We start from the raw sequence: 230686 nt of genomic DNA on the forward strand, positions 1-230686 counted from the left end.
TTTAGCTTGTTCCCTGCTCGGCGGAAATTCAGTCATGTTTGAAGCACTTTATGGTTGATGACTGACACTTTGCACGCGAACAGGGACAATTATTGTCTCTTGAGCGCTTCCCTTGGGATGGGCCTGACGCTTGCTGCATCGGCGGTAGTTCCATTTCATGGAGGGCCTATGTCAACACATGCAGGCAGGTCGCAGGAAGACCGCATCGCGGCCCGAGAGGGCGACAAACTGCCGTCGCAGGAGCAGGCAGGCGGCGATATGGCGATCGAGGGCACTGAGGCGGGCAAGGATTCGAGCAGCGGCAAACTTTCCGAGGCGGGCAAGGATGTCTGGCGTCAGGGAAGCACCATCGACGAGGAAGGGCCGCTGCCGCCGGATCAAAAGCCAGACTGAGTCTTATATAGGCACAGGCTTTGCGCCAGCGTTGCACTCGACAACGCTGGAGTAGCCATGCATATCGTTTGCCACATGATGTCGTCGGTCGATGGCCGCAGCCTGACCGATGGCTGGCATCTCAGCTTCGCCTCCCCCTGCTATGAAGAAACTGCTGCCACGTTCAAGGCCGACGCGTGGGCGTGCGGCCGGGTGACGATGCAGGAAATTTCACACGGCAAGGACCGGGACTATCCGCGCGGCCTGGCTAAAGAGCCGATTCCACGCACGGACCACTTTGCCACGCGCGACGCCAGTCAATATGCCATTTCCATCGATCCCAAGGGACGCGTCGCATGGAAAAGCAGCACCGCACTCGATTCTCATATCGTCGAAGTGCTTGCTGAAACGGTGGAGGACGACTATCTCGCCTATTTGCAATCCATCGGCGCGTCGTATGTGTTCGGCGGGAAAGAAGATATCGATCTCAAACGCGTCGTCGACACGCTGCAGCGCGAACTGGGAATCGATAAGCTGATCGTCGAGGGGGGCGGCCACGTGTCGGGCGCTTTCGTGAATGCGGGCTTGGCCGACGAAGTCAGCGTACTGCTGATCCCACTTGTCGACGGACGCGAAGCGCATCCGTCGTCATTTGAAGTCGCAATGAACAAGTGGCAAAAGCCGGCGTATCTGAAACTGGAGTCGGTGCAGACACTCGACAATGACGTCGTCTGGCTGCGCTATACGCGCAAGGCCTGATGGCCCGACGAAGCGGCGGATGATCCGCCGCTTCCAGGACGCCTTAGCTCTTGCGCACGGCATCCGGCAAGTCACGGCCGTGGTACTTCTTGTAGATCGTATTGAGATTGCCGTTCTGCATGTTCGTGTGAACCCAGTTGTTCACCCACTCCTTCAGACGCGGCTGGTCCTTGTTCATCGCAATGCCAAGATCGAAATTCTTCTGCTCGAATTTCATTTCGATGTGGCGTTGCGGGGCGCGGCGCTGCATTTCCTGCAGGTTCGACGGCGTGCTCGAAAAGACGTCGATCTGGCCCGTCACCATCGACGTGATGAGCGTCGCGTCGTCTTCATAGCGCTGAATCTGCGCGCCCTTGGCGAGCTGCGTCGTCAGCGTGTCGTTGACGGTTGCACGCGTGAGGCCGACGGTCTTGCCATCGAGATCGGCATAGTCCTTGACCTTCGCGCTATTGATGCCGCCCACGATGATCGTGATGACCGCGTACGGCGTCGAGAAATCGACTACCTTTGCACGCTCCGGCGTAATGGAAAGATCGGCGATGACGAGGTCCGCGCGCTTGGCCTGCAACGTCGGCACGCGCGCCGCGTTAGTGATCTGCACGAGTTCCAGCTTCACGCCGAGGTCTTTGGCAAGGGCCGCAGCGGTATCGACATCGGAGCCGGCCGGCTTGAGGTTCTCGTCGGCATAGCTGAAAAGCGGCGTGCCCATCGCGATGGCGACGCGAACCACGCCCGCTTTCTTGATGTCGTCGAGTTGATCGGCCATCGCGCTATGCATCGCGCCCGCGAACATGAACGTTGCCAAAGCAGCGCGTGCAATGAATTTACTGGCTTTCAAGTGGTGTCTCCGTCGTTATGAATGTGCAAGAAGTTGAAGCCGATTAAAGACCGTTATCGAGGAACGCCCGCAGTTCGGGCGTGCGCGGGGCGTCGAGCATGCCGCCATCGCCCACCTCCCAGACCTTGCCGTGATGCATATAGATGATGCGATCCGCCACGCGCTTAGCGAAGGCCATTTCATGCGTGACGAGCAGCATCGTCATGCCGTCAGCCGCGAGGTCCTCCATTACGCGCAGCACTTCGCCCGTGAGTTGCGGGTCGAGTGCGGAGGTCACTTCGTCGAACAGCATGACCTTGGGCGACATGGCAAGCGAACGCGCAATCGCCACGCGCTGTTGCTGTCCGCCCGATAACTGTTCGGGATACGCATCGGCCTTTGGCCCGAGTCCCACTTGCTCCAGCACGTTCAACGCGATGCGCCGCGCTTCTTCGCGCGGCATTTTTTTCACGTGCCGCAACGCGAGCATGATGTTCTCTTCGACCGTCAGGTGCGGGAACAGGTTATAGCTTTGAAATACGATGCCGACTTCGCGTCTCAAGTGATGCAAATCGACCTTGGGATCGTCGACGCGAATGCCGCACACTTCGATTTGCCCCTGATCCACGGTCTCCAGCCGGTCGATGCAGCGCAACGCAGTGCTCTTGCCGGAGCCGCTCGCGCCGATCACAGCAATCATCTCGCCCTTGTTGACCTCGAAGGAAACACCCTTGAGCACGTGATTGGAGCCGAAGCTCTTGTGAATATCGTCGACCTTAACGATTGCTGACATTGAGCTTGTTCTCCATCGATTGGCTCCAGCGCGAGAGCGGATAGCACAGCAGGAAATAGAACACGCCGACCAATCCGAAGATGAGGAATGGCTGGAAGATCGAGTTGTTGATGATCTGGCCCGCACGCGTCAATTCGATGAAGCCGATCACCGAAGCAAGCGACGTCATCTTGATGAGCTGCACGAGAAAGCCGACCGTCGGCGGCAAGGCGAGGCGCATGGCCTGCGGAATGATCACGAGCCGCAGGCTTTGCCAGCGCGACAGCGAGAGGCACTCAGCGGCTTCCCATTGCGGCTTTGGCATCGCTTCGATACAGCCGCGCCAGATATCGCCGAGATAGGCGCTCGAATAGACCATCAACGCCATGCCTGCCGCGACGAGGGCGGGCACTTGATAGCCATAGACCGACAGCCCGAAGTACACGATGAACAACAGAATCAGCAACGGGATGCCTTGAATCGCTTCGATGAACACGAGCGCCGCCCGCGCGAGCCACCGGCGCGGCGAGATGCGCGCGAGCATCACCGCGAAGCCGCCTATTCCGCCGAGCACGAAGGCAAGCGCGGACAGCACGAGCGTCCAGCCGATGGATTGCACCAGATAGACGAGATGAGAGTATGTGAATCCGCCGCTCATGACGCGCCTCCGGGAATGACCGTATCGATGCGTTGCTGATCCGGCGGCGTCTTGCCCGCACGTTTGGCCGCAAGGCGGATCGCGCGGCGGCGCTTGAACACATGCTCGCCGATGGCCCACGCAATGAGTTTGATGAGCAAGGACAGCGCGAGATAGAGCGCGGCCACCACGATGTAAGTTTCCAGTGAGCGGAACGTATCGGATTGCACTGTGTTCGCGACGGCCGTGAGTTCTTCAGCCGATATCTGCGAGGCAATCGCGGAGGCTTGCATCATCAGCAAAAACTGGCTGGTGAGTGCCGGATACACCTTTTCGATCGACGGCTGCAGCATCACATGCCAGCCGATACGCCATTTCGGCAGTCCAAGACATTCGGCGGCTTCGATCTGTCCGCGAGGCACCGATTCAAGACCGGCGCGAATGATCTCGGCTGCGTAAGCGCCGATGTTGATGGTCATCGCGAGCGCGGCAGCCGCAAAGGTCGGCATGCGCAAGCCGATGCTCGCCAGCCCGAAGTACAGCAGGAAGATTTGCACGAGAAACGGCGTGTTGCGCACGGCCTCGACATAAACGATGCAAAGGCGCGACACGACGGGTACTTTCGCGCGTTTGGCGAAGGCCACGGCCATGCCGAGTATCAGGCCGAAGAACACGGCCACGCACGTCATCTTGAGCGTGAGCCAAGCACCCAGAAGGAACGTCGGCCAGTACGGCAGCAAAGGAGAGAAGTCGAGAGAAAACATGGCAGCGATGTCCTTTGACAGGGCGCAGACTTCGGTTCGGCCAGCTATGCCAATCGAGCGTAGTTGACGTATGACGACTGACTACGCAAGATGGCATTCAGCATGTTGCATGCGGCATGCATTAAACCGGCGGCAGCGGATCGAACGGCCCGATCGTCGTGAATGCGCCGCCTTGAAGGACGGCGACCGGGTCGTCGGCGGCGGGAGGCGGCGTCGCTTCCACCTTGGCGCGGAACTGCTCGGACGAGTCTCGCGGCGTGAATCCCAGATGCGCGGCCTCGCGGTTGTCCCACCAGGTGTATGCGTTCGCGGACATCCCGAACACGATCGTGTGCCCCACGTCCGGCGTAAAAAGCGAGCGCCGCAGGAGGTTGTGGAAGTCGTCGTAGCTCATCCACGTCGCCATCATGCGGCGGTCCTTCGGCTCCGGAAAAACCGAGCCGATGCGAATGCTCACGGTCTCGATGCCGTACCGGTCGAAGTACAACTGGGCCATGTCTTCGCCGAAAGACTTCGACAGTCCGTAGTAGCCATCGGGCCGCTTGCGCGCGCTGGCATCGATCCGTTCGTCCTGCCGATAGAACCCGGTGACGTGGTTCGAGCTCGCGAACACGATGCGCTTCACGCCATGACGGCGCGCCGCTTCGTAGAGGTGAAGGACGCCCTTGATGTTCGCTTCCAGAATTTCCTCGAAGGGCCGCTCCACCGATACGCCCCCGAGATGAACGATCGCATCGCAACCGGCAACGAGTGCGTCCACTGCCTGGCGGTCTGCGAGATCGCAGGGCACGACTTCCTCGTGCGGCGCGGCGTCGTTCGAGATCGCGCCCGGCAAATCCGAGATTCGAATGCCTTGTGCGAACTCGGCCACGCGATGCCGGATTGCCTTGCCGATGCCGCCCGCGGCGCCCGTCAGCAGCAAGCGTGTAAAGCCGTCGCCTTGCCCCGGCGCGTCTGTTTGGTATGCCATGCGAATTTTGTCTCCTGCATTCACGACTAGGGATTACCCTGCGCGCGTTTCTTGTACGTTGTCATATCACAACATGGCGCATATCATCACTTACCGGACGTTTTGTCAACGCTTGTCAAAACCACACAGGAGCGCCGTGACGCCACCGCCCGACTCGTTTGTCTTCGCCAATGCAGCGATATCACACGCGCCCGGTGCGCGGCGCAGTCTGACGACACAACTCGTCGATGCGCTGCGCGCGCAGATCGAATCGCACGCGCTATCGGCGGGTAGCAGGATTGCGACGGAAGCCGAGATGGTGCAACGCTACGGCGTGAGCCGGACTGTCGTGCGCGAAGCCTTGTCGCGGTTGCAGGCAGCGGGGCTCGTGGAGACGCGGCATGGCATCGGCACGTTCGTGTGTGAAGCGGCGGCAACACCGCTTTTGCAACTCGATCCCGCCGATGTCGCCGGCTCGATGGATGCGCTCGCGATCCTCGAATTGCGCATCAGTCTGGAGACCGAATCCGCAGGCCTTGCGGCCATGCGCAGCGATGCCGCGAGGCTCGTGAAGATGCGCGCCGCGCTCGACGATTTCGCGGGCAGCGTGGACACCGCAGCAGACACGGTCTCACCGGACTTTCGCTTCCATCTCGAGATCGCGCACGCGACGGGCAATCGCTATTTCGTCGAAATCATGGAGCATCTCGGCTTGCGCATGTTTCCGCGCACGCGGCTGACGGCCACGGCGATTCCGCACGACGAGTACGCCGACTATCTGCTGCGCGTGAATCGCGAGCACGAGCAGATCGCGGACGCGATCGAGCGCAACGACGCCGATTCGGCCCGCACCGCGATGCGTCTGCATCTCATCAACAGCAGGGAGCGACTGCGACGCGCGCAGAGCTGACTCGTCACCGGTACGAGGTGCTCACAGTGCGAGCACATTCACCGCCACATCGACATGATGCGAACCGCCGCCCAATATCATGCCGCGCAACAAGGAGACGTCGCTGTAATCGCGGCCCGTCGCTAATGTCACGTGATCGAGATCGGCAAGGACATCGTTAGTGGGATCGAGGTCGATCCATCCGCTTTGCGGGCAATGCAGTGAAATCCACGCATGCGAGGCATCCGCGCCTATCAGGCGTGGATGGCCCGGCGGCGGATCGTTGCGCAAATAGCCGCTGACATAGCGCGCAGGCAGACCCAGAGCGCGCAGACATCCGATCATCACTTGCGCGAAATCCTGACATACGCCGTGTTTGAGTTCGAAGGCGCGCGTGGCCGGCGTGTCGAATGCCGTCGACAAGGGCCGGTATTCGAAGTCGGCATGAATGCGATGCATGAGGTCGATAGCGCCCGCAATCAGCGGCGTGCCCTTCGTGAAGCTCGCTCGTGCGTAATCGCGCAGTGCTTCGTTCATCACGATGTTGGGCGACGCATAGCAGTACTCGCTCTCCGCCACGAAAGCCGCGCCCGCGCAAAAACGCAGCCTGTGCGCGACTTCTTCCCACGATGGCGTCGCGTTCGGATCGAGCTTGTTCCAGCGCGGACTCAGACGCACCGTGGTTTCGCTCGTCATCGAAAGGCGTTCGTGCGGCGCATCGAGCGAGAAGTAAAGCACGTCGTTGCCGAATGCATCGACACGGCTGTGCACGTACGACGGCGGCGGTTCGATGCGCTCCGTATGCGCGATCACCTGCTGCCACGGACAATGCAACGGACGAATGGTCGCCAGATGCTGCGCGATTTCGACAGGCGTCGAATAACGATAGGTCGTGCGATGGGTGACTGCAAGCGTCGTGGATTTATCGCTGGCGTCGAGCGTCGCGTTCATGATGAAACCTGCGCAGCAAGCGGGTTTGCATGACTGAAATAACGCGCGCTGATCTCGCTCGACGCGGCGCTCACCGATGCGATCATCGAGTTGCATAGGCGGACGAGATTGACATGGCGGCCGTCGTCGCCCGTTTCGCAAAGCGCTTCGAGTTGAGGCAACGCATCCAGTTCGCTGAGGATTCCAGAGAAACTTCCGTGTCGCCTCCCGCCCGCCGCAGCGGCTATCTCATCGAGCTTCGCACACAGGCGTGCATAGACGCCATAGAGTCCGCGTGGATTGGTCCGGTCCACCACGATCAGATCGATGAGCGCAGGCACTTCGATGCGCCCCGGATAAAGCGAGCGATACGTCAGCGTGCTATCGAAGAGCTGCAATAGCAGATCGAAGCCCGCAGGCAAACCGAGCGTGTTGTGCTCGGCGGCGACGCGCAGAAACGTCGCCATCGTCGATACGCGTTCGATCATTCGCCCGATGAAAATGAGCCGCCATGCCTGATCGCGCGTCATGCGATCGCCTTGCGCGCCGCTGATCGCAAGGAGCTGCGTCGCAAGATGTTCGAGCGCGCCGGCGAGCATCACGCGGTCATAATCGGCGCCCGCTTCCGGCGATGCCAGGCCGAGACGCGCAAGCGCATCGCGAAAGTCGTTGCGCGATGCGAGGATGGTGCGCCAGTGATCGGTCGAAAGCCTGTCGCGTATCTCGCCGCATGCGCGCGTCTGATCCGCGAGGTTGCCGCCGATGCTCGTTGCCGTCGCATGCTCCGCGAGCCCCGCAACGAGCATACGCTCGAACGCATGCGGCGAACTGCGTGCGAGCGTGTCGATCGACGGGATGAGTCCGCATTGCGTCGCAAGTTCGACGAGCGTGCTGAACATCGCATCGGCGTCGCTCGTATCGAGTGAACCGAGCAACAGGCGGCACAGGCGCACGTTGTTTTCCGCGCGTTCGCCATAGCGTCCTGCCCAGAAAAGATTCTCTGCGGCACGGCTCGATACGATGCGATGCTTGCGCAGATCACCGGGCTGCATCGAAGGGCGCAGCGGCGCGGCCGGTACGGCATGGCTCGACAGCACCCACGTATCGACGCTACTGCCGCCGAACTGCATGGATACCGTCGCACGTTGATCGGCTGCAAGGCGCGTGAAGCCTCCGGGCATGACGCGCCATGTCCCGTCGATATCGGCGATCGCGTAGGCGCGCAATACGCATGGACGCGCGCCGAGCGCGCCATCGTGAAAGCGCGGCGCGCACGAGAAAGGCAAGTTCTCCTGCACCGTGAACCCATCGGGCGCATTCTCGATACGCTCGCGCCATTGCGCAAGCTGCTGCAGGCCCGCTTCGATGCCGGGCACATGATCCGCCTGCACACCCGGCCACGTCGGCACGAGCAACGCGGCATCGATCTGTTCGAACGCTTCACGGCGGGCCGCCTCTTCGCCGCACCACCATGTGGGGACCGTCGGCAGTTCTAGCGTCTCATCGAGCAACGCATCGGCGATGCCGGGCAAGAACGCATTGAACGCCGGCGATTCGGCGAAGCCCGCGCCCGGCACGTTCGATATCGCCACGTTGCCCGCACGCATCACCTGCAAAAGACCGGGCACGCCGATGCTCGAATCCGCGCGCAGTTCGACCGGGTCGCAGAACGCATCGTCGAGACGGCGCAGCACGGCATGCACACGCGAGAGCCCTGCAAGCGTCTTGAGGTAGAGCTTGTCCTGACGCACCGTGAGGTCCTTGCCTTCGACGAGCGTCACACCGAGATAGCGCGCGAGAAACACATGCTCGAAATAGGTCTCGCTGAAAGGGCCCGGACTCAGCAACGCAATGTGCGGCGCATCGTTGCGATCGGCTTCGTCGTCGCGCATCGTCGCGCGTGCCGCTTGCGCGAGCGTGGCCACGAGTTGCGAATACATCGATGCGAGGCGGCTTACGCGCATCGCACGGAAAGGCTCGGTGAAGAGGCTGGCGACGATCAGCCGGTTCTCCAGCGCATAGCCCAGTCCGGAAGGCGCTTCCGTGCGATGCGCGATCACCGTCCATGCACCCGATGGCGATCGCGCGAGATCGACCGCGACGATCTGCAGGAAGCGCCCGTTCGGCGGCACGAAGCCCTTCACCGAACGCAGATAACCAGGATGCCCGAACACGAGCGCACCCGGTAGAAGCCCGCGCTGAAGGAGCGTTTGAGGACCATAGACATCCGCGACGATGGCCTCCATCAGACGCGCGCGCTGCGCCACGCCGCGTTCGATGGCGGCCCATTCGTCCTCGTCGATCACGAGCGGCAGCAGATCGAGCGACCATGCTCGCGGCTCGCCGTTATCGGCATAGACGTTATATGTGATGTCGTTGTCGCGGACCTGTTGCGCGACTGCGGCGACGTTATCGTCGAGACGCGCGATGCCCTGTTCGCCCAGCAGCTCGAAGAAGTGACGCCACGGCTCGCGCAAGTGTCCCGATGCATCGCGCAATTCGTCCCAGCGGCCTTCGCGAGCGGGCAACGCACGCAATAGCGTGAGCGGGTCGATGCGCGAGGCCGTCGCATCGAACGGCAGTGTCGATTGAAACGCCAAGGTCGTCTCTTCCGTGTCGTATGCGTGCGCTGTTCGTTATGTTCAAAGACGGCGCATGTCGAGTGTGAACGGAAACTCGATACTGCGTTCCAGCGGCTCCGTCGCCACGCGTCCCGGCGTATGGCCGCTCGCGAAGAAGCGTGCTCGCCGGCGGCTTTCCGCTTCATAGGCGTTGACGGGGAACGTCGCATAGTTTCGCCCGCCCGGATGCGCCACATGATACTGGCAGCCGCCGATCGAGCGCCCTGTCCAGGTATCGACGATATCGAACGTGAGCGGCGCATGGGCGTCGATTGTCGGATGCAGCGATTGCGCCTGACTCCACGCACGAAAGCGCACGCCCGCGACGTATTCGCTCACACGCCCCGTCGATTGCAGCGGCAGCCGCTTGCCGTTGACGGTCACCACATGGCGGTTATCGTTCATGCCGATGACACGCACTTCGAGCCGCTCCACGGATGAGTCGACGTAACGCACCGTGCCGCCGATGGCCCCCGTCTCGCCCAGCACATGCCACGGCTCGAGCGCATTGCGGATGCTGAGCGAGAGGCCGTTCGTATCGTATTCACCCACGAGCGGAAAACGGAATTCAAAATGCGGATCGAACCAGTTGCGCTCCAATGGGAAGCCCGCGTCGCGCAGGTCGGTCAGCACGTCGTCGAAGTCCATCTGCACGAAAGTGCTGAGCATGAAGCGGTCATGCAATTCCGTGCCCCAGCGCGTGAGGCGCGCGGTGTACGGCGTTTGCCAGAACCGGGCGACGAGCGCACGCAACAACAACTGCTGCACGAGACTCATGCGCGCATGCGGCGGCATCTCGAAGCCGCGCAGTTCGAGCAGCCCGAGCCGGCCGGTCGAACCGTCCGGTGAATACAACTTGTCGATACAAAATTCCGCGCGATGCGTGTTGCCCGTCACGTCGATCAGAATGTTGCGCAGAATGCGATCGATGAGCCACGGCGGCACGGCCGCGCTGTCGCGCCCGCCGAGCAGGTCGATCTGTCGCTGAAGTTCCGCGAATGCAATCTCGAGTTCGTAGACCTGATCGTTGCGCGCCTCGTCGACGCGCGGCGCCTGACTCGTGGGGCCGATGAATAGACCCGAGAACAGCATCGACAGCGACGGATGGTTGTGCCAGTACGCGATGAGGCTCGCGAGCAGATCGGGGCGTCGCAGGAACGGACTGTCGGGCGGCGTGGCGCCGCCGAGCACGAAGTGATTGCCGCCGCCCGTTCCGGTGTGCCGGCCATCGAGCATGAACTTTTCGGGACTCAGATACGACTCGTGCGCTGCGTTGTAGAGAAACTCGGTGTGATCGACGAGCTCCTTCCAGTTCGACGCCGGATGAATGTTCACTTCGATCACGCCGGGATCGGGCGTGACTTGCAGCACTTTCAGCCGCGCATCGCGCGGCGGCGGATAGCCTTCGACGATGACGGGAATCTGAAGCTCTGCCGCAGTCGCTTCGACGGCGGCGAGCAAGTCCAGGTAATCGTCGATACCCGTCAGCGGCGGCATGAAGACATGAATCAGCTTGCTGCCCTGGCCGCCCTTCTCCAACGCCTGCGCTTCGGCCTTGGGGCCCGCGGCGCGCGCGGGATCGCGTGCTTCGACGCACACCGCCGTGCGCGCGACCCATGCGGCCGATTCGCCATGCGCCGGCATGCGCTCGGTGTTCGCCGTTGTCGAATCCGCTTGCATGCGGTCTTTTGAATGCTGCATGCCGGATGCCGCATTCACATCCGCGTATTGCACGCGAAGCTCGGCAGCCCGTCGCAGCGGGACCGATGGCGCGAACGGATCGTGCTCGTGTTGCCACGGGTAGTCGCCTTCCGACACCCACGGCAGGGAATCGAGGGGCAAGCGGTAACCCATCGGGGAATCGCCCGGGACGAGGTACATGCGCTCGTCGCGCAGAAACCACGGGCCGCTCGTCCATCGCGCCGGACGCGCGGCATCGGCTTCGACGCGCGCAATCGGCAACGCATAGCCGATCACCGATGGCAAACCCGCATCGAAGACGCGGCGCAGGCGCACGCGCTCCAGTTCATCGTCGAGGCGCGAGTCGAAAGGATCGACGTTGACGGGCAGCCGGCGTTCGCGCCACAGGTAGTACCACGTGTCTTCATAGCCGGGCTGAATGAATTCAGAATTCAATGACAGCTTGCCGGCGAGATGCTCGATGAAACAGGCGGCGTCGTCGGATGTGTAGTTCGCCGGATGCCTTTCGTCGGCGAAAAGCGCGGGGTTGGTCCAGCATGGCTCGCCATCCGCGCGCCAGTAAAGCGACAACGCCCAGCGCGGCAACTGCTCGCCCGGATACCACTTGCCTTGACCGATGTGCAGAAAGCCGCCATCGCCATACTGCGCGCGCAGCTTGTTCATCAGCGAGACAGCGTACGCGCGCTTGGTCGGCCCGAGCGCGTCGGTGTTCCATTCCGGTGCATCGCGATCGCGTACCGAGACGTAGGTCGGCTCGCCGCCCATCGTCAGGCGTACGTCCGAGGCATCGAGTTGCGCATCCACTTGCGCCCCCATGCGCAGCACCGCATCCCATTCCTCCTCGCTATAGGGTTTCGTGACGCGCGGTGTTTCGAGCACGCGTTCGATCGACATCGCGTGACTGAACTCGACTTCGCACTTTTCGACGGCGCCGGACACCGGCGCTGCGCTGTCCGGTTCCGGCGTACAGGCAACGGGGATATGCCCCTCGCCCGCAAGCAGTCCCGAAGTCGGATCGAAGCCGATCCAGCCTGCGCCAGGCAGGAATACTTCGCACCAGGCGTGCAAGTCGGTGAAATCGACTTCCGTGCCGCTCGGACCATCGAGCGATTTCGTGTCGGGCGCGAGTTGCAGCAGATAGCCCGATACGAAACGCGCCGCCAGCCCCAGATGCCGCAGCGTTTCCACGAGCAGCCACCCTGAATCGCGGCATGATCCTGCGGCGCGCGCAAGCGTCTCCTCCGGCGTCTGCACGCCCGGCTCCATGCGAATCAGATAGCGAATGTCCTGCGACAGGCGTTGATTCAGTTCGACGAGAAAGTCCACCGTAGGATGTGCCGACGACCGGTCGATGCTCTCGATAAATGCCGCAAAGCGCGGCGTCAACTCACGCTTGATCATGTAAGGCGCGAGGTCGTGCCGTAGATCCGGCGCATAGCTGAAGGGAAACGTTTCCGCAGACGGTTCGAGAAAGAAATCGAATGGGTTGTAGACGGCCATCTCCGCGACGAGATCGACCATCACCTTGAATTCCCGTGTTTTCTCGGGGAAAACGAGCCGCGCCTGATAGTTCGCGAACGCATCCTGCTGCCAGTTGATGAAGTGCTCTTCCGGCTCGACGCGCAACGAATACGAAAGCACTGGCGTACGGCAATGCGGTGCCGGCCGCAAGCGCACCACTTGCGGCGAGAGGCCGACAAGGCGGTCATAGTGGTAATGCGTGACATGGTTCAACGCGACGCGAATAGACACACGCAACTCCTCGATCAGTTCTCTTTCTGTTAGCGGGCTGGGGCATTGCCGGGCGAGCGGCACGCTCCTTGCAACCATCGCGCTGGCCCACCGCGCAATATTCGGCCCGATCCCTCCTTCCGGTCCCCAACATGAAGACCTTCCATTGCAATCGATGCAATCAACTCGTGTTCTTCGAAAACACGCACTGCGAAAAATGCGGCGCACGGCTCGGGTTTGTGCCCGAGTTGAGCCAGATCAGCGCCTTCGAGGAGAATGAAGACGGCCGCTGGAAAAGCCTGCATCCGCTCGCTCAAGATTCGTTCTATAAGCCCTGTCACAACTATTCCGTGGAGAATGTCTGCAACTGGGTCATTCCTGCGGACTCCGACGATACGTTGTGCTGTTCCTGTCAGTTGACGAGCACTATCCCCAATCTCACGCAGCCCAACAACCGTCTCTACTGGTATCGGCTCGAGAACGCGAAGCGTCGTCTGCTTTACACGCTCGACGAGCTCGGCCTGGATGTAAAGTCTCGTCAGGAAGATCCGGAGCATGGGCTCGAATTTCAGTTCCTCGAAGCCGATGCGGAAGGCAAAGGCGTGATGACAGGCCATGACAATGGCCTCATTACGCTGAACATTGCCGAGGCCGACGACGCCCATCGCGAGAAGGTCCGCTCTTCGCTTCACGAACCGTATCGCACGCTGCTTGGCCATTTCCGCCATGAAACAGGGCACTATTTCTTCGATCGCCTGATCGCGGATACGCCGCGCGTCAAGGCGTTTCGCACCGCTTTCGGCGACGAACAGCAAGACTATTCCGCGGCGCTCGACCGCCATTACAAGGAAGGTCCGCCGCCCAACTGGGCCGACAACTACATCAGCGCGTATGCAACGATGCACCCCTGGGAAGACTGGGCGGAGACGTGGGCGCATTATCTGCATATCGTCGATACGCTCGATACGGCCGTGTCCTGCGGTCTCGTGCTGGTGCCGGACAGTCCGAATGAACCGACGCTCACCGATCAAACGCCTATCGAAGAGACTACGTTCGATAACCTCATGACGCGCTGGTTTCCGCTCACGTACGTACTGAACAGCCTGAACCGCAGTCTCGGCATGCCGGACGGTTATCCGTTCGCGCTTGCGCCGCCCGTGATCGACAAATTGCGTTTCGTGCATCGTGTCGTGGCGGCGGCGGCCAGGCGCTAAGAGCACGTTCAACTCGACGAGCTTTGCGATTGTGACTGCGACTGTGTCGGCGTCGGCGAAGACGCCGGCGCTTGCGGTGCCTCTGTCGTTTCCGGTGCGATAGGCAGCAGGAACTCGCGGCTGATCTGACTGGCGAGATCATTCACTCGCGCAAGAAAGTGAACGAGATAGGCGTGCAGATCGCCTTGCAGGATCGCGCCGATGTCGCCGTTCTTTAGTTCCGCACTCAACTGCGCGGCTAAATGTGCGGCGTCCGATTGGCGGCCTTTCGTGACTCGCGCGATCAGTTCTTGGACTTCCGCGATGCTCGCGGCCATCGAACGCGGCCAGTCACGATAAAGAATCAGCAAGCCGGCGACGCGCTCCGGTGTGATGACATCGCGATATACCCTGCGATAAACCTCGAAGCCGGATACCGAACCGAGCACCGCTGTCCAATGGTGATAGTCGAAGGGCTGCGCGGATGTGTCGGCTCGCTGCTCCATCATCTCGAACTTGACGTCGAGGATGCGCGCCGTGTTGTCCGCACGTTCGATGAACGTGCCCAGCCGCATGAAATAGAACGCATCGTCCTTGACGAGCGTGCCGAGCTGAACGCCGCGCGACAAGTGCGAGCGGAACTTCACCCATTCAAAGAACGTATACGGCTCGCGATCGAGAATGCCATCGGCAAGCATGCGCTGACCATCGAGCCATGTCGTATTGAGCGTTTCCCACAGTTCGCTGTTCGTCGAGCTGCGGACCGCGCGTGCATTTTCGCGCGCGGCGCGCAGGCAACTGAGAATCGACGACGGATTCATCATGTCGCGCGCCATGAAGTCAATGACCTCCCGGCTCTTCATCCCGTGATGCGCCGCCGAGTAAGTGCCGCTCAACTCGGAGATCGACAGCATTGCGCGCCAGCCGAGTTCCGCGTATTCGTCCGATTGCGGCAAGAGCGAGAGTTGATAGTTTGCGTCGAGCATGCGCGCGGTGTTCTCGGCGCGCTCGGTATAACGCGCCATCCAGAAGAGATGATCCGCGGTGCGGCTTAGCATGGGTTTTCTCGCTTTGTGTCTTGGTGGTCCATCCGCCCTTCAGCGCCTTAGTGTTCTTAGCGTTCCAACACCCACGTGTCCTTGGTGCCCCCGCCTTGTGACGAGTTGACGACGAGCGAGCCTTCTCGCAACGCAACGCGCGTCAGGCCGCCAGGAACCATCCGCACTTCGGTTCCGGACAAGACGAACGGTCGCAAGTCGATGTGGCGCGGCGCGATGCCCGTCTCGACGTAAGTAGGGCAAGTGGAAAGCGCAAGCGTCGGCTGCGCGATGTACTTCTCGGGATTGGCTTCGAGCACGGCGCGGAATTCTTCGATCTGCGCCGTTGTCGATGCCGGTCCGACAAGCATTCCATATCCGCCCGCGCCGTGCGTCTCCTTGACGACCAGTTCGGGCAGATGCGCGAGCACGTACTTCAGATCATCGGGCTTGCGGCACATCCATGTGGGCACGTTGTTCAGTATCGGCTCTTCACCGAGATAAAAGCGCACCATGTCCGGGACATACGGATAAATGGACTTGTCATCCGCGATGCCCGTGCCTACCGCATTGCAAAGCGACACCTTGCCCGCGCGATAAGCGGAAATCAGCCCCGCAACGCCTAAAGCGGAGTCCGGGCGAAACACGAGTGGATCGAGAAAGTCATCGTCGATGCGGCGATAGATAACGTCCACACGCTGCGGCCCTTGCGTCGTGCGCATATAGACGTAACCGCCATCGACGAACAAGTCTTGCCCCTCCACCAGTTCAACGCCCATCTGCTGCGCCAGAAACGCATGCTCGAAGTACGCGGAGTTGTACATGCCCGGCGTCATCACGACGACATTGGGGTTGTCCGCGCCGGCAGGCGCCGCGGCGCGCAAGGTATCGAGCAACAAGTCGGGATAGTGCGCGACCGGCGCCACGCGATTGCGCGCAAAGAGATCGGGAAAGAGCCGCATCATCATCTTGCGGTTTTCCAGCATGTACGACACGCCAGACGGCACGCGCAGGTTATCTTCGAGCACGTAGAACTCGCCCTGCCCCGCACGCACGATATCGATGCCGGCGATATGCGCATAAATATCGCGCGCCACGTCGACACCGCGCATCTGCGGCCGATACTGCGCGTTGCCGACGATCTGCGCTTCGGGAATGATGCCCGCGCGGACGATGTCCTGATCGTGATAGATGTCGTGAATGAAACGATTCAGCGCGTTGACGCGCTGCCTGAGACCGCGTTCCAGCGCCCTCCATTCGTCTGCGGGAAAAATGCGCGGAATGACGTCGAATGGAATGGTTCGCTCAGGGATGATGCCGGGAAGATCACTCGTGCCATAAACGGCGAATGTAATGCCGACGCGGCGGAAATTCAGGTCCGCTTCCGCTCGCTTCAGATCGATTTGCTGCTCGCTTTGCGCGCTCAGCCAGTCAAGGAACTCGCGATAATGCGTGCGCGGATCGCCGACACCCCGAAACGCCGATGGAGGCACGCCGCGCACCTCCAAAGTATTGCGCTCGAACATCTCGTTGAAGAATGCTTGCGTCATGGGCGGACTTCCCTATCAGTGCGGGCCGGGATCGTGATCCCTCTCTTATCTACTCAATCTGGTTGCACTCGCAATGATCGAAGAGCCTAACGGCGCGGCAAGCCTGATGCAATCATGCACCATGCCGACATGCGGTTTTCCTTAGGCGACCTCTAAGCGCGATGCCGTATTGCGTCGGCTTCAATTGCGCGGGCGGCCCAGTGCCAATGCAACAAGAGCAACATCGATGCCATGTCAGCCTTTTGGCCCGTCCTACGCTCCACTGCACCGAAACAGCGCGGTATTTGAAGCATCTGCACACCAGGCAGCGCACGTCCATGCCGCACGATGGTGCGCGTTCCAATGTTAAGCGTCGCCACGCCGGTATGATAGGGATCTAAACGCACGATCCCTGGACACGATGAATACACCTTCCGAAGCCGCACCTCGCCCCGCCTTGCGTGAATTGACACCGCTGGAGGCGCGCGTGCTCGGCGTCCTCGTTGAAAAGCAGCAGACCGTCCCCGACACCTATCCGCTATCGCTGAATTCTCTTATCGCCGGCTGCAATCAGAAGACCGCGCGTTCACCGGTGATGAATGTCACCGAGGACGAAGTGCTGACGACCATCGACGGCCTCAAGCGCCTTTCTCTCGTGTTCGAGGGCAGCAGCAGCCGCGTGCCGCGTTTCGAGCACAACATCAACCGCGTGCTTGGCGTGCCGAGTCAATCCGTTGCGTTGCTCGCGACGCTCTTTCTGCGCGGCCCGCAAACGGCCGCCGAATTGCGCGCTAACAGCGCGCGGCTGCATGGCTTCGCGGATATATCGTCTGTCGAAAGCTTTCTCGATGAACTCGCCACGAACGATCCGCCGCGCGTCGTCAAACTGCCGCGCACGCCCGGAGAACGGGAAAGCCGCTGGATGCACCTTCTGTGTGGCGCAGTGAGTGTGAGCGACATGCCTGTGCGTCAGGCCGATGCCGGTGAAAGCTATGCGCCATCCGAATTCGAGGCGCTCAAGGCTGAACAGAAGCGCCTCGTGCATGAAGTCGCGGAATTACGCGCCATGGTGGAACGCATGGCGAATGAACTGGGCGTGACGTTCGAGAAGCCATCGTCGGAAGCGTGACAGGCCTTCTTGAGCCCTTATTCGACGCAGCTCAACGCGCTACCAACAGACTAACGCGATGAACGATATCGTTGCACTCGAAGCGGTCGCACTATCGAAAGCCATTCAGACGCGCGATGTATCGTGCGTCGAAGTCATGCAGGCTTATCTCGCTCAAATCGAGCGCTTCAATCCGCAAGTCAATGCGATCGTCGCGATGCAGGATCGCGATGCGCTCATCGGCCAGGCAAGACAACGCGACGAACAGCTCGCGCGCGGCGAGAGTCTTGGACCTTTGCACGGATTTCCGCAAGCGCCCAAGGACATCTTGCCCGTCGCCGGTATGGTGACGACTAAAGGCTCCCCAATCTATGCGGGCGAGATCAGTCAAACAGACGCCATCGTGTACGAGCGCATGCGTCGCGCGGGATCGATCTTTATCGGGCGCACGAATTCGCCGGAATTCGGTCTGGGCGGGCACACCTATAACCCCGTCTATGGCACGACGCGCAATGCGTTCGACCCCTCGCGCTCGGCAGGCGGAAGCAGCGGAGGCGCTGCAGTCGCCGTCGCGCTGCGCATGCTGCCCTTCGCCGATGGATCGGACATGATGGGCTCGCTTCGCACGCCCGCTGCATTCAACAACGTGTTCGGCTTCCGCACGTCGCCGGGATGCGTGCCGTATGCGCCAGCCGACGATGTCTTCTTCCAGCAGTTCAGCGTCGTCGGTCCCATCGCGCGCACGGTCGAAGACCTCGGCCTGTTGCTCTCGACGCAGGCGGGCTTCGACGCGCGCGCACCACTCTCGCGCCGAAGCGACGCCCCCGCCGCATTCGCGCGTTCGCTAGAACGCGATATGTGCGGCGTTCGTATTGGATGGCTCGGCGATCTCGACGGCCACTTGCCGATGGAAGCGGGCCTGGCCGATACATGCGCGTCCGCGTTAAAGCATTTCGAGGCCGCGGGTTGCATCGTCGAACCGGTTCACGTGCCTTTCGATTTCGAACGGTTGTGGCAAGCGTGGCTCGATCTGCGCAGCTTTACGTTCGCGGGAACGAATGCGCCGCTTTACCGCGACGACGCGAAGCGGGCGCAGCTGAAGCCCGAGGCGGTATGGGAGATTGAACGCGGCTTGCGCTTGTCGGGCGAAGACGTGTCGCGCGCCGCACGCGACAGGTCCTCGTGGTATCAGACGTTGAACGCGCTCTTTACGCGCTTCGATTTTCTCGTCATGCCTGCAACGCAAGTCTTTCCTTTCGATGCAACACTCCACTGGCCCACCAACATAGGCGGCCGTGAAATGGATACCTATCATCGCTGGATGGAAGCGGTCGTTGCGGCGACGATGGCTTCCTTGCCCGCGCTATGCGCCCCGGCCGGCTTCGGGGCGAATGGCTTGCCGGCCGGATTGCAGATTATCGGTCCTGCTCAGATGGATCTGGCCGTCATGCAGATGGGACTGGCTTATGATCGTGCAAGCGGCTATTCGCGCGTGCGGAGTACGTTACTTGATTGAATTCACGCTAGAAAAGCGCGATCGGCCATGCGTCACTCCGGCTCCGAGTGCGTATCCTGATCCCACGGTGCAAGCGCAAAGGCAAGAATCATCGCTCCGCTATTGAGCGGCACACAACTGCCTACGCGTCTTGGCCGATACACAGGTTGCCCGCGCCGAATCGTCTCGCCACTCAGCACGCATACGCCCCGCTTGCGTGCAGTGCAAAGCGCCCAGACTTGCTCGGAGTAATTGAATGATGTCGGGTCGTGCCACGATAGTGCAAGTGTCGACTCGCTCAAACGCTCCACGAGCCGGATATTGACCGAACGCGCACATTGAGCGTCATTGCGGCTGCCATGAATATCGTTCGAGCGAACGCCACGGCTCGCTCTGTCGTCCAGCATGGCGAGGGTGCAACTCCACGGGTCCATCAGCGACGCATGCCTCATGGTTTCTCCCTGCGGATCGGCTTCGGTGACGGTTCTTAGAGTAGTACACCTGAGCAAGTCTCGTTTCGTTTTCTTGCCCGCGTTTTGTCGAAGCTCGGCTAGCGAAGATAATTTCAGAGCAGCTTTTACGAACGATCGTTTAATTACCACGCACACTGTTCGTTGCGCGTATGCCCGCTGGCGCACGTTACGCGCTGCAAGAAGGATGCGCAAAAACGCTGAATTCTGACAAAATAAAATAAAGCGAACCGGACACTCCTGTCGAATCATGACCAGCAAGCTCTCGATCAATGCCACTATATCGGCGGACCGCGCTTCGGTCAGCTTCGTCGCCTTCACGCGCGAACGGGAAATCCAATGCAACATCACCCGCAAGGCACTGGAGCAATGTTTCTGGGCGCCCGCCGGGGCCAGCGACGAGCGCCTATTGAAAGCGTTGAGCGACGGTTATGAGCGCATCAGCGCCCGCGTGCACCGGAAATTTCTGGCCCATCCGTCGAACTCGATTCACCTCGACGTCATGGATTTTTCTTCCTGAGCGCCTTCGAATCGGAAAAAACGGCGCGCCTCAACGCGCCGCTTCCGTCGACTTCCGCATCTTCGCCACGTCTTCGACGTTTACCGCCGGCATGTTGTTGTTCCATGCACCGCGAATGAAGGTCACGACGTCGGCTATCTGCTGATCATTCAGTACCGGCGCATAGCGCGGCATCGGATAAGGCGCGGGCACGCCCTGAATCACGAGATCTTCGGTGCCGTTCAGCGTTACGTTGATCAGGGACGACGAATCTTTCTCCAGCACGTTGGAGTTGCCGGCGAGCGGCGCGAGCATGGGTGCGAACCCGCGACCGTCGACGCCGTGGCAGTGCATGCAGAACGCCGCATACACGCGCGCGCCGGATTCAGCCGGAGCGGGCCGTGTCAACGACACCTTGCTTGCCTTGGGATCATATGAATAAGGCGGGTTGCCATTGCCGCCAGCCGCCGGCAGCGACTTCAGATAGCGCGCCATTGCGGCAACGTCGCTGTCGCTGAGCGCTTGCGTGCTGTTGTTGACGACGCTCGTCATCGAACCGAACGCCGTCGCATGCGCATTCGCGCCCGTTTTGAGGAACGTCGCGACCTCTTGCTCGGACCATCGTCCGAGTCCGGTGTTGTGATCGCCGGTCAAGTTCGAGCCGAACCAGTTATCGAGCAAGCCTCCGGTCAGATAGGCGCCGCCGCTTTCATCGAGTGCCTTTTCCTGGAACGCAATGCCACGCGGCGTATGACACGCGCCGCAGTGTCCCAAGCCTTGCGTCAGATAAGCACCGCGGTTCCACGCGACATCCTGGTTGGCCTTGTCCTTATAGACGCCCTTGTCGAGAAAGAACGCGTTCCAGATCTTGAGCGGCCAGCGCATATTGAGCGGCCATTTCATGCCGGGCTCACGATTCGCTTGCCTGACAGGCGATACCCCATGCATGAAATAAGCATAAAGCGCCTGCATGTCCGCGTCGCTTATCTTGGCATAGGACGGGTAAGGCATCGCGGGATAGAGATTGTGGCCGTCCTTTGCAACGCCTTCACGCACCGCACGCGAGAAGTCGTCCTGACTATAACGGCCGATTCCCGTATCCGGGTCCGGTGTGATGTTCGTGGTGTAGATCGCGCCGAGCGGTGTCGTCATCGGCAAGCCGCCTGCCATTGGCTTGCCGCGCGGCGCGGTATGGCAGGCGATGCAATCGCCGGCTTTGGCCAGATAAGCGCCTCGCGAGACGAGCGCATCGCTGGCGGCATCGGCACGCGCGATCAGCGGAACCATTGCAAGCGCAACGCCCGCTGCGGCGAGCGTCACCTTGAGAGGCGTGAACATGTTTGTCATGACTGGCCTCCTCAGGCGCTGCGCAATTGATAACCGACGGGCAATTGCCTTAGCCGCTTGCCGGTTGCTGCGTGAATGGCGTTCGTGATGGCAGGGGCCAGCGCGGCTGTACCGGGTTCGCCGATACCACCCGGCGCTTCACTGCTCTTGACGATATGCACTTCGATAGGCGGCGTTTCATCGATGCGCAGCATGCGGTAGTCGGTGAAGTTGCTTTGTTCGACGCGGCCATTCTTGATGGTGATCTCACCGTAAAGCGCCCCGGTGATGCCGAAGATGATGCCGCCCTGCACCTGCGCTTCCACTGTATTCGGATTCACCACCATGCCGCAGTCCACCGCGCATACGACGCGATTCACTCTCACGCCGCCTTCCTTGTCGACCGTGACGTCCGCGACCATCGCGAAGTAACTGCCGAACGCGTGCATCACCGATACTCCGCGTCCCTGCCCTTGCGGCATGGATTGCTTGCCCCAGCCTGCCGCTTGCGTCGCGACATCCAGTACGTTTCGTGCACGCGGCGTCTTGCCTAGCAAGTCGCGCCGGTATTGAACCGGATCGATCTTCGCCTGCGCCGCGAGTTCATCGATAAAGCTTTCGACGACGAACGTCCCTCGCGTAGGCCCGACACCGCGCCAGAACGCAGTCGGCACATGGCGCGGTTCCTGACGCACGTAATCGACTACCTGATTGGGCAAGTCATAGGGAAGGTCGGCTGCAACTTCGATCGCGTCAGGATCGAGTCCGTCCTTCACCGCAGGCGGCGCGAATCGTGCAAGCACGGACGATCCCACGATGCGATGCGTCCACGCGATCGGCTTTCCGTTTGCGTCGAGCGCCGCAGAGAGCTTGTCGTAATAGCACGGACGATACATGTCGTGCTGTATGTCTTCCTCGCGCGAATAAGTCACCTTCACTGGCACGCCGAGCTGTTTGCCGATCTTGAGCGCTTGCGTCGCCATATCGTATTCGAGCCGTCTGCCGAAGCCGCCGCCCAACAGATGGTTATGCACGACGACCTTCTCGGGCGGCAATCCGGTCGCCTGAACGCCCGCGCCTTGAACGCGCGTCGGCACCTGCGTGCCGATCCAGATATCGCATCCATCGGGCCGCACATGCACCGTGCAATTGACGGGCTCCATCGTTGCGTGCGCGAGCAGCGGCTGTTGATATACGGCATCGACCCGTGTCTTGGCATTGGCGAAGCCTTTGCCTACATCGCCGTCCTTGCGCGCGACCGCGCCTGATTTCTGCGATGCCTTCACCATCTCATCGAAAAGCGTTTGAGTCGATACGTTCGCGCCCGCGCCTTCGTTCCATTGAATCGCGAGCGCCGCGGCCCCGCGTTTGGCGGCCCATGTGTGGTCGCCTACTACGGCGACGCCGTTATCGAACTTGATGACCTGACGCACGCCCGGAATTTTCTTGGCGTGGGTGTCGTCGACAGAGGCGAGCGTGCCGCCGAATACCGGACAGTTCACGATGACCGCATAGACCATTCCGGGCAAACGGACATCGAGGCCGAAGACCGCTGTGCCATTGGATTTTTCGGGCGAATCGAGGCGCTTGACCGGCGTGCCGATGATGCGAAAGTCTTTCGGGTCTTTCAGCTTGATATCCTGAGGCACCGGCACATTCGCTGCCGCTTGCGCAAGCTCGCCATAGCTTGCGCTGCGGCCGTCCGCTGCATGAATGACCTTGCCGTTCTCTGCACGACATGTCGACGCATCGCATTGCCATTGCTGCGCGGCTGCCGAAACCAGCATCATGCGCGCGGCGGCGCCCGCCTTGCGCATCGGTTCCCATGCATAGCGAACGGATGTGGAACCGCCCGTTAATTGCCCACCCAACAGCGGGTCCATGAACAATTTCTCATTGGGCGGCGCATGATCGATCGTCACGCTATCCAGCGGCACTTCGAGTTCTTCTGCAATCAGCATCGGCAATGCGGTATAGACGCCCTGGCCCATTTCCACTTTCGGCATGATCAGCACGACCTTGCCGCTCTTGTCGATCTGCACGAAAGCATTGGGCGCGAAGACACCGTCTTGCGGCGTCTCTATTCCATCGCCGCCAATGACGGACTTGCCTTTTCCCTGATCCTGACTCGCAGCCGGCACGCTAAAGCCAATAAGAAATCCGCCGCTCGCGGTAACGCTCGCTGTCAATCCGAACTTAAGGAACGACCGGCGCGAAAAGCCTGTAGAAGCGTGATGGCGTCCCGCTTCGAGTAATCCTCGCGACATCTCACGCCTCCTTGGCTGCTTGCTTGATCGCCGCACGAATGCGGTTATAGGTTCCGCAGCGGCAGATGTTGCCGGCCATTGCAGAGTCGATGTCCGCGTCGGTCGGATGGGGAACGGTCGCGATCAAGGCAGCCGCCGACATGACCTGCCCCGACTGGCAATAGCCGCACTGCACGACGTCGAGTTGATTCCATGCCATTTGCACTTTCTTGCCCGCAGGCGTTTCGCCGACGGCTTCGATCGTCGTGACCTTCCGATCGCCGATAGCCGCGATTGGCAGCACGCAAGAGCGCACGGCGACGCCATCGAGATGCACGGTGCAAGCGCCGCATTGCGCAATGCCGCAGCCAAACTTGGTGCCAGTCAGGCCGACGATATCGCGAAGCACCCAAAGCAGCGGCATATCGGGCGGCGCATCGACGGTATGAGACTGGCCATTGATGGAAAGCGTGGTCATGAGCGGCTCCGGGCTTGTGCGTTGACTAAAGCGGTAGCGCAATTGGTTGGCCGCGTAGACGGCGGCCAACGGCCTGACGGTGACATGCGTCGCGGGCTTGAGTCGATATCAGTTCGACCGCCGCTTGACGCGATGGCACCGGCGGCTGTGCATTGCAAGGCTTCGGGATTGTAGCGCCGCTCAAAAAATCAAGCTGACATGACGATGGCCTTGAAGACCAGCGACAGTTCAATGCAAAGCCTGAATCGCGATGAATTCACTCGTCGTTTATATAGTGGGTTGATGCGGAAGACAGTTAGTTGCGCAAGAAAGAGACAGACGTCGATTACACTCTTCGCTCCTCCACTCGTCCCCCATCCGAACGATGAGCCAACTTCTCTCCCTGCGGCCATTCGTGCCTGCGAAAGATTTCGACGTGTCGAAGCGCTTTTATCAGGCACTCGGTTTTCGCATCACGCATGAGGACGGCGAGATCGCGATGCTCAAAGCCGAGAGCTTCAGCTTCATCCTGCAGAACTACTACGTGAAGGAGTTCGCTGAACACTGCATGTTGCAGTTGTTGGTGAGAGACGTGGACGCATGGTGGCAGCAGATGAACCCGGAAGCGCTCGCTGGCCGCTTTCAAGTGAACGCAGCGCGTCCGCCTGCCATGCAAAGCTGGGGCATGAAGGTCGGATTTGTATTCGATCCTTCGGGCGTGCTATGGCATGTCGGCGAAGTGCCGTTCTAAGCGGCCACCATTCCCATTCAGTCAGCCCCGCTGCCCGTCGCCATTTCGAACAGATGTGCTCTGAGCAGAGCCGTTATGTCCGGAGTGCGATTGCTGAACTCGACACCGACGAGCACCGCACCGTCGACATGCCGGAGACTGCGCGCGATGCAGTTCAACACGACTGCGTGCAGCTTTCCGTCTGCGCGCAGCCGCAGCGAGAGCTTGAAGTGCTCGCCGACGTTCACGATGACATCGGTTGCGCTCAATGCCACGCCGCCAAGACTTACGTTGACGACGGTGACGTCGAAGCCCGCTGCGATACAGTCGTTTCGAATGAGCCTGCCTGACAGTTCCGTCGATACACGCACATGCTTTCGCACGATATGCGTATGCACGGTGTCGGGCTGCGCGAGATAGACGAGTCTTACTGGCAGCTCGCTTCGCCCGATGACCGTACTGCGGAACATATAAACCTTTCGGCCGCGCAGCGCCTTGCACTCGACTTCCACACCCGGTTCGAACAGCTCGTGTCCGGTCGTGGCGGTAAATAGAAGCGCTTGTCCGGCGATCGAGCCGACGTAATCGGTTTGCAAGGGCGCGTGCGTGTGTCCGACAATCGACAACTGCATCGCGTCGATCACCTTGGGCAAGGTTCGTGTAATGCTCGTCACCGGGCTGGCGCTTTCTCGTGCGGGAGCGTCATGCTTCGCGGTCGAGATGAGCAGGTTGACGGGCGCAGGCATGGGCGCTTCGGTACGATCCGCTGGCGCAGCGTCGTCGCGGAATCCGCCTGCCGTGAGGATTCTGTCACGCTGGCTTTCCGATCGCACGCAATAGCCTCGCGTGAGAAGCAATTTGCCGGTTGCGGAGTACACCGCGAAAGGCAGGGGCGTTCCAATCTTTAGTTCGTGCGGGGCAACTTTGACAAGGTTCATGGCGCAACTGACCTGTTCTGTTTTCTGTTGCGCTACCGTAACGCACCCACCGCACTATTTAAGTGCGTGACCGCGCATTCATCCGACGAAACTTGAACAACGCTGCGCTTACAAAAACCCGTCGCCTACAACGCTGATTCGCTATTCGTCACGACGAGCACCGTGCACCCTTCCCGCGAATGAGCCCAGTGCGATGTGCCCTTCGCAAACGTCACGACCTGGCCCGCGGTCACGTCTGTACCGTCCTGGTCCGTGTACACGCCGTCCTTGATGAACAGCAGTTCCGTCGACGTGTGCGTGTGGAACAGCGACTTTGCGCCTGCTTCCAGCCGCATCCAGTAGCTTGTCCAGGCGCCGTTTTCATCGTCGACTATCGGGATGATCCAGAAGCCGGGGTGTCGCTTGCCTTCGATGAGCATGGGTTCCCACGCATCGTCCTCGATGGCGTGAAGCCGGCGGCCAATATTCGCTTCATCCAGGGCGATGTCTTTGTCGGTCATATGTATCAGTTGTATTGCAACGAAAAAGGCGTTTCACGAGACCACACGTTCTTCGGCGTCCTCGCGCCAGCTCGCCATCATGTCCTTGACCTCGCTGACGAGCCACGTCCGGAACAGCTTGTATTCGGGCCGCTCGACTGCGTTCTTGTGCGTGATGAGATAGTGATATCGATCGCGGAACACGAGGCTTTCTTCGACCGGGCGCAACAGCACGCCCTGTTGCACTTGCCGATGCACGAGGTGATGCCATCCGAGCAAGGTGCCCTCGCCCTCTTCGGCTTGCGATACGAGCAGGCGATAGTCATTGCTCTCGAGATGATCCGTCTCGACCAGCCGCTCGCCGGATTCGCCCTGTTGAAACCAGTTGCGCCATACGCGCCAGTCGACGTGCTCGCACACTTGCGTGCGGCCCAAAGGCGACAGGTTCAAGGTGGGATGCACGAGCAAGTCCAGCGCGGACACCTTTCTGCCGCGATACTCTTCCTCGAAGAACCGTTTGCTGCAGACCGGGTACACGACATCATGAAACAGGCGTTCGACTTCGTATTCGGCTTCGCGCGGCGGGTTCTTCGTGATGATGATGTCCGGGTCGATAAGCCTGTCGAACTCCATGAAGTGGTCGGTGACGATCACATGCAGCTTCACATCGGGGAACTGTTTCCTGAAGGCTTGCATGCGCGGCGCAAGCCAAAGCGCGGAGAACGTGTGCGACACACACATTGTCAACGCGGCGCGGCCTGCTCGCCGAACCGTCTCCACGGTCTCCGCGATATTCATGATCGACAGATACGACGCGTTGTAAAGCAGACGCCCCGCCTCGGTCAGTGCGATATGTTTTCCGGAGCGATCGAACAGCGCGACTTCGAGAGAGTCTTCGAGTTCTTTTATTTGTCTGCTAATGGCCGCCTGAGTCACGCACAATACGTCGGCAGCTTGCGTGAAGTTCTCGTAACGCGCCGCAGTCACGAAGCATTTAAGGGCTCGCAGCGAAGGCATCTGCGCGAGCAACCGGTCAGTGAAGATCTGCTTCTTCTGCATGGTCTGGAACCTCTTGTCGCGCGGCGAGCATTCAACGCTCCGGGAATCTGCCGATAGGCTCGACAGCTTCCATATCTTACCGCGCAGCTTCTTTATGGGGAGCCTGATCCGTGGCGCGCGCTCCGAAGCGCGCGCCGGTGCGTGATGCCGAAGCGCCTGTTTCACTTCCTGTTTATGAGTCTCTTCTCGACGGCGTCCATCGCGCTGCCGACCTGATCGAAGAAGCCTTCGGATTGCAGCTTCTGTTGCATCAGTTCATTGATGCCGCCCTCGGTCGTGCACTGCTTCGCCAGTTCGCTGAACGAGTCGTTGCCGACCTGAGCCAGCTTTGCCAATCCGGAGTAATAGCCCGCAAGGAATGCGCGCGCACCCTCATAAGGAACGCCTCTTGCCGCGAGCCACTTCGCCTGTGCCTCCACGAAGCCGTAGTAAGTCGACATCGTCGCAGTCGCCACCGAGAACAAGTCGAACTGCGCTTCCTCTGTCACTTCGACGGTCGTGCCGATCGCATCGAATATCGCCTTCGCTTGTGCGTTGCGAGGATAGACGACGGTGCTGCCCCTTCCGTGTGCCGTCGCCGGCAAGGGAATGGCGCGGACGATCGCTGGATCGCCGCGAAGCGATCGCTTCAGGCGTTCGACCGTCAGGCCCGCCACGAAGCTGATTACTGTCTGACCGGCCCGAAACGTCAGCGCTTGCAACACCGCCTCGGCGATGTTCGGGACGACGGCGATGCACACGACATCGCTCGCATCGACCACCTGCTGATTCGACTCACACACATGCACGCGATCATCGAGTTGCGCGAGTTGCGCGGCGACTTCGGCATTACGAGGCGAAAGCGATATTTCATGCTTCGCGCCGCCATCGCAAAGACCCGTGACGACTGCACGCGTGATGCCGCCTGCCCCAATGAATCCTATTCGCATATTCTTTCCGTCCTCTTGGCTTAGTCTTCCAGCTTGATCCACGTGGTCTTCAGTTCGCAGTATTGGTCGTGTGCATACACCGACTTGTCGCGTCCGCCGAAGCCGGACTGCTTGAATCCGCCAAACGGCGTCGACAAGTCGCCTTCACCGAAGCAGTTGACCGTAACCGTGCCTGCTCGAATCCGCGATGCGATCTTGTGCGCATGATTGACGTTGTCGGTCCAGAGCGACGCGGCTAGGCCGTAGCACGTATCGTTGGCGATACGCACGGCGTCTTCCACGTCGTCGTATTCGATGATGCAGAGCACCGGTCCGAACACTTCCTCACGGGCAATGCTCATGTCGGGCGTGACCTTGTCGAAGATCGTGGGCTCGACAAACCAGCCGCCCGATTCGGTTTGCACGGCCTTACCGCCGTACACCAGATTCGCGCCTTCTTTCCTGGCCTTTTCGATGTGCGAGAGCACCTTGTCGTAATGACCGGATTCGATGAGCGCCCCGAGCTTGACATCGGGATCGAGCGGATCGCCGGTTCTCCAGCCGTCCAGAACCGCAAGCACCTTTTCGAGCAATTCCGCCTTCTTGCTCGACGCCACGATGATCCGCGAGCCCGCGCTGCAGTTCTCACCCATGTTCCAGAACGCGGCGGCAACTGCGTTCTCCGCGACGGGATCGAGATTCGCGACGTCCGGCAGAATCACCTGCGGATTCTTGCCGCCGCATTCGAGCACGACGCGCTTCAGATTCGAATCGGCCGAATAGCGAAGGAACCGCTTGCCGGTTTCCGTCGAACCGGTGAAGGCAACGAGATCGACATCGGGATGAAGGCCCAGCGCCTGACCCGCGCCCTCGCCAAAACCCGTGATGACATTGAATACGCCCGCAGGCAATCCCGCTTCAGCCGCGAGATCCGCGATTCTCAGCGTGGAAAGCGACGTCTGTTCCGCAGGCTTGATGATCACGCTATTGCCGACCGATAGCGCCGGACCGATCTTCCATGCGAGCATCAGCGCGGGGAAATTCCACGGCAGCACGCCCGCCACGACGCCGATCGGTTCGCGCGTGATCATGCTCACGACGCCTGCGCCGGACGGCGACAATGCGTCATAGCGCTTATCCGTTACTTCGGCATGCCAACGGATGCACGCTGCCGATTCGGGAATGTCGAGGCCCATGCACTCGCTGACGGGCTTGCCCGCTTCGAGCGCTTCGAGCAGCGCGAGCTCTTCGGCGTTCTCGTCGATGAGTTGGGCGAGCCGCAGCAGGACCGCCTTGCGATGTGACGGCGCGGCCTTCGACCAGACGCCGCTTTCAAAGACTTCGCGGGCCGCAATGACCGCGCGATCGACGTCGGCCTGCTCGCACCGGGCGATCTTCGCCAGCACTTTGCCCGTAGCAGGATTGAGTGTTTCGAACGTTGCCTCGGATGCAGCCGCGCATCGTTGGCCATTGATGAACGCGCGGCCATCGAGTGATGCGTTCGCGGCCATCTGCTTCCATTCTTCGTATGTGCTCATGTTGACCTCGCGAAATCAAAGTTCGGCGCCTGCCGAGAGTTCCTTGAACCAAATGGCTGTCGATATAGCGATGTCAGAGATCGGCCGGCCGGGAAGCGGACGCGGTTTCGGTTGCTTCAACACCTGCTGCACGAGTTCGTTCGATTTGCCGAGTGCGTACTCGGCGATCAGCTTTCCCGCCGACGAACCGCGACTGAGCCCAAGCCCATTGCAGCCGATCGACTGATAGATGCCGTCGTCGCGCTTTCCGAAAAGCGATCCGCTATTCGCCGACAGACACAACGCGCCGCCCCACGTGTATTCGAATTCGACGTCCTTCAACATCGGGAAACGCCGGTCGAAAGACCGCTGGTGCATCGCCCTGGCTTTGCTTATATCGGCGTCCGAAATACTTACGTCCGGCCGGAACGCGAAATGATTGCGGACACAGATGCGATCGGTAATCAGCCTGCGCACCGTCGATCCCACGGGATCGGCCGGGATGAGCGCCCACGACGAGTGACCGCCGAGCCTCGCCACTTCGTCGCGATTCATTATGCGGGTCATCGATGCGAACGTGTACACAGGCAGCAAGCCGTTGGCGTCCTTTCCGAATCTGGCAGCGTAAGAGTTCGTGCATAGAATCACCTCCTTAGCGACGATCTCCCCTTCGGCGAACGTAAGCCTTCTCACACCAGCGCCGGATTCGATGCCCTTTACCGCGCTCGATTCGAATATCTTGACGTTCTCTGGCAGAGCAGCTGCCAGTCCGCGCATCAACGCAGCGGGCTGCACCGTGCTGCATCCCGGCGTGAGAATGGCGGCTTTATAGAAATCGCTGCCCGTCACCGCTCGAATCGCCGCTTCGTCGAGCCATTCGAACTTTTCACCGATGGTCTCCAGCCCCTTGGCGAAGTGCTCGAGCGCCCCCTTGCCGCGCTTGTTGACGGCGGCGTGATACTTGCCGTCGTCGCGCCAGTCGCAATCGATTCCATGTTCGATGACGGCGGACCGCACATAGTCGATTCCATGACGCTGCAAGCGGATATCGGCTTTATCGGCTTCGACGCTGCGCGAATAGCTTTCGCTGCTGATATCGTGCGGAAGGTCGACGAAGAAGCCCGAGTTGCGTCCGGCCGTGCCGCGTCCGATGCGGTCAGCCTCCACCAGTGCGATCGACGAATCAGGACTGAGCTCCGCAAGACGCCGGGCCGCGCAGAGTCCGGTAATGCCTCCGCCGATGACGACCCAATCGAATCGAAGGGTTGAAGCGACTTTCACCGCATTGGCCGGCGGTGGAAGACTTTCCCACCAGCCATTCACACCATCGGGAGTCGGTACGCGCCCGAAGTCCAGTTTGGAGCTCATACGATCTTCTATCTACTGTGCGTTGCGCAGCAAGGGTTGGACGACGGAAGCAAATGCCTTTCGTTCTGCGTCCGTCAGCGTGCCGAGCGGCGCACGCGCGTTGCCGACGGCCACGCCAGCCAGCTCGCAGCCGTATCGCACGTATTGAATGAATTTGCCGCTGCGTTCGAGCAATTCGAGCACCGGCAGCAGTTCGCTCATCAGTTGACGGCCTTCCACGAAATCGCCTTGCGTGCAGGCTTCCAGCAACTCGACGTGCGACTCGGGAATAAAGTTCGCCGCCGCGCCGACCCAGCTTTTGGCGCCCCATGCGAAGAACTCGAGCGCCTGATCGTCCATGCCGCAACTGAGCACGAGCCGATCCTTGAAGTGAGTCGCGAGATGATGCAGATGGCCGATATCGCCGGTGCTTTCTTTCATCGCCTGAAAATTCGGGCGTTCCAGCAGCTTTTCCAATACCGCGTCGCTGATTTCGGTGCCCGTTCGCGCGGGAAAGTTGTAGAGCATGATCGGCAGATCGACGGCGTCATCGACCTTGAGAAAGTGCGTCAGAAGCTCTTCCTGCGTCGGCTGCGCGTAGTAAGGCGTGGCCATCAGGAGCGCCGACATGCCCGCCTGCCTGGCGGCAAGACCGAGGTGAATCACATCCTTCGTCGTCGTTGCGTTGATGCCGGCGGACAGCACCGTCTTGCCGCCGACCGCATCGACGACCGTGTGATACGTCTTCACGCGTTCGTCGAGCGTCAGCGCGTAATACTCCCCCGTCGTGCCACCGACGCCCAGGCCGCTCAACCGGCCCACCAAGCCTTTTGCGTGCCTGGCGAGCAGTGCGTGATCGATTTCGCCGTCCGCAGTGAATGGCGTTACCAGCGGTGCGTGAACTCCTTCGAAGCTGACCATCGTGTTCTCTCTCGATTCGGTTATGAAGTTGCGGTAAAAGTCCGTACGTACGCCGTTTTCAGACGAGCGCGTCGGCAGGCGAGTAGATGGGGAACTGGCTGCACAGATCGCGCACGCGGCTACGCACTGAACGCTCGACGGCGTCGCTGCCCTGCGGATCGTTCTCGAGGGCGTCCAGCACATCGAGAATCATCTCGCCGACCAGCTCGAATTCCCTCGCGCCGAAGCCGCGTGTCGTGCCCGCTGGCGTGCCGAGACGAATGCCCGATGTCACCGTCGGGTTTTCCGTGTCGAACGGAATACCGTTCTTGTTGCAGGTAATGCCGGCGCGCTCCAGTGCCTTTTCCGCTTGCATGCCAGTGAGTCCTTTGGTGCGAAGATCGACGAGCAGCAGATGGTTGTCGGTGCCGCCCGTGACGAGACGCACACCGCCTGCGCTCAGTGCGTCGCCGAGCGCGCCCGCGTTTTTCAACACCTGGTCGATATAGGTCCTGAATTCAGGCCGCAACGCTTCGCCGAAAGCCACCGCCTTGCCCGCGATGACGTGCATCAACGGTCCACCGTGCAAGCCGGGGAATACCGCCGAGTTGATTTTCTTTGCGATATCGCCGTTGTTCGTCAGCACGAAGCCGCCGCGCGGGCCTCGCAACGTCTTGTGCGTCGTCGACGTGACGACGTCCGCAAAGCGGATCGGGTTCTCGTGACGCCCCGCCGCGACGATGCCCGCGATATGCGCCATATCGACCATCAGCACCGCGCCGACGCTATCCGCAATCTCGCGGAATCTGGCGAAATCGAGCGCCCTCGGATAAGCGGAATATCCGGCGATGATCATCTTCGGACGATGCTCTTCAGCCAGCCGCCGCACCTGCTCGAAGTCGATGCGATACGTATCGGGACTCACGCCGTATTGCACCGCGTTGAACCACTTGCCCGACAAAGCAGGCCGCGCGCCGTGCGTGAGGTGACCGCCGGCGTCGAGCGCCATGCCCATCACCGTATCGCCGGGCTTGAGCAGCGCAAGCATCACCGCGCCGTTGGCTTGCGCGCCGGAGTGCGGCTGCACGTTCGCGAATTCGGCGTCGTAAAGCGCCTTGACGCGATCAATCGCCAGCGATTCGATCCGGTCGACGTGATCGCACCCGCCGTAATAGCGGCGCGACGGATATCCTTCGGCATACTTATTGGTTAGCACCGTTCCCTGAGCCTGCATGACCGCAGCCGAGACGATGTTCTCCGAAGCGATCAACTCAATTTGCGTCTGCTGGCGGCGCAATTCCAACGAAATTTCAGAGGCAATCACCGGATCGCGGTCCTGAAGCGTCTCCGCGAAAAAACGTGCTGTTTGATTCATGTATCCGACTCCGACAACTTGCTGATATAACGTAGTCGATATTCCATTGGCGCTTTCTTCCGGACAGCTTCAGTGAAAGAAAGCGCCGGCGACGCTCACTGCTCGAGCCACGCTTTGACTTTCTCCGGATGCGCTTCGACGAACTTCTTCGCGGCGCCGGGCCAATCGTTGGTCGTATTGCCTTCGTACTCGATCGATTCCACATCCGCCAGCGTCAGCTTGAAGTGGTGAAAGAACACATCGGCGCGCGGGAACTTCGTCGCGAACTGCTTGGATGCAAAGCCGTGCACTTGTTCTTCGCCACCGAGTGCGCCTTTCGGGTCCTTCAGGTAGCGCATCTTCCACTTCTGCCACAGCCAGTGCGGGCTCCACACGGTCGTCACGACCCAGTTCTTTGACTGATACGCGCGGGAGATGGAGGCGAGCATGCCGGCCTCACTCGACGACTGCAGCTTGTAGCCGGACAGGTCGTACTCCTTCATCGCCTTTTCTGATGCCTGCATCAGACCGCCGCCCGGCTCGATGCCCTGAATGGTCCCGTTCAGCTTGCTCTTGACCTCGGGCTTGTTGAGATCGGCGATAGAACCGAGTTCGCTCTCGGGGACATAGTCCGGCACCGCCCAGCCGTTCTTGCCGCCGGTATAGATGATGCCGGTGTCCGCCATGTCGTTCTTGTAACGCGAGTAATAGGCCCCGTGCGTCACCGGCAGCCATCCGCCGACCATGATGTCGAGGTCGCCGCGCGCAACGCCCTGATACTGGATGCCGATATCGGCCTGCACGAACTTGACCGGCTGTTGCAGCTTCGTTTCGAGCACGTACTTCGCCACATTCGCGACCGCGAGCACGTCCGCCCAGTTCGTCACGGCGATCTTGATGGGCTCGGCCGCACCCGCCGATATTGCTGTCACGCCGAACGTCACGGCAAATGCCGTCTTTGCTAAAAAGCTTTTGAGGAAGCCGCCCACCATTTTGCACTCCTTTATAGTTCGTACAGTCGTTAGATCGCGTGGTTAATCGAGAGTGTTACCGTTCTTTCATCGGCTGCGCGAGGTGATTCGTCACGCTCGCGAAGCCGGACGTTCAGGTCTGCGCGGCACTGCTCGCGCCTTGCTTCAGGGACTTCGCCGACTCGCGCGGCTTCTTCTTCGACTTGACGCCGAAGCTCTCGGTGAGGCGGTCCAGCACGATGGCCAGCAGCACGACACCCAGCCCGCCCTCGAAGCCGATCCCGATATCGAGGCGCTGAATGCCGCTCAGAACGTACTCGCCAAGACCGCCCGCTCCGATCATCGATGCAACGACGACCATCGACAGCGCCATCATGATCGTCTGATTCACACCCGCCATGATCGACGGCAATGCGTTCGGCAGCTGAATCTTCCACAGCAATTGCGCATCCGTGCTGCCAAATGCGCGTCCCGCTTCGAGCAGTTCTTCGCGCACCTGCTTGATGCCGAGCGTCGTCAGGCGCACCACGGGCGGCATCGCGAACACGATCGTTGCAATCACCGCAGGCACGCGGCCAAGGCCGAACAGAATGACCGCGGGAATCAGATACACGAAGGCCGGCATCGTCTGCATGAAGTCGAGCAGCGAACGCAGCACCACTTCGACTCGCCGGTTGCGCGCGCCCCAGATTCCCATGGGCACGCCGATGACGAGGCTAAAGAACGTGGCGGCTATGACGAGCGCCAGTGTCGATACCGTCTGCGCCCACAGCCCCATGTAATTGATGACGTACAGCGCCACGCCGACGAAGGCCGCGAACGCCACGCCACGGCGCCAGAGCGCGAGCGCCATCAGAATCACGAGCATGGCGATGAACGGCACCGCGGCCAGGCCATCTTCGAACAGCTTGACGAACGCGCCGAGGACCGACGAAAAGGCGTCGAATCCGCCGCGAAAATGCTCGAACAGAAAGTTGACGAGGTCTTCCGCGAACTTACCGAAAATCGATGATGACGAGTTCATGCTGCTCTCCGCTCCAACACTTGCCTGAGGATGGTCCGGCACGACACGACGCCGGCGAGTTTGCCGTCACCGTCCACGACCGGGACGTCGTATTCGCGGCTGAGCGCGACCGAAGCCAGTTCGTGCAGGTCGGCTTCCGCTTGCACCGCATGCAGTTCCGGATGCAGCGCATCGCGCACGGTGCGATTGCCGGCCTTGTGCAGCCGGTCGAGCGTCACGCAACCCACGAAGCGGCCGGCCTCGTCGCAGACGTATCCGCAATCGACGTTCGAATCGATCATGTCCGTGAGATAGCGCTCCGCTGACGCGCCCACGTCGCACGCAAAGACGCCCTTCTGCGGCTTCTCCATCAGGCTCGATGCCGTCAGGAAGCGCGAGACATCCACGTTGCGGAAGAAGTCCCGCACGTAATCGTCGGCGGGAGTCTGAATGAGTTCGGCGGGCGTGCCGACCTGAATGAGCCGGCCGTCTTTCATGATGCCGATACGGCCGCCGATCTTGATTGCCTCTTCGATATCGTGCGAAATGAAAACGATCGTGCGCTGCTCTTCCTTCTGCAAACGCAGCAACTCGTTCTGCATCTCGAAGCGGATCAGCGGGTCGAGCGCCGAGAACGCCTCGTCCATCAGCAGTACGGAAGGATTGACGGCGAGTGCGCGTGCAAGACCCACGCGCTGCTGCATGCCGCCCGACAGCTCGCTTGGCAGCAGCTTCTCGTACGAACCGAGTCCGACGCGCTGGAGCGCTGCACGAGCGGTCTCATAGCGTTCGGCCTTCTTCTGACCCGACACTTCGAGCCCGTAAGCGATGTTGTCGAGCACCGAGCGATTCGGCAGCAACGCGAACGACTGAAACACCATCGACATCTTCTGGCGCCGCACTTCCCGCAACTCGATGGTGGACATCGGGGCGATGTCGCGGCCTTCGAGAATGACGCTTCCGGATGTCGGCTCGATCAAGCGGTTCAACAGGCGAACCAGCGTCGACTTGCCCGATCCGGACAGCCCCATGATGACGAAAATCTCTCCGGCGCGGACGCTGAGACTGACATCGTCTACTGCAACCATGTTGCCGGTAAGCTCGAAAATTTCGTTGCGTCCGCGGCCTTGCCGCATCATGTCGAGCGCGCGCTCGGGCTTCTGTCCGAAGATCTTCGAGAGGTTCCTGACTTGCAGAATCTCCGCGCCGGCCGCAATGCCGGCTTCCCTGCTGGAAACGGCGGCCGCGCCCTCAGGAACACTTACGTGTGCCAGATTGTCCGGCGCAAGGGTCAAGTTGGGTGTCATCTTCTGTTCCGACTGATAGTCAACGAATCCGGCAGCACACTGTCCGGCGCGGCCCGCATCGAGCGCATCGCGTGGCCTTGCTGTCCGGCTTTATGCCCTGTCACCAAACGGCTTTACTCGTCTAATGCGGCACATGCGAATCACACAGTGTTCTTATCGCCTGCAAATCAAAGCATCTGATTCGTCAGTGCTTGTCATCGGTTCATTCATGCACGGGTCAAAGCGTATCAAGTCAAATTCGAACGCCCACTAACATTTCCTTGGCCATATGCCCTACTTTTGGTAATGCTGCTTTTGAGGGAATTCACGCGTGCAGACGCACCACGTCAGAGCTATTTCGCCCGGAGCGTTATGGAGTGGGGCCTGGAGGCGCGTGGGAACCGCCCGGCTGCATCGATCGCCATGGCCGATGCTTTGCGCCTGGAACGGCGGACCTAGGGAATGTCCTTAAACGAACGACTAAGGGATCGCCCTTAGTTGGCTTACGGTAATGAACCGTCTTGCTTCGGGCATGGCGATGATTCGCGCATACGTCGCAAAAGAAGAACGGCCTCGGCGTGCATTCACGCCGAGGCCGTCACAGAGATAGCGGTCTTCTCGTCTTATCCGGGCAAGCGCTTCGATGCTTCCACGCGATGCGCGTCGTAAGAAGGCGCGTTGTCATCCGCCGGCAGGGACGATGCCTGCGCCGCCGACACAACCGCTTCGACCGACGGCCCGATTGCATCGGTGAAGGTCTTCGGATGAACGCCGATGGCGAGCACGAGCACGGCCATCGCGCCGAGCACGACGAACTCGCGCTTGCCGAGGTCCTTGAGCATCGCGACGCGCTCGTTCCTGATCGCGCCGAACATCACGCGCTTGTACATCCACAACGTATAGGCCGCGCTCAGGATGAGCGACAGCGCGGCAATCGCGCCGACCCAGAAGTTGAAGCGGATCGCGCCCATCAGCACCAGAAATTCGCCGACGAAACCGGACGTGCCCGGCAAGCCGACATTGGCCATCGAGAAGAGCATCGCGTAGGTGGCGAACTTCGGCATCGTATTGACGACGCCGCCATACGCATCGATCGAACCGCTGCGGGTGCGGTCGAACAGCACGCCGGTGCACAGCAGCATCGCACCGGACACCACGCCGTACGACAGCATTTGCACGACCGCACCTTCGGTGCCCATCGGGTCGAACGTGAAGAGGCCGAGCGTGACGAGGCCCATGTGCGCGACCGCCGAATACGCGAGCAGCTTGCGCATGTCGGTCTGCGCGAGCGCGACGAGACTGCCGTAGAGGACGGCGACGAGCGCGAGCGCGATCATCGCCGGAGCGAAGAAGTGCGATGCATCCGGCACGATCGGCAACACGTAACGGAGCATGCCGTAGCCGCCGATCTTCAACATGCCGAGCAGCACCGCCGCGCCGGTCGGACCTTCCGCGTTCACGTCGGGCAGCCATGTATGGACGGGCCACATCGGCACCTTAACCGAGAACGCCGCCATGAAGCACACGAACACCACCAGTTGCGGCGCGAAGCCGATCTTCAGGTGCCGCCACGCGTCGATATCGAACGTATGCGACTGGCTCCACAGATAGATGAGCGCCGCGAGCATGGCGAGCGAGCCGAACAGCGAGATGAAGAAAAAGCGCATCGCCGCGTACACGCGACGCTCCGAGCCCCATGTTCCGATCAGCAGATACAGCGGAATCAGCGTCGCCTCGAAGAAGACGAAGAACAGCATGCCGTCGAGCGCGAGAAACACCCCCTGCATGCAGCCCGACAGTATGAGAAACGCGCCGTAATACTGCGCGACCTGTTTCGTGACGCTGCGCCATGACGCGACGAACACGATCAGCGTCGTCACTGCGGTCAGCACCGAGAACCACAGCGAGATGCCGTCGACGCCCAGGTGGTACGAAATACCGAACTGCGGCAGCCAGTCGATCCTTTCGGCGAGCTGAATCGCGCTCGACGAGGCATCGAAGCGCGCGAGCAGCGGCGCCACCGGCAGCAACCCGAGCACCGCGCCGAACAGCGCGGCAGCGCGCGACAGCGTTGCGGACGGGCTGAACGTGAACACGAAGATGCCCGACACCACTGGAATCCAGATGAGAAAACTGAGTACAGACGGCAGATGCATAGTTTGAACGGTTTGAAGCGCAAAACGCCTCCCGCACGCCGCGTGAACGCGCAGGGACTGCGAAGTTGACGATGAGCTGACAGGCGGAACGGTTGTGCTGTTGATACGAAGCCCGGAACGCAACCGAATTGAAAGCTACGTTTTATCTAGGGTTAACGAGAATAACCCAAAGAAAAAGTTTTCGGGGAATTGGCGGGGATCAAAGTCATTGCGCGTGGCGGCATTGACAAGCCGGGCCAGATCGATTGACGCCTCACCGACGATCCGCCCTGCTCCGTGCTTGCCCTGATTTGCGCCGGGCGGTGTGGCCCTTAGCCTAGTGGCAAGGAGACAAAGAATGAGAAAGGTATTCAACGCTGTCGTCTTTGCCGTCGTCGCTTATCTCGTGGCCGATCGCGCCATGCTGCACGCCCAGGCGCGCGACCTCGACGCCTCGTCGTGCGTGCGAGGCGCCGAGCAGGTCCGGCTCGATGCGCTCGACAAAGGATTCAGCCACGCCGCCGCCAGCAGCCAGGGCAGCGCCTTCCGGTCGCAATGCCTGGTGACGGGCGGATCGCGGCCCGCCGCGTGGCAGGCGATGCGCTGACACGCGCCGCTAGAACTTCTCCTCGTCGGGCATCGGCCCGCGCGTCGGTCCCGGCGGCGGCGCGAGCCTGACGACGCGCCCGGTGCGCGCCGATTCGTAGATCGCCTCGATGATCCGCTGATCCTGCAGCCCCTCCTCGCCTGGCGTATGCGGGGTGCGATTGCGCACCACGCACAGCGCCATGTGATCAATCTCGCGTGCGAACTGATCGACCGGATCGATCGTGATTTCTGTCGCCGCGTTTTTCTCCTCGATCAGCATCCCCTTGCGCAGCCGCAGCCCGTTATACGCGAACGCGGGATTCATTTCGGCCCATGCCTTCGCGCCCTGCACGCGGAAAAATCGCGCCTCGTGCGTCGCGTAGCTCGACGTGCACGTCGCAGTCGCGCCGCTCGGAAAGCGCAGGATGAAATGCACGCTTTGCTCGACCTCGCGGAAACGCGGATCGGAAGCCGGCTGCACGACGGTGCCGATGACTTCCGTCGGCTCCTCGTCCAGCAGAAATCGCGCGGCGTTGATGCAATAGATGCCGACGTCCGGCAGCGGCCCGCCTCCCGCCAGCGCGCGCTTGAGCCGCCACTGGCCGGGATCGCCCGCGTTCTGCGAATTGCCGGCGATGAACTCCGTCACCGGCCCCAACTGCTTCTCCTTGATCCACTTCGCGACGAGGCGGTCCATCGGCTCGTACTGGCTGCGATACGCGATCATCAGCAGCCGATTCGCGTTGCGGCACGCGTCGATCATGCGCTGGCAGTCGGCGACGCTCGTCGCCATCGGCTTTTCGCATAGCACGTGCTTGCCGATCTTCGCCGCGCGCTCCGTGTATTCGCGATGCATGCTGTTCGGCAGGACGATATAGACGACTTGCACGTCGCGATTGTCGGCGAGGCGCTCGAAGCTGTCGTAGCCGTAGACGGTGGTGTCAGGCAGCCCGTATTGGCGCGCAATCTTGCGAGCCTTGTCGGCGTCGCCGCTGACGAGCGCGGACAACTTCGCATATTTCGACGATGCGAGCGCCGGGAAAATCTGATTCAGCGACAAGCGCCCGAGCCCGACCACCGCGAAGCCGACGCGCTCATCCGGACGAGCGCGCGGATCGGGCGTCTCTTCCTGCTGTTCGGTCTGGGTATCCGCGATGGGCGGCAGCTTCACGGCGTCGGCATCGCCGGGCGTGCCTTGCGCCGCGTTCGCAACGCGCGCCGTGCCGGCGCCGCCAGCAAGCAGCGCGGCCGCGACGCCGGTTCCGGTGCGCTGAAGGAAGCGCCGGCGGGGAGTGTGTGAGTCGAGCGGGGCGTGCTCGTCGTCGAGAGGCGGAGTCGTCGGCATGGGAGGGATCGGTGATGGTTGGAAAGGCGCTCGATGCGAACACGTGTTCGAGCAAGCGCCGTTCCGTTACATCGCCCTGTCGAGGACACCGGGTTGGGCAAAACAACGACAAGTGCGAGGCTAACGCAGGAGCGTCGACGCGAGCGGCGCATGCGCATTCAGCACCGCTTCGACGAAAAGATTCGCGGGCATCGGCCGGCCCAGCAGATAGCCTTGCAAGATGTCGCAGCCGACTTCGGTCAGGTGCTTGCGCTGCTGACGCGTCTCCACGCCCTCCGCGACGATTCGCAGATTGAGCGTCCGCCCGAGCGCCACGACCGCCGATACGATCGCCGCGTCCTCGGTGCCGTGAGACAGTTGCCCCACGAAACCGCGATCGATTTTCAGTTCCGTCGCGGGCAGCCGCTTGAGATACAGCAGGCTCGAATAGCCGGTGCCGAAATCGTCGATGGCGATCTGCACGCCGGTATGCCGAAGCTGTTGCAGCACCGCGAGGCTGACATCGACGTCGCGCATCGCCGTGGATTCGGTCACTTCGAGAATCAGGCTATGCGCCGGCAGATCGTGCCGGCGCAGCACGTCCTGCACGGCCTGCACGAGACCGTCGTCGATGAATTGCAAGGGCGACAGATTGACCGCGATGCTCCAGTCGACGTGCCCCGCGCAATGCCACAGCTTCAGTTGGCGACAGCTTTCGTCGAGCACCCACATGCCGATCGGCACGATCGCCCCGGTCTTCTCCGCGAGCGCGATGAAGCGGTCCGGCGACAACAACCCGCGCACCGGATGATTCCAGCGCAGCAGCGCTTCCGCGCCGACCGCCGCGCCGCTCAGCGCGGCGAACTTGGGCTGGAAATGAAGGACCATCTCGCCGGCCGTGAGCGCCGAACGCAACTCATGAGCGAGCTGCATCTGCTCATAGACGTCGGCCTGCATCGACGGCTCGAAGAAGCAGCAACTGCCGCTGCCGAGCGCCTTCGCGTGGTACATCGCTGCATCGGCGTTGCTGAGCAGTTCCTCCTGATCCGCGCCGTTGTCAGGATAAATGGCAATGCCGATGCTGAGCGAAATGCGGACATCGTGGCCTTCCACCTGAAACGGCGCTTCGATCGCCCGTGCCAACGCCTGCGCGACCGCCGCCGCGCCCGTCGCATCCCCGACGTCGGATAGCAGCACGAACTCGTCGCCGCCGACGCGGGCGATCGTATCGTGCGATCGCAGTGCATCCCGCAGCCGCCGCGACACGTCGACGAGCAGCTTGTCCCCGACGCGATGACCGAGCGCGTCATTGACCGCCTTGAAGCTGTCGAGGTCCATGAACATCAGCGTGAAGCGGCCTTTCGTGTGCCGCGCGCCCCGCACCAGTTGTTCGAGCCGGTCTTCGAGCAGCACGCGGTTGGGCAAGCCGGTGAGGCTGTCGTGAAGCGCAAGAAAGGCGAGTTCCTTGTTCGCCTCCGCGAGCGACGCCGCGAGCACCGCCGTGCGCGCTTCCATGCGCAAGTCGAGCACGGAGATGATCAGCGCGATGGCGATCACCGCCAGCGTCACGAGGATCACCACCAGCGCGAGCCACGCGGGGTCGGAGCCGTCCCGCGCGGCATCGCAGATGCTGCCGGGCGGAAAATGCGCGGCGGCCATGCCCGTGTAATGCATGCCGACGATCGCGACGCCCATCACCAGCGATGCGATCCCGCGAAGAAAGAGCCTGCCCGACGCCTGCCGCAAGCGGAAAGCGATCCACAGCGCCGCGCCCGACGCCACGATGGCGATGGTCACGGACAACACGACGAGCGCCGGTTCGTACTCGATGCCCGGCCGCATCCGCATGGCCGCCATGCCGGTGTAGTGCATGCCCGCGATGGCCGGCCCCATCAGCAAGGCGCCAACGATGAGCCGCGATAAAGGAAGCGTTTTCTGGCCGACGAGCCAGAGCGCGAACATCGACGCCGCGATGGCGATCAGCAGCGACAGCAGCGTGATCGCCGGGTCGTAGCCGAGCGCAATCGGCAAGTTGAACGCGAGCATGCCGATGAAGTGCATCGACCAGATGCCGAGGCCCATCGCGCATGCGCCGCCGATCATCCAGTAGCGCGCGGCGCGCCCCTCGGCAAGCGCGATGCGCCCCGCCATATCGAGCGCGGTATAGGCGGCCAGCATGGCCACGAGGAGCGAACAGACGACCAACAGCGGGTTATAGGTATTGGCGAGCATCGGCCGTTATCGTTGGAAGCGCCAATCGTCGATCATCCCTCGTGCGCGGATGTCGGTGGAGCGGAGGTTTTGGCCGCCGGGCGAACTTGCCCGAAACTACGCAATAACGCGGCCCCACGAGCGAGCAAGTATGTTGCCAACCATCAGGCTTGGCAATCGAAAACATTCATAGGATTGCCTTTTCGACAGCACTTTGTCCTGGTCAGGAAAAGCGGCGGCGCGACGGGCTTGAGCATTCGCCACGGACCGGCTTGAATGAAGGTAAAGGCCGCCCGCATCGGTACGCGCCTTCATCCTTCGGACACCCGCGATGATCTTTCGTCAGCTTTTCGATGCCGCGTCCTCGACCTACACGTATCTGCTCGGCGATGCCGGCGAGGCGCTGCTGATCGACCCCGTCTTCGAGCAGGCTCCCCGCGACCTCGCGCTTCTGCAAGAACTCGGCTTGCGGCTCTGCGCCACGCTCGACACACATGTGCATGCCGATCACGTGACCGGCGCGTGGCGGCTGCGCCGTCGATGCGGCAGCTCGATCGGGCTCGCGGAAGCAGCGGGCGCCGAGGGCGTGGACCGGCCGTTGAAACATGGCGATCGCATCGGCTTCGGCGGCCGCCATCTGACGGTCCGCGCAACGCCCGGTCACACCAACGGCTGCCTCACCTATGTGCTCGACGATGAGCGCATGGCCTTTACCGGCGACAGCCTGCTGATTCGCGGCTGTGGCCGCACCGATTTCCAGCACGGCAATCCACGCCAGTTGTTCGCGTCGGTGCGCGAGCAAATCCTGACGCTGCCCGCCGATTGCCTGCTCTACCCCGCGCACGATTATCGCGGCATCACCGTGACGAGCGTCGCGGAGGAGCGGCGCTTCAATCCGCGCCTCGGCGGCGACGTGAATCTCGGCGACTTCATGGGCCACATGAGCCACCTCGATCTGCCGCATCCGAAACGGATGGCCGTGGCGGTGCCCGCGAACCTGCGCTGCGGACAGCCGGAAGACGACGCGCAGGCCGACGACATGCCGGACTGGGCGCCGCTCACGCTGCGATTCAGCGGCGTATGGGAGATCGAACCGACGGCGCTCCTGGAGCAGCAAGGCGCGCTGCAAATCGTCGATGTCCGCGAGGCGCCCGAGTTCATCGACCGGCTGGGGCATCTGCCGGGCGCGAAGCTCGTGCCGCTGTCGCACCTGGTCGACCGGCTCGACGAACTGGATCGCGAGCGGCCGGTCGTGACGGTGTGCCGCTCGGGCGTGCGGTCCGCTCAGGCCAGCGTGCTGCTGACCAAAGCCGGCTTCGGGAAGGTGGCGAATCTCGCCGGCGGCATGTTGAGGTGGAAGGCGGAGGGCTTGCCGGTGGAGGCGGACGCCGTCTCGCCATGACGGGCCGCGTCGCTGCCGGATGCTTCGTTACGCCGCCTCGCGCGCCGCCGCATGCCCTGCCGGCTTTGCGAGCCCGAAGTGGCTGCGCAGCGTATCGCCTTGATACGCGCGACGGAAGATGCCGCGCCGCTGCAGAATCGGCACGACGCCTTCCGTGAACGCTTCAAGCCCGTCGGGCAGAACGTCGGGCATCAGGTTGAAGCCATCGGCGGCGCCGTTTTCGAACCAGTGCGCGATGTCGTCGGCGATCTGTTCCGGCGTTCCGACGATCACGCGATGCCCGCCCCCGCCCGCCAGCGCCCGCACCAGCTCACGCACCGTGTAGCCGTGCGTGCGCGCCTGCGCGAGCGTCGCGTTGAAGAACGTGTGATTGCCGTTGCCGTTATTGGGCAGCGGCAGATCGTCGGGCAGACGCTTGTCGAGCGAGAGCGAATCGACCGGCACGCCGAGCGTTCCCGCCAGCCGGTTCAGGCTGTAGCGCCACGGAATCAGGTCGACGAGTTCGTCGCGGCGGCGCAGCGCTTCGGCCTCGGTCGCGCCGATGATCGTCGTCAGCCCGGCCAGCACCTTCACCGCGTTCGGGCCGCGTCCGTAACGCGCGGCGCGTGCGTTCAGGTCTTCTCGATACGCCCGCGACTCATCGAACGATTGCGACGCCGAGAACACCGCTTCCGCGTGACGCGCGGCGAGATCGCGCCCGTCGCCGGATGCGCCTGCCTGCACCAGCACCGGATGACCCTGCGCCGAGCGCGGCAGATTCAGCGCGCCCTGCACGCCGAAGAAGCGCCCGCGATGCGCAGCGGGATGCAGCTTGCCGAGATCGACGAAGCGGCCGCTCGCCTTGTCCGCGATGAACGCGTCGTCTTCCCAGCTGTTCCACAGCGCCTTGACGAGCGACGCGAATTCGTCGGCGCGGGCATAGCGTTGCGCGTGATCGGGCACGGCGTCGAGCCCGAAGTTGCGGGCGGAGGGCAGATCCGCCGTCGTCACGATGTTCCATCCCGCGCGCCCCTTGCTGACGAGGTCGAGCGTCGCGAACCGCCGCGCGATGTTGTACGGCTCGTTATAGCTCGTCGATGCCGTCGCGATCAGCCCGATATGCGTCGTCGCGGCGGCGATGCTCGTGAGCAGCAGCGTCGGTTCGAGCGCGGTGATCGGACGCATGTCGAGCTGGTCGGAGATTGCGGCGTTATCGGCGAGAAAGATCGCATCGAGGCACGCGCGCTCCGCGGTCTGGGCGAGGCGCACGTAATGGTTCACGTCGATGAAGGCGCGCGGATCGGCGTCGGGCACGCGCCACGCGGACGGCACGAAGCCCGAGTGCAGCGCGTTGATGTTCAGATGCAACTGGCGCGGAAATTCGCCGCTCATGGAAGACTCCAGTTCGAATGATGGGCGAAGCGCGTCAGAACACGCGTCCTTCGGTGAGATGCGTCGTCACGCCGTTCAGCTCGTAATCGCCGATGACGCGCGATTTGTGCAGCAGCGGGTTGTGACTGAAGATCGTGCGCAGATTGCGCCAGTGACGGTCGAAGTTATGCGCGCGCGCCGTCGCCGATGCGCCGCCTGCCTCGAACATGCGCTCGGCTGCATAGAGCGCCAGCTTGCTGACGACGAGCTGCGTGCGCGCGGTGGCCAGCGCGCCTTCGAGCACGAGCGCATCGGCATCGGCGCTGCCGTTGCGAATCGCCCGCGACGAGCGATCGAGCACGCGTGCGTTGTCGCGCACGAGCGCGTCGATCGCATGGCTATGCGCCGACAACTCGCCGATCACTTGCTGAATGAAGCCGTCTTCCCGCGCGGACGGCGCGGGACTGTGCAGCACCGGACGCCCGTGACGAAGCACGTAGCGCTTCGCATCGGCCACGACGTTGCGCACGATGCCCGCCGCCACCGCCACCAGATGCAGTTGCCGCAGCGCGCCGCCGTGACGTCCCGCGAGCGTCGTCAGCGTGCGCGGCGTGACTTCGTCTGCGTGCACGATCAGGTCATCGAACACGAGGCTGCCGCTCGCGGTCATGCGCTGGCCCATGCCGTCCCAGTCGTCGAGCACGTTCAGCCCTTCGCGCTTCGTCGGCACGATGGCGATGACCGGCTCGCCGGTTTCGTCCTGCACGTTGAGACGCGCATAGTCGGAGAACGCCGTGCCCGTCGCGTAGTATTTGCGGCCGCTCAGGCGATAGTGATCGCCGTCGCGCCTGAGTTGCGTCGTGATTTCGCCGGGCCGCGACGTGCCCGCTTCCGTCGATGCGCCGCCGAAGATCGCGCCTTCCGCCACGCGTCTGATCTGCAGTTCGTTGAACGGCGTGCGCGGTGACAGCAAGAGCGCTTCGGTCTGATCGAAATGAATGCGCAACGCATGCGCGACATTGCTCTCATGCGCGGCGAGCGTCGATATCACGTGGAAGACATCTTCGAGCGAGCCGCCGAAGCCGCCCCATTCCACCGGCAGACGTAGCTTGCCGAGCCCCGATTCACGAAAGCGTGCGAACGCTTCGAACGGCAATTCGCGACGCACTTCGCGCGCCGCCGCTTCTTCTCCGATCGCCGCAGCGAGCGCGGGCAGCGCATCGAGGGCCTGCTGCAAGGCCGCGGAGTGATGATGTTCCGGCATCTGGTTTCCTTGTTGGGTCATGTTTTATGCGGCTGCGCATCGAACCGGTTGACGGGAACCGCATCGAGCAGCGCGCGGGTGTAGGCGCCGCCGTGCATCACATGCACGCGATCAGCGATGTAGCGCACCACCGAGAGGTCATGCGAGATGGAGAGATACGCGAGCCCGAGGTCGCGTCTCAGTTCGAGGCTTGTCCGCGTCCCAGTAATCCGGGTTGCGTTCATGGACGATATTCGCGCCGCGCGTCCACGACTTGAAGCGGCGCGGATGAATGGACTTCGGCGGTTCGATGGAGACCGCGACATCTGCCGACGTGAACGGCTGGCCATCGTGGCATTGGCTTGAGTTCGAAGCCGTATGCAAGCAGCCCTTCGATCACTTTCAAGCTCGCGACTAGCGCGGATTCGGTCGTCCGCAAGATCGGCACGAGCACGGGCGGCTCGGGGTTGATCGCCACGTTCAGCGTGCTGCCGCGCCGGGGCGCCGCGCCCTGATTCCGTGCGAATGCCAGTGAAGACAGTCCCGTCGATGCGATGGCCGCATCGGATGAAATCAGGAAGTCATGTCGATTGAAGCCTGCCATGTAATGCCGTTCCTTTGCGTATCGTTGAGCGTCCGGTTCGCCGTTGCGCGTGCAAATCGTGCTGCTGTCGCAGCGCTCACGGTAAGACGGACCGGCGTGCAAAGGAACAAATGCTTATGCATAACTAAAGCGCACATCGTCGAATAAGCTAGTGCGATGAATTGCTATGCGAGCGTCAACACGAAATCGAATCGCGCCGTCTTGCGCCCGCCCTCGTCGCCTGTCGCGACCAGCAAGCGCCGGTCGAACAGCGAATCGCGCGCGTTACGCGGCTCGTTTGGAAAGTACAGTTGCGTGGTCAGCACCGCTCCATTGGGCGGCTGCACGTTCACGTGAAAATGGCGCGTTCTCCCCGGATACAGCCCCGGCACGATGGTCTCCAGCCGATACCGTCCCTCGCCATCCGCAAACTGATGCCCGCGCAGCCGGAAGCCGTCGACGTCGTATTCGCCGGCATCGTCGGCGTGCCAGAAATCGAGGAGCGCGCCCGGCACCGGCTGGCATTGCGATGACCATACGCGCCCGCTCAACACGACCTTCGTCCCGCCGATGCCCGCTTCCAGCAGCGATGTCCGCTTCGGCGAGCGCGGCAGGAAGAACGGACCCGCCGTCTGGCGCGGCGTCGGCTCGTGTGCGTCGCTGCAGGCAGGCGTGGCGGCGAGCGCGGGCTTCGCATTGCCGAAAGCCATCAGCAGCAGCGCGGACGGCAAGACACGCGACTCGAGCAAGAATCTACGCCGTGCCTGGCTGACGAATCGTTTCGACATCGAAGACGCCCTCACTCTCACGCCTGCGCGCCACGCCATATCCGGCATTGCTGACGGACCACTTCATGCAACGAATGATGCGCGCTGTAGACGCGCCGCAGCCACGTCGCATCGCTCAGGCCATCGGTCACGGTGCGCCTGATCTGCTCGAGCCCCTCCTCTCCTCCGAGCGCCTGCGCGTGCGGCGCGATCGCATCCAGCGTAGCGAGAATGTCGTCGCGTATCAGAACGCTTTGCCCGGTCTCCGGATTCACGCAGGTTCCTTCCAGCCCGAAGCGGCAGGCCATGAACCGGTTCGTCCGATACACCTCGTAATCGCGCTCACTGAGACTCAGCGGCTCGTCGACGAGCACGTATCGCGCAAGCGCCTGAATATAAGCCGCGATGGCGGCGGCCCATTCGACGCGCAGCGGCGTATCCATCACGCGCACTTCGATGGTCCCGTAGCCCGGGCTCGGACGGATGTCCCAGTAGAAATCCTTGAGGCTGTTCACGAGGCCCGTCTTCGTCATGCGATCGAAGTACTGCTCGAATTCCGACCACTTCGTGACGAACGGCGCCTGTCCCGCCAACGGGAACGGCGCGACGGAATTCAGGCGTGCGCACTGGAACCGCGTGTCGCTTCCCTGCACGAAGGGCGATGACGCAGCCAGCGCGATGAAGTGCGGGACGTAGCGCGACAGCGAATGCAACAGCACGAGCGCGGAGTCGGCATCGGCGCAGCCCACGTGCACGTGCTGGCCGAAAATCGTGAACTGCTGATAAAGCGCGCCGTACAGGCCCATCAGATATTCGGAACGCGCGCGCCCGTCGGAACGCTGGTCGTACCAGTTCTGGAAGAAGTTGGTCCCGCCGCCGCACACGCCGACGTTCAGAAAGTCCGCTGCGCGAACCAGCGTGTCGCGAAGCCCAAGCAGTTCGCTTCGCGCCTGCTCGAAGTTGCTGCACACACCGGTCGACACCTCGATCATCCCTTCCGTAGTTTCGGGATTGATCGCGCCCGCGAAGGTCTCCGCGCGCACGCGGTTCAGCAGTTCCGTCGTCGCCTTCGTCAGGTTGTAGTCATGCGTGTTCACAAGCTGAACTTCGAGTTCGACGCCGATCGTGAACGATTCCGAGGAGGCGAATGGCTGCAGCATGTCTTGTCCTGTTGAACGGGGACGGAGGCAGTACGCGGTGCATTGATTCTAGGCGTCTCCTTTCAGTTTGCTAAGGCCGATGTCGCGAACGCACAGGAAGGCCAACCCCAAAGCGGGCAGTGCGACGCAAGGCGGCTGTACGATAACGTCACTGTCCATCCGGAAAAGCACGCTCATGCCCCAGCGCCTGCCCCCGCTCAACGCCCTGCGCCTCTTCGAAGCGGCGGCGCGGCACAAGAGTTTCAAGCTCGCCGCCGCCGAACTGAACCTGACGCCGGGCGCGGTGAGTCATGGCATCGGCGCGCTGGAAAACATGCTCGGCGTCGAACTGTTCGTGCGGGAGACGCGGGGACTTTCGCTGAGTGCGGCGGGCGAGCTGTACTTGCCGTATATCGCGGAGGCGTTCGGGCTGATCGCGATCGGCACGCAATCGCTGCCCGACAGGCGCAAGCGCCGCTCGATCTCCGTCACCTGCGCGCCGACGCTCGCCGCGCGCTGGCTCGTCCCGCGTCTCGCCGACTTTCGCACGCGCTGGCCGAACATCGACGTGAGCGTCGATACGTCACGCCGCCAGGCCGGCTTTCCCGTCGATGGCTTCGATTTCGGCCTGCGCCTGAGTCGCGGCCCGGTGGACGGCGCATCGTGGCTGCGTCTCTTCGGCGAGAGGCTCGTGCCGGTGTGCAGCCCGGCTTATCGCGCGATGCTGGGCAACGATACCGGCGCGCCCGATCTCGCGCACGCGACCCTCATCCACGTCGATACCGCGAGCCAGGACTGGCAGGCGTGGATCGACGGCGCGGGCGTCGACGGCCTCGACACGCAAGGCGGGCTGCGCTTCGACACCGTGCAACTCGCCTTCGATGCCGCCGCCGCCGGTCTCGGCGTCGCCATCGGCAGGCGGCCGCTCGTCGACCGCGAGCTTGCGGACGGCACGCTCGTCGAAGCCCTCGCGACGACGGTCGAAACGCAAACCGCCTACTGGCTGTGCGAGACGCCGCAGGCCAGCGAGCGCGCCGAACGCGCGGCGTTCCGAAGCTGGCTGATCGAGCAGGCGGCGGAGTTCGCCGGGCGTGTCTGAAGCGAATGCGCGGACGGTTGAACGCCGCTCATCCGTCCGCGAAAACTTTTCGTTTGTCAGCGCGTGCCCGGGCCTGCGACGATTGCCGCAAGGAGGAACGCGATCATGCCGTCCCTGACGCAGGCAACACACACGAACCGCACGAACCGCGCGGCGACCTGGGCGCTCATCGGCGCGGCCGCGCTGATCCTGAGCGCCGCGATGGGCGTGCGCCAGACCTTCGGGCTATTCATCGGGCCGTTCTCGTTCGATCGCGGTTTGCCCGTCACGCTGATCGCGTTCGCCATCGCGCTGCACAACCTCGTGTGGGGCTTCGCGCAGCCGTTCGCGGGCGCCGCCGCCGATCGCTACGGCGCCGCGCCGGTCGTCGCCACGGGCGCCGCGACGTTCGCCGCCGGGCTCGCGCTCGCCGCCGCATCGACATCGGGATGGATGCTCGTGCTCGGACTCGGACTGCTCGTGGGCATCGGCATCAGCTGCACGAGCTTCGGCGTGGTGCTCGCCACGGTGGGACGCGCCGCGTCGCCGCAAACGCGCAGCGTCGCAATGGGCCTCGCCAGTGCGGGCGGCTCGCTCGGTCAGGTGCTGATGGTGCCGTTCGCGCAGGAAATCCGCGTGCACGCCGGCGTTCCGGCATCGCTCTATGCGCTCGCCTTTGCGATTCTCCTGGCCGCGCCGCTCGGCATCGTGCTGGACCGCGCGAGCCGGCGCCGAAGTGCTTCGGTTGCGGCATCGCCCGGCATGGAGGAGCTTGCGATGCCGCTGCGCGATACGCTCGCCTACGCGTCACGTCATCGCGGCTATCGGCTGCTGACGCTGGGCTTCTTCACCTGCGGCTTCCAGCTTGCGTTCATCGCGACGCATCTGCCGGGTTATCTGCTGCTGTGCCATATGCCGGTCGGCCTCGGCGCGACGGCGCTCGCGCTGATCGGCCTCTTCAACATGATCGGCAGCTGGGGATGCGGCTGGCTCGGCGGACGCTTGCGGCAGCATCATGTGCTCGCGTGGCTCTACCTGATACGCGGCGGCGCGATCGCGCTGTTCGTCCTGTTGCCGACGACGAGCGTCTCGGTCGTCGTCTTCGCCGCCGTCATGGGTTTGACGTGGCTCGGCACCGTGCCGCTCACCAACGGCCTGATCGCGAAAGTGTTCGGCACGCGGCATCTCGGCACGCTGTTCGGCGTCGTGTTCCTGAGCCATCAGCTTGGCTCGTTCCTCGGTGCGTGGCTCGGCGGCTATGTGTTCGACGCCACCGGCTCGTACTCGCTCATCTGGGGCGCGACGGCGATCGCGGGGCTCGTCGCGGCGCTGCTGCACTTTCCTATCGACGACAGAGCCGTCACCATCGACTTGCCGCAGCGCGAAGCGGCGCGTGCGTGACCGGCGTTTCAAGGCGTCTGCAACTGCCAGCGCAGAATCGGATGGGTGCCGCCCGCCGGAATGACCCATGTCCCGTTCGGGCCGAAGTCCCATTGCGGTCCGAAGCTCTGCGCCGTGCTCATTTGCGCGGTCGTGAGACCGGTGGCGCCTTCCGCGCCGCTGCCGTTCACGCCGATGGTCTTGCCGGTCGTCTGCACGTCCCAGAAGTCATTCGACAACGAACCGCCGTTCACGCCGATGAACCCGCCAATCGGATTCGGGCCGAACGGCGTGGCAGGGCCGGTCGCGAAAGACTGGTTCACGGTTCCGGCGTTATCGCCGGCGAGCCCGCCGCTGACGCCGAGAATGGTGAAGGTCGAACCGGTCGCGTAAGACTGTGCGATGGTCCCGGTGTTGCGCGCGACGAGCCCGCCGACCGCATCCGCGTGCGATCCGCCGGTGACCGCGCCGGTGGCGTACGACTGAGTGATGACGCCGGAGTTGGTGCCGGCGAGTCCGCCCATCGTCTCCAGCCCCAACACGCTGGCCGTGCTCGACGACCGCTCGATGGTCCCGCCGTTCACCGCGACGAGGCCGCCACCGGTCAGCGACGTGATGCCCTGGCCGTTATAGACGGCGCCTGCCGTGTGCACGCCGGCCACGTATCCGTTGTTTTGTCCCGCTAGCAAGCCGATGTTCGCGCCCGCATACGTCGCGGCGGTTCCGTCCACGTTCAGATTGCGCACGATGCCGCCGGCCGCGATCGTGCCGAACAATCCGGCATAACTTCCGGCGGGCGGATCGATGAGCCTGAAGCCGGAGATCGTGTGGCCCATGCCGTCGAACTGTCCGCTGAAGGCGGTTTGCGAGCCCACGCCGATGCCCGCGTAGGGCGTCGTCAGCGCGATGTCCCTGCCAAGCGCATAGAGGCCGCCGGGATCGGCGGATATCGCATCGAGATCGGCGCGCGTGTTGACGAGGCGATACGCCGTGAGCTGCGTCGCGAGACCGCTGTACGGTGCGGCGGTCCACTGTGCGTTCGTGGTGATCGTGCCGGGCGTGTACGCACTGTTCATGTCCCGCAGTATCGACACGATGCCCACGCTGCGCGACCAGTCGATGACGCCTCCATTCACCACGCCGCCGCCGTTGCCGACGCCGCTCCCGTCCGCGCGCAAGGTGAGATTGCCTGCGCCGTTGTTCGCGACGGTCGCAGCCGGCGCGATCGTGACCGCGTGGAATGCGTTGAGCGCAAGCGATGCGTCGCCATTCCAGCGCACGCTCGCGTTCACGTCGATGTCGCCGGCCTTGCCGCCTTTACCGGTGGTATCGACGGCCACCGACGTTCCGTGCGACAGCGCGTTCGCGAGCGCGCCGGCCGCGCCGCCATCGGCCATGAAGGCCGGCGTGGTGAGATTCCACTTCGCGGCGCCGATCGATGCGTTATCGACGTGCAGCGTCGCACCGTTCATGTCGACCGTGCCGCCGCTGCCGTCTGCATTAGCCGCGCCGATGCGGCCGTGCGCGTGTACCGCGCCGCGCTCCGCGACGAGCCAAACGTGGCCATCGCGCGTCGCGGTGCCAGTTGCGCGCAGTTCGCCGGGGCGACCGGCGAGCGCGAAGACATTGCCATCGGCGGCTTGCAGGCTGATCTGCGCGGCGTCGATTGCGCCGGAGGCATCGACGGTGCCGCGGCTTCCGGCTTGCACGAACACTTGCTGACCGCTCGCTGCGTCATGCAGCAACACATGGCTACCGACCGCGAGTTCCGCGGTGCCCCGCGTCGCGTTGTTTTCGCCGCGATTGAAGACCGCCGTGCGCGCGATCAGGAACACGTCGCCACCGCTCGAACCGATCTTGCCGAGGTTCGCCACGACGCCGTCGCCGGTTCCGGTAAGCGTCAGGTCGCCGCCGGCCATGAACGCGCTGTTCGACGCATCGAGCGAAGTTGCGACGAAGCGCCCGCCGGTCGTCACCACGCCCGTGCGCCCGATCACCACGCCTTGCGGATTGATCAGGTAAAGGCTGCCGGTCGCGCTGAGTTTTCCGTCGATGATCGAGCGATCCAGCCCGGTGACGCGATTGAGCGTCGCGCCCGAGCCATTGTTGATATCGACTGTATTGCCTTTGCCGATAGAAAAGCTGCGCCAGTCGATCACGCCGCGCGATGTCGTCTGCGTGATGCTGACGGATTTGGCTTGCGTACTGATGGAACCTTGTCCCGCCACGAACTGGCCGCACTGGGGCAATGGCGGCGCCGCGCCCGCGTTCGACGCGAACATCACGGCAAGCGCGATGGAAGTCAGCGAGAAAGCGAGCGGCGAAGCGATGCGATCGCGCGGCAAACAGGCGCGACGCGCTCGCCCGGTTACCCATGACATGACGCACCTCCGTCTGAGGCCATCGATTCGCGGACGAACGTCCCGCAGTGCGTTCAAGCATAGTTCATAAACGCTTAGGTCGCGAGCGAAGTCATTTGACAAAGTGCATGTGCACAAATACACTGCCGAAGATGAACTCACCGGCCTTTCAGGACGATTGCAATGGCTTACGGCACGTCAGCGCGCCAGCCTGCACCAATCCGCAGACCGGTCTTTTTTTACTCTCATCAGTGCATGTGCACAATAGCCAATGTCGACATCTCCTTCGGTTGCCTCGCCCGACGTCGCGGGCATAGCGAGACCCGCCCGGCGCGTCCCGTGGATGCTGCTCGCGTTGATTTGCGTCGCCATCGTCGTCGCGGCGGCCGTGTCGTACTGGCTGCTCGTCGGGCGCTATGTCGAATCGACGGATGACGCTTATGTCGGCGGCGACGTGACGGTGCTTGCGCCGAAAGTGAACGGCTTCGTCTCCGACGTGCTCGTACAGGACAACCAGTTCGTGCGCGCGGGCCAGGTGTTGATCCGTCTCGATGCACGCGACTACGATGCCCGCCTCGCGCAGGCAAGCGCCGAAGTGCAGCGCGCGCAGGCCGCCGTCACCGAACTCGAAGCGAGGAAGTCGCTGCAGATCGCGACGATCAGCGCGCAGTCGGCCGAAGTGCGGGCATCGGCCGCGGAGTTGACGCGCAGCGCTTCGGACTCCGCACGATACCGACAGCTCGTCAAGGACGATGCCGTGTCGAATCAGGTGGTCGAACGCGCCGATGCCGATCTCGCCAAGGCACGCGCGGCCGTCGACCGCAACAACGCGGCGCTGACCGCCGCGCAACGCCAGTTGAGCGTGCTCGATGCGCAAATCGACGATGCGCGCGCACGTATCGCCACCGCTGAAGCGACGCGGCGCGTGGCCGCGCTGAACGTCGAATACACGACGATCCGCGCGCCGATCGACGGCTATGTCGGCAACCGCAGCGCGCGTGTCGGGGCGCTGGCGAATGTCGGCGTGTCGCTCCTGACGGTGGTGCCGTCGAGCGGCCTGTGGATCGATGCGAACTTCAAGGAAGACCAGTTGAAGAAGATGAGAGCGGGCGACAAGGTCGATGTCGATCTCGACGCATCGAGCCGCCGTATCGAAGGCGTGGTCGAGAGTCTTGCACCGGCGACGGGCGCGACTTTCAGCGTGCTGCCCGCCGAGAATGCGACGGGCAACTTTACGAAGATCGTGCAGCGCGTGCCGGTGCGCGTGCGGCTGTCCGTTCCGAAGGACATGCAGGGCGTGCTGCGTCCCGGCCTTTCGGCGACGGTAAAAGTGCATCTGCGCACGGACAGCGCATCATGAGCCGCGCAACGCACGCGCCCCACTCGCCGATGAATCCCGCCGATCTGCCGATGCGGACCAGGGTCTTCGCCTTCTCGCTGCTGTGCCTCGGCTTCTTCATGGCGACGCTCGATATCCAGATCGTGGCTTCGTCGCTTAAGGATATCGGCGGAGGGTTGTCGGCGAGTCAGGACGAATTGTCGTGGGTGCAGACTTCGTATCTGATTGCAGAGATTCTCGTGATACCGATGTCGGGCTGGCTCACGCGCGTGTTTTCGACACGCTGGGTCTTCACGTTCTCCGCATTCGGCTTCACGCTGACCAGCATGTTGTGCGGTCTCGCGTGGGACATCAACTCGATGATCATCTTTCGCGGCCTGCAAGGCGCGCTCGGCGCCGCGATGATCCCGACCGTGTTCACGACGGCCTTCATGCTCTTTCCCGGCAAGCAACGTCTGATCGCCGCGACGACGATCGGTGCGCTCGCCTCACTCGCGCCGACCATCGGCCCTGTAATTGGCGGCTGGATCACGTCGCAATGGTCGTGGCACTGGCTGTTCTATCTGAACCTCGTGCCCGGCGCGGTGGTGACCATACTCGTGCCGCGCTTCGTCGATGTCGATGTCGCCGACCATTCGTTGCTGCGCAAGGGCGATTACGTGGGCATCGTATTGATGTCGGGCTTTCTCGGTTGCCTCGAATACGTGCTGGAAGAAGGGCCGCGCAAGAACTGGTTCGGCGATGACGTGATTCTCTTCTGCACGTGGATATCCGCTATCTGCGGCTTTCTCTTTCTCGTGCATGCGTTCACGGCGAAAGAACCGATCGTCGATCTGAAGGCGCTCGCCATTCGCAATTTCGGCATTGGCAGTCTGCTGTCGTTCATCACGGGCATCGGTCTTTTCTGCACGGTATTCCTCACGCCCGTGTTTCTTTCGCGCGTGCGCGGCTTCGACTCGCTTCAGATTGGTATCGCGTTGCTCTCGGTCGGCTGTTTCCAGCTCGTTGCACTCAGCGCATATTCCCTTCTTGCACGCTTCGTCGATATGCGCCTTTTGATGGTGTTCGGTCTCGTTTGCTTCGGTGTCGGCTGTTATCTGTATGTGCCGCTGACGAATGAATGGGGATGGCGTGAACTGCTGCTTCCGCAGGCGCTTCGCGGTATCGGACAACAATTCTGCGTGCCGCCCATCGTCACGATGGCGCTCGGCTCCTTGCCGCCTTCGCGGCTCAAATCGGCGAGCGGCCTCTTCAACCTGATGCGCAATCTCGGCGGCGCGATCGGCATCGCCGTTGCAAGCACGATGCTCAACGATCGTCTGAACCTGCATTATCAGCGGCTCGATGAGCACGTGACTGCGGGCCGTCCGGTCATCGAGGCGCTGTTGCGCGATCGGGCCGCCCATTTCGCAGCGGCCGGCGGCGACGTGCTCGATGGCGCTGCTGCAAGCCTCGCCGCACTGCATGCGCTTCTGATGCGCGAGGCGCTCGTGCTGACGTTCTCGGACACCTTCCTCGCGGTATCGCTTTGCTTTGCGGTCGGGCTTGTCAGCGTGTTCTTTTCGCGCCCGTTCGGCAACACGGCACCGCCGCCGGATGCGCATTGATAGTTAGTCACCCTTATTACTCGAAGGTGCAGCATGAAAGCCATCGCTCCAAAACTGCTTGCCGTCGCGGCCGCGATGACGCTCGCTGCCTGCGCGGTGCCGCCCGCATCGCATCAGGACTTGCCCGAAGTGGCCAGGACCATCGCGCCCGATGCGTGGAGCGTCGATGCTCCCGTCGACAGCATTGATGCAAACGCGTGGTGGTCGCAATTCGGCGACCCGGTGATGCATCGGCTGATCGGCACCGTGCTCGACGGCAATCTCGACATCAAAGCCGCCGTCGAGCGCGTGCGGCAGGCGCAAGACATCGTGAAGCAGCAGAATGCCGCGCTCGCGCCGCAACTCGACGCCAACGCAGGCGCATCATACGCACGGCAGAACACCCCGCCGCCGCTCGGCTATGTCAAGCAGGCGGGCGTCGGCCTGACGGCGTCGTGGCAGCCGGATGTGTTCGGCGGTGAACGCCTCGCCGTGCTGGCGGCGCAAGCGCAAGCCACCGGGCGCCGGTCCGCGCTCGATGAATTGCGGCTCGCGATGGCGGCGAATGCGGCGAGCGCCTATATCGACTTGCGATGGGCGCAGGCGCAGCTTCAGATCATCAGCGACAACGGGCAGATACGCAGCCGCGCGCTCAGGCTGACCCAGCAGCGTCTGCGTTATGGACTGTCGACGCAACTCGATGTCGCCCGCGCGCAGAACCAGTTACAGGACTTGCAGGCGCAGATCCCGCCGATTCGCGCCGCCATTCAGCACGACATGAGTCTGATCGCCGTCTACGCGGGACGCACGCCGGAAAGCGTCGATGGTCTGACGCTCGGCGAAGCGCGTCCGATCCCCGTTCCGGCGCAGAGCGTGCCGCACACGCTGCCATCGGAAGCGCTGCTGCGCCGCCCGGACGTGCGCAGCGCGTATGCAACAGTCGAGCAGCGCGCGGCGGAAGTGGGCGTCGCGAGAGCCGAGCGTTATCCGAAGTTTCGACTGAGCCTGAGCGACGGCATTCTGGCATCGTCGTATCTCGGCCTGCCGACGCTGACGGATAACCTCTTCAGCGCCGCATTGAACGCGACGAGCCCGATCTTCAACGCGGGCCGCATCGCCGCGGACATCGACCGGAACGAAAGCCGGATGCGTGAATCGCAGCTTGGCCTCCAGCAGACGATGCTCGACGCGCTGAAGGACATCGAGGACACGCGCAGCGATCTGGTAAATGGCGACGAGCGAGTCGTCAGGCTCGGCGGCGCACTCGATGCATCGAACCGGGCGCTGCGCCTGTCGAACGAACTGTACAAGGGCGGGGCATCGAGTTTTCTCGACGTGCTCGCGGCGCAAGAAGCGTATCTGCGCGACGCCGACGCATTGAACGATGCCAAACGCCACCATGCGCAGGCGGCCGTCGCGCTTTACCGCTCGCTCGGCGGCGGCTGGGACGCGCCGGACGAGCGTGGCCCGGTGAGCGGGCAGGTGGCCGCAAATTGAAGTGCTTCGTGTGAACTCGGCGTGCAGCGCACTGCATGCGAAAAAAGCTGATCGTCTGACGGCGCGTCGTATGCGCACTGCACATGACGCAGCCACAGGCATCATCGTTTGCATGCAGCGTGCTGCGCACCGAGATGCTATCCGCCCTCACCCTCCCGCGGCAGTCACACGCCAGACCGCATTACCCGCGTCATCCGCGATGATGAGCGCCCCGTCCCGATCCTGCGCGAGTCCGACGGGCGCGCCGCGCAGTTCCTTCTCGTCAGCCGAGACAAAGCCGGTAACGACCGGCTTCGGCGCGCCCACGGGCTTGCCGTTTTCAAACGCGACATACGCGACCGCATACCCTGAAAGCGGCGAACGGTCCCAACTGCCGTGCTCGCCGATGAACGCGCCGCCACGATATTGCGCCGGCAGATTGCCACCGGTATAGAACAGCAGGCCGAGCGGCGCGACGTGCGAACCGATCGCATAATCCGGCTTCAGCGCCTTCGCGACGAGATCGGGCCGCTGCTGGTGCACGCGCTCGTCGAGATGTTGCCCGTAGTAGCTGTAGGGCCAGCCGTAGAAACCGTGTTCCTGAACCGATGTCAGATAGTCCGGCACCAGATCCGCGCCGATCTCGTCTCGCTCGTTCGCGACCGTCCACAATGCGCCTGTGTTCGGCTCCCACTGCAGGCCAGTGGGATTACGAATGCCCGACGCGTACACGCGGCTCGCGCCGGTCGCGATGTCGACTTCCAGCACTGCCGCGCGCCGGTACTCCACCTCGAGACCGTTCTCGCCGACATTGCTGTTCGAACCGACGCCCACGTAGAGCTTCTTGCCATCGCGGCTCGCGAGCAGCGCCTTCGTCCAGTGATGGTTGATCGTGCTCGGCAGATCGGCGAGTTCGACGCCCGGCTGCGCGATGCTTGTCGCGCCGGCCTGGTACGGAAACGCGAGGATCGCATCCGTATCGGCGACGTAGAGCGTATCGCCGATAAGCTGCATGCCGAACGGCGAATGCAGATGCTCGATGTACACATGCTTCTCCCACGCGCCGCCGCTGCCTTTTCGCAAAAGCGTGATGCGGTTGCCGCCCTTCGCCTCTTTACCCGAGCGGCTCTGCACCATGCCCGCGACGAGCTGCTTCGGCGTCGTCACCGGTTCTTCCTGCGGGCTGCTCGATTCCGCGACGAGGATATCGCCGTTCGGCAACGCGAGCACCTGTCGTGGATGTTCGAGGCCCGAAGCAATGTTCTCGATCTTCAGGCCGTCCGCGACCTTCGGCGCTTCGCCGCTCTTCCAGCCGACATGCTTCGGCACCTGCATCGGCGGCGTGAAGAAATTGCGCGGTCCGGGCAGCGGCGGATTCGCGCCGGCCTGATGCTGCGAATCATAAGCGGCGTGCTCGTTGCATCCGGCAACGCACAGCGCAACGGCCATCGACAGCACGCCGGTCAACGTAGGCTTATTCACGGACGGCCTCCGGCAAGTTGAACCGGTTGAACCGGTCGAGTGCGAGCGCGATCTGCGCGACGCTCAGCAGCGCCACCGTCACGATGGAAAGAATCGTCGCGAGCTGGACCATCGCATAGGCGTCGCGCGAATGGACGAACGCATTGACGATCGCCGCGATGATGCCGGCGAAGTTCAGCCAGAAGTCGGTGCGTTCGAGGCCCGTGACCGTGCCGCGCGGGGCGAACCAAACATGGCCGAGGTTGATGAAACGCGGAACGATCGCGAAGAGCACGCCCACGGTGACGAGCCAGGCCGCCGCCTTCGCCCAGAAAATCACGGCGGTGCTCGCGTAGATGATGTCGAAGATGAGCGTGCCGACGAAGAGGCCATACGGGACTGGATTGAGCCAGTCGAAGAGCGCCGTGGCCAGTCGCGATCGGTATCGCGGACGGAGCGAAGTCATGGACGAATCCCTTGGTGGTTGAAGGAAACGGCCATGCGGAAGCTGCAGGAGTCGTGCCTGATGAGCGTCGTCGTCCTTATGCGATGCATCGCTTACAGCGGGCTTTTCGCTGTCCGACACAAGGCCGACAAAAATCGGTGGTGCTTAAGGTGCGAGATGGGCCATCGCGCGCTTGGACGCAAAAACGCCGTCGTGTCTGGACGAAACGACGGCGTCGATGCGACGAGCCAGGCGAGCTTACTTCGCCGCTGCGCCCGCTGCGGCCCAGTTCGGCGCGGTCGTCGTGTCATCGCGCCTCGCCAGCAGACAGACGACGCCTGCCGCGATGATGTCGAACACGGCGAGCACGACGAACAGCGGGCTATAGCCGATCCGCGTCACGAGCACGCCGAAGAGCGCGGTGAACGCCGCCGCACCGAGATAACCGGCCATGCCGCCCATGCCCGTCGCCGTCGCGACTTCGTTCTTGCCGAACATATCCGACGTGATGGCATACAGCGCACCGGACAAGGTCTGGTGAGCGAAGCCGCCGACGCACAGCAGCGCAACCGCTGCATAGGGACTCGCGACGAGCCCGACGCACGCCGGTCCGACCATGCACAAGGCGCCGACCACGAACACCATCTTGCGCGACGTGAAGAGCGATACCTTCGCGTACTTATGGAAGATCGGGCTCAGATAACCGCCGAGCACGCAGCCGATATCGGCGGCGAGGAACGGCATCCATGCATAGAGCGCGACTTCCTTCAGGTTCATGTGCCGCTCGGTCATCATGTAGAGCGGAATCCATGCATTGAAGGTTTGCCACGCCGGCTCCGACAGAATACGCGGGATGCCGATCGCCCAGAAGTCGCGGCTGCGCAGCATGGCGAAGCGGCTTCGCTTCGCACCGGCCGCGTCGCCATGAATGGCTTCCTGGCCGCTCAGGATGTAGTCGCGCTCGGCATCGCCCAGCATCTTCTGCTTGCGCGGATGCTGATAAAGCACCATCCACAGCACGGACCATACGATGCCCGCCACACCCACCAGCACGAACGCCAGTTGCCACTCGCCGTGCATCAGCGCCCACACGACCAGCGGCGGCGCGAGCAGCGCACCGATGGACGAGCCGATGTTGAACCAGCCGATCGCGACCGACCGCTCCTTCGCGGGAAACCACTCGCTCGTCGCCTTGACGCCGGCCGGGATGCCCGCCGCCTCGGCCACGCCCAGCAGCCCGCGGAAGAACGCGAGGCTGCGCCAGCCCGTCGACAAGGCCGCCGCCGCACACGCAAGCGACCACGCAACCGCGAAGACCACGAAGCCGACCTTGGTCCCGATGGTATCGAGGATGAAGCCCGCCACCGGCTGCATGAACGCATAGCAAAGCTGCCATGCGACCACGACGTGAGCGTACTGCTCCGTCGTGACGTTCAGGTCCTTCATGAGACTCGGCGCCGCGACCGACAGCGTGTTGCGAGCCAGATAGTTGATGATGAGGCCGGCAGCGACGAGGCTGACCATCCACCAGCGAATGCCCTTGATTTTCATGTGAAGTCTCCTCCTGAGCCCGGATGCGGTCAGGCTTGCGCAACCGTCGAAGCGGGCTGACCGCTAGCGGCTGCATCGTTACGCGAATAGTCGATGCCGACGAAGCTGCCGCCCTGAAAGCGCTGACCGAGCGCATCGAGCGGATTCGGACGGGCGAGAATCTCGTCGGCGTAGTCCTCGGCGTTTTGTAGAGGCCGATAGCCGAGGCGTGCAGCGCCGCTGTTGTCCCACCAGCTGCGCGTATTCGCGGACACGCCCCAGATGGTGAGGAAACCCACGTCGTCCGCTTCGATGCAGCGGTCGAGAAAGTGCAGCAGATCCCGATGACCGAACCACGTGCTCAGATGCCGCGGCTCGGTCGGCCGCTCGAGGCAACTGCCGATGCGCACGCAGACGCTCTCGATGCCGTGCTTGTCCCAGTACATGCGCGCGAGCGCTTCGCCCCACACCTTGCTCAGGCCGTAGAAGCCGTCCGGGCGCAGTTCGCAATCGAGATCGAGACGCTGGGTGACGGGATACATGCCGATCGCGTGATTCGAGCTTGCGAAGACGATGCGCTTCACGCCATGCCGGCGCGCGCCTTCGTACACTTCGACGAGCCCGCGCAGATTGTTCTCGATGATCTCCGGCAGCGGCCGTTCGACGCTCGTGCCGGCGAAGTGGATCAGCACATCGACGCCGTCCAGCAGCCGATCCACCACGGCGGGATCGCGAAGATCGCCGTGCATGACGTCCTCACCTTCGACGAGCGGCGTGAGCGCTTTCGAGCCGGCAGCCGAGCGCAGCGGAACGCCACGCGCGACGAACGCAGCACGGACAACAGCGCCGAGCTGCCCTCCGGCGCCGCTGAGAGCAATCTTTTTCATGGAAAACCTTTTCCTGGAAGATGACGATGACCGCGGACGATACGGCTGCGCGTTTGCAGTCAATATCTTGCCCAAGTCATACGATGACGTACTATCGCCGAGCGTGGATGCGAATTCACTAGGCAATTACCCGTAGAAGGGTATCGTTTAACTAGCCGCGCATCATGGAGAAACTCGATTCTCGGTGTGAGATGTCATATGACTTTCCGAGTCTTTTCGGAAGACTTTCACGACAGCGGCGAGGCAAGCGGTTCTATCGGGTTTGTTCATCCGGCGCTTTCGCGGAGATACGAACAACCCGGCGTGCTAGCGCACAATGGCGCGAATCGTCCCCCAAGTTCCTCGTGATGAACCTGCACCGCCTTGATCTCGTCTCCCTGTCGCTCTTTAATCTGGTCGTGCGCGCCGGCAGCATCAGCAAGGGTGCGGCGCTGGCCAATCTCGCTGTCGGTGCGGCAAGCAAGCGCATCTCCGACCTTGAGGGCGCCGTAGGTTCCAGCTTGCTGGAGCGCCATTCGCGGGGCGTGACGCTCAGCGTCGCCGGACAGGCGCTGTATGACCACGCGCAACGCATTCTTCACGATGTCGACCGCCTCGCCGCCGACCTGTCCGACTACGCATCCGGCATGGTGGGCATCGTTCGCCTGTGGGCCAATACATCGGCGATTACGCAGTTTTTGCCGTCCGAGATCGCCGCGTTCACCGAAGCGAATCCGGGCATACGCATCGAACTGGAAGAGCAGAACAGCAGGGAAATCGTGCTGGCGTTGCTTGATGGCCGCGCCGATCTCGGCATCTTCGCGGACCGCACGCCGGCGCTGGGCATCCATTTGACGGACTATCGCGTGGACCGTCTGGTGCTCGTGATGCCCCGGACACATCCGCTGGCCGCGCGGCGCTCGATTTGCTTCGAAGAAGCGCTCGAATACGATTTCGTGAGTCTTTCGAAGGGGACGTCGCTGGCCGAGCGCATGCAGGTGGAGGCCGAAGCGCTCGGGCGTCATCTGAAGCTGCGCATCCGGGTCCGCAGTTTCGACGCGATGTGCCAGATGGTTGCCGCCGGCATGGGCGTCGCCGTGCTGCCATCGCTTGCCGTGCATGCGCTCGTGCGATCGCTGAATCTGCGGCAAGTCGCATTGAAAGACGCGTGGACGGAACGCCGGCTGTTGATCGGCATGCGCGATCCGTCCGCCGTCCCGCGCCATGCCCGGCTTCTCGTCGATCATCTCCGCAACGCCGACGCCGGCCCGTCAGCGTCATCGCGCGGATAACCGGCAGACCTTCGAGCCTTCGCGATACGCGAAAGCTGGTTTCACCGCTTTGCGCTTTCCCATCGACGAGCGCGCCATCACCATGTCTCCATGCGCCACGAGAAGCGCACGATTCTTGATTGGCCGTCGGACCTCCATTGCGCGGTCCGGTGCAAACCGGAGACAAACGTGAACAAAGCCCTGTCCGCCAGCATCGACCTGGCGCCTCCTGACGAAGCCCGCACCATTCGCAAGGTCGCCTGGCGAATCATGCCGCTCATCATGGTGTGCTATCTCTTTGCGTTCTTCGACCGCATCAACATCAGCTTCGCCAAATTCGCGTTACAGAGCGATCTCTCACTGACCGACACCGCGTATGGCCTCGGCGCGGGCCTGTTCGTCGTCGGGTACGTGCTGTTCGAAGTCCCCAGCAACATGATGCTTTACACGGTCGGCGCGCGCCGCTGGATCTGCCGGATCATGATCTCGTGGGGCATCGCCACGGCGCTGATGGCGTTCGTGCAGACCGAGTGGCAGTTCTATACCTTGCGCTTTCTCATTGGCGCGATGGAAGCCGGCTTTGCGCCCGGCGTCCTGTTCTATCTGACGCTGTGGTTCCCGGTGGCGTATCGCGGGCGCATCACGTCGACGCTCTTCCTCGCCTCGGCTTTCGCGGGCATCCTCGGCGCGCCCGTTGCGGGGCTCGTGCTGTCGCAAATGGAAGGCGTGCTCGGCATGCGCGGCTGGCACTGGCTCTTTCTCGTGGGCGGCCTGCCCTGCATCGCGCTCGGCTATCTCGTGTTCAAGGTGCTGAAAGACCGTATCGAGGATGCGCAGTGGCTCACATCGGACGAGCAGGCGCTGCTTTCACAGCGTATCGCCGATCAGAACCGGCACATCGGCGGGCACTCGCTGCTCGGCGCGCTGAAGACGCCCGGCTTCCTCAAGCTCGGCCTCGTCTACTTCATGATTCAAGTCTGCTCCTACGGTCTCAACTTCTGGGCGCCGCACCTGATTCGTACATCGGGCATCACGCATCCGACGACGATTGGTCTTCTCACCGCCGTACCGTATATCTGCGGCGCAATCACGATGGTCGTGGTTGGCCGGCTGTCCGACGCGAGCGGACATCGCAGCCGCTTCGTCGCCGGTCTCATGCTGCTCGCCGCCGTGGGCTTCCTGTGCGCCGGCATCTTCGACAAGCACACGTCCTTTCTGATCGGCGCGCTGGCGGTCATGGGCGCGGGAATCATCGCGTCCATTCCGGCTTTCTGGGCGCTGCCGCCGAAGCTGATGACAGGCGCGGGCGCCGCGGGCGGCATCGCGCTCATCAATACGCTCGGTCAGTTGGGCGGCATCGTCAGTCCTGTGATGGTCGGCCGCATCAAGGACGTCACCGGCAGCACGACGCCGGCGCTTTATGCGATCGGCGCGCTTGCCATCGTCTGCGCGGCGATACTGCTCTTCGCGCTGCCCGCAAGACTTCGTGCGAGAGAAGAGCACGTATCCGCGAACTGACGCGCATCCGCCTCGCCTCAATACGGACTTCCAGGTAAATCCGATCTACGAATTACTCGACGCGCTGCCCGATGCAAACGCGTCACCAGAAGGAGCACGATAATGAACAACGGCATATCCGCCGCCGCGTTGCAAGGACTGCGCGTCGTCGAGATGGGGCAACTGATTGCAGGGCCGTTCGCCGGAAAGACGCTGGGTGAGTTCGGTGCGGACGTGATCAAGATCGAAGCGCCCGGTAGCGGCGATCCCTTGCGCAACTGGCGTCTGATCAGGGATGGCACATCGGTCTGGTGGCAGGTTCAATCGCGCAACAAGCGCTCGATTGCGCTCGATCTGCGCAGCGCCGAGGGCCAGGACATCGCCCGCAAGCTGATCGCCGAAGCCGATGTGCTCATCGAAAACTTCCGGCCCGGCACGCTGGAACGTTGGGGCATGGGATGGGAGGCGCTGTCACGCGTCAATCCCGGCCTCATCATGCTGCGCATCTCCGGTTACGGCCAGACCGGGCCGTATCGCGATCTGCCGGGCTTCGGCGCGATCGGTGAAGCGATGGGCGGGCTGCGCCATGTGACCGGCGAACCGGGGCGCGTGCCGGTGCGCTGCGGAATCTCGATCGGCGATACGCTCGCGGCGTTGCACGGCACCATCGGCATTCTCACTGCGCTTTATCATCGCAAGGTGAATGGCGGCGTCGGGCAAGTGATCGATGTCGCGTTGAACGAAGCCGTGTTCAACGTGATGGAAAGCCTCGTTCCGGAGTACAGCGCGTTCGGCGCGGTGCGTGAAGCCGCCGGGAGTGCGCTGCCGGGCATCGCGCCTTCGAATGCGTACCGATGCACGGACGGCTTCGTGCTGATCGCGGGAAACGGCGATAGCATCTTCAAGCGCCTGATGGAGACGATCGGACGCAACGATCTCGGCAATGCCCCTGACCTCGCTGACAACGCGGGACGCGTCGCGCGCGCCGGGGAACTCGATGGGGCAATCGGAGCATGGACGCTCACGCAATCCGTGCAGCAGGTGCTCGATGTTCTTGGCGCTGCGGGCGTGCCGGCGGGCAAGGTATATACCGCGAAGGATATCGTCGAGGACCCTCATTACCGGGCGCGCGACATGATCCTTTCGCAGACCACGCGCGACGGTTACGACGTCGAAGTGCCCGGCGTCGTGCCGAAGCTGATGGGCACGCCGGGCACGGTGCGCAGTTCGGCTCCCGGTCTCGGCGATGACACCGACGCGGTGTTGCAGGAACTCGGTTATTCGACGCAGGATATCGCCGCATTGCGCGGCAGAAAGGTGGTCGCATGACACTCTGGAACGGCGCCGGGCGGCGCATTTACATGCAGGAAGTCGGCACGCGGGACGGTTTGCAGGCGGAAACGGCATTCGTTCCGACGGAGGACAAGATCGCGCTGGTCGATGCGTTGTCGCGTTCCGGCTTGGCGAAGATCGAAGTGACGGCCTTCGTTTCGCCGAAAGCGATTCCCGCCCTCAGCGACGCGGATGCGGTGCTGCGCGGCATCGAGCGGCAGCCGGGCGTCGTGTACAGCGCGCTGGTGCCGAACGTGCGCGGGGCCGAACGTGCAATCGAAGCCGGCGCGGACGAGCTGAACCTCGTCATGTCGGCGAGCGAAACGCACAACCTCTCGAATCTGCGAATGACGCGCAGCCAGTCGTTCAATGCGCTTTCCGATGTCGCGGCGATCGCGCGTCAGGCCGGGGTATCGGTGAATATTTCGCTATCCTGCACATTTGGCTGTCCGATGGAAGGCGACGTCGCCGAGGACACGGTCATGGACTGGTGCAGCGCATTCGCCGGCGATCTGGGTGCGCGCGGCGTCACGCTATGCGACACCACCGGCATGGCTTATCCGACGCAAGTAGCAGCACTCGCGAAAGCATTCCGCGAGCGATGGCCCGGCACGGAACTGACGCTGCATTTCCATAACACGCGGGGCCTGGGCATGGCGAACGTGCTCGCCGCCATCGACGCAGGAGCGGATCGTTTCGATGCGTCGCTCGGCGGCATCGGCGGTTGTCCCTATGCACCGGGCGCGAGCGGCAACGTGTGCACCGAGGAAATCGTCCACGGCCTCGAACTCATGGGCTACGACACGGGCGTCGACCTTGGCGGACTCATCGATGCTTCGCGGCGTTTGCCGGCGCTCATTGGCCACGATATCCCGAGCCAGATCGTCAAGGCGGGCCGCCGTCTGGACCTGCATCGGCCACCGGCTGACTTCGACGCCATCCGGGAACGCGCGCATAGCCGATAGAGGACGTGACGCTAGGGCTTGACGAACCTGAGCGTCATGCGATCCGATTCCCCGATAGCCGCAAAGCGCGACCGGTCGGCTTCGCCACCCCTGTACGTGGGCGGCAGCGACCACACGCCATGCGGATAGTCTTTCGTATCCCTCGGATTCGCGTTGATTTCACTGCGCGCGCTCAGCACGAAGCCGGCTGCCTGAGCGTGCTCGATGACGAACGCCTCGGTCACGTAACCCGTCTCGATCATTTGCTGTTCGCTCGTCCCCGGCTGCGCGCGATGCTCTTCGACGCCGAGTTCGCCGCCATGCTTGAGCGCGCCGTAGAACGCACGCAGGTTCGCATCGATTTGTCCGTCCTTGATCCAGTTATGAATATTGCGGAACGTGAAGACGCGGTCGAATCGCTCGTTCGCGTCGAAGTCGATGAACCGGCCCGCATGCAATGTGCCGACGACCACCTTTCCATACACCGATGGATCGCTCGCGAGCTTGCGCCGATACGCGGCATCGGTGGCGCTTTCTTCAGCGGCGAGATCGGCGGACGTGCTCAGATATTGCGCCTCGTAGAGACGGCCTGAATCGCGCAGATAAGGCGCAAGAATATCCGTGTACCAGCCTCCGCCCGGCGCGATTTCCAGCACCGATTGCGTCGGAGCGAGACCGAAGAACTCCAGCGTTTCCTTTGGATGGCGATAGACGTCACGCGCACGCGCCTTGTCGCTGCGCTGCGATCCGCCGATGGCGGCATCGAGCGATGCGGCGCTCGCGCCTTGCGACTGCGCATCACGCGAGGACGAGGATGCACAGCCTGTCAGTGCGATTGCAGCGAAGGTAACGGCAATCGCGACTGCGCGCGCCCGGTCGAGGCAAGTAGCGTTCATGGCGTCGAAGGAAGTTCGGGATACGCGACACGATACGCGTTTATCGCGTGACGCGCTCTTCTCCTGCGAGCCGCGTCGCGGCTTACACCGGGTTCGCTGCGATGAAGTCCTTGAACACGGCGTACGCCGGATTCTTCGTGACGCCGTCGAGCTGCATGAGACCGTAGTCCTTGTCCATCACCGCATACATCATGATGGACTGGATGTTGTATTTGTCCTTGATCGATCGATACTGCCTAAGCGCCTTGCCTGTGTACGCCGCGGCGGACTGCGGCGTGTCGTTCGCACCCGACCAGCCCCATTCGGTCAGCCAGATCGGCACGTTGAACGAATCCTTCAGCACTTGAAGCACGTCGACGCACGCGTTGTTGCGCCCGCCGCACTGGATGTCGCCCGAACTCTTGTACCAGTGATAGCTCGTGAAGTCCCAGCGCAGCGACGCCGCGCCGCTCACGCCCTGCGTGGTGCCGTCGGGCGAAATGCCGTTCCACAGCATCTGCAGCGCGCGATAGGCCATTGGAATGCCGACGTTCACGCCGCACTGGATAGTCGGATCGATTGCGCGCACGCCGTCGATCATGCCGCGCAGCGCACCGCGAAACGACGGCCAGCACGCCGGGTCCCAGTCCGCCGTCGAACTGCCGTCACCGGCGATCTTCAGGTCCACATCCAGTTCGTTGCCGCACTCGATGTACTTGACCAGCCCCTTCAACGGGCGCGTGCAGCGCACCGCGAGGTCATAGCCGAGCGCGTAGGCATCGGCTTCGCTGCTGTGCGGGTCCCAGTGCGCGGACAGCGGATTGAACACCGGCAGGATCGACACGCCGCTGTTCGCAAACGGGCCCTTCAGCGCGTTGGCGAGCGTAGTCGCCATGCCGCCGTCGGCAATGTCGCAGCGATAGTTGGTGACGCCCAGGTCCTGCAGGATGGCGAGTTGCGCAGCCGCCGGCATCGTCTGGTAGATGCCGTTGCCCCACGCCATGTGACCGTTGATGCCGTAGAAGAGGCCGTCCGATGCGCCTGACGCTTGCGAGTTCGTATCGCTCTCATTGGCGTTCGAGGGCTGAGTCGCGTCGCCGGCGCTGTTGCTATCCGTCGCGTTCGATGCCGACGCTCCGCTCGCTGCCGACGCGCTCGATGTCGATGTCGACGTCGTCGAGTTGGCGGCGGCGCTCGACTTGCCGGCAGCTTGCGAATCGCTGCTGCCGCCTCCGCCGCCGCAGGCGGCCAGCACCGCGCTGCCCGCCGACGCGAGCATCATGGCGAGAAAGGTTCGGCGCTTCGGTGCATCGAGCGAAGCGGCGGGATGGGATAGTCGGTGTCGTGAGGCTTGGTTGGGGACTGGCATGGCCGCGAAAGGTGGCGTTGATGCTCACGTTTACGGCCATGCGGGCACGGGCTTGAATCGTCTCTTGTATGTGCGCTTGAAAACGCTGGATGCGAAGCTGGCATTTTTACCGGTGTGCCCTGACCCCTTCGCCTATTCATGGCGACGTTTCTGCGAAACCCGGTCGATCCCGACTTGCACATTCACGAGCCGTTCGATCTCGCCCGAACCGCGATATCAGCGTCTCGTGCCATAACAATTCGAAGCGCGCCACCCATTCGACACATGCGCGACACATGCGCGACACACGCGCAACAGACCGCCCTTGATCATCGTTAGTGCTGCTACACTGCCCTGCCACTAGAGCGCCAATAAGCGACAACAAACGGGGAATGTCACAGCCCAAGGGGGGCTTATGCGTCATTCATTCAATCGTCACCTGAGCGCTTTCGAAACCGGCAGCCGTGCCGGTTACACAAGCACGCGGGCGGCGCGCTTCACAATCCGCCCTCTTTCGATACTCATTGCCATGGCTTGCGGGTCGGTCGGATCGGCGGCCATCGCCGCGGCTCCACTGCCGCAAGGCGGCCAGTTCGTTGCCGGCGCGGGAAGCATCGCGCAGAGCGGCGGGAACATGACGATCACGCAATCGGGCGCGCGCGGGATCATCGACTGGAAGAGCTTTTCGATTGCCTCGGGCCGCACGGTGTCGATCAACAACGGCACCGGCGCGACGCTCAATCGCGTGACCGGTAACGACGTCTCTGCAATCTACGGAACGCTACAGGGAACCGGTACGGTCTACCTGATCAATCCGCATGGCGTGGTCATCGGACCGCGAGGCGTGGTGTCCACGGGCGGCCACTTCGTCGCCTCGACGCTCGACATCAGCAACGACGACTTCGCCTCCGGCTATCAGGCCACCTTCACGGGCAACTCCAATGCGAGCGTCGTCAATCTCGGCAGCATCAGTTCGACGGGCGGCAACGTGTATCTCATCTCCGCGAACATGGTGATGAACGGGGGACGCATCGACGCGCCCGAAGGATCGGCCAATCTCGTCACGGGACGCTCGGTGTCGCTGATCGATACCGGCTACGACCAGCAGATCGGCGTGGCGGTGGGCAGTCACGGCACGGTCGCGAACGCGGGCGAAGTGCAGGCGGCGGTCATCAACCTGCAGGCGGCGGACGGCAACATCTTCGCGCTCGCCGGCCGCTCGGCGGCATTGCGCGCAACCGGCACCGCGACGCGCGATGGCCACGTCTGGCTCGTCGCCGATACCGGCTCAGTCGATGCACGCGGCGCGCAGATCAGCGCACGCAATGCGGACGGCACGCCATCCGGCGTCGATGTCATCGGCAGGAACGTCGGAGTCGGCGGCGCGGACATCAGCGCCGGCTCGCTCAATATCACCACGGGCGAATTCACCGCCGATGCCGCGACGGCCAGCACCTTCACATCGAGTCTGAATCGCGGCACGTCCATCACCGTCAATGCCGACGGCACGGACGGCAGCGCGGGCGCAACCGGCAAGGGCGATATCGTCGTGCCAACGAATCTGCGCTGGAACGGCGCATCGTCGCTGACGCTCAACGCCGCGCACTCGGTGACGATCGCGCCCGGCGTCACCATCGCCAATGCGGGATCCGGCTCGCTCAAGCTGTATGCGGACGCGAACGCGTTCAACAACGGCGGCAGCGTGACGAACCTCGGCACGATCGACTGGTCGCGCAGCAACGGCGCCGTTTCCGTCCTGTTCGACATGAACGGCGTCAATACACCGGGGAACGTGCGCGTCAATCCATCGTGGAGCGCCGCGCCGTTCAGCGGGCTCGTCACGCAGTACACCGCTTATCGGCTCGTCAATTCCATCGCGGACCTGCGCGCGGTCAAGAACGATCTTTCCGGCACCTACGCGCTCGGCTCGAGCCTCGGACTCTTCGGCGCGACGGATCTCGGCGGCATCGGCACGGCGGCGACGCCGTTCACCGGACAGTTCGACGGCATGGGTCATCTGCCCGTGGGCCTCAATCTCGGCGCCGGCGAGACTGGCCTGTTCGGCGTGGTCGGCGCGAGCGGCATCCTGCGCAACTTCGTGCTCGCGGGGACCACGGCCACGGCTTCGGGCGCACCGGTCGGCATGCTCGTCGGCACGAACCGCGGCTATCTCGTGAACGTGGGTGCATCGGGCGTCGTCACGGCAACGGGCGATGCGTCGACGGTGGCGGGCGGACTCGTCGGCGAGAACTTCGGACGCATCGAGCAATCGTGGTCCGGCGGGAACATCAGCGGCGGCAGCGCTGTCGGCGGGCTCGTGGGCCGCAACGACGGTTATATCGCCAGGTCCTACGCGCTCGGGTCCGCGACGGCCAGCGGACAAGGCGCGCTCGGCGGGCTCGTCGGCATCAATAACGGCAGGATCGTGCAGTCGTATGCGCAGGAATCGCTGACGGGCAACGGGGCCGTTGGCGGCCTCGTGGGCGGCAATGCAGGCGGCATCTACGAGTCCTATGGCATGTCGACGCTCACCGTCGGCGCTGGCGCGCGGGCGGGCGGCATCGTGGGCGGAAACCGCGGCTTGATCGCTCCGAACGTGTTCTGGAACAAGGAGTCAGCGGGTGTGGCCTCGGCCGTCGGTCGCGGCGCGGGAACGCCGGCTTCGAGCGGACTTACCGACGCGCAAATGGGCGATCCGGCGAGCTTCGGTCCGACCTGGGACTTCAGCGCGACGGGCGCGTGGGCCATGCCGGTGGGATCGTTGTCGCCGTCGTTGCGGTGGCTCTACGGATCCTGACAATCCGCTAACTGCATCTGCATTTCCGATGCCCGGCCCGCCAGCGATGGCGGGCTTTTTTTCGCCTATGGCGGCTCGATACTAGCCCGATTCAATCCGGTCCAATCCAGATTCGATATTCGGCCGAACGTGAGTTTCACAAAGATTCTGTACCCGGTTCGCAAGATGGCGATGAAGCCGGATTATGCCTCGAGAAATATATGTATGAATGCGCCTAATCGATGTTTCTGAACGGCGATTTAACCATAATCAATCTAAGGTTAATCCTTCACCGTTCACACGTTCGATAAAACATTCATTTGTGCGACGAATATTACGGCAAGATAACGCGTAACTTATTCCGCTATTCGTATGAATACATTGTTCAAAAACGCCGGTTCTTAGCGACCTTCCGCACCAGATGCAAGACCAAATACGGCTTCTGTCCTTATTTGTATGCGCAGATGCGCAGGAATTGCCACGCAAACGTTCACTGTTACATACCGTTACGGGCTTTTTCATACGGTAAGAAATAACGAGCGGGTACCATTGCTTTCGTCCGGTCAGTAAAAAGCGACTGAGAAACGCGCCTGCTTTGTCTGTGGCGCACTGGTTGATCGCCTGTCTAATCCCTTCAGGTTCAAATTGCGGGTGCTTTAAAAGCACTCAGGGAAGACCTTTTTTCGGCGGTCGGAATTGAACACGTTCATCCATTTTCAGAATGAGAAAAAACCATTTCATCGTTTATTCGTTCTTCGCAAGCTCGTTAATCCTTTCGGCATGTGGCGGCGGCGCGGACAGTCTGCCGTCGAGCGTCGCAAACAGCGCGAATGATCCCGCCGCGGTCGCCAAAGCCGGCACGCGGGCACCGTCGCCGAACGGCACGACGATCCCTTCCGGTACGTCGATCGTCGATTCCTCGAACGCGGTCTGGACCGTCACCAACGGCGTCATCTATCGCGCGGGCCAGAAGGCCGGTTTCTCGCAGGCCGTCGTTCAGTTGCTGTGGTACGGCGGCAAGATTTATCAGCAGAACGTGAACAAGCTGTGGTGGGTGTGGCAGAACAACACGTGGGTGACGTCGAGCGACCCGCGCACCACCACTGCCGCGTCGGCTTCGGCTTCGACCGCGATCCCGTTCTTCGGCGTCAATGCCCACTACATCCAGGGCGGCGTCTATTCGTCGATCCCGCTCGCGACCCAGTCCGCGACGATGGTCGACCTCGGTCTCACCAGCGTGCGTCAGGACGTCTACAGCAACGCGCAGATCGATATCCTCGCCGACAAGGTCATGCCCAACGTCGGCTCGAAGGTCAACGTCATGCCGCTGGTCATTCCGCATCCGTGGATGGACCCGACGCTGAACGGCCGCACGCCGACCGAAGCCTCGGCCTACACATACGCCTATAACATGGCGGCTTACGCGGCAACCCGCTTCAAGGGCGTGCCCGTCGTTGAGTTCGGCAACGAATACGACATCGACGAGCACAACCAGCGCATCGCGAACGACGGCGTGAACGTCTCCGACTACGACAACAACACGTGGCCTATCTGGCGCGGCACGATGCGCGGTTCCTATGACGGCTGGCGCTCTGTCGACAAGTCCGGGCAGACGAAGATCATCAACACGGCGTCGACGGGCTTCCTGAATCTCGGCTGGTACAAGGGCATGCTGACCGGCACGCAGCCGGACGGCTCGACGGGCCATCCAAAGGTGCCGACGGACATCCTCCAGTTGCACTGGTACTCGGACGGTCTGGATCCGGTGAACACGTGGGGCAAGGACGGCACGAACTACAACGTGCTCAAGATCCTGCACGACGCGTACAACCTGCCGATCATGTTCACCGAGATCGGCATCAACGCGGACTTCTCGACGGCCAAGGCGCAGGCTTATATCTCGAAGACGATTCCGGAGCTTTACGCGGCGCGAAGCACGTACAACGTGATCGGCTTCAACTGGTACGAACTGTATGACGATCCTAGCGGCGAGTTCGGTATCCTCACCAATGGCGGGTCGAACAAGGCGGTCTATTCGACGGTCAAGGCGGCGGTAGCGGCATCGAAGTAAGAGAAAAAGGCGGAACGCAGATGCGTTCCGCCTTTTTTTATGTGCGCGCCGTGCTTACTTCGGCCGCAGCAACACCTTGATCGAGTCGAGCGAATTCGCCACTTCGATCGCATCGTCCCACTCTTCCAGCGTGAAGCCGTGCGTGACGATTCCCTTTGAAGTCACGAGACCGCGCGCGAGCAGATCTATCGCGATCGGATAGCAGTACGGTCCGAGATGCGCGCCGCGCACGTCGAGTTCCTTGCGATCGCCGATGATCGACCAGTCGACCGTCGTATCGCTGCCGAACACAGAGAATTCCACGAAGCGCCCGAGCTTGCGTATCAGTTCGAGTCCTTGCGTGACGCCCGCCGGCGAGCCCGTCGTTTCGATATACACGTCGCAGCCGTATTGATCGGTGATCGCGCGGATGGCTTCGAGCGCGTTGTCCGTCTTTGGGTTGATCGTGATATCCGCGCCGTATTCGCGGGCTAGTTCGAGACGCTCGTCGACGAGATCGATCACGACGAGCTTCTTCGGCGTCTTGAGATGCGCGACCTGCACCATCATCAGACCGAGCGGTCCCGCGCCTGCAATCACGACGACATCGCTCAACTGAATGTCACCGCGATTCACCGTATGGATGGCGCATGCGAGCGGCTCGATGATCGCGGCGTCTTCGAGCGAGATGCCATCGGGAATCTTGTGAACGATCGCGGTGGGCGGAAAGCGCATGTATTCCGCCATGCCGCCGTCCGCGACTTCGCGCTGAAAGCCGAAGATGTTGTGCACTTCGCACATCCAGTACTGCCCCGATCTGCAATAGCGGCACTTCGTACAAGGCACGATTTGCTCCGCGATCACGCGATCGCCCTTCTGCACGCCGAAATGCGCCGCCGCGCCGTCGCCGAGTTCCTCGACATAACCGAAGAACTCATGCCCGGGGATGACCGGCGCCTTGACCCACGGATTCGGCCCGCCCCAGAACATCTTCGCGCCCGACCAGCACTTGCAGTCGCTCGCGCAGATGCCGCATGCAGCGATGCGAATCACCAGCTCGTTCGGCCCGGCACGCGGGCGCTGCACGCGCTCGACGCGATAGTCCTTGGGCGCGCGGCAGACGATGGCCGTCATCTCCGCGTTGTCGGTGTTCTCCATGATCGCGTCTCCCGGTCGTTATCGCGTCATTCCATGACGATCTGCACTTTCACATCCGTCGGCACGCCGCTCGCCGCTTCCTCGAAGGCCTTGATGCCTTCGGCGAAGGGGAACGTGCGCGAGATGAAAGGCTTGACATCCAGCTTGCCGGACGCGATCAGCTGGATGGCACGCGGAAAGATATTAGCGTAGCGGAACACGGATTCGATACGCGCTTCCTTGATCTGCACCGCGACGACATCGAGCGGAACCGCGCGTTGCGGCATGCCGACTAGCACGAGACATCCGCCGGGACACAGCAAGTCGACGATGCCATCGAACGCCTTCTCGTTGCCGCTCGCTTCGAACACGATGTTCGCGCCCCAGCCGTCCGTCAGTTCCGCGATGACGTCCTGCACGCGCTGCTCGCGAATATTCACCGCGGTGACGCCCTGCACCGCGCCGATCAGATCGAGCTTTTCCTGCACGAGATCGCAGACGATCGCCCGGCTGCATCCGCCCGCGAGCGCGGACAGCGCGCACATCATGCCGATGGTGCCCGCGCCCAGCACGACAGCGACATCGCCCGGCTGAATGGCCGCTTTCTTCGCCGCCTGCAAGCCGATGGACAGCGGCTCGACGATTGCGCCTTCCGCGAAGCTCACGTTGTCGGGCAGCTTGTAGGTGAACGCGGCCGGATGCACGACGAACGGCGCGAGGCAGCCATGCACCGGCGGCGTCGCCCAGAAGCGCACTTTGGGATCGAGGTTATACATGCCTTCACGCGATGCACGCGATTGCATGTCCGGAACGCCCGGCTCCATGCACACGCGGTCGCCCGCTTTCAGATGCGTCACTTCCTCACCCGTTTCGACGACGGTGCCCGATGCTTCGTGCCCGAGCACCATCGGCTCATTGACCACGAATGGCCCAATGCGTCCATGCTGGTAATAGTGAACGTCGCTGCCGCAAATGCCGACCGTATGGATGCGTATCCGCACATCGTGCGGACCCACGACCTGCGGCAAGCTGAACGGACGCAAGCTGATGCGCCGTGCTTCTTCGAGAACCAGTGCTTCCATCGTCGTTCCTTCGCGTTTGAATGAGGAATCCCTATCATCCCGCCTGAAAGCCGCCATCGACTGCGAGGCTTACGCCGCTTACCATGCTCGAATCGTCGCTCAGCAAGTAAGCGATGGTGCGTGCGACCTCTACCGGCTGCACGAAGCGATTCATCGGGATGCGCGCGAGCATCGGGCCGGATTTCGCGGGATCGCTCCACGCTTTCTCGGCCATTGGCGTCATCGTGACCACGGGGTTGACCGCGTTCACGCGTATGCCATGTGGACCAAGCTCGACGGCCATTACGCGCGTCATCGCATCGAGCGCGCCCTTCGATGCGCAATACGATGCATGCAGCGGCAAGCCGACCGCCGCCGATATGCTCGACACGTTGACGATCGCCCCGCCCTTGCCGCGCTCGATCATGCTTTTCGCGCACGCCTGAGCGACGATCATCGCGGCGCGCACATTGACGTTCATCGTGAGATCGAAGGCATCGGCGGTGGTGTCGAGGAACGGCTGCAGCTCGACGAGGCCCGCGCAGTTGACGAGCAGGTCCACCGGCTGGGCGGCGCGGGCGGCTTCGCGTGCGGCGCCGGCATCGGCGAGATCGACTGCGATCGTCTCGCAGCCCGTTTCGTTCGCCAGCATCGCGAGATCGTCCGCGCTGCGGCTCAATGCAATGACACGCGCGCCTCGTTCGATCAGCAGATGCACCGTCGCATGACCGATGCCCTTGCCCGCACCCGTTACGAGCACGGTCTTACCTTCGAATTCACGATTCCGGTCGATAGTGGTCATGTCTCGATCAAGGCTCTTCACACAGGCGTCGCGCGGTGTCTTCATCGGTGACGAGCACCGACGGATAGCGGCCCCGCAACGCGGCACGTGTCACATGAAACTTCTTCGGTCCGCCGCTCACCAGTATCACGCGACGTATCTTGCGCAAATCTTCGAGCGTGATCGCGACCGTGCGTCGATTCAACGGATGATCGATCAGCTCGCCGTCTTCATCCATGAAGTGTCCGAGCATGTCGCCCACCGCGCCCGCTTTTTCGAGCGTGCGCAATTGCTCGGGATTGTCGATGCCATACGTCACGACGAGCGATTCCGTCAGGTCGCCGCACGTCAGCAACGCAAGATCGGCATTGCGCGCAAGCTCGTAAGTTTCGCGCACCGTGCCTTCCTGCAGGATCACATCGCGCGCCTTCTGGCTGCTGACGTAGATCGGCGCGGCGAAAATATAGCCATCGGCGCGGCAGATGTTCGCAAAGTCCGACACCAGATCGAACGTGTTGATGCTCGGGCAATGCGACAGACCGCCTTGCAGCGATACGGCCGACACTGCGCCATACGAGCGCTGCGGCATCGCACGCAGCACCGCGCGTATCGTGCGGCCCCAGCCGAGCCCGATAGTCAGTCCCGCGACGATCTGCTTCGCGAAGTAACTCGCCGCTCCTATGCCGAGCGCGGCGTTGTTCGCTTCGGTGTTCGCGCCGCTCGGCACGACCACCGCGCTTTCCAGCCCGAAGCGCCTGACCAGCGCTTCTTCGAGCGCCACGCATGGCGCTATCTTGCTGTTGATGGTGATCTGCACGAGGCCCGATTCGCGGCTCGCGGCCAGCAGCCGGTTGACTCGCACGCGATTGCTGCCGATGCGCTGGGCGATCTCCTGCTGCGTCAGATTGCCGACGTAGTAATGCCACGCGACGCGGGCCTGCAACTCCTCTTCCGAGTCGATCGATTCGTCCGTTACCGCGATGGCAATCGGCGGGGCTGTCTTGCTCATGTTCTCTGTGTAGTCGCAATGAAGGGCTGCGCGAGTCTACTTCACCGCGCCCATCGTGAGCCCTTGTACGAGCCGGCCCGATACGAGCAGCGCGAAGACCACCATCGGCAAGACGATCAGCGTGCCGGTCGCCATGATTTCGCCCCAGGGCAGTTCATAGCCGCTCATGTAACTCGTCGCGGCAACGGGCGATGTGATGGCTTCCGTACGTGTCAGCACGAGCGCATAGAGCAGATCGTTCCACGAGAAGATGAACGCGAAGATCGCCGACACGACGATGCCCGGCATCGCGAGCGGCAAGTTGATGCGCCAGAACACGCGCCACGGCGATGCGCCGTCGAGCCGCGCGGCTTCGTCGAGTTCGACGGGTATGTTGCGGAACTGATCGGTGCATATCCACACGACGATCGGCAGCGAGAACGTCAGGTACAGCAGGATCAGCACGATATGCGTATCGACGATATCGAGCTTCGTCGCGATCAGAAAGAACGGCACCGCGAGCACCACCGGACTCACCATGCGGTTCGAGATGAACCAGAACCACAGGTCTTCCTTGCCCCGGAACTCGTAGCGTGCGAGTGCGTATGCGGCGGGTGTGCCGAGCAGGATGGCAAGCACGGTCGTAGAACTCGCGATGATGAGCGAATTGAGCAGGCTGCCCGCCACATCATGTTCGAAGAGCGCGGCCGAATAGTGGTGGAACGTCGGACTGAAGAGCCATTTCGGTGGATACGCGAGCGCGTCGGACTGGCTCTTGAGGCTCGTCGTCACCATCCAGTAGAACGGAAACACCGACGAGAGAAACACCACGAGCAGGCCAATGAAATGCCATACGGTCGCGCGCCTGCGTGCTGCGCGCGCACGCTTGCCGCGTTGAGCGACGCCGCCGTTCGCGGCTTGATTAACAGTGGTGCTCACGCGGCCTCCCGATAAACGAAGCGAATATACAGTCGCGACAACACGATGGTCAGGATCAGCAGGATGATCGCTTGCGCCGATGCCATGCCCTGATCGAAGAGCCGGAAGCCCACGCGCTGAATATAGACACTGATGAACTCGGTCGCGGCGCCAGGGCCGCCGCGCGTCATCGTGAAGACGGCGTCGAACATCTTGAGCATGTCGGCGGAGCGGAGAATCAGGATCGCGGTCAGGCCCGGCAGCAGATAAGGCCGCTGCAAGTGCCACAAGATCATGCTCCACTTCGGCGTTTCGAGCCGCGCGGCTTCTTCGGCTTCCTTGGGGACCATCGAGAGACCGGCAAGCATGATGAGCGCACAGAACGGCGTCCATTGCCAGATATCCATGATCATCACGGACACGAACGCGAGCGTGGGATCGGCAAGCCAGTCTTGCGGCGGAATGCCAAAAAGCCCGGTCAGATAGTTCGCTACGCCGAACTGGCGGTTGAAGATGAGCCGGCCGATCAGACCGACGACCGCATAAGTCGTGGCCATCGGAATGACGAGGCTCACGCGTGCGGCGGCACGCATGAAGCGCAAGTCCATGCGATGGAGCATCAGCGCGGCGAACAGACCGAGCGCGATTTCGATGGGCAGCGTAAGGCACAGGAACAGCGCGGTGCGGCCTAGCGCGCCCCAGAACGAGGGATCGGACAGCGTCGAGATGTAATTATCGACGCCGACGAACGGCGTGCCCGATGCGAGATCGGCCAGTTTGTATTGATGGAACGAGTTATAGAGCGCAAGCAGCAGCGGATAGATGCCGATGACCGCCAGCGCGAAGATCGCAGGAAACAGGAACCAGAAGGCGGGCGAGCGCGGCAGTATGCCGAAGCGGCGCGCGTGCTTGCGCGGCCTCCTTGGCTGTGTCGCGGATGCTACAGTGCCGTTCGCCATTGAATCGCCTCCGGTTCCTTGGGATGACTGCGTTCTTCTCGCTTACTTCAGCAATGGCTTCTTGCCGTCGTAATAGCCTGCTTTCTTCAGGATGTCCTCGGTTTTCTGGCCGATGGTCTGCGCGCCCTCTTTCACCGTGACCTGACCGAGCATCATTTTGCTGCCCCATTCGCCGATGACTTCCGACACCGCAGGCCATTCAGGGAAGCGCGGACGATAATCCGGCACGCCGCCCTGCCACGACTCGACCATTGGCTTGACGAACGGATACTTGTCCTGCACGGCCGCATCCTTGTACACCGCCGTACGCGCCGGCACGCCGCCCGCTTCGAGATACGGCTTGGCCATCGCTTCGGAGGTGATCCACTGAATGAAGAGCCACGACGCGGCCTGCTTCTTCGCATTCGACTTCGCGTTGACCGCAAGCGAGAAGCCGCCGAGCGCGGGCTTGAGGCCCGCTGGGCCCTTCGGCTCGGTGGTGATCGCAAGACAGTTGCCGATCTTCGACTTGCTCGGGTCGGTGAGGGTCGGGTAGAACGCGGACCATTCGGTGATCATCGCGACCTGGCCTTGCGCAAGCGCGTTCACCGCTTCGGCGTGATCGAAGTCGACGATGCCGGGCGGCATGTACTTCATCAGCTTCTGCCGATATTCGAGTCCCGCCTGCGATTGCGGCGACATGAGGTTCGATTTGAACTTCGCATCGAGCAGCGAGCCACCGTTCGGCCACAGCACGCGCATGAAGCTGTCGGCCGATTGAGTTTCGCCGCGCCGCGACTGAAGCGCGAATGCGAACTTGTCGCCCTTCGTGAGCTTCGGTGCATACGTGTTGAGCAGTTCGTCCCACGTCTTCGGGGGCGCGTCGAAACCCGCGTCCTTCAACATGCACTTGTTGTAGAACATGAGGCCCGAGTAGTTATCGAACGGCAGGCCATACGTGACCTTGTCCCATGTGCCGAACGAATCGAGCAGGATCGGGAAGAAGCCCTGCAAATTGAGGCTCGGGTCCGCGAGCTTGGGATCGTCAGTGAACTTCTTGATCGGCACGAGCCACTTGTTGCTCGCGAATTCGCCGATCCAGACGACGTCGACGAGCACGATGTCCTGGTCGCCGCCGCCGACGAAGTTGAGCACTTCCTTCTCGCGCGTGTTCTCGTAGGGAATGACTTCCCAGCGCACCTTGATGCCCGTCTCTTTCTCGAACTGAGGAATCAGGGTTTGTGCGGCCTTGTATCCGGGGCGATCGAGAAATATAGCCTTGATGGTAGTGCCGGAGTACGGCTGCGCCGCTTCCTTGAGCGTCCAGGCTTGGGCACCGGATGCAGTGAACGCCGCGCTTGCCGCCAACAGCGCGACTGCCGCGATGTGCTTCAACGGACGGGACTGTATGCCCTGCGTGATGCGCTTTTTCATGCCTTGTCTCCTTTCTGTTTTCTCGAGCGGATACGTTCGTGTCGTGCGTCCTTCCCTGCGTGGCGGAGCGAAAAAGCACGGCGGGGAGCCGTGTCGTTTCACTTGTAATTTCGGTTTTACAATTGTATATTTGGGCCCGAACAGGTTGTCAAGAACAATGTGAGTCAAGGCATTCGATGCTGCACTGCGATACCCCTGCGCAGTGCGGCGATGAAACCGGCTTAGATGGAGACACGCATGAGCGCAGTCCATTTGCAGCAGATTCGCAAGGCCTTTGCAGGCACCGAAGTGTTGAAGGGCGTCGATATCGAAGTGGCCGACCGCGAGTTCATGGTCTTCGTAGGGCCATCGGGATGCGGCAAGTCCACCCTGCTTCGCAGCATTGCCGGACTCGAGCAGTCCGATTCGGGACAAGTGCTGATCGGCGGCGAAGACGTGACGGATCTCGAGCCTTCGCAACGCGGCGTCGCGATGGTGTTCCAGTCGTATGCGCTCTATCCGCACATGTCCGTGTACGAGAACATCGCGTTCGGCCTGCGCATGCTGAAGTTGCCCGAAGCGCAGATCAAGGAGCGCGTCAATCGCGCGGCGGAGATACTGCAGATCGGCCAGTTGCTCGAAAGGCGTCCTCGCGCGCTGTCGGGCGGGCAGCGGCAACGCGTGGCCATCGGGCGATCAATCGTTCGGGAACCGAAGGTCTTTCTGTTCGACGAACCGCTATCCAATCTCGATGCAGCGTTGCGCGTACAGATGCGCCTCGAGCTCATCAAGCTGCACAAGCAACTCAACGCGACGATGATCTACGTCACGCACGACCAGACCGAAGCCATGACCATGGCCGACCGCATCGTCGTGTTGAATCATGGGCGTGTGGAGCAGATCGGTTCGCCGCTGGAGTTGTATCGGACGCCTCATAATCGTTTCGTCGCGGGCTTTATCGGCTCGCCGAAGATGAACTTCATCGATGTCCGGGTGCTGCGTGTCGATGCCACGGGCGTGACCATTGAACTGCCCGGAGGCGAACCGTTGACGCTGCCGTTTGCTGCGGCGTCGATCAAGCCGGGAGAAAGCCTCACGCTTGGAATACGCCCTGAGCATTTCATCGAGTCGGGCAGCGGGGACATCGACAGCGGTCTGACCGGCGAAGTCATGGTCATCGAGCATCTTGGCGGAGAAACGCTTCTGCACATACGCTTGCCGAACGATCTCGTGATCAACGTGAAAGGCTCGGGGGAGTCGACCGCGGTCGACGGTCAACGGCTCAACGTCGGCTTCAGCATCCGGCACGTGCACTTGTTCCGTGAAGATGGCAGCGCGCTCGAAAGAATGCGGCCGGTCGCCGAGGCGGCTATCGTCTGATCGAAAGGGCGGGCGACGCATTAGTCCGTATTACAAAACATCGCAGAAACTGCAGCGTTTGCTGCAAACGGTGTCTCGTACGATCTTTCCCCGTAGCCGTCAGTGTTACCGGCGGCGACGCCTAATGCTCCCACCTTTACGCTCCGCTGCGGTTGCTCGTTACGCAATCATGCCCTGCAATGATGCATGCCTAAGGGTTTTCCCCCGACCAATGGCGCTTTTGCCCGATCAATGCCGAAACGGGCATGAGTCATGCAATTAAGCGCCTGATCCAATCAACGGGCGGCACAGCATGAACGCAACAACACTTCGCTCGCGGCTTTCGAACGCCGCACCGGCTGCCGGTCACGCGCTGAAGTGCCGGGTGCTTCAGGGTTTGAGAATCGGCGAGTTTTGCGTCGCGTATCAGGGCATCTACCGGGTCGATAACAGCGAGCTCGCGCAGATGGAAGCGCTCATCCGTTGGCGTCATCCGGAGTTCGGCGTGTTGTTGCCAGGAAGTTTCTACAAGGCGCTCGAAGACGACGAAGTCATCGTCGAGTTGACGGACTTCGTGATGAACACCGTATCGCGCGATATTTCGGCGCTGCAGGCGACGGGCGTGTGTTATCCGGTGGCAATCAACGTCCCGCCTTCGCTCGCATCGTTGGATGAGTTCAGCGAGCGGCTTCAAACCGTTTGTGATGCGCATGGCATCCCGCCTGATCTGATCGAAATCGAACTCTCGGAGAGCCAGGATCTTGCTCGCTTTCCTTGCATGTCGAGGGTGGTGCAACGGCTGCGCGATTGTGGCGTGAACGTGGCGATGGACGATTTCGGCACGGGCTTCGCCTGTCTTGCGGCGCTTGGGCCGATCGACTTTGGGACCGTGAAGATCGCGAAGGAACTGCTGTCGGAAGCGCCGCGTTGTCCGAACGCACGAACGGTGTTTTCGTCGGTGCTTGCGCTGCTGACGCGGCTTAACGTCAAGATCGTCGTCGAGGGTGTGGAGACACTGGCGCAGGCGCAATGGCTCGCGCAATGGCCGCATGTGCTTGCGCAGGGCTTCTATCTTGCCCGGCCTGTGTTCGGGATGGACAACGTTCCGGGCGTGCGAGCGTCGATGCCTGGCAGCGTCGTGACAGACGTGCGGTTTGCGAACGCGGCTTGATGACGGCTTCGTGCGATGCGCTCATGAAAGGCGCATCGCGCGTCAAGCCTTGATCATGGAGCGGATGCCGGCGCGGGCTGGCCGGCCTTTTGCGCGTTGATGCGCTGCTGGGCGTTTTGCAGGTTGCGCGGATAGTCGGTCTGCTGGCCGGACGGGTTGTAGCCGTTCTTTTCCAGCTCGCTCAGTTCCGCATTCTTCTTGGCTCGTGCAGCTTTGCGTTCGGCTTTCTTGACCTGCTTCGGCGTTGAGGCGGCGGAGTCTTGAGCGTGCGCGGGTGTCGCCGGTACGGTGATGAGCGCGGTCACCGACAAGGCGATGACAGCGAGCGGTGCAGTGCGGAAGGTGAGCATGGGAGGCTCCGAAGACGTGGCAGTTGCGATGCCAGAGCAAAAAGTGATCCCATGCGCAACGAGTCAACTCGCGGTTATTCAGGCCGCGCGCGGCCCGTCATATTGAGCCCGCTTCCCGCACCGTGCGGCATCTCCGCTCAAACCCCCACCGCCCCCTCCTCCAGCAACGCCTCGAACGCCTGCGCCGAAAGCGGCTTCGCCAACAAGAACCCCTGCATCTCATCACACATGAGATCGCGCAGCCGATCACGCTGCGTCCCCGTCTCCACCCCTTCCGCGACCACGTCCATATCGAGCGAATGCGCGAGCGCAATAATCGCCGATACGATCGCGCGCCCTTCCTGCCCGTTCTCATCCAGCCCGTTTGTGAAGAACCGGTCGATCTTCAATTGCTTCGCACGAAAACGCTGCAAATAAGCGAGACTCGAATACCCCGTGCCGAAATCGTCGATGGCGATCTCGAAGCCATTGTCCTGAAACGCGCGAATCATGTCGATGGTGCGCGGGGCGTCCTGCATCGCCACCGTCTCGGTTATCTCGAACATCAACTGCTCGCTCGCCACGCCTTCCTCGCGCAGTATCGCCAGAATGCGAGCCACGAGATCCGTCTCGTTCATCTGCCGCGGCGACAGGTTGATCGCCACCTTCACCGGAGGACGTCCCGCCTCGCGCCATCGCACCATCTGCCGGCAGGTCTCGCGCACGACCCAATAGCCGATTTCCACGATCTGCCCCGAACGCTCCGCAATCGGAATGAACTCCATCGGCGTCAGCAATCCGCTCTGCGGATGATCGAGCCGGATCAGCGCCTCCGCACCCGCAAGTTCGCCGCCGCCGCGAAACTTCGGCTGAAACAGCAGAAAGAAGTAGCCCGCGTCCAGCGCTTCGTGCAACGCCTGCTGAATCTTCAGCGTGCGCACCGCCGCTTCGTTCATGCTCGCCTCGAAGAAGCGATACGTGCTACGCCCGCCGCGCTTCGCCTCGTACATCGCGACATCCGCATGCTTGAGCAGCGCTTCGACGCTCTCGCCATCGTCGGGGAACAGCGCAATGCCGATGCTCGGCATCACCTGCAACGGATGCTCGCCGATCACGAGTCCCTTCCTCATCGTATCGAGGATGCGTTCGGCGAGCCGCTCCGCGTCGCCATGCGCTTTCATGTTCTCCAGCAGCACGACGAACTCGTCGCCGCCGAGCCGCGCGACCGTATCGCCGCCGCGCACGCATTGCAGCAGGCGTCGCGCGAACGCCTTCAGCACTTCGTCGCCGGTGGAGTGGCCGAGCGAATCGTTGATGGTCTTGAAGCCGTCGAGGTCCATGAAAAGAATCGCGAAGCGAGTGCCGCCGTGCGTCGCGTGGCGGACCGCCAGCTCGATGCGCTCGGTCATCGTGCGGCGGTTCGGCAAATCCGTGAGCGTGTCGAACGTCGCCATATGGACGATCTGTCCGTGCAACTTCGTCACGGAGCCGGCAAGCATCGCGTTATGCGCGTCGAAGCGCGACAGCACGAGCGTGATGACGAGGATCGTCAGCGTGAAGAGCGTGACGGTCGTGCCGAGCCAGTGAACGTCCACATCGTTGGCCGCGCCGCAGACCGCGCCGAGCGGAAAGTTCGCGGCGGCATTGCCCGTATAGTGCATGCCGGTGATCGCGATGCCCATCACGAGCGCCGACGCAACGCGCTTGATGATCAAGTTCGACTGGCTCGCGTCGGACAGCGCGCGTGCAATCCACAGCGCCGCGCCGGATGCGGTGACCGCAATCGCAATCGACGCCGCGAACAGCGCGCGATCGTAGACGATGGCCGGTTGCATGCGCATCGCGGCATCGCCCATGTAATGCATCGTCGCGATACCCGCGCCCATCAGCACGCTGCTGACGACGAGCCGCGCGATGGTGAGCCGCGCGCCGTTGATGACGGACAGCGCAAAGAACGAGACGAGTATCGCAACACCGAGCGACGCCGCCGTGATGCTCAGGTCATAGCCGAGCGGGATCGGCAGCGCGAAGGCGAGCACGCCGATGAAATGCATCGACCAAATGCCGGTGCCCATCGATGCCGCGCCTCCCGCGAGCCACACGTAGCGCATGCGCGAGCGGGACAGCGCCGCGATGCGGCCGGAGATGTCGAGCGCCGTGAACGAGGCGAGCGTCGCCACCACGAGCGACGCCGCGACGAGCCAGAAATTGTATGTGCCGTGCATAGGAGCCGGGTTCAAGATGCTTGTTTGCGTCTGCGTCTTATCGGCGCGCGCCCCGGCATTCTTGAGTCCGCGCTCAACTCCTGGCCGGCATCCATCCCTGCGCCGCGCCGCTTTTACCGATCTGCACCGCGATTGCATCGCCAAGGCGCTTTTCATCGGACGAAACGCCCGCCCGCTTCGTTTCCGACACCCCATGCAGTCCGCCCGATACCGCCAGCGAACTCATCGCATGGCCCGCCGCCGCGCCGACGCCCGCCATCTCCGCGACGCCCGGCGCGTGGCCGCTGTCCGCGCTCGCGTCGAACTGCTCGACGAGTTGCGGTACGCCGTGCGCCGGCTTGTAGAGGAGCTGCACCGTCGCACCGACCTTGCTTTCGCCCGCGCCGAGGCCGATCAGCACGCGGCGGCGGCGGTTGCCGGCGTCGATCTTGTCGATACTGCCCGCGACGACCAGAACGCTCCGATCGTCCGGCGGCGGGACATCGGCGCGGATCGCGGGCAAGCCCATCGACTGCAGCTTCGCGACGATTTCGTTGGCGACCGCCTCGCGTGCTTCGACCGCTTCCTGCGATTGCTGTTGTGCGGGCGAATCGCCGGACATCGAGGCCTTCAGCTTCGATGCGATACCGTGATCGTCGAGCTTGACGTCGCCTGCGCTGCTGTCGAACGCGTAGACGTAGATTGCGTCAGGACGCGTCGCGGGCGCCGCGGCGACCGTCGTCGCGTTCGGATATTGGCCGGCTTGCGCGCAGCCGGCGAACAACGCGCTGCTGGTCATCACGCCCGCGATCACGACGCGGCGCGCATGCTTGAGGATGGAATTGAGCGAGGAAGAACGGATCGGCTTGGACATGGTGGCGGCTCGGCTTGATGAATCGTTGGCTGGGTGATTCGCTTCAGACGCAACTATGGACGAGGCCCGCCGCCTGGGCCATCGAACATTTATGTCGCGAAGTTTCATCCACCGCAAGAGCCCGCTGCGCGGCGCTTCAGCGCGATTGCGCGGACGTCGCTACCATGCACCGGATACACGAACCGCCACCAACCACGGAGTCAGGAATGGACCTCAAGATCGGCAGCAAACTCGCATTCGTTTCGGGATCGACGAAAGGAATCGGCCATGCCATCGCGGTGGGCCTCGCGCGTGAAGGAGCGCGCGTGATCGTCAATGGACGTTCGCAGTCATCCGTCGATGCCGCGCTCGACAAGCTGCGCCAGGCCGTGCCGAATGCGCAAGTGGAAGGCTTCGCCGGCGATGTCTCGGACGCCGCGCAAGTGAACGCGCTGGTGCAACGCTTCCCCGACGTCGATATTCTCGTGAACAATATGGGCATCTTCGAACCGAAGCCGTTCGAAGATATTTCCGACGACGACTGGCTGCGTTTTTTCAACGCCAACGTGATGTCGGGCGTGCGGCTGTCGCGAGCCTATCTGCCGAAGATGAAGGCGAAGAACTGGGGACGCGTCGTCTTCATCAGCAGCGAGAGCGGCATTCAGATTCCCGTCGAAATGATCCACTACGGACTGACGAAGACCGCGCAACTCGCGCTCTCGCGTGGCCTCGCCGAAACATGCGCAGGCACGGGCGTGACCGTCAACGCGGTGCTGCCCGGCCCGACGAGTTCAGAAGGCGTGACCGAGTTCGTCGACAAGCTCTCGGGCGGCAAGAGCTTCGAGGAAGCGGAGAAGTCGTTCTTCGCGGAGGCGCGGCCAAGCTCGCTGCTCAAGCGCTTCATTCAGCCGGAAGAGATCGCGAGCATGGTCGTGTATGTGTGCTCGGAGCTGTCATCGGCGACGAATGGCGCGGCGTTGCGTGCGGACGGCGGAGTCGTGCGCGCGGCCTTCTAGCGCGTGCCCGGGCCCGCGCTCAACGCGTGGGCCTTGGCGAGCGCATCGGTGATATCGGCGACGGTCTTTTCGCGCGCCGTTTCGTCCTGCTGCCTGAGCGCGTACGACGGGTGATACGTCGCGACGATCAGCTTGTCGCCGAACGGCACCACGCGTCCGACGTGCTCGCGCAAGGTCGCGCGCTTGCCGAGCAGCGCGGTGAGCGCGGTCGCGCCCAGCGTGACGATAACGCGTGCATCGGTATCGTTCAGTTCGCGTTCCAGCCAGTACGAACACGCTTCGACTTCCTGCTGCGCGGGCGTCTTGTGCAGACGCCGCTTGCCGCGCGGCTCCCACTTGAAATGCTTCACCGCGTTGGTCAGATACACCTGTTCGCGCGGCACACCGGCGCGACGCATCGCGTCGTCGAGCAATTGTCCGGCCGGTCCGACGAACGGCTCGCCTTTCAGGTCTTCCTGATCGCCGGGCTGTTCGCCAAGCAGCATGATGCGCGCATCGGGCGGCCCCGCGCCGTGCACCGCCTGCGTCGCATTGCGCCAGAGATCGCAGCGGCGGCAGGTATCGAGCGAGGTGGGCGCGTCGCGTTCCGGCTGCGCATCTTCCGCCTCGACCTGCACCGTCTTGCCGCCGAGCGCGCCGACCGTCCTCGCCTGCGCGACGCGCCGCGCGCCGCCGCGCGCATCGCTCAGCATTTGGGGGATCAGCGCGCCTTCCGGCAAGCCCTTCCAGAACCGCACCGGCATGTGCTGTTCGAGCGCGGACTCATTGAGACGCGCCGGATTGAAGATGCTGCGGTAGTAAGTCATCCAGAGGTCTTCGGCGGCGTCGGGCGTGTCCGTCGCATGGTCGGACGCCAGCGCGCGGCGGCGCTCGATCTGCAGGCGCTCGCCGTTCCACATCGCCGCGCCGTCGGGCGTCGTGATGAGCCATGTCGAGCGGCCCATGCGCGCCGCGAAGTGATCCGCGCCCCACGCGAGGACATCGTGATCCGGCTCGTACCACGCAACGTATTCGGGCGGGCCGAGCGACGCGTCGCGCTGACGAAAACGCACGTAGGCAATCATGTCGTGCTGCGCGCGCCGCACCGCCTTCGCCATCTTGTAGAGGCGCGCGCCGTCTTCGTCGGCGGGAGAAGCGACCGAGCGATCGCCGTGGGTCCATCGCCATAACACGCGATACAGAAAGCCCCAGCGATGCGCGTCGCGGAAATGCGCGGCGTCTTTCAGCAGCGCGGCGAGTTCGCGCGAGACGCGCACCTGTTGCGGCTGGCCCGAAGGCGCGGCGGCATCGGCGTTCGCTTCGAACAACGCGGGCGCTTCGAACAACGCGGGCGCTTCGCTCTGGCGCGTGCGCCAGTCGATCGCTTCGGGCGCGAGTCCGAGCGACAGCGCGTTCAGCGCCGCGCTGCGCCAGGCGTCGAAATCGTCGTCGATGGTGATGGCCTGCATTTCGACGCTACAGAAGCGACAACTGCACTGGCTGCGTCGCGAGCGCCCGCCGCAAATTCTCCGACGATGCCTCGACGAGCGGCGGCCGATAATCCTCCGTCACCACAAACGGCTTCACCTTGTCCATGCTGCAGCGAAGCCGCACGAGGTCGTGGTAGCGCACGCGCCGCGTCCGGCGCAATTCGACGATGCGCTTCGCGTTGCGCATGCCGATGCCCGGCACACGCGCGATCATGCGCGCCGGCGCGGCATTCAGATCGACCGGAAAGCGCTCGCGGTGAGCAAGCGCCCAGGCGAGCTTGGGATCGACATCGAGCGGCAAATTGCCGGCATCGCCGAGAAGTTCGGCTGCATTGAAGCCATAACCGCGCATCAAAAAGTCCGCCTGATACAGCCGGTGCTCCCGCAACAGCGGCGGCGCTTTCGACGGAACGCCGGTCGGGCTGTCCGGAATCGGGCTGAACGCGGAATAGTAGACGCGCTTCAGTTGATAGGAACCGTACAGCGTTTCGGCGGTGCCGAGGATGGTGCGGTCGTCCGTTTCGTCGGCGCCGACGATCATCTGCGTGCTCTGCCCCGCCGGCGCGAAACGTGGCGCGCGTGGCTCCGCTTCCGATTCTTCTCGCGCCACGCGGATATTGCCCATCGCGAGCTTGATGGTTCGCCCGCTTTTTTCTGGCGCGAGACGTTCGAGGCTGATCTCGGTCGGTAGCTCGATATTCACGCTCAGCCGGTCCGCATACCGCCCCGCCTGCGCGATGATTTCCGGATCGGCATCCGGTATGGTTTTCAGATGGATGTAGCCGCGAAACTGATGCTTCTCGCGCAACGTCTTCGCGACGAGAACGAGCTGCTCCATCGTGTAATTCGACGAGCGAATGACGCCGGAACTGAGAAACAGGCCGTCGATGTAATTGCGGCGATAAAAATCCACCGTCAGTGTGACCACTTCTTCCGGCGTGAAGCGCGCGCGCGGCACGTTGCTCGACCGGCGGTTGATGCAATAGCGGCAGTCGTACAGGCAAAAGTTGGTCAGCAGAATCTTCAGCAAGGACACGCAGCGGCCGTCCGGCGTGAAGCTGTGGCAGATGCCCGAGCCCGTGCTCGCGCCGAGGCCGTCCACGCCGCGCGACTCGCGTTTCGGCGCGCCGCCGCTCGCGCACGAGGCGTCGTACTTGGCAGCATCCGCGAGAATTTCGAGCTTTTCTGACAGTTCCATTTTGGCTATGATACTGTATGTTTATACAGTATGCTATCCGTGTCGTGCGAGGTCAAAGGGCGTTCTACTTCAACGGATCATGTCCCCAGTTCATCAGCGAATAACGCCAGTTCGTATGCTCGATATCGCCGTGCGGACGCTGCGCCAAATGGCGCTTCACATAGCCGGCCACTTTGCGCATGTGCGCGTAGTCATCGGCCTGCAAGTCGCTCTTCTTTGCGCCAAGCAATTCGATGATGCGTCTGCCCGACTTGTGGCCGACCGACTCGGCATCGCCGTCTTTCTGGCCGACTGCGCGGGACTCTTCCGTCGCGAGCCATTTGTCGAGTTGATGCGCCGTCATGTTCACGAGCGTCTTGAACTCTTCGAACGCGGCCTTGTCTTCTTCGTCCGTCGATTGTCCATGCGCGTTGGCTTTGGTCACGAGTTTGCTCCTGGTATCGCGTCATACCGATCGAGCAAGCATCGCTCCTGTGACATCGCCTTGCCTCAACCGAGTTGATGACTTCATTAGCGGAGACTTCCCGAATGCGTTTCGACTACAAGAACTTCCATATCGACTGCACCGCCCGTCACGATGAAGACGGCAGCTTCTACGCGCACGCCCGAATCACGAGCGCGCCCAATGAATACACGCCCAATCTCGAAGTCCACGACTCCGGCGATCTCGACTCATTCGCCAATGAATGGGACGCCTTACATTGCGCGCGGGCATGGGCAATTGAATGGTGCGACGAGGCGCTCGCCTGACGCACTCTGTGCTTCCTGGCGTGATCGACCTAAGCGAGGCTTTCATCGCGCGGCACAGCGATTGCGGTATGTAAGCCGCGACGCCGCGCGGTCAACGCGAAGCGGCGCGCTTAAACCACCATCAAGGGAGGCACCATGAAGATCGCTAAGAAGAGTTTGCTCGTGTCCGCGTTAGTGTTGAGCTTGTCGGGCGCTGCGTTCGCGCAGGGCGCGGGCGGCGGTGCAGGAGGCGGAGCAGGCGGTGCGGGCGGCGGCACGGCGGGCGGTAACGGCGCGGGGCAGGGCGGCACCGGCATGAGCACGCCGAACGCGCATGGCACGACGGGCGCCACATCCGGCGCATCGGGCTCGAGCACGATGGACTCGTCGAGCGGATCGACGGGCTCCAGCAGCCATATGAACAAGAAGAGCGGCTCTAGCAGCGGCAGCAAGACTAACTAACGCGCTTCGTCTGACGAGTGTGCAGGCCGCGTTCGATGCGCGGCCTTTTTGTTTCTGGCGTCCTCACGATAAGCGGTCGCAAGTCGTGGCCGATCCCTCCCAACGCATCCCTTCCACATAGGGATTTCGCGTCCTCACCCGAATCCGTAACGTGTGCCTGCGCGATGTTTCTCGCGCTCGATACAGCACCGTGGTGAATCCACCGCGTGCCCGTATCGTTCGCGCGTTTGCCCGGATTCATTCATCGCGCGACTTTGCCCTAACGCTGCAAGGAGTCCGCGAAATTCGTTTCCGGCTGCTTGAGCATTCGTTACAAGGAGCTGGAACATGAAGCCGAGCCTCAACCTGAAAGTCGTCGCGATGATGGCCGCCTGTGCAGTGACCGCGAGCGTCGGCAACGCGCGCGCCGAAGGCATGCCTGAGTCCGCGCAACAACTCGTGCAGACGATGCGTCCAATGCAGCCGCACAACGGCGCGCCGGAACGCGATGCGAACGTCAAGTCCGACGCCGGCGACGACCGCGCCTATGGCGGTGCGACTGGCAACGCGGGCGTGTCGGCGAGCGGACGCAGCGTCGAAAGCTGCGCATGGGCGCCCGCCTGCACCGTGTTCTTCGGGCACTAACGCCCGCGCCGACGCCGCCGGCGCTAATCCGTCCGCGGCGTCAGTCTGAACGCGACGCTCGTCGCGTCGCCCGGTTCGAGCACGCCGCCGCCCTTCAGCGCGTGATCGACATCGAGGTTCACCCAGTCCGCCACGTTGCTTACCGGCTCCACGCACAACAGCGACGGAAAAGCCGCTGGCGCATAGATCACCATGAAGTCGAACGGCGCGTCGGCGTCGAGCGTCACCGTGCGATGCTCGTCCGGCCACGCGATCGACGCCGTGCGCGTCCAGCCCGCGAAGTTGTTGTCGAGATCGAACGCTTCGGCGGACATGCCTTCGGGCGACGCCAGCGCGTCCACGCTCGGATGCGGCCCGATGTGCGTCGGCAGTGGATCGGGCGTCGTGTGCCACATCGACGAAACCCGTGCATGCACGCGCGTGTTCGACGTGCGCGGAAAGTACGGATGATGGCCGATGCCGAACGGCATGCGCCGATCGGACAAATTGCGCAGCGACATCGTGACCGTCAGCGATGTCCCGTCCAGCGCGATGTCCTGCGCCGCCTCATACGCGAACGGCCAGTGATGCGCGGCTTCCATCGATGGCGCGTGACTGAGCGCGAGCCGCGCGCTCGCCTCCGATAACGCCTCGACGCGCCACGGCAGCCGCCACGCGTTGCCATGCAGCGCGTGCGGAAACAGATTGCCGTCGCCGGACAGATCGACGAGCGCGCCGTCGAACGTAAAGCGCGCATCGCGGATGCGGTTGCAGTACGGCACCAGCGGAAAGCTCGCCATGCCGAGTGGGTTGCGCGCGGCGAGCGCATCGGGCGTGGCGGGACGCAGCCAGTGACGCTCGCCGTCCGCGTGCGCGTCGAAGAACGCTGCAATCGCCCCGCCGATATGCGGCGCGAGCACCACGCGCCGCGCGCCATGACGCAAAGTAACGAGCGCGTCGTCCGCGCTCTCGATGTGATCGGCGCTCAATATGCGAACTGCCGGTAGTTTTCGTCGAAAATGCGCGCGGTTTGCTCGACCACCGGGTTGTAGCGCAAGAGACGCTTCGCACGCGACGGCAAATCGGCGAGCACGGCGCGCGGCACGTCGATATGCACTTCGGGCCGGAAATACCACGCGCGGCTATAGCCGATCACGACCATCGGACGCGGTTCGTCGGTGAGGTTCGGGGTGCCGCGATGCAGCCCGCGCACGTCGCGGATCATCACGTCGCCGAGGCGCATCGGCACGCGCTCGGGCGGAAAGCGGCCATCGGCAAGACCGGCGAGCGCTTCTTCGCGCGAGATGCGATGCGTGCCGCGCGTCGTTTCGAGCGAGCCGTTACGGTCGTCGACATCGACGAGCGGAAAGTTCACCGCAAGCTGGAACGACGGCGTTTCCGGCGCGTCGTCGAAGAGCGGCGGCGTATCGCGATGCCAGTCCTGGAAGTCGGACCCCCGCACCGGCGTATCGGTGGCGAGCTGGCACATCACCGGGTCCGGCCCGGCCACGCGCTCGACAATGCCGACGATATCTTCGTCGCAGAAGATAGCCGGGTCCGCGAATTCGCCCTCGAACGGCAAGGTCACGTAGTAGCGCCCCGGCCCGCGATTGCCGCTGGCCGATGCCTCGCGCGCCGCCTCGACATGCGGTGCGAAGAGCGGCGCGAACGCATCGCGCCATGTTGCGAGCTTCGCGCGGTCAAAGTGATCCTGCAGCAGTACGAAGCCATCTTTCTCGAACGCTCGAGCGAGCGCATCTCTCGTGCTTTCGTCATACCGGCCCATCGTCTCCTCCGTTGTTTCGGTCATCGTTCGATCGAAAACAGGATGGCATGCGTGCAATCGGGCCGTCAATATTATTAGTAATAGATCGGGAAAACCCCGTGCTAGTTCACCATTTGGTTAGGAAATCCCCGCGTTGTTCATCACTAATATTAGTGGTAAGTTTCATTCGCTCTATGACTTGCGTTGCCGCACGATGAAGAAAACCACGCCCCGCCGTCCGACGATGACCGACATCGCGAAGCTCACCGGAGTCTCGCAATCGACGGTATCGCTCGTGCTCAACAATGCGAGCGGCGCGAAGTTTTCAGACGCCACGCGCGACAAGGTGTTGAAGGTTGCGCAGGAACTCGGCTATCGCATGACGCCGCGCGAATCCGCGAGCCTAGAAGCCATCGATACGCTCGGCGCCCAAAGCGAGCGCAATCTGATCGTCTATCTCGCCGACGAAATCTCGACGAGCCCGCATCCGGTCGTGAGCATCGACGGGGCGCGCGAAACCGCGTTCGCGCACGGCCGCATGCTCGCCGTCTATTCGACGCACGGCAACGCTGAGATCGAGCAGCGCGTGCTGGATTCGACGCTCGGCAATCCGAACGTCTTCGGCGTGATCTACGCGACGGTGTACACGCGCCGCGTCACGCTGCCCGCCTCGCTCGCGCAGGTGCCGACCGTTCTGCTCAACTGCTACACGAGCGAGGCGAACGTGTCGTCGGTGGTGCCGGCGGAGGTCGCGGGCGGGCACACGGCGACGGATCATCTGCTGGCGGCGGGGCATCGGCGGATCGGGTACATCAATGGCGAGCCGTGGCAGGACGCCGCGCGCGAACGCCTGAAGGGATATCGCACCGCGCTCGCGACAGCGGATCTGCCGTTCGCGCCGGAACTCGTGCGCGAAGGCGACTGGAGTTCGGGCACGGGCTTCGAGCAGACGCTTTCGCTGATGCGCGAAGCCAATCCGCCGACCGCGATTTTTTGCGCGAACGACTTGATGGCGCTCGGCGCGATCGAGGCGCTCAAGCAACTCGGCCTGCGTGTGCCGGACGATGTTTCCGTCGTCGGATACGACGATCAGGAGATCGCACGGCACACGCATCCGCCGCTGACGACGGTCGTGCTGCCGAACTACGATCTCGGCCGCTGGGCCGTCGAAACGCTTCTGCAGGAAGAACACAATCGCGCGGCGGGCGCGCCGGTGCGGCGCCGCACCGTGAAGCTGGACGGTCCGCTGATCGAACGCGGATCGGTCAGGGTCGTCAATGAAGTCAGGCAACTTGCCATCCATCACAGTAACGATTGACGGCGCTGAACCGCCGTACATAACGATAAAAGCAGCAACAGCAAGCCACTCTCGCAGCAGATCGACCGGGCAACAACAAGCATCGGCATCACCACAAGAGAAGCATCCTTATCGGAGGAAGACATGCTGTCGCTAGAGAAGCAATCACGCCCGGGCATTCGCCCGCTCGCCGCCGCACTGCGCGCCGTCGCCGCGCTGACGCTTTGCGCAGGCTTCACCGCCGCGCACGCCGCCGACGACGCCCTGCCCAAGATTCCGAACAAGAAGCCGCTGCGCGTGGGCTTCGCGCAGACCGAGAGCAACAACCCGTGGCGGCTCGCCGAGACGAAGAGCTTCAAGGACATCGCCGCGAAGTGCGGCTGGCAGATGGTCATGACGGATGCGAACAGCTCTGCAGCGAAGCAGGTGTCGGATATCCAGAGCATGATCGCGCAGCGCGTCGACCTGCTCGTGTTCCCGCCGCGCGAAGAGAAACCGCTTGTGCCGGTCGTCATGCAGGCGAAGAAGGCGGGCATTCCGGTGATTCTCGTCGACCGCAACATCGATCAGTCGATGGCGAAGGCCGGCCGCGACTACCTCACGTTCATCGGCTCGGATTTCATCGATCAGGGACACCGCGCCGCCGACTGGCTCGTGAAGGCGACCAACGGCAAGGCGACGATCATCGAACTCGAAGGCTCGACGGGCGCATCGGCGGCGAACGATCGCAAGAAGGGATTCGATGAAGTCATCGCGAAGAATCCGGGCATGAAGATCGTCGCGTCGCAAAGCGGTGACTTCGCTCGCGACAAGGGCCGCCAGGTCATGGAAACGCTGTTGCAGGCGCATCCCGACGTGACCGCCGTCTACGCGCACAACGACGAAATGGCGCTCGGTGCGATCGCCGCGATCAAGGCCGCCGGCAAGCAGCCGGGCAAGGACATCATTCTCGTGACGATCGACGGCACCAAGGGCGGGCTCGAAGCGATCAAGGCGGGCGAGCTCGGCGCAAGCGTGCAGTCGAGCCCCTTCTTCGGGCCGCTCGCGTGCGATGTCGCGCAGAAGTATGCGAAGGGCGAGACCATTCCGCCGTGGGTGAAAGTCTCCGACCGCTTCTACGACAAGAGCAACGTCGATCAGAGCATGCAGTACGGGTACTGAAGCAAGCGTGTGTGCGTTGCGGGCGCGCGAGCAGTCGTGCCCGCCCTTTTCAATCGACGGACAACACGCATGGCTCAGACTCCCCTACTCGACATGCAGGACATCGAAATCGCGTTCGGCGGCGTCGCGGCATTGAAGCGTGCGCGGCTCACCGTGGCGGCGGGCGAAGTGCACGCGCTCATCGGTCAGAACGGCGCGGGCAAGTCCACGCTCATCAAGATTCTGACGGGCGCGTATCGCAAGAGCGGCGGAACGATTCGGTTCGATGGCCGCGAAGCCGATTTCCGCACGCCGAAGGAAGCGCGCGAATCCGGCATCAGCACGATCTATCAGGAGATCAACCTCGTGCCGTTCCGCTCGGTCGCGGAGAACATCTTTCTCGGACGCGAGCCGCGCCGTTTCGGCCTGATCGACTGGAAGACGGTGCAGCGTCGCGCATCCGACTTGCTCGAATCGTTCGGATTGCATATCGATGTCAAAAAGCCCGTACGAGACTATTCGACCGCGATACAGCAAATGGTCGCGCTGGCGCGCGCCGTGTCGTCGGATGCGAAGATGGTCATCATGGACGAATCGACATCCTCGCTCGACGAACGCGAAGTCGAATTGCTGTTCACCGTGGTTCGCCGTCTGCGTGACGACGGACGCGCGGTGATCTTCGTGTCGCATCGGCTCGACGAACTGTACGCGCTATGCGACCGCGTCACCGTGATGCGCGACGGCCAGACCGTCGCCGAAAGCACGATGCAGGAGATGGACAAGCTCAGGCTCGTCACGACGATGCTCGGCCGCACGCTCGCCGCCGTCGTGCACGAAGACAGCGCGGTGAAGCAAGCGAATCTCGAAAAGCGCGGCGCGGTCGCGCTGAGCGCGCAATCGCTTGCGGCTGGCGCGAAAGTCGCGAACGTATCGCTCGACGTGCACGCGGGCGAAGCCGTCGGTCTCGCGGGGCTGCTCGGCTCGGGACGCACGGAAACGATGCGCCTGCTGTTCGGCGCGGACCGCCCGTCGCAAGGCACGCTCGCGGTCGGCGGCGATGACGTGTCGTTCCGTTCTCCGAAAGATGCCATCGCTCGCGGCATCGCATATCTCACCGAGGACCGCAAGGCCGAAGGCATCGTCCCGGACCTTTCGGTGCGCGACAACCTCACCCTCGTCTGCCTGCCCGCGCTGACGAAACGCGGCATCGTCGATGTGGCGAAGCAGCGCGAGATCGTCGATGGCTTCATCGCCTCGCTCGGCATCAAGCTGCGTTCGCCGGATCAACCGGTGCGCGAACTGTCGGGCGGCAATCAGCAGAAAGTACTGCTCGCACGCTGGCTCGCGACTCACCCGCGCCTGCTGCTGCTCGACGAACCGACGCGCGGCATCGACGTCGGCGCGAAAGCGGATGTCGCGAAGATCGTGCGCGAGTTGCGCGACGCGGGGATGGCCGTGCTGTTATCGGCATCCGAACTGGAAGAGCTGACCGCCGTGGCCGACCGCGCGGTCGTGATCCGCGATGGCGAAACGGTCGCGCAACTCGACGGCGCGCAGATGACCGAGGCGTCGATCATGGATGCGATCGCCTACGGCTCGGGCGAGAAATCGACGCTGACGCAAGCGAGCGCGGCGCAAGGAAACGAAGCATGATCGACAAGACGCAACCCGCCGCACCGCTCGCCGCCGACGCACAGGCTGCGCCGCCGAGAAAGAAGCGCGGCATCGCGATACAGCGCGAAATCGTCGTGCTCTTCGCGATGATCGTGTTCAACCTCATCTTCACGGACCACTTCTGGTCGCTGCAGACCTTCAACGTGAATCTCACGCAGGTGGTGACGATCGTGATCGTCGGCATCGGCATGACGCTCGTCGTGGCGACGGGCGGCATCGATCTGTCCGTGGGCGCTTCGATGGCGATTGCAGGCGCGCTCGCGCCGATGCTCTTCATGAACATCGACGGACCGCTCGGCATTTTGCTCGCGTTCACGCTGCCGGTACTGGCCGCCGCGCTATGCGGCGTGTTCAACGGACTGCTCGTGACGAGGCTTCACGTGCAGCCGATTGTCGCGACGCTCGTGCTGTTCATCGCGGGACGCGGCATCGCGCAGGTCGTCACCGACGGCAGCCTTCAGGCGTTCAACAATCCCGCGTTCCAGTGGATTGCGCTCGGCAAGGTCGCGGGCGTGCCGTTCCAGATTCTCCTGATGCTCGCGCTCGTCGCGATCTTCACGTGGATCGTGCGCAAGACGCTCTTCGGCAAATACCTGCTCGTCACCGGCGGCAACGAGGATGCGGCCTATCTGTGCGGCATTCCGACCGCCCGCGTAAAACTCATCGCCTATACGCTTTGCGCGGCGCTCGCAGGCCTCGCGGGACTGATTTCGATCTCGGTGAATTCGTCTTCGGATGCGAACGTGGTCGGACTCGGCGTCGAACTCGATGCGATCGCGGCCGTGGCTGTCGGCGGCACCGCGCTGACGGGCGGCAAGGCGTTTATCACGGGCACGCTGATTGGCGCGCTCATCATTCAGCTATTGCGTTACACGCTGCTCGCGCACGGCATTCCGGATGCCGCCGCGCTCGTGCTCAAGGCCGCGATTATCATCGCCGCCGTCTACGTGCAGCGTCGCCGGGGCTCATGACATGAAGAAGAACCTTCCGATCCTGATCGCACTCGTGGCCCTGCTCGTGCTCGGCCTCGTGCGCTACGAGCATTTCACGTCCGCGTACAACGTGACGTCTTTCTGGCGATACAACTCGATGTTCGCGCTGATCTCCATCGGCATGGCGTTCGTCATCATCACAGGCGGTATCGACTTGTCCGTGGGCGCAGTGGCCGCGCTGGCGAGCGTCGTGTCGGCGCTGGCGAGCCCGCACGGCGCGGTGGCGGGCGTGCTTGCCGGATCGTTCGCGGGGCTGGCCGTGGGCGTGCTGAACGGCATGGTCATCACGCATATGCGGATTCTGCCGTTCATCGTCACGCTCGCGACGAGCCTCGGCGCGCACGGCCTCGCGCTATTGCTCGGTCATAACGATGCGGTCGCGATCTCATCGGACACGAACTTCGCCGCGTTCGGCCAGGGCGATTTCCTCGGTTTGCCGATACCGGGCATCGTGTCGCTGATCGCGGCAGTCGCCGGGTGGATCGCGCTGCGCAGTTCGCGCTTCGGGCGGCATGCGCTCGCCATCGGCGGCAGCGAAGAGGCATCGCGGCTGATGGGGCTGAACGTGGATCGCACGCTCGTCGCGGTCTATGCGGTGAGCGGACTGCTCGCGGGCATCGCCGGCGCGATTCTGGCGGCGCAATTCGGCGCGGGACAGCCGAACGAAGGCGTCGGCTGGGAGCTGTTCGCGATCTCGGCGGTCGTGCTCGGCGGCACGCGGCTGACGGGCGGCGAAGGCTCCATCGCGATGACGATTGCAGGCGTCGCGCTGCTCGGGCTCGTGTTCAACCTGCTGAACTTCGAGAACGGGCTGGGCTATATCAGCTTGTCCGCGTACTGGCAGTCGGTGATTCGCGGCCTGTTCCTCTTGCTCGTGATCGTGTTGCAGGCGCGCGTGCTGAAACGCAGGGCGACGCCCGCGAAAATCCCGCACTGAGCTGACATCGCGATTCCACGCATTCGGCATGTGCCTTGCTGGCCGCCTCTCGTTGCTGCATTCATCCCGCACGCATTACGGAGGCAATCACCATGTCAACCACCGTCGGCGATTTTCTGGTCGACCGCCTGTACGCCTGGGGCGTGCGCCGCATCTTCGGATATCCCGGCGATGGCATCAACGGCGTGTTCGGCGCGCTCAATCGCGCGAACGGCAAGATCGAATTCATTCAGGCGCGGCACGAGGAAATGGCCGCGTTCATGGCCTCCGCCCATGCGAAGTTCACGGGTGAGCTCGGCGTGTGCATTGCCACTTCGGGGCCGGGCGCTTCGCATCTGCTGACCGGTCTTTACGACGCCAGGCTCGATCACGTCCCGGTGCTCGCCATTGCAGGCCAGCAGGCGCGCGCCGCGCTCGGCGGACACTATCAGCAGGAACTCGATCTGTCGGCCATGTTCAAGGATGTCGCCGGCGCCTTCGTGCAGCAGGCGAGCGTGCCGTCGCAGATTCGGCATCTCGTCGATCGCGCGGTCCGCACGGCGCTCGGCGAACGCAGGGTCACGGCGCTGATCCTGCCGAACGATCTTCAGGACATGGACTACGAGCCGCCCGGCCGCAAGCATGGGACGGTGCATTCGGGCGTCGGCTATCGCGCGCCGAAAATCGTCCCTTATGCCGACGATCTCCAACGCGCCGCCGATGTGCTCAACGCGGGCAAGAAGGTCGCGATCCTCGTCGGCGCGGGCGCGCTTCAGGCCACCGACGAAGTGATCGCCGTCGCCGAGAAGCTGGGCGCGGGCGTCGCGAAGGCGCTGCTCGGCAAGGCCGCGTTGCCCGACGATCTGCCTTTCGTCACCGGCTCGATCGGCCTGCTCGGCACCGAGCCCAGCTACAAGCTGATGACCGGCTGCGACACGCTGCTGATGATCGGCTCGGGCTTCCCCTACTCCGAGTTTCTGCCGAAGGAAGGCGCGGCGCGCGGCGTGCAGATCGACATCAAGGCGGACATGCTGTCGATCCGCTATCCGATGGAAGTCAACCTCGTCGGCGATAGCGCCGAAACCTTGCGCGCGCTGCTGCCGCTGCTCGAAGAGAAGACGGATCGTGCGTGGCGCAAGGACATCGAAGGCTGGATGGAAGACTGGTGGAAAAAGCTCGAAAAGCGCGCGCTCGAACCCGCGCAAAGCGGCGTCAATCCGCAACGCACGGTGTGGGAACTGTCGCCGCGTGTGCCGTCGAACGCGATCGTCACCAGCGATTCCGGTTCGTGCGCGAACTGGTATGCACGCGATCTCAAAGTGAAGCGCGGCATGATGTGCTCGCTGTCCGGCGGCCTGGCATCGATGGGCGCAGCGGTCCCTTATGCGATCGCCGCGAAGTTCGCGCATCCCGAGCGGCCGGTGATCGCGCTCGTCGGCGACGGCGCCATGCAGATGAGCAACATGGCCGAACTCATCACCGTATCGAAATACTGGAAACAGTGGTCCGATCCGCGCTGGATCTGCATGGTGCTCAACAACGAAGACCTGAATCAGGTCACGTGGGAACAGCGCGTGATGAACGGCGATCCGAAGTTCGAAGCGTCGCAGCAGATTCCGTCGGTGCCGTATCACCGCTTCGCGGAACTGATCGGCTTGCGCGGCTTCTATGTCGACGATGCCGAGCGCATGGCCGCGGTGTGGGACGAAGCGCTCGCGTCGGATCGTCCTGTCGTGATCGAAGTGAAGACCGATCCGAACGTGCCGCCGCTGCCGCCGCACTTCACGCTGCAACAGGCGAAGGCGTTCGCGACGACACTGTTCGAAGGCGATCCCGATCAACGCAACGTAATCGTCGATACCGCGAAGCAGGTGCTCGGCGCAGTGCTGCCGGGGCACAAGGACACGTAACGCGAGGGCGCGGCCTTCAGCGCGCGCCGTTGCCTCGCGACCGCCCGCCTGCGCCTTCCGCTTCGGTTTCTGCATCGGCATCGGCATCGGCAGCAGCGACGTCACACGCCGGCGACGGTCCTTTTCCCGCGTTTGCACCGCCCTCGGCGGCCAGACGCAGGTAAGCGGCGGCGAGCCTGCGCAGTTCTTCCTCGCTTGCATCCTCGATGCCGATCAGCTGATTGCTCGCCCTTCGGTGCGACGCGAGCAGTTCGTTCAGTTTCAGATGCAGCGCGACGCTGTCCTTGTTCTGGCTCTGCTGGATCAGGAACACCATCAGGAACGTGACGATCGTCGTGCCGGTATTGATGACGAGCTGCCAGCCGTCCGAGTAGTGAAAGATCGGCCCGGTGACGACCCATACGACGATGCTCGTCACCGCGAAGCCGAACGCATAAGGCGACCCGGCCCAGCGCGTGACGAGACTCGCGAAGCTGTCGAATGCCCGCATCACCGGGTTCGCCTTCGCATAGGCGGGGCTGGTGGTGTCGGGGATGGTGTCGAGTTGGTCGGTCGATGCCTGCTGTCTGGTTTGCATAAAGTTCTCCCTGCTCATAACTTTTGTCCAAGCAAGAAGCAATCCTTACATGTGACTTCCAGCAGATTGCCCACTTTTCGGGAGGAATTGATACGCGCGGGTCACGATACTTGCTGTTGGCCGGAACGCACCCGGATTCGCCGTGGCTGCCCCGCTTGCCGATGACGGGAAACCGCGTGTTCCATGCGAAAATCGCGTGGCTCATTCACCTAGCCACATCCCCAGAACGTCGCTTTTGCGAGCCGTGCCGCCGCATCGACAAGACCAGCGAGGAGATTCAGCGTCGATGAAGTCCAATAATGTGATCCCGGATACGACAGCAGACGGCGTCGAACCGAGCTTCCTGCTCGGCGGCGGCGAGATGGGCGTGCTCATCCGTGGCTTCGATTGGACCCAGACCTCGCTCGGCGAACCGGCGCAGTGGCCGCAAAGCCTCAAGACGGCCATCCGCATCATGCTGACCTCGCGCCAGCCCATCTGGATCGGCTGGGGCCGCGAGCTTCTGTTCTTCTACAACGACGCCTACAAGCCGATCATCGGCGGCAAGCATCCGCAGGCGCTCGGCCAGCCAACCTCCGTCGTGTGGCGCGAGATCTGGAACGACATCGGACCGCTGCTGGACACCGCGCTCGCGGGCGTCGAAGGCACGTTCGTCGAACAGAAGCTGCTCATCATGGAGCGCAACGGCTTCCCGGAGGAAACCTACTACACGTTCTCCTACAGCCCGATTCCCGACGATCGCGGCGGCGCCGGCGGCATCATCTGCGCGAATAGCGACGATACGCAACGCGTGCTCGGCGAACGCCAACTCCTGGTGCTGCGCGAACTGGCCACGTCCGCCGCCGATGCGCGCACCTGGCGCGAGGCCTGCGAACGTTCGATGAAGGCGCTCCGTGACGCCCCGCGCGACATGCCCTTCGCCCTGCTCTACGCAGCCGAGCCCGCGAACCAGACGGCGACGCTCGTCGGCGCGTGCGGCATTGCGCCGGGGCATCCCGCCGCGCCCGAAACGCTGCATGCGGGGCAGCCCGGCGCATGGCCCGTTCACGATGTCCTGCGCGAGAACGAGGCGCGGCTCGTGACGAACCTGCAGGAGCATTTCGACGTCGCGTTGCCGAGCGGCGCATGGAACGCGGCGCCCACGCGCGCCTTGCTGCTGCCGATCGCGCCGACCGGCGACACCGGTCACGCGGGTGTGCTCGTCGTCGCGCTGAATCCGTATCGCCTGTTCGATGACGGCTATCGCGCGTTCATGAATCTCGTCGCGGGACAGATCAGCGCGGCGATCGGCTACGCCCATGCCTACGACGAAGAACGCCGCCGCGCCGAAGCACTCGCGGAAATCGATCGCGCGAAGACGACGTTCTTCTCGAACATCAGCCACGAATTCCGCACGCCGCTCACGCTGATGCTCGGCCCGCTCGAAGAGATGCTCGCGAACCGCGAGCGCGTCGCGCCCGGCGAGGTGCGCCTCGTCGAGATGATGCATCGCAATGGCTTGCGGCTGCTGAAGCTCGTCAACGCGCTGCTGGACTTTTCGCGCATCGAGGCGGGCCGCATCGAGATGCATCGGCAGACGACGGACATCGCCGCGTTCACCGTCGAACTCGCGTCGCTGTTCCGCTCGGCCATCGAATCGGCCGGCGTCGAGCTGCGCATCGATGTTCCGCGTACGCCCATCCTCGCGGACATCGACCGCGACATGTGGGAGAAAGTCGTCATGAACCTGCTGTCGAACGCGTTCAAGTTCACATTCGATGGCGCGATCGAAGTGTCGCTGCGCACGACCGCTGATCGCGAAATCGAGATGTGCGTGCGCGACACGGGCATCGGCATTCCGCAAGCCGAACTGGAACGCGTCTTCGAGCGCTTTCATCGTGTCGCGGGCGCGACGGGGCGCTCGGTCGAAGGCAGCGGCATTGGCCTTGCGATGGTGCAGGAGCTGGTCAAGCTGCATGGCGGGCGCATCGGCGTCGAAAGCCGGCCCGGCGAAGGCGCGTGCTTCCGCGTCGCGCTGCCCGCCGCGCAGCAGGCGTCCGTCCCGCGCGAGTCCGCTGCGCGCGCCGAAGCGAGCAGCGGCGCACGTTCCTATGTGGATGCGGCGCTGCGCTGGAACCCCGATGCGTCGGACGAAATCGTGAGTGCCATCAGCGATATCGGCGGTCTCGTTCCCGCATTCGACGAGCCGCTCGCGCCGGCCGACGCGGAAACTGCATCGCCCGCGGCAACGGGCCGCGTGCTCGTCGTCGACGATAACGCCGACTTGCGCGACTACATGCGCCGCATGCTGGCCGCAGCGGGCCACGACGTCGCCGTCGCCGCCGATGGCGCCGCCGCGCTCGATGCCGCCCGCGCGCTGCGCCCCGACGTGATCGTGTCCGATGTGATGATGCCGCGCCTCGACGGCTTCGGCATGCTGCGCGCGCTGCGTGGAGATGAGACGTTACGCGACACGCCGGTCGTGCTGCTGTCGGCGCGGGCGGGCGAGGAAGCGCGCGTGGGCGGCCTCGACGCCGGCGCCGACGATTACCTCACCAAACCGTTCTCCGCTCGGGAACTGCTTGCCCGCGTGGCGAGCAATCTGCGGCTCGCGCGGCTGCGTCGCGAGACAGAGCAGCGTCTGCGCGAGGAATCGCGCGTGCTGGAAGTGCTGAACCGCGTCGGCACGACGGTCGCGGGCGAACTCGATCTTGCGCGCGTCGTGCAAGTGGTGACCGACGCGGCCACCGAACTGACCGGCGCGGCGTTCGGTTCGTTCTTCTACAACGTGCTCGACAACGAAGGCGGCAGCTACACGCTCTACGCGCTCTCGGGTGTGCCGAAGGACACCTTCGCCAAGTTTCCGATGCCGCGCAACACGAGCGTGTTCGGGCCGACGTTTCGCGGCGAGGGTATCGTCCGTTCAGCCGATATCACCAAAGACCCGCGCTACGGCCACAACGCGCCGCATCACGGCATGCCGAAAGGCCATCTCGCGGTGTGCAGCTATCTCGCCGCGCCGGTCGTCTCGCGTACTGGCGAAGTGCTCGGCGGTCTGTTCTTCGGGCATCCCGAGCCGAACATCTTCGACGAGCGCGCCGAGAACATTCTCGGCGGCATCGCGGCGCAGGCGTCGATTGCCATCGACAATGCGCGGCTCTTTCAGGCGGCGCAGGATGAAATCGCCGAGCGCACCCGGGCGCAGTCCGCGCTGCGCGATCTGAACGAGACGCTCGAGCGGCGCGTGACCGAAGTCGTCGCCGACCGCGACCGGCTGTGGGAACTGAGCGAAGACCTGTTCGTGATCGCGAGCTTCGAAGGCGCGCTGTTGCGCGTGAGTCCGTCGTGGTCGTCGGTGCTCGGGATGGACGGGCAACGCCTGCACGCGCGCACGATGCTCGAACTGGTTCATCCCGACGACGCGTCCTCCGTCACGCTCGAAATTGACCGGCTGCGCGCGACTGGCGCGCCGGTGCGTTATGAATGCCGGCTCGCGCGCATCGATGGCGGTTGGCGCTGGATCGCGTGGACGCTGTCGCTCGATCCGCGCACGCGGCGCATCCACGGCGTGGGCCGCGACGTCACCGCCGACCGCGAAACCGCCGACGCGCTGCGTCAGGCCGAAGAAGCGCTGCGCATGGCGCAGAAGATGGAGGCCATCGGCAAACTGACGGGCGGCGTCGCGCACGACTTCAACAACCTGCTGCAAGTGGTCGGCGGCAATCTGCAACTGCTCGCGAAAGACGTCGCCGGCCACGACAAGGCCGAGCAGCGCGTGCGCAGCGCGCTCGCGGGCGTGGCGCGCGGCGCGAACTTGGCTTCGCAACTGCTCGCGTTCGGCCGGCGCCAGCCGCTTGCGCCGAAAGTCGTCAATCTCGGCCGTTTCGTGCGCGGCCTCGACGACATGTTCCGCCGCGCGCTCGGCGACGGCATCGAGATCGAGACGATCGTGTCGGGCGGCTTGTGGAACACGCTCGTCGATCCGTTTCAAGTGGAGAACGCGCTGCTGAATCTCGCGATCAACGCCCGCGACGCGATGAACGGGCACGGCAAGCTGACCATCGAGGCGGGCAATGCATCGCTCGATGAAACGTACGCGATGCGCAACGCCGACGTGTTGCCCGGCCAGTACGTGATGGTCGCTGTCACCGATACCGGATCGGGCATGTCGCCCGAAGTGCAGGAACGCGCGTTCGAGCCGTTCTTCACGACCAAGCGCGAAGGACAAGGCACGGGTCTGGGACTGTCGATGGTGTACGGCTTCGTCAAGCAGTCCGGCGGACACGTGAAGGTGTACAGCGAGGAAGGCCACGGCACGACGGTCCGCATCTACTTGCCGCGTGCGCGCGAGGAAGAAGACCTCGAAACGAACACGGAAGCGGGGCCGGCCAAGGGCGGCAGCGAAACCATCCTCGTCGTCGAGGACGATGAGGAAGTGCGCGCGACCGTCGTCGACCTGCTCGCCGATCTCGGCTATCGCGTGCTGCGTGCGAAGGACGCGCATAGCGCGCTCGCGATCGTCGAAAGCGGCGTGCCCATCGACCTGATCTTCACCGATGTCGTGATGCCGGGGCCGCTTCGCAGCACCGAGCTGGCGCGCAAGGCGCGCGAGCGGGTGCCGGGCATCGCGGTGCTGTTCACGTCGGGCTATACCGATAACGCGATCGTCCACGCCGGGCGGCTGGATGAAGGCATCGACCTCTTGAGCAAGCCTTATACGCATGAGGCGCTCGCGCGCAAGGTCCGGCTCGTGCTCGGGCGCAACGGGCGTGAGACCGCGGATGTTCCCGCCCAGCCGGCCGAAGGCGCACCCAGACGCGTGCTCTTCGTCGAAGACAACGAAATGGTGCGCACGAGCAGTGCGGAACTGCTGCGCACGATGGGGCTGGACCTGACGGAAGCGGCGAGCGTCGATGAAGCGATGACGCTGTTGCGCGAGCATCGCTTCGAAGTCTTGCTGACGGACGTGAATCTTGCGGGGGAATCGGGCGTCGAACTGGCGATGGCCGCGCGCCGTGACGCGCCGGCGCTCGGCGTGGTGTTCGTGACGGGCTACGAGCTTGCGTTGAGCGGCGATGAACGCGATGCGCTTCCGGGAGCGATCCACTTGCGCAAGCCGTATGATCCGGACGCGCTGCTCAACGCGGTGAACGCGGCGGCTGCCGCCTGAGTGCGGCAGCTATCGTTGCGCGTGCTTACCCGGCCCTGCGCCGGCGCACCGCCTCGGCCAGCAACTCCAGCGCCGGTTCCGTCTGCGTCCATCCGAGGCACGCATCGGTAATCGAAACCCCGTGCTTCAACGGCACGCCGGGCTTCAGATCCTGCCGCCCTTCTTCGAGGTGACTCTCGATCATCACGCCCGTGATGCGCTTCTCGCCCCCGGACAATTGCCGCGCGATGTCCTCGGCGACCTCGACCTGACGCAGATGCGACTTGTTCGAGTTCGCGTGCGAGCAATCGATCATCACCTGCTCGCGCTGACCGAGCGCCGCCAGCGCCGCGCAGCTTGCGTTCACGCTCTGGGCATCGTAATTCGGGCCATTCTTGCCGCCGCGCAGAATGACGTGACAGTCCGCATTGCCGCGCGTTTCGAAGATGGCCGCCATGCCCATCTTCGTCATGCCCATGAACGCATGGCTCGCGCTTGCCGCGACGATCGCGTCGGCGGCTACCTGCACGCCGCCATCGGTGCCGTTCTTGAAGCCGATCGGGCATGACAGCCCCGATGCAAGCTGCCGATGACTCTGGCTCTCCGTCGTGCGCGCGCCGATCGCGCCCCACGCGATCAGGTCTGCGATGTACTGGGGACTCAGCAGGTCGAGAAATTCGGTGGCGGTCGGCAAGCCGAGGCCGCTGATTTCGAGCAGAAGCTCGCGCGCGCGGCGCAGGCCTTCGTTGATGCGGAAGCTGCCGTCCAGGCGCGGATCGTTGATATAGCCCTTCCAGCCGACCGTCGTGCGCGGCTTTTCGAAGTACACCCGCATTACGATGAGCAGATCGTCGCTGAGGCGCTCGGCGACGGTCTTCAGCGTCCGAGCGTATTGCATCGCCTGATCGTGGTCGTGGATGGAACACGGTCCCACGACGACCACGAGCCGGTCATCGTGGCCATGCAGGATGTTCGCGATTCCCGCGCGGCTTCGCTCCACGAGCGATTGCACTTCGGACGTGACCGGCAGTTCGTCGAGCAGCAGCGCCGGCGAAATCAGCGGACGCACCGCGCCGATGCGCGTGTCGTCGATGCGGGTCGTATCTTGCGTGGAGTCGGCCACGCCGGCCTCCTGATCGCGAGCGGGATTGTCGATGCGGCTCAAAATGGGCTCCGTCGTGCGTTGTCAATGCGAGAAAGTGAAATCTGATGCGGATTCACCGCGTCATAGCAGCCAATCGGCGCGAACATCGATTATCGCATCGTTGCGGTGCGTTGGCCCTCGCCGGAAGGATCGTGCGTATCATGGAGTGACTCTTAGGGAGCAGAACATGCGGATCGAAACATCGTTTCTCTTCGACCTGGACGGCACGCTCGTCGATAGCGTCTATCAGCACGTGCTGGCCTGGAAGGAAGCGCTGGATGCGGAAGGCATCGAGTTGTCGGTGTGGCGCATCCATCGCAAGATCGGGATGAGCGGCGGGCTCTTCACGAATCAGTTGCTACGCGAGACGCACGGTGAGATCAGCGCCGAACGCGTCGAGCGCCTGCGCCAGTTGCATGCCGAGGCGTACAAGCGGCTGCGCGCGCAGGTCTGTCCGCTGCCGGGTGCGCGCGAATTACTCGCCGCGCTGACGGACGCGGGCACGCGCTGGGCCATCGCGACGAGCGGACGCATGGAGACGGCGGCGGTCAATCTCGAAGCACTGGGCGTCGATGCGTCGAAGCAGGTCGTCATCACACGCGACGACGTCAAGTATGCGAAGCCCGACCCCGATCTGTTCCTCGCCGCCGCCGCGCGCCTGAACGTGCCGATCGAGCATACGGTCGTCGTCGGCGACAGCATCTGGGACATGCTCGCGGCGCGGCGTTGCCGCTCGCTCGGCGTGGGCCTGCTGTCGGGCGGCTATGGCAGCGACGAACTGGAGCGTGCGGGCGCGTTGCGGGTGTACGAAGATCCGGCCGACTTGCTCGCGCATCTGGATGAAGTCGCGGCGCGGCCCTGAACGCTTCGGACATTCAGGGCCGCGTCGAATCATTCCGCGATGTCCGGCTCGACCAGTCTCGCCAGTTGCAGCAGCGATTCCTGCCAGCCGAGATAGCACATCTCCACCGGAATGACGTCGGGGATGCCCTCCTGCACGACGGTCAGCTCCGTTCCGCACGACACCTGCCGCAGCGACACGGTGACGTGCATCTCGCCGGGAAGGTTCGGGTCGTCGAAACGATCGGTGTAGCGCAGCTTCTCGAACGGCACCAGTTCGATGTACTCGCCGCCGAACGAATGGCTGTGGCCGGTGCTGAAATTGCGGAACGACATCTTGTGCGTGCCGCCCGTGCGGGCATCCATATGGTGGACCTGACACGTAAAGCCGTAAGGCGGAAGCCACTTCGCGATGGCGTCGGGTTCGACGAACGCGCGGTAGACGCGTTCGGGCGTGGCGCGCAAGACGCGTTGCAGACGGACGGTGCCGGTAGTCATGGTGTGCTCACCTTTCACTTGAAAAAGTCGACACAGTCTACGACGATGGACCGGCGCAAAAATCGACATCGTGCGAAATCGGACACAATTCAACAGCCGCGTATGGCTAATCCTCCGAGACCTGAAATGAACATCGCCTTTATGCGTTCGCCGACGCGATGCGCGCTGGCGTCGACGCTGGCGGCAACGCTGACATGCGCACTGGCCGGTTGCGCCGCGAGCGGACCGCCGGTCGACGCAAGACATCTCTCCGCAACGGAATGCCGCGACCTCCTTGCGCTGCAAAATCATGCGCCGCCGACCCGCGAGCGCAACAGCAGCGAACTGACCGCGCTCCGGAAAGCGGGCTACGACCCGTCGAAGTGGTACGACCCGTACTACCCCGACGATCTCCAGATGGCGCAGCGCCGGATCGCTCGCTGGCTGCAGACGGACTGCCAGCAGCCCGGTTGAACGATGCCCTCTTCCATCCGCAATTCGCTGCTCTGGATCTTCGACGCCTTCGAACGCGACGCGACTTACCTGCGCAAGCGCATGTTCGGTTGCGATGCCGCGTATATCGACGGCTTGCTGTGCCTCGTCGCCGCCGATCGCGAAAAGCCGTGGAATGGCCTGCTCGTTTGCACATCGCAGGAACGCCACGCCGCGCTGATCGAAGCGATGCCCGCGTTGCAGCCGCATCCGGTGCTCGGGAAATGGCTGTATGTCGCACAGGAAAGCCCCGACTTCGAAGCGGTCGTTGAGCAATTGACCGCGCTCGTGCTCGCCCGGGATCCGCGTGTGGGCGTCGAGCCGAAGCCGCGCAAACGCCGCGGCACCACGCTGTCCGCTAACTGATTGCCTGACATGCCATCCATCACCGCCACGCGCGCCGGGCAGTTGCCGCTTGCAAGCATCGGCTGCATTCTCGCGTCGATGCTGTGCTTCGCCATCGTCGATGCGCTCGCGAAAGTCGTCGCGATGCAGTATCCGCCCAACGAAGTGACGTTCTTTCGCATGCTGTTCGGCCTCGTCCCTGCGTGGGCGATGTGCTGCATCGGCAAGCGGTCACTGACCGAGCGCATCAGGACGCTCGATGTCAAAGGGCAAACGTTGCGCGCGCTGACGCTGCTCGGCGCATCCGGCTTCTTCTTCGCGGGGCTTCCGTTCATCCCGCTCGGGGAAGCGGTCGCGATCGCCTATTCGGAGACGCTGATCGTCGTCGTGCTCGCGCCGTTCATCCTCAAGGAGAAGCTGACGACGCGCGGCGCATGGTCCGCGTGCATCGGCTTCGCGGGCGTGCTGCTGGTCGTGCGGCCCGGAGGCGGTGAAGCCAACTGGTTCGGCCCGTTGCTGCTGCTCGCGAGCGCGCTCTTCGGCGCGTTGTCGATCATGCAGATCAAGCGTATTCGCGCCACCGACGATTCCCGCACGACAGTGTTCTTTTTCAGCGCGGTCGGCACGGTCGTCACCGCATGTACGCTGCCCTTCAGCTGGAAGACGCCGACACTGGAGGCACTCGCCGTCATGGCGCTGCTCGGCGCGTTCGCGACAGCGGGACAATTGCTGATGACGGTCGCCTATCGCCGCGCCGACGCGGGCGCGCTCGCGCCGTTCAACTACACGAGCATCGTATGGGCCGCGTTGTTCGGCTATCTCGCGTGGGGCGAGACGATCGGCACGCTATCGCTTGCGGGGATCGCGCTGATCGTCGGCAGCGCGATTGCGGTTGCGTGGCAGCGCAAGTCGCCGGAAGGACCGAACGCGTGACGCGCGAAGATCGAAAATGACGCGCTGTCATTTTGCAGGGTTACACTGAACGCGCAGTGCCGACATCGCTGGCGCGAACGAACCATCGTTCGCACCGCTTTATTCACGACTCATTCTTCTATCATCCGATGAAAACTGCCTTCAAGAAGACCCTCGCGTTGTTCGTGCTGGCGGCGTTTGCCGCACCGACGCTGTCGTTTGCAGCGGCCGAGTATCCGTCGAATCAGAAGCGCCCCGCGTATAGCAAAACGCACAAGCACCATAAGCATCAGAAGAAGGCGCCGGCGCAGTAACGCGGCACAAGTCCGCGCGGCCGCCTGCGTGCAACTTACACCACGTACGCGGCCGCGTTCATCGCGCTTCAGCCGGCATCGCCGGAACTGATCACCGCCTGCATGCTCTTCAGGAGCTTGCGCAAATAGCCGAGCAGGCCGACGACATCGCCGAACGCGATGAAGCCTGTTTCCGGACCATCTCCGAATAGCGCCGCACCGTCCAGCGTCTTGTCGATGATGAGACCGCCATACGCCGCATGCGGCACGTACTCATCCGCGCCGATGCGAAAGCGCTCGCCATTCACGGCGGCATCGCGCAGGCGCATCAGGAACTGCACTTCGGGCGTGCGCGAACTCGACAGCCGATGCACGTCGAAGAAGTCCGCCACCGCGAGAATCGCATTCAGGCACGGCACACGCAGGGCGAACGTCATGCGCTGCGATGCGTCGGGCAGCGTCGGCCACGGCTGCAGCGCATCTTGCGGCTCCTCTTTCATCGGCATGCCGTCTTCGCTATGCGCGTGCGCTTCGGGATGCGCGCGCCGATGTTCCACCAGCCGCGCCAGCGCGCTGAAGTCCGGCGCGCGCTGGCCGTTCTCGATCCAGTCGGCCAGCAAGCCGGCGTGCGTGCAAAGCGACAGCAATTGCGCGTCGATGAATGCGACGCCGAGCCTGCACGGGTCGAGTTGCGGCGTGCTGTGAGTGTCGGACATCCTCGTCTCCTTGATATTGACTACGCGCGCTGCACCGCAAATTCCGCGCCCGCGAGACTGCCGACACGTTCGGCATGATCAGAACAGATTGCGCAGTCCGACCGATACACCCGTCTGGTTCGATCTGCCCGGCAACTCGACGAAGCCCGCGCCCGTGACCTTGTTGAAGTCCACGGTGCCATACACTTCGGTGCGTTTCGACAACGCATATTCCGCGAGCGCGACGCCCGTGTAGCGATTGCCGTTGCCCGTCTCGCCGCCGCCGATCGCCGCGTTCTTCATGTGGTCATAGTAGAACGCACCCGTGAGCAGCAGCGCAGGCGTGACTTGCCACGTGACGCCAGCGAACGGGCCATCGTCGCGCCGGCCCGAACCCTTGAGGATGTCGACGCCCGACACGAGGTTGCGTTGCGAGAGCAGACTGTCGACGAAGCCGGTGTCGTCGGTCGAATGCAGATAGCCCGCGTACAGCTTCGCGGACCCGATCGTATAGACGATGTTCGCGTTCCAGATTTTCTGCTTGTTGCTCGCGTTGTCGCTGTTCTGCTGATAGCCGCCGCCGATCGACAGCGGCCCCATTGCATACGACGCCGTGAAGCCGTACATGTTGCCCGCGCCGAGATGCCCCGGCACCTGGCCCGAGAAGCCGCCGGGGCCGGTCGCCGTGTAGTTGGTGCCGAACGAGTACATCGCGCCGATGGTCAAGCCCGCGAACGTGCCGTTGTACTTGACGGCGTTGTCCGCATAAAGGCCCGCGCCGAGCGCGACCGGCAGCCATGCGTTCTCGAAGTAATTGCCGACGGTGAGCGGGTCGTAGGTATCGCCGAGCATGTCGAAGAGCGGCGTTTTCTGGCGGCCGAGCGTGAGCGCGCCGTACTGGTTCGCAAGCCCGACATACGCCGCGCGATTGAAGGCGCGCTGGCTATCCGAATACTGGCCGTTGTTCAGTTCCACGCCGCCTTCAAGGCGAAAGATCGCCGTCAGTCCGCCGCCGAGATCTTCCGTTCCCTTGAGGCCGATACGGCTGTTCGTAACCGCGCCGTTCGTCATGTAGAGCTTGCCGTCGTTGTTGGCGTTCGCGTTGGTCAGATACCGCACGCTGACGTCAGCGACGCCATACAGCGTCACGGAGCTTTGCGCGAATGCGGACTGGCAGGCGCATGCAATGGCGGATACGGCAAGCGCGGTGGCCGCGCGGGAGGTGATCGTCTTCATGTTTGTTTTTGCGTTGTTGCGGTTCGATGAGATGCGCCCATTCGCGCGGCTTTCGTTTTGCCGTCCCGGATCGCGGGCTCGACCGCGCCGCGAACGGGCACGCGGACTTTTATCACATCAAATAGCGCAGCGCATAGGCTCTGGCAAGCGGCTCGGCACGGGTGTTGTGTTTAGCGCAAAACGGGCGGGCGTTTCGCGCCGCTCCAATGGAGATGAGTGAGAGCGGCATAATCATTAGTACGGCGAACCTTCGCGGCGCATCTTTGCCTTTGCGCCCTTGTGCGAACGCGTGCAAACGTAGTAGCCACGTCATACGTAAAGGCAAAGCCCGATTGCAGCCCTCGCTTAATAGCCGTTATGCTTGAGAAAACGACACACTCGCAGAATGAGGGAGACATTCCATGCTGACGATCTGGGGCCGAGCCAATTCGGTCAACGTGCAGAAAGTACTGTGGTGCTGCGACGAGCTGGGAGTGGAATACGAGCGCATCGACGCGGGCATGCAGTTCGGCCGCAATCACGAGCCCGACTATCTCGCGATGAACCCGATGGGCCGCGTGCCGACGCTCGTCGACGGCGACTTCGTGCTGTGGGAATCGAACGCCATCCTCCGTTATCTGGCGATGCAGTACGGCGAAGGCAGCGCCATCTATCCCGCCGACCCGAAGCTGCGCGCGAGCGTCGATCGCTGGCTCGACTGGACGCTTTCCACCCTCCAGCCTGCGGAACGCCCGGTGTTCTGGGGCTATATCCGCACGCCCGAGGCCAAGCGCCATTTGAAGCAACTGGAAGCCGATGCGCGCGAAGTCGAGGCGCTATGGCGGGTGATCGACGCGCACCTGAAGGGCCGCGACTTCGTCGAAGGCAATGCGTTTTCGCTGGCGGATCTCGTTATCGCGGCTTATGCGCGGCGCTGGTATGGCATCGCGGAACTCGAACGGCCCGCGCTGCCCGACCTCGAACGCTGGTACGCGCAACAGTCGGCGCGCCCGGGGTTTCAACGCTACGTCGCACCGGAACTGACCTGAACGCACTTATCGCCGATACGGACATGACCATCGAACTGCACACATGGAACACGCCCAACGGGCGCAAGATCAGCGTCGCGCTCGAAGAGATGCAACTGCCTTACACCGTGAAGACAGTCGACATCACGAAGGGCGAGCAGCATGCGCCCGAGTTTCTGCGCATCAGCCCGAACAACCGCATTCCCGCGATCGTCGATCCGGACGGACCCGATGGCCAGCCGATCAGCGTCTTCGAATCGGGCGCGATCCTGCTCTATCTTGGCGAGAAGACCGGCCAGTTTCTGCCCGCGAGCCTGCGCGATCGCATACCCGTGCTCGAATGGCTGATGTGGCAGATGGGCGCCTTCGGCCCGATGCCCGGACAGGTGCATCACTTCCGCATGGTCGAGGCGGAAAGCGACCGGCGTTACGGCCTCAAGCGTTATTCCGACGAAACGCGCCGCCTCTATGGCGTGCTCGACAAGCGCCTTGCCGATGTCGAATACGTCGCGGGCGCGCTGTCGGTGGCGGACTTCGCGATTCTCGGCTGGGCATGGCGGCACGAGCGTCATCAGGTCTCGCTCGACGACTACTCGAACGTCGAACGCTGGTACGAAGCGCTGTTCGCGAGGCCCGGCGTGCAGCGCGGCTTCGAAGTGAAACTCGACCTGTCCTGACGCGCCGCCGCTGTCAGGCACGCGTAATATGAGCGGCATTCGAGCCCGACGCAACGAGGAGACGATGATGACCGCGCACATGTACGACGAGGGCCTTCCCAAGACCGTCGCCAACTTCGTGGCGCTGACGCCGCTGACTTTCATCGAACGCGCGGCGTCGGTGTATCCGGCGCGGCCCGCCATCGTGCATGGCGAGATACGGCGCACGTGGGCCGAAACGTATGAGCGAACGCGGCGGCTTGCATCGGCGCTGGCCGCGCGTGGCATCGGCATCGGCGATACAGTCGCGGCCATGCTCTCCAACACGCCCGAGATGGTGGAAGCGCACTTCGGCGTGCCGATGACGGGCGCGGTGCTCAACACGCTCAACACGCGGCTCGATGCCGCCACGCTCGCGTTCATGCTGACGCACGGCGAAGCGAAAGCGGTGCTCGTCGACCGCGAGTTCGCCGGTGTGATGAAGAAGGCGCTCGAACAAGTGCCGCAGCCGGTCTTCGTGATCGATGTCGATGACTCGCAGTATGCGGGCGACGGCGAGCGCATCGGCGAAATCGACTATGAAGCGTTGCTCGCGGGCGGCGATCCTGCGTATGAATGGTCGCCGCCATCGGATGAATGGAACGCCATCTGCCTCAATTACACATCGGGAACGACGGGCAATCCGAAGGGCGTCGTCTATCACCATCGCGGCGCCTATACGAACGCGGTCAGCAATATCCTCGAATGGGACATGCCGAAGCATGCCGTGTATCTGTGGACCTTGCCGATGTTCCATTGCAACGGCTGGTGCTTTCCCTGGACCGTCGCGGCCCGAGCGGGCGTGAACGTGTGCCTGCGCAAGGTCGATGCGAAGACCATCTTCGAGCTGATCCGCAACGAGGGCGTCACTCACTATTGCGGCGCGCCGATCGTGCAGAACCTACTCGTCAACGCACCGGACGAAATGAAGCAAGGCATCGCGCACAAGGTCCATGCGATGGTCGCGGGCGCGGCGCCGCCCGCCGCGATGATCGAAGGCATGGAGCGGCTCGGCTTCGAACTGACGCATGTGTATGGACTTACGGAAGTCTACGGACCCGCGACCGTCTGCGCGCAGCAAGCGGAATGGAGCGCGCTCGATATCGGCGAGCGGGCGCGGCTCAATGCGCGTCAGGGCGTGCGCTATCACTTGCAGGATGCGGTCAGCGTGCTCGATCCGCTCACCATGCAGCCCGTTCCCCGCGACGGCGAGACCATCGGCGAGATCATGTTTCGCGGCAACATCGCGATGAAGGGGTATCTGAAGAATACCAAGGCCACCGAGGAAGCGTTTGGCGGCGGCTGGTTCCATACCGGCGATCTGGCCGTCGCGTATCCGGATGGCTATGTCCGCATCAAGGATCGCAGCAAGGACATCATCATCTCGGGCGGCGAGAACATCTCGAGCATCGAAGTGGAGGACGTGCTGTACCGGCATCCGGCTGTGCTGGCGGTGGCCGTCGTCGCGAAGCCGGACGCGCGCTGGGGCGAGACGCCGTGCGCGTTCGTCGAGACGAAAGCCGGCGCGCAGGTCACTGCGGACGAACTGATTGCGCATTGCAAGGCGCATCTCGCGGGCTTCAAGGTGCCGCGTGCCGTCGAGTTTTGCGAGTTGCCGAAGACATCGACCGGGAAGATTCAAAAGTTCGAACTGCGCAAGCGCGCGGGCTCGGTTGCGGCAATCGACGTTTGAGGGAGTCTATTCGATGAGCGATAGCGAAGCACTCGTCCTGGTGGAACGCGACGCATACGGCATACAAGGCGCGGTCAGGCTCACGATGAATCGTCCGCGTGCGTTCAACGCGTTGTCGGAGGCGATGCTCGATGCGATGGAGCGCGAACTGCAACGCATCGGCGAATCGGATGCGCGCGTCGTGGTGATCGCCGGCGAAGGGCGTGCGTTTTGCGCGGGTCACGATCTGAAGGAGATGCGCCAGGAGCCAGCGCTCGACTACTATCGCGAGCTCTTCGCACGTTGTTCCCGCATGATGCTGACGATACAGCGCATGCCGCAGCCGGTCATTGCGCGGGTGCATGGCATCGCGACGGCGGCGGGCTGTCAGCTCGTCGCGATGTGCGATCTGGCGGTTGCATCGGATGGGGCGCGGTTTGCGGTATCGGGCGTGAACGTGGGGCTTTTCTGCGCGACGCCGGGTGTGGCGCTTTCACGCAACGTATCGCGCAAGGCCGCATTCGAGATGCTCGTGACGGGCGATTTCATCGATGCGCAAACCGCGAAGGAACGCGGACTCGTGAATCGCGTGGCCGCGCCGGGCGAACTCGACGATGCCGTCCGCGCGCTCGTATCGAGCATCGCGGGCAAGCCGCGCGAAGCGGTTGCGGCGGGCAAGCGGCTTTTCTATCGGCAACTGGAAACGGGAATCGAATCGGCTTATGCGCTCGCATCGGAGACGATGGCCTGCAACATGATGGACGAGGCCACGCTCGAAGGCACGCAGGCGTTCATCGAGAAACGGCCGCCGCGCTGGTGAGCGTCGAATCATTCCGCATGCGTCACCGGATGCCGGTCGAGCCACGCGTTCTCTTCATCGCTGAACAACCTTGATCGCGTAAGAAAGCGCAGTCCGGTCGGACGTTCCAGCGAGAACATGCCGCCATTGCCCGGCACGCAATCGATGATGAGTTGCGTATGCCGCCAGTATTCGAACTGCGATTCGCTCATGTAGAACGGCATGCCCGCGATATCGCCAAGCCGCACGTCCGAGCCGCCGACGATGAACTCGCCCGCCGGAAAACACATCGGCGCGCTGCCGTCGCAGCATCCGCCGGATTGATGAAAGAGCACCGCGCCATGCTGCGCCGCGAGCGTGTCGATCAGCGCGATGGCGGCAGGCGTCGCGATCACGCGCGGAACGTCCTCGTTGTTTTCGTTCATTGCATGTCTCCGGGCCGCCCGGCGATGCGGCGGCCCTGCTTTCACGAAGGTTTAGAAGAAGCCCAGCGGCTTGTCGCTATAGCTGACGAGCAGGTTCTTCGTCTGCTGGTAGTGATCGAGCATCATCTTGTGGTTCTCGCGTCCGATGCCCGATTGCTTGTAGCCGCCGAACGCCGCGTGCGCCGGATATGCGTGATAGCAGTTGGTCCACACGCGCCCCGCCTGAATCGCGCGGCCGAAGCGATACGCCCGCGTGCCGTCGCGCGTCCATACGCCCGCGCCGAGGCCGTAGAGCGTGTCGTTGGCGATTTCGAGCGCCTCTTCCTCGTTTCTGAACGTCGTCACCGACACCACCGGCCCGAAGATTTCCTCCTGGAAGATACGCATCTTGTTGTGCCCGCGAAACACGGTCGGCTTCACGTAGTAGCCGTTCGCGAGTTCGCCATCAAGTGCATTGCGCTCGCCGCCGCTCAGGCATTCGGCGCCCTCCTGCTTGCCGAGATCGATATACGACAGGATTTTCTCGAGCTGCTCCTGCGATGCCTGCGCGCCGATCATCGTCCTGTTATCGAGCGGATGACCCTGCGTGATCGCCGCGACGCGCTTCAACGCGCGTTCCATGAAGCGCTCATAGATCGATTCCTCGATCAGCGCGCGCGACGGACACGTGCACACTTCGCCCTGATTGAGCGCGAACATCGCGAAGCCTTCGAGCGCCTTGTCGAAGAAGCTGTCGTCGGCGTTGAGCACATCGGCGAAAAAGATGTTCGGGCTCTTGCCGCCGAGTTCGAGCGTCACCGGTATCAGATTCTGGCTCGCGTACTGCATGATGAGGCGGCCCGTCGTGGTCTCGCCGGTGAACGCGATCTTCGCAATGCGCTTGTTCGACGCGAGCGGCTTGCCCGCCTCCAGCCCGAATCCGTTCACCACGTTGACGACGCCCGGCGGCAGCAGGTCCCCGATGAGTTCGACCAACACGAGCAGCGACGCCGGCGTTTGCTCGGCGGGCTTCAGCACGACGCAATTGCCCGCCGCCAGCGCGGGCGCGAGCTTCCATACCGCCATCAAAATGGGGAAATTCCACGGGATGATCTGCCCGACCACGCCGAGCGGCTCGTGAAAGTGATAGGCGACGGTGTCGTCGTCGATCTGCGAGATGGAGCCTTCCTGCGCACGCGCGGCGCTCGCGAAGTAGCGGAAATGATCGATCGCGAGCGGGATGTCCGCGGCCATCGTCTCGCGCAGCGGCTTGCCGTTATCGATCGATTCGGCCACCGCGAGCCGCGCGAGATTCGCTTCCATGCGCTCCGCGATTTTGATCAGCACGTTCGCGCGATCGGCCGCCGATGTCTTCGCCCATGCCGCCTTCGCGGCATGCGCGGCATCGAGCGCGGCTTCGATGTCAGCCTCGCGCGAACGCGGTATCGACGTGAACGGCTCGCCTGTGATCGGCGAGATGTTGTCGAAGTATTCGCCGCCTGCGGGAGGCGCCCACTTGCCGCCGATAAAGTTGCCGTACTGCTTCTTGTACGGATAATCCGTGCTCAGGAACTGCATCTCTGCATGATTCATCTATGTGCTCCTCACATGTCGATATGAACGGCCCGCGATCGATGTCATCTTCGCCCGCGCGACCGCATCTGCGAGTTCCATGCCATTGCGTACGCTAAGGCTCGAAGCGTTGACGGGCGGACGCTTGCGCTCCGTTTGCGCTCATGTGCGCCTGACGCTCGCTGTTCACATTCGCTACAGGTGCAACTCGCGCTGTAGCCCAACAGCACAGGGCTGGGGCAAACGCTTATGCCAGCACGGTTCATATTGCAAAGCGTTTCGCTCTTGTCTAAGGTCATGCGCAGCCGTCAGGCGTTGCGGCCGTCATGTGCCGGTTCATCGCATGTTCGACGCAACGCGAGGGCGGCCACGACAAAGCAAAGATGAGCGCGCCGGCAGTTCGACGACGATCGGCGCGCCACGGAGACCACGATGACCAGCATCAATCAAGGGGCCGCGCATGGCCCGCATGGCTTCTTTTCGAAGGAAGCGACCGTCGCCCGGCCCGGCTTCTCACGCTGGATGGTGCCGCCCGCCGCGCTCGCCGTGCATCTCTGCATCGGACAGGCGTATGCGTTCTCGGTGTTCAATGCGCCGCTGACGAAGATCATCGGCATCACGCAGTCCGCGCCGGATGACTGGTCGCTCACCACGCTCGGCTGGATTTTCTCGCTGGCTATCGTGTTTCTGGGGCTGTCGGCGGCGTTCGCGGGCAAGTGGCTCGAAAAGGTCGGCCCGCGCCGCACGATGTTCACTGCGGCATGCTGCTTCGGCGGCGGCTTCCTCGTCTCCGCGCTCGGCGTGTATCTGCATCAGATCGCGCTGCTCTATCTCGGCTATGGCGTGATCGGCGGCATCGGGCTCGGGCTCGGCTATGTATCGCCCGTATCGACGCTGATCCGCTGGTTCCCCGACCGCCGCGGCATGGCGACGGGCATGGCGATCATGGGCTTCGGCGGCGGCGCGATGATCGCGGCGCCCGGCTCCGTCGCGCTGATGAACTACTTCAAGAGCGCGACGAGCACCGGCGTGGCGGAGACCTTCGTCGTGCTCGGCGTCGTCTATTTCATCTCGATGACGATCGGTGCGCTCGCCATCCGCATTCCCCCCGCCGACTGGAAGCCCGCGGGATGGACGCCGCCTGTGACCGCGAACCGGATGATCACGAAGAACCACGTGCATATTGATCAGGCGCTCAAGACGCCGCAGTTCTATCTGCTGTGGCTCGTGCTGTTCCTGAACGTGACGGCGGGCATCGGCGTGCTGGGCCAGGCATCGGTGATGATCCAGGAGAGCTTCAAGGCGTCGATCACGGCGGGCGCGGCGGCGGGCTTCGTCGGGCTGCTCTCGCTCTTCAACATGGGCGGGCGCTTCGTGTGGGCGTCGGCATCGGACTGGATCGGCCGCAAGAACACGTACTTCGTCTTCTTCGTGCTGGGCGCGGTGCTCTACTATCTCGTGCCGCAATTTGCTAGGGCCGGCAACGTCGCGCTCTTCGTGGCCGCGTACTGCGTGATTCTGTCGATGTACGGCGGCGGCTTCGCCACCATCCCGGCTTATCTCGCGGACATGTTCGGCACCGCGTTCGTCGGCGGCATTCATGGACGGCTGCTGACCGCATGGGCCGCGGCGGGCATCGCGGGACCGGTGCTCGTCAACTATATCCGCGCGTACGAAGTGGCGCAGGGCGTCGCCAAGGCCGATGCCTACACGATGACGCTGCACATCATGGCGGTGCTGCTCGTCATCGGTTTCTTCTGCAATCTGCTCGTCAAGCGCGTGAACGAAAGGCATCACATGGACACGGCGGCGCAGACTGCCAGCTGACACTCGGGGACTTCAATGAATACGTCGAACAAGGGACTGCTGGTGCTGTTCTGGCTTTATGTGCTGATTCCGCTCGCGTGGGGCGTGACGAATACGCTGACGCAGGCAGTGAAGCTGTTCCATTGACGGACGCGGCGCACGCGCGGATGGCGATTCGCGCGAGGGCCGCTTCGGGCGCTCGGGCCGCCTCGCCCGTGACGCCAATGTTCGTCGATGGCCGCGCGGCCGCGTTGGCCGTCCTCCGAGCCGATCGACGAGCCGCAGCATGTGCATCGGCACGCCGGCTTCGTGCAGTACTTCCAGCGCGCTTCCCCTGTGAACCTTCGCACGCCCAGCGAAGCGCGTGCCCACCCTCCGCGCACTCAGGCACACGGCGTGCGTTCATCGGACGAGAACCGAACGTCCAATGAAGAACACGCCACCATGCGCAATCCCCCACGGCCCAAGCTGACTGGTTTCGACCAACGACAGGAACTCCTGACGGCGCGGCGCAACGCCAAAATGGCGCGCTCGACGCACGCTTACGTGCGCGGCAACACCGCTAAATTCTACGACTGGCTCGAACAGGCCGACATCCGCAGCCTGCCCGAAGGTCCCGCGATCTGGATCTGCGGCGACTGCCATACCGGCAATCTGGGGCCGGTCGCGGACGCGCATGGACGGATCGAAGTGCAGATTCGCGATCTGGATCAGACCGTCATCGGCAATCCGGTGCACGATCTGATCCGGCTCGGACTGTCGCTCGCGACCGCGGCACGCGGCTCCGCCTTGCCCGGCGTCACGACCATCAACATGATCGAAGCCCTGTTTCAGGGCTATGTGCTGGCGTTCGACCGCGACCACGCGTCCGCCGAGGACTGCCGCAAGCCCGAAGTGGTGCGCGTCGTGATGCGCGAAGCGGTGCGCCGCTCGTGGAAGCATCTGGCGCGCGAGCGTCTCGACGACACCCGCCCGACGATTCCCTTCGGCAGCCGCTTCTGGCCGGTGAGCAAGGACGAGCGTGCGGAAATCGACGCGCTCTTCGAGAAAGCGACGGTCGCGAATCTCGCGACGAGCCTGCGGCATCGCCCGAACACGGGACACGTCACCGTCCTCGACGCCGCGTTCTGGGTCAAGGGATGCAGCTCGCTCGGACGCCTCCGCTACGCGGTGCTGCTCGATGTCGACGGCGGCGTGGTCGAGGGCGACGATCTGTGCCTCATCGACATCAAGGAAGGCGTGAAGGCTGCTGCGCCGCGTTATCAGGGCGTCTCGATGCCGCGCGACCATGCCGAGCGCGTCGTCGCGGGGGCGCGCGCCTTGTCGCCGCACCTCGGCGAGCGCATGCTGGCCGCGACGCTGCAGGGACGGCCCGTGGTGCTGCGCGAGTTGCTGCCGCAAGACCTGAAGCTGGAAATCGAGCAGATTGGCGAGACCGAAGCGATGGAAGTCGCGCGCTATCTCGGGTTCATCGTCGGTCAGGCGCACGCGCGTCAGATGGACAAGGCGACGCGTCGCGGCTGGCTCGCCGAATTGCGGCGCGCGAAGACTCGCTCGATCGATGCGCCCCTGTGGCTGTGGAGCAGCATCGTCGAACTGGTCGGCAGTCACGAAGTCGGGTATCTGGAGCACTGCCGGCGCTATGCGCTGGCGGCGGCGTAAGCTCGGCGCGACGAGCCCGGCTCTGAACTGAGGCTGTTGCGCCGCTTCATGGCGAGTTGGACCGTGCTCGGCGTGATCGCCTTCGTCGCGTTCCTCGCGATCTTCCGGCTGAAGGTGACGAAAACGCGTTGAATCTAGGCCCCGCGCTGCACGGCGGCATCCGCTTGCGCCTGCTCCAGATGCCGCAGCAGCTTCGACACCATCCATACGACGGTGAATGCCAGCGCGACGAAGAACACCGCCAGCGGCGCCAGCACGTGCACCGACACGAAGCCGGCGAGCGCCATCATCGCCGATGAAACCAGCAGCAGCGCGCAGCCGAGAATCGCGCTCGTCAGCCCGGCGATATGCGGGAACAGCGAATTGCCCTTCGCCATCAGCGTCGGATACATCGCGCCGGCGCAGAAGCCCATCACGAGCACGGGCGTCGCGAGCGTCCATACGCGCAGGCCGACGCTCAACGCAAGCAGCAGCATCACGACCGATGCCGCCGCCATCCCGCAAGCCCCGATGCGCAGCCGCCGCTCCGCGCTCGGCAAGCGCGGACCATGCACGCGATTCGAGAGGCCGCCGAGAAAGTAGGTCAGGCCGATGCCGAGGGCGAGATAGCCAAAGTAAGTCGGCGGTTTCTGCAGCGTGTTCTGCACCATGAACGGACCGACGATGTTGAACACGAGCAGGATGCTGTAGCAGAGGCCTTGCGCGAGAAAACAGCTTTGGAACACCGGGCTCGACAGCACCTTCCCCGCGTTCGTCAGCAACGTGCGCGGCGCGAGGTGAACGGGTCGCGGCAAGGTCTCGCGATAGCGCCAGACGAGGCCCCACATCACGATCGAGTAAAGCAGCAGGAACACGAGGCACGACTTCCAGCCGAACAGCGTCTGCAAATGCGCGCCGATCACCGGTGCGACGATCGGCGCGAGGCCCCACGCGATCGACATATAGGTGAACGCGTGCATCAGCGCCTGGCCGGTGAAGGAATCGGTGATGATGGTCTTCGCGAGCAAATTGGTCGTCGCGATGCCGAAGCCCTGCATGCAGCGCGCGAGCAGGAAGGTTTCGAGATTGGTCGCGGCGAGCGAAAGCAGGCAGCCGAGCGTGTAGATCACCAGCCCGAACGCGAGCACGCGCTTGCGTCCATAGGCATCGGCGACGGGGCCGAAGATGAGTTGCCCGAGCGCATACGCCGCCATGTAGCCCGAGACGCTCGACTGGATCGCCTGCGGCGAGGTGGCGAAGTAACGCGCCATCGCGGGAAGCGCGGGCACATAGATGTCGATGGCGAACTGTCCGGCGGAAGCGAACAGGCATACGAGAAACAGCAGGAAACGCGGCGAATTCGATTCACGCGCGGCGGCAAAAGAGCGGTCGGGGTTGGCAGGGTTCATGAAGGCGGCGTTCGGGTGCGAACGCGTATTTTGCCTGTCATCGCGAGAAGCCGTGCGATCGTCCGCGAGCCGAACGCTCTACACTGCGATCTGATCAACGGAGCCGCCCATGCAATACGACCCGAACAACATCTTCGCCCGCATTCTTCGCGGTGAGTTGCCGTGCATCAAGTTGCGCGAGACGCAGCACACGCTCGCCTTCATGGATGTCATGCCGCAAGCGGACGGGCATGCGCTCGTCATTCCGAAAGAGTCCGCCGCGACCATCCACGAGGTATCCGATGCGGCGCTCGCCGAATGCATGCGCGAGGTGAAGCGCGTGGCCGCAGCGGTGCGCGATGCGTTGCAACCCGATGGCATGCTCATCGCGCAGTTCAACGGGGAGGCGGCCGGTCAGACCGTGCCGCACATCCACTTTCACATCATTCCGCGCTGGCGCGATGTGCCGCTCAGGCAGCATGGCCGCGTGCGCGCCGACGATGCGGCGCTCGAGGCGCTGGCCGGGCGCATCCGCCCGGCTCTGACCGTCTAGGTCTGCCGCACGATGCCGGATGCATCCGCGTCGCGCGTCGATCCTTTGGCGGGACGGCCCGCCCAATAGCCGGCCAGCATCGAGCCCGACAGGTTGTGCCACACGGAGAACAGCGCGCCGGGCAGCGCGGCGATCGGCGTGAAATACAGCTTGCCGAGCGTCGCGGCGAGACCGGAATTCTGCATGCCGACTTCGATCGCGAGCGTGCGGCAGACGGCTTCGTCGAAACCGAGCAGACGGCCGCCCCAATAGCCGCCCAACAGGCCGATGCCGTTATGCAGCACCACGCCTAGCGCGACCACCGCGCCCACCGACGCAATGCTCTTCTGCGTCCCGCCGACCACCGCCGCGATGATGAGCAGAATCGACACCATCGAGATGATCGGCAGCACGGGCTCGATCTTGCGCACGAACTTGCCGAACAGACGATTCACGATCAGCCCGACGATGATCGGCAGCGCGACGATCTGAAGAATGCTCATCAGCATGCCGTGCACGTCGACGGCAATCGACGCATCGACATAAAGGCGCGTGAGCAGCGGCGTCGCGAACACGCCCACGAGCGTCGACAACGCACTGATCGTGACGGACAGCGCGACGTCGCCGCGTGCGAGATAGATTATCACGTTCGACGCCGTGCCGCTCGCGACGCTGCCGACGAGCACCATGCCCGCCGTGAGATCGGGCGGCATGCGCAGCAGCTTCGCAATCACCCAGGCCGCGAGCGGCATCACGAGGTAATGCAGCACGATGCCCGCGATGACCGGTGCGGGGCGCGTGAAGACGCGGCGGAAATCGTCGATGGAAAGCGTGACGCCCATCGACAGCATGATGATGGTGAGCAGCGTCGTGACGTGCGGCGCAATGCCGGTCACGGAAGAAGGCGACAGATAGGCGGCGACTGAAACCAGCACGGCCCAGAGCGGAAAAAGACGGGTGATGCGGGCAAGCATTTGAAGCGTTCCTCGGAGGTCGTGTCGTGATGTGTGCGATGACGCGCGAGCCGGAAATGCTTACGGCTCGTGGTCGAAGAGAACTGCGAAAGGCTTGCCTTCGTGGGGCGCATGCCCGCCGTGGCGCCGGCGTGCGCGGATGGCGCACGGCGCGGCCCGGATGACGGCGGGCGTGGCATTTTACCGGCTGTGGCCGGCCAGAAGCGCCTCGGAGTCAGCGCACCGACTCGATCTTGCTCGCGCTCAAGTCCGTGGGGAAGCAGTGCGGATGCTCGAAGCCCATCGGCGATGCGCCCGTCGAATAGACGATGTTGTCCGTATTGCCCGGCCCTTGACCGGCGGGCACGCTGCCGAGCCCCGCGAGCTTGCGCATGCGGTACGCGATGGCATGATCGGCGCATGCGCTGTCGCCGCTCACGCCCAGGCCGCCGACCACCTTGCCGCCCGCATACAGCGCGACGCCGCCGCCGAACGTGATGACGCCTCCGAGCGTGCGCCCGATGCCGGTGCCCTGCTCGAGAAAGCGCGCATCGAATGGATTCGAATTGTTCAGCCCATACAGCGATCCGCCCGGTTGAGTCGCTGCATACAGGTTGGCGGTCGATAGCGCGAGCGCGTCGTTGCTGAAGCCGTTCGCGGTGTAGGCCTTCGCAATCGCGATCGCGCGGCTGCCCGGCCATGCGTCTCCGGTCTTGATGACGGAGCAGAGATGCCCCTGCCGATCCACGACGGCCGCCCACATGCGATTGGGCTTGAAGATGCCGCCGTTGCCATCGCTCATATTGACCACGGTATAAAGCTGTTTCTCGACCAGCGACACCGTGCCTTGAGGTAGGGTGCATCGTCCGGAGGGAGCGTCGTCGTTATCGTATGAATGAGCGTGAGCCAGCGGCGCAACCAAAGCGATGCAGAGTCCGGCAAACAACGAGTGACAAGCGACTTTACGCATGGCGATTCTCCCGATGTAAATACGATTTGACTACACGAGTGACGCGCGAAAATCGATCGTTGCCTAACAAGATAGGATGCCTTAGTTAATAGAACAAGCGCTTACCTGTACCGCGCGAACCCTCGGATATCTGAATGATTTGCGTATCCGCGCCAACCCAAAGGATTTCGTGTTTGTCGTTATACGAATCGAAAGGGCGCGTCGCGCTTTACTTGAGAACCGACGCCTCCACCGACGCCAGGTACGCGGCCAGCGCCCGCTTCACCTCACGCAAATAGCGCTTTGCGAGCTGAACGTCGCCCATTGCGGGCCGCAGCTTGATCGCAAGCGATCCGCTCGCGAGCGCACGCAAAATCTCCACGTACAGCGCGCGTTCCGCAGGCTTGACCTGCGGCATGCGCGCATCGACCACTTTTCGCAGCGTGCCGGCGTCACGCTTCTTGTTGTCGTCGTGCGGCATGACCGTCATCAGGATCAGGCAGTCGGGGTTCTGCTCCAGATACGTGATGTACGGCGTCATGAAGCGGTCGATCACCGCCTCGGACGACAGCCCGCGCCACGTGTCCATATCGATCTGGCCGAGCTCGTCGTCGATCTCGCCGGTGGCCGTCATGTGCCGGTCCCACAGCGCGCTCAACAGGCTCTCACGGTCCGGAAAGAAGTGATACATCGAGCCGATGGGCGTTTGCGCGCGCCGCGCGACGCCATGCATGGTCACGCCGGGCAAGCCCTTTTCGATGATCAGTTCCGCCGTCGCGTCCAGGACAGCCTCGATTCTTGCGCGGCCGCGCGCCTGCAAGGGAGAACGTGCGGCATTGACACGTTCGGCGTCGTGGCTTTCAGTGTCGCGGTCGTCGCGCTGCTTCGTCATCTTGTGTCCATGATCTGATCAAACTAGACGCTCGCGTCTACATTCGTGCATACTAGACGACATCGTCTAGTTTGGCGAGCGCAACTGCGTGCACCTTCGCACCGCGTGCGCCGCTTTCATCGAGCCGCCTTTCGCGCGCGCTCACGAATCTCCGGAGAAAACATGGCAGTTGCAGCGCCCACACAAGGCGGCGATTCCAATTCGGCTACTCGAGGCAAGCCCTCGCGGCGGCGCTTGATCATCATCGTCGGCATCGTCGCGGCCGTCGTCGCGCTCGCGTGGGGGCTTCGGTGGTGGACCGTCGGCCGCTTCGTCGAAAGCACGGATGACGCGTATTTGAAAGCCGACAGCGTCACCATCGCGCCGAAAGTGAGCGGCTATGTGACCGACGTCCTCGTCGAAGACAATCAGGCTGTAGCCGCCGGCGCGCCGCTCGCTCGCCTCGATACGCGGCAGTATCAGGCCTCGCTCGATCAGTCGAAGGCCACGCTGGACGCCCGCGCCGCCGACATTCAGCGCGCCGAAGCCGAACTCCGGCAGCAGCAGGCCAACGCCGACCAGGCGAAGGCGCAGGCCGAAGTCTCGCGCGTGAGTCTGCAACATGCGGAAGACGACGTGAGCCGTTATCGTCCGCTCGTCGCCACGGGCGCGGAAAGCGCCGAGCGTCTCGCCAGCCTCGTCAGCACGCGCGATCAGGCGCGCGCCACGCTCGCCGCGAATCAGGCCGCAGCGCGCTCCGCGGCCACGCAAATCGGGGCGACGCAAGCGCAGATCGTGCAGGCCCGCGCGCAAATGGAAGCGGCAGAAGCGCAATTGAACCAGTCGAAGCTCGACATGAACGACACCACGCTTTACAGCCCCCTCGCGGGACGTGTCGGCGATCGTTCGGTGCGCGTCGGCCAGTACGTGCAGCCCGGCACGCGGCTAATGACGGTCGTGCCGGTGCAGACGGTTTATCTCGAAGCCAACTTCAAGGAAACGCAGGTCGGCCGCATGCGCATCGGGCAACCGGCGACGCTGCACGTCGATGCGCTCAAGGGCACGGACCTGCATGGCGTCGTCGAGAGTTTTTCGCCCGGCACCGGCGCGCAATTCGCGCTGCTGCCGCCGGAAAATGCAACGGGCAACTTCACGAAGATCGTGCAGCGCGTGCCGGTGCGGATTCGCATCGATACCGGACCCGAAACGCGCAAGGTGCTGCTGCCGGGCCTGTCCGTGACCGTCGATGTCGATACGAAATCGGCCACAGACGAGAGCAAGCGCATCGCCGCAGAAAATCGCCATGACTGACGCGAACGCGCAAACCCGCGCGAGCGCCACCGACTGGATCGCCGTCACGGCGGGCGCGCTCGGCGCGCTGATGGCCACGCTCGACATCTCCATCACGAACTCCGCGCTTCCGCAGATTCAGGGCGAAATCGGCGCGACCGGCACCGAAGGCACATGGATTTCGACCGGCTATCTGATGTCCGAAATCGTGATGATTCCGCTTGCCGCGTGGCTCACCCGCGTGTTCGGGCTGCGCAACTTTCTGCTCGGCAATGCGGTGCTCTTCACGCTGTTCTCGATCATGTGCGGGCTGTCCAATTCCCTGCCGATGATGGTCGCGGGCCGCATCGGCCAGGGCTTCACCGGCGGCGCGATGATTCCAACCGCGCAGACCATCATCCGCACGCGCCTGCCGCGTCAGCAGATGCCCGTCGGCATGACCATCTTCGGGCTGATCGTGCTGCTCGGGCCGCTGCTCGGCCCGGTGCTCGGCGGCTGGCTCGCGGAAAACATCTCGTGGTCGTGGTGCTTCTTCATCAATCTGCCGGTGGGCATCGCGCTTGCCGTGCTGCTCGTCAGCGGCCTCCCGGCGGACAAGCCGCAATGGGAAGCGTTCTTCAAGGCCGACTGGATCGGCATTGCGGGGCTGGCGATCGGTCTCAGCTCGCTCACGGTCGTGCTCGAAGAAGGTCAGCGCAATCAATGGTTCGAGTCGCATGAAATCGTGATGCTGACGTGCGTCACCGTGTTCGGCTTCATGCTCATCGCGGTGTCGCAGTTCGTCGCGAAGCAGCCTATCGTGCGGCTGTCGCTGTTGCGCAATCCGCGCTATGCGAGCGTCATCTTCATCGTGTTCGCGGTCGGCGCGGGGCTTTATTGCGTGTCGTTCCTGCTGCCGCAGTTCTTGAGCATCGTCGCGGGCTATAACGCGTTCCAGTCCGGCTCGATCATGCTGATATCCGGCGTGCCCGCGTTTCTCATCATGCCCGTGCTGCCGCGTCTGCTCGGCAAGGTCGATTCACGCATACTCGTCATCTCCGGTTTGCTGTTCTTCGCGGCGAGCTGTCTGCTCGACATTTCGCTCACCGCGCAGAGCGTCGGTCACGACTTCTTCTGGTCGCAAATCTTGCGCGGCTTCGGGCAGATGCTCGCGATGATGCCGCTCAATCAGGCGTCGATGGCCGCGGTCTCGCGCGAGGAATCCGGCGATGCGGCCGGCCTCTACAACATGGCGCGCAATCTCGGCGGCTCCGTGGGCCTCGCGATCCTCGGCACGGTCATCGACCGGCGCAACGACTTTCACGGCGCGGCCATCCGTGAATCAGTGACAGCGAATTCGATCATCGGCCAGGAGCGCATCGCGGGCAGCGCGGCCAGTTTCTTTGCGCAGACCGGCGACATGGCGCACGCGAAGCTGCAGGCGCTCGGCCAACTGTCGATGCAGATCAGCCAGCAAGCCATCGTCATGACGTACTCCGAAACGTTCTATGTGCTTGCGATCGCGCTGCTTGCGTGCCTGCCGCTCGCGCTGTTGTTAAAGACGCCCAAGCCGCAACCCGGCGAAATGCCATCGGCCGGACACTGATGCAATGAATCAATCAAAGATGTCATCACGCCACTTCTCTTTCACTCGCTTGCTGCCGCTCGCGGCATTCGCACTCGCCGCGTGTACGGTCGGCCCCGACTATCGCGGCGCGCCGGATGTCGCATCCGAATCCGTAAAAAGCGGCGCGTTCGTGCGCGCCCCGCTCGAAGGGGTTGCGACGACGCACCCGCCCGCCGCATGGTGGTCCTCGCTCAACGATCCGCAACTGGACGCGCTGATCGACGCCGCACTTGCGCACAATCCCGACCTGAAGATGGCGCAAGCGCGTCTGCGGCAAGCGCGCTCGCAATTGCGCGGGCAGCGCGCCAATGAACTGCCGAAGGTATCGGCTTCCGCGGCGGCGTTACGCATGCGTTCGCCCGATACGTCGATCTTCGGGCAATCGGAAGGCTCGGGCGGCGGCCGCGGCCCGGTCGATTTCTACACCGTGGGCTTCGATGCCTCCTGGGAAATCGACCTCTTCGGCGGCACGCGGCGTGCAATCGAAGCCGCGTCCGGCGAAGCCGATGCCGTCCAGGCCGATCTATCCGACACGCAAGTGTCTCTCGCGGCGGAAGTGGCGTCGGCATATATCGATCTGCGCGATCAGCAGGAGCGTCTCGCGCTCGCGCAGCGCACCGCCGAGTATCAGCAGCAACTGCTGACGCTCACCGAGCAGCGGCGCGCGCGCGGCACGGCGGCCGAGGTCGATGTCGAACGTCTCTCCACGCAGGTCAATACCACGCGCGCGACGCTCGTGCCGTTGCAAGTGCAGATCACGGATTCGCTCGATCAGCTTGCCGTGCTGACCGGCCGCGCGCCCGGCGCACTCGATGCCGAACTCGCGCAGCCCGCGCCGTTGCCAGCGCTGCCCGCATCGGTTTCCATCAGCGACCCCGCGACGATGCTCCAGCAGCGCCCCGACATTCGCGCGGCGGAACGGCGTCTCGCATCGAGCAACGCGCAGATTGGCGAGCACATCGCCGATTATTTCCCGAAGGTGTCCCTGCTCGGCGATATCGGCTTCTCCGCCTCCGACCCCGGCCATTTGTTGCGCAAGCAGAATTTCTCGTGGGTCGGCGTGCCGTATCTGCAATGGAACGTATTCGATTTCGGCCGCACGACCGCGAGCGTCGATGCAGCCGAGGCATCGCGCGACGAAGCCGAGGCGCGTTATGAAAAGACCGTGCTCGCCGCGCTGAAGGACGCGAATTCCGCGCTCTCGCGTTACGGCAATCAGCGCGAACATGTCGTGCGGTTGCAGCAGGTGCAGGCGTCGTCGGAGCGTTCAGCTACGCTCGTGCGTCAACGCTATACGGCGGGTGTATCGACATTGATCGATCTGCTCGATGCGCAGCGCACGCAGTTCGCCGCGCAACAGGACGTGGTCGCGGCGCAGGCTGAATTGTTGAAGGACTACGTTTCGTTGCAAAAGAGTCTTGGACTCGGGTGGCAACAGCGCGACAATCCAAGCTCCTAACCGGAGCTGCGCGCGGCGCTATACTCTCGCGCTTTTCACCCAGCAAGACAGGATTACCGATGAACGCCCTCCCTCCCTGCCCGCAATGCCATTCCGAATTCACTTATGAGGATGGCGGCGTCTACATCTGTCCCGAATGCGCGCACGAATGGAAGGCGCAAGCCGGCGACGCCGCCGAAGCCGCCGCGAAGGTGTATCGCGATTCGGCGGGCAACATCCTTCAGGACGGTGACACGGTGACCGTCATCAAGGACCTGAAGCTGAAGGGCTCGGGCGGCGTCATCAAGATGGGCACGAAGGTCAAGAACATCCGTCTCGTCGATAGCGATCACGATATCGATTGCAAGATCGACGGCTTCGGCGCGATGAGCCTCAAGTCCGAATTCGTCCGCAAAGCATGATCCTGCGATAGAAACCTCGGCGGGCAGTATGTAAAGATGCGTTACGATGCAGTCTTTTCCCTGCCCGGCCCCGCCGTTTAGTTTTGACCGCGTCCGAATTTAAAGCCACCGCACGCGCAGCGCTGACCCAGCTTGCGGCCCGGCTGCGCCCGCATCTGCGGCCCCGCACGCTGCTTCTGCTGCCCGCGTTGTTCCTGCTTTATGTGCTGGTGCTGATTCCGTTCACGCCCGGCATCCGCGACATTCGCAAAGCCAAGGTCGATCAGCCCGCGCAAATCTATTCCGCCGATGGCAGGCTGCTTGCCGAGTTCAAGCCGACGCATCGCGAATGGGTGAGCCTCAAGCAGATATCGCCGAACGTCGTCGATGCGCTCATTGCAACGGAAGACCGGCGCTTTTACGAGCATCACGGCATAGACTGGCGGCGCACCGCATCGGCGGCGCTGCATACGTTCTCGGGAAATCGTCAGGGCGGCTCCACGCTCACGCAACAGCTCGCACGCAATCTGTATCCCGATGAAGTGGGCCGCTCGCAAACGCTCACTCGCAAGCTGAAGGAAGCGATCACAGCGTTCAAGATCGAAGCCGTCTATTCGAAGGACGAGATTCTCGAAACGTATCTGAACACGGTGCCGTTTCTGTATAACGCGTATGGCATCGAAATGGCCGCGCGCACTTACTTCGACAAGTCCGCCGGCCAGCTCGACGTGCTCGAAAGCGCGACGCTCATCGGCATGTTGAAGGGCAACAGCTATTACAACCCCGTCATCAATCCGGAGCGTGCGCTCGACCGGCGCAACATCGTGCTCGGTCAGATGGTGCGATTCGGCCATCTCGCGCCCGCAAAACTCGATGCGCTGAAGAAGCGCCCGCTGCGCATCGACTTCGAGCGGCAGACCGAGGAACCGGGACGCGCGCCGCATTTCGCGCAGCAGTTGCGCAAATGGCTGATCGCGTGGGCGGACGACCACGACTTCAATATCTATTCGGATGGCCTGATCGTCAGGACGACGATCGATTCGCGCCTGCAATCCATGGCGACGCAGTCGCTGATGTTGCAGGGCAATCAGTTGCAGTCGATTGCGAATGCGGCGTGGGGCGGACGTGGCGGCTGCGCGAGCGCGAACGAGGAGCTCGCGCGCGCGTTCATCCGCGAGACGGGCGACTATCGCAAGGCCCGCGACGCCGGCGCGAACGATGCCGATGCGTTGAAGCATTTGATCGCGGATCGCAACTTCATGCGCGCGCTCTGCGAAGAAAAGACGCGCGTGCAGGCTGCGTTTCTCGCACTCGATCCGCGCAACGGCCAGATCAAGGCGTGGGTCGGCAGCCGCGACTTCACGCAGGACCCGTTCGATCACGTCCAGCAAGCGCGCCGCCAGCCCGGTTCCACGTTCAAGCCGTTCGTCTATGGCGCGGCTTTCGAGCGCGGCGCGATGCCGACGGATACGTTCATCGACCAGGACGTGACGATTCCCGTCAAAGGCAACGAGACCTGGCATCCGACCGACGAAGCGCCGCCCAGTGGCCGTGCAGTCAGCTTGCGCGACGGCATCGCGTATTCGAAGAACCGCATCACCGCGCAACTGATGCAGACCGTCGGCCCGGCTCGCGTCGCGCGGCTCGCACGGGACATGGGCGTGCGCGAGAGCCATCTCGACGAAGTGCCTTCGCTCGCGCTCGGCACGAGCCCGGTCACGCTGAAGGAAATGGTGTCGGCGTACGGCACCATCGCGAACGATGGCAATTACATGGAGCCGTTGCTTGTCACGCGCATCGAGAACAAGCAGGGCGAAGTGCTCGCGCAATTCGACAGCACGCCGGAGCGCGCGTTGTCGGTCGATGCGACGCACAAGCTCGTCGATGTGATGCGCGACGTGGTGAACCGCGGCACCGGCACGGCCATTCGCACGCGCTTCGGCATTCGCGCCGATGTCGCCGGCAAGACCGGCACGACGCAGGACAACGCGGACGGCTGGTTCATCCTGATGCATCCGCAACTGGTTGCGGGCGCATGGGTCGGCTTCAACGATAGCCGCGTCACGTTGCGCAGCGACTACTGGGGACAAGGCGCGCATAGCGCGTTGCCGATGGTCGGCGACTTCACGCAACGCGCGTTGCGTTCGCATCTGGTCGATGCGCGTGCGCGCTTCGACATTCAGGCGCCGCCGAGCGCATGGCAGACTTTCACGGCGCGCTTGCGCGGCTGGATCGACGAGAACTTCGGCAAGACACCGAAGCCGACTGTCGCGAAGTCAGGGCAGACCGTCACGCAGAAGCCGGCTCGCGTGAAGCGCGCGCCCGCCGAGCCTGAAGCCGAAGTGACCGAAGAAACGCCGCCGCAGCCGCCGGTGTTTCAGACGATGCCGCCGTTGTTGCCTTCGAGTCCCGAGGCGGCGAGCGCGGCGCCTGCATCGGCGCCCTGAGTCAGCCCTCGGAGAAGCGCTCCGCCCGATAGCGTCCTTTACGCGTGAGCGACGCCGCGCACCTCAGCGACGATGCGCCGATTATCGGGCGGACCTGAAACGGCTCATGCGAATAAAACCAATTCGCTAGCGCTCGCTCGCATAGCGTTGAAGTCCCGCAATGCTTTCATTCAGCTCAGCGACGAGCCGCGCCATCAGCTCGCCGGCCGGCAATTCGCGTGCGAGCGCCGCCGCTTGCCCCGCCCACTGCGCGCCGTAACCGAACTCGCCCTTCGCCTTCGCAGCGGCATGCAGTGCCTTGCCGGCGTCGTAAGTAATGGGATAGTCGGGGTTGCGCGGCGCATCGGCGCTGCGGCCCAGTTCGGTGAACTTGTTGGCGAGGCCGCGCGCCATGCGTCCGGAAATCGCCGCAGTGAAGGCCGTGCGATTCGCGGCATCGCTGAGAATGGCGCGGCGATAACCCGCATCGATCGATGTCTCCGTGCACGGCACGAACGCGGTGCCCAACTGCGCCGCCTGCGCGCCCAATGCGAGCGCAGCCGCGATGCCCGCGCCGTCCATGATGCCGCCCGCGGCAATCACCGGCACGTCGAATTTGCTGGCAAGAAGGCGCGTGAGCGCGAACGTGCCGAGTTCATCGTCGTCGCTGTCGATGTCGAATAGACCGCGATGACCGCCCGCCTCGGTGCCCTGCGCGACGATCGCATCCATGCCCGCATCGGCCAGTTGTTGCGCTTCCCTCACGTTCGTCGCCGATGCGATCAGCGTGATGCCCGCACTGCGCAAAGTGTCGATGGTATCGCTCGACGGCAGTCCGAAATGAAAGCTCACGATAGCGGGCTTCTCTTCGAGAAAGACCTCGAGCATGTCCTTGTCGACGAGGAAGCTCGTGTAGATTTCCCCGAGCGTCTGCGGCGGCTTCGCATCGTACTGTGCGAATAGCGGCGCGAGCCAGTCGATCCATGCCTTCTCGACCGCCTCGTTCGCCTTGGCCGGACGATGACAGAACACGTTGATGTTGAACGGCTTGTCAGTCAGCGCGCGCGTCTCGCGGATGGCCTTGCGCGCGGCTTCAGCGTTCATCGCGCCGACGCCGAGCGAGCCGAGCCCGCCCGCGTTCGATACTGCCGCCGCGAGCGCGGGCGTGCTGACGCCGGCCATCGGCGCCTGAATGATGGGCTTCGTGATGCCGAGCCTTTGCATCAAGGTAGCGGTCATGGAAAGGTCTCTCCTGAAAGCAATGTCATCGCAAAGCATAACGCCCGCTTGTCCATCGTGGAGAAGCGGGCGTCATGTTCATACGTTAAGAGATTACTTCGAAGTCGGCATCACGAATTCCGCGCCCTTCTCGGTGCTTTCCGGCCAGCGCTGCATGATCGACTTCTGCTTCGTATAGAAGCGTACGCCTTCTTCGCCGTAAGCGTGCATGTCGCCGAAGAGCGAACGTTTCCAGCCGCCGAAGCCGTGCCATGCCATCGGCACCGGAATCGGCACGTTGATGCCTACCATGCCCACTTCGATGCGCCGGCCGAACTCACGGGCGACGTGGCCATCGCGTGTGTAGCATGCGACGCCGTTGCCGAACTCGTGCGCGTTGACGAGATCGACGGCTTCGGCGAAGTCCTTCACGCGCACGCACGCGAGCACCGGTCCGAAAATCTCTTCCTTGTAGATGCGCATGTTCGGCGTGACATGATCGAACAGCGTGCCGCCCGTGAAGAAGCCGTCTTCGTGGCCCGCGACCTTCAGGCCGCGCCCGTCGACGACGAGTTGCGCGCCTTCGTCGACACCCATCGCAATATAGCCTTCGATGCGATCCAGCGCGGCGCGCGTGACGATCGGGCCCATTTCCGCATCCGGCTCCATGCCGTTCTTGACGACAAGCTGACGCGCACGTTCGGCAAGACGCGGCACGATCTTGTCGGCGACATCGCCCACGAGCACGGCCACAGAGATCGCCATGCAGCGCTCGCCGGCGGAGCCATAGCCCGCGCCGATCAGTGCGTCGATGGTCTGGTCGATGTCGGCGTCCGGCATCACGACCATATGATTTTTCGCGCCGCCGAGCGCCTGCACGCGTTTGCCGTGCTTCGCGCCCGTTTCGTAGATATAGTTCGCGATCGGCGTGGAGCCGACGAAGCTGATCGCGCGGACATCGGGGTGCTCCAGCAGCGCATCGACGACGACCTTGTCGCCCTGCACGACGTTGAGGATGCCATCGGGCAAGCCGGCTTTCTTCAGCAGATCCGCCATGAACAGCGACGCGGAAGGATCGCGCTCGCTCGGCTTCAGGATGAACGCATTGCCCGCTGCAATCGCGACCGGGAACATCCAGCACGGCACCATGCACGGGAAGTTGAACGGCGTGATGCCCGCGACGATGCCGAGCGGCTGGCGCGTCGTCCAGTTGTCGATGCCGGTGGAAACCTGTTCGGTGTAATCGCCCTTCAGCAGTTGCGGAATGCCGCACGCGAATTCGATCACCTCGATGCCGCGCGTCACTTCGCCCTGCGCATCCGAGAAGACCTTGCCGTGCTCGGCGGTGATGATCGCGGCGAGTGCATCGCGATTCTGATTCATCAGTTCCAGGAAACGCTGCATGACGCGCGCGCGGCGGATCGGCGGCATGTCGCGCCATGCGGGAAACGCAGCCTTCGCGCTGGCGACGGCGGCTTCGACATCCGCGGCTTCGCCCAGCACGAGCTTGCGGGGACGCTCGCCCGTCGCAGGGTTGAAGATCGGCTGCGAGCGCGTGCCCGAGCCGTTCACGCGCTCACCGTGAATGTAGTGAACGACGTCGGCGGTATCGTTGAAGGCTTGCATCTCGTCTCCCGTCTGCGGAATGGGTTGGCAATGTCATCAGTGTAAGAAGCGTTGCGGGCGCTGCAAAGACGCTATGATTGAACTCATTGTTCACGCTGGCAAACAATCGGCGCATGGAAGACGAAAAGATCGAGACGCTCTGGACGCATCTGCACTGGCTGACCGTGCTCGCCGAACAGGGCAGCTACACGGCGGCGGCCGCGCGGCTCGGCGTCAGCAAGGCGGCGATGAGTCAGCGCATCGCCGAACTGGAGCGCGCGGCAGGCGTTCCGCTCGTCACGCGCACGACGCGCAGCGTGCGCTTCACCGAGGCGGGCCGGCGTCTCGTCGATGAAACGCGCGGGCAATACGAGCATATCGCCGCGAGTTTTTCGGGCGTGCGGGAGATGGCGGGCATCGCGCGGGGCCTGATCCGCGTGACCGCGCCGGTCGCGTTCGCGCGGCAGCAATTGACGCCGAAACTCGCGGGCTTTTTGCATGCGCATCCCGAAGTGCGCGTGCAACTGGAAGCATCGGACCGGCTGACGTCGATCGCCACCGAAGGCTTCGATCTGGCCATCCGGCACAGCGCGCACGCGCCGGAGACGCACGTCGCATGGAAGCTGTGCGATACGCACTCGGTCATCGTGGCGACGCGCGCCTACCTGAAACGGCGCGGCACGCCCGCGACGCCCGCCGATCTCGCCGTCCACGATTGCCTGTTTTATCCGCGCACGCAGGCGGCCAGCATCTGGTCGTTCGTGCGCAAGGGGGCGCGCAAGACGGCTTCCGGGCCGTACACGCTCGCGGTGAACGGCGCGTTCTCCGCCAACAACAGCGAGTTGCTCCGCGATGCGGCGCTGGACGATCTCGGCATCGCGCTGCTGCCCGACTTCACCGCGCAAGCGGCCGTGCAGGCGGGCAAACTCGTGGTGCTGTTGCCCGAGTGGCGTCCGGTGGGCGCGTTTGCCGATCAGCTTTACGTCGTGCGTCCCTATGCGCCGCACGTCCCCCGCGCGGTTGCGCTCTTCATCGGATATTTGCGCGAGGCGTTTGCAGGCGGCTTCCCGCTCTCGGTCACGTGACGTAGAGCAGCGCAGCCACCGCCATCAGGCAGGTGCAGGCGTTGAAATAGAAGAACCAGGTAGAGCGAAGCAGGCGGAAACGCAAGGGCTCGTCGCGGCGACGCGGCTCGCCGTGGAATTGCCAGAGATCGAGATAGGTGGTGACGGTACACGAGAGCATCGCGATCGCCGTTATGAAGGATACCGAAATGAATACGGTCCAGGCGAGGTCTTTCATGGCAAGTCGTCGACGATGATTCCGGCACTCGTGCCGTGGCCTGGGACGACCGCGAGCTCGCGGAATACGATCGGCACAATCGTGGTTCGCGTCCCCATGCAAAAAGTATAGGAAGCGAACGAGGGTGCGAGAGATCTGACAAACCCCAGTTAATGATCCGAAGGATTGCGCTTGCCCATGAAAAACGCGCCCCGGAGGGCGCGTTCTTCATACATGCAACGCGAATGCGAGGATTGCAGCCGCAGGCTCAGACCTTCTTGACCGATGCCTCGTAAATCTCGTCGATCGATTCAGCGAGCGTCTTGTCGAACTCGCTATCGCTCATGGACTTCTTCAGCTCGTTGATGAGCGCACGCGAGAAGCTCGCGATCATGCCGTGGTTTTCTGCAAGACGCTTGCATGCATCCGTGCGCGAGTAGCCGCCCGAGAGCGCCACCACGCGCACCACACGCGGATGCTCGATCAGCGGGCGATAGAAATCCGCTTCGTCCGGGATGGTCAGCTTGATCATCACGCGGCTGGATTCCGGCAGCGCGTCGAGGCCTTTCAGCAGTTCGTCGCGCAGAATCTTTTCCGCGCCCTTCTTGTCCGGGCTCTTGATCGAAACTTCCGGCTCGAGGATCGGCACGAGACCTTGCGCGATGATCTGCTCGCCCACTTCGATCTGCTGCTTCACCACCGCCGCGATGCCCTTCTCCGACGCCTGATGGATCACCGAGCGCATCTTCGTGCCGAACACGCCGAGCTTGGCCGCGCGCTGGAGCAGTTCGTCGAGGCCGGGATTCGGCTTCATGATCTGCACGCCATCGGCTTCGGCTTCGAGCCCCTTGTCGACCTTCAGGAACGGCACGACGCCACGGTCTTCCCACAGGAACGTCGGCACCGGTTTGCCTTCGGCTTCACCGTCCATCGTGCGCTCGAACAGGATCGCGCCGATGACCTTCTCGCCCGTGAAGGCCGGCGCGGTCATGATGCGCACGCGCATTTCATGCATCAGCTTGAACATCTCGGCTTCGCCGTTGTAGGCGTCGTCCGCAATTCCGTATTGGCGCAGCGCGCCGGGTGTCGAACCGCCGCTTTGATCCAGAGCGGCGATGAAACCCTGCTTCTCCGCCATCTGCGCCAGCATCTTTTCGTTAGCCACGAGCATTTCCTCCTCAAAGTTCAAACGCCGGACCGCACGCGCGGTGCGTGTCCGGGCTTCTGGTTCAACTTTCTTGAGTTTACAGGTTTTGGCGCGCGCAACTCTCGTGCATATCCGCCATTTGCCCGGCGATTTGGCTAGAAAAGGCGTGAATGACGTTCAGGACACGGCGGATTGAAGGTCGCCGGCGGGCGGGGCGGATCGCCAGAGCGCGGATGCGGCGCGGCGCAGCAGCGAAGGAGCGCGCTTCGCGGCGTCGGCCGTGTCCGGAGCTTGCGCGGGCAGCGTGGGCGGCGGCGCCAGCGCCTCGCGTGCATTGCCGCATCGCTCGTTGAGCTGGCGGCGCGTGACGGGATCGTCGATGAGCGATATCGACAATCCGCGCTCGAATTGCAGCGTGTACGCGATGTCGCCGAAGTGCTCGTAGCGGCCGCTATCGGCCAGTTCGAACGCCAGCGTGACGGTGCGCTGGCGCTTCCATGCGTCGAGATCGTCGTGACCGGTGCTCACCTGTGCCTCGCGACGGCAATGAGATGGCAACGATGGTAGCCCGGCCGTCGCGCGGTTTCGGTTGTGCCGTCACAACACGCGAACAAAAAGTCTGAAGGAAAACCGACCGTTCGTCCGCCAGTTACCACGCGCCCGCAATGCCCAGCACCGCGCGGTTGAACGCGCCCGGACTCGCGACATTCATGCCGTGCGACGCCCCTGCCATCGTCTGGCGGTCGGCAAATTCGATCCACTCGGCGAGCTTGTCGACATTGTTGCGGAACATGCGCGGGCTTTTTTGACCGTCGATGAGCAGCGTGCGGCATTTGATGTCGCGCGCCGCCTCGCGGGTGTAGGCGGGCAACGGATCGCGGAATTGCTTCGGCAGCGTGAGCGCGTTATCGAGCGCCATGCGGCGGAAGCTCTCCGTGCTCTTTTGCCAGAAGCCGGGCATGCTGACCGAATCGACGAACATTTCGAGGCCGGTGTCGAAATCGCCTTGTTCAATCAGTTCCGCGACGCGCGAGCGCAGCGCGTTGGTCGCGGGCGGCAGCGCGGCGGGCGCGGCCTGCGCCGATGTCTGCAGCGGACCGCCGGGGTCCGCGAGCGTCAGTGTCTTGACGAGGCGCGGATACTCGCGCGCCAGATGGAACGCGATGCAGCCGCCGCGCGAATGGCCGACGAGGTGCACCGGCGCAATATCCATCGCGACGATGAACTCGGCCATCTCCTCGACGTGCGCGCGCCAGCCGAATTCGCCCTGCACGAAGGCGTCGACGGCGGGCCAATAGTGGCTCAGGCTCGGCGCGATCGCGCGGAAGTGCTGGCCGAGGGGCGCGAGTTGCGCGCTCCAGTAGCGGTAATCGCACAGCGAGCCGTGCACGAAGACGAGCGGCTCGCCTTCGCCACATTCGACATAAGGCACGGACACTCCCGACGCGGTCGTCGCGAACGAGGGTTCGGGCATGGCTTGCACGGCGGCGAGGACAGCGGGATCGGTACGCGCGTTCATCGGTAGGCTCCTTTCCTGCACTATGCCGCCCGGCGACCTAAAAGAAAATCGCATAATATTGATAGGATCGTTCAGTTTTTCTGATAGCAAACCTCGCCCTACCTTCCATGAAAGCACTCGACCTCGACGTCCTCTCGATGATCATCGCCGTCGCGGACACCGGCAGCATCAGCCGCGCGGCGGAATTGGTGCATCGCTCGCAATCGGCGGTGAGCATGCAGATCAAGACGCTGGAGACCGCGCTCGGCAAGGCGCTCTTCGTGCGCAAGCCGCGCAGCGTGGTGCCGACGCAAGACGGCGAAGTGCTGCTCACCTACGCGCGCCGGATGATCGCGCTGCGCGACGAAGCGTGGGCGGCGGTCGTCCGGCCGGACGTGACCGGGCGCGTGGTGATCGGCGTGCCGGACGATTACGCGTCGTCGCTGTTCCCGCCGATCCTCAAGAAATTCTCGGCGACGTATCCCAAGGTCGAAATACAAGTGGTCGGCTTGCCGAGCGTCGCGCTCGCGCCGATGCTGAAGGACGGCGACGTCGATCTGGTCTGCGCGACGCGCGTCAAGGGCATCTCCGGCGAATTCCTGCGTCACGAACCGATGGTCTGGGCCGCAGCGCCCGGCGCGACGGACATCTGGCGCGAACGGCCGCTGCCGATTGCCGTGTTCCTGCCGGGCAGCGTCGCACGCGAGAACGCGATCCGCAGTCTGGAGCGGGCGCGCATCGCCTATCGCACGTCTTACGAGAGTCCGAGCCTGCTCGGTCTGCTGACGATGGCGGAAGCCGGGCTCGCCGTCACGCCGCTCGCCAAATGCGCGGTGCCGTCGCACTTCACGCTGCTCGGGCAGGCGCAAGGGCTGCCGGAAATCGCCGCGCTCGAGGTGGTGCTCGCGCGCAGCGCGGCATCGCAACGGCCGCCCTGCGATTTTCTGGCGGAGCGGATTATCGCGGAATTGCGCCGTTAAGCGCCGATCCGATCGCATTCATTCGGCGCGACACCCACGCGCGCAGCATGCGATTCGACCCGACGAGCGGCATCGACGTCGCCATGATGCGATACACGTCGTTGCGGCGAACCTTGGAGATGCGCGCAGGATCGAGCCACGCGTCGTTGCGGGCGAGCAGCACGAGCGTGTCCAGCCCGATCATGATCGGCCACAGACACGCGAGCCGAAGCCGCACGGCGCGCGAGGGGATCGCGAGCGTGTAGTCGAGCGCATCCTGAAACAGCGGCAAGGTTGCGCGCAGCAGGTCGGCAAGTACGGGCCGCGCACGCAACGATGCGTGCGCCGCAAGAAGATCGCGCGGCGCGAGATCATGACGCGCCAGCGTGTCGGCGGGCAGGTAGCACCGGCCGATGCGCAGATCCCGTGCGCAATCGCGCAGCACGTTGGTCATCTGCAGCGCCTTGCCGAAGCGCACGCCGCGGGCGAGCATCACATCGGGTTCGGTCCGGATGAGGCCGGGCATGTGCGCGAAGGTCATCTTCGTCCAGAACTCGCCGACGCATCCCGCGACGAGATACGTGTAACGGTCGAGTTCGTCGAACCGTTGGAGCGCGGCGATCTGGCCGGAGGTTTCGTCCGGGAACGTCCGCAAGTCGAACTCCATGCCGGTGCTGAGCGTGGTCACGATGTCGCGCACGGCGGCGGTATCGGCAGCGCTGAGGTCGTTCAGAATCGACAGCGCCGGTCCCAGCGATTCCAGCAGCACGCGTTCATCCGGCTGCGCCTGCCGCCCGGCGACTTCATCGGCGATGCGGGCGAGCGCGCCATCGTCCGGCGCACCGTTCACTTGCGCGCGCAACGACAGCAGCAGGTCCAGCCGGCGCGCCGGCGTCACCAGCGAGGTGTCTGCGATGGTGTCCGCGGCGCGCGCGAGCAGATAGGCGAGCCCGATGGGATCGCGCATCGCGGGCGGCAAGATGCGCAGCGTCAGATAGAAAGACCGCGAAACGCTTTTCAGGAGCGGGCCGAGAAGAAAGGCCCGGGGCGATGGATTCATGTGTCGGATTGGATGACGCGGCAGGGCGCGGGTCTTGTGCCGCCGCATTGTATCCGTCCGATGGCCGTCGAGCCGGGCGCCTACGCTCGCGCCCGCGCGCTGTGAGGCCGGCCATACGCGAGACGCAGCTTCACCGGCTTGGTCGTCGTTTTTGCGCGATGAATGCGCGGCTTGTTCGACGCGGCGGCGGGCGACGCAATCTTCAGCCTCACCGGCTCGACCGGTTCGAGCACGACGCGGGCGTGCCCCGCATTGCGCAGGCCAAGCTGGCTCGCGGCGGCGAACGACAGGTCGATCGCGCGCCCTTTGACGAACGGGCCACGGTCGTTGATGCGCACGATCACCGAGCGCGTCTTCGACGCGTTGCTCACGCGCACATACGATCCGAGCGGCAACGTGCGATGCGCGGCGGTCAGCGCGTGCATGTCGTAGCGCTCGCCGCTTGCTGTGCGACGCCCCTGGAATTCGCTGCTGTAGAACGACGCCTCCACGAATTCCGGCCGTTTCGCTGCCGCGTCGCCGGGTGCGGCCGGGGCCGATACATCGGCCGGCGATGCCGCTACCGCCGACGCTTCCGGCGCTTCCCGCGCGTCCCGTGGCTCGCCCTCAGACGGCTCAGGCGCCGCAGGCGCACTCACTGGCCGGTGCGCGGCGCATCCGTTGAGCGCGACGAGCGCGCCGACGGATGCGAGACCCGCCGCGCGGGCGCGCCGGATGAATGCGTTTGGAACCATGAACGAACTTCTCCCGGTAATACCGATTCACCGTGAAACGGTTCGCCCATAACGCCGGCCCGCCATCGAAGTTGACCACGCGCGCCCAAATTTGACTCAACTTGACACAAGCACCGCGCGGCTTACGAATAGTTCAGCTTCGGATACCAGTCCGTGCCGCGTCCTTCCGGCGTCATGTCGAGCACGGTCCAGAGCGGCATCGGATCGGGCGCGCCGCGCGGATCTTCGCCGGGGTCGGCTGTCGCGAAGTCCATTTCACCGCTCCAGAAGTGGCGGATCACGCCGTGGCGCCGAGTGAACACGTTGAGCGCGGGTTCGTCGCCGCCTTCTTTCGAGATCGCGTAATAGTCGCGGCTGAAGTTGCCGTTGGTGTCGGAATACAGCTTCAGGTCGCGCCAGCCGCGCTCTTCCTTGAACGCGACGAGCTTGGCGAGCGGCGAGCGCGCGATGACCGCGAGCGCCACACGTTGCTCGATATCGCGCGCCTCGCCTTCCCATGCCGACAGCAGCGACGTGCACATCGGGCAGGGCCGCTCGCGCTGCGGTCCGAACATGTAGCTGTAAGTGACGAGCGTTTGCTTGTCGCCGAACAGGCCGGCGATGTCGACGGGACCGCGCTCGCCCTCGAACAGGTAATCGCCCGTGACTTCGCCGCCGGGCGGCAAGGCGCGCCGCATCCGCGCGACGCGCTCGATATGCCGCCGCAATTCGATTTCTTCCGCCAGCAGCGCGACGCGCGCCCGCCGATAGTCGGCGCTTTCATTCGGAAAGGTCATCGTCGCCCGCGCCGCGAGTTCGGCTGCGGGAACGAGTGAAGGTGTCGATGTCATGCGTGTTCTCCCGTGTTGAGAAACGTCAGTCGCGATCCGGCGCACCCGGCGGAAACAATCGCCGATACGGCCGCGCCTCGTCCACCGCCCGCGCGAACGACGGCCGCGCGAGAAGCCGTTTGCGATACGCGATCACGTTCGGATACGCATCCCCGATGCGATGGGTCCAGTCGGCATAGAACAGGAACGGTGCGGCGGCGCAATCCGCGAGGCTGAACGCATCGCCGGCGGCCCATTCCCGCGTCGACATGAGGCGGTCGAGATACGCGTACGACGTGTCGAGCATCGCGCGGGCGTCGGCGACGCCGCGTGGATCGCGCTCGCTCTCTGCTCGCATGCAATCGAAGACGATTTTCTGCTGCGGGGTCGACACGTAGTTATCGAAGAAGCGGTCCATCCAGCGCACGTCGAGCGCGGCGCGCGGATCGGCGGGAATCAGGCGCACCGGCCCCGGATGAAACAGGTCGAGGTACTCGATGATGATCGTCGCTTCGATCACCGGCCTGCCGTCATCGACGATGACGGGGAAGCGCTTCATCGGCCAAAGCTCGGCGAGTTCGCGCATGGACTGCGGCGTTTCGGGCGTGAGCGGACGCCATTCGAACGGCGTGGCGTTCTCGTACAGCGCGATCAGCACCTTCTGGCAATACGATGAAAACGGATGCGCATAGAGGCTCAGGGTCATCAGACGATCTCCTTGAAGTGCGGCGGTTTTATCGCCGGCTTGATGGACGACGATCGGCGCGGCGGCGAATCGACGTTATCCGGCGCGAATCAATGACTTCTTGTTGTGCGGTGCGGAAATGCAATGCGGCTGCCGTTCGATTGTCGCGGCAGGGCCGCTCTGCTAAGTTGGCGGGTGCGGCTGTCGCTCGGATGAGATTCAACCCCCAATGAGTCGAGGCGATCAATGATGCGTATAGAGAAGATAAGACTCGTCATCGCAGACGGGCAACCCGCGTTGCTGACAGGGCTGCAAGCATGGTTCGAAGCGCGCGGGCGTTATTGCATTGCGGCGAGCGCGAAAAGCCCCGGTCAATTGCTTGCGCAGATCGATGATGCAAGGGGCGACGTGATCATCATCGGCGACGCGCTCGGCGACAGCCACGAGGTTCTGCGCGCGCTGCGGGAACGGCATCCGCATACGCCGGTGGTCGTGCTCACATCGGAGTTCGATCCGCGCACGCTGCTCGCGATGCAGCATGCAGGCGCACGCGGCATCGCGAGCACGCGCGACGAACTGAGCGAACTCGGGAGAACGTGCGATCGCGTGCTATCGGGGGCGGAAGGCGTCGTTTCGCGGCGGATCGCGGGGTTTCTGCAGGCGACGGATGAGCGTGTCGTTCGCCAGGCGTTCGATGCGAATGCGGTCTACGGCCGTGTTCGCACAAGAGCGAGGCCGTTCAGCGCCATCACCTGATTGCGGGCGGATTTTCGTCGACTGTTCGCTGAGCGTCGATCGATTACATCGTGTCGAAGCGATCGCCGTAGTTCGGCAGCATCAGAACGTGGCCGGCGGACGTTTCCTTGATCGCGGAGGCATAACGTTCCCGTGATAGCGATGAGAAGCGAAGGCGCGACTTCGCTGGAGCGTCCGCCGCACAACCTTGCGGTCGAAAGCCGTGATATTCGGATTCGGCGATCGGCGTTCCGTATGCAAGCACAGCCGTCGGAACTGCCAAAGCACGCGCTCGAAGCCGTCAGCCACAGCTCGCGGCTCGCTGCGCGTCCATCACGATACTGAAGAATGACTCAGCACGGCGGTTTCGTCGTCCGGGACGTCGCTTGAGACTTACACCCGTATGCCCCACAAGCGCGACTAGCAACATAGCCGCAACGCCCCGCTCCGCCAGCAAGGATGCGTCAACTTCGCTAGGATGCTCGCTGGACTTCTTTCCCAGGCGCGCGCCGCCGCTCCAACCCACTCGATCATGCCCACGCCGCCTCATGCCATCGGTTTCACGCTCGATCCGCTCGACCGCATGTCCGACAAACGCGATGACGAAGCATTCGTCGCCCGCCTTCGCGACGATCCCGCCACGCGCTTTCTGCTCTTTCTGAAGGACGTGCCGCTGTTCAAGCGCACTCAGGGCCACGATGCGCTTTTCGGCGCGCAAGAAGCCGCGAAGTTCGGCACGCCGATTCAAACCGTCCTGCTGGGCCGCGACACGGACGGACGCGCGCTCTTCGCCTGCGCGCTCGACACCAGCGCCGAAACCGCAGCCAGCGCGCTCGAAGCGGTGCCGGTCGAAGCGATAGAGCTGCGGCCCGTCGCGATGCAGGGACTCGTCGACGCGCCCATCGTCAGCGCGCTGGGCGAAGCCCGTTCGATGCTCGACTGGCATCGCCGGCATCGTTTCTGCGCGAACTGCGGCCACCCGACCGACGACGCCGGCGCGGGCTGGCGGCGCATCTGCGGCAACTGCCGGGCGCAGCATTTTCCGCGCGTCGATCCCGTCGTCATCATGCTCGTCACCGATGGCGAGCGCTGCCTGCTCGGCCGCCAGCCGCAATTCGCGCCGGGAATGTATTCGGCGCTCGCGGGCTTCATCGAGCCGGGGGAGACGTTCGAGCATGCGGTGTATCGGGAAGTGCTCGAAGAAGCTGGCATTCGCTGCTCGGATGTGCGTTACTTCGCGTCGCAGCCGTGGCCGTTCCCTTCATCGCTGATGATCGGCTGTTTCGCGCGGGCAACGGACACCGAGATTCGCATCGACGAGAAGGAACTGGAGGATGCGCGCTGGTTCACGCGCGCGGAGGTCGCCGCTATGCTCGACGGCACGCACGCGGACGGACTGTCCGCGCCGAAGCCGTTTGCGATCGCGCATCATTTGTTGAGAAGTTTCGTGGAGGGGACGGGCGAGTGACGCTGCGACTCGGGCCGTTTCGCCACCCTGAATGCGGGCGTTCTGTGCGATTTGATGCTGCGCAACGCGTATTCTGTTCGCCCTTCAGCACCCTCCCCGCAGTCGACTAGAAAACCGCGCGACGCCGAACTGACCCGGCATCGCGCGGACGCACGCGCTGCCTGCAACTTACGGCGCCGCGACGCCCTGCGTCCTGGCGGCGTACTGCGTATAGAAGGAAGACTCCGCCCAGGCCGGCGCCGCCGCCCGCGAGAAGTCGGTGCCGGCGATTCCGTCGCATCGACCGGAGCGGCCGCAGCACATTGCGTGCGTTGCGCTATCCCCCGTCCGATGACCGTAATTTGCCGATGCAACGGAGCAATGCGTGCTTCAAGCCTCGACGCGGCCCGCCTCACTCGCCTGCGCTTCCGTATCGCGATCCTTCCGCGCCGACCAGTACTCGGTCCGCACACCGATGTCATCGGAAACGAACGGACCGCCGCGCGTGGCCCGATAATGCGCGAGCGCCTTGTACACGAGCCCTTGCCCGAGCAGCACGATCGGCACGTTGAGCAGCACCATCACGATGTTCATCAGATCCGACAGCGCCCAGAGGTTCGGCAGTTCGAGCCCCGCGAGCACGGTCAGCGCGCCGAACGGCACGAACACGAGCGACCCCAGCACGCGTATACCGGCGATGAAGCGCGAGCTGCGCGAGATGTAATTCGCCGATATTTCGGCGAACGAAATCATGCCGAGCAGCGTCGTGAACGCGAAGAGGCCATAGCAGACGCACATCACGATGCGAATCAGGTCGCCGGCCCACGCCGGCACGAGCGCCTCCACCGACGCCAGATACACGGTGATCTTCGACGCACGCACCGATTCCCACGCCTGACCATCGACGGTGCCGGTCCAGACGTGCGCCATCACGACGATGAAGCCGGTCATCGTGCAGATGACCATCGTATCGAAGAACACGCCGAGGCTTTGCACGAAGCCCTGTTCGCAAGGGTGATCGTTATCGGCGATGGCGGCGGCCATCGTAATCGTGCCCTGCCCCGCTTCGTTCGACATCAGCCCGCGTTTGACGCCCTGCGCGAGCGCCGTGCCGATCGCGCCGCCGAACAACGCATGCGGTGCGAACGCGCCGACCACGACTTCGTGAAAGAAGTAAGGAATCAGCGGCAGATTGATAAGGATGATGACGAGCGACATCACGCAGAAGAGCGTCGCCTTGATCGGCACGAGGACATCGGTATACGCGGTCACGCGGCGAATGCCGCCCATAATGATGAACGCGCACGCCAGCACGAGCCCGGCCGCGATGAAGTAATACACGGTCGATTGCCGCGCGAGATGCGCACCGGCCACCGTATCGGCGATGGTGCCGATCGCCGTGAACACGTTGAACGTTTGCGGCGGCACGTTGAACAACGCATAAACGATGAACACGAGCGACAGGAACGTGCCGACGAAGCGCCGTCCGCCGAGAATGCGTCGTCCATAGAAGGGCAGACCGCCGACGAATTCGTCCTGCTTCTTCTCCTTGAACAATTGCGCGAGCGTCGATTCCATGAAGGCCGTCGCCATGCCGAAGAAGGCGGCGACCCACATCCAGAACAGCGCGCCCGGCCCGCCGACCGAGATCGCGCCCGTGATGCCGACGATGTTGCCCGGTCCCGCGCGCATCGCGAGTCCGAGCATGAACGACGCGAGCGCGCTCACGCCCGTATTCGACGATTGCCTGCGCAGCATGATGCGCACGATCTTGCCGGCGTTCATCGTCTGGATGAAACGCGTGCGGATCGTGAAGTGAATGCCGACACCGACCAGCAGCAGGATCGCGAATGGAAACTGCCCGAGCACCGGGAGTCGCGAGTACGCCTTGATGTTGGTGGGGAAGTCCCAGAGAAAGTCCGAGACGGGCGCGATGAACGCAAAGAACGCGTTCACGGATTGGAAAAGGTCATCCACGCGGGGCCTTGCTTGTTGCTTCGAGCTGTTTGCAGCAGGAGTTCGGATTAGAAAAAACCCGATTCGAAGGAACCGGGTCCAGTGCCAGTGCGCGTCATCGGAGGCGCGGGCGCGTATTATACGGCGCGCGTTCCGATGCCCCTTCGCGCGTTCTTTACAACTCAGCTTTGCCCGGTGGATGCGTCGTCTTTGGACGCCGCCTGCAGGAAGTCGAAGTCGCATCCGGCGTCGGCCTGCAGCACGTGCTCCTGATACAGCTTCTGATAGCCCCGCGCGATGCGTTTCGGCGGCTGCACGTCCTTCGCGCGGCGCGCCAGCTCCGCTTCATCGACGAGCAGATCGATGCGCCGCTCGCGCACGGAAAGGCGGATGCGATCGCCGTTGCGCACGAGCCCGATCGGTCCGCCAAGCGCCGCTTCGGGCGTCACGTGCAGCACGATGGTTCCGTAGGCCGTGCCGCTCATGCGCGCGTCGGAGATGCGCAGCATGTCTTTCACGCCCTGTTGCGCGAGCTTCTTCGGGATCGGCAGATAGCCCGCTTCGGGCATGCCGGTGCCGCTCGCGGGGCCGGCGTTCTGCAGCACGAGGATGTCCTTGGCATCGACATCGAGATCGGAATCGTCGATACGCGCCGCCAGATCTTCGAGCGATGTGAACACGACCGCGCGCCCTTCCTGCTCGAATAGCGATTTGTCGGCGGCGGAGCGCTTGAGGATGGCGCCGCGCGGCGCGAGCGAGCCGAACAGCGCGACGAGCCCGCCTTGCGGCTCCACCGGATCGGACGACTTGCGCACGATGCGGTGATCGACCCAGGCCTCGCGTTCCGCCGCGATACGCTCGCCGAGCGTTTCGCCGGTAACGGTGATGGCGTCGAGATGCAGTTGCGGCTCCAGTTCGCGCAGCACGGCCGTCATGCCGCCGGCTGCGAAGAAGTCCTCCATGTAGTGCTCGCCGGTCGGCTTCAGGTTGACGAGCACGGGCGTTTCATCGGAAAGGGCGTTGAGCCGTTCGAGCGACACCGGGATGCCGAGCCGCCCCGCCACTGCCGTGAGATGAATGATCGCGTTGGTCGATCCGCCGATGGCGAGCAGCACGCGCAGCGCGTTCTCGACCGACTTGTCCGTGATGATCTGGCTTGGCCGCAGCGGATCGCGGATGAGCTGCACGGCGCGTGCGCCGCTTGCTTCGGCCGCGCGGATGCGGTCCGCGTGCACGGCGGGAATAGCCGCGGTGCCGGGCAGCGACATGCCGAGCGTTTCGGCGATGCACGCCATGGTGCTGGCGGTGCCCATGACGGCGCATGTGCCGGCGGTGGTCGCGAGACGCCCTTCGATCTGATCGATTTCCTGTTCGCCGACTTCGTCCGCGCGGAACTTGCCCCAGAAACGGCGGCAGTCTGTGCAGGCGCCGAGGCGCTCGCCCTGGTGACGGCCGGTCATCATCGGCCCGACGACGAGCTGGACAGCGGGGATATCGGCGGCGGCGGCGCCCATCAGTTGGGCGGGCACCGTCTTGTCGCAACCGCCGATGAGCACGACAGAGTCCATCGGCTGGGCGCGCAACATTTCCTCGACGTCCATGCTCATGAGGTTGCGGAACATCATCGACGTCGGGTTCAGGAAAACTTCGCCGAGCGAGATGGTCGGGAAATCGATCGGCATGCCCCCGGCGGCCAGCACACCGCGTTTGACTGCGTCGACCAGTTCGGGCATCGCGCGGTGACAGTTGTTGAAGCCCGAACCGCTCGTGGCGATCCCTACGATGGGCTTCTTCAGCAACTCCGTTGAATAGCCCATCGATCTCGCGAACGAGCGGCGAAGATATAGGGCGAAGCCGCGGTCGCCGTAGTTCGTCAGGCCTCTTGCGAAGCCTTGGGGTTCTGGATCTTTCTTCTCTTGCATTTGTCTTTCGTCTCCGGTGTTTGGTCCGTGTCTTTGCTTCTCGACGTGTCGGTGTATTAGCTCGACCCGCGCCGGGGCCGCATGAGAAATATGCAAGCGAATCAGCGGAGGCGATGCGCTCCATGTCCCTTCCGGCTAGGGCAAAAGCCCGCTGTTGCTATCATCCCGCATTTGTTGGGGCATCGCTTCTGGATGCTGGCGCGGCATTACCGGTCGGGGTTTGCGAAGACCTGCGCGCGGGAGTAAGGCTGATCGAGCCAGCACGCCACTCGTCGTGAAACCTTCAACGAAACAAACCAGGCGCATCAGCCGAAGAAGTCCACCGCGCCGGTTCGCAAGTCGTACATTGCACCAGCGATCTTTATCTTGCCGTCAGTCTCGAGACCGGCGAGCACCGGACTGTCTTGCCGAATGCTGGCGACGGTCATCTCGACGTTCTTGCGCGCGACGGCATCGACGAAAGCGTAGTTCGTCCCGGATCGATCGCCATCGTATTCGGTGGCCTGCACGGCCGGTTTGATCCGGTCCAGCAAGCCGGTGAGATGACCCAGTTCGGCGTTCGCAATGGCGCCCTTGATCGCGCCGCATGAGGTGTGGCCCATCACGAGGACCACTTTGGCGCCGGACAATTTGCAGGCGAACTCCATGCTTCCGAGGATATCGTCGTTCTCGATGTTGCCGGCTATGCGGCAATTGAAGATATCGCCGATACCCAGATCCATGATGACTTCCGCCGGCGCCCGCGAGTCGATGCAGCTCAGCAGCACAGCGGCGGGATACTGCCCGGCGGCGCTCGCCCGCTGCTCGCGCAGATAGTTTCGGTCCTTTCTCGCGCCCTTCCGGAACCGCGCGTTTCCCCGCTTCATGGCGCCAATGATCTGTTCCGGCGTCATGCTTTCGCGCTGGGCTTTCGTCAATGCGTCGGCGCGTGCGCCTTCGATACGCAGCGGCCCCGTGGCGAGCGCAGCGGCGGCGACGCTCGCCAGCTTGAAGAAGCCCCGCCGCGCCGCGACGGCATCATGCTGCGATGGGTCGAAATGGGTGGACATGACGCTGACCCTCCTCTTCGTCTTTTTCGGCAGAGGGTCGAGGGGAAACCGCCTTCGAGAACGCGTGCCGGCCCTTACGCGCGCAGACTTACTATAGGCAATCCGGCGCGGCGTTCAAGCTCGTCGAAGCGATCGTCGAAACGAGGCGCTCATTCGCCTTCCCCGGCGCCCGCTCTTCCTGCCTCCCACTCCCTGCGCACGCGGGCCAGCTCTTCGGCAAGCATCTTCTCGTCCGGCAGCATCATGTGATACTCCGCTGCGAGCACCTTATTCGGCAGGCCATCGAGTGCATAGCGGGCTACCGCCGCATTCGTCCGCGCGCAAAGAATCAGGCCGACCGGCGGATTCTCTCCCGGCAGCGTCCAATGCTCCCGCGCGTAGTTGCAGTACATGTGCATCTGTCCGACATCGGCGTGATTCAGCTCGGTCAGCTTGAGGTCGATGATCACCAGGCACCGCAGCCGCCGATGAAAGAAGAGCAGATCGACGCGATACCAGCTATCGCCGATCCGCAAGCGGCGCTGCCGTCCGACGAAGGTGAAGTCGCCGCCAAGTTCGAGCAGGAAGTCTTCGAGCCGGTGAATCAGCGCGTCCTCGAGCTGGCTTTCCGAATACTCGTCCTTGAGGTCGAGAAACTCGAGCACGTACGGGTCCTTGATAGCCTCTTCGGGCGTCACGATGTCGCCGCGCTCCGCGATGCCGCCTTTCTCCAGCATCGCGCGCTTGTCGCGTGACATCAGCGTGCGGGTGTAGAACTGGCTACCGATCTGCCGGTCGAGTTGACGCACGCTCCAGCCGCCGTGCAAGGCTTGCGTCTCGTAGAAGCGGCGTTCGTCGTCGGAGCGCGTGCGCCGCATCAGGTGGACGTAGTGCGTCCAGGAAAGCGGGAATCGCTCGGCCAGTTGCGCGAGCGATGAATTCCGAATCGCCGATTCGGATTTTGCGTTCGGGGCCGTCGCCGCCGATTTCCGATTCGGCGATTCGGAAATGGCCTCGCTCGTGGCGGCCGGATACGCCTGATAGAAGAGCCGCATCAGCTCCAGATTGTCAACGCCGAAACCACGCCCGAAGCGCGTCGTCAGATCCGCCGACAGCCGGCGCAAGAGCGCCTGTCCGTAGGCCGCGCGGCCCGCCCCGCCCTGCTCGAACTCGACGATGCGATGCCCGATGCGCCAGTAGGTCGCCGTCATCAGCGCATTGATGCTGCGCGCCGCTGCTTGCCGGCCCTGCTCCAGTAGCGCGAGCACGTCGCCGAGCGTGGCGCCGTAGTCGTCCTCGGGGAGAATCACGTCGTTCATCGTCGTCCTTGAGTGCTGTTTCGAGCGCACGTTCATGCCGTGCAGTGTCGCATACGGGCTTGCGTCGCCTACCGCACAGAATTGTCCGACCATTCGCCCTACGCTTCGGCCTTCCTGCGATCGGACGTTTCGCTGGCTCAATGACCCGATATTTCACCTCAAGGCAAGGCGCGATCAAGCGTCTGATGGATCTCAAGCGGCAACTCGCGCGCACCGGCTATTCGGTCGCAACGATCGCCGCATGCCGCACGGATGGCATCGAAGTCAACGGCATCGACGACGTGCTCCTCGACGTGCGCGCGGGACGTATTAGCTGGTTCCGTCACGAGGACGCGCACGAGAATCAGCTCGTGTATATCAGCTGATCGCTCGCGCGGCAGCATAGCCCGTATCAACGGCCGTCAGCCTCGGCGATACCCGCGCGCACGCGACGCATCGCGGTCAGCGCGGCCATCGCAATCAGCGCGCGCCAGAACCACACGCCGATGGCGCCGATGCCCAATCCCATGCCGATCCACAACGCAAACGCGCCGATGACGAGCGCGCGGTCGCTCTTGCCGAACGGGCCGTCATAACGACGGCTTGCGCCCACGAGCGGCCCGACCAACCCCGCGCATTCAACGATCACCGCCGTCAACGCGAAAAGCCATACGTCCGCTGACGCGAATCCGGCGACGGCGAGAAACGGCAGCACCAGCGCGATATCGGATATCACGTCCCCCAGTTCGTTCAGATACGCGCCCAAGGTGCTCTTCTGACCGTGCTCCCGGGCGAGCATGCCGTCGATCGCGTTGAGCGCCATGCGCAAGAAGAGCCAAGCGGGAATCAGCAGAAACATCGCGTGGCGCGGATACGCCAGCCCCGCAAGCGCACCGGCTGCGATCGATCCGATCGCCGCGCCGAGCGTCACCTGATTCGCCGTTACGCCATGCCGCGCCAGCCAGCGGGTCAACGGACGCAAGAGATTCTGAAAGCGGGGTTTGAGTGCGTAAAGGCTCATGGGGGATCGACGCGCGGCGTGCCAGGAAATAAACGCGCTACTATCTCGACCCGCAACGCATACGTCAACCTTCAGGAATGCCAAGCTAATTAAACAGGCGTATGTGTAGCGACATCGACGATATTTGCCAAAAGTCGTCACCACGGATTGCCTCATTCGCGACGCTATGACACGAATAGCGCCCTGACAACCACTCCAACACTCGACCGATGAAACTCATGCACATGTGGCAGCGCGATCTGCTTCTCGCTTTCGTGCGGCTCGTGGCCGGCGCTTATCCGGTCTGGCACTGCGCAACGCCATCCGCGACGCAGAAACTTTATTTCTCCAATCACACGAGTCATATCGATACGCTCGCCATCCTCGCCGCGTTGCCGCGCAATCTGCGCAACGCGGTGCGGCCCGTCGCCGCGCGGGACTACTGGGATTCCGGTCCGCTCAAGCGTCATATCGCGCAGAAGCTGCTCAATGTCGTGTTGATCGACCGCCGCCGCGAGACCGAAGGCGATCCGCTCGATCCCGTTCGCGATGCGCTCGCGCAAGGGCAGTCCATCATCCTCTTTCCGGAAGGCACGCGTGGCGCGGATACGCTGCCGCAAGCCTTCAGGAGCGGGCTGTTTCATCTGGCGAGCGAATTCCCGCAGGTCGAACTTGCGCCGGTTTATCTGGAAAACCTGCAGCGGATCATGCCGAAGGGCGCAATCGTGCCCGTCCCGCTGATCTGCAAGCTGCACTTCGGCGCATCGGAAGCGCCACGCGAAGGCGAAGACAAAGCCTCGTTTCTCGCCCGCATGCGCGATGCAGTCATCGCGCTCGCGCCGCAATCGAACGCGCACTGAGCGCGTCCCTTCATTGCATAACGAAAGCACCATGCCCACAACATTCTGGCAACTCGTGGCCGGCGTCACCGGCGTGCTCGCCGTGGCGACCGTCATCGGCGCGATCCTCGGCGCACGCGCCGGGGCGGCGAACGCGACCATCGTCAACCTCAACGAACGCATCCGCGCATGGTGGGGCATGATCGCCGTGATGGTGATCGCCATCGGTCTCGGCGACAAGGCCACGTATATCGTCTTCGCGCTGCTCTCGTATCTCGCGCTGCGCGAGTTCATCACGCTGACGCCGACGACGCCGAGCGATCACACGACGCTCTTCGTCGCGTTCTTCGTCGCGGTGCCGGCGCAGTACGTATTGCTCGGCATCGACTGGTACGGCATGTATTCGATCTTCGTGCCGGTGCATCTTTTCTTCGCGATGTCCCTGCTCTCGGCCTTGACGCAGGACACGCGCGATTTCCTGAGCCGCAATGCGCGCATCAACTGGGCGTTGATGGTGTGCGTCTATGGATTGAGCCATGCGCCGGCGTTGCTGACGCTCGATATCCCGGGTTATCGCGGAGAGAACGCGCTGCTGCTGTTCTATTTCCTGCTCGTCGTGCAGATCAGCGACGTGCTGCAGTATGTCGTCGGCAAGCTATTCGGGCGGCGCAAGATCGCGCCGGTGCTGTCGCCATCGAAGACGGTGGAGGGGTTCATCGGCGGCGGCCTGCTCGCAACGCTATGCGGCGCGGCGCTGTATCGCGTGACGCCGTTCAGCTTCGGCGCGGCGTTGCTGATGTCGCTTGCAATCGTGCTTGCGGGATTCGTCGGCGGACTCGTGTTGTCGGCAGTGAAGCGCTCGCTCGGCGCGAAGGACTGGGGATCGATGATTGCCGGACACGGCGGCATGCTGGATCGCGTCGATTCGATCTGCTTCGCCGCGCCGGTGTTTTTCCATCTCGTGCGGTACGTGTATGTCCGATGACGCCGCCCGCGCGAATCGACTCGCGCGGGCGACGCGTCTACTTGCCAGACACGAACATCAAACCGCCATCACCGTCACCGACTTCGTGACGAGGTACGGCTCGAGCGCCTCGGGTCCGCCTTCCGACCCATAGCCCGAATCCTTCACGCCGCCGAACGGCATTTCCGGCCACGGCGTCGCGGGCTGGTTGATCCACAGCATGCCGACTTCGAGCTGGTTCGTCAGCAGATGCACGTTCTTGAATGAACGCGTGAACGCATAACCGGCGAGACCGTACGGCAGACGATTCGCCTCGTTGATCGCGTCTTCCAGCGAATCGAAGCCGCGGATCGCCGCGACCGGGCCGAACGGCTCGTTGTTGAACACATCGGCTTCGAGCGGCACGTCGGTGAGCACGGTCGGCGCGAAGAAATTGCCCGCGCTGCCGATGCGCTCGCCACCCGTCGCCACCGTCGCGCCGGCCTTGCGCGCGTTCTCGATCACGCTCGTCATCGCGGTGATGCGGCGCGCGTTCGCGAGCGGCCCGAGCGTCGTGCCTTCGGCGAGGCCATCGCCGACCGACAGCCCTTCCGCATGCTTGACCAGCGCCTTCGCGAATTCATCGCGCACGCTGTTGTGGACGAGGAAGCGCGTCGGCGAGATGCACACCTGCCCCGCGTTGCGGAACTTGGCTGCGCCCGCCGCCTTCACCGCGAGCTCGACGTCCGCATCTTCCGCGACGATCACCGGCGCGTGGCCGCCGAGTTCCATCGTCGCCCGCTTCATGTACTGGCCGGCCAGCGAGGCCAGCTGCTTGCCAACCGCCGTCGAACCGGTGAACGTCACCTTGCGGATGACCGGATGCGAAATCAGATACTTCGAAATCTCGGGCGGATCGCCGAACACGAGGCCCAGCACGCCGTTCGGCACGCCCGCATCGGCGAATGCGCGAATCAGCTCGGCGGGCGATGCCGGCGTCTCTTCCGGCGCCTTCACGATGAACGAGCAACCCGTCGTCAGCGCGGCGGACAGCTTGCGCACCACCTGATTGACCGGGAAATTCCACGGCGTGAAGGCCGCGACGGGACCAAGCGGCTCCTTGACGACCGTCTGCTGCGCGTTGATGTTGCGCGGGGGCACGATACGTCCGTAGACGCGTCGCCCTTCATCCGCGAACCATTCGATGATGTCCGCCGCCGAGTTCACCTCGATGCGCGCTTCGACGAGCGGCTTGCCCTGTTCCTGCGTCATCAGGCGGGCGATCGAATCGGCGCGTTCGCGCACGAGTGCGGCGGCCTTGCGCATCAGCGATGCGCGCTCGAGCGCCGTCATCCTGCGCCACGTTGCAAAGCCGGCTTGCGCGGCGGCCAGCGCACGATCGAGATCGCGGATGCTGGCCCGCGCGACCGTGCCGATTTTCTCGCCGGTAGCCGGGTTCAGCACGTCGATGGTCGCGCCGCCCTCTGCGTCGCACCACTCGCCGTTGATATAAAGACGTGTGTTCTGATACGTTCCTGCGGTCATTGAGCACCTCTTGCTAAAAAGATGGCCAAGCCGGCTTGATCGCCAGCCAGGATTTTTGCTTCGATGGAAAATGTGACGGAGAGGCCGGACCTGCGTGCCTGCATCATCGTTAAAGGATACGCAGGAAATCGCACGACCGCACGTTTCGCGGTCATCGGGCGGTCTCGCTGAAGAAGCGGCTGAGCGCATCGGTGGCGGTCTTGTCGGTCGCGAGCCGCGCGTACAGTCCCGCCGCGCCTTCATAGATGCGATGCTCCGCAAAGCCGTCGCCAATGAACGCCGCAATCTCCTCCATTTCCGCGACCCAGCGATACGCTTTCGGCGGCATGCGCGGCACGTTGCTCGCGAGCCAGGCAGAAATTTCCGGCTGGCTTTCCAATAGCTCGTCCAAGAGCGCCTGTCCCGCGCCGTTGCGCATCGCCGCGAGCGACATCGCGGAGCCGATCGCCGTCAGTCCCTTGGTGATGCCCGCATACGACATCTTGAGCGCCGACGCCGCGCCGACCGGCCCGTCGAGCAGACGCACCGCGAGGCCGGCGTCGCCCAGCGCGCTTGCACACGGCGCGTGCGGCCCGGAGAAATAGAACTTCGGCGATGAAGGCATGCCGATGATCCCGCCATCGACGAATGCCGCGCCCGAGGCATCCACGGTCTGCGCGATGGTCGCAACCGTCTGCGGACTGATCGCGTTGCAATCGATATAAACGGCTTTTTTCGCGGCTCGTGTGAGCGCGGGCGCGAGACGTTCGGCGGTTTCGAGCGCCACGGCGGGCGGCACGATGGACAGAATGAAATCCGACGCGGCGAGTTCGTCCAGCGTCGCGTCTTCCATGCCGGCTTCGCGCGCACGCGCGGCACTGGCGGCGCTGCGGCCTTCGAGCGTCGTCAGCACGCGCGCGCCCGACGCGCTCAACAGCTTGCCGACGGCCGACCCCATGCTTCCTGCGCCGACGAGCGCAATGGTCAATCGAGTCAAGTGCGGCTCCTGCGGTCAGTAGGACAGACGCACAGGATACGCGGATGAGCGCGGCTTCGCAGAACGCGCCGTGCTCATCCGGCCGGACTGGCGGACCGCGTTACTCGCTGTCGCCCTTGATTTGCGGCAGCGCCGACGACTCGCCCGGCGTCAGCAGGCCGACTTGCGCGTAGATACGCAGCTTGTCGCGCGTGTCGGTGATGTCGAGATTGCGCATCGTCAACTGGCCAATGCGGTCGCGCGGCGAGAACGTCGACGCAACCTTTTCCATCGACAGACGCTCCGGCTGATACGTCAGATTCGGCGACTTCGTGCTGACGATCGAATAGTCGTTGCCGCGGCGCAATTCGAGCGTGACTTCACCGGTGATCGCACGCGCGACCCAGCGTTGCGCGGTTTCGCGCAGCATGATCGCCTGCGAATCGAACCAGCGGCCCTGGTACAGCAGACGCCCGAGGCGACGGCCGTTCTCGCGATACTGCTCGATGGTGTCTTCGTTATGAATGCCGGTGACGAGGCGCTCATACGCGATATGCAGGAGCGCGAGTCCCGGCGCTTCATAGATACCGCGGCTCTTCGCCTCGATGATGCGGTTCTCGATCTGATCGCTCATGCCGAGACCGTGACGCCCGCCGATGCGGTTCGCTTCGAGCAGCAACTCCACGGCATCCGTGAACGTCTTGCCGTTGAGCGCCACCGGGCGGCCTTCCTCGAAGCGGATGGTGACTTCTTCGCGGTCGACCTTCACGTCATCGCGCCAGAACGCGACGCCCATGATCGGATTCACGATGCGGATGCCCGATTCGAGGCTTTCCAGATCCTTCGCTTCGTGCGTCGCGCCGAGCAGGTTCGAATCCGTCGAATACGCCTTTTCGGCGGACATCTTGTACTCGAAGCCCGACTGGCGCATGAACTCCGACATTTCCGCGCGGCCGCCGAGTTCGTCGATGAACTGCTGGTCGAGCCAGGGCTTGTAGATCTTCAGGTCAGGATTCACGAGCAGGCCGTAGCGATAGAAACGCTCGATGTCGTTGCCCTTGTATGTGCTGCCGTCGCCCCAGATGTTGACGCCGTCTTCCTTCATCGCGGCGACGAGCATGGTGCCCGTCACGGCGCGGCCGAGCGGCGTCGTATTGAAGTACGTGACGCCGGCCGTCGAAATATGGAACGCGCCGGCTTGCAGCGCGGCGATGCCTTCCGCGACGAGCTGCGCGCGGCAGTCGATCAGGCGCGCGCCTTCTGCACCGTATTGCGTCGCGCGGCGGGGAATGGAGTCGTAGTCGTCTTCGTCGGGCTGGCCGAGATTGGCCGTGTAGGCGTAGGGCACCGCGCCCTTCAGACGCATCCAGTGCAGCGCGGCGCTGGTATCGAGGCCGCCTGAGAATGCGATACCGACTTTTTGCCCAGTCGGAAGGCTTTCAAGAATTGTGCTCATTAGCGAAACCGTTAAGTCGACGTACGGGGTGGGTGCAACTTTCGAGTATCAACCATGCCCGGTGATATGACAAGTTGGGCGAGGCCGGAGACGGAAAACCGCAAGTTTAGACCGTAGCCGATGACGGTCCGCTAACGCAGGATGTCGGTGGCTCCGTGCGAGGCATCGACGCCATCGATGAAAAACACCGCGCCGCGTGCGTGGCGCGTGCGCAGCGGCAGAATGCGCTGGTACGCATCGGATGCGTACCAGTCGCGGGCGTGCGCGAGATCGGGGAAAGCGATCACGATGAGATCGCCCTTCCACTCGCCCTCGCGCAGCTCGCATTGTCCGCCGTGGATGATGAAGCGGCCGCCGAACGGCGCGAGCGTATCGTCGATTTGCTCCAGATACCCGACGATCTCCGCGCACATGTCGACTTCATGTAGATGGCCAATCGCATAAGCGGTCATTTCGAAGCTCCCGTTGTGATGTCGCACGCCTGAGCTTCCGCCTCTGAATGGCGTACGTCGATTACGCGGGAGGTAAAGCGCGCTCAGCCGTTGCGGAACAGGAAGCTATATGCGTTGAGCGCCGGGACGCCGCCGAGATGCGCGTACAGCACCTTCGAGCCTTCGGGGAATTCGCCGTTTCGCACCATCTGGATCATGCCGTCCATCGACTTGCCTTCGTAGACGGGATCGGTCAGCACGCCTTCGAGGCGCGCGCAAAGGCGGATCGCGTCCAGCGTGCCTTCGTTCGGCAAGCCGTATTCGGGGCCGCCGAAGCGGGTATCGAGGATCACGTCGTCGCCGGTGATGTCCTGCCCCAGTTCCACGAGTTCCGCCGTGTGCTTCGCGATGCGCGTGATCTGCTCGTGCGTCTGCTGCGGTTTCGCAGATGCATCGATGCCGATGACGCGCCGCGCCCGGCCATCGGCGGCGAACCCGACGACCATGCCCGCTTGCGTGCTGCCCGTCACCGAACACACGACGATATAGTCGAACTGGAAGCCGAGTTCCGCTTCCTGCTGCCGCACTTCCTCCGCGAAACCGACGAAGCCGAGCCCGCCCAGCCGATGCTCCGAGCATCCAGCGGGGATCGGAAACGGCTTGCCGCCCGCGTCCCGCACGCTGTCCATCGCGTCCTGCCAGCTTTTCCGGATGCCGATATCAAAGCCGTCCGGCACGAGCCGCACGTCAGCGCCCATCATCCGCGAGAGCTGAATGTTGCCGACGCGGTCGTAGACGGCATCGGAGTAGTTGACCCAGTTTTCCTGCACGAGCACGCATTTCATGCCGAGATGCGCCGCGACTGCGGCCACCTGCCGGGTTTGATTCGACTGAATGCCGCCAATGGAAACGAGCGTGTCGCAGCCCTCTGCGAGCGCTTCGGGAATCAGGTATTCGAGCTTGCGCGTCTTGTTGCCGCCGAAGGCGAGGCCGCTGTTGCAATCTTCGCGCTTCGCATACAGGTCGACCTTGCCGCCCAGATGCGCGCTCAGACGCCTGAGCGGCTGAATGGGCGTCGGCCCGAAGGTCAGTGGATAACGCGGGAAACGTTGCAGGTTCATGGTCGGCATCCTCGATATTGGGTCACGGCAGCCGCGCGCACCGGCGACGCCTTGCGATCAATCGTAGATAATTTGGCTCGAAGGCGCGTTGCGAAAAAAATGCATTTGGCTTAATTTCCCAAGGGGCGTGTGTCGTTTAGCGCACGTTCATTTCCTCTTCGTGGGATCTCGCGCAATGAAAAAAACCGCACCCATGCAAGAGCCGCTTCAGACGGACCGCGTCGACCGCGCGATCCTGCGACAGCTTCAGCGCGACGCCTCCATTTCCAACGTGGCGCTCGCGGCGAAGGTCAATCTGAGTCCGCCCGCCTGTCTGCGGCGCGTCGAACGGCTGCGAGAAGCGGGCTTCATCCGTGCGACCGTCGCGCTGCTCAATCCGAAGGCGTTGGACGCCGGCATGCTCGTGCTGATCGGCGTGGTGCTGGATCGTTCGACGCCCGAGTCTTTCACCGCATTCGAGAAGGCAGCGCAGAAGGTGCCGGGCTGCATGGAATGTCATGTCGTCACCGGCGAATTCGACTTCTTCATGCTGATCCGCACACGCGACAGCGACAGCTTCAATCGGCTGCACGCGGAGAAGCTGCTCTACCTGCCGGGCGTACGGCAGATACGCACGTTCGTGGTGTTGCGGGAGATCTTGTCGACGACCGCGTTTCCGGTTTGACGAGTCCGGCAGGGCGCGTCTCGGAGAATAGTTCGTTACCCTATATTATTCCGAGCGCATCGAACCAGGCCTTAGTACGGGAGCGCACACACTCGTTCTCTTTTGCCTGGAATATGGACTAACCTGATTCGAGCACTGTCCCGCTCATCTCCTGTCGCCATCGCCTGCCTGGCCGGCCTTCAATTCCCAACCATGAGGGGCGCCAAGTTCAACTCGGCAATACTCGAAGTCGCCATCGGCATCGTCTTCATTTATGTGCTGCTTAGTCTCATGTGCACCGCGCTGCGTGAGGGACTGGAAGGTTACTTGAAGACGCGCGCGTCGTATCTGGAGAATGGCATTCGCGAGCTGCTGTTCGATCCCAGGGGCGACAACCTCGCCAAAGCGTTCTATGAGCATCCGCTCGTCTTTAGCCTGTTCAACGGGGAGTACGCGTCGCCGGCGCCGGGTAAGACTGCGGGCGCGCTGACACGCGGCAAGACGCTGCCATCGTATATACCGGCAGAAAACTTCGCGGCCGCGTTGATGGACATTGTTGCGCGCGGTCCGGGGCGCGCGCTGGTGTCGACGGAATCCGCGACCGTCGCGGGCATTCGCGGCCAGCTTGCAATGATCGATAACCCCGCCGTGCAGCGCGCCGTTCTCACCTCTCTCGATACCGCGAACGACGACCTCGATAAAGCTAGAAAGAATCTCGAGCGCTGGTACGACAGCGCGATGGATCGCGTCTCCGGACGATACCGACGCTCCACGCAATGGGTGTTGTTCTGGATCGGACTCGCGATTTCGGTGGGCTTCAATATCGATACGCTCACGCTCGCCGATTATCTGTACCGCAATGAAACGCAACGCGGGGCTATCGTGGCGCAGGCAGGTTCCATCGCCAAAGACGAACTCGGGAAGCCCGCTAACTTCGACGACGTCAAAGCGCAGATCAACAGTCTTCGGCTTCCCATCGGATGGGACATTGTCTTCAATGCGAAACAACCGCCGACTGGCACTCAAAAGAATTTCTGGAGCGAATATCACGGGTACTTCATGAAGCCGCTCGGTTGGCTGCTGACCGCCTTTGCAGTCACGCTTGGCGCGCCATTTTGGTTCGACGTGCTTAATAAAATCATGATCGTTCGGTCGACCGTCAAGCCGCACGAGAAGAGTCCGGAGGAGGCATCGGAAGACCGGCAGGGGTGAGCGAATATCGCGCGTCAGGGGTGATGCGTGTGAGCATTGATCTGGTGTGGCATGGGTGGACGGTGAACGATCCGGGGCGGCTGACAAAGGGGCGTGAGCTGACAAATTTGCGAACTTTAAGGGCTACAGTCGCGGCGGTCGATGGATGATGAGACGTGGCCGCGCACGGATGGGGGACGTTGCTGGGTCGCGGGGAATGGACGCGGCGAACGTCACGGCACCACTCGCGCAACGTTGTCGCAGCTGCGATGAAACGTGCTTCGTTATCTCTGTCGGACGGTTCCCTGACGCTGGCGAGGGATTATGCTTGCCGTAACGACGGACAACGCGAGCCGTCTGGACATCAGGGCGGATAACATGCGACACCGTCCGCGCCATGCCGGATGACCTCGTGTGGCGTTCCAGCGATTCACAGACTTACCTGAGCGAAGATGTTATGGCACATCTGCCGGCTAATCTGGCCGAATTCGCCGCAGCCTTGTCGATCATCCGGCGCTTTAACGCTCGGCCTGCGCGCTTGGTGACGGGCGACCCGAACGCGGACGAGCTGCTCTCCGGCGCATGGGAATGGAAACCTGCTGCCGATCCGCGTCGATCTCGATGACCGGCTGACCTGGTTCCCTCTTCATCCGTTATTCGCGATCTCGCGGCCACCTGGCCCAAGTGCAATTTGGACGCAGACCGGGCGGATGCGCAATTAGCAGGAAGTACGTACTGCCCCCGTCGCACGTCCGGCTTTAGCTTCGATAGGACCGATCCTCGCGCACGATGCGGGCGGGCTTCATGGCCGGCACGGCGATGCGCCGCCCGATGCTCCCGGCCACACGCAGCCGTCCGACACTGCGGCGTAACGTGTCGGGCGAGTGAAGCGCGATGACGGACTACGTTCTGACAAGTCGCTTTAGCGCGGACGTGACGTTAAACGCCGCCGTCTCACAGATCGAGCCGCTGCTTCTCGCCATGCACCCAGCCCTGGCCGACAGCAATAGTGCCCTTCCGGTTGAGCGTGTCCGCGCGCCAGTCGATTTTCGATCGCTGCGCGCGCAGGAAAGACGCTGAGAACAGATGCGTCGCGGCCTGCGGGACCGCGTTGCGCCACAGTTGCGCGTTCTTGTTGGCTTCGCGGAATCCGTGCTCGGGACTCACGCGGTCATCGAGCCAGGAGCAGATCATGTCGATGCCGTTGTGAGGGTTGTCGCGAACGAACGCGTCCACCTGTTGCGGCGTGACCGTGCTCATACCGCCGTTCTGCGTATAGACATCGAAGAACCAGCAGAACGCGTGGGCATCGACTTCCTGATGCCACGCCGCGCACCATTCGCCGCATGTCTTGTATGCGCGGGCCGCGACGGCTTGTGCGGCCTTGACCTGTTGCGCCTTGAAGGGTCCGCTATGCGCTAGCGTCTTAAGTTCGTTTCTGATCGTCGCGGGCAGCTTGCCACCGGGCTGCCATTGATTCACGATCTTGAGCCCCTCGGACGGACACACGCCGCGCGCCCGGATGAGGTCTGCTCCGCAAGTCGGGCATGGGGTGCGAATCTCGTCGTTGGAAAGCGCTTTCAACAAGGGCTGAAGCGATCCCGAACCGATGTTCCACTGCAAGACGCCGAGCGAGATGCCCATGCCGTCGAAGTTGCCTGATACGGCTCCGAAGGGATCGTCGGAGTCCTCGAAATGGCCCGTGATGGAGAGGGCCTTTTCGATCAACGCCGGATCAAGTTGGGTTGGCATGGGCGTCTCCTTTTGGAGCGGACCGTTGACGGACCGGGTCCAGCCGTTTCCAAGCTAGTTCATCTGAATTCGGTTGTCCAGTGGATCAATGTCATGGACGCCTAACTAATTTCCTCGGCTTCGATCTGCAGCAGAGATATAGGCGATAGACGCTAAGGTCGAGCAGATAGACGCCATGCGTTTAAAACTCTCGGCGTAGCAAAGCGTGGCTCGATCCGAAGTTTGCGCCTGCGGACGGTCGTCGTTTGGTAGCCGAACGCGCATCAACTGCCGTTGCAATAAGAAGCCAGACACTTCTGTCCAATTGGTTCTTCACGTTAACGTACATCCACCCCTTTCAACTTCGATGCCCCGCGGCCGAAGTCATAGCATTTGAGGACAGAGAAGCTCGGCACCTTGGAGTCGTTTTCGCTGCCATACATCGTGCCGGTGTATCGGGCGAGCGCGCCGAGCGAAGCCGCACGAGCGGTTCGCGTTCGATTGTCTATAAGCCCACAACGATGCTTTGTTCTCCGGCGCGGCGGGCAGATGCTTGCGGCATAGGGCGGCGTTATCGTTCGTTCAGAAATCCAGATACGTTCGGCTAGCGGCAACGTTCGACGAAGTGGTCAGAATCGCCTTCGCTTTCACTTCGACGCCGCGCTATTGCGCCTAACCGCCCTGCGGCTGGAGTTGAGATCGATGCGTCAACGGTCAAACAATCTCTCGCGTCAAACCGAGGCCCGCTGCAGTGAAGAACGCGTTGTAATTCGTGAGCTGGAAGTGGGTGCCGAGTTCATATCGAGTCGCGCGTTCTGAATCCAACGCCTAACTGTAGAAGTCGGTTCATAGACCGTTAGTTGCTGCGCCGTCCGCTCACGTCGGTCCATAGCGGCGACGGGACATTTGCGGCTTGGGTAACCTGCCAGCCCGAATGCCGGACGAGAGCAAGAACGCCATCCAAGACGACTGCGCATGCATAGACTCGTGCCGATCACTGATCAATTCTGAGCGTTGCTGGCGGCGAATGCGCGTGCATGAATCTATAGGGAAATCGGCCGCGCAGAACGCGTGACTGACCGCCCAATTACGCAGCGGAGCGGCGAAGCGTATTTTCCTCGAGTCCTACGACCGCCTCCCTGCGAACGACGCGCCCAGCTCAGTGTTGAGCCTTATCGCGTGCTCGGCGATGTTGGCCGCGCAAACGCGTACTTTTCTCTCAGCGGTCACTAAGCGGTTGATCGACCCTTCAGTTTCCTGCGTCGATATCGTTAACCGGTAGAGGTCAACCAACGATCGACGTATGTCAACTACCATCCCTTTCGGGCGTTCCGCCCAAGCCGCGCAGAAACGCCTGACCAAGGCGCAGTTGCTTCCTATCCCGCGTGCGGTGGCCGATGAACTCGCTCTGCTCGCGCATCTTTCGCTGGAGGCACTGCGTGCAGGCGCTTCTGACATTGCCCCGGCGCAACAATTGGCCGAAGTGATGCTCATCTCCGCGTTTTTGGCCGAGGCGGGACATGGACACTTTCCTGAGGATGCCTTGTTCGACACCGACGCTATGATGGCCAGGATTTTCGACGGCGGTCAGCGCTCAGGTCGTTGGTGCGTAGACCTTGAAGAGTTCGATCAACTAGCGGCGATGGTATCGCTATACGACTACCAATTGCGACGGGCCACGCTCGGCGCATTGACCGACGCGAGCGTTCGGTTCGAACGATTCAAGTCTGGCGAGCCGTATCGGAGTCTGCAGAGACGACGCGCGTGAGAAGGAGGGCCGGACGTAACTACAGGGAAGAACAGTCGCATCTCCGGGTTGCGCGATAGCACTGAGGGCTGCTGTCAAGCGGGTGACTCATCTGCGGGATACACGACATCTGTGTCATTCGATACAGCTTGGCACATCACCACGACGAACATCGCGAAAACACGCCCTGATCCGGCCTGCGACGGCCACGCAGGCTATCCATCGAGTGTACAGCGTGAAACAAGGCGAAATATGCTCTCTATCTCGCTGATTTTATTGCTAATTTTTTGTCGGCGGTTTGCACCGTGGTGTTTCACGCCAACACAGGTGCGCGCGGCGGGCACCCAACCTAGTAATAGTCGTCATTGCGCGCACGAGGGCGTACGTGATGAGATGGCGCTAAGTAGTCGCCATCGTTCGTACTTAAGGACGATCGCGGTAGGCCGGGATCGGTTTCCACCCGCGCCGGCACGCCTCGCATGGTCGTCGTCGGGCCTGTCGCGGACGCTTCGGTGGAATCGAGCGCCAAAGGAGACGTTCCTATTAGCCTTACTACCGCTTGCCTGCCCCGCCGCTTCCGCTTCCGCTTCCGCTTCCGCTTCCGCTTCCGCTCGCGCTTCCGCCGCCAGTCGGTGCGGCTGCCGCCTCCCGCACGCTGCATTACGTTCTTCAACTGTCTTTCCCTGTTCCGCTGGCCGTGGTTACGGTGCCTGCCCCTACACGATCGGCGGTTGTCGTCATGCGCGCATTTGGCTGCGCGGCGAAGCATAATCAAAAGGAGCCCGCGTTGGCGCGTCGTGGTGCGGTGCGCTGTCGTTATGACGACGCTTCGCCAAGGGCATTCAGCAATCGGCGCGACGGTTCCAGCAACGCCAACAACGGTATGCGGATCTCATTCGTGCGTTGGCTCTAATGAGGTGGTCGGCCTGGCGGCTATGGTGGCGACGCAGCGCCACGTTGAGCAAGGCGGTCGGACTGCTTGTCGGGAGCGTAGACGTCTCCCTCCGAAGCGGGCGAACCACGCTGATTTTCTTAGCGGGAGGCTCGTCACTGTGGGTGACCCCGTTGCGTGTCGAGCAAGCCGATGCAGAGGCACGGCATGCCAGACAAAACTCTAAGTCGACTGTCCGAATTCAGACACAACGTCGGAGCACTGCGGACGGCATTACGGTTGCCGCGAGGATCTCTTCGCACGACGTTACTTTCGCGTCATACAGGGCCGCCACGATTATCAGTTCGAGGTGCAGTCGCTTCGATTGCACGTCGGTACGCCGTTGCAGCCGGCGGCGCTGAAGTGTCCGAATTCGGACATGGAGCCTTCGCATTGGCGCGGGACGCAGCCAGCGCGCCTTGACAGCCTGCGATGCCGGGGTGTGCATCGGCAAGCATCCGTTCGTATCAGTGTGTGAACGAAGGCACTAAGCTAGCGAGCCGCATTATCGCTGTCCACCCTGCACCGGCGACAGCGAACTGACCATCCGAGCGCAATTACTGCAACCACCCAACGGTCGACCGGTCCAGCGTCGACACTGATCGTCTGATTGCAATGGAAGGCTTGGTATGCGCCAACGGCGCGCGCGCAGGAGGGCGGACAAGAGCTGTTCGCGGTCTCCTGTCCGAATTCGGACAGTCGGCGTTGTCCAGGCGCACGACCCGACCAGGTCTCCCAATGCGCCCGCCAGTCTTAGCCAAGAAAAAACCCGCTTACGCGGGTTTGATTTCATTCTGACCGAATCGAGAACATTTTGCCAATGTGCTCTCGCAATTGATTTTCCTGCTCCTCCGTCACGACCCCCGCCTTGAACTTAAAGGTAAGCCCTTTAACATCCTTGGTGATGCTGCCAGCCTGGACCTTGCCGGCGAAAATCTTCAAGATACTTCGACCGCCTGCATCAGTCGCCGACTCGCCTCTAGTAACCTGTGCAACCAAGCTCGCGGCCAGCTTCGTCTGCACCAAGTCTCCAGACAGCACTTGCGGCCACAGCTCGTGAAGCGCCCGAAGCCCCGCTTCGCCAGCCTTCTTGAGCGCGTTCGCAACATCCTGTGCCGACGACGCTCCAAGCACCGATGGCGTCAGATCCAAATCACGCTTCACAAAATCCGGCAGTGCATCGAAGGCAAGGAAGCGATAGAGATCACTACGCGAGATTCCCATAGCTTCAGCAAGACGCGTTCGATTGGGAAATTCCGCCTCAGCCCGCCGTATAGCGATCGCAATCTCATAATCTGACAGATCGTCTCGCGTGACGTTTTCCATCAGAGCGAGCGCCGCCATGTCCTGATCGGAACACTCGATAACGACCGCCCGAATCGTCTCCCGATTGATAAGCTTGTGCGCGCGAAACCGCCGCTCGCCGGCAACCAACTGAAACGCCTCTCCGATACGACGAACGGTCACCGCTTGAAGCAATCCGACCTCGTCGATGGAACGGGCCAATTCAGATAGCTTGGCCTCGTTGAACTGACGTCGCGGCTGCCACGGATTCGGCGCAATAGCGTCAAGCGGAATATCTGTCTCAACGCCTTTCGATTCCAACTCTTGAATCCGCAACTGTGCCGCCGCCAAAGCGCTGGTAATACCCGGCATCGTCTGCGGGCCACGGTTCGTGCGATCCTTCTTGTTCTCGCCCTTGAAATCAGCAGGCTTGGGAAGGTTGGCCGTCTTGGCCATGAGTTGTTCTCGGATGTTGTTGCTCATGCCGCCTCCTTCCAGGATTTGACGAACATATCGTCGAGCCACTTGGCGTACTGCATCATCGGCTGTCGGACTCGCTGCAGGGACTTCGCGGTGGAATGCGTGCTGACGACATCGAGCGCCGTCGAGAAAGAAAGGGCGCCGCCGCTCATCACTGAACTCGCGGGAATTTCGAACGGGTCGAGCCATCGCCCGTACGCACTTTGAGCCCATTGACGAACGACCGGTGCCGACGATGTCTTACCGTAGTCGACCTTCGACAACAGAATCGAGATGAAGTCGTAGACCTTGTCTTCTTCGTACGGCAGGAAATCTTCCGCGACATCGGAGAACAGACGCCAGAACGCCAGTGAACTAATGAAGTCGAGATTCTCGGGAATCATCGGCATGACCAGCGCGTCCGCGGCAAGCAGCGCATTCAGGTTCATATACGACAGCGATGGCGACGTATCGATCAAGATGTAATCGTACTGAGCGCGCAACGGCTCGAGTCCCTGACGCAAGACCGCCCAGAACCGATAGCCCTGAATCGTTTTTTGGCGCGCCGGCAGAAGGAACTCGGCGCCATACAGAAACGTATGACCGGGGATGATGTCGAGACCGTCCCAGTAGGTCGACTGGACGCTGGCGCCGAGACCACCCTCGATATTCTGGTCATATATATAGGGGAGTACGGTATCGTCCCCGGAAATCTCTTTCTCCGCATAGAGTCCGCACAACTCGGACGCGGACGCTTGCGGGTCTAGATCGATCAGCAGCACCTTGCGGCCGAGCAACGTGAGCGCTTGTGCGAGGCAGACCGTCGTCGTAGTCTTCGCCGACCCGCCTTTCAGTTGCGCCGTGGTCAATACCTTGCCTTTGAAATCGCCGTGGCCATCGTCGAGGCGAGTCTGATAGATGTCCGAGGCCATTTTTACCCACATGCGAACCTCGGGCAGCGTAAATGTTCGGCTGCGGCCATTGCCGTTCAATGTCCCCGGGGGCAACCCTCCTTCGCCCTTTGTCACCAGATATTGAATTTGCTGCCGAGTGAGGTTGCACATCTCGGCGAGTTCGCTGATCGTATAGAAGGGCGCAGTCTTTCGCGGCCGGGGCGCGAGGATTTGCTCACGAAGATTGTCAGAAAAGGGTTCGAGGTTATCCGCGAATTCCGCGACCTCGCGAAGAGAGACCTTGCGGTCTTCCATAGGTAGGCTGCCTACGTTGGCCATTCTGCGCTTTCTCCATGTATTGACGCTGAAGCGCAGAATACACGAATATGTGTAAACGGGGCTACATACCGTTGAAAAATGCCGCTTTTTAGCTGCCGAAAGCTCAAATCCGCCTTGATAAATGTCTCCAGTTGCCAGAGAACCGCCATTGGTACGCGGCCGTTATAAGTCCGATGAGGCGAAAAGGCCATTCAGCACAAAAACCACCCCGGGGCGGTTTTTGTGCGCAAGTCTTATTCGGAGATTTTCCCTTTGATGTCAATGACTTGCATCAGCATCTCGCGCGCATGTCACGTAGACCCGCAGTTCTGTCAGTTTTGTTTTTTGTAAACTTCGACGAACCCACCAACTTACAGCGCCGCATTTTCCCTTTTGAATCAACAAAAAGACCTGTGGATAGGGGCGTTTTTTGTGAACAGGAGGGTGGTTTTTGTGCGGGCTGGGCTGGAAGTTGGGCCGCACGGGGCGATTTTTGTGTGCAACGGGGCGGTAATTGGGCGGAGGTCTTTCCGGCGGGACGGTTTTTGTGCGCGAATCCGAGCGCGATCAGGGGCGGTTTTTGTGTTGACACACTTTTCTTGCCTGTTAGAGTGCCGGGGACCGCCGCCGAATCGAAGAATGGAAGATCAGGATTTCACCGTTACGCCTCAGCAACTTGCGCTGGACATCTACGAAGACATGTCCGGCCAAGGCACGGCCATCTCAGAGGCGACACGCGATATCGGTTTTCTCCGAAATAATATCTTCACGCGCGTCGGAGGGTTGGGCATTGCCGCGCGACGTGTCCTGGACGCGGCCTACTTCATCGTGGCGACGAAAGCGCCAGACGCGCTCATCGACGACAAGGTCTACACGTTCACGGCCGATGTGAACTACTTCAAGTGGCTCATGCGGTACGACAGCCGCAACCATAGCCACCTGATTGCGCAAATGCGGGCAGCAGCGCGGGCGCGCGTCGAAATCATGACCGCGCCGTCGATCGAGGAGCTCACCGAAAAAGATTCGTGGGGCACCATCAGCTTGCTTGGCGACTGCTATATCGAGCGCAACGTCGTCTGTGTGCTGCTTTCCGGCCGCGTCATCAAGTATCTGATCAGCCCGTACAAGGCGCACTGGCTCAGCTTGCGCGCGTCGACGGCCTTTTCGCTGTCGCTCGCACGCGCCATCTACGACCGCCTCATCCCGTGCCAGGGTCATGGCGTCACCGAGTGGTTCCCGTTCGACGAAGTTCTCGAATGGCCGGGGAAGGTGGGCGAATCGCGAAAGGAAGTGAAGGAGTTCAAGAAGCGCTTTCTGGAACCGGCCATCGACCAGCTGAACGAAGTGTCCGATTTCGACGTGAGTTGGGAGCCGAATGCCGATCGCGTCACGCGCGACAAGCTCAAGATTCGCTTCCGCTTCACCAAGAAGCAGGGCGCGGACGCGGCGCGTGCCGGCATCCAGGATTCGATGTACCTCTTGCTGCACAACGAATTCGCGTTCGATACCCCCGACTTCGAGCGCCTCGCCAAACATCGCGATGTCTGGACGGACGAACGCCTCGAGCAGGCCATCGAATACACGCGATTCAAGCTCAACGAAGGCAAGGTGACCGTCAGTCCTCGCGGCTATCTGTTCAAGGCGCTGGAAGGCAACTACCGTATCGGCGAAGCGGACCGGAGAATGGCCGAGATCAAGGCTAAGCAGATCGAGGACGACAAGAAGCATCGTCGCGAGCGCGAGTCCGCACAGGCGCAACTGGAAGCGACCATTCAGGCGCAGAACGACTCCGCCCGGGCCAAGATGAGCGAGGAAATTCGCGCGGGCCGCGAGTTTTTCGAATCCGCCGACGCCCAGACGCGCAAGGACCTTTGCCACTCGTTCGTGAGTCAGCTGATTCCGCAGCGCCTCATCGAAAAGCAGGGCCTATCGCGCGAGTCGTTGAGTGCGGAAAATATTCTGACGGTCAACCGCGTGGTCGCCGATGCCTTCTGTTCACATGTATTCGTCAAGATGAAGAAGGCGAGGTCGTGAATATGATTCGGATGCCGAAGTAATTCGGCGTACGTCTCATTCCGTTGCACGCGATACGTCTTTCAACGGCTTCTGGCATGCCGCAAGCGCCGCTCCCGCGGCGAGCACCAGCGCGGAATAGACGAGACCGCGCGTGAGTCCTGCGCTATCGGATATGCGTCCGATGACCGTTGGACCGACGATCTGCCCCGCCGCGAACACGATCGTGAACGCATTGATCCCGCTGCCCCACTGACTAGCCGGCAGGTTATGCCGCACGAATGCGGTCGTCGACGCGACTGCCGAAAGGAACGTCGCGCCGAACAGCGCGCCGGAAGCGAATGCCGCGAGCGGATGCGCAATCATGGCGGGGATGACCGTGGCCACGGCGAGCAGCGCGTTGAGCAGAGCGAGCGCCTGACCGCCGCGCATCCGGTCGAGCAGTCCCGACCAGATGCGAGCGGACACGATGGTCGCCACGCCGAGCAGCATGTAGAAGCCGGTGACGACGGCGTCCGACATGCCCGCGGTCCTCAGCAGCGCCACGATGAACGTCATATAGCCGATGTAACCGATCCCGAAGCACGCGTATCCGGCGAGCGCGAGGGCAAAGCGCCTTCGATGAATCGCGTGGCCCCGCATCGCGTCCGTCGCGCGTTCGGGTGCGACGCTCGGCTGTTCGCGTTCGATCCGCCGCGCAGCCGCCACGGCGATGAACGAACTGGCCGCGCAAGCCGCCGCGAGGGCGAACCAGGCGTAGCGCCAGCCGTGCGGGACGGGTGCAATCGTGATCGGCACGAGTATCGATGACATCACGATGCCCCAGCCCGTGCCGCCGTAGTACAGGCCGATGATGAGCCCCGCGCGACGCGGCGAGAGCGACGCAAGACGCGCAGCGAGCACGCCTCCGCTGACGAAGACGAGCGCGCTGGCTGCTCCGGTGACGACGCGGAGTAGGAGAAGGGCGTTCGTATCGGTGAAGGCGCCGCTGAAGGCCATTAGCAGGGCCGTCGCGAAGCAGCCGCTGACGAACGACGTCTGCGACGCCCATCGCCGGGAAAGGCGGGCGAACGCGATGGCGCCGACGAGGTATCCGAACGCGTTTGCCGTGTTCATCGCGCCGGCTTGCGCGAAGTTCCAGGCAAGGTCCAGCTTCATCGGCGGCAAGAGAAGGGCATACGAGAAGCGCGCGAAGCCGAGCGCGATGGCGCTGCCAAGCGAAAGCGCGATGGCGACGGCGGGCGCGTGGCGGGCGATGGTTGCTTCGGCGTTGAATGAAGTATCGACAGGGGCGACGCGGCTCACTTGCGCGGAAGCGTCGTCGGCGAGGGCTTCCCTGCAGTCGTCACGTTGTTTCACGCGTGGTGGTCCTTTGAGACTTGCTGGTCGCTTATCGGCGGTCGACGGGGCGACCGGGGGGCTTGCCGGGGTATGGTAACGCGAGGAAAGGGATGGGTTGCATGCCTTTGGCCTTCCGCTAATGACGATGCCTTGGAAAGCCTTTGGAGCGCGTGCGTTGTTGCACGGAAGACCACCGCAGCGATAGGCGACTGCATTGGTCCTGCTTCCGTGTGTGTGCAAAGCGCACGCGGGACGAATATCTGCACGCCTGCTTGAGAAGCGTCGGCTGTGAGCGCAGACCGTTTAGAGGCTTGCCGGGGTATGGTGGCGCGCGGGAAGGAATGGGCTGCATGCCGTTAGCCCCCCGCGAATGACGATGCACGGAAGATCCTTTGCAGCGCGTGCGTTTCAACACGTTGTGCAGCAGCCCCATATCACCCGCGACTACCGCAGCAATAACGACTGCATTCTTCTCGCATCTATGTGTGCGGGAAAGCGCACGCGGGACGATGATTGGCGTCACTGTTCGAGAAGCGTCGCCTTTGATTGCGGCCCGTGCGTGGCGCGCCGTCGAGCGATGGATGCATCCGCTCAGTCGAAGTCAATCATATAGCGCGCACGCGCGATAGCGCCGGGAAAGGGTCCTCCGTTCGCCCGCACAAGCTCATGTACGGGTCAGTGAAGGTAGGCAGGGGGCGTACGACCGGGCTATCGCCCGCAGAAGCCCGTTGCAGGGCGTTCGCAACGCGTCGACAGTAGAGACCGGGTGCGGTGAAGAAGAGAGGCCGGCCCGCTCAACCTGCACCGAAGGAGCCGTCGAGCTTGCGGTATGTGCCGACCGCCCGCCGTATCAGCGAGCGGTACGTCCCGCCGTTGAACCGAAACGTCAATGACCATCCGACGCCGCCGCCGGCGGTTCCGTCGCCGCGACCTTTGCGACAGACGCAGGTGTCGGCGCCGGCAAGGCCGGAAGTCCCGGCGGCGGGCCGCTGTCCGGCAGATTGAAGATCGGCATCGAACTCGGGCAACGGAAGGTGGTGAGCAGGTCGCTCGTCAATGGGTTCGCGACGCTTCCCGCGCTTGCGATATCCAGCACCGCCTTGCGCCCTTCGAAGCTGAACACGACGCGCGTGCGGCCCGGCGTCGCCGTCTGCACGATGTCCCCGTGCCGCAAGAGGCGCATCAGCGCCCAAGGCCCATCAGTCGCGATCGTCGACGTTTCCGCGCGAATTCGCGGGCTCGCCGTCAGTTCGGCGTGCACGCCGCCGCGCGGCCCCGGCCAACTGATGCGCAACGGCGCCACCGGACCGTGCTGATACAGGCTGTTCTGCCCGTCGATGTCGATGGACAGGCCGAGGATCGTCGGATCGAGTTCCGCTACGCGCAAATCGGCCTTCCAGGCAAGCTGCTTCTGGCCCTGGTCGCTGAAGAACACATCGCGGATTTGGCGCGCATGCTGGAACGGCTCGAGATCCGGACCACGCACGGGCTCCGTCGAACCGGCGAGCGTCTTGTATCGCCACGGCCGCGCGGACGTATCGACGAAAGGCAGCAGGTTCTTCATGAAGAAGTCGTCGAGCACCCCGCCCTGGGCGAAGACGCGCGTGAAGTCTTCGACGCTCACATCGCGCTTGCTGTCAGGCGCGAACGGATAGTTTCCTTCGACGGTCAGGCGGCAGGCATCGGTGACGACAGCCTGCATCTGCCGCGACAGCAACTGGCCGATGCCCTGATTCACCTCGCGCGAGCCCTGCGCGGAAAGCCCGAGGAGGACTTCGCGGAACGGCGCGGGCATCGTGTTGGCAGCCATCTTGAGCTTGGATGCCGCGTCGCTCGTCGGCGGCAGGCTGTTGTTCGCGACCGCGTTGTCCGCAACCGTGAGCGCGGTGTAGTAATCGTTGAGCAGGCTCGCGACGCCATCGAGGCCGGTCGCGCCGGCCTTGCCGCTGGGCGCGGTCTTCGCGCTCGACTGGGTATCGGCGGTGCCCGTCACCATTTCGCGCAGGGCAGCGAAATGGCTATCGACGAGTTCGCGCTCAACACGCTCTTCCGCGCGAATGCCGAGCGTCTTCTCGGCTTTGCCGGCCACCTTGTCGCTTGCCTTCTGCATGAGAGAAGGGCTGTCGACGGTGATGTTCTGCGTCAGCGTCGTCTCGTGGACGGCCGCGTTGGCGAGACGCGAGAGGGGCGAGTCAGGCGCCGCAAACCGGCGCAGCACCTGAAGATCGAAGGCGAGGCTCGTGCCGCTCACCGTGCGGATGTCGCCGAGAAACGCATCCCATTGCGCCGCGTACTCGGTCGGATAAAGCCGACGGATCGCTTCGGTGAGCGGATCGTCGGCTCCGGCGATCGCACTCGCAACCTCAGCCGTTTTTTTTTGAGCGTCGCCGAGGTAGGAGCGGCCCATTACCCAGGCGTCGTCGTCGCGGGCGGCGTCGACGAACTCGCGCAGCCGCTTGTCGAACAGGTTGCGATAGCCATCGAACGTGAAGAGGCCCGCCACGCCGCGCGAAAGCGGCGCGCCGCTTGCACGCGTGAACACCGTGCCGGCTTGCGGGCCGACCGCGCGAAGCAGCGTGAACTCGTCGGGCGCCTCCTTCTGCATGTCGGCCTTGGCGCGGTCGTACAGGCGTTGCGTGGCGTTGCTCGAGTCGAGAAAAGCGCGCGCACGCTGGATCAACGCGTCGTTGCGAATCAGCGGCGACTGCACCACGCGCTCACCCGAAAAGAGTTGCTCGACGTGACCGATCATCGATGCACGGCCGCCGAAGATCGCGGCGCTGTCCGTTTCGGCCCAGTCGTCGAGCACCCACGACTTCACGTCGCCCGCGTTGAATTTCGCGCGATCGTAAAGCATCAGATACACGCGCAATGCGTCGTAGGTCGACTTGGAGTCCTGACCGTCGATCGACTTCGAGATGACGTCTTCGAGGCGATGAACGACCTGCGGCAGCAGCAGATTGTCTTCGAGCGACTGATACGTGAAGCGGCCTGCATCGACGATGCCGGGAGCCGTGTACAGGCCATACCGGAAACCGGTGTCCGGCTGCGCGAGGTTGAGACCCGTCCAGGTCGGCAAATACAGTGCTTCGCTCAGCGTATCGGGCACGGCCTCCGGCTTCGGATCCTTGTACAGCGCCGTCACGCGGGTCGCGAGCGACTGCGTCTTGCGGGCGATGGCCGCGAGGTAATTGCTGTTGTTCTCGAAGCTGATGTGGATGCCGAATGCCAGCCACACGAACAGCATGATGGCAAGCGCGTGCCCGAGCAGCCGCAGCATCCGGAAGCGATATTCCCAGCGCAGATTCGGCCGGACCAGATTGGCCTCCGGCACGACCACCTTGCCGAACAGGTCCTGCAGGAAGTAGCCGTGTGCGCTTTGCGCAGCGGCTTCGTCGGTGACGACCGGATGACCGAGCCCGGTCCCCAGGCGCTGCACGACGGTCAGCGGCTCGGCCACGACGCGCTGCCCCGTCTGCGCGGCGCTCGTGAAGTACACGCCGCGCAGCGTTGCCTGAAGCTGGGTATCGTCGTAACGCGAATCGACGAACATCTGCGACAGGAATTCGACGAGCGGCACGCTCAGCGCACTGAACGCCTCCGGCAACACGGACAGCCGACGCCTGCGGTCCATGTCGTATTCGTCTTCCAGACGCGTGTTCACGCCGTTGGCGAGCCGCGACGCAAGCTGCTTCAGTTCGCCATTGCAGCGCAACGCGAGATCGATGCCTGATGCGCCTTCTGTCAGCGGCAGCGTGAAGCCCCACATCTGCGCGCGATGCTCCTCCGTCAGCGAACTGAAGTAATCAGCGAAGCCGGGGAGGTGATCGGTCTGCGTCACGACCAGATAGACCGGGAAGCGGATACCCAAAACCGTGCGCAAGTCCTCTAGCCGCGCGCGCAAGGCGGCCGCTTCCGACGCGCGCACAGCCGCATCCGCGGACGCGATGACATCGAGACTGACCGTCACCACCGCGCCATTGAGCGGCGCACGCGGACGATGGCGGCGAAGCAGACCGAGAAAGCCGCGCCATTCGTCTTCATCGACGATGAGACGCCAGTTCGGATCTTCCTGCTCGTTGCCGGGCTTGACCGTTGCGTCGGTCGCGGTCGCGGTCGCGGTCGTGGACGCGTCCGTTTTCGCCTTTTCCGGCGCGGCGGCCTTCGCTTTCGGTACGGCGGTCGACGATGTGCCGTGCCGCGTGTAATGCCCGGCCGTATCGATCAGCACGGCGTCGTTGGTCAGCCACCAGTCGACATAGTCCGTGGCCACCGAACCGCCGGTGAAGCGCTGCGCTGGGCTGCCGACCGGAAACTCCAGCCCGGCGTTCAGCAGCGCACTCGTCTTGCCCGACCCTCTAGAGCCGATCGCGATGAACCAGGGCAGCTCATAGAGATAGCGCGTGCCCTGAAACAGGCGGGCGAATCCGCTTGCGCCGGTGCGCATCGACTTCAGGCGGGACAGTGCGCTGTTGAGGCGCGACTCGACGACCTTCAGCCGTTCCTCTGCGGGCGGGGTGTCCTTCTTCTTGCCCCACGAGAGCGCCTTTTTGAGGAACCGCTCGTCGTCGCGCATCCTGAAGTAGACCCACACGAGCCAGTAAGCCGCATAGCAGACGAGCACGATGGTGATCGCAATGATCCGCGGCGATTCGGCCGCGAACGGCTGTGCTTCGCCGAACGTGAGCAGGGGCGCGGCGTACCAGATGAGCAGGCAGAGCAGGGCGACGAACGGTGGGCTCGTCGGCAATTCCTTCAGCCACAGCAGTACGCCGACGACCAGCAACGTGATGATGAACACGCGCGTGCCGATGCCGGCGAGCGGCTTCAGCCCGCCGAACGCGAGGTACGGTCCGAGGAACCAGATCACCAACCCGACGACGACGAGCGCCACAAACCCGAGGAACCAGCGGGACCTCAGAAACGACAGCATTTTCATTGTTTCTTTCCGAATGGCATGAGACGGCTAGGGCGTGACCGTGATCGCGACGCGGCGATTCAGCGCGCGGCCCTGCGGGGTGGCGTTATCGCCTATCGGGTCGGCGTCGCCCTTACCGATTGCCTCCAGACGCGAAGCCGGCACGCCCGCGCTCTGCAGCGTCTGCATGACCTGCGTGGCGCGTTCGAGCGAAAGCGCGTCGTTGGAGGCGAACTGCCTGCTCTTGATCGGGATGTTGTCCGTGTAACCCGCGACGACGACCTTGCCCGGCACCTTCATCAACTCGTTGGCGATCTTCGTGAGCAGCGGCGACGTCGTTGCTTTGACGGCCACGCCGCCCGGTGCGAACATCGCATCGCCCTTGAACGTGACCGAACTATGGCGCGCGTCCTCGTCGACGCTCACGGTGCCCGCCGCAATCTCGTTAGCTAGCAGTTCCTTCAGATGCGGCAAACGCGCTGCGGCCGGCGGCGTCATGCGGCCGATGTCGACGATCTGCTTTTCGAGCGAGGCGCTCTGGTCGAGCAAGTGATACTTGAACCAGCCGAACAGGCCGAGCAGGATCACGCCGAGCACCGCGAAGCTGATCCACACCGGGAAGTCATAGACCGACATGCGGCGGCCTTTGGCATCGGAGGCCACATGGGCGGAAAGCGCCATCGGCACGGTGCCGCGTTGCGCCTGGATTTCGTTATAGAGACGTTTGCGCACGGCGTCGTGCTTGCGAGCGCCGTCGGCTTCGTGCCGATAGCGGCCCATGAAGCCAAGGCTCAACACGCGATACATCACTTCGAGAAGATCGATGTGTTCCTGCGGCTCGGTCATGAGCCGGCCAATCAGCAGATAGATCTTGTCGCCGCCGTGACGATCCTCGTGGAACTCGGTGGCGAGCCCCGTCGCGATCCAGCGCACGCCGGTCTCGCGCTTGCCCCACGACGTCTGCATCGCGGCGTCGTCGAGCGCGGTGCAGAGGCAGTAGCGCGCGCCGATCATGTGGTCGCGCCGGATGTTGGCCTGCTCGCACAGGCGCTGGAAGATGCGCACTTCCTGCTTCAGCAGCAAGTGCAACTGGTCGATGCCTTGCAGATCGAGGTCATTCGGCATGTCCGCGAGCGCGCGCAGCAGCACGCGGGCGGCTTCGAGCAATGGATTTTGCGCGTCTTCGACTGCGCGCAGCCGCGTTGCCGGCGGCTCGCCGGGTGGGATGCTGGCGAGCTGGGTGACCGTCTGCTCGAGCAGCGCAGCGGCGTTGCCAGCGTCATGCGCGCCGGACGAATACGCGTCGCGTGCCGGCAGCCCTGTTCCGTGGCTAGAGTATCCCGCTTGCGGATTCACTGTGTTCCCCTGATGACATGATGGCCGGGCGCGGCCTTGGCGGCGCGCGCCCGGTTACTGCGAAAGGCGGTGGCTTAGCCGCGCACGCCCCACAGTTCGAGCTTGAGTTGCGGGAAATCGCCCGCGACGTGCAGCGCGATGCCGCCGTGCTGCGCGATCGTGTCCCACAGCGGGCCGGTGCGCGACAACTCGAAATAGACATAGCCCGCATTGAAGGGGATCTGACGCGGCGGCACCGGCAAGCCCTGCAGCACGAGGCCCGGCAGATGCGCGCGCACGAGGTCGGGCAGGCGCTCGGACGGACCGACCTTCGCCTGCGTGCCGAACTGTGCGAGCAGCGTGTCGGGCGGCATCGCGGCCGAGACGGCGAGCACCATCGAACTGAAGCTGCGGATCTCCGCCGGATCGACCACCGCGTTGCGCATGCCGTAGCCCGCATCTTCGAAGGCGATCGCCTGCGCGCTGCGCACCAGCACCGCGTTGAGCAGCCAGTGCGTGTCGTCGACGACGGGCCTCAGGCACGTGTGCGGCTCGATGTGTTGATAAGGCGGATGACTTTCCAGCGGCCGGCGCGTGCTGGTCCGCACATAAGTCGACAGTTCGCCCGCCATGCTGATGAGCAGCGCGTAGAGATCGGCGGGCGAGGTCGTCGGCACGCGGCGGATATGCTGCAGCAGAGGCTCGTAACGGTTCAGCGTTTGCAGCAGCAGATAGTCCGATACTTCGGCGACCGAGCCGGCCTTGCCATCGCTGCCCGTCAGGCGGCTCGCGAGCGCATTCGCGCGCAGGCGCGTGAGCTCGTGAATCTTGTTGAGCCAGCTTTCGAGCAACGAGCTCGCGCCATAACCCGACACGGGCGGGACAAGCGTGTCGTCGAGTTCGATGCTGCCGTCCGCGCGAATCGATTTGACTCGGGTGAGCGGCAGGCCGATCCACGCATCGGTCATTTCCTTTTCGGGCACCAGCCGCAGGCGCAGATTCGAAAGCTGCACCGCGCGTGCGCCCTGGCCGACCGAGTTGGTATCGCGCAGATCGCTGTCGAACACGGCATAGCGCGCGAGCGAATCGGCGGAATCGTCGAACGTCGTTTCTTCGCCGTTAGGCACGCGGATGGGCGTCGCCAGATGAATGACCTGCTCAAGATGCTCGGAGCGGATCGTCAGCGGCGGCGGCGGCGGAGTGCTGCCCGGCGCGTCGAACGGCGTGCCGTCCGCGAACACGCCGCTTGCCGACTTGATGATGACCTTGCCGAGCGCGAGCGCTTCGTTGTCGATCGCGAAGTGGTTGAAGCCGAAAAAGAACGGCGACAGCGGCGCTGCGCGCTTGTGCGCGAACTGCTCCAGATAGCGTTCCTGTTGTTGGAACAGCTGCGGGCGAAGGAACAGGCCTTCGCTCCAGGTGACCTTGTTGTACCAGCTCATAGGTTGAATCCTTTCCTATTTTTTCTTGGGTTCGGCTAGTTCGTCGACGATCCTGATGGCGTTCGCATCGAGGTTGATCGTCAGCTTGAGTTTGGGCGAGAACATGCGATACCACGCCGCCGACGGCGCCGCGGGCATCGGCCAGGTCGCCCGCCAGACGGAATTCGGCAGGTCGCGATAGGCCGCGATGACGCCGAGCGTCGTGGTCGCCTGCTGCGCGTCGCGCTTGATCGTTTTGCTCTCGCCGGGACGCATCTGGAACTGGTCGCGAACGACGAGGTCGTCGGCGAGCGCGGTCTTGTCCTTGTCCTGCAGAGAGAAGAAATCGGCTTCGTTGAAGGCGCTCGCGTCCTTCAGTTCGTACACCCGAACGATGATTGGCGCGGCGCGTTTCTGGTCGTCCGGGTTAACGCCCGACGCGGCGCTGAGCGTCAGCGTCATCTTGACGGGTTCGTGGACGGGATTGGGATCGCTGCTCGCGCACGCAGTGATTCCCAGTGTGCAGATGAGTGCAACGAGAACGGAAATGAACGGGCGCATCGGAGAAGAAACAGGCAAGGATTCAGGCATCGAAAAGGCCCGGCGCACGAAAAAGTGCGCCGGGCCTCCCAGGCTACGTCGAGAGGCTTTTACGCTTCCTTGTTCAGCTTGATGTCGTAGCCAGCGGTCACGGCGCCGCCGCTGCCGCCCTGGGCGTTCTGCACGACGTACTCTTGCTTCACCTTAGCGAACGACAGGCGCACGCCTTCGGTGATGCCGTTGTCGGCGTTGCTGCCCGACGGCGAAACGCGCGTGACGATCACGTCGTTCATCGTAATCTTCAGGTACTCGAGCGGGTTGCCGCCGGCCTTGCGAACCGTTAGCACGGCCTGATCGATGTGCTTGCCCGTCAGGCAGTACTTCATCAGGTTCGGGCTGGCGCGGTCGACCAGGTGCACGAAGCTCAGGTCTTCGACGGTCGCCTTGCCGGCGCCGCCGCCCGAACCCATGTGCATGTTCGATTGCTGGGAGATTTCCCAATTCCAGCTCTTCACTTCGATCTCGCTCTTATGTGCGGAATCCTGCGATTCGCCATCGATGCCGTTGATCTTGATAAAGATGTCCTGTGCCATCTTGATACTCCTTGTTATTGAAACGTACTACTGCTATCTACGGGCTTGAGGGTCCGTATTCCTTTGATACTGCTGCGAGTACCGATCGCCGGCGGCTGCCGGCGGATGTCGGAACCTTTCGGACACAGCCGTTGCGTTGCCGGCTTATGCTGCTTCCTTGACGGACGGCAGGCGGGCGACGAGACGCAGCGACACGGTCAGGCCTTCGAGCTGGAAGTGCGGACGCAGGAAGAACTTCGCCTGGTAGTAGCCGGGATTGCCTTCGACGTCCTCGACGACGACTTCAGCGGCAGCCAGCGGACGGCGCGCCTTGGTCTCTTGCGACGAGTTCGCCGGGTCGGCATCGACGTAATTCATGATCCATTCGTTGAGCCAGCGCTGCATGTCCTCGCGCTCGCGGAACGTGCCGATCTTGTCGCGCACGATGCACTTGAGGTAATGCGCGAAACGCGAGCACGCGAACAGATACGGCAGACGCGCGGACAGGTTCGCGTTGGCGGTTGCGTCCGGATCGTAGTACTCGGCCGGCTTTTGCAGCGACTGCGTGCCGATGAAGGTCGCGTGGTCCGTGTTCTTGCGATGCACGAGCGGAATGAAGCCGTTCTTCGACAGTTCCGCTTCACGACGATCCGAGATGGCGATTTCCGTCGGGCACTTCATGTCCACGCCGCCGTCATCCGTCGGGAACGTGTGGCAGGGCAGGTTCTCGACCGTGCCGCCCGACTCGACGCCGCGGATCAGCGAGCACCAGCCGTACAGCTTGAATGAGCGGTTGATGTTCACACCCATCGCATACGCGGCGTTCGCCCATGCGTAGTTGCGATGGTCGGGGCCGTTCGTCTCTTCTTCGAAATCGAACTCATCGACCGGATTGGTCTGCGCGCCGTACGGCAGGCGCGAGAGGAAGCGCGGCATCGCGAGGCCGACGTAGCGGGCGTCGTCCGTATTGCGGAACGAATTCCACGGCGCGTATTCCAGGTTTTGCGTGAAGATCTTGGTGAGATCGCGCGGATTGGCGAGCTCTTGCCACGATTCCATCTGCAACACCGAAGGCGAAGCGCCCGAGATGAACGGCGTGTGCGAGGCAGCGGCGATCTTCGCGATGGAGCCGAGCAGGTCGACATCGGGCGGCGTGTGGTCGAAGTAGTAGTCCGCGACCAGGCAGCCGTAGGGTTCGCCGCCGAGCTGGCCGTACTCTTCTTCATAGATCTGCTTGAAGAGCGGGCTTTGGTCCCATGCAAGACCCTTGTAGCGCTTCATCGTGCGGCGCAGTTCTTCCTTCGACGCATCCATGAAGCGGATCTTCATGCGCTCGTCCGTCTCGGTGTTCGAGACGAGGTGATGCAGGCCGCGCCATGCCGATTCCAGCTTCTGGAAGTCGGTGTGATGCAGGATCAGGTTGATCTGCTGGGACAGCTTGTGATCGATCTGCGCGATGATCGCTTCGATGCTCTTGTAGGCGTCGTCGCTGATGGTCAGCGATTGCTGCAACGCCTGTTCCGCCAGCGTCTGAACCGCGTATTCGACCGCTTCGCGTGCCTCGTCGGTCTTCGGGCGGAATTCCTGTGTGAGCAGTTGCGAGAAGTCGCTTTGCGTCTCTGTCGCCGCTGCGGCGGCCTGTGCCATCTGTTTTGCCATCGTGAACCTTATAGGGGCTGTTTATTCACTATCGCTCGGTCGCGCGTCTTACTGAGCGGACTGCTCTGCTTCGGATTTGCTCGCGCCGGCATCCGCCTGCGGCTTCGGCGACGCAGCCAGCGACTTCAGCAGTCCGGGGTCGGCGAGCAGCTTGTTGACGAGCGACTCGGCGCCCGACTTGCCGTCCATGTAGGTCTGCAGGTTGGCAAGCTGGGTGCGGGCGTCGAGCAGGCGGCGCAGCGGCTCGACCTTGGTCGCGACCTTTGCCGGCGAGAAGTCTTCGATGCTCTCGAAGGTCATGTCGACGAGCAACTGGCCCTCGCCCGTCAGCGTGTTCGCGACCGAGAACGCGACGCGCGGCTTGATTGCCTTCATGCGCTCGTCGAAGTTGTCGATGTCGATGTCGAGGAAGCGGCGATCCGCGACCGGCGGAAGCGGCTCGACCGGCTTGCCCGACAGATCGGCGAGCACGCCCATCACGAAGGGCAGTTCGACCTTCTTTTCCGAGCCGTAAATCTCGACGTCGTATTCGATCTGCACACGGGGTGCACGATTTCGCGCGATGAACTTCTGTGAGCTGTTTGAGTTTGATGCGGACATGCATGACTCCGTAACGTTGGGGAAGATCGGCAAAACTCAGTGAGCCTGGCCGACGGGGAGTGGGGCAGCGGGCGCGGCGGCTTCGAACACGATCGCCGACGCAGGCGCCGCAGTCTTGTCGGCGATGTCGATGTGAATGCTCGAAATCGGCTCCGCAGACGAGAACGCATCGAGCCAGAGCGCGGAAAGCGGCGGCAGCACGTGTTGCTCGATGAATCCGATGAGCACGCGCGCACCGGTTTCCTGCACGAGGCAATGCGAGACGATGTAATCGACGACGCCGTCGCTGTATGCGAGCGCAATCTCGTGACCGTCGGCCATGCGGCGCACGACGTGGTTGAGATGCAGCCGCACGATGCTTGCGAGCGAGTCCTGAGCGAGTGGACGGTAGGGCACGAGCGAGACCCGGCCGAGGAACGCGGCGGGGAACACTTTCAGCAGCTCGGGCATGAGCGCGGTGCAGAGGCCGCTGTGGTCCGGTGCGAGCGTCGCGTCGGCGCACAGGCTCGTCACCAGTTCCGAACCGGCGTTGCTGGTGAGAAGGATCGTCGTATTGCGGAAGTCGATGAAGCGGCCGTCGCCGTCTTCCATGTAGCCTTTGTCGAAGACCTGGAAGAACATCTCGTGGACATCATGGTGCGCCTTCTCGATTTCATCGAGCAGCACCACCGAATACGGCCGACGACGCACGGCTTCGGTCAGCACGCCGCCCTCGCCATAGCCGACGTATCCCGGCGGCGCGCCTTTCAGCCCGGACACCGTGTGCGCTTCCTGATACTCGCTCATATTGATCGTGATCAGGTTCTGCTCGCCGCCATACAGCGCTTCGGCGAGCGCGAGCGCGGTTTCGGTCTTGCCGACACCCGACGGACCCGCGAGCAGAAATACGCCGAGCGGCTTCTTGGGATTGGTGAGGCGCGCTCGCGCCGTTTGCACGCGCTGGCAGATGGCGTGCAGCGCATCGACCTGGCCGATGACTCGCGCCGCAAGCGTTTGCGGAAGCGTGCGGACCGCGGCGACCTCATCCCTCACCATGCGGCCGACGGGAATGCCCGTCCAGTCGGACACGATCTCCGCGACGATGCCTTCGTCCACTTCGGGAAACACGAGCGGCGACTCGCCTTGCACGTCCTGCAGCGTCTTCTCCAGCGCGCGCAACTCTTCGACTGAAGGCGCGGGCTTCTTCGCCGCTTCGCCGTCGCGGGCGCGGACGGCGTCGCGTGCACAGGCGAGGGCTTGGGCGGCGGCGAGCTGGTTCTTCCACCGCGCCTCGATGATCGATTCCTCCGCGCTCAGCGCGCCGATGCGGGCTTGCGCCGCCGTCAGCGCACGATCGGCGTCGATACCGATGCTTGCTTCCTGCTCCAGCAGTTCCAGTTCGACGCGCGCAGCCTGCACGCGCTGACGAACCGCCTGAAGCTCACGCGGCGCCGTGTGCTGCGACAGCGCGACGCGCGCGCAGGCGGTGTCGAGCAGGCTGATCGCCTTGTCGGGCAATTGCCGCGAAGGAATGTAGCGATGCGACAAGAGCACTGCTGCACGGATCGCTTCGTCGCGCACTAGCACGCCGTGATGGCGCGAGAACGCCGCTGCCAGCCCGCGCACCATGTCGATGGCCGCGCCTTCGGCGGGTTCCGGAACCTGCAGCAACTGAAAGCGGCGGGTGAGTGCCGGGTCCTTCTCGATGTGCCGCTTGTATTCGGCCCAGGTCGTGGCGCCGATCATGCGCACCGCGCCGCGAGCGAGTGCGGGCTTCAGCAGATTGGCTGCGTCGCCCGTGCCGGCCTGGCCGCCCGCGCCGACGAGCGTATGGATTTCATCGACGAACAGAATGATGGGCGCAGGCGACTTCAGCGCGGCTTCGAGCACGCTCTTCAGGCGCGCCTCGAACTCGCCCTTCATGCTTGCGCCGGCCAGCAGCGCGCCGACATCGAGCGTCATCAGGCGCACTTCGGCGAGCGTCGGCGGGACGTCCCGCTTTGCGATGGCCAGCGCAAGCCCTTCGACGACTGCCGTCTTGCCGACGCCCGCTTCGCCCGTGATCAACGGGTTGTTCTGGCGGCGGCGCAGCAGCACGTCGATCATCGTGCGGATTTCCTGCTCGCGTCCGACGACCGCATCGATCTCGCCCGCGCGGGCACGGGCCGTCAGGTCGAGACAGTACTGATCGAGCGGCGAGCCCGTGCCGGCCTGGCGCATCGCGCCTGAACTCTCACCCGGCACCGCCGACGAGAAATCGCTGTTGTCATACGGCGCATCGTCGCCTTCGGGCGAGCCGTTGACCCACGCGACGAGCGAATCGCCGGACAAGTCCGCCGGCAGCCGGCTCAGCGCGGACGACGCCGACAGCAGCACGCGCCGCAACTCGGGTGTGCTCGCCAGTGCGGCGATCAGCCACGCGCCGCGCACGCGGCGGTCGCCGTATTCGAGCGTCGCGAGCACCCATGCGCGCTCGATCGCGAGTTCGATGTAGTGAGAGAAATCGCTGATCGAGCTTGCGCCTGAAGGCAATGCGTTCAGGGCGCGCGCGAGGTCGCGCTCCAGTACGTCGATGTCGATGCCTGCGTGCCGAACGATGCGATGGAGGTCGCTATCGGGAAGTTGCAGCAGCTGATGCAGCCAGTGCACAAGCTCGACATAAGGATTGCCGCGGAGCTTACAAAAGGTGGTTGCGGATTCGATGCTTCGGAACAGCGTGGCCCCGAGCTTACCAAAGAGTGCCTGGCGTGAGACGGTCATTATTTTTGAGTGTTAGAACGCTGTACTAAACAAGCGTGCGCGTCACGATTCGTTTTCTTTCTTGCCAGCAGGCCACGTCGTCGCGTTTTTCGCCTCGGTTTCCGATTGTCGATTGCTGCGGCCGAAGCGATTATCCACGCCGCGGTTCGCGAGTCAACGATCGTTCAGGTTGAATTTATCTTGATAATGCGGGCTTGGGCTATTCGATAAGCACGCACAATCAACAATCCTTCAAGCGCATCAAGGACTTAAGAATAACTAACGAAATTCATTGAAAATCCAAGCGAGGATAAGTTTGCAGATTAGGACGCAAGTTGTTCGGATCTTCGTGTGAAGCTGATGCCTTTTGTCTCAAATTAAACGCTATGGACACTGGATTTGCGCCGTGTTCTAATCCGGCCCCGTCCCGCCTTTAGCCACGTGACCTGAGAAATTCCGGACAACTCTTTATCGATGGATCGGAGACTTGATGAGACTTGCAAGACTCTTTCGCGCCAGCCCGTCTGATGAACCGCGCATCGAACCGCGCGACCGGCAGGCGCCGGCAGGTCCGGCGAATCAGGAGGCCGCGTCGGGCTTCGATGGCGGGGGTGCGCGTGCCGATTCATCGGCGTATGCGGACAGCCTCGTTCTCGATCTGATCGGCGGCACCGCCGACGCCAGTTCCGCGCGCTTCACGGTCAAGACCGGAGACGATACGGCCAGCACGGCCACCGACGCGCTCTTCGGCTCCTTATACGAGCAGTACTGTCAGGCGCTCGATTCTCCGCTCACTCCACGAGCGGATACGTGGGTCCCCGCGCCCGGCGGTGAAGATGTCTCATACGGTGAACAGCATCAGACAAGAAGCCGCTTGGGCGACGGGACCATCAGCCCGATTGCCGACGTGCTTGGGGACATCTACAACCTGGAGCAGGCCTTCGGGCCCATGTTCGGTCATTCATCTCATTCGGCCGCCGTTTCCGACAACGTTCCCGAAGTGCTGCGGCTGTTCGCTCCGCCGGAGTATGGCGCGGCGTTGTCGCACAAGCCGGGACCGATACTGCCGTCGCTCGTGCGGCGCGAGCACCACACGTTATCCATCGATAGTCCCGTGCGGCCATTGAACACCCCCCACAGCAGAGAGCAGGAGCCGACCCGGTGAGCACCGACACCCTGAATTCGACCGGCGGCAAGCAAGCCGCACCCGCGCCGGGCGAAGCCATTGCGGACCTCGGGGCCAAAATCCGCAAGGAGCCTTCAGTCGCGGCGCATCGCTGGTCGCTGTTTCAATGCTTTTGCGTGACCGGCGAGTGGGAGCGGGCGCTTCAGCAATTGCAGGTCTACGGACAACTCGACGGCGAAGCCGAGCGTGTCGTCCACACGTATCGCGACCTGATCCGCGCCGAACGCTGGCGTGAACAAGTGATGGCCGGCAAACGCGCGCCCGCCTTCGTGTACGACGATGCTGCCGCATGGATGCAATCGCTCGTCGAGACACTCGAGCTGACGGCGAAGGGCGATCTCGATGCGGCCGATCGTGCGCGCGAAGCCGCGCTCGATGCCGCGCCGCTCGTCGCGGGCCGCGCGAACGATAAGACCTTCGAGTGGATCGGCGACAGCGATTCGCGGCTCGGACCGGTTTGCGAGTTCATCGCGGCGGGCAGTTATCGCTGGGTCGCGCTGGCGGATCTTGCCGGGTGGCGCGTGCGTCAGCCGGCCGCGCTGATCGATCTGGTGTGGACACCGTGCACGCTCGCGCTCACTGACGGCAGCACGCTGCACGGCTTCGTGCCCGCGCGTTATCCGTTGCCGGCAGACAGTCAGACGGACAACGCTGAAGCGCTGCAGACGGGCCGCGAGACGATCTGGCGGGAAGTGGGCCGCACCGGCGTGATCGGCTTCGGCCGCAAGACGTGGTCGACTGCCGCGGGCGACTTCAGCGTGTTCGAGTTGTCGACGTGCGCGTTCGGCGACGCGGCGACAGCCGACGCAGCCGGCCCCGACGATGAAGCAGACGAGGAGCCGGCCGCGTGAACAGGACGAACCGCCGCACGCCATCCGGAGCCGGTGCGCAGGCGCCGCGCCGCGCCGATTCGCATCTGATGCCGACCCTGCTCGACCGGCTGCGCGACGACGCGCCGCAGCGCGAGACCGAAGTGTCGGGCGAGTACACGGTGACGCGATCGCAGATGCGCGAGATCATCCAGCGCGATCTGGCGTATCTGCTCAACGCGATCAGCATTGAAGACCAGATCGACCGCACGCGGTATCCCGAGGCGGCGGCGTCGACGGTCAACTTCGGCGTGCCGCCGCTCGCGGGAGATTTCGTCGCATCGCACCGGTGGTCGGACATGGAGCAGAAGATCAAGCGGGCTATCGAAGAATTTGAGCCTCGCCTGATGCGCGACACGTTGTCCATCGTGCCGCTCAGCGGCGTCGACGGCAACGGTCAATACAACAACCTCGCCTTCGAGATCCGCGGCATGCTCCGCATGGACCCGTATCCGCTGGAGTTCATGGTTCAAAGCTCGCTCGATCTCGAGACGAGCCGGCTGCACGCGACGGCGCGGCGCGGCGGCTGAATCAGCGCGGCGGCGCAATCACGCCGCGCGCATAACCCAGGCATCATATGGACCCGAGGCTGCTCGAGTATTACAACCAGGAACTGGTCGCATTGCGCGACCTCGGCGGCGAGTTCGCCAAGGCGCATCCGAAGATCGCACACCGGCTCGTGAACCGGCCCGGCGAAGCCGTCGATCCCTACGTGGAACGGCTCGTCGAATCGTTCTGCTTCATGGCTGCGCGCATGCAGGTCAAGCTCGATGCGGAGTTCCCGCGCTTCGCCGGCCGCCTGCTCGAAGTGATGTACCCGAATTACACTGCGCCGACGCCGTCGATGGCGGTGGCGCAGTTTCATCCGGATGCGGCATCGGACAAACTGGCCGAAGGCTTCAGGATCGCGCGGGGAACGCCGGTCAAGAGCCGCACCGCGCCGGGCGAGAAGACGGCCTGCACCTTCCGTACGGGCCACGATGTCGTGCTCTATCCGCTCACCATCGCGAGCGCGAGCCTGACCGGCGTGCCGCGAGACATCCGCGGGCTCGACCGCTACGTTCCCGACCATACGCGTGCGCGCGACGCATTGCGCTTGCGGCTTCGCACGACCAACGGGGCGAGCATCGCCGATCTGCGCGGGCTGGATCGGCTGCCCCTGTATCTGAGCGGCGATGAGCAGGTTGCGTCGCACCTGTTCGAACTGCTGCATTGCGCGAGCATCGCGACGATCATCGGCGCGCCGGACGACATGGCGAAGCAGGACCGTCCGCTGTCGGTGGTCGTATCGGACGCGGTGGCGCATGAAGGCTTCGGTGTCGATCAGGGCTTGCTGCCGCTGACGTGGTCGAAATTCCATGGCCACAATTTGCTGCAGGAGTACTGCTCCTGCCCGAGCCGCTTCTTCTTTTTCACGCTGACGGGCCTCGAAGATGCGCTGCGCCGCGTGAAAGGCGACGAGGTCGAGATCGTCGTTCTGCTTAGTCATTCGAGCGATCGTCTGAGCGGCCTCGTCGATGCTTCCCGCTTTGCACTGTTTTGCGCGCCGGTTATCAACCTGTTTCCGAGCCGCACCGATCGTATCGAGGTGAACCAGTCAGCGTCGGAATTTCATCTGGTGCCGAGGCGTCTCGCACCGCTCGACTATGAGGTGTTCGCGGTCGATGCGCTCGCCGGTCATCGCGGCAATGGCGGCGCCGGGCTCGAATTCCGCCCGCTCTATCAGACGCGTAACAGCGACGAGGGCAACTACGGCCGCTATTTCTCGCTGCGGCGCGAAAGCCGGCTGCATTCCGAGGCGACGCGGCGTTATGGATCGCGCACGCCCTATGCGGGAACGGAAGTGTACGTGTCGCTCGTCGATCAGCATGACGCGCCGTACCCCGAGGACATTCGCTACCTTTCCGTCGATGCTTGGCTGACCAATCGCGATCTGCCGAGCCTCGTTCCGCGCGACGGCGTGCGTGATCTGTTCATCGATTTCGACGCGCCCGTGGCCAGCATCGGACTCGTGCGTGCGCCAAGCGCGCCGCGCGAACCCTTTGCGGAACGCGAGACGGCGTGGCGGCTTATCCGGCACCTGAATTTCAACTACCTGCCGCTCGAGGAAATCGATCACCGGCAGGGCGGCCAGGGCATGCGCGACATGCTGAGGCTGTTCGTCGCGGGCGACGACAAGATCCATGAGCGGCAGATAGAAAGTCTAGTCGGTGTGAAGACGCAACCGGTTTCGCGCAAGCTGCCGGGCAAGGGGCCGCTCGTATTCGGACGCGGCATCGAGTGTCTGCTCACCGTCGACGAGTCGGGCTTCTCCGGCGTCAGTCCTTATCTTTTCGGCCTGATTCTAGAGCATTTCCTGATGCGCCACGTGTCGATCAACACGTTCACGCAGACCGAGCTTCACTCGATGCAACGCGGCCGCCTCATGCGATGGCCCGTTCGCATGGGCGCGCGCGGATCGAGGTGATGCAACGCGCGGCCGCGAGTTCGATGCTGCGCGAATGCCGCCGGTCGAACCGGTCGCGCAGCCGATGAGAGGACCGCGCGTCGACCCGGGCGATACCTCACAGACATCGCATGACGGCATGCGACAAGACAGACGAACGTAGAAGGTCAGCATATGAGCAACACGAAGAATAAGGCCGGGAAGAAGGCCTCCGCCGGCAAGACCGCCCAGGTCGCGTCGCACGACTGGATGGCGCCCGTCGATGCCGCGGTCCCGTGCGGCGTCGATCTCGAATATGACCCGGAGTTCGTGGTCCTGTCGTCGCAGGTTGCCGCGCGCATGGAAGCGCAATATGGCGATTTCGTCGGCGTGCCCGATCCGGTGAACTGGAGCGACGTCGACCGCGATTGCCGTCGTCTCATGATGCGCAGCAAGGACATGCGGCTTGCCGTGCTGTTCACGCGCTGCCGCACCCGGCTGGGCGGCGCGCCGGGACTCGCCGAGGGGTTGGGCTTGCTGGCCGCGTGGCTCACGGCCTTCCCCGATACGATCCACCCGAAGCAGGGCGTGGATGACGACGAGGACGCCGCGCTCGAGATTCGCATGAACGCGCTGCAAGGATTGACTGACACCGATGGCCTGCTGTCGGATGTGCGTGAAATTGCGCTTACGCGGTCGAGCGCTGCGCGGCTGCAAATGCGCGATGTCGAGCGTGCGTTCGCGCATCCGCGTCCGAGCGATGCGCTTGCGCCCGAATCGGTGACGCGTCAGATCGAAGATTTGCGCATGCAGGAGCCCGACGTCCTCGCCGGTTTCGACGCGGCGGCGGACAGCCTGAAAGCCATCGAAGCTTGGAGCCGCGAGCATCTGGGCGCGTATGTGCCGGAGTTTGTGCAGCTTGCGCGGCTGCTGGACCGGGTGGTGTCGACCGGCGTGCGCGTTGTTCCTGTTGCGATGGATGAACCGGCCGACGACGCGGCGACTGCTGATGATATCGACGTTGCCGCGCCCGATGCAGAAACCTCAAGTCAGCTGATCGTCCCGAACGAGACGACGGCCGTTGAGTCTGTGAGGATGATGCGCACGGGCGCCGTCGATCGTCATGCTGCGCTGGAGTTGATACGCGAGGCGCGTCACTGGTTCGAGCAGCATGAGCCAAGCAGCCCGATCCCGGTTTTGCTGCGGCGTGCGGAACAGTTTGTCGGCAAGCGATACGCCGAAGTCGTGAAAGCGATCAGCCCGGAAATGCTTGCGCAGTGGGAAAGCGATGATTCGATGGGGTGACGGGTTGGTGGTCGCTGCCACGGTCTCGTCTCGCCTTCGCACAGAAGATCAAACCATAACGGAGAGAACTCGTCAGATGCTTTGAAACGATGACTCGCGGGACCAATTGAAATGGTCGGTCGGGGGTGATGTCGCATGGCAATTCAGCGCGGGACACTGCAAGCACACTCATTGCTACGAATCTAAGGAACCCGACGTCTATCGTGCAATTCCAGAACTAGCGCACGTCGGTGTTTCCCTACGATCCGCAAAGGAGAACAGTCATGCCCGACGCTTCCGACCCGCAAGCGCCCGATCCATCGCAAGCGGAGATAGCGCGTGGCACGCCGCCCGCGCGCACGCCCGAGACTTTGCCCGACACTGATTTGCAACCGGATCAGCAACCTGTGCGCGGCACGCCGGATTTGTCCAAGCCGGGTGCAGACGGCTGATTCCCGCCGCACGAAGGTGTCCCGCACGCCGAGGCCGGCACGGAAGGCGTGCCTGAAACGGACGCGATCTGCAGCTCTATCAGAGCCTGCAAGCGTACAAGCGACGTTCACGCCCGGCAGCGTGATCATGGTCGATCCGAGCCACTGATTCGTCACGCGCTTTCGGGCGACGCAAAGCGGCGCTCCCGATGTCCCGTGCGGTCGGAACACGCTGACCGTCACGCGCGGGGAGGCGCTCGACGGTCCATCGCCGTCATTCAACTCAGCCATCTATCGCCCTGGCATTCCCGATGCTATAGGCCTTCAGCAAGCCAACAAGGAGGAAGCGATGGACAAGACCCCCGCACGGGATTCGAAATCCCTGATGAGCCGCGTCATCGCGTGGCCCGCTCGCATGTTCAAGCGATTTAGCGACGACCGCGCCGCGCCGATGGCCGCGAGCATCGCGTTCTACTCGGCGTTCTCGCTCGCGCCGACGCTCGTCATGGTCATCGCCATTGCCGGGCTCGTGTTCGGCGCCGAAGCGGCGCGCGGGCAACTCTTCCATCAGATAAGCGGGATGCTCGGCAAGGATGCCGCCGAAAGCGTGCAGACGATCGTCGAGCATGCGCATCGCAGTGGCGGGGGCGGTATCGCGGCGATCATTTCGTTCGTGCTGCTGGCGGTCGGCGCGTCGGCGACGTTTTCATCGCTGAACACGGCTTTGTCGATCATCTGGCCCGCCGAGAAAAAGGAGAAATCCGGCGTCGCCACTTTGGTCAAAGTGCGGCTGATTTCCTTCGGCCTCGTGATGGGCGTCGCGTTCCTGCTGATCGTCTCGCTCGTTCTCGATACCGCCGTCCAGGCCGCCGGAAAGTGGGTGTTCGGCGAGTCGCCGCTCGTCATCATCGGCGATATCGTGCAGTTCGTGCTCGGGCTCGTAATCCTGTCCGCCGCGTTCGCCGCGCTGCTGAAATACCTGCCCGATGGTCACGTCGAGTGGCGCGACGCCTTTGTCGGCGGCGCGATCTCCGCCGTGCTGTTCTCCGTCGGCAAGAAGCTGTTCGCGCTCTACCTGACGCACGCAGGGACCGCCAACGCGTTCGGCGCGGCCGGCTCGCTCGCGGTCCTGCTGATGTGGCTGTACTTCGCGGCAGCCGTGGTGCTGCTCGGCGCGGAAGCCGCGGCGACGCGAGTCGAGGTGCGCGAAGGCAGCGGCGCGGCAAACGCGGGTGCCGCCGACGCGCCCTCGGTTGCCGATAAAGGCAACAGCGCCATGCCGATGCCTGCGCCTGTCGTGCGCGTCGAGCATCTCGACGATGTGACGCCCGCGCCGCTTGACGAGCGCGTGATTGCGACGCCGTCATCGTCGTGGGCGCTGGCTGTTGCGAAAGGTATGGATGCGCTGAAGTCCAATCCGAGCCGCATCGCGATCGCGGCGGCGGGGGCGGGTCTGTTCCTGTTCACCAAGGGATCGCAACGGACGCACGGAAGGCATCGGTCGGTGAAGGCTTGAGAAGGGGGCGGGGCGGGCGTCGTTCTTCCCACTTTGGGGGGGCGTCGCGACGTTAGCAACGGCGTCCCCATCTTCCGCCGATGCGCTGACGCTTCAGCCGTCACAGCGTCGCTGTCTTGTGGCTAATTTCATCGCTGGGGTCACGTTTGCGCATCGACGCCCTCCGCGATCCGCTTTGACCGAGCGTAAGCAGCACAGGTATCGCCTTGTACGAAGGCGCGCCCCGTTGCCGGTCGAATCGCATGCATCTGCGCGGCGTGTGCCATCGATACTCGCGCCTTCAAGAAGCAACAACTACCGCGATCCTGTTTGCGCTCGTTGAAGCGGTCGAAGTCAGAAGGAACCGCTTCGATCAAATCGCGGGCTTCGGCTCCAATCCCGACCGATTCGAGCCAGTGGAAGAAACAGTCGCCAAGCGTCGCCATCGCCATGCTCGGGACGATGGCCTACACGACGAAAAGGTGCTTAGAACCGGGCGGCATCGATCCGAGCGACGATCACCCCATCGACATCGAATCTTCGACGGTCACCTGATTGCGGGCCGCTCGCCTGTACTTCGAGCAAGACACGGCAGGATAGCCGGCCCGACCCCCGCCCCTCCAAGCCCGCGCATCGCCGCCCTCCGCCATCCAGCCGACGGAGAAGGCAGCTACGCGCCAGGCCAAAACACCCCTTAACGCCCACCCGGCAACGCATAAGCGATCACATAATCCCCGAGCTTGGTGTTGAACGACCCATGCCCGCCCGCCGCGATCAGCACGTATTGCTTGCCATTGGCCTCGTATGTCATCGGCGTGGCCTGTCCGCCAGCCGGCAGTCGGGCGTGCCACAGCTCCTTGCCGGTATCCGTGCTGAACGCGCGGATATAGTCATCCGCCGTCGCGCCGATGAAAAACACGCGCCCGGCCGTTGTCATTGGCCCGCCCAGCATCGGCATGCCCATCTTGAACGGCAGCGGAATCGGCGATGAATCGCGCGTCGTGCCGATGCGCTTCTTCCAGATCACCTTGTGCGTATCCAGATCGAGCGCCGACACGTAGCCCCATGCAGGCTGCTTGCAGGGCAGATTCAACGGCGACAGGAACGGATTCAGCGTGACGCCGAACGGCACGCCGTATTGCGGCTGAATGCCGACTTCCGTGCCCGTGCCGGCTTGGCCCGCCTGAGGCGGCTCGATGGGATTGTCCGGCCCGCGCGGAACGAGCCGCGACACGAACGGCAACGCAATCGGGTTCGCAATCGCGATCCGTCGATCCGTATCGACAGCCAGCCCGCCCCATTCGAACATGCCGAGATTGCCGGGGAACACGAGAGTGCCCTGTTCCGACGGCGGCGTGAACGGCCCCTCATACCGCAGCCGATGGAAGATCACGCGGCACACGAGCTGGTCGTACATCGTCGCGCCCCACATGTCGGCGCCGGTCAGGTTCTTCTGCGGCCGGTAGGTCAGTTCCGAGAACGGCTGCGTCGGCGAAAGCCGGTCGCCCTTCGCCGGACCCTGCGGCACCGCCTGTTCGGGCGCGGGGATGATCGGCTTGCCGGTGCGACGGTCCAGCACGAAGATGTTGCCCGTCTTGGCGGGCGCGTAGATGGCCGGAACGATGTTGCCGCTCGCATCCTTGATATCCGCGATGGTCGGTTGCGCCGGCAGGTCCATGTCCCACAGATCGTGATGCACGGTCTGATAGAACCACGCGAGCTTGCCCGTCGTCGCGTTCAGCGCGAGCAGACCGCTCGCATACCGTTCCTGTTCGGGCGTGCGGTTGCCGCCCCAGATATCCGGCGTCGTTACGCCCATCGGCAGATAGACGAGATCGAGCTGCGCATCATAGGCGGCGGGCGCCCACGAGTTCGGCGAGTTGAACGTGTAGGCATGCTGATCGTCGGGAATCGCGTTCGGATTCGCCGCGCCCGGATCGAAGGCCCACAGCAGCTTGCCGCTATCCACGTCGAAGCCGCGAATCACGCCCGACGGTTCACGCGTGCCGTAATTGTCCGTCACCGCGCCCGCAACGACGATCACCTTCGACGTCACGACTGGCGGCGATGTCGGCTCGTACTGGCCCGGCGTCTTGACCGGCTGCAAATGCTGAAGGTCCAGCACGCCGTTGACCGCGAAGCCGGCGCAGCGCTGGCCGGTGGCGGCATCGAGTTCGAAGAGGCGGCCATCGTTGACGGGCAGGATGATGCGGCGCGCGCACATCGGCAGCGACGCGGCACTGTTTGCCTGGCGCGCCTGTGCGGCGGCCGGCGTCTCATAGTAAGAGACGCCCCGGCAGGTCACGTGCTGGAAGCTCGGGTCCGGCTTCAGTTCCGGATTGAAGCGCCATTTCTCCTTGCCGGTCGCGCCGTCCAGCGCGATCGCGTTCTGATGCGGCGTGCAGAAGAACAGCGTGCCATCGACCGCGAGCGGCGTCACTTCATCGGTGATTTCGACGGGATCGTTCGGGCCTTTCATGTCGCCGGTGCGAAAGCTCCACGCTTCCTTGAGATCGCCGACGTTCTTGTCGTCGATCTGCGTAAGCGGCGAGTAGCGCGTGCCGCCCTGCGAGTTGCCATAAGCGAGCCAGTCGCCCGGACGTCCAGCCGTGGCGGCGGGCGTGCCCGATCCCTGACGCGCGAACGAACCGTTGATCTCTTGCGGATCGTTGAACACCGCATACACGAGCGCGATGCCCGTCAGCACGAGCGCCGCCGCAATCGCGAGCCCGCCTCGGCGAACCGGGCTCGCATACAGGCGATACGTGAACGGCAGCAGCAGCCATATGCCGACGATCACGAGCACGTCGAGACGCGGCGCGAGCGCCCAGAAATCGAAGCCTGCTTCGGCGATCGCCCATATCAGCGTGCCGAAAAGCAGCAGCGCATAGACGAAGAGCGCCGTTGGATTGCGCCGCATGATGAGCCATGCGACCGCCAGCATGAGCAGGCCCGCAATGACGTAATAGGGCGATCCACCGATCGCGACGAGCCATATGCCGACGCCGCCGAGATAAAGGCCCGATAACGCGAGGAACGCGATGGTAAGCCACTTGACGACAGGCGACGGCGAGCCGGTGGACGGCCGCGCCGGCGGGGAGTTCGTATTCATTCACGCACCTCTGTTTGCAACTATGAGTGATGGATCATGCGGCCAGCATGAAGCGTCGCATGCTACTGGATACGCATGCGACGTGAGCAGGCGGAGGACAAGCGTAACGCGTTGGCGAAGCATTCGCCAACGCGCGACGTGCGTCGCTACCGGCGCCCGTCAAGCACTTGACGTGCCACCGCCGTTGTTCGCTCCCGGCGCGAGGATATTCGGCAGCACCGGATTTTCCGGCTGAGTGTAACGCTGCTCGACAGCCTTTCGGATTCCTTCAAAACTTTCAGCGGCCGAAAGCGCTTCGTCGGCTTCTATCTCGCGCGCTTCGTCGGCGAGCGTGGCATCGCCGATGACGTCGCGGAACCACGTCGAATAATCGCCCTGGCGCAAGTGAAAGAGCCAGGTGTCCTCATCGACGCCTTCCGCGATCTCGAGGAACAGCACGAGATTGTGTGCGCGCAGCTTGAGCTTGTCATCGGGGCCGCGGAAATAAAAGCTGCGCTCCGGGATCAGCATGCCCTCGGCATACTTGCGCACGTGCCGCCGGCGTTGCGTTTTCGCCGGCTCGATTCGCACGACGATCGGTGTGCCCCAGTGTCCCTCGCGATCGCGACGCCACACGAGCGCCTCGCCTGTCTCGATCGCATCGGGAAGTTCGGCGGGTTCGTCGATGCCCGCCGCCTGCGCGAACTCCTGCAGCGTTTCCTGCGCACCCGGACCCGCGCCGATGAACACCGTCACGCGATCGAGCAGCCGCGCCGAAAGCTGATTCGGATGCACGGTCGCGAACAGCGCGGGCGCGAGCTGGTCGGGGAGCGTTTCATCGGCGGCGTTGATGCTCGCGGGAAAGAAGTGATGCGCTTCGTCGAAGATCATCCAGTGTGGACGCCCGGTGAGCGCACGCGTCTTTTGCATGTGCGCAAGCACGGTCGCGCAATAGGTCGGCCGCTCCGCGAACGACACGCGCATCAGGTTGACGACGACCGACTGGCTCGGCTGATGGATGAGCCGCGTGACATCATCGGCTTTCGGGGCGGTTTCCGCGTCGCCGATGGGAAGCGCATCTTCGAGGTTGTCGAAGTCGCCTTCGGGATCGAGCGCGCAGAACTGATAGCCCGACTCCGACAACCGCTCCATCAATCCGGTGATGAGCGTCGACTTGCCGCCGCCGGATTGCCCCGCGATCAGCGCGACCGTGTCTTGCGGCGCGAGCGTTTCTGTTTCGCCGCTTTGATCGCTTTTGTCGCCTTCCGCCTTTACGCGTTCGCCGAGCACGAGGTGACGTCGCGTGAGATGTTCGCTGGCGCTGGCGAGATCGTCTTCGAGAATCGCTTCGATCAGCTCCGTCACGCCGGCGCCGCATTCGCGATCCAGCACGATATCGGCGTGCGCTTTCAGCGCATCGATCGCGTTGCCGACGGCGGCCGATATCTCGCACGCATCGAGCAGCGCGTGATCGTTCTGCGCATCGCCGACGCCGACCGCATTGCGCGGCGACAGCGCCATCTTGTCGAGCGCCGCAAGCAGGCCGCTCGCCTTGCTGACGCCGGGCGCGAGGACCATCACCGCGTCGCCGTTATAAACGACGTGCAGATCGAGACTGAGATCGCGAATCGCGGCGTGGGCCTGCTCATCGTAGGGCTTCACGGTCGCGACGAGCGTCTGGCTCACGCCGAGATGCCGCACACCGCTGGCCTTCATCGCCTCGACGAACTCGGGCGGCGGCGGAGGCGCGAGCAGCGTGCGCTCACGCGTCGCCGGTGAGTAGATCACGCCGCCGTTCTCCGCGACGATCAGCGAGAAGCGATCGACGCGATCGCAAAGCGTGAGCAGATCGTCGAGTTCACGGCCCGTCACGAGCACCATATGACGCCCGGACGCGCGCAGCCGGTCGACGGCATCCCACGTCGCATCGCTCACGCGGCCTTCTTCGGCGAGCGTGTTGTCGTAATCGCTGGCAAGCACCATGCATCGCATAGCGGTATCCCTCAGTTAAGCGTCGTGCGCCACCAGATGCGGCGGCGGCGCGCGACGGGCGGCGCGCGCGTCGAGCAGGCGCCGATAAACATCGACGTAATCGCCCGCCATGCGCTCGGCCGTGAAGCGCCGCTCGAAACTTTCGCGGCAGCGGTGGCGATTGATTTGCGGCAGGCGCGCGACGGCCTCGACCGCTTCGTCCTCGTTGCACACGACGAAGCCGTTCACGCCATCTTCGATGATCTCCGGCACCGAGCCGCGCCCGAACGCGATCACCGGCGTGCCGCAGGCAAGCGCCTCGATCATCACGAGCCCGAACGGCTCCGGCCAGTCGATCGGAAACAACAATGCGCGCGCATGGCCGATGAGCCGGCTCTTGCCGGTATCGTCCTGTTCGCCCGCATAGTCGATGAGCGGCGCCTGCACGAGCGGCGCGACGGCGCGTTCGAAATACGGGCGATCGGCCTCGTCCACCTTGGCGGCGATGCGAAGCGGCACGTTCGCACGGCGCGCGATGCGGATCGCGGCATCCGGTCCCTTGGCCGGCGCGATCCTGCCGACGAACGCGAGATGCTCGCCCGCGCGTTCATGGAAGCGGTACAGCGCGGCGGGCAAGCCGTGATGCACCGTGCCCGCCCACGAAAGCCACGGCAGCGGCGCGCGCTGCGCATCCGAGACGGAGACGAGCGGAATGTCCGCGAAGCGCCGATACATCGGCTCGAGGCCGGGCACGTCGAGCCGCCAGTGTAGGGTCGTGACATGCGCGCACCGCATCCGCCGCGCGAACGGAAAACTCTGGTAGTCGGTATGAAAATGGACGATGTCGAATTGCTTCGACGCAGCCACGACATCTTCGAGCATCGCGAAGTGAAAGGCTTGCGGGTCGGCGGTGTCTTCGACGAGCCGCACCGCGCAATCGCTTCCCGCGACCAGCTTCGCGCTCGTGCGTGAATCCGCGCTTGCGAACAGCGTGACATCGTGGCCCGCCTTCACGAGTTCCTCGCTGAGATAGGACACGATCCGCTCGATGCCGCCATAACGCTGCGGCGGCACGCTCTCATATAACGTCGATACCTGGGCGATGCGCATGACTATTCGATGAAAGGACGATCGATGCGGTGCATTCCCTATGCCTGTAGCGCGCCGGTGTCGAGATCGGCGGCGTCGGCATTCGCAGCCGGAGCGGGCGCGTGAGATTCCATCAGATCGCGATAGACCGCGAGATAATCGCGCGCCATCCGCTCGGCGCAGAAGCGCTGCTCGAAGGTCTGGCGGCAGCGCGCGCGATCGACCGCGCCGATATCGCGTACCGCCTGCACGGCTTCATCGACATCATCGACGATGAAGCCGCTCACGCCATGCTCGATCACCTCCGGCACCGCGCCACGCCTGAACGCGATGACCGGCGTGCCCGACGCCATTGCTTCGATCATCACGAGGCCGAACGGCTCTTCCCAGTCGATCGGAAAAACGAGCGCACGTGCATGCGCGAACAACGCGCGCCGCGCTTCGCCGCCGACTTCGCCGAGATACTCCACGAACGATTGCGACGCTTCGAGCAGCGGGCAGATTTGCTCCTTGAAGTACGCACGCTCACCCGGATGCACGGCGGCGGCGATCTTCAGCGGCAACCCGGCGCGGCGTGCGATCTCAATTGCGCGATCGATGCGCTTCTCCGGCATCACGCGTCCGACAAAGAGCAGATAGTCGCCGCCTTCCTGCGAGTAACGCATTTCGTCGAGTGCGAGACCGTGGTGAATAGTCGCGCGCCAGTTCGCGTCGGGCATTTCGCTGCGCTGACTGTCGGAGATGGCGACGAGCGGCGCATCGCTGAAGGTATCGAAGAGCGGGCCGTGATCGGCGGGGAGCAGGCGGCCATGCATCGTCGTGATGGATGGACATGCGAGCAGGCGCTGCATCGGCAGATGCAAAGGCTCGGTATGAAAGTGGATTACATCGAATTGCGATGAACGTTTGATGACCGCATCGAGCTGGCGCAAGTGATGACTCGTCGTATCCCATACGCGTTCGTCGCGCCAAAGCGCAGTGGGCGTGCCGCTGTGCAGGCGGGCGCGCGTGCGCGAATCGCCGGTGGCGAACAGCGTGACGTCGTGCCCGAGAGCGACGAGTGCTTCGGTCAGGTAAGAGATGATCCGCTCGGTGGCGCCATATGCGATAGGAGGGACGCTCTCGTAGAGCGGTGCGACCTGTGCGATTTTCATCGATGAATTCCGGTGTCGGCCACGCCGATGCATGGTTTGTGTCGTTCGATGCGCTCAATGAGCAATCTCCGGGCCGACGATCGCTGCGCGGCGTATCGACGGCATGCCGCATGCTCATTCGATGTCGATCCACGATTCAACGGAGGACGCCATGACCCAGGTTGCTGAAGTAATGACACGCGGCGTGCAAAGCATCGCGCCGAGCGACACCATTCGCCGCGCGGCCGAACTGATGGACGAACTCAACGTCGGTGCGCTGCCGGTATGCGAGGGCGAGCGGCTCAAGGCGCTCATCACGGACCGGGATATCGTCGTGCGTGCGGTATCGGCGGGCAAGGATTCGTCGTGCACGGTGCAGGAAATCGCGAGCGAGCCGGTGGAGTGGTGCCGGGAGAATGACGAGATCGAGTCCGCCATGCAGAGGATGGAGCAGTTGCAGATCCGGCGCATGCCTGTCGTAGACAGTGAGGAGAAACTCGTCGGCATGCTCGCGCTGGGCGATATCGCGGTGTACTCGGACGGCGAAGTGTCATCGACGATACAGGCGATCTCCACGCCGTCCGTGCCCGACCGGTAGCACGCGCAAGTCAGACCGGATTGCCGTCTTCCGGCGTCTTCAGGCGGTCGCTCTCGCTTTGCGTACCGGGCGGCGTGCCGGGCTTGTCGTCGGGCGTCGCGTCAGGCGCGCGGTCTCCGGTCGGGCCGCGTTGCGGCGTATCCGCTGGATTGGTCGGGATGTTCTCGGTATGGCCGGGAACCGGTTGACCTTCGATGTGATCTTGCTGGTTCATCGCGCGTGCCTCGTCAGTGTGAGCAGTGGGCCTAGCCTCATCGAGCAAGCGATGTTCCGATGCGTGGCACGCCGGCTGCTTGCTTCGCTGGCTCGTCCCCGCCTCCTTCTCTCCTATATGCGTCCATCACGATCCAGCGTTTCCTCATCGAACCCACTTCTCGCCGGCATTGCGGCCGCATCCGTCGGCATCGCGGCGTGGGCCGCGTGGCGTGGACGGCGGGCCGAACGGGAGCATCCGCCCATCGGTCAGTTCATCGACGTCGACGGCGTGCGCCTTCATTACATCGACGAAGGCGAAGGCCCCACGGTGCTGCTCGTACACGGCAATCTCGTCACGCTGCAGGACTTCATCGCGAGCGGGCTGGTCGCGCGCCTGTCGAAGCGTCATCGTGTGATTGCGTTCGATCGTCCGGGCTTCGGCTTCAGCACGCGCCCGCGCGATCGCGTCTGGACGCCGCAGGAGCAGGCCGCGCTCTTTCAACTCGCGCTCAGGCGCATGGGCCTGACGAGCGCGGTCGTGGTCGGGCAATCGCTCGGCTGCCAGATCGCACTGGCAATGGCCATCGAGCCGCGCATCGAGATTCGCGGGCTGACGCTCATCTCGGGCTATTACTATCCGACCGCGCGATACGACGTTCTGCTCACCGCGCCCGCTGCGATTCCCGTGGTCGGCGACGTCATTCGCTATACCGTGTCGCCCGTCATGGGGCGCCTGTTGCTCGACCAGAACGTGCGTGCGATGTTCGCGCCCTCCGACGTGCCGCCCGAGTTCGGCCATTACGTGCAGCGCCAGATCGTGCTTCGTCCGTCGCAAATGCGGGCTATCGGCGAAGATGCGGCGTGCATGGTGCCGGCGGCGAGCGAGTTGTCGAAGCACTATCGAGCGGTGGATATCCCCGTGCGGATTTTCGCGGGCGAAGACGATGTCGTGGTCGATCCGCACGCGCATTCCAGCCGTCTTGCGCGGGACATTCCGCAGAGCGTGCTATCGGTGGTACGGCATGGCGGGCACATGGTTCATTACGACGACGCCGGCCGCATCGGCGATGCGGTCGAGGCAATGGCGATCGAGTGATGCGCGAGCCGCTCAGAGCCACGCGGTGAGCATCGGCACGACGAGCGGCACGAGTATCGACGTCAGTATCCCGTTGAGCCCCATGCCGAGGCCGGCGAACGCGCCCATTTGCTGACTGACCTGAAACGCCCGCGCCGTGCCAATGCCATGCGATGCCACGCCGAGCGCGAAGCCGCGCGCTTCCGGCTCCGTCACACGCAGCGCGTTGAGGATCACGCGTGCGAACGCCGCGCCGAAGATGCCGGTCGATATCACGAGCACCGCGGTCAACGATGGAATGCCGCCGATGGACGTGGCGACGGCCATCGCGATGGGCGTCGTCGCGGACTTGGGCGCAAGCGAGGCGATCGTCTGCTTCGATGCGCCGAGCCACGATGCGATCGCGACAGCGGACACGATCGCCGTCATCGACCCGGCAACGAGCGCCACGATCAATGGCGCGGCGAGCTTGCGCAGATTCCCCAGTTGCCGATAAAGCGGCAAGGCCAGCGCAACCGTTGCCGGCCCCAGCAGAAAGTGCACGAACTGTGCGCCTTCAAAGTAAGTCGGATACGGCGTGCGGCTGATCTGCAAGACGGCCACGAGAATGGCGACGGCGATCAACACCGGGTTCGCCAGCGGATTGAACTGGCAGCGCGCGTAGATCCACTGCGCGATGAGATACGCGAAAAGCGTGATCGTCAATCCGAGCAGCGGCGATGCGGCCAGATAGACCCATATCGCATTGATTTGCGGGAACGCGGTCATCGCGCGCTCCCTTCACGATCACGCATCAGCGCGCGCATGACGAGCGCGGTCACGGCGATGCCGAGCGTCGTGCTGACGATGATCGCGAGCACGATTGCCAGCACATTGCCGCGCAACGCGCTCGCCGACACCATGATGCCGACGCCTGCCGGCACGAACAGCAACGAGAGATGGCGCAGCAATTCGTTCGCGGTGGGTTCGATCGCATCGGCGGCGCGCGGACGCGCCATCAGAAACACGAGCAGCAGCAACATGCCGACGACCGGGCCGGGCACCGGCAGCTGGAAGAGATACGAAAGGCCCTCGCCAAGACATTGGAAGAGCAGCAGCACGGCCAGTGAGAGAAGCATCGCAAGTCCTGTGTTCATTGTTCCGAGCGGCAAGCCGCGCGAGCAAATCATAGTCCAGCCGACGATTGCACGGAATGCTCCTAGAATGAAGAAGCCGCTGACATCGGCGGCCACGATTCGCACGATAAGTCGAACGACTCAGGAGACAACGATGACGCCTCGCAATACAGCAGGACTCGTCACAGTCGTGGTGGCCGGCATCGTCGCCGGCTGCGGCGGCTCGGATCATCACGATGCTTACAACGACGCACCGAAGGTCATCATCGATTCCGACTTCAACACGATGGGCGACGACGGCCAGCTCTTTGCAATGACGACGCAGTTGATGGGGCAGGGCAAGGTCAACCTGCTCGGGCTGTGCGTCGTCACCGGCAACGACTGGCTGCTGCAGGAACAGGCGGATGCGCTGAAGGCCGTCGAGCGCATGGGCGTGCAGGACAAGGTCGGCGTGTATGCCGGCGCGAATTATCCGCTGCAATACGACGTCGCGAGCATTCGCGCGCAGCAGGCCGCGAATCCGAACGGCTATTTTGGCGCGTGGATGCGTCCGGAGCCGACCCAGTCATCGCAATTGACGGCGCCGCCCGACGGCTTCGCGCAATCGACGACGCTCAAGGCCGAAGCCGCCGCGGATTTCATGATCGATGCGATCAAGCGTTATCCGAATCAGGTGACCATCATCGAAGTCGGACCGCCGACGAATCTCGCGACAGCCGTGAAGAAAGCGCCGGAGATCGTGCCGCTCATCAAGGAGATCGTGTATATGGGCGGCGCGATGAACGTGCCCGGCAATGCGAATGCAGTGGGCGAACTGAACTGGTGGTTCGATCCGGTGGCGGTGCGCACGCTGTTGCAAACCACCATTCCGCAGCGGGTGATTCCACTCGACGTGACCAATACGGTTCCATTAACGGAGAGCGTTTATAACCAGATCGTCAATCCGCCGACAGGAAAGACGCCGGTCACCCAGGCTTATGCCATCGCGAATGCGGGCGCATTTGCGAGCAATACAAATATCTACGACACGCTGACCATCGGATACTTTCTCGATCCCACGTATGCCAAAGAGACGCAGAGCGCTTACCTCGATATCGATACGACGCCCGGCGAAGATCAGGGGCATGTGCGTGTGTATCCCGACGCGCCGGCAGCCGGCGCGTCGCCGCAGAAGATCACTTACGTGACGCGGTATGACAACGACCGCTTCTTTAATTTCTACGTGGGCTTGCTAACGAGTCCGGTGCCGGTGAAATTTCAGTGACGGCTCAGTCCATTCGCGCTTTCGGCGTTATCGCGGGCGTGACGGGTTCGACGGTTCTTTTGATGGCGTTGCCGAGCGCGCTGCGATAGACGTCGAGATAGGCGTTGACCATCGAGTCGGGGCTGAAGGTATCGGCGTGCTTGCGCAGCCTGTCGTGCACGGACGGTTCCTTCAGCAACTCGATGGCTTCGCGAATCTTCTCGATCAGCGTGTGCGGACGCTCCATGTCGAAGACGAGATTGGAGCGCGGCTCGATCACTTCCGGAATGCCGCCGCGATTTGCACCGACGACCGGCAAGCCATACGAATAGGCTTCCACGATCACGCGGCCGAACGGCTCATGCCAGATCGACGGCACGATCAGAATGTCGATGCTGCGAAGAAAGTCCTCGGGCTTCACGTGACCGAGAAACTGCACGCGCGGGTCGTCGTATTTGCGCTTGAGGCCGTCGATGTAATCCGGGTCGCCCTTGCCGCCAAAGACGAGCGTCCAGTCGAGCGTGTTGTCGGCGGCGAGCTGTTCGAGCACGACTTCCGAGCCTTTGTCTCGCGCCACGCGGCCAAGCACGCCAAGACGAACAGGGCCGCCCTGGTAGCGTGGTTTCATGTGCGTAACGGCGTCCTGGCTCGGGACATAGCAGTTGTTGATGACAGCCGTGCGTGTCGCTTCGGGGAAATAGCCACTGTTCAGATGCTTTTGCAGCACGAAGCGGCTGACGCCCACGGCGACCTGAACACGCGTCGACGCGGCTTTTTTCGGCGCGGAATACAAAGCGCATGAACCACACTGCCGTTTGCAGGGCTCGACGTCGGAGAACATCGTCGTCGCCGGGCACATGAGGTAGTAGTCGCGTGCGGTATGAACGATCGGCACGCCGGCGGCACGCGCAGCGCGCCACACGTCGACGGACAGACAGGCGAGATTGCTCGTATGAATGATGTCCGGCTTTTCCCGCGCGATGATCTCGCGCAGCTTGCGCGACATGACGACATTGACGACGTCGATGGCATGCCAGATGAACCTGGCGACGCGCGAGCGCTTCTTGGGCGCATGTGGCCAATACAGGTTGGCCGAGCGCAGACGATAAACCTTGACCCCGTTGTATTCGGTGACGCTATCCTTGCCTGTTCCCGTTGCACAGGCGACGCACACGTCCATGCCTGCCCTGACGAGTCCCTCGGCGAGCAGTTGCGTCGATACCTCAGCTCCGCCGATCTTGTCCGGATAGTACAACGTGTTGACGATGAGTATTTTCACGGCGTTTGAAGTAGTGTCGTCGTCCTACGATAAGGCACCCTCGCTGTCGGCCCGAAGACAGTTACCAGAAGGCAAGGGGTGCACCGCTGCAGCCATCTCGGATTAGACGCACAACATGACAGCGTAGTTGCGGCATCGCTCCAGCCGGTAAGCAGGAGTTTAGGATAAGCCAAAATGCTTGAGAAGGCGCAAAGCGAAACGTAAGCAAATGCAATGCTAGCTTTGAATCGATCCGTTGTGAATCATGCTGATTTAGTGACGCGATTCGTCTGCAAATATTGCCGGGTTAGTGACGGCGTAATGAATAAGTTACGTGTGCTTCGCGTGAACTTCCTGCATCTCGTTTGAGTGTAGTTGCGACGAAGGTTCACATGCGGCGGGATGACTAACACTATTCGTCAGTTGGTAAGTTGGGACCACAGACGCTGAAGCCGCGCTGCCGATTCGCCGATGCTACGAGCGCAAGGGCATTACCGTGGATCTGTCGTCGAACGGTGGGAACTGTCGGGGGACGGCGTGGATCGGCTGCACGATGTCGTGGCCTTTTCGCCTAGGCAAGCGAATTCGCGGCGACGTCTCGCGTCCAAACGACGCTTCGTTAGAACGAGAATAGATATTACGAAGTACTACCTATACAGAAGGCGTCATCACCTGCCGGAGGCAATTAATCAAGTCTGGACAAGCATCCGAGCGACGTGCGCTAACTCCCCGGGCGTTTTCACCAGCCATCGTAGCCACGTCACGTATAGATACTCGAATGCGGTTATCTCATGCCTCAGGCGCTACCGTGCCTGAAACCCCGTTTTGCTCGATCCATCGTCCGCAGAGCTTCATCTTTAGAAAGATCGGCGGGTCGGTGCGCAGATGCGCAGGCTTGTGTCAATCGAAATTGAAGCGCCATGACTGTGGAATGGTCTTGACGCGTTGCGTGAGGTGAACGTTTTCTAACGCGACATACTTACGGTCTTGCCTTCTCGTACAACGGTGCTTGACTATTTGCTCTGCCTTCTGCACGGGGGTGTCGCGTTTCCTCCGGTGACGCGCACTATCACGCTGGAAAACGATCAATGCGTCGAACATGACGCGACGAAACTGTTGCTCCTGTTCGGCTATGCGCACGATGGTCTTGCACTGATGGCGCTGGAATTGATCGGGGCCGCGCTCGCCTCATTGAGAACTGGCGCGTCGGCACACGCGGGCGCGGCGACAGACGCCGGACGATGTCGAGGAGGGGGCCAGGAGTTGCTGTTCCCAGCGGCCTGTTCCGAACCTGGAGCAATCGATAGCCTCGGCTAGAACTAGTTGCGTAGAATCGCGCGTCATGCACAGGGGCGGCCAGGGTCTGGAAAATCATGACGAAGGACCGGACCGACAGGACACCCATCACTGCAACCTGTCTGAATAACGGCAACGATTGAACGACATGAGCGACGACCTCATCAAGTGATCCAGCCGATTGTCGATGTCCAAACGATCTCGCATATTCAACTGACGAACACACTATTCGCGAAGGCTTTGTGGCGTGGCATCGCCAAACTGCGCGGAAAAGGACCTAACAAGCCGCTCCAAACGCGAACAGCCCCACCTCGCCCAAAAAACCATTGCCCCCCACCGAACCTTCATGGTAGAAGCACCGCTGCATCCGCGTCCCAATCGGCGCGAACCCTGGCACTAACAAGGCAGCAAAAGGAGCAAACGTGAGAAGGACCGCCGAAAACAAGTTGAAGGTGGTCGCGGTACGTGTCGAGCCCGCGATCGAACAGCGATTGCGACTATTGGCAGAAGTAACGGGACACAAGCAGTCGTTTTTCTTGCAGCAGATGATCGAGCGCGGCATCGCTCAGATGGAAGAAACGTGGTTGCCGCCGGATATGCTCGAGCAAGCGCGCGGTGGCTCATTCCAGCGCAGGCAGCCCGCGAGCGACGCCACGCCCGACCTTTTCAGCAACCTGGCGGACTAAAGGCCACACGGCCACCGCATTATCTAAACCTTTCGAACCCCTAACGTCGCGACAGCCGACACACCCGCGCACCCGCACATCCGCACATCCGCCGGGAATTTGTCTTGCTAATGCACCGTCAAGACGAAAATATGCCCCACAGCGTGTGGAAACGCGCTCCGGTTCCCACTAAGCGTCTGCTACGCTCGTTCAACGAGGAGCGGCGCTTTACCAGCCGCTTAATACAAGCAAAATCGGCAGGCAAGTCTTTTGGTTTCGTTTTGTTGGTTGCCGCACGGTCGGGGCATCGGCGGCTTGGGACGATTTCGAGTCCACCGCACCGGTGAACGACGTCAGGCGCTCGCTAACGAAACGGGGCTTGAGCTACGACCAAGATTACAAAATTAGTCACACGGAGAATACCGGATGTCGCTTTCGAAACGGCTCTTTGACAGCGCAAAGGTGTGGTTGCCGGACGATGTGTTCCTGAGCTTCGTTCATCGCAGGCGCATTGGGCGATTCCCGAATCTGCGGCGTCCCCTGACGTTCAACGAGCAGATCCTTCGGCGCTGTCTGCACCCCGATCCGCGCTATGTCGACTTGAGCGACAAGCTCGCGGTCCGCGACTACATCGCAAGAAAAATCGGCCCGCAATATCTGATTCCATTGCTCGCTGCCCCAGCGGTCTTCACGAAGACCGTCTTCGACGAACTGCCTAACGCCTTCGTGATGAAGGCCAATCATGGCAGCGGTTTCGTCAAGGTGGTCCGCGACAAATCGACGACCTCCTTCGAGGAACTGTCGCAACTCGCGCAATCGTGGCTATCGACGGACTTCTATCGCATCGCGCGTGAGCGGCACTATCGCGCGATCAAGCCGCGCATCTTCTTCGAAGAGCTGCTGCTCGACGATACCGGCACCGTTCCGCCCGATCTCAAGTTCCACGTCTTCAACGAGAAGTCCGGCAAGCAGACGATCTACATCCTCGTGATATCGGATCGCTTTGGCGAAACGCCGCACGGCGACACCTTCGATGCTAACTGGAACCTGCAGAACATTCGCTTCGGCCATTACAAGCCGAGCGACAAGCCCGTGCCGCGTCCCGCGAATCTCGATGCGTTGCTGAAGACGGCCGGTGAACTCGCAAGAGACTTCGAGTACGTGCGCGTCGATCTGTACTCGCTGAGAGAGCACATTTATTTCGGCGAGCTAACTTTCACGCCGGGCGCGGGAGTCTTGCGGATGTCCCCTGATAGCGTCGATTACGAATGGGGCCGAATGCTCGAAACGATCCGCCAGGAGTGGGCCACCGAGAAAGCCTGATCACGCTAGCGGATCAAACATCGGCATACGCATCGGCATCAAGCATCGGCATCACGCTTCGCGAGACATAGATCGATGAACCTTTGCACCGGCTGCGGCAGCGTCGCGCCCCGCCGGGTCGCGATGCCATACGGCGGCCCGCGCCGGTCGATCATGATCGGCAGCACGGCAACCAGCCCGTGTTCCTCGAAGTAGCGCGCCACCTTCATCGGCACGAGGCCGACCGTCCCGCTTCCCGAACGCAGCAACGACAAGGTCGCAAATGTCGATGACGTTTCTATCGCATAGCGCGGAAACGGCAACTGCCTGTCGTCGAAGAGCTGTTCGAGCAAGGAGCGCATCGGCAGCGCGGCTTGCGGCACGATCCACGGATTGCTGGTCAGATCGGCAAGCTCGATGCGCTCCACCTTCGCAAGCGGATCCGCGCCGTCCACGACAAAGCACACTTCCTCCGCTTCGAGCGGCACGAAGTCGTAAGCATCGGGATGTACGCTGATGCTCGGCCGGCCGATAACCAGATCGAGCAGGCGCTGATCGAGCATCGACAGAAGCCGCGCGCTGTTGTCCTCCCACACTTCCACTGATATATCGGGCTGCACCTCGCGCAACGAGCGCAGGATCGGCGTCAGCCACACGGGCATGCTGCCCATGACCGCGCCGATGGCAAGCGTCCCGCCGCCGCCACGCATGATCGCCGCGAGTTCATCGCGCAATGCGCCGATCTCCGATCGCACCGCACGCGCATGGCGGATCACGCAGCGCCCCAGCTCATTCGCGACGATGCCGCGCGGCGAGCGCGCGAACAGTTCCGCGCCGAACATCGCTTCGATTTCGCGCAGGGATTTGGTCGTCGCGGGCTGAGAAAGCGAGACCTGCTGCGCCGCTCGGCGAAGCGAGCCGTGATCGTCGAGCGCGATCAACAGCGCGACATGGTTCCCGCGCAAGCGCCGCAGGATCGCGTCGATACTGGTTATCACCGATATAACTCCACTGATTCACCTGATCGGAACGTTTCATTATCTGGCCGGGCCATGTCCTCTCTACACTGAGCCCGTCGATGCCCGATGCCTTCAGTGCGGCAGATCATAGCCGCAACGCGCATGGCGCTCAAACAGCACAACGTACATGGAGAGACGCAATTGAAACGAATCGGTATCGATGTCGGCGGCACCTTCACCGACGTCGTCATGGTGGATGACGAAACGGGCCGCATCTGGTCGACCAAGGTTCCCACGACGCCGAAGGATCGCGTCGTCGGCACCGTGGAAGGCTTTCGCAAGATTCTCGAACTGTCGGGGACCGCGAGCGCGGACGTATCGTTCCTCGGACACGGCACGACGATGGCGACCAACATGGTCGTCGAAGGCACCGGCGCGAAAACCGCGCTCGTCACGACTCACGGCTTTCGCGACATCCTCGAACTGCGCCGCGTCTCGCGCCACGACCGCGCCGACCTCTACGATCTGCTCTTCGATAACCCGCGCCCGCTCGTCGAGCGCCGCTGGCGGCTCGAAGTGACCGAGCGCATGCGTTATGACGGCATCGTCGCCACGCCGCTCGATCACGCCGAACTGGAACGCATTGCCGCGCAGATTCGCGAATCGGATGTCGAAGCCGTCGCCGTCTGCCTGTTGCACGCGCACGTGAATCCGCAGCACGAACGCGAGGCCGTCGATGCGCTGCGCCGCCTGTTGCCGGACCGCTTCATCTGCGCATCGCACGAAGTCAATCCGGAAGCGATGGAGTACGAGCGCGCCAGCTCCACCGTCATCAACGCGATGCTCGGCCCCGTTTGCGGCCGCTATATCGGCCGGCTCATCAATGCGCTCGCGCAACTGGGCTTCGCGGGCAAGTTCCTGTTCATGCAATCGAATGGCGGTCTCGCGAGCCCGGCGATGGTCGCGGACCGTCCCATCGTGCTCCTCGAATCCGGACCGGCGGGCGGCGTTTCGGCGGCGATTCGCAATTGCGAGAAGAGCGAACTGAAAAACGCGATTCTCGGCGACATGGGCGGCACCACGTTCGATGTCTCGCTGATCCGCGACTTCCGCCCCGAACTGCGCAACAAGAGCGTGCTGCATACGTACACGGTGCGCTCGCCGAGCATCGATATCGATTCGGTCGGCGCGGGCGGCGGCTCCATCGTGTGGATCGACGCGGGCGGCGGCGTGCGGATCGGACCGGAAAGCGCGGGAGCCGATCCCGGCCCCGCCTGCTACGGACGCGGCGGCACGCGCCCGACCGTCACCGATTGCAATCTCGTCCTCGGCTATATCGATCCGGACAGCTTCCTCGGCGGCGAATTCAAGCTCGATGCGAAGGCCGCGTGGCGTGTCGTCGAGGAGGTGATCGCAAAGCCGCTCGGTCTTTCCGTGCCCGAAGCGGCGCAAGTGGTGCGCTCGGTGGCGAACGCGCTGATGGCGCAGGCCATTCGCATCATGACCGTCGAGCGCGGCTACGATCCGCGCGAGTTCAGTTACATCTGCTACGGCGGCGCGGGCCCGGTCCACGCGGTCGATCTCGCGCAGGAAATGGGGATTCGCCGCGTCGTGATTCCGCCGCTGCCGGGACTGTTCAGCGCGTTCGGCATGACCGTCGCGGATCAGCAATACGACTATCAGCGTCCCCTCGAAAGCGATCTCTCGAAGATCGACGACGCCACGCTGAACCGTGCGCTCGACGATCTGCGCGCACAAGGCATGGAAGAACTCCAGCGTCATGGCGTCGATGCGGACGGCGTGAAGGTCGTGCGTCTCGCGGATTGCCGCTACGCCGGCCAGCCCGATGTCATCACCGTCGAAGTGCAGGACGAAGCCGAAGGCGTCTGCAATGCGCTCGCGGCGAACTTCGAGGCGGCGCATCTGCGGCAATGGAACTTCGTCAGCAAGGACAAGCCGATTGTCGTCGCGAACGTGCGGCTGCAACTCGTCACGTCGACCGGCTGGCGCGGCAGCGCGGCGCAACGCAACGGCGGCGCGATGCCCGCACCGACCCGCACGCGCGACGTGTATTTCGACGGCAACGTCCGCACGCTGCCGGTGTTCGCCCGCACCGAGATTCCGGTGGGCGCGGCGATCGAAGGGCCGGCCGTGATCGAAGAGCACAGCAGTTGCGCGGTGCTGAAGGCGTCGCACGTCGCGCGCGTCGATCGTGATCTCAACCTCGTCATCGAACTGGCAGCCTGATTCATGGACATCGTCACCTACGAAATCATCCGCAGCAGTCTCTTCGCCGTTGCGCGCGAAATGAAAATCGCGATGATGCGCACCGCGGGCAGCCCGCTGATGCACGCAAGCGGCGATTCCTCCGCCGCGATCTTCGACGCCGACATGCAGCTCGTCGCTCAGGGCAACGACATCCCGACGATGCTCGGTTCGGCCGTCATCTCGACGCGCGTATCGGTGGAAGCCGTGGGCCGCGAGAACCTGCGCCCCGGCGATGTCATCGTCAGCAACGACGCGTATGTCGGCGGCGGCAATCACCAGCCGGACGTGCAGTTCACGCGCCCCGTGTTCGCGGACGGCAAGATCGTCGCGTTCGTGATGACGCGCGGCCACTGGACCGATATCGGCGGGCAGTCGCCCGGCAGCTATACCGTCACGACATGGGACATCTTCGCGGAAGGCATCCGCATTCCGCCGGTGCTGCTGTATCGCAACGACGAGCCGGTGAAAGACATGCTGAACCTGCTCACGAAGAACAGCCGCAACGCGCACGAGCTGCTGCTCGACATTCAGGCGCAATACGCGGGCACCTTCGTCGGCGACAGGCGCATCGGCGAACTCGTCGCGAAGTACGGCGCGGATGCGCTCGCCGAAGTGATGAGCCAGAGCCTCGATCATTCGGAAAAGCTGATCCGCGCGGAGATCGCGCGCATTCCGGACGGCGTCTACGAAGCGGAAGAGTACCTCGATCCGATCGAAGCGCCCGGCTGGAAGCAGGAGCGGCCGCTCCTCAAGGTGAAGGTGACGGTCGAAGGCGATCACATCACCTTCGATTACACCGGCACCGGTCCGCAAGTGCGCGGCGGCATCAATTGCCCGCTTTCCGTGACCTGCAACAGCACGTGGTTCACCGTGAAGGCGCTGACCGATCCGGCGATCCAGATCAACCAGGGCTGCTATCGCCCGGTGACCATCATCGCGCCCGAAGGCAGCGTGCTGAATTGCCAATACCCGGCCTCGGTCGTGTCGGGCAATACGGAGACCTCGCCGCGCGTGATCGACCTGCTGCTGAAGGCGCTCGCGCCCGCGGTGCCGGAACGCATCACCGGCCAGAGCAACTGCGCGTCGTGCGCGGGCATTTTCAGCGGACGCGACACCGACGCGGCGCGCGTCGCGCAGACGGGCCAGGCCTTCGTCACGATGCACGACGTCCACGCGGGCGGCATGGGCGCACGCGCCGAGAAGGACGGCGTGAGCGGCGTGCGCGTGTATGTCGGCAATGCGGGCAGCCAGTCGATCGAGATGATCGAAGCGACCTCGCCGCTCGTCGTCGAGGAATGGTCGCTCGTCACCGATAGCGGCGGCGCGGGGCGACGGCGGGGCGGGCTCACGTCGCGGCGCGTGTATCGCATCGAATACGACGAAGCGACCTTCACGGTATCCGGCGAACGCGGCCGCTCCGCGCCCGAAGGCCACTTCGGCGGATTGCCGGGCACGCGCTTCCAGTGCACGGTGCAGCGCGCGGACGGCAGCGAGCAGAAAGTGGCCGCGAAGGGCGGGCAGACGGTGGTGTATCGCGGCGATCGCGTGACGGTGCAGCCCGCGGGCAGCGGCGGATATGGCGATCCCGCAACGCGCGAACGCGAACGCGTGGCCGCCGATGTCGCCGATGGCTACATCAGCGCAGACGCCGCGCACCGCTTCTACGGCTACGGCGAGACCGTGGCGCACGACGAACCCGCGCTCGCGGTGACCGCCGAATGAGCACGCGCGACGACATGGCAAAGCCGTTGCCGCTCGAAGGCGTGTGCGTGGTCGAGATCGGCCACAGCCTCGCCGCGCCGTATGCTGGCATGATCCTCGGCTCGCTCGGCGCGACGGTCATCAAGATCGAAAGCGCGGACGGCGGCGACTATGCGCGCGACTGGGGTCCGCCGTTCATCGACGGCGCGGCGGCGCTCTTTCATGCGGTGAATCACGGCAAGTCGAGCATCGCGATGTCGCTGTCTAATCCCGATGAAGCCGATGCGCTTCGCGCGCTCATCCGCACCCGCGCCGATGTCGTGCTGCAGAACCTGAAGGCGGGCGGCACCGAAAAGTACGGTCTCGGCGCCGACGAAATGCTGCGCATGAAACCGTCGCTCGTGTACTGCAATCTCGGCGCGTTCGGGACGTCGGGGCCGCTGCGCGACAAGCCCGGCTACGATCCGCTCGTGCAGGCGCTGTCGGGCCTCATGAGCTTTCTCGGGCAGCCGGGCGAGCCGCCGAGCCGCATCCCCGTTTCGGTGAACGACATGGGCACCGGACTGTGGGCCGCCATCGGCGTGCTGGCCGCGCTGTTCCGGCGGCAGCACACGGGCGAGGGCGAAGTGGTCTCGGTATCGCTGTACGAGACGGCGATCAGCTGGGCTGGCATTCAGATCGCCGACTATCTCGCATCGGGCGTGCTGCCGGGACGCTGGGGCTCCGGCACGGCCGCGATCGTGCCGCATCAGGCGTTCGAATGCGCGGACGGCACGATCATGGTCGCTGCCGGCAACGACCGCCTGTTCCGCCGGCTGTGCGACGTGCTCGCGGTCCCCGCGCTCGCCGCCGATACGCGCTTCGCCACCAACGGCGCACGCGTGCAGAACCGCGTCGAGCTGATCGACCTGTTGCACGCGGAGTTCCGCAAGGCGGACAGCGCGCACTGGCTCGCCGCGCTCGACGCCGCCGGCATTCCGAGCGGCCCGCTTCAGACAATCGATCAGGTCGTCGCGCACGAACAGACGAAGGCGCTGGACCTGCTGCGCACCACCGACGATGGCGCCGCAACGGTCGTCGGCGTGCCGATTTCATTCGGCGGCGCGCGGCCCGCGCACGTCGGACGCACGCCCCGGCTCGGCGAACACAATCATCTGCTGGCCAAGACGCCACTGGAGACACCTTGAAACTGGCAAAGCAACTCGGCCACGCGCCGCTCGAAACGCTGCAACTCGAAGAAATCGATCAGCAGATTCTGGTCGTGACGCTCAACCGTCCGGCCGTATCGAATGCGATCAGCACGGCGATGGGCCACGAGATCATCCGCGTGTTCGGCGCGCTGGAGGCCGATCCGTCGCTGTATCGCTGCGTGATCCTGACGGGCGCGGGCGATCGCGCATTCTGCGGCGGCGCGGACCTGAAGCAGCGCGAAGGCATGACCGATGAAGACTTCGGCGTGCAGCACTATCTCTTCGAGCGCATGAACCGCGCGATCACTTACTGCCCGCTGCCGCTCATTTGCGCGGCGAACGGATCGGCGGTGGCGGGTGGACTGGAGCTGCTGCTCGCGTGCGACTTCGCCTACGCCGCGAAGGATGCGGTCTTCGGCTTCACCGAAGTCAAGCGCGGCATCATGCCGGGCGGCGGCGGCACGCAGCAGTTGCCACGCACCATCGGCACGCGGCGCGCGAAAGAGCTGATCTTCCGCGGCGCGCGCTTTACCGCCGATGAAGCGCTCGCGTGGGGCGTCGTCAACCGGCTGTGCGAACCCGGCCGCGTGCTCGCCGATGCGATCGAAGCCGCACGCGACATCTGCACGAGCGCGCCGCTGTCTGTCGCGCAGGCGAAGAAGGCCATCGACCTCGGCATTCAGGGCGATCTGCGCACGGGCCTCTATGTCGAGATCGAGGCGTACAACCGCCTGATTCCGACGGCGGACAGGCAGGAAGGCATCAGCGCCTACAACGAGAAGCGCCCGCCCGCGTTCAAGGGCCGCTGAGCGCCGATGTCCACGTGCAGCACGCAGCAAGCGGCATGAAGCAAGCACCGGCCGGCATCGACTGGCCGGCACGACACCCGGACTCACCGGAGGAGACAGACATGACCCCCAACCCTGGCAGTTTCGACGCGCCCGACGCGGAACAGACCTACGGCAAGATCACGCGCAGGCTGATTCCGTTCCTGTTCCTGTGCTACGTGTTCGCGTTTCTGGATCGCATCAACATCGGCATTGCGCAGCTCGACATGAAGCACGATGTCGGCTTCAGCGATCTCACCTACAGCATCGGCGCGGGCATCTTCTTCCTCGGCTACGTGCTGATGGAAGTGCCGAGCAATCTGCTGCTTGCGCGCATCGGCGTGAAGCGGACGTTTTCGCGCATCATGATTCTTTGGGGCGTGATCGCCGCGGGGACGGCCTTCGTCACGCTGCCTTCGCATCTCTACACCGTGCGCTTTTTTCTCGGGCTCGCGGAAGCGGGTCTTTATCCCGGCGTGATCTTCTATCTCACGCGCTGGTATCCGGTCGAGCGCCGCGCGAAAGTCATCGCGATCTTCACGTGTGCGACGGGTATCGCCGGTCTCTTCGGCGGGCCGCTTTCCGGCGCGCTGATGACCTATTTCAATGGCTATGCCGGGCTGCACGGCTGGCAGTGGATGTTCATCGTGCAGGGCTTGCCCGCGAGCGTGCTGGGCGTGATGGCGTACTTCTATCTGCAGGACGGCCCCGAGCAGGCGAAGTGGCTCACGCAAGCCGAGAAGAACCTCGTGCTGCGCGATATCCGCAAGACGTCGAGCGTTTCGGCGACGCACGCTGAACATACGTTCGCCCGCGCGCTTCGCGATTTCCGCGTCTACGTGATGGGCTTCGTCTGGTTCACGCAGATCGCCGGCGTCTTCGCCATCGGCTTCTGGCTGCCGACGCTCATCAAGAGCGCGGGCGTGACGAGTTCGCTTGCCATCGGCTGCTATTCAGCGATTCCGTACTTCGTGAGCTGGGTTGCGCTCGTCACGCTGAACCGCCATTCCGACCGCACGATGGAGCGCCGCTGGCACTGCGCGATCCCGATGGTGTGCGGCGCGGCGGGCCTCGTCATCGCGGCGTTCACGACCGGCAACCTCGCGCTGTCGCTTGTCGCGCTCTCCATCGCGACGGCGGGCATTCTCGCGCCGAATCCGCTGATCTGGGCGATCTCCACGGACTACATCCGCGGCAGCGGCGCGGCCGGTGGCGTTGCGATGATCAACTGCCTCGGCCTGCTCGGCGGCTTCGTGAGCCCGATGATCATCGGCTCCATCAAGACGCTCACGAACAGCATGGTCGGCGGCCTCGGTGCGATTGCGCTGCTGATGGTGCTCGGCGCGATTGCGGCGGTGCGCTTCGCGCCCACGACATCGGCGGCGGCCGCGAAGGAAGAAAGCCGTGCCGAAGGCGGCGCGACTGTCGCGGATGCGACGCTTTGAAAGGAACATCGAGATGAATGATGCAGTGATTGGCACGCCCGCTGTCCGTGTGCGCGAAGTCGGCTTGCGCGATGGCCTGCAAATGGTCGGCAAGATTCTCACGACGGAGCAGAAGCTCGACTGGTGCCGCCGCATGGTCGATGCGGGCGTGCGCGACATCGAGGTCACGTCGTTCGTGCCGCCGAAGGTCGTGCCGCAGTTCGCCGATGCAGTCGATGTGGCGCGCGGCGCGCTCGCTATCGACAGCCTGCACGCGTCGGCGCTCGTGCCGAACCTGAAGGGCGCGCAGCGTGCGTTCGATGTGGGCGTCGCGCAAGTGCATTACGTGCTGTCGGCAAGCGATGCGCACAATCTCAAGAACGTGCGCCGCAGCACGGCGGAGTCGCTGGAGGACTTCGGGCGCATCGTCGCGGAGCGGGATGATCGCGCGCCGCGCGTCGTGCTAGGAGCGGGCGTCGCGACGGCGTTCGGCTGCACTATCGCGGGCAAGGTCGAGCAGAGCGTGGTGCTCGGTCTCGTCGACAAGCTGATCGAGGCGGGCGCGGACGAGATCACCGTCGCCGATACGGTCGGCTATGCGAATCCCGGGCAAGTGCGTGCGCTGATGAGCAAGGTGTGCGCGCTGGCCGGTGCGGTGCCGGTGGCGTGTCATTTCCACGATACGCGCGGCCTGGGGCTGGCGAACGTCCTCGCCGCGCTCGATGCCGGCGTGCGCGTGTTCGATTCATCGCTTGGCGGATTGGGCGGATGTCCGTTCGCGCCGAACGCGACGGGGAACATCAATACCGAGGACACGGTGTTCCTGCTGGAAGCCGAAGGGCTGAAGACGGGTATCGACCTGGACAAGCTGCTGGCGATGCGCGAGACGCTTGCGCAATGGTTGCCGGGCGAGGCCTTTACCGGTGCGATCGCGCGGGCGGGGGTGCCGAAGACGTTTCGGGCGAGGGAGGCGGTGGTCGCGTGAAGCCGCCCGGTATCCGCTCACACTGGGCGGATACCCGGCGAGCGAAACCTTGCGTTCGCGGCACTCATGCGGGGAGACTCACCCCGCCAGCCTCTCCAGCACCTCCACCAGCAAGTCGGGCGCAAGAATCATCGCATCGTGCCCGGTATCGATCGATTCCCATCCCCAGCCGGGCAGCGCGCGAACCCGTTCCCGCACCCCCGCGAGCGTGTCATAAGAAGGATTCGCGCAATGCACGTACGTGCAGGGCAAGCCATTGCCGAGCGGATGCTTCAGATGCAACGGCGTGCGATACGTTGCGACAGGATGCGGCGTCAAGCGGCGGCGCACCCAGTCCGCGAGCGGGTGATCGTCCGGAATGGCCGTGCCCGCCAGTCCGTTGACGGGCATTGCAAGCGTCTGTCCGCTCGCTTCCACCGAGTCCATGCGCTCCTTCACGACATTGGCCGGCAGCACATCGAACGCGGCCTGTCCGTTCTCGACGAGCAGGCTATCGAGAAAGACGAGCGAGCGTATCGCCTCCGGCCTGCGGTCCCCCACCCCCGACGCCACCAGCCCGCCGAAGCTGTGACCGACGATCACTACATCACTCAGTTCTTCCGATTCGATGAGATTCTCGATGTCCGCAATCGGCACATCGAGCGACGTCGCCGCGCCCAAGAGATGACGCCGGTCGCCAAGACCCGTCAGCGACGGCGCGAACACGCGATGCCCGCGCGCCATGAGCCGGTCCGCGACGAAGCGCCAGCACCAGCCGCCATGCCATGCGCCGTGAATCAGGACAAAGGTTCTTGCCGGGCTTGCGTGCGTGGACGACATGCGTTCATGCTCCGTGAATGCGCAATGGTGAAGCATCGTACAACGCATCGGCGGATGCGTGCAGTGCGCGGTTAGACTTCGTGCATCACTCAACCATCGCCCGCACACTTCATGGATCGAATCGACGCGATGAAAGTCTTCATCGCCACCCTCGACGAAGGCAGTCTCGCGGGCGCGGGGCGGCGGCTCGGACGTTCGCCCGCCGCCGTCAGCCGCGCCATCGCCTTTCTCGAAGCGCATACCGGCACCGCGCTCCTTCATCGCACCACGCGCACCATCAAGCTGAGTGAAGCGGGCGAACGTTATGCGTCCGCATGCAGGCGCATCCTGACCGATCTCGAAGAAGCGGACCTGCTCGTCGCGCACGAACGCTCCGCGCCGCGCGGCCTGCTGACGATCACCGCGCCGGTCGCCGCCGGCGAAGCGTTGCTCGCGCCAATGCTCGACGACTTCCTCGCGCGCTTCCCCGCCGTATCCGTGCGCCTGCAATTGCTCGACCGGCCCGTGAGCCTGATCGACGAGGGCATCGATATCGCGCTGCGCATCGCGCATCTCGCGGACTCGACGCTCATCGCAATTCCCGTGGGCGAAGTGCGGCGGGTCGTGACAGCGTCGCCGGAATACCTTGACGCCCATCCGCCTATCGATACCCCCGCCGATCTTGCGCAGCATCGCATCATCTCGATGACGCATTTCGGCCTCGATTCATGGAGCTTTCCCGCATCGAGCGGCTCCGCGATTCCGCAGGTCGTGCAGCTCGCGCCGCGCATCATCGTCAACACGGTGCGGGCGGCGGTAGCGTCCGCCGTCGATGGGCAGGGCGTGACGCGGCTCTTTTCGTATCACGTCGCGAAGGAAGTACAGGACGACGCGCTGCGCATCGTGCTGCCCGACAGCGAGCACGCGCCGTTGCCCGTCCATTTGCTGACGCCTCAAGGACGGCTCGCCGTGCCGAAAGTCCGCGCGTTCGTCGATTTCGCGACGCCGCGTTTGCGCCGCCAGTTCAAGCGATTGCGGATCGGTACGCAGCGGCAATCGACCGTTTAGCGAAAGAGTCTCTTCCGTAGGCCGCCGATTCTCTCGCGAATCGCGCGAATATAAACTGCGTGCAATGGTACGGAGGGAGTATGCGATACGCAGTGTCGAATCAACCGGAGGGCGCGACGTTTCAGGTATGGCGCGGCGTGCTGGCGGGCGCGAGCGCGAGTCTCGTCGGCATCGGGCTTGCCCGCTTCGCCTATACGCCGCTGCTGCCGGCGATCATCGGCGCGCACTGGTTTCCCGCATCGACGGCGGCTTATCTCGGCGCGGCCAATCTCGGCGGCTATCTGGTCGGCGCGCTGTCGGCGGGCGCGCTCGTTCGTCACGCGCGTCCGGCAACCGTGCTGCGCGCGATGATGCTGCTCGCGACCATCGCGTTCATCGCGTGCGCGTTTCCGGTCTCGTTCGCGTGGTTCTTCGTGTGGCGGCTCGCGTCGGGGATATCCGGCGGCGCGCTGATGGTGCTTGCCGCCCCGACGATCCTCGCGCACGTCGCGCCATCGCGGCGCGGTTTCGCGGGCGGGGCGATCTTCACCGGCATCGGCTTGGGCATCGCCGCATCGGGGACCATCGTGCCGCTGTTGCTGCGAGAAGGGCTTCGACAGACGTGGCTCGGGCTTGCGGCGGTGTCGCTGCTGCTGACGGTCATCGCGTGGAACGGATGGCCTGCGCACGATGCGCCGTCATCCCAAGTCAACGAGCAACCGAAAGCGAAATCGCCGCCGACGCCCGCGTTGCGCGCCCTCTTCGCGGAGTACGGGCTGAACGCGGTCGGCCTCGTGCCGCACATGATCTTTCTCGTCGATTACGTCGCACGCGGGCTAGACAAGGGTGTCGATGCGGGCGCGCAATACTGGGTGCTGTATGGACTCGGCGCAATTGCAGGGCCGCTGTTGAGCGGGCATCTCGCGGATCGCGCGGGCTTTGGCCGTGCGTTGCGTGTCGCGCTCGTGCTTCAGCTCGTCGCGGTCGTGCTGCCTGTGATCGCCTCGGGCGCGGCGCTGCTGATGGTATCGAGTGTCGTGGTCGGCGCGTTCACGCCGGGCATCGTGCCGCTCGTGCTTGGCCGCGTGAACGAACTGCTCGCACATCATCCCGCCGCGCAAAAACGCGCCTGGCGCACGGCGACGACGAGCTTCGCCGTGATGCAGGCCGCATCCGCCTATGGCCTGTCGTTCCTGTTCTCGCATAGCGGCGGCGACTACCGCCTTCTGTTCGCGATCGGCGCGGCGGCGCTCGGCGTCGCGTTCGTGGTCGATGTCGTTGCGGTGGCGCGGTCGAAGTGAATCAGGCCAGCGCCGCGTCCTTCGTCACGATCTTGCGCGGAATGAGCTTGAGTTCATAGAACGTATCCGCGATGCGCTGCTGCTGGTCCAGCACGGATGAATCGATCGGACGATACACGTGCTCGTAATGCTCCAGTCCGGTCTTGATGATCGCGGCGTCGAGCCCTTGCATCGGCGCGAGTTGTGCGGCGGCTTGCGCCGGATTCTGCTTGACCCATTGGCCTTGCTTGCCGAGCGCATCCATCGCGATGCCGATTACGTCTTTGCGCTTCTGCGCGAATTCGCGCTGGCTCAGGAAGAACTGATGATGGCTCGCCACGCCATCTGCGTCCGCGATCAAACGCGCATTGCTCTGCGCCTGCGCCGCCGCGAGGAACGGGTCCCATATCGCCCACGCATCGATGGACCGGCGTTCGAGCGCGGCGCGCGCATCGGCGGGTGCGAGAAACACCGGTTGAACGTCGGTATAGGCGAGCCCGTGCTTGCGCAGCAACGCGACGATGAACCAGTGCACGTCCGATCCCTTGTTGAAGGCGATCTTCTTGCCCTTCAGATCGGCGACGATTTGAATCGGCGAGTCTTGCGGGACGATCACGCCTTCAGCGCGCGGCGTCGGAATTTCATAGGCGGTGTAAACGAAGTCCGCGCCCGCCGCTTGCGCGAACACGGGCGGCGCTTCGCCGACGTAGCCGAAGTCGATCGCGCCGACATTCAGCCCTTCGAGCAATTGCGGGCCAGCGGGGAATTCGGTCCACGTCACTTTTACGCCTAGCGGCGCCAGCTGCTTCTCGAGCGTGCCGTTCGCCTTGAGCAATACGAGCGTGCTCGCGGCCTTCTGATAACCGATTCTGAAGCGATCGTTCTCGAACTTGGCCCAGGACGGCGCCGCCATTCCTCCGAGCGTTCCGGCGAGCGCGGCCAGAAAGATTCGGCGGCTTTTCGATGCCGTGCGATTCATGGTGCAAAGCCTCCGGCATATGAGTGACGCGACCGCCTGCTTCAGCGAGACGGCCCGGTCCGCCATGCTAACGAGGCGCACGAGCGCCGCGAAATGATCTATTCGACTAAGCAAATCACCATCATCGCGATAGACGCGCCGCTGCCGCCTGCAAAGCACTAAAGCAGAAAACCAAAGCTGAATTCCATCGTTCGCGGCAGACACGCGCGTCCTTAAACTGGCCTACTCGTCTGCGACGGCATCGCCGTCAGACAACGCTCAACGAAGGCAAAGAGGAATAGCGCATGAATGTGTTCTGGTTCATCCCGACCCACGGTGACAGCCGCTATCTCGGCACGTCGAAAGGGGCGCGCGCCGCTGACCTCTCGTATTTTCAGCAGATTGCAACCGCCGCCGATACGCTCGGCTATGAAGGCGTGCTGCTTCCCACAGGACGTTCGTGCGAAGACGCATGGGTCGTGGCATCGAGCCTCATCGCGGCCACGAAGAGGCTGAAGTTTCTCGTCGCGATCCGCCCGGGTTTGTCGTCGCCGGGATTGTCCGCGCGCATGGCGTCCACGTTCGATCGACTGTCGGGCGGGCGACTGCTGATCAACGTCGTCACGGGCGGCGACGCAGCCGAGCTGGAAGGCGACGGCCTCTTCGCCGATCACGACACGCGCTACGAAATCACCGATGAATTCCTGCATGTCTGGCGCAATCTGCTGAGCGCATCGCATACGAACGAAGCGATCGAGTTCGAGGGCAAGCATCTGCAATCGAAGGGCGGCAAGGTGCTGTATCCGCCGGTGCAGAAGCCGCATCCGCCGCTGTGGTTCGGCGGTTCGTCGGCGGCGGCGCATGACATCGCCGCAACGCATATCGATACTTATCTCACCTGGGGCGAGCCGCCCGAAGCGGTCAGGAAGAAGCTCGACGATATACGCGCCCGCGCACAAGCGCAGGGCCGCAAGATTCGCTTCGGCATCCGCCTGCATGTGATCGTGCGGGAGACCGAAGAGGAGGCATGGGCGGCGGCCGACAGCCTGATCAGCCATCTCGACGATGAGACGGTCGCGCGTGCGCAGGCCGCCTTCGCGAAGATGGACTCGGAAGGCCAGCGCCGCATGGCGCAATTGCACGGCGGCAAGCGCGGCGGCCGCGAGACGCTCGAAATCTATCCGAACCTCTGGGCGGGCGTGGGCCTCGTGCGCGGCGGAGCCGGAACGGCATTAGTTGGCACTCCGCAACAAGTGGCGGCGCGCATGAAGGAATATGCGGACCTCGGCATCGAGACGTTCATTCTTTCCGGCTATCCGCATCTCGAAGAGTCGTACCGGTTCGCCGAACTCGTGCTCCCGCTTCTCGGCGAGCGCGGGGTGCAGGCCGAGAAGAAGTCCGGTCCGTTGTCGGGACCGTTCGGCGAAATCGTCGGCAATAGCTATCTGCCTAGCGCGAGCCAGAGCTGAACATGCAACCGCAATCTCATCGGAGGAACTAGAGCATGGCCGATGCCCTCACTCAGGCGATACCCGCCCCGGCGCAGAACAAGCGATACGGCGCTCTCATTTTCAGGCGGATCGGCGCGGCCATCGCGCCGTGGCTCGTGCCCATTGCCATCCTGCTGCTCTGGGAATACGCGACGCGTGCAGGCGTGCTTTCGACGCGCGTGCTGCCCGAGCCGCTTGCCGTCGTCAAATCGGCATTGGCGCTGATTCAATCGGGCGATATGTGGGCCAACGTCAGAGTCAGCGCATGGCGCGCGCTGCTGGGCCTGGCTATCGGCGGCGGCGTCGGGCTGGTGCTTGGACTCTGGACCGGGCTCTTTCGTCCGTTCGAAGTCGCGCTCGATTCCACCGTGCAGATGATCCGCAACATCCCCGCGCTCGCGATGATTCCGCTCGTCATTCTGTGGTTCGGCATCGAAGAGGAAGCGAAGATTTTTCTCGTCGCGCTGGGCGTGTTCTTTCCGGTGTACGTCAACACGTTCCACGGCATCCGTTCCGTCGATGCGAACCTGATCGAGATGGCGCGCAGCTATGGCGTGAAGGGCTTCGCGCTGTATCGCGATGTGATCTTTCCGGGCGCGTTGCCGTCGATTCTCGTCGGCGTGCGCTTTGCGCTCGGCCTCATGTGGGTGATGCTGATCGTTGCCGAAACCATCTCGGCGCAATCGGGCATCGGCTATATGACGATGAACGCACGCGAATTTCTGCAAACGGACGTGGTGGTCGTCGGCATCCTGCTTTATGCGGTGCTCGGCAAGCTCGCGGACGTGCTCGCGAAAGGCATCGAACGCGTGGCGCTGCGCTGGCATCCGGCGTATCAACGAGGAGAGAAGGCATGAGCGCGACTGCGGCTGTGTCGTTCAGAGTGGACGATCGCTCGACGATCGAGCGAGCGCAACCGCATGCGCGGATTGCGCACGATGTCGCGGTGGAACTGCGCGGCGTCGAGAAACGTTATGGCGATCGCACGGT

At 63.3% G+C, this 230686-nt stretch carries 200 protein-coding genes (2 of these 200 cut by a window edge); 87 read left to right on the plus strand and 113 right to left on the minus strand.

The window, feature by feature from the left end:
• Window positions 1-36 carry the 5' portion of an SLATT domain-containing protein gene (locus AB6804_RS05560; protein WP_370885598.1) on the minus strand. Its footprint begins 549 nt before the window's first position, so the window shows 36 of its 585 coding nt (coding positions 1-36); the start codon lies at window positions 34-36; its stop codon lies beyond the left edge, outside the window.
• A gap of 132 nt (window positions 37-168) precedes the next feature.
• Between AB6804_RS05560 and AB6804_RS05565 the strand changes: the two genes are divergently transcribed.
• Window positions 169-393: a hypothetical protein gene (locus AB6804_RS05565; protein ID WP_370885599.1), complete on the plus strand. Its 225-nt coding sequence runs from the start codon at window positions 169-171 to the stop codon at window positions 391-393.
• Window positions 394-450: 57 nt separating this feature from the next.
• Entirely contained in the window at window positions 451-1131 is a 681-nt protein-coding gene (locus tag AB6804_RS05570; protein WP_370885600.1) for a dihydrofolate reductase family protein, read from the plus strand.
• 43 nt (window positions 1132-1174) lie between these two features.
• Here AB6804_RS05570 and AB6804_RS05575 read toward each other — a convergent pair whose 3' ends face one another.
• The 5 genes from AB6804_RS05575 to AB6804_RS05595 all read right to left on the minus strand — a co-directional run bounded on the left by AB6804_RS05575 (window position 1175) and on the right by AB6804_RS05595 (window position 5091).
• A complete protein-coding gene (locus tag AB6804_RS05575; protein ID WP_035969049.1) occupies window positions 1175-1969 on the minus strand; it encodes a transporter substrate-binding domain-containing protein in 795 nt (264 codons plus the stop codon).
• A 43-nt stretch (window positions 1970-2012) separates the two neighbouring features.
• Window positions 2013-2741, minus strand: a complete 729-nt coding sequence (locus AB6804_RS05580) for an amino acid ABC transporter ATP-binding protein (RefSeq protein WP_370885601.1) — start codon at window positions 2739-2741, stop codon at window positions 2013-2015.
• Window positions 2725-3378 (minus strand): amino acid ABC transporter permease, encoded by a 654-nt coding sequence (locus AB6804_RS05585; RefSeq protein ID WP_035969045.1) that lies wholly within the window; start codon window positions 3376-3378, stop codon window positions 2725-2727. Before AB6804_RS05585 ends, AB6804_RS05580 begins: the two co-directional genes overlap by 17 nt.
• Window positions 3375-4121 (minus strand): amino acid ABC transporter permease, encoded by a 747-nt coding sequence (locus AB6804_RS05590; RefSeq protein ID WP_370885602.1) that lies wholly within the window; start codon window positions 4119-4121, stop codon window positions 3375-3377. The genes AB6804_RS05585 and AB6804_RS05590 overlap by 4 nt, the downstream gene beginning before the upstream one ends.
• Window positions 4122-4242: 121 nt before the next feature.
• Window positions 4243-5091, minus strand: coding sequence for an NAD-dependent epimerase/dehydratase family protein (locus tag AB6804_RS05595; RefSeq protein ID WP_370885603.1), 849 nt, complete (start codon window positions 5089-5091; stop codon window positions 4243-4245).
• 136 nt (window positions 5092-5227) lie between these two features.
• Between AB6804_RS05595 and AB6804_RS05600 the strand changes: the two genes are divergently transcribed.
• Entirely contained in the window at window positions 5228-5980 is a 753-nt protein-coding gene (locus AB6804_RS05600) for a FadR/GntR family transcriptional regulator (RefSeq protein WP_370885604.1), read from the plus strand.
• Window positions 5981-6001: 21 nt separating this feature from the next.
• Here the strand turns inward: AB6804_RS05600 and AB6804_RS05605 are convergent, their stop codons facing one another.
• Genes AB6804_RS05605 through AB6804_RS05615 form a run of 3 tightly spaced genes read right to left on the minus strand, consistent with a single transcriptional unit; the run spans window position 6002 to window position 12963 of the window.
• A complete protein-coding gene (locus tag AB6804_RS05605) occupies window positions 6002-6910 on the minus strand; it encodes a transglutaminase N-terminal domain-containing protein (RefSeq protein WP_370885605.1) in 909 nt (302 codons plus the stop codon).
• Window positions 6907-9489 carry a circularly permuted type 2 ATP-grasp protein gene (locus AB6804_RS05610; protein ID WP_370885606.1) on the minus strand — a complete coding sequence of 861 codons (2583 nt, stop codon included), beginning with the start codon at window positions 9487-9489 and terminating at the stop codon, window positions 6907-6909. Before AB6804_RS05610 ends, AB6804_RS05605 begins: the two co-directional genes overlap by 4 nt.
• A gap of 42 nt (window positions 9490-9531) precedes the next feature.
• Complete coding sequence (locus AB6804_RS05615) at window positions 9532-12963, minus strand: DUF2126 domain-containing protein (RefSeq protein WP_370885607.1); 3432 nt, start codon at window positions 12961-12963, stop codon at window positions 9532-9534.
• A gap of 131 nt (window positions 12964-13094) precedes the next feature.
• Here AB6804_RS05615 and AB6804_RS05620 point away from each other — a divergent pair, with 131 nt between their 5' ends.
• Entirely contained in the window at window positions 13095-14156 is a 1062-nt protein-coding gene (locus tag AB6804_RS05620) for a putative zinc-binding metallopeptidase (RefSeq protein WP_035969036.1), read from the plus strand.
• A gap of 8 nt (window positions 14157-14164) precedes the next feature.
• Here the strand turns inward: AB6804_RS05620 and AB6804_RS05625 are convergent, their stop codons facing one another.
• Together AB6804_RS05625 and AB6804_RS05630 are read right to left on the minus strand one after the other, a co-directional pair.
• Window positions 14165-15193, minus strand: a complete 1029-nt coding sequence (locus AB6804_RS05625; RefSeq protein WP_370885608.1) for an alpha-E domain-containing protein — start codon at window positions 15191-15193, stop codon at window positions 14165-14167.
• A gap of 56 nt (window positions 15194-15249) precedes the next feature.
• Window positions 15250-16722 carry a circularly permuted type 2 ATP-grasp protein gene (locus AB6804_RS05630; RefSeq protein ID WP_370885609.1) on the minus strand — a complete coding sequence of 491 codons (1473 nt, stop codon included), beginning with the start codon at window positions 16720-16722 and terminating at the stop codon, window positions 15250-15252.
• Window positions 16723-17122: 400 nt separating this feature from the next.
• Here AB6804_RS05630 and AB6804_RS05635 point away from each other — a divergent pair, with 400 nt between their 5' ends.
• Entirely contained in the window at window positions 17123-17830 is a 708-nt protein-coding gene (locus tag AB6804_RS05635; RefSeq protein WP_370885610.1) for a YceH family protein, read from the plus strand.
• 58 nt (window positions 17831-17888) lie between these two features.
• Complete coding sequence (locus AB6804_RS05640; protein WP_370885611.1) at window positions 17889-19325, plus strand: amidase; 1437 nt, start codon at window positions 17889-17891, stop codon at window positions 19323-19325.
• Between the two features lie 32 nt (window positions 19326-19357).
• Here AB6804_RS05640 and AB6804_RS05645 read toward each other — a convergent pair whose 3' ends face one another.
• The gene (locus tag AB6804_RS05645) at window positions 19358-20026 is read right to left on the minus strand and encodes a DUF3331 domain-containing protein (RefSeq protein WP_370885612.1); all 669 of its coding nucleotides are present in this window, start codon (window positions 20024-20026) and stop codon (window positions 19358-19360) included.
• On the opposite strand from AB6804_RS05645, the gene AB6804_RS05650 reads away from it, so the two are divergent.
• Window positions 20025-20294, plus strand: a complete 270-nt coding sequence (locus tag AB6804_RS05650; RefSeq protein WP_035969024.1) for a DUF1488 family protein — start codon at window positions 20025-20027, stop codon at window positions 20292-20294. The genes AB6804_RS05645 and AB6804_RS05650 overlap by 2 nt on opposite strands.
• A gap of 30 nt (window positions 20295-20324) precedes the next feature.
• Here AB6804_RS05650 and AB6804_RS05655 read toward each other — a convergent pair whose 3' ends face one another.
• Genes AB6804_RS05655 through AB6804_RS05665 form a run of 3 tightly spaced genes read right to left on the minus strand, consistent with a single transcriptional unit; the run spans window position 20325 to window position 24323 of the window.
• On the minus strand, window positions 20325-21620 hold the full coding sequence (locus AB6804_RS05655) for a c-type cytochrome (RefSeq protein ID WP_370885613.1): 1296 nt from the start codon (window positions 21618-21620) through the stop codon (window positions 20325-20327).
• Window positions 21621-21631: 11 nt separating this feature from the next.
• The gene (locus tag AB6804_RS05660; protein WP_370885614.1) at window positions 21632-23866 is read right to left on the minus strand and encodes a molybdopterin cofactor-binding domain-containing protein; all 2235 of its coding nucleotides are present in this window, start codon (window positions 23864-23866) and stop codon (window positions 21632-21634) included.
• A 1-nt stretch (window position 23867) separates the two neighbouring features.
• Window positions 23868-24323 (minus strand): (2Fe-2S)-binding protein, encoded by a 456-nt coding sequence (locus AB6804_RS05665; RefSeq protein ID WP_370885615.1) that lies wholly within the window; start codon window positions 24321-24323, stop codon window positions 23868-23870.
• A 364-nt stretch (window positions 24324-24687) separates the two neighbouring features.
• On the opposite strand from AB6804_RS05665, the gene AB6804_RS05670 reads away from it, so the two are divergent.
• Window positions 24688-25053: a VOC family protein gene (locus AB6804_RS05670; RefSeq protein ID WP_370885616.1), complete on the plus strand. Its 366-nt coding sequence runs from the start codon at window positions 24688-24690 to the stop codon at window positions 25051-25053.
• Window positions 25054-25070: 17 nt separating this feature from the next.
• Here AB6804_RS05670 and AB6804_RS05675 read toward each other — a convergent pair whose 3' ends face one another.
• The 12 genes from AB6804_RS05675 to AB6804_RS05730 form a co-directional block, all read right to left on the minus strand.
• Window positions 25071-25778, minus strand: coding sequence for a flagellar brake protein (locus AB6804_RS05675; protein ID WP_370885617.1), 708 nt, complete (start codon window positions 25776-25778; stop codon window positions 25071-25073).
• Between the two features lie 317 nt (window positions 25779-26095).
• The gene (locus AB6804_RS05680; protein WP_370885618.1) at window positions 26096-26470 is read right to left on the minus strand and encodes a cupin domain-containing protein; all 375 of its coding nucleotides are present in this window, start codon (window positions 26468-26470) and stop codon (window positions 26096-26098) included.
• A 33-nt stretch (window positions 26471-26503) separates the two neighbouring features.
• Entirely contained in the window at window positions 26504-27508 is a 1005-nt protein-coding gene (locus AB6804_RS05685) for a LysR substrate-binding domain-containing protein (RefSeq protein ID WP_370885619.1), read from the minus strand.
• A 161-nt stretch (window positions 27509-27669) separates the two neighbouring features.
• Window positions 27670-28437 (minus strand): pyrroline-5-carboxylate reductase, encoded by a 768-nt coding sequence (locus tag AB6804_RS05690; RefSeq protein ID WP_370885620.1) that lies wholly within the window; start codon window positions 28435-28437, stop codon window positions 27670-27672.
• A gap of 20 nt (window positions 28438-28457) precedes the next feature.
• Window positions 28458-29954 (minus strand): aldehyde dehydrogenase, encoded by a 1497-nt coding sequence (locus AB6804_RS05695; protein ID WP_370885621.1) that lies wholly within the window; start codon window positions 29952-29954, stop codon window positions 28458-28460.
• A gap of 15 nt (window positions 29955-29969) precedes the next feature.
• Window positions 29970-31301: an NAD(P)/FAD-dependent oxidoreductase gene (locus AB6804_RS05700; protein WP_370885622.1), complete on the minus strand. Its 1332-nt coding sequence runs from the start codon at window positions 31299-31301 to the stop codon at window positions 29970-29972.
• A 12-nt stretch (window positions 31302-31313) separates the two neighbouring features.
• Window positions 31314-32201, minus strand: a complete 888-nt coding sequence (locus AB6804_RS05705; RefSeq protein WP_370885623.1) for a dihydrodipicolinate synthase family protein — start codon at window positions 32199-32201, stop codon at window positions 31314-31316.
• Window positions 32202-32259: 58 nt separating this feature from the next.
• Window positions 32260-33555, minus strand: a complete 1296-nt coding sequence (glyA, locus tag AB6804_RS05710; protein ID WP_370885624.1) for a serine hydroxymethyltransferase — start codon at window positions 33553-33555, stop codon at window positions 32260-32262.
• Between the two features lie 95 nt (window positions 33556-33650).
• Complete coding sequence (locus tag AB6804_RS05715; RefSeq protein ID WP_370885625.1) at window positions 33651-34526, minus strand: glycine betaine ABC transporter substrate-binding protein; 876 nt, start codon at window positions 34524-34526, stop codon at window positions 33651-33653.
• A 112-nt stretch (window positions 34527-34638) separates the two neighbouring features.
• Window positions 34639-35529 carry an ABC transporter permease gene (locus tag AB6804_RS05720; RefSeq protein ID WP_370885626.1) on the minus strand — a complete coding sequence of 297 codons (891 nt, stop codon included), beginning with the start codon at window positions 35527-35529 and terminating at the stop codon, window positions 34639-34641.
• A complete protein-coding gene (locus AB6804_RS05725) occupies window positions 35526-36815 on the minus strand; it encodes a glycine betaine/L-proline ABC transporter ATP-binding protein (RefSeq protein ID WP_370885627.1) in 1290 nt (429 codons plus the stop codon). Before AB6804_RS05725 ends, AB6804_RS05720 begins: the two co-directional genes overlap by 4 nt.
• A gap of 602 nt (window positions 36816-37417) precedes the next feature.
• Window positions 37418-38950 carry a NuoM family protein gene (locus AB6804_RS05730; protein ID WP_370885628.1) on the minus strand — a complete coding sequence of 511 codons (1533 nt, stop codon included), beginning with the start codon at window positions 38948-38950 and terminating at the stop codon, window positions 37418-37420.
• Between the two features lie 337 nt (window positions 38951-39287).
• Between AB6804_RS05730 and AB6804_RS05735 the strand changes: the two genes are divergently transcribed.
• Window positions 39288-39536 (plus strand): adhesin, encoded by a 249-nt coding sequence (locus tag AB6804_RS05735; RefSeq protein ID WP_370885629.1) that lies wholly within the window; start codon window positions 39288-39290, stop codon window positions 39534-39536.
• A 9-nt stretch (window positions 39537-39545) separates the two neighbouring features.
• Here AB6804_RS05735 and AB6804_RS05740 read toward each other — a convergent pair whose 3' ends face one another.
• Window positions 39546-40862 (minus strand): Gfo/Idh/MocA family protein, encoded by a 1317-nt coding sequence (locus AB6804_RS05740; RefSeq protein ID WP_370885630.1) that lies wholly within the window; start codon window positions 40860-40862, stop codon window positions 39546-39548.
• 120 nt (window positions 40863-40982) lie between these two features.
• Window positions 40983-43073 carry a putative bifunctional diguanylate cyclase/phosphodiesterase gene (locus AB6804_RS05745; RefSeq protein ID WP_370885631.1) on the minus strand — a complete coding sequence of 697 codons (2091 nt, stop codon included), beginning with the start codon at window positions 43071-43073 and terminating at the stop codon, window positions 40983-40985.
• Between the two features lie 310 nt (window positions 43074-43383).
• Between AB6804_RS05745 and AB6804_RS05750 the strand changes: the two genes are divergently transcribed.
• Entirely contained in the window at window positions 43384-44454 is a 1071-nt protein-coding gene (locus AB6804_RS05750; protein ID WP_370885632.1) for an MBL fold metallo-hydrolase, read from the plus strand.
• A gap of 27 nt (window positions 44455-44481) precedes the next feature.
• Here the strand turns inward: AB6804_RS05750 and AB6804_RS05755 are convergent, their stop codons facing one another.
• The 6 genes from AB6804_RS05755 to AB6804_RS05780 form a co-directional block, all read right to left on the minus strand.
• On the minus strand, window positions 44482-45825 hold the full coding sequence (locus tag AB6804_RS05755) for an LLM class flavin-dependent oxidoreductase (RefSeq protein ID WP_370885633.1): 1344 nt from the start codon (window positions 45823-45825) through the stop codon (window positions 44482-44484).
• Between the two features lie 34 nt (window positions 45826-45859).
• On the minus strand, window positions 45860-47089 hold the full coding sequence (locus AB6804_RS05760; protein ID WP_370885634.1) for an acyl-CoA dehydrogenase family protein: 1230 nt from the start codon (window positions 47087-47089) through the stop codon (window positions 45860-45862).
• Window positions 47086-47292, minus strand: a complete 207-nt coding sequence (locus AB6804_RS05765; protein ID WP_370885954.1) for a hypothetical protein — start codon at window positions 47290-47292, stop codon at window positions 47086-47088. The genes AB6804_RS05760 and AB6804_RS05765 overlap by 4 nt, the downstream gene beginning before the upstream one ends.
• Window positions 47289-47651, minus strand: coding sequence for a hypothetical protein (locus AB6804_RS05770; protein ID WP_370885635.1), 363 nt, complete (start codon window positions 47649-47651; stop codon window positions 47289-47291). The genes AB6804_RS05765 and AB6804_RS05770 overlap by 4 nt, the downstream gene beginning before the upstream one ends.
• 164 nt (window positions 47652-47815) lie before the next feature.
• A complete protein-coding gene (locus tag AB6804_RS05775; protein ID WP_370885636.1) occupies window positions 47816-48379 on the minus strand; it encodes an intradiol ring-cleavage dioxygenase in 564 nt (187 codons plus the stop codon).
• 56 nt (window positions 48380-48435) lie between these two features.
• The gene (locus AB6804_RS05780; protein ID WP_370885637.1) at window positions 48436-49557 is read right to left on the minus strand and encodes a YbdK family carboxylate-amine ligase; all 1122 of its coding nucleotides are present in this window, start codon (window positions 49555-49557) and stop codon (window positions 48436-48438) included.
• A gap of 175 nt (window positions 49558-49732) precedes the next feature.
• Here AB6804_RS05780 and AB6804_RS05785 point away from each other — a divergent pair, with 175 nt between their 5' ends.
• Window positions 49733-50635 carry a LysR substrate-binding domain-containing protein gene (locus AB6804_RS05785; RefSeq protein WP_370885638.1) on the plus strand — a complete coding sequence of 301 codons (903 nt, stop codon included), beginning with the start codon at window positions 49733-49735 and terminating at the stop codon, window positions 50633-50635.
• A gap of 105 nt (window positions 50636-50740) precedes the next feature.
• Window positions 50741-52015 carry an MFS transporter gene (locus AB6804_RS05790; protein WP_244796864.1) on the plus strand — a complete coding sequence of 425 codons (1275 nt, stop codon included), beginning with the start codon at window positions 50741-50743 and terminating at the stop codon, window positions 52013-52015.
• 8 nt (window positions 52016-52023) lie between these two features.
• On the opposite strand, the gene AB6804_RS05795 is transcribed toward AB6804_RS05790, so the two are convergent.
• On the minus strand, window positions 52024-54375 hold the full coding sequence (locus tag AB6804_RS05795) for a filamentous hemagglutinin N-terminal domain-containing protein (RefSeq protein ID WP_370885639.1): 2352 nt from the start codon (window positions 54373-54375) through the stop codon (window positions 52024-52026).
• 250 nt (window positions 54376-54625) lie between these two features.
• Between AB6804_RS05795 and AB6804_RS05800 the strand changes: the two genes are divergently transcribed.
• From AB6804_RS05800 to AB6804_RS05810, 3 genes are read left to right on the plus strand one after another with little or no spacing between them, the layout of a single operon-like run.
• Complete coding sequence (locus AB6804_RS05800; protein WP_370885640.1) at window positions 54626-55714, plus strand: HlyD family secretion protein; 1089 nt, start codon at window positions 54626-54628, stop codon at window positions 55712-55714.
• Window positions 55711-57300 carry a DHA2 family efflux MFS transporter permease subunit gene (locus AB6804_RS05805; protein WP_370885641.1) on the plus strand — a complete coding sequence of 530 codons (1590 nt, stop codon included), beginning with the start codon at window positions 55711-55713 and terminating at the stop codon, window positions 57298-57300. The genes AB6804_RS05800 and AB6804_RS05805 overlap by 4 nt, the downstream gene beginning before the upstream one ends.
• Before the next feature lie 33 nt (window positions 57301-57333).
• The gene (locus tag AB6804_RS05810; protein ID WP_370885642.1) at window positions 57334-58776 is read left to right on the plus strand and encodes an efflux transporter outer membrane subunit; all 1443 of its coding nucleotides are present in this window, start codon (window positions 57334-57336) and stop codon (window positions 58774-58776) included.
• A 147-nt stretch (window positions 58777-58923) separates the two neighbouring features.
• Here the strand turns inward: AB6804_RS05810 and AB6804_RS05815 are convergent, their stop codons facing one another.
• The 4 genes from AB6804_RS05815 to AB6804_RS05830 all read right to left on the minus strand — a co-directional run bounded on the left by AB6804_RS05815 (window position 58924) and on the right by AB6804_RS05830 (window position 63078).
• A complete protein-coding gene (locus AB6804_RS05815) occupies window positions 58924-60204 on the minus strand; it encodes a sorbosone dehydrogenase family protein (protein WP_370885936.1) in 1281 nt (426 codons plus the stop codon).
• A 25-nt stretch (window positions 60205-60229) separates the two neighbouring features.
• Window positions 60230-60682, minus strand: coding sequence for a DUF2231 domain-containing protein (locus AB6804_RS05820; protein WP_370885643.1), 453 nt, complete (start codon window positions 60680-60682; stop codon window positions 60230-60232).
• Window positions 60683-60919: 237 nt separating this feature from the next.
• Complete coding sequence (locus AB6804_RS05825) at window positions 60920-62212, minus strand: MFS transporter (RefSeq protein WP_035965090.1); 1293 nt, start codon at window positions 62210-62212, stop codon at window positions 60920-60922.
• A gap of 29 nt (window positions 62213-62241) precedes the next feature.
• Window positions 62242-63078 (minus strand): NAD-dependent epimerase/dehydratase family protein, encoded by an 837-nt coding sequence (locus AB6804_RS05830; protein ID WP_370885644.1) that lies wholly within the window; start codon window positions 63076-63078, stop codon window positions 62242-62244.
• A 347-nt stretch (window positions 63079-63425) separates the two neighbouring features.
• Here AB6804_RS05830 and AB6804_RS05835 point away from each other — a divergent pair, with 347 nt between their 5' ends.
• The 4 genes from AB6804_RS05835 to AB6804_RS05850 all read left to right on the plus strand — a co-directional run bounded on the left by AB6804_RS05835 (window position 63426) and on the right by AB6804_RS05850 (window position 68122).
• Entirely contained in the window at window positions 63426-64349 is a 924-nt protein-coding gene (locus tag AB6804_RS05835; RefSeq protein WP_370885937.1) for a LysR substrate-binding domain-containing protein, read from the plus strand.
• Window positions 64350-64517: 168 nt separating this feature from the next.
• On the plus strand, window positions 64518-65846 hold the full coding sequence (locus AB6804_RS05840; protein ID WP_370885645.1) for an MFS transporter: 1329 nt from the start codon (window positions 64518-64520) through the stop codon (window positions 65844-65846).
• Between the two features lie 102 nt (window positions 65847-65948).
• Window positions 65949-67154: a CaiB/BaiF CoA transferase family protein gene (locus tag AB6804_RS05845; RefSeq protein ID WP_370885646.1), complete on the plus strand. Its 1206-nt coding sequence runs from the start codon at window positions 65949-65951 to the stop codon at window positions 67152-67154.
• Window positions 67151-68122 (plus strand): hydroxymethylglutaryl-CoA lyase, encoded by a 972-nt coding sequence (locus AB6804_RS05850; protein ID WP_370885647.1) that lies wholly within the window; start codon window positions 67151-67153, stop codon window positions 68120-68122. Before AB6804_RS05845 ends, AB6804_RS05850 begins: the two co-directional genes overlap by 4 nt.
• A gap of 11 nt (window positions 68123-68133) precedes the next feature.
• Here AB6804_RS05850 and AB6804_RS05855 read toward each other — a convergent pair whose 3' ends face one another.
• The gene (locus AB6804_RS05855; protein ID WP_370885648.1) at window positions 68134-68997 is read right to left on the minus strand and encodes a class I SAM-dependent methyltransferase; all 864 of its coding nucleotides are present in this window, start codon (window positions 68995-68997) and stop codon (window positions 68134-68136) included.
• 82 nt (window positions 68998-69079) lie between these two features.
• Window positions 69080-70258 carry a glycosyl hydrolase gene (locus AB6804_RS05860; RefSeq protein WP_370885649.1) on the minus strand — a complete coding sequence of 393 codons (1179 nt, stop codon included), beginning with the start codon at window positions 70256-70258 and terminating at the stop codon, window positions 69080-69082.
• Window positions 70259-70853: 595 nt separating this feature from the next.
• Here AB6804_RS05860 and AB6804_RS05865 point away from each other — a divergent pair.
• Window positions 70854-73121: a filamentous hemagglutinin N-terminal domain-containing protein gene (locus AB6804_RS05865; protein WP_370885650.1), complete on the plus strand. Its 2268-nt coding sequence runs from the start codon at window positions 70854-70856 to the stop codon at window positions 73119-73121.
• A gap of 700 nt (window positions 73122-73821) precedes the next feature.
• Complete coding sequence (locus AB6804_RS05870) at window positions 73822-75171, plus strand: beta-glucosidase (protein ID WP_370885651.1); 1350 nt, start codon at window positions 73822-73824, stop codon at window positions 75169-75171.
• A 54-nt stretch (window positions 75172-75225) separates the two neighbouring features.
• Here AB6804_RS05870 and AB6804_RS05875 read toward each other — a convergent pair whose 3' ends face one another.
• The 7 genes from AB6804_RS05875 to AB6804_RS05905 are packed head-to-tail and all read right to left on the minus strand — an operon-like array spanning window position 75226 to window position 82407.
• Window positions 75226-76308 (minus strand): alcohol dehydrogenase catalytic domain-containing protein, encoded by a 1083-nt coding sequence (locus tag AB6804_RS05875; RefSeq protein WP_370885652.1) that lies wholly within the window; start codon window positions 76306-76308, stop codon window positions 75226-75228.
• A 26-nt stretch (window positions 76309-76334) separates the two neighbouring features.
• Window positions 76335-77369, minus strand: coding sequence for an NAD(P)-dependent alcohol dehydrogenase (locus AB6804_RS05880; RefSeq protein ID WP_370885653.1), 1035 nt, complete (start codon window positions 77367-77369; stop codon window positions 76335-76337).
• A 34-nt stretch (window positions 77370-77403) separates the two neighbouring features.
• Window positions 77404-78150 (minus strand): SDR family oxidoreductase, encoded by a 747-nt coding sequence (locus AB6804_RS05885; protein ID WP_370885654.1) that lies wholly within the window; start codon window positions 78148-78150, stop codon window positions 77404-77406.
• Window positions 78151-78157: 7 nt separating this feature from the next.
• Window positions 78158-79138 (minus strand): sugar-binding transcriptional regulator, encoded by a 981-nt coding sequence (locus AB6804_RS05890; RefSeq protein WP_035965161.1) that lies wholly within the window; start codon window positions 79136-79138, stop codon window positions 78158-78160.
• Between the two features lie 36 nt (window positions 79139-79174).
• A complete protein-coding gene (locus AB6804_RS05895) occupies window positions 79175-80056 on the minus strand; it encodes a carbohydrate ABC transporter permease (protein ID WP_244796842.1) in 882 nt (293 codons plus the stop codon).
• Window positions 80053-80994, minus strand: coding sequence for a carbohydrate ABC transporter permease (locus tag AB6804_RS05900; RefSeq protein ID WP_370885655.1), 942 nt, complete (start codon window positions 80992-80994; stop codon window positions 80053-80055). The genes AB6804_RS05895 and AB6804_RS05900 overlap by 4 nt, the downstream gene beginning before the upstream one ends.
• Before the next feature lie 42 nt (window positions 80995-81036).
• Complete coding sequence (locus AB6804_RS05905) at window positions 81037-82407, minus strand: sugar ABC transporter substrate-binding protein (protein WP_370885656.1); 1371 nt, start codon at window positions 82405-82407, stop codon at window positions 81037-81039.
• A 237-nt stretch (window positions 82408-82644) separates the two neighbouring features.
• Here AB6804_RS05905 and AB6804_RS05910 point away from each other — a divergent pair, with 237 nt between their 5' ends.
• Window positions 82645-83766, plus strand: coding sequence for an ABC transporter ATP-binding protein (locus AB6804_RS05910; protein WP_035965771.1), 1122 nt, complete (start codon window positions 82645-82647; stop codon window positions 83764-83766).
• A 292-nt stretch (window positions 83767-84058) separates the two neighbouring features.
• Window positions 84059-84916 (plus strand): EAL domain-containing protein, encoded by an 858-nt coding sequence (locus AB6804_RS05915; RefSeq protein WP_370885657.1) that lies wholly within the window; start codon window positions 84059-84061, stop codon window positions 84914-84916.
• A 53-nt stretch (window positions 84917-84969) separates the two neighbouring features.
• On the opposite strand, the gene AB6804_RS05920 is transcribed toward AB6804_RS05915, so the two are convergent.
• The 3 genes from AB6804_RS05920 to AB6804_RS05930 all read right to left on the minus strand — a co-directional run bounded on the left by AB6804_RS05920 (window position 84970) and on the right by AB6804_RS05930 (window position 88323).
• The gene (locus tag AB6804_RS05920) at window positions 84970-85266 is read right to left on the minus strand and encodes a hypothetical protein (RefSeq protein ID WP_370885658.1); all 297 of its coding nucleotides are present in this window, start codon (window positions 85264-85266) and stop codon (window positions 84970-84972) included.
• Window positions 85267-85403: 137 nt separating this feature from the next.
• A complete protein-coding gene (locus AB6804_RS05925; protein WP_370885659.1) occupies window positions 85404-87470 on the minus strand; it encodes a putative bifunctional diguanylate cyclase/phosphodiesterase in 2067 nt (688 codons plus the stop codon).
• Window positions 87471-87543: 73 nt separating this feature from the next.
• Window positions 87544-88323 carry a DUF4410 domain-containing protein gene (locus AB6804_RS05930; RefSeq protein ID WP_370885660.1) on the minus strand — a complete coding sequence of 260 codons (780 nt, stop codon included), beginning with the start codon at window positions 88321-88323 and terminating at the stop codon, window positions 87544-87546.
• A gap of 206 nt (window positions 88324-88529) precedes the next feature.
• Here AB6804_RS05930 and AB6804_RS05935 point away from each other — a divergent pair, with 206 nt between their 5' ends.
• A complete protein-coding gene (locus AB6804_RS05935; RefSeq protein ID WP_370885661.1) occupies window positions 88530-89318 on the plus strand; it encodes an SDR family NAD(P)-dependent oxidoreductase in 789 nt (262 codons plus the stop codon).
• On the opposite strand, the gene AB6804_RS05940 is transcribed toward AB6804_RS05935, so the two are convergent.
• From AB6804_RS05940 to AB6804_RS05950, 3 genes are all read right to left on the minus strand, one after another.
• The gene (locus AB6804_RS05940) at window positions 89315-90766 is read right to left on the minus strand and encodes a UdgX family uracil-DNA binding protein (RefSeq protein WP_370885662.1); all 1452 of its coding nucleotides are present in this window, start codon (window positions 90764-90766) and stop codon (window positions 89315-89317) included. The two genes, AB6804_RS05935 and AB6804_RS05940, sit on opposite strands and share 4 nt — an antisense overlap.
• Window positions 90767-90773: 7 nt before the next feature.
• On the minus strand, window positions 90774-91985 hold the full coding sequence (locus AB6804_RS05945; protein WP_035965222.1) for a putative DNA modification/repair radical SAM protein: 1212 nt from the start codon (window positions 91983-91985) through the stop codon (window positions 90774-90776).
• A gap of 64 nt (window positions 91986-92049) precedes the next feature.
• Window positions 92050-92409, minus strand: a complete 360-nt coding sequence (locus tag AB6804_RS05950; protein WP_370885663.1) for a DUF3140 domain-containing protein — start codon at window positions 92407-92409, stop codon at window positions 92050-92052.
• A 104-nt stretch (window positions 92410-92513) separates the two neighbouring features.
• Here AB6804_RS05950 and AB6804_RS05955 point away from each other — a divergent pair, with 104 nt between their 5' ends.
• The 3 genes from AB6804_RS05955 (at window position 92514) to AB6804_RS05965 (ending at window position 93800) form a co-directional block, all read left to right on the plus strand.
• Entirely contained in the window at window positions 92514-92735 is a 222-nt protein-coding gene (locus AB6804_RS05955) for a hypothetical protein (RefSeq protein ID WP_035965233.1), read from the plus strand.
• Window positions 92736-92870: 135 nt separating this feature from the next.
• Complete coding sequence (locus tag AB6804_RS05960; RefSeq protein WP_370885664.1) at window positions 92871-93176, plus strand: hypothetical protein; 306 nt, start codon at window positions 92871-92873, stop codon at window positions 93174-93176.
• Window positions 93177-93503: 327 nt separating this feature from the next.
• Complete coding sequence (locus AB6804_RS05965; protein WP_370885665.1) at window positions 93504-93800, plus strand: hypothetical protein; 297 nt, start codon at window positions 93504-93506, stop codon at window positions 93798-93800.
• Window positions 93801-93823: 23 nt separating this feature from the next.
• Here the strand turns inward: AB6804_RS05965 and AB6804_RS05970 are convergent, their stop codons facing one another.
• Window positions 93824-94768, minus strand: a complete 945-nt coding sequence (locus tag AB6804_RS05970; RefSeq protein WP_370885666.1) for an aldose 1-epimerase — start codon at window positions 94766-94768, stop codon at window positions 93824-93826.
• Window positions 94765-95565, minus strand: coding sequence for a phytanoyl-CoA dioxygenase family protein (locus AB6804_RS05975; protein ID WP_370885938.1), 801 nt, complete (start codon window positions 95563-95565; stop codon window positions 94765-94767). Before AB6804_RS05975 ends, AB6804_RS05970 begins: the two co-directional genes overlap by 4 nt.
• A gap of 193 nt (window positions 95566-95758) precedes the next feature.
• Between AB6804_RS05975 and AB6804_RS05980 the strand changes: the two genes are divergently transcribed.
• From AB6804_RS05980 to AB6804_RS06005, 6 genes are all read left to right on the plus strand, one after another.
• The gene (locus tag AB6804_RS05980) at window positions 95759-96862 is read left to right on the plus strand and encodes a LacI family DNA-binding transcriptional regulator (RefSeq protein WP_370885667.1); all 1104 of its coding nucleotides are present in this window, start codon (window positions 95759-95761) and stop codon (window positions 96860-96862) included.
• 123 nt (window positions 96863-96985) lie between these two features.
• Window positions 96986-98002: an ABC transporter substrate-binding protein gene (locus AB6804_RS05985; protein ID WP_370885668.1), complete on the plus strand. Its 1017-nt coding sequence runs from the start codon at window positions 96986-96988 to the stop codon at window positions 98000-98002.
• Window positions 98003-98071: 69 nt separating this feature from the next.
• Window positions 98072-99634 carry a sugar ABC transporter ATP-binding protein gene (locus AB6804_RS05990; protein WP_370885669.1) on the plus strand — a complete coding sequence of 521 codons (1563 nt, stop codon included), beginning with the start codon at window positions 98072-98074 and terminating at the stop codon, window positions 99632-99634.
• Complete coding sequence (locus AB6804_RS05995) at window positions 99631-100626, plus strand: ABC transporter permease (RefSeq protein ID WP_370885670.1); 996 nt, start codon at window positions 99631-99633, stop codon at window positions 100624-100626. The genes AB6804_RS05990 and AB6804_RS05995 overlap by 4 nt, the downstream gene beginning before the upstream one ends.
• 1 nt (window position 100627) lies before the next feature.
• Window positions 100628-101584: an ABC transporter permease gene (locus tag AB6804_RS06000; protein WP_370885671.1), complete on the plus strand. Its 957-nt coding sequence runs from the start codon at window positions 100628-100630 to the stop codon at window positions 101582-101584.
• 92 nt (window positions 101585-101676) lie between these two features.
• Entirely contained in the window at window positions 101677-103473 is a 1797-nt protein-coding gene (locus AB6804_RS06005) for a thiamine pyrophosphate-requiring protein (protein WP_370885672.1), read from the plus strand.
• Window positions 103474-103489: 16 nt separating this feature from the next.
• Here AB6804_RS06005 and AB6804_RS06010 read toward each other — a convergent pair whose 3' ends face one another.
• On the minus strand, window positions 103490-104050 hold the full coding sequence (locus tag AB6804_RS06010; protein ID WP_370885673.1) for a low affinity iron permease family protein: 561 nt from the start codon (window positions 104048-104050) through the stop codon (window positions 103490-103492).
• A gap of 286 nt (window positions 104051-104336) precedes the next feature.
• On the opposite strand from AB6804_RS06010, the gene AB6804_RS06015 reads away from it, so the two are divergent.
• Window positions 104337-109199 (plus strand): response regulator, encoded by a 4863-nt coding sequence (locus AB6804_RS06015; RefSeq protein ID WP_370885674.1) that lies wholly within the window; start codon window positions 104337-104339, stop codon window positions 109197-109199.
• Window positions 109200-109224: 25 nt separating this feature from the next.
• Here AB6804_RS06015 and AB6804_RS06020 read toward each other — a convergent pair whose 3' ends face one another.
• Window positions 109225-110343, minus strand: coding sequence for a 3-deoxy-7-phosphoheptulonate synthase (locus AB6804_RS06020; RefSeq protein WP_370885675.1), 1119 nt, complete (start codon window positions 110341-110343; stop codon window positions 109225-109227).
• A gap of 166 nt (window positions 110344-110509) precedes the next feature.
• Here AB6804_RS06020 and AB6804_RS06025 point away from each other — a divergent pair, with 166 nt between their 5' ends.
• Window positions 110510-111184 (plus strand): HAD family hydrolase, encoded by a 675-nt coding sequence (locus tag AB6804_RS06025; protein ID WP_244796812.1) that lies wholly within the window; start codon window positions 110510-110512, stop codon window positions 111182-111184.
• Window positions 111185-111213: 29 nt separating this feature from the next.
• Here AB6804_RS06025 and AB6804_RS06030 read toward each other — a convergent pair whose 3' ends face one another.
• Entirely contained in the window at window positions 111214-111660 is a 447-nt protein-coding gene (locus AB6804_RS06030; protein ID WP_370885676.1) for an SRPBCC family protein, read from the minus strand.
• Window positions 111661-111786: 126 nt separating this feature from the next.
• Between AB6804_RS06030 and AB6804_RS06035 the strand changes: the two genes are divergently transcribed.
• From AB6804_RS06035 to AB6804_RS06050, 4 genes are all read left to right on the plus strand, one after another.
• Window positions 111787-112113, plus strand: a complete 327-nt coding sequence (locus AB6804_RS06035; protein WP_370885677.1) for a DUF4148 domain-containing protein — start codon at window positions 111787-111789, stop codon at window positions 112111-112113.
• 3 nt (window positions 112114-112116) lie between these two features.
• Complete coding sequence (locus tag AB6804_RS06040; RefSeq protein ID WP_370885678.1) at window positions 112117-112497, plus strand: hypothetical protein; 381 nt, start codon at window positions 112117-112119, stop codon at window positions 112495-112497.
• A 9-nt stretch (window positions 112498-112506) separates the two neighbouring features.
• Entirely contained in the window at window positions 112507-113409 is a 903-nt protein-coding gene (locus AB6804_RS06045; protein ID WP_370885679.1) for a DMT family transporter, read from the plus strand.
• Between the two features lie 128 nt (window positions 113410-113537).
• Window positions 113538-113702 carry a hypothetical protein gene (locus AB6804_RS06050; RefSeq protein WP_370885680.1) on the plus strand — a complete coding sequence of 55 codons (165 nt, stop codon included), beginning with the start codon at window positions 113538-113540 and terminating at the stop codon, window positions 113700-113702.
• Window positions 113703-113770: 68 nt separating this feature from the next.
• Here AB6804_RS06050 and AB6804_RS06055 read toward each other — a convergent pair whose 3' ends face one another.
• Both AB6804_RS06055 and AB6804_RS06060 read right to left on the minus strand, forming a co-directional pair.
• Window positions 113771-114397, minus strand: coding sequence for a hypothetical protein (locus AB6804_RS06055; protein ID WP_370885681.1), 627 nt, complete (start codon window positions 114395-114397; stop codon window positions 113771-113773).
• Between the two features lie 78 nt (window positions 114398-114475).
• On the minus strand, window positions 114476-115612 hold the full coding sequence (locus AB6804_RS06060; protein WP_370885682.1) for a porin: 1137 nt from the start codon (window positions 115610-115612) through the stop codon (window positions 114476-114478).
• Between the two features lie 401 nt (window positions 115613-116013).
• Between AB6804_RS06060 and AB6804_RS06065 the strand changes: the two genes are divergently transcribed.
• From AB6804_RS06065 to AB6804_RS06080, 4 genes are all read left to right on the plus strand, one after another.
• Window positions 116014-116640 carry a glutathione S-transferase family protein gene (locus AB6804_RS06065; RefSeq protein ID WP_370885683.1) on the plus strand — a complete coding sequence of 209 codons (627 nt, stop codon included), beginning with the start codon at window positions 116014-116016 and terminating at the stop codon, window positions 116638-116640.
• A 23-nt stretch (window positions 116641-116663) separates the two neighbouring features.
• Complete coding sequence (locus AB6804_RS06070; protein ID WP_370885684.1) at window positions 116664-117296, plus strand: glutathione S-transferase family protein; 633 nt, start codon at window positions 116664-116666, stop codon at window positions 117294-117296.
• 67 nt (window positions 117297-117363) lie between these two features.
• Window positions 117364-119007 (plus strand): acyl-CoA synthetase, encoded by a 1644-nt coding sequence (locus tag AB6804_RS06075; RefSeq protein ID WP_370885939.1) that lies wholly within the window; start codon window positions 117364-117366, stop codon window positions 119005-119007.
• Between the two features lie 13 nt (window positions 119008-119020).
• Complete coding sequence (locus tag AB6804_RS06080) at window positions 119021-119806, plus strand: enoyl-CoA hydratase (RefSeq protein ID WP_370885685.1); 786 nt, start codon at window positions 119021-119023, stop codon at window positions 119804-119806.
• Between the two features lie 8 nt (window positions 119807-119814).
• On the opposite strand, the gene AB6804_RS06085 is transcribed toward AB6804_RS06080, so the two are convergent.
• Together AB6804_RS06085 and adh are read right to left on the minus strand one after the other, a co-directional pair.
• Window positions 119815-120210, minus strand: a complete 396-nt coding sequence (locus AB6804_RS06085) for a DUF779 domain-containing protein (RefSeq protein WP_370885686.1) — start codon at window positions 120208-120210, stop codon at window positions 119815-119817.
• A 51-nt stretch (window positions 120211-120261) separates the two neighbouring features.
• Window positions 120262-121782: an aldehyde dehydrogenase gene (adh, locus tag AB6804_RS06090; RefSeq protein ID WP_370885687.1), complete on the minus strand. Its 1521-nt coding sequence runs from the start codon at window positions 121780-121782 to the stop codon at window positions 120262-120264.
• 411 nt (window positions 121783-122193) lie between these two features.
• Between adh and AB6804_RS06095 the strand changes: the two genes are divergently transcribed.
• From AB6804_RS06095 to AB6804_RS06105, 3 genes are all read left to right on the plus strand, one after another.
• Complete coding sequence (locus AB6804_RS06095; RefSeq protein ID WP_370885688.1) at window positions 122194-123588, plus strand: OFA family MFS transporter; 1395 nt, start codon at window positions 122194-122196, stop codon at window positions 123586-123588.
• 15 nt (window positions 123589-123603) lie between these two features.
• On the plus strand, window positions 123604-123714 hold the full coding sequence (locus tag AB6804_RS06100) for a hypothetical protein (protein WP_035965334.1): 111 nt from the start codon (window positions 123604-123606) through the stop codon (window positions 123712-123714).
• Window positions 123715-124011: 297 nt separating this feature from the next.
• The gene (locus AB6804_RS06105) at window positions 124012-125229 is read left to right on the plus strand and encodes a DUF2252 domain-containing protein (protein WP_370885689.1); all 1218 of its coding nucleotides are present in this window, start codon (window positions 124012-124014) and stop codon (window positions 125227-125229) included.
• Between the two features lie 134 nt (window positions 125230-125363).
• On the opposite strand, the gene AB6804_RS06110 is transcribed toward AB6804_RS06105, so the two are convergent.
• The gene (locus AB6804_RS06110; RefSeq protein ID WP_370885690.1) at window positions 125364-126617 is read right to left on the minus strand and encodes a multidrug effflux MFS transporter; all 1254 of its coding nucleotides are present in this window, start codon (window positions 126615-126617) and stop codon (window positions 125364-125366) included.
• Window positions 126618-126726: 109 nt separating this feature from the next.
• On the opposite strand from AB6804_RS06110, the gene AB6804_RS06115 reads away from it, so the two are divergent.
• The gene (locus tag AB6804_RS06115) at window positions 126727-127149 is read left to right on the plus strand and encodes an HIT family protein (protein ID WP_370885691.1); all 423 of its coding nucleotides are present in this window, start codon (window positions 126727-126729) and stop codon (window positions 127147-127149) included.
• Here AB6804_RS06115 and AB6804_RS06120 read toward each other — a convergent pair.
• From AB6804_RS06120 to AB6804_RS06130, 3 genes are all read right to left on the minus strand, one after another.
• A complete protein-coding gene (locus AB6804_RS06120; protein WP_370885692.1) occupies window positions 127146-128102 on the minus strand; it encodes a bile acid:sodium symporter family protein in 957 nt (318 codons plus the stop codon). The genes AB6804_RS06115 and AB6804_RS06120 overlap by 4 nt on opposite strands.
• A 214-nt stretch (window positions 128103-128316) precedes the next feature.
• A complete protein-coding gene (locus tag AB6804_RS06125) occupies window positions 128317-128883 on the minus strand; it encodes a heme-binding protein (RefSeq protein WP_370885693.1) in 567 nt (188 codons plus the stop codon).
• 376 nt (window positions 128884-129259) lie between these two features.
• Window positions 129260-129922 carry a TetR/AcrR family transcriptional regulator gene (locus AB6804_RS06130; RefSeq protein WP_370885694.1) on the minus strand — a complete coding sequence of 221 codons (663 nt, stop codon included), beginning with the start codon at window positions 129920-129922 and terminating at the stop codon, window positions 129260-129262.
• A gap of 162 nt (window positions 129923-130084) precedes the next feature.
• On the opposite strand from AB6804_RS06130, the gene AB6804_RS06135 reads away from it, so the two are divergent.
• The 5 genes from AB6804_RS06135 (at window position 130085) to AB6804_RS06155 (ending at window position 137083) form a co-directional block, all read left to right on the plus strand.
• Window positions 130085-131212 carry an HlyD family secretion protein gene (locus AB6804_RS06135; RefSeq protein WP_370885695.1) on the plus strand — a complete coding sequence of 376 codons (1128 nt, stop codon included), beginning with the start codon at window positions 130085-130087 and terminating at the stop codon, window positions 131210-131212.
• Entirely contained in the window at window positions 131205-132776 is a 1572-nt protein-coding gene (locus tag AB6804_RS06140) for an MDR family MFS transporter (RefSeq protein ID WP_370885696.1), read from the plus strand. The genes AB6804_RS06135 and AB6804_RS06140 overlap by 8 nt, the downstream gene beginning before the upstream one ends.
• A 19-nt stretch (window positions 132777-132795) precedes the next feature.
• Window positions 132796-134256, plus strand: a complete 1461-nt coding sequence (locus AB6804_RS06145; RefSeq protein ID WP_370885940.1) for an efflux transporter outer membrane subunit — start codon at window positions 132796-132798, stop codon at window positions 134254-134256.
• 59 nt (window positions 134257-134315) lie between these two features.
• On the plus strand, window positions 134316-134657 hold the full coding sequence (locus tag AB6804_RS06150; protein ID WP_244796782.1) for a zinc ribbon domain-containing protein YjdM: 342 nt from the start codon (window positions 134316-134318) through the stop codon (window positions 134655-134657).
• Window positions 134658-134740: 83 nt separating this feature from the next.
• The gene (locus tag AB6804_RS06155) at window positions 134741-137083 is read left to right on the plus strand and encodes a penicillin-binding protein 1A (RefSeq protein WP_370885697.1); all 2343 of its coding nucleotides are present in this window, start codon (window positions 134741-134743) and stop codon (window positions 137081-137083) included.
• A 126-nt stretch (window positions 137084-137209) separates the two neighbouring features.
• Here AB6804_RS06155 and AB6804_RS06160 read toward each other — a convergent pair whose 3' ends face one another.
• On the minus strand, window positions 137210-138301 hold the full coding sequence (locus AB6804_RS06160; RefSeq protein WP_370885698.1) for an NAD(P)H-dependent flavin oxidoreductase: 1092 nt from the start codon (window positions 138299-138301) through the stop codon (window positions 137210-137212).
• Window positions 138302-138394: 93 nt separating this feature from the next.
• The gene (locus tag AB6804_RS06165; protein ID WP_370885699.1) at window positions 138395-139906 is read right to left on the minus strand and encodes a CoA-acylating methylmalonate-semialdehyde dehydrogenase; all 1512 of its coding nucleotides are present in this window, start codon (window positions 139904-139906) and stop codon (window positions 138395-138397) included.
• A 113-nt stretch (window positions 139907-140019) separates the two neighbouring features.
• On the opposite strand from AB6804_RS06165, the gene AB6804_RS06170 reads away from it, so the two are divergent.
• Window positions 140020-140970: a LysR family transcriptional regulator gene (locus tag AB6804_RS06170; RefSeq protein WP_370885700.1), complete on the plus strand. Its 951-nt coding sequence runs from the start codon at window positions 140020-140022 to the stop codon at window positions 140968-140970.
• Here the strand turns inward: AB6804_RS06170 and AB6804_RS06175 are convergent.
• From AB6804_RS06175 to AB6804_RS06190, 4 genes are all read right to left on the minus strand, one after another.
• Window positions 140963-141187: a hypothetical protein gene (locus tag AB6804_RS06175; protein WP_370885701.1), complete on the minus strand. Its 225-nt coding sequence runs from the start codon at window positions 141185-141187 to the stop codon at window positions 140963-140965. The two genes, AB6804_RS06170 and AB6804_RS06175, sit on opposite strands and share 8 nt — an antisense overlap.
• 247 nt (window positions 141188-141434) lie before the next feature.
• A complete protein-coding gene (locus AB6804_RS06180; RefSeq protein ID WP_370885702.1) occupies window positions 141435-142337 on the minus strand; it encodes a fructose bisphosphate aldolase in 903 nt (300 codons plus the stop codon).
• A 153-nt stretch (window positions 142338-142490) separates the two neighbouring features.
• Entirely contained in the window at window positions 142491-142841 is a 351-nt protein-coding gene (locus AB6804_RS06185) for a hypothetical protein (protein ID WP_370885703.1), read from the minus strand.
• Window positions 142842-142962: 121 nt separating this feature from the next.
• Window positions 142963-143832 (minus strand): alpha/beta fold hydrolase, encoded by an 870-nt coding sequence (locus AB6804_RS06190; RefSeq protein ID WP_370885704.1) that lies wholly within the window; start codon window positions 143830-143832, stop codon window positions 142963-142965.
• 107 nt (window positions 143833-143939) lie between these two features.
• On the opposite strand from AB6804_RS06190, the gene AB6804_RS06195 reads away from it, so the two are divergent.
• Complete coding sequence (locus AB6804_RS06195; protein ID WP_370885705.1) at window positions 143940-144791, plus strand: LysR substrate-binding domain-containing protein; 852 nt, start codon at window positions 143940-143942, stop codon at window positions 144789-144791.
• Here the strand turns inward: AB6804_RS06195 and AB6804_RS06200 are convergent.
• The 4 genes from AB6804_RS06200 to AB6804_RS06215 form a co-directional block, all read right to left on the minus strand.
• A complete protein-coding gene (locus tag AB6804_RS06200; protein WP_370885706.1) occupies window positions 144769-145830 on the minus strand; it encodes a phytoene/squalene synthase family protein in 1062 nt (353 codons plus the stop codon). The genes AB6804_RS06195 and AB6804_RS06200 overlap by 23 nt on opposite strands.
• Window positions 145831-145910: 80 nt before the next feature.
• The gene (locus AB6804_RS06205; protein WP_370885707.1) at window positions 145911-146564 is read right to left on the minus strand and encodes a septal ring lytic transglycosylase RlpA family protein; all 654 of its coding nucleotides are present in this window, start codon (window positions 146562-146564) and stop codon (window positions 145911-145913) included.
• A 122-nt stretch (window positions 146565-146686) separates the two neighbouring features.
• Window positions 146687-147394: a DUF899 family protein gene (locus AB6804_RS06210; protein ID WP_370885708.1), complete on the minus strand. Its 708-nt coding sequence runs from the start codon at window positions 147392-147394 to the stop codon at window positions 146687-146689.
• A gap of 25 nt (window positions 147395-147419) precedes the next feature.
• A complete protein-coding gene (locus AB6804_RS06215) occupies window positions 147420-148079 on the minus strand; it encodes a glutathione S-transferase family protein (protein WP_244796766.1) in 660 nt (219 codons plus the stop codon).
• A gap of 225 nt (window positions 148080-148304) precedes the next feature.
• On the opposite strand from AB6804_RS06215, the gene AB6804_RS06220 reads away from it, so the two are divergent.
• Both AB6804_RS06220 and nudC read left to right on the plus strand, forming a co-directional pair.
• Window positions 148305-148814 (plus strand): response regulator, encoded by a 510-nt coding sequence (locus AB6804_RS06220; protein WP_370885709.1) that lies wholly within the window; start codon window positions 148305-148307, stop codon window positions 148812-148814.
• 511 nt (window positions 148815-149325) lie between these two features.
• Window positions 149326-150261, plus strand: a complete 936-nt coding sequence (gene nudC, locus AB6804_RS06225; RefSeq protein ID WP_370885710.1) for an NAD(+) diphosphatase — start codon at window positions 149326-149328, stop codon at window positions 150259-150261.
• 369 nt (window positions 150262-150630) lie between these two features.
• On the opposite strand, the gene AB6804_RS06230 is transcribed toward nudC, so the two are convergent.
• From AB6804_RS06230 to AB6804_RS06245, 4 genes are all read right to left on the minus strand, one after another.
• Window positions 150631-152217 (minus strand): alanine/glycine:cation symporter family protein, encoded by a 1587-nt coding sequence (locus tag AB6804_RS06230; RefSeq protein ID WP_370885711.1) that lies wholly within the window; start codon window positions 152215-152217, stop codon window positions 150631-150633.
• Between the two features lie 161 nt (window positions 152218-152378).
• Window positions 152379-154118 (minus strand): IlvD/Edd family dehydratase, encoded by a 1740-nt coding sequence (locus AB6804_RS06235; protein WP_370885712.1) that lies wholly within the window; start codon window positions 154116-154118, stop codon window positions 152379-152381.
• 305 nt (window positions 154119-154423) lie between these two features.
• Window positions 154424-155167: a carbonic anhydrase family protein gene (locus AB6804_RS06240; protein ID WP_370885713.1), complete on the minus strand. Its 744-nt coding sequence runs from the start codon at window positions 155165-155167 to the stop codon at window positions 154424-154426.
• 149 nt (window positions 155168-155316) lie between these two features.
• Window positions 155317-156465, minus strand: a complete 1149-nt coding sequence (locus AB6804_RS06245; RefSeq protein WP_244797282.1) for a YhcG family protein — start codon at window positions 156463-156465, stop codon at window positions 155317-155319.
• Between the two features lie 140 nt (window positions 156466-156605).
• On the opposite strand from AB6804_RS06245, the gene AB6804_RS06250 reads away from it, so the two are divergent.
• Window positions 156606-156830: a hypothetical protein gene (locus AB6804_RS06250; RefSeq protein WP_370885714.1), complete on the plus strand. Its 225-nt coding sequence runs from the start codon at window positions 156606-156608 to the stop codon at window positions 156828-156830.
• Window positions 156831-156856: 26 nt separating this feature from the next.
• Here AB6804_RS06250 and AB6804_RS06255 read toward each other — a convergent pair whose 3' ends face one another.
• A complete protein-coding gene (locus AB6804_RS06255) occupies window positions 156857-157465 on the minus strand; it encodes a CDP-alcohol phosphatidyltransferase family protein (RefSeq protein WP_370885715.1) in 609 nt (202 codons plus the stop codon).
• Window positions 157466-157674: 209 nt separating this feature from the next.
• Between AB6804_RS06255 and AB6804_RS06260 the strand changes: the two genes are divergently transcribed.
• Window positions 157675-158304 (plus strand): lysophospholipid acyltransferase family protein, encoded by a 630-nt coding sequence (locus tag AB6804_RS06260; RefSeq protein WP_370885716.1) that lies wholly within the window; start codon window positions 157675-157677, stop codon window positions 158302-158304.
• A 31-nt stretch (window positions 158305-158335) separates the two neighbouring features.
• Window positions 158336-159268 carry a phosphatidate cytidylyltransferase gene (locus tag AB6804_RS06265; protein WP_370885717.1) on the plus strand — a complete coding sequence of 311 codons (933 nt, stop codon included), beginning with the start codon at window positions 158336-158338 and terminating at the stop codon, window positions 159266-159268.
• A 57-nt stretch (window positions 159269-159325) separates the two neighbouring features.
• Here the strand turns inward: AB6804_RS06265 and AB6804_RS06270 are convergent, their stop codons facing one another.
• The 6 genes from AB6804_RS06270 to AB6804_RS06295 form a co-directional block, all read right to left on the minus strand.
• The gene (locus tag AB6804_RS06270) at window positions 159326-160771 is read right to left on the minus strand and encodes an NAD-dependent succinate-semialdehyde dehydrogenase (RefSeq protein WP_370885718.1); all 1446 of its coding nucleotides are present in this window, start codon (window positions 160769-160771) and stop codon (window positions 159326-159328) included.
• Window positions 160768-160926, minus strand: coding sequence for a hypothetical protein (locus AB6804_RS06275; RefSeq protein ID WP_370885719.1), 159 nt, complete (start codon window positions 160924-160926; stop codon window positions 160768-160770). Before AB6804_RS06275 ends, AB6804_RS06270 begins: the two co-directional genes overlap by 4 nt.
• Window positions 160923-161747, minus strand: coding sequence for a DUF1932 domain-containing protein (locus AB6804_RS06280; protein ID WP_370885720.1), 825 nt, complete (start codon window positions 161745-161747; stop codon window positions 160923-160925). The genes AB6804_RS06275 and AB6804_RS06280 overlap by 4 nt, the downstream gene beginning before the upstream one ends.
• Before the next feature lie 100 nt (window positions 161748-161847).
• Entirely contained in the window at window positions 161848-163182 is a 1335-nt protein-coding gene (gene argG, locus AB6804_RS06285) for an argininosuccinate synthase (RefSeq protein ID WP_370885721.1), read from the minus strand.
• 131 nt (window positions 163183-163313) lie between these two features.
• Complete coding sequence (locus AB6804_RS06290; RefSeq protein WP_370885722.1) at window positions 163314-163634, minus strand: DUF1330 domain-containing protein; 321 nt, start codon at window positions 163632-163634, stop codon at window positions 163314-163316.
• Window positions 163635-163717: 83 nt separating this feature from the next.
• Entirely contained in the window at window positions 163718-164734 is a 1017-nt protein-coding gene (locus AB6804_RS06295; RefSeq protein WP_370885723.1) for a 1-aminocyclopropane-1-carboxylate deaminase, read from the minus strand.
• Between the two features lie 175 nt (window positions 164735-164909).
• Here AB6804_RS06295 and AB6804_RS06300 point away from each other — a divergent pair, with 175 nt between their 5' ends.
• From AB6804_RS06300 to AB6804_RS06310, 3 genes are all read left to right on the plus strand, one after another.
• A complete protein-coding gene (locus AB6804_RS06300; RefSeq protein ID WP_370885724.1) occupies window positions 164910-165398 on the plus strand; it encodes an Lrp/AsnC family transcriptional regulator in 489 nt (162 codons plus the stop codon).
• Between the two features lie 192 nt (window positions 165399-165590).
• Window positions 165591-166589, plus strand: coding sequence for a hypothetical protein (locus AB6804_RS06305; RefSeq protein ID WP_370885725.1), 999 nt, complete (start codon window positions 165591-165593; stop codon window positions 166587-166589).
• 376 nt (window positions 166590-166965) lie between these two features.
• On the plus strand, window positions 166966-167193 hold the full coding sequence (locus AB6804_RS06310) for a hypothetical protein (RefSeq protein ID WP_370885726.1): 228 nt from the start codon (window positions 166966-166968) through the stop codon (window positions 167191-167193).
• Between the two features lie 329 nt (window positions 167194-167522).
• On the opposite strand, the gene AB6804_RS06315 is transcribed toward AB6804_RS06310, so the two are convergent.
• Complete coding sequence (locus tag AB6804_RS06315; protein WP_370885727.1) at window positions 167523-168320, minus strand: hypothetical protein; 798 nt, start codon at window positions 168318-168320, stop codon at window positions 167523-167525.
• Window positions 168321-169602: 1282 nt separating this feature from the next.
• Between AB6804_RS06315 and AB6804_RS06320 the strand changes: the two genes are divergently transcribed.
• Entirely contained in the window at window positions 169603-170067 is a 465-nt protein-coding gene (locus AB6804_RS06320; RefSeq protein ID WP_035965571.1) for a hypothetical protein, read from the plus strand.
• Between the two features lie 1699 nt (window positions 170068-171766).
• Here the strand turns inward: AB6804_RS06320 and AB6804_RS06325 are convergent.
• Complete coding sequence (locus tag AB6804_RS06325) at window positions 171767-172744, minus strand: ParB/RepB/Spo0J family partition protein (protein ID WP_370885728.1); 978 nt, start codon at window positions 172742-172744, stop codon at window positions 171767-171769.
• Entirely contained in the window at window positions 172741-173952 is a 1212-nt protein-coding gene (locus AB6804_RS06330) for an AAA family ATPase (RefSeq protein WP_035965603.1), read from the minus strand. Before AB6804_RS06330 ends, AB6804_RS06325 begins: the two co-directional genes overlap by 4 nt.
• Before the next feature lie 618 nt (window positions 173953-174570).
• On the opposite strand from AB6804_RS06330, the gene AB6804_RS06335 reads away from it, so the two are divergent.
• Entirely contained in the window at window positions 174571-175965 is a 1395-nt protein-coding gene (locus AB6804_RS06335; RefSeq protein WP_035965612.1) for a replication initiation protein, read from the plus strand.
• Between the two features lie 36 nt (window positions 175966-176001).
• Here AB6804_RS06335 and AB6804_RS06340 read toward each other — a convergent pair whose 3' ends face one another.
• The 9 genes from AB6804_RS06340 to tssH all read right to left on the minus strand — a co-directional run bounded on the left by AB6804_RS06340 (window position 176002) and on the right by tssH (window position 191069).
• Entirely contained in the window at window positions 176002-177303 is a 1302-nt protein-coding gene (locus AB6804_RS06340) for a YbfB/YjiJ family MFS transporter (protein WP_370885729.1), read from the minus strand.
• 868 nt (window positions 177304-178171) lie between these two features.
• Window positions 178172-182224 (minus strand): type VI secretion system membrane subunit TssM, encoded by a 4053-nt coding sequence (tssM, locus tag AB6804_RS06345; RefSeq protein ID WP_370885730.1) that lies wholly within the window; start codon window positions 182222-182224, stop codon window positions 178172-178174.
• A gap of 27 nt (window positions 182225-182251) precedes the next feature.
• Complete coding sequence (gene tssL / locus AB6804_RS06350; RefSeq protein ID WP_370885731.1) at window positions 182252-183559, minus strand: type VI secretion system protein TssL, long form; 1308 nt, start codon at window positions 183557-183559, stop codon at window positions 182252-182254.
• A gap of 74 nt (window positions 183560-183633) precedes the next feature.
• Window positions 183634-184980: a type VI secretion system baseplate subunit TssK gene (gene tssK, locus AB6804_RS06355; RefSeq protein ID WP_035965618.1), complete on the minus strand. Its 1347-nt coding sequence runs from the start codon at window positions 184978-184980 to the stop codon at window positions 183634-183636.
• A 15-nt stretch (window positions 184981-184995) separates the two neighbouring features.
• On the minus strand, window positions 184996-185520 hold the full coding sequence (gene tssJ / locus AB6804_RS06360) for a type VI secretion system lipoprotein TssJ (RefSeq protein WP_370885941.1): 525 nt from the start codon (window positions 185518-185520) through the stop codon (window positions 184996-184998).
• Window positions 185521-185609: 89 nt separating this feature from the next.
• The gene (locus AB6804_RS06365) at window positions 185610-186092 is read right to left on the minus strand and encodes a type VI secretion system tube protein Hcp (protein ID WP_035965639.1); all 483 of its coding nucleotides are present in this window, start codon (window positions 186090-186092) and stop codon (window positions 185610-185612) included.
• A gap of 144 nt (window positions 186093-186236) precedes the next feature.
• Window positions 186237-187730, minus strand: a complete 1494-nt coding sequence (gene tssC, locus AB6804_RS06370) for a type VI secretion system contractile sheath large subunit (RefSeq protein ID WP_370885732.1) — start codon at window positions 187728-187730, stop codon at window positions 186237-186239.
• Between the two features lie 48 nt (window positions 187731-187778).
• A complete protein-coding gene (tssB, locus tag AB6804_RS06375) occupies window positions 187779-188330 on the minus strand; it encodes a type VI secretion system contractile sheath small subunit (RefSeq protein ID WP_370885733.1) in 552 nt (183 codons plus the stop codon).
• A 36-nt stretch (window positions 188331-188366) separates the two neighbouring features.
• Window positions 188367-191069 (minus strand): type VI secretion system ATPase TssH, encoded by a 2703-nt coding sequence (gene tssH, locus AB6804_RS06380; RefSeq protein WP_370885734.1) that lies wholly within the window; start codon window positions 191067-191069, stop codon window positions 188367-188369.
• Between the two features lie 469 nt (window positions 191070-191538).
• On the opposite strand from tssH, the gene AB6804_RS06385 reads away from it, so the two are divergent.
• The 7 genes from AB6804_RS06385 (at window position 191539) to AB6804_RS06415 (ending at window position 198759) form a co-directional block, all read left to right on the plus strand.
• Window positions 191539-192213, plus strand: coding sequence for a TagK domain-containing protein (locus AB6804_RS06385; RefSeq protein WP_370885735.1), 675 nt, complete (start codon window positions 191539-191541; stop codon window positions 192211-192213).
• Entirely contained in the window at window positions 192210-193085 is an 876-nt protein-coding gene (locus tag AB6804_RS06390; protein WP_370885736.1) for a type VI secretion system accessory protein TagJ, read from the plus strand. Before AB6804_RS06385 ends, AB6804_RS06390 begins: the two co-directional genes overlap by 4 nt.
• A complete protein-coding gene (tssE, locus tag AB6804_RS06395) occupies window positions 193082-193633 on the plus strand; it encodes a type VI secretion system baseplate subunit TssE (RefSeq protein ID WP_370885737.1) in 552 nt (183 codons plus the stop codon). Before AB6804_RS06390 ends, tssE begins: the two co-directional genes overlap by 4 nt.
• A 47-nt stretch (window positions 193634-193680) precedes the next feature.
• Window positions 193681-195570, plus strand: coding sequence for a type VI secretion system baseplate subunit TssF (tssF, locus tag AB6804_RS06400; RefSeq protein WP_370885738.1), 1890 nt, complete (start codon window positions 193681-193683; stop codon window positions 195568-195570).
• Window positions 195571-195798: 228 nt separating this feature from the next.
• Window positions 195799-196833 carry an ImpA family type VI secretion system protein gene (locus AB6804_RS06405; RefSeq protein ID WP_370885942.1) on the plus strand — a complete coding sequence of 345 codons (1035 nt, stop codon included), beginning with the start codon at window positions 195799-195801 and terminating at the stop codon, window positions 196831-196833.
• Between the two features lie 263 nt (window positions 196834-197096).
• Window positions 197097-197264 carry a hypothetical protein gene (locus tag AB6804_RS06410; protein ID WP_370885739.1) on the plus strand — a complete coding sequence of 56 codons (168 nt, stop codon included), beginning with the start codon at window positions 197097-197099 and terminating at the stop codon, window positions 197262-197264.
• 364 nt (window positions 197265-197628) lie between these two features.
• Window positions 197629-198759, plus strand: coding sequence for a YihY/virulence factor BrkB family protein (locus AB6804_RS06415; protein WP_370885943.1), 1131 nt, complete (start codon window positions 197629-197631; stop codon window positions 198757-198759).
• A gap of 140 nt (window positions 198760-198899) precedes the next feature.
• Here the strand turns inward: AB6804_RS06415 and AB6804_RS06420 are convergent, their stop codons facing one another.
• The 5 genes from AB6804_RS06420 to AB6804_RS06440 all read right to left on the minus strand — a co-directional run bounded on the left by AB6804_RS06420 (window position 198900) and on the right by AB6804_RS06440 (window position 206043).
• Complete coding sequence (locus AB6804_RS06420; RefSeq protein ID WP_370885740.1) at window positions 198900-199184, minus strand: hypothetical protein; 285 nt, start codon at window positions 199182-199184, stop codon at window positions 198900-198902.
• 248 nt (window positions 199185-199432) lie between these two features.
• Window positions 199433-201850, minus strand: a complete 2418-nt coding sequence (locus tag AB6804_RS06425; protein ID WP_370885741.1) for a glucose/quinate/shikimate family membrane-bound PQQ-dependent dehydrogenase — start codon at window positions 201848-201850, stop codon at window positions 199433-199435.
• A 159-nt stretch (window positions 201851-202009) separates the two neighbouring features.
• Window positions 202010-203821, minus strand: coding sequence for an HAD hydrolase family protein (locus AB6804_RS06430; protein WP_370885742.1), 1812 nt, complete (start codon window positions 203819-203821; stop codon window positions 202010-202012).
• 15 nt (window positions 203822-203836) lie between these two features.
• Entirely contained in the window at window positions 203837-204910 is a 1074-nt protein-coding gene (locus AB6804_RS06435) for a glycosyltransferase family 4 protein (protein WP_370885743.1), read from the minus strand.
• Between the two features lie 38 nt (window positions 204911-204948).
• Complete coding sequence (locus AB6804_RS06440) at window positions 204949-206043, minus strand: glycosyltransferase family 4 protein (protein WP_370885744.1); 1095 nt, start codon at window positions 206041-206043, stop codon at window positions 204949-204951.
• 151 nt (window positions 206044-206194) lie between these two features.
• On the opposite strand from AB6804_RS06440, the gene AB6804_RS06445 reads away from it, so the two are divergent.
• Window positions 206195-206620 (plus strand): CBS domain-containing protein, encoded by a 426-nt coding sequence (locus tag AB6804_RS06445; RefSeq protein WP_370885745.1) that lies wholly within the window; start codon window positions 206195-206197, stop codon window positions 206618-206620.
• 10 nt (window positions 206621-206630) lie between these two features.
• Here the strand turns inward: AB6804_RS06445 and AB6804_RS06450 are convergent, their stop codons facing one another.
• Complete coding sequence (locus AB6804_RS06450; RefSeq protein ID WP_370885746.1) at window positions 206631-206834, minus strand: MARCKS-like protein; 204 nt, start codon at window positions 206832-206834, stop codon at window positions 206631-206633.
• A 51-nt stretch (window positions 206835-206885) separates the two neighbouring features.
• Here AB6804_RS06450 and AB6804_RS06455 point away from each other — a divergent pair, with 51 nt between their 5' ends.
• Entirely contained in the window at window positions 206886-207911 is a 1026-nt protein-coding gene (locus AB6804_RS06455; protein WP_370885747.1) for an alpha/beta fold hydrolase, read from the plus strand.
• Window positions 207912-207923: 12 nt separating this feature from the next.
• Here the strand turns inward: AB6804_RS06455 and AB6804_RS06460 are convergent, their stop codons facing one another.
• Window positions 207924-208658, minus strand: a complete 735-nt coding sequence (locus tag AB6804_RS06460; protein ID WP_035962477.1) for an LrgB family protein — start codon at window positions 208656-208658, stop codon at window positions 207924-207926.
• Window positions 208655-209008 carry a CidA/LrgA family protein gene (locus tag AB6804_RS06465; protein ID WP_370885748.1) on the minus strand — a complete coding sequence of 118 codons (354 nt, stop codon included), beginning with the start codon at window positions 209006-209008 and terminating at the stop codon, window positions 208655-208657. The genes AB6804_RS06460 and AB6804_RS06465 overlap by 4 nt, the downstream gene beginning before the upstream one ends.
• A 151-nt stretch (window positions 209009-209159) precedes the next feature.
• Here AB6804_RS06465 and AB6804_RS06470 point away from each other — a divergent pair, with 151 nt between their 5' ends.
• On the plus strand, window positions 209160-210269 hold the full coding sequence (locus tag AB6804_RS06470) for a nucleoside hydrolase (protein ID WP_370885749.1): 1110 nt from the start codon (window positions 209160-209162) through the stop codon (window positions 210267-210269).
• 4 nt (window positions 210270-210273) lie between these two features.
• Here AB6804_RS06470 and AB6804_RS06475 read toward each other — a convergent pair whose 3' ends face one another.
• Window positions 210274-211527, minus strand: a complete 1254-nt coding sequence (locus AB6804_RS06475; protein WP_370885750.1) for a glycosyltransferase family 4 protein — start codon at window positions 211525-211527, stop codon at window positions 210274-210276.
• A 1697-nt stretch (window positions 211528-213224) separates the two neighbouring features.
• Here AB6804_RS06475 and AB6804_RS06480 point away from each other — a divergent pair.
• Together AB6804_RS06480 and AB6804_RS06485 are read left to right on the plus strand one after the other, a co-directional pair.
• Window positions 213225-213488, plus strand: a complete 264-nt coding sequence (locus tag AB6804_RS06480; protein WP_370885751.1) for a hypothetical protein — start codon at window positions 213225-213227, stop codon at window positions 213486-213488.
• 405 nt (window positions 213489-213893) lie between these two features.
• Window positions 213894-214790 carry an ATP-grasp fold amidoligase family protein gene (locus AB6804_RS06485; RefSeq protein WP_370885752.1) on the plus strand — a complete coding sequence of 299 codons (897 nt, stop codon included), beginning with the start codon at window positions 213894-213896 and terminating at the stop codon, window positions 214788-214790.
• A 38-nt stretch (window positions 214791-214828) separates the two neighbouring features.
• On the opposite strand, the gene AB6804_RS06490 is transcribed toward AB6804_RS06485, so the two are convergent.
• The gene (locus AB6804_RS06490) at window positions 214829-215767 is read right to left on the minus strand and encodes a LysR family transcriptional regulator (RefSeq protein ID WP_370885753.1); all 939 of its coding nucleotides are present in this window, start codon (window positions 215765-215767) and stop codon (window positions 214829-214831) included.
• Window positions 215768-215929: 162 nt separating this feature from the next.
• Here AB6804_RS06490 and AB6804_RS06495 point away from each other — a divergent pair, with 162 nt between their 5' ends.
• The 6 genes from AB6804_RS06495 (at window position 215930) to AB6804_RS06520 (ending at window position 224123) form a co-directional block, all read left to right on the plus strand.
• A complete protein-coding gene (locus AB6804_RS06495; RefSeq protein ID WP_370885754.1) occupies window positions 215930-217975 on the plus strand; it encodes a hydantoinase/oxoprolinase family protein in 2046 nt (681 codons plus the stop codon).
• Window positions 217976-217978: 3 nt separating this feature from the next.
• Complete coding sequence (locus AB6804_RS06500) at window positions 217979-219718, plus strand: hydantoinase B/oxoprolinase family protein (protein WP_370885755.1); 1740 nt, start codon at window positions 217979-217981, stop codon at window positions 219716-219718.
• Window positions 219715-220884, plus strand: coding sequence for a CaiB/BaiF CoA transferase family protein (locus AB6804_RS06505; RefSeq protein WP_370885756.1), 1170 nt, complete (start codon window positions 219715-219717; stop codon window positions 220882-220884). The genes AB6804_RS06500 and AB6804_RS06505 overlap by 4 nt, the downstream gene beginning before the upstream one ends.
• On the plus strand, window positions 220881-221696 hold the full coding sequence (locus AB6804_RS06510) for an enoyl-CoA hydratase-related protein (protein ID WP_370885757.1): 816 nt from the start codon (window positions 220881-220883) through the stop codon (window positions 221694-221696). The genes AB6804_RS06505 and AB6804_RS06510 overlap by 4 nt, the downstream gene beginning before the upstream one ends.
• 101 nt (window positions 221697-221797) lie before the next feature.
• Window positions 221798-223159: an MFS transporter gene (locus tag AB6804_RS06515; protein ID WP_370885758.1), complete on the plus strand. Its 1362-nt coding sequence runs from the start codon at window positions 221798-221800 to the stop codon at window positions 223157-223159.
• A gap of 13 nt (window positions 223160-223172) precedes the next feature.
• Entirely contained in the window at window positions 223173-224123 is a 951-nt protein-coding gene (locus AB6804_RS06520; protein WP_370885759.1) for a hydroxymethylglutaryl-CoA lyase, read from the plus strand.
• 78 nt (window positions 224124-224201) lie between these two features.
• Here the strand turns inward: AB6804_RS06520 and AB6804_RS06525 are convergent, their stop codons facing one another.
• Window positions 224202-224942, minus strand: coding sequence for an alpha/beta fold hydrolase (locus AB6804_RS06525; RefSeq protein ID WP_370885760.1), 741 nt, complete (start codon window positions 224940-224942; stop codon window positions 224202-224204).
• 111 nt (window positions 224943-225053) lie between these two features.
• Here AB6804_RS06525 and AB6804_RS06530 point away from each other — a divergent pair, with 111 nt between their 5' ends.
• Together AB6804_RS06530 and AB6804_RS06535 are read left to right on the plus strand one after the other, a co-directional pair.
• The gene (locus tag AB6804_RS06530) at window positions 225054-225989 is read left to right on the plus strand and encodes a LysR family transcriptional regulator (RefSeq protein ID WP_370885761.1); all 936 of its coding nucleotides are present in this window, start codon (window positions 225054-225056) and stop codon (window positions 225987-225989) included.
• Window positions 225990-226069: 80 nt separating this feature from the next.
• Entirely contained in the window at window positions 226070-227269 is a 1200-nt protein-coding gene (locus tag AB6804_RS06535; RefSeq protein ID WP_370885762.1) for a YbfB/YjiJ family MFS transporter, read from the plus strand.
• Between the two features lies 1 nt (window position 227270).
• Here the strand turns inward: AB6804_RS06535 and AB6804_RS06540 are convergent, their stop codons facing one another.
• Entirely contained in the window at window positions 227271-228227 is a 957-nt protein-coding gene (locus AB6804_RS06540) for a sulfonate ABC transporter substrate-binding protein (RefSeq protein WP_370885763.1), read from the minus strand.
• A gap of 284 nt (window positions 228228-228511) precedes the next feature.
• On the opposite strand from AB6804_RS06540, the gene ssuD reads away from it, so the two are divergent.
• The 3 genes in view from ssuD to AB6804_RS06555 are tightly spaced (at most 35 nt apart) and all read left to right on the plus strand, a layout consistent with a single transcriptional unit that may run on beyond the window.
• A complete protein-coding gene (gene ssuD, locus AB6804_RS06545; RefSeq protein ID WP_370885764.1) occupies window positions 228512-229675 on the plus strand; it encodes an FMNH2-dependent alkanesulfonate monooxygenase in 1164 nt (387 codons plus the stop codon).
• A gap of 35 nt (window positions 229676-229710) precedes the next feature.
• The gene (ssuC, locus tag AB6804_RS06550) at window positions 229711-230553 is read left to right on the plus strand and encodes an aliphatic sulfonate ABC transporter permease SsuC (protein ID WP_370885765.1); all 843 of its coding nucleotides are present in this window, start codon (window positions 229711-229713) and stop codon (window positions 230551-230553) included.
• Window positions 230550-230686, plus strand: the beginning of a protein-coding gene (locus tag AB6804_RS06555; protein ID WP_370885766.1) for an ATP-binding cassette domain-containing protein. The gene runs 655 nt beyond the window's last position; only the first 137 of its 792 coding nucleotides appear in the window; its start codon is at window positions 230550-230552; its stop codon lies off the right edge, out of view. The genes ssuC and AB6804_RS06555 overlap by 4 nt, the downstream gene beginning before the upstream one ends.

This window comes from Caballeronia sp. RCC_10, from assembly GCF_041360715.1.
GTDB classification, from domain to species: Bacteria; Pseudomonadota; Gammaproteobacteria; order Burkholderiales; family Burkholderiaceae; genus Caballeronia; species Caballeronia grimmiae.

Bases quoted from the DNA above. Each gene is read 5' to 3' on its own strand.
- AB6804_RS05565 (WP_370885599.1), top strand. From the start codon at position 169: ATGTCAACACATGCAGGCAGGTCGCAGGAAGACCGCATCGCGGCCCGA.
- AB6804_RS05570 (WP_370885600.1), top strand. From the start codon at position 451: ATGCATATCGTTTGCCACATGATGTCGTCGGTCGATGGCCGCAGCCTG.
- AB6804_RS05580 (WP_370885601.1), bottom strand. From the start codon at position 2,741: ATGTCAGCAATCGTTAAGGTCGACGATATTCACAAGAGCTTCGGCTCC.
- AB6804_RS05585 (WP_035969045.1), bottom strand. From the start codon at position 3,378: ATGAGCGGCGGATTCACATACTCTCATCTCGTCTATCTGGTGCAATCC.
- AB6804_RS05590 (WP_370885602.1), bottom strand. From the start codon at position 4,121: ATGTTTTCTCTCGACTTCTCTCCTTTGCTGCCGTACTGGCCGACGTTC.
- AB6804_RS05595 (WP_370885603.1), bottom strand. From the start codon at position 5,091: ATGGCATACCAAACAGACGCGCCGGGGCAAGGCGACGGCTTTACACGC.
- AB6804_RS05605 (WP_370885605.1), bottom strand. From the start codon at position 6,910: ATGAACGCGACGCTCGACGCCAGCGATAAATCCACGACGCTTGCAGTC.
- AB6804_RS05620 (WP_035969036.1), top strand. From the start codon at position 13,095: ATGAAGACCTTCCATTGCAATCGATGCAATCAACTCGTGTTCTTCGAA.
- AB6804_RS05625 (WP_370885608.1), bottom strand. From the start codon at position 15,193: ATGCTAAGCCGCACCGCGGATCATCTCTTCTGGATGGCGCGTTATACC.
- AB6804_RS05630 (WP_370885609.1), bottom strand. From the start codon at position 16,722: ATGACGCAAGCATTCTTCAACGAGATGTTCGAGCGCAATACTTTGGAG.
- AB6804_RS05635 (WP_370885610.1), top strand. From the start codon at position 17,123: ATGAATACACCTTCCGAAGCCGCACCTCGCCCCGCCTTGCGTGAATTG.
- AB6804_RS05640 (WP_370885611.1), top strand. From the start codon at position 17,889: ATGAACGATATCGTTGCACTCGAAGCGGTCGCACTATCGAAAGCCATT.
- AB6804_RS05650 (WP_035969024.1), top strand. From the start codon at position 20,025: ATGACCAGCAAGCTCTCGATCAATGCCACTATATCGGCGGACCGCGCT.
- AB6804_RS05645 (WP_370885612.1), bottom strand. From the start codon at position 20,026: ATGATTCGACAGGAGTGTCCGGTTCGCTTTATTTTATTTTGTCAGAAT.
- AB6804_RS05655 (WP_370885613.1), bottom strand. From the start codon at position 21,620: ATGACAAACATGTTCACGCCTCTCAAGGTGACGCTCGCCGCAGCGGGC.
- AB6804_RS05660 (WP_370885614.1), bottom strand. From the start codon at position 23,866: ATGTCGCGAGGATTACTCGAAGCGGGACGCCATCACGCTTCTACAGGC.
- AB6804_RS05665 (WP_370885615.1), bottom strand. From the start codon at position 24,323: ATGACCACGCTTTCCATCAATGGCCAGTCTCATACCGTCGATGCGCCG.
- AB6804_RS05670 (WP_370885616.1), top strand. From the start codon at position 24,688: ATGAGCCAACTTCTCTCCCTGCGGCCATTCGTGCCTGCGAAAGATTTC.
- AB6804_RS05675 (WP_370885617.1), bottom strand. From the start codon at position 25,778: ATGCCTGCGCCCGTCAACCTGCTCATCTCGACCGCGAAGCATGACGCT.
- AB6804_RS05680 (WP_370885618.1), bottom strand. From the start codon at position 26,470: ATGACCGACAAAGACATCGCCCTGGATGAAGCGAATATTGGCCGCCGG.
- AB6804_RS05685 (WP_370885619.1), bottom strand. From the start codon at position 27,508: ATGCAGAAGAAGCAGATCTTCACTGACCGGTTGCTCGCGCAGATGCCT.
- AB6804_RS05690 (WP_370885620.1), bottom strand. From the start codon at position 28,437: ATGCGAATAGGATTCATTGGGGCAGGCGGCATCACGCGTGCAGTCGTC.
- AB6804_RS05695 (WP_370885621.1), bottom strand. From the start codon at position 29,954: ATGAGCACATACGAAGAATGGAAGCAGATGGCCGCGAACGCATCACTC.
- AB6804_RS05700 (WP_370885622.1), bottom strand. From the start codon at position 31,301: ATGAGCTCCAAACTGGACTTCGGGCGCGTACCGACTCCCGATGGTGTG.
- AB6804_RS05705 (WP_370885623.1), bottom strand. From the start codon at position 32,201: ATGGTCAGCTTCGAAGGAGTTCACGCACCGCTGGTAACGCCATTCACT.
- glyA (WP_370885624.1), bottom strand. From the start codon at position 33,555: ATGAATCAAACAGCACGTTTTTTCGCGGAGACGCTTCAGGACCGCGAT.
- AB6804_RS05715 (WP_370885625.1), bottom strand. From the start codon at position 34,526: ATGGTGGGCGGCTTCCTCAAAAGCTTTTTAGCAAAGACGGCATTTGCC.
- AB6804_RS05720 (WP_370885626.1), bottom strand. From the start codon at position 35,529: ATGAACTCGTCATCATCGATTTTCGGTAAGTTCGCGGAAGACCTCGTC.
- AB6804_RS05725 (WP_370885627.1), bottom strand. From the start codon at position 36,815: ATGACACCCAACTTGACCCTTGCGCCGGACAATCTGGCACACGTAAGT.
- AB6804_RS05730 (WP_370885628.1), bottom strand. From the start codon at position 38,950: ATGCATCTGCCGTCTGTACTCAGTTTTCTCATCTGGATTCCAGTGGTG.
- AB6804_RS05735 (WP_370885629.1), top strand. From the start codon at position 39,288: ATGAGAAAGGTATTCAACGCTGTCGTCTTTGCCGTCGTCGCTTATCTC.
- AB6804_RS05740 (WP_370885630.1), bottom strand. From the start codon at position 40,862: ATGCCGACGACTCCGCCTCTCGACGACGAGCACGCCCCGCTCGACTCA.
- AB6804_RS05745 (WP_370885631.1), bottom strand. From the start codon at position 43,073: ATGCTCGCCAATACCTATAACCCGCTGTTGGTCGTCTGTTCGCTCCTC.
- AB6804_RS05750 (WP_370885632.1), top strand. From the start codon at position 43,384: ATGATCTTTCGTCAGCTTTTCGATGCCGCGTCCTCGACCTACACGTAT.
- AB6804_RS05755 (WP_370885633.1), bottom strand. From the start codon at position 45,825: ATGAGCGGCGAATTTCCGCGCCAGTTGCATCTGAACATCAACGCGCTG.
- AB6804_RS05760 (WP_370885634.1), bottom strand. From the start codon at position 47,089: ATGACCCAACAAGGAAACCAGATGCCGGAACATCATCACTCCGCGGCC.
- AB6804_RS05765 (WP_370885954.1), bottom strand. From the start codon at position 47,292: ATGAACGCAACCCGGATTACTGGGACGCGGACAAGCCTCGAACTGAGA.
- AB6804_RS05770 (WP_370885635.1), bottom strand. From the start codon at position 47,651: ATGGCAGGCTTCAATCGACATGACTTCCTGATTTCATCCGATGCGGCC.
- AB6804_RS05780 (WP_370885637.1), bottom strand. From the start codon at position 49,557: ATGCTGCAGCCATTCGCCTCCTCGGAATCGTTCACGATCGGCGTCGAA.
- AB6804_RS05785 (WP_370885638.1), top strand. From the start codon at position 49,733: ATGCCCCAGCGCCTGCCCCCGCTCAACGCCCTGCGCCTCTTCGAAGCG.
- AB6804_RS05790 (WP_244796864.1), top strand. From the start codon at position 50,741: ATGCCGTCCCTGACGCAGGCAACACACACGAACCGCACGAACCGCGCG.
- AB6804_RS05795 (WP_370885639.1), bottom strand. From the start codon at position 54,375: ATGTCATGGGTAACCGGGCGAGCGCGTCGCGCCTGTTTGCCGCGCGAT.
- AB6804_RS05800 (WP_370885640.1), top strand. From the start codon at position 54,626: ATGTCGACATCTCCTTCGGTTGCCTCGCCCGACGTCGCGGGCATAGCG.
- AB6804_RS05805 (WP_370885641.1), top strand. From the start codon at position 55,711: ATGAGCCGCGCAACGCACGCGCCCCACTCGCCGATGAATCCCGCCGAT.
- AB6804_RS05810 (WP_370885642.1), top strand. From the start codon at position 57,334: ATGAAAGCCATCGCTCCAAAACTGCTTGCCGTCGCGGCCGCGATGACG.
- AB6804_RS05815 (WP_370885936.1), bottom strand. From the start codon at position 60,204: ATGGCCGTTGCGCTGTGCGTTGCCGGATGCAACGAGCACGCCGCTTAT.
- AB6804_RS05820 (WP_370885643.1), bottom strand. From the start codon at position 60,682: ATGACTTCGCTCCGTCCGCGATACCGATCGCGACTGGCCACGGCGCTC.
- AB6804_RS05825 (WP_035965090.1), bottom strand. From the start codon at position 62,212: ATGAAAATCAAGGGCATTCGCTGGTGGATGGTCAGCCTCGTCGCTGCC.
- AB6804_RS05830 (WP_370885644.1), bottom strand. From the start codon at position 63,078: ATGAAAAAGATTGCTCTCAGCGGCGCCGGAGGGCAGCTCGGCGCTGTT.
- AB6804_RS05835 (WP_370885937.1), top strand. From the start codon at position 63,426: ATGAACCTGCACCGCCTTGATCTCGTCTCCCTGTCGCTCTTTAATCTG.
- AB6804_RS05845 (WP_370885646.1), top strand. From the start codon at position 65,949: ATGAACAACGGCATATCCGCCGCCGCGTTGCAAGGACTGCGCGTCGTC.
- AB6804_RS05850 (WP_370885647.1), top strand. From the start codon at position 67,151: ATGACACTCTGGAACGGCGCCGGGCGGCGCATTTACATGCAGGAAGTC.
- AB6804_RS05855 (WP_370885648.1), bottom strand. From the start codon at position 68,997: ATGAACGCTACTTGCCTCGACCGGGCGCGCGCAGTCGCGATTGCCGTT.
- AB6804_RS05860 (WP_370885649.1), bottom strand. From the start codon at position 70,258: ATGATGCTCGCGTCGGCGGGCAGCGCGGTGCTGGCCGCCTGCGGCGGC.
- AB6804_RS05865 (WP_370885650.1), top strand. From the start codon at position 70,854: ATGGCTTGCGGGTCGGTCGGATCGGCGGCCATCGCCGCGGCTCCACTG.
- AB6804_RS05870 (WP_370885651.1), top strand. From the start codon at position 73,822: ATGAGAAAAAACCATTTCATCGTTTATTCGTTCTTCGCAAGCTCGTTA.
- AB6804_RS05875 (WP_370885652.1), bottom strand. From the start codon at position 76,308: ATGGAGAACACCGACAACGCGGAGATGACGGCCATCGTCTGCCGCGCG.
- AB6804_RS05880 (WP_370885653.1), bottom strand. From the start codon at position 77,369: ATGGAAGCACTGGTTCTCGAAGAAGCACGGCGCATCAGCTTGCGTCCG.
- AB6804_RS05885 (WP_370885654.1), bottom strand. From the start codon at position 78,150: ATGACCACTATCGACCGGAATCGTGAATTCGAAGGTAAGACCGTGCTC.
- AB6804_RS05890 (WP_035965161.1), bottom strand. From the start codon at position 79,138: ATGAGCAAGACAGCCCCGCCGATTGCCATCGCGGTAACGGACGAATCG.
- AB6804_RS05900 (WP_370885655.1), bottom strand. From the start codon at position 80,994: ATGGCGAACGGCACTGTAGCATCCGCGACACAGCCAAGGAGGCCGCGC.
- AB6804_RS05905 (WP_370885656.1), bottom strand. From the start codon at position 82,407: ATGAAAAAGCGCATCACGCAGGGCATACAGTCCCGTCCGTTGAAGCAC.
- AB6804_RS05910 (WP_035965771.1), top strand. From the start codon at position 82,645: ATGAGCGCAGTCCATTTGCAGCAGATTCGCAAGGCCTTTGCAGGCACC.
- AB6804_RS05915 (WP_370885657.1), top strand. From the start codon at position 84,059: ATGAACGCAACAACACTTCGCTCGCGGCTTTCGAACGCCGCACCGGCT.
- AB6804_RS05920 (WP_370885658.1), bottom strand. From the start codon at position 85,266: ATGCTCACCTTCCGCACTGCACCGCTCGCTGTCATCGCCTTGTCGGTG.
- AB6804_RS05925 (WP_370885659.1), bottom strand. From the start codon at position 87,470: ATGCACGGCACATACAATTTCTGGCTCGTCGCGGCGTCGCTCGTGGTG.
- AB6804_RS05930 (WP_370885660.1), bottom strand. From the start codon at position 88,323: ATGTCCAAGCCGATCCGTTCTTCCTCGCTCAATTCCATCCTCAAGCAT.
- AB6804_RS05935 (WP_370885661.1), top strand. From the start codon at position 88,530: ATGGACCTCAAGATCGGCAGCAAACTCGCATTCGTTTCGGGATCGACG.
- AB6804_RS05940 (WP_370885662.1), bottom strand. From the start codon at position 90,766: ATGCAGGCCATCACCATCGACGACGATTTCGACGCCTGGCGCAGCGCG.
- AB6804_RS05945 (WP_035965222.1), bottom strand. From the start codon at position 91,985: ATGGAACTGTCAGAAAAGCTCGAAATTCTCGCGGATGCTGCCAAGTAC.
- AB6804_RS05955 (WP_035965233.1), top strand. From the start codon at position 92,514: ATGCGTTTCGACTACAAGAACTTCCATATCGACTGCACCGCCCGTCAC.
- AB6804_RS05960 (WP_370885664.1), top strand. From the start codon at position 92,871: ATGAAGATCGCTAAGAAGAGTTTGCTCGTGTCCGCGTTAGTGTTGAGC.
- AB6804_RS05965 (WP_370885665.1), top strand. From the start codon at position 93,504: ATGAAGCCGAGCCTCAACCTGAAAGTCGTCGCGATGATGGCCGCCTGT.
- AB6804_RS05975 (WP_370885938.1), bottom strand. From the start codon at position 95,565: ATGGGCCGGTATGACGAAAGCACGAGAGATGCGCTCGCTCGAGCGTTC.
- AB6804_RS05980 (WP_370885667.1), top strand. From the start codon at position 95,759: ATGAAGAAAACCACGCCCCGCCGTCCGACGATGACCGACATCGCGAAG.
- AB6804_RS05985 (WP_370885668.1), top strand. From the start codon at position 96,986: ATGCTGTCGCTAGAGAAGCAATCACGCCCGGGCATTCGCCCGCTCGCC.
- AB6804_RS05990 (WP_370885669.1), top strand. From the start codon at position 98,072: ATGGCTCAGACTCCCCTACTCGACATGCAGGACATCGAAATCGCGTTC.
- AB6804_RS05995 (WP_370885670.1), top strand. From the start codon at position 99,631: ATGATCGACAAGACGCAACCCGCCGCACCGCTCGCCGCCGACGCACAG.
- AB6804_RS06000 (WP_370885671.1), top strand. From the start codon at position 100,628: ATGAAGAAGAACCTTCCGATCCTGATCGCACTCGTGGCCCTGCTCGTG.
- AB6804_RS06005 (WP_370885672.1), top strand. From the start codon at position 101,677: ATGTCAACCACCGTCGGCGATTTTCTGGTCGACCGCCTGTACGCCTGG.
- AB6804_RS06010 (WP_370885673.1), bottom strand. From the start codon at position 104,050: ATGCAAACCAGACAGCAGGCATCGACCGACCAACTCGACACCATCCCC.
- AB6804_RS06015 (WP_370885674.1), top strand. From the start codon at position 104,337: ATGAAGTCCAATAATGTGATCCCGGATACGACAGCAGACGGCGTCGAA.
- AB6804_RS06025 (WP_244796812.1), top strand. From the start codon at position 110,510: ATGCGGATCGAAACATCGTTTCTCTTCGACCTGGACGGCACGCTCGTC.
- AB6804_RS06030 (WP_370885676.1), bottom strand. From the start codon at position 111,660: ATGACTACCGGCACCGTCCGTCTGCAACGCGTCTTGCGCGCCACGCCC.
- AB6804_RS06035 (WP_370885677.1), top strand. From the start codon at position 111,787: ATGAACATCGCCTTTATGCGTTCGCCGACGCGATGCGCGCTGGCGTCG.
- AB6804_RS06040 (WP_370885678.1), top strand. From the start codon at position 112,117: ATGCCCTCTTCCATCCGCAATTCGCTGCTCTGGATCTTCGACGCCTTC.
- AB6804_RS06045 (WP_370885679.1), top strand. From the start codon at position 112,507: ATGCCATCCATCACCGCCACGCGCGCCGGGCAGTTGCCGCTTGCAAGC.
- AB6804_RS06050 (WP_370885680.1), top strand. From the start codon at position 113,538: ATGAAAACTGCCTTCAAGAAGACCCTCGCGTTGTTCGTGCTGGCGGCG.
- AB6804_RS06055 (WP_370885681.1), bottom strand. From the start codon at position 114,397: ATGTCCGACACTCACAGCACGCCGCAACTCGACCCGTGCAGGCTCGGC.
- AB6804_RS06060 (WP_370885682.1), bottom strand. From the start codon at position 115,612: ATGAAGACGATCACCTCCCGCGCGGCCACCGCGCTTGCCGTATCCGCC.
- AB6804_RS06065 (WP_370885683.1), top strand. From the start codon at position 116,014: ATGCTGACGATCTGGGGCCGAGCCAATTCGGTCAACGTGCAGAAAGTA.
- AB6804_RS06070 (WP_370885684.1), top strand. From the start codon at position 116,664: ATGACCATCGAACTGCACACATGGAACACGCCCAACGGGCGCAAGATC.
- AB6804_RS06075 (WP_370885939.1), top strand. From the start codon at position 117,364: ATGACCGCGCACATGTACGACGAGGGCCTTCCCAAGACCGTCGCCAAC.
- AB6804_RS06080 (WP_370885685.1), top strand. From the start codon at position 119,021: ATGAGCGATAGCGAAGCACTCGTCCTGGTGGAACGCGACGCATACGGC.
- AB6804_RS06085 (WP_370885686.1), bottom strand. From the start codon at position 120,210: ATGAACGAAAACAACGAGGACGTTCCGCGCGTGATCGCGACGCCTGCC.
- adh (WP_370885687.1), bottom strand. From the start codon at position 121,782: ATGAATCATGCAGAGATGCAGTTCCTGAGCACGGATTATCCGTACAAG.
- AB6804_RS06095 (WP_370885688.1), top strand. From the start codon at position 122,194: ATGACCAGCATCAATCAAGGGGCCGCGCATGGCCCGCATGGCTTCTTT.
- AB6804_RS06100 (WP_035965334.1), top strand. From the start codon at position 123,604: ATGAATACGTCGAACAAGGGACTGCTGGTGCTGTTCTGGCTTTATGTG.
- AB6804_RS06105 (WP_370885689.1), top strand. From the start codon at position 124,012: ATGCGCAATCCCCCACGGCCCAAGCTGACTGGTTTCGACCAACGACAG.
- AB6804_RS06110 (WP_370885690.1), bottom strand. From the start codon at position 126,617: ATGAACCCTGCCAACCCCGACCGCTCTTTTGCCGCCGCGCGTGAATCG.
- AB6804_RS06115 (WP_370885691.1), top strand. From the start codon at position 126,727: ATGCAATACGACCCGAACAACATCTTCGCCCGCATTCTTCGCGGTGAG.
- AB6804_RS06120 (WP_370885692.1), bottom strand. From the start codon at position 128,102: ATGCTTGCCCGCATCACCCGTCTTTTTCCGCTCTGGGCCGTGCTGGTT.
- AB6804_RS06125 (WP_370885693.1), bottom strand. From the start codon at position 128,883: ATGAGCGATGGCAACGGCGGCATCTTCAAGCCCAATCGCATGTGGGCG.
- AB6804_RS06130 (WP_370885694.1), bottom strand. From the start codon at position 129,922: ATGACGAAGCAGCGCGACGACCGCGACACTGAAAGCCACGACGCCGAA.
- AB6804_RS06135 (WP_370885695.1), top strand. From the start codon at position 130,085: ATGGCAGTTGCAGCGCCCACACAAGGCGGCGATTCCAATTCGGCTACT.
- AB6804_RS06140 (WP_370885696.1), top strand. From the start codon at position 131,205: ATGACTGACGCGAACGCGCAAACCCGCGCGAGCGCCACCGACTGGATC.
- AB6804_RS06145 (WP_370885940.1), top strand. From the start codon at position 132,796: ATGTCATCACGCCACTTCTCTTTCACTCGCTTGCTGCCGCTCGCGGCA.
- AB6804_RS06150 (WP_244796782.1), top strand. From the start codon at position 134,316: ATGAACGCCCTCCCTCCCTGCCCGCAATGCCATTCCGAATTCACTTAT.
- AB6804_RS06160 (WP_370885698.1), bottom strand. From the start codon at position 138,301: ATGACCGCTACCTTGATGCAAAGGCTCGGCATCACGAAGCCCATCATT.
- AB6804_RS06165 (WP_370885699.1), bottom strand. From the start codon at position 139,906: ATGCAAGCCTTCAACGATACCGCCGACGTCGTTCACTACATTCACGGT.
- AB6804_RS06170 (WP_370885700.1), top strand. From the start codon at position 140,020: ATGGAAGACGAAAAGATCGAGACGCTCTGGACGCATCTGCACTGGCTG.
- AB6804_RS06175 (WP_370885701.1), bottom strand. From the start codon at position 141,187: ATGAAAGACCTCGCCTGGACCGTATTCATTTCGGTATCCTTCATAACG.
- AB6804_RS06180 (WP_370885702.1), bottom strand. From the start codon at position 142,337: ATGCTCGTGGCTAACGAAAAGATGCTGGCGCAGATGGCGGAGAAGCAG.
- AB6804_RS06190 (WP_370885704.1), bottom strand. From the start codon at position 143,832: ATGAACGCGCGTACCGATCCCGCTGTCCTCGCCGCCGTGCAAGCCATG.
- AB6804_RS06195 (WP_370885705.1), top strand. From the start codon at position 143,940: ATGAAAGCACTCGACCTCGACGTCCTCTCGATGATCATCGCCGTCGCG.
- AB6804_RS06200 (WP_370885706.1), bottom strand. From the start codon at position 145,830: ATGAATCCATCGCCCCGGGCCTTTCTTCTCGGCCCGCTCCTGAAAAGC.
- AB6804_RS06205 (WP_370885707.1), bottom strand. From the start codon at position 146,564: ATGGTTCCAAACGCATTCATCCGGCGCGCCCGCGCGGCGGGTCTCGCA.
- AB6804_RS06210 (WP_370885708.1), bottom strand. From the start codon at position 147,394: ATGACATCGACACCTTCACTCGTTCCCGCAGCCGAACTCGCGGCGCGG.
- AB6804_RS06215 (WP_244796766.1), bottom strand. From the start codon at position 148,079: ATGACCCTGAGCCTCTATGCGCATCCGTTTTCATCGTATTGCCAGAAG.
- AB6804_RS06220 (WP_370885709.1), top strand. From the start codon at position 148,305: ATGATGCGTATAGAGAAGATAAGACTCGTCATCGCAGACGGGCAACCC.
- nudC (WP_370885710.1), top strand. From the start codon at position 149,326: ATGCCCACGCCGCCTCATGCCATCGGTTTCACGCTCGATCCGCTCGAC.
- AB6804_RS06235 (WP_370885712.1), bottom strand. From the start codon at position 154,118: ATGCAAGAGAAGAAAGATCCAGAACCCCAAGGCTTCGCAAGAGGCCTG.
- AB6804_RS06240 (WP_370885713.1), bottom strand. From the start codon at position 155,167: ATGTCCACCCATTTCGACCCATCGCAGCATGATGCCGTCGCGGCGCGG.
- AB6804_RS06245 (WP_244797282.1), bottom strand. From the start codon at position 156,465: ATGAACGACGTGATTCTCCCCGAGGACGACTACGGCGCCACGCTCGGC.
- AB6804_RS06250 (WP_370885714.1), top strand. From the start codon at position 156,606: ATGACCCGATATTTCACCTCAAGGCAAGGCGCGATCAAGCGTCTGATG.
- AB6804_RS06255 (WP_370885715.1), bottom strand. From the start codon at position 157,465: ATGAGCCTTTACGCACTCAAACCCCGCTTTCAGAATCTCTTGCGTCCG.
- AB6804_RS06260 (WP_370885716.1), top strand. From the start codon at position 157,675: ATGAAACTCATGCACATGTGGCAGCGCGATCTGCTTCTCGCTTTCGTG.
- AB6804_RS06265 (WP_370885717.1), top strand. From the start codon at position 158,336: ATGCCCACAACATTCTGGCAACTCGTGGCCGGCGTCACCGGCGTGCTC.
- AB6804_RS06270 (WP_370885718.1), bottom strand. From the start codon at position 160,771: ATGACCGCAGGAACGTATCAGAACACACGTCTTTATATCAACGGCGAG.
- AB6804_RS06275 (WP_370885719.1), bottom strand. From the start codon at position 160,926: ATGACCGCGAAACGTGCGGTCGTGCGATTTCCTGCGTATCCTTTAACG.
- argG (WP_370885721.1), bottom strand. From the start codon at position 163,182: ATGAGCACAATTCTTGAAAGCCTTCCGACTGGGCAAAAAGTCGGTATC.
- AB6804_RS06290 (WP_370885722.1), bottom strand. From the start codon at position 163,634: ATGACCGCTTATGCGATTGGCCATCTACATGAAGTCGACATGTGCGCG.
- AB6804_RS06295 (WP_370885723.1), bottom strand. From the start codon at position 164,734: ATGAACCTGCAACGTTTCCCGCGTTATCCACTGACCTTCGGGCCGACG.
- AB6804_RS06300 (WP_370885724.1), top strand. From the start codon at position 164,910: ATGAAAAAAACCGCACCCATGCAAGAGCCGCTTCAGACGGACCGCGTC.
- AB6804_RS06305 (WP_370885725.1), top strand. From the start codon at position 165,591: ATGAGGGGCGCCAAGTTCAACTCGGCAATACTCGAAGTCGCCATCGGC.
- AB6804_RS06310 (WP_370885726.1), top strand. From the start codon at position 166,966: ATGCCGGATGACCTCGTGTGGCGTTCCAGCGATTCACAGACTTACCTG.
- AB6804_RS06315 (WP_370885727.1), bottom strand. From the start codon at position 168,320: ATGCCAACCCAACTTGATCCGGCGTTGATCGAAAAGGCCCTCTCCATC.
- AB6804_RS06320 (WP_035965571.1), top strand. From the start codon at position 169,603: ATGTCAACTACCATCCCTTTCGGGCGTTCCGCCCAAGCCGCGCAGAAA.
- AB6804_RS06325 (WP_370885728.1), bottom strand. From the start codon at position 172,744: ATGAGCAACAACATCCGAGAACAACTCATGGCCAAGACGGCCAACCTT.
- AB6804_RS06330 (WP_035965603.1), bottom strand. From the start codon at position 173,952: ATGGCCAACGTAGGCAGCCTACCTATGGAAGACCGCAAGGTCTCTCTT.
- AB6804_RS06335 (WP_035965612.1), top strand. From the start codon at position 174,571: ATGGAAGATCAGGATTTCACCGTTACGCCTCAGCAACTTGCGCTGGAC.
- tssM (WP_370885730.1), bottom strand. From the start codon at position 182,224: ATGAAAATGCTGTCGTTTCTGAGGTCCCGCTGGTTCCTCGGGTTTGTG.
- tssK (WP_035965618.1), bottom strand. From the start codon at position 184,980: ATGAGCTGGTACAACAAGGTCACCTGGAGCGAAGGCCTGTTCCTTCGC.
- tssJ (WP_370885941.1), bottom strand. From the start codon at position 185,520: ATGCGCCCGTTCATTTCCGTTCTCGTTGCACTCATCTGCACACTGGGA.
- AB6804_RS06365 (WP_035965639.1), bottom strand. From the start codon at position 186,092: ATGGCACAGGACATCTTTATCAAGATCAACGGCATCGATGGCGAATCG.
- tssC (WP_370885732.1), bottom strand. From the start codon at position 187,730: ATGGCAAAACAGATGGCACAGGCCGCCGCAGCGGCGACAGAGACGCAA.
- tssB (WP_370885733.1), bottom strand. From the start codon at position 188,330: ATGTCCGCATCAAACTCAAACAGCTCACAGAAGTTCATCGCGCGAAAT.
- tssH (WP_370885734.1), bottom strand. From the start codon at position 191,069: ATGACCGTCTCACGCCAGGCACTCTTTGGTAAGCTCGGGGCCACGCTG.
- AB6804_RS06385 (WP_370885735.1), top strand. From the start codon at position 191,539: ATGAGACTTGCAAGACTCTTTCGCGCCAGCCCGTCTGATGAACCGCGC.
- tssF (WP_370885738.1), top strand. From the start codon at position 193,681: ATGGACCCGAGGCTGCTCGAGTATTACAACCAGGAACTGGTCGCATTG.
- AB6804_RS06405 (WP_370885942.1), top strand. From the start codon at position 195,799: ATGGCGCCCGTCGATGCCGCGGTCCCGTGCGGCGTCGATCTCGAATAT.
- AB6804_RS06410 (WP_370885739.1), top strand. From the start codon at position 197,097: ATGCCCGACGCTTCCGACCCGCAAGCGCCCGATCCATCGCAAGCGGAG.
- AB6804_RS06415 (WP_370885943.1), top strand. From the start codon at position 197,629: ATGAGCCGCGTCATCGCGTGGCCCGCTCGCATGTTCAAGCGATTTAGC.
- AB6804_RS06420 (WP_370885740.1), bottom strand. From the start codon at position 199,184: ATGGCGACGCTTGGCGACTGTTTCTTCCACTGGCTCGAATCGGTCGGG.
- AB6804_RS06425 (WP_370885741.1), bottom strand. From the start codon at position 201,850: ATGAATACGAACTCCCCGCCGGCGCGGCCGTCCACCGGCTCGCCGTCG.
- AB6804_RS06430 (WP_370885742.1), bottom strand. From the start codon at position 203,821: ATGCGATGCATGGTGCTTGCCAGCGATTACGACAACACGCTCGCCGAA.
- AB6804_RS06435 (WP_370885743.1), bottom strand. From the start codon at position 204,910: ATGCGCATCGCCCAGGTATCGACGTTATATGAGAGCGTGCCGCCGCAG.
- AB6804_RS06440 (WP_370885744.1), bottom strand. From the start codon at position 206,043: ATGAAAATCGCACAGGTCGCACCGCTCTACGAGAGCGTCCCTCCTATC.
- AB6804_RS06445 (WP_370885745.1), top strand. From the start codon at position 206,195: ATGACCCAGGTTGCTGAAGTAATGACACGCGGCGTGCAAAGCATCGCG.
- AB6804_RS06450 (WP_370885746.1), bottom strand. From the start codon at position 206,834: ATGAACCAGCAAGATCACATCGAAGGTCAACCGGTTCCCGGCCATACC.
- AB6804_RS06455 (WP_370885747.1), top strand. From the start codon at position 206,886: ATGTTCCGATGCGTGGCACGCCGGCTGCTTGCTTCGCTGGCTCGTCCC.
- AB6804_RS06460 (WP_035962477.1), bottom strand. From the start codon at position 208,658: ATGACCGCGTTCCCGCAAATCAATGCGATATGGGTCTATCTGGCCGCA.
- AB6804_RS06465 (WP_370885748.1), bottom strand. From the start codon at position 209,008: ATGCTTCTCTCACTGGCCGTGCTGCTGCTCTTCCAATGTCTTGGCGAG.
- AB6804_RS06470 (WP_370885749.1), top strand. From the start codon at position 209,160: ATGACGCCTCGCAATACAGCAGGACTCGTCACAGTCGTGGTGGCCGGC.
- AB6804_RS06485 (WP_370885752.1), top strand. From the start codon at position 213,894: ATGTCGCTTTCGAAACGGCTCTTTGACAGCGCAAAGGTGTGGTTGCCG.
- AB6804_RS06500 (WP_370885755.1), top strand. From the start codon at position 217,979: ATGGACATCGTCACCTACGAAATCATCCGCAGCAGTCTCTTCGCCGTT.
- AB6804_RS06505 (WP_370885756.1), top strand. From the start codon at position 219,715: ATGAGCACGCGCGACGACATGGCAAAGCCGTTGCCGCTCGAAGGCGTG.
- AB6804_RS06515 (WP_370885758.1), top strand. From the start codon at position 221,798: ATGACCCCCAACCCTGGCAGTTTCGACGCGCCCGACGCGGAACAGACC.
- AB6804_RS06520 (WP_370885759.1), top strand. From the start codon at position 223,173: ATGAATGATGCAGTGATTGGCACGCCCGCTGTCCGTGTGCGCGAAGTC.
- AB6804_RS06525 (WP_370885760.1), bottom strand. From the start codon at position 224,942: ATGTCGTCCACGCACGCAAGCCCGGCAAGAACCTTTGTCCTGATTCAC.
- AB6804_RS06530 (WP_370885761.1), top strand. From the start codon at position 225,054: ATGGATCGAATCGACGCGATGAAAGTCTTCATCGCCACCCTCGACGAA.
- AB6804_RS06535 (WP_370885762.1), top strand. From the start codon at position 226,070: ATGCGATACGCAGTGTCGAATCAACCGGAGGGCGCGACGTTTCAGGTA.
- AB6804_RS06540 (WP_370885763.1), bottom strand. From the start codon at position 228,227: ATGAATCGCACGGCATCGAAAAGCCGCCGAATCTTTCTGGCCGCGCTC.
- ssuD (WP_370885764.1), top strand. From the start codon at position 228,512: ATGAATGTGTTCTGGTTCATCCCGACCCACGGTGACAGCCGCTATCTC.
- ssuC (WP_370885765.1), top strand. From the start codon at position 229,711: ATGGCCGATGCCCTCACTCAGGCGATACCCGCCCCGGCGCAGAACAAG.